At 69.6% G+C, this 218,813-nt stretch carries 221 protein-coding genes, 1 tRNA gene and 3 pseudogenes; 105 read left to right on the forward strand and 120 right to left on the reverse strand.

Features of this window, described 5'->3' with window-relative positions; translation table 11 throughout:
• From J3S20_RS16655 to J3S20_RS16675, 5 genes and pseudogenes are all read right to left on the reverse strand, one after another.
• A pseudogene (locus J3S20_RS16655) lies at positions 1–287 on the reverse strand (hypothetical protein); the annotation flags it as partial.
• Complete coding sequence (locus J3S20_RS16660) at positions 287–628, reverse strand: hypothetical protein (protein WP_216837646.1); 342 nt, start codon at positions 626–628, stop codon at positions 287–289. The gene J3S20_RS16660 and the pseudogene J3S20_RS16655, both read right to left, overlap by 1 nt.
• Positions 629–661: 33 nt before the next feature.
• Entirely contained in the window at positions 662–1,222 is a 561-nt protein-coding gene (locus tag J3S20_RS16665; protein WP_216837647.1) for a sigma factor, read from the reverse strand.
• A gap of 107 nt (positions 1,223–1,329) precedes the next feature.
• Positions 1,330–2,295, reverse strand: coding sequence for a winged helix-turn-helix domain-containing protein (locus J3S20_RS16670; RefSeq protein ID WP_216837648.1), 966 nt, complete (start codon positions 2,293–2,295; stop codon positions 1,330–1,332).
• On the reverse strand, positions 2,255–3,487 hold the full coding sequence (locus J3S20_RS16675; protein WP_216837649.1) for a hypothetical protein: 1,233 nt from the start codon (positions 3,485–3,487) through the stop codon (positions 2,255–2,257). Before J3S20_RS16675 ends, J3S20_RS16670 begins: the two co-directional genes overlap by 41 nt.
• Before the next feature lie 329 nt (positions 3,488–3,816).
• Between J3S20_RS16675 and J3S20_RS16680 the strand changes: the two genes are divergently transcribed.
• The 5 genes from J3S20_RS16680 (at position 3,817) to J3S20_RS16700 (ending at position 8,024) form a co-directional block, all read left to right on the forward strand.
• Positions 3,817–4,314 (forward strand): DUF2924 domain-containing protein, encoded by a 498-nt coding sequence (locus J3S20_RS16680; RefSeq protein ID WP_216837650.1) that lies wholly within the window; start codon positions 3,817–3,819, stop codon positions 4,312–4,314.
• Positions 4,311–5,663, forward strand: a complete 1,353-nt coding sequence (locus J3S20_RS16685) for a recombinase family protein (RefSeq protein ID WP_216837651.1) — start codon at positions 4,311–4,313, stop codon at positions 5,661–5,663. Before J3S20_RS16680 ends, J3S20_RS16685 begins: the two co-directional genes overlap by 4 nt.
• Positions 5,660–6,052: a hypothetical protein gene (locus J3S20_RS16690; protein WP_246602953.1), complete on the forward strand. Its 393-nt coding sequence runs from the start codon at positions 5,660–5,662 to the stop codon at positions 6,050–6,052. The genes J3S20_RS16685 and J3S20_RS16690 overlap by 4 nt, the downstream gene beginning before the upstream one ends.
• Before the next feature lie 131 nt (positions 6,053–6,183).
• Positions 6,184–6,384 (forward strand): hypothetical protein, encoded by a 201-nt coding sequence (locus tag J3S20_RS16695; protein ID WP_216837652.1) that lies wholly within the window; start codon positions 6,184–6,186, stop codon positions 6,382–6,384.
• On the forward strand, positions 6,381–8,024 hold the full coding sequence (locus tag J3S20_RS16700; RefSeq protein WP_216837653.1) for an Eco57I restriction-modification methylase domain-containing protein: 1,644 nt from the start codon (positions 6,381–6,383) through the stop codon (positions 8,022–8,024). Before J3S20_RS16695 ends, J3S20_RS16700 begins: the two co-directional genes overlap by 4 nt.
• Here J3S20_RS16700 and J3S20_RS16705 read toward each other — a convergent pair.
• Both J3S20_RS16705 and J3S20_RS16710 read right to left on the reverse strand, forming a co-directional pair.
• Positions 8,021–9,259 carry a phospholipase D family protein gene (locus J3S20_RS16705; RefSeq protein ID WP_216837654.1) on the reverse strand — a complete coding sequence of 413 codons (1,239 nt, stop codon included), beginning with the start codon at positions 9,257–9,259 and terminating at the stop codon, positions 8,021–8,023. The two genes, J3S20_RS16700 and J3S20_RS16705, sit on opposite strands and share 4 nt — an antisense overlap.
• 159 nt (positions 9,260–9,418) lie before the next feature.
• On the reverse strand, positions 9,419–10,468 hold the full coding sequence (locus J3S20_RS16710; RefSeq protein ID WP_216837655.1) for a hypothetical protein: 1,050 nt from the start codon (positions 10,466–10,468) through the stop codon (positions 9,419–9,421).
• Between the two features lie 826 nt (positions 10,469–11,294).
• On the opposite strand from J3S20_RS16710, the gene J3S20_RS16715 reads away from it, so the two are divergent.
• From J3S20_RS16715 to J3S20_RS16730, 5 genes are all read left to right on the forward strand, one after another.
• On the forward strand, positions 11,295–11,528 hold the full coding sequence (locus J3S20_RS16715; protein WP_216837656.1) for a hypothetical protein: 234 nt from the start codon (positions 11,295–11,297) through the stop codon (positions 11,526–11,528).
• Complete coding sequence (locus J3S20_RS30290; protein WP_246602954.1) at positions 11,521–13,827, forward strand: phage/plasmid primase, P4 family; 2,307 nt, start codon at positions 11,521–11,523, stop codon at positions 13,825–13,827. The genes J3S20_RS16715 and J3S20_RS30290 overlap by 8 nt, the downstream gene beginning before the upstream one ends.
• Positions 13,824–13,949 (forward strand): hypothetical protein, encoded by a 126-nt coding sequence (locus tag J3S20_RS30880; protein ID WP_281419564.1) that lies wholly within the window; start codon positions 13,824–13,826, stop codon positions 13,947–13,949. Before J3S20_RS30290 ends, J3S20_RS30880 begins: the two co-directional genes overlap by 4 nt.
• Positions 13,946–14,233 (forward strand): hypothetical protein, encoded by a 288-nt coding sequence (locus J3S20_RS16725; protein WP_216837657.1) that lies wholly within the window; start codon positions 13,946–13,948, stop codon positions 14,231–14,233. The genes J3S20_RS30880 and J3S20_RS16725 overlap by 4 nt, the downstream gene beginning before the upstream one ends.
• Before the next feature lie 150 nt (positions 14,234–14,383).
• The gene (locus J3S20_RS16730; protein ID WP_216837658.1) at positions 14,384–14,806 is read left to right on the forward strand and encodes a hypothetical protein; all 423 of its coding nucleotides are present in this window, start codon (positions 14,384–14,386) and stop codon (positions 14,804–14,806) included.
• A gap of 82 nt (positions 14,807–14,888) precedes the next feature.
• Here J3S20_RS16730 and J3S20_RS16735 read toward each other — a convergent pair whose 3' ends face one another.
• Together J3S20_RS16735 and J3S20_RS16740 are read right to left on the reverse strand one after the other, a co-directional pair.
• Complete coding sequence (locus tag J3S20_RS16735) at positions 14,889–15,287, reverse strand: hypothetical protein (protein ID WP_216837659.1); 399 nt, start codon at positions 15,285–15,287, stop codon at positions 14,889–14,891.
• A gap of 68 nt (positions 15,288–15,355) precedes the next feature.
• A complete protein-coding gene (locus tag J3S20_RS16740; protein ID WP_216837660.1) occupies positions 15,356–15,616 on the reverse strand; it encodes a helix-turn-helix domain-containing protein in 261 nt (86 codons plus the stop codon).
• 108 nt (positions 15,617–15,724) lie between these two features.
• On the opposite strand from J3S20_RS16740, the gene J3S20_RS16745 reads away from it, so the two are divergent.
• The 6 genes from J3S20_RS16745 to J3S20_RS16770 all read left to right on the forward strand — a co-directional run bounded on the left by J3S20_RS16745 (position 15,725) and on the right by J3S20_RS16770 (position 21,188).
• Positions 15,725–16,219 carry a hypothetical protein gene (locus J3S20_RS16745; protein WP_216837661.1) on the forward strand — a complete coding sequence of 165 codons (495 nt, stop codon included), beginning with the start codon at positions 15,725–15,727 and terminating at the stop codon, positions 16,217–16,219.
• A complete protein-coding gene (locus J3S20_RS16750; RefSeq protein WP_216837662.1) occupies positions 16,216–16,461 on the forward strand; it encodes a hypothetical protein in 246 nt (81 codons plus the stop codon). Before J3S20_RS16745 ends, J3S20_RS16750 begins: the two co-directional genes overlap by 4 nt.
• A gap of 188 nt (positions 16,462–16,649) precedes the next feature.
• Positions 16,650–17,291: a MerR family transcriptional regulator gene (locus J3S20_RS16755; protein WP_216837663.1), complete on the forward strand. Its 642-nt coding sequence runs from the start codon at positions 16,650–16,652 to the stop codon at positions 17,289–17,291.
• Positions 17,288–19,129, forward strand: coding sequence for a head maturation protease, ClpP-related (locus tag J3S20_RS16760; protein ID WP_216837664.1), 1,842 nt, complete (start codon positions 17,288–17,290; stop codon positions 19,127–19,129). The genes J3S20_RS16755 and J3S20_RS16760 overlap by 4 nt, the downstream gene beginning before the upstream one ends.
• 197 nt (positions 19,130–19,326) lie before the next feature.
• Complete coding sequence (locus tag J3S20_RS16765; RefSeq protein ID WP_216837665.1) at positions 19,327–20,934, forward strand: hypothetical protein; 1,608 nt, start codon at positions 19,327–19,329, stop codon at positions 20,932–20,934.
• Positions 20,931–21,188, forward strand: a complete 258-nt coding sequence (locus J3S20_RS16770; protein ID WP_216837666.1) for a hypothetical protein — start codon at positions 20,931–20,933, stop codon at positions 21,186–21,188. The genes J3S20_RS16765 and J3S20_RS16770 overlap by 4 nt, the downstream gene beginning before the upstream one ends.
• A 145-nt stretch (positions 21,189–21,333) precedes the next feature.
• On the opposite strand, the gene J3S20_RS30295 is transcribed toward J3S20_RS16770, so the two are convergent.
• Entirely contained in the window at positions 21,334–21,690 is a 357-nt protein-coding gene (locus tag J3S20_RS30295) for a hypothetical protein (RefSeq protein WP_246602955.1), read from the reverse strand.
• A gap of 249 nt (positions 21,691–21,939) precedes the next feature.
• Between J3S20_RS30295 and J3S20_RS31255 the strand changes: the two are divergent.
• Positions 21,940–22,362: pseudogene (locus J3S20_RS31255) on the forward strand (tyrosine-type recombinase/integrase); the annotation flags it as partial.
• A 173-nt stretch (positions 22,363–22,535) separates the two neighbouring features.
• Here the strand turns inward: J3S20_RS31255 and J3S20_RS16785 are convergent.
• Positions 22,536–22,610 (reverse strand) — tRNA-Gly (locus J3S20_RS16785).
• Positions 22,611–22,910: 300 nt separating this feature from the next.
• On the opposite strand from J3S20_RS16785, the gene J3S20_RS16790 reads away from it, so the two are divergent.
• Positions 22,911–23,714, forward strand: coding sequence for a tellurite resistance TerB family protein (locus tag J3S20_RS16790; protein WP_216837668.1), 804 nt, complete (start codon positions 22,911–22,913; stop codon positions 23,712–23,714).
• Entirely contained in the window at positions 23,711–24,778 is a 1,068-nt protein-coding gene (locus tag J3S20_RS16795) for a mandelate racemase/muconate lactonizing enzyme family protein (RefSeq protein ID WP_216837669.1), read from the forward strand. Before J3S20_RS16790 ends, J3S20_RS16795 begins: the two co-directional genes overlap by 4 nt.
• On the opposite strand, the gene phnE (J3S20_RS16800) is transcribed toward J3S20_RS16795, so the two are convergent.
• From phnE (J3S20_RS16800) to phnD, 4 genes are read right to left on the reverse strand one after another with little or no spacing between them, the layout of a single operon-like run.
• On the reverse strand, positions 24,775–25,593 hold the full coding sequence (phnE, locus tag J3S20_RS16800; RefSeq protein ID WP_216837670.1) for a phosphonate ABC transporter, permease protein PhnE: 819 nt from the start codon (positions 25,591–25,593) through the stop codon (positions 24,775–24,777). The genes J3S20_RS16795 and phnE (J3S20_RS16800) overlap by 4 nt on opposite strands.
• A complete protein-coding gene (gene phnE / locus J3S20_RS16805; RefSeq protein ID WP_216837671.1) occupies positions 25,594–26,412 on the reverse strand; it encodes a phosphonate ABC transporter, permease protein PhnE in 819 nt (272 codons plus the stop codon). It abuts the gene before it with no gap.
• Entirely contained in the window at positions 26,409–27,209 is an 801-nt protein-coding gene (gene phnC / locus J3S20_RS16810) for a phosphonate ABC transporter ATP-binding protein (protein ID WP_456305699.1), read from the reverse strand. The genes phnE (J3S20_RS16805) and phnC overlap by 4 nt, the downstream gene beginning before the upstream one ends.
• A 12-nt stretch (positions 27,210–27,221) precedes the next feature.
• Positions 27,222–28,220: a phosphate/phosphite/phosphonate ABC transporter substrate-binding protein gene (phnD, locus tag J3S20_RS16815; RefSeq protein WP_216837672.1), complete on the reverse strand. Its 999-nt coding sequence runs from the start codon at positions 28,218–28,220 to the stop codon at positions 27,222–27,224.
• 206 nt (positions 28,221–28,426) lie between these two features.
• Here phnD and J3S20_RS16820 point away from each other — a divergent pair, with 206 nt between their 5' ends.
• From J3S20_RS16820 to J3S20_RS16830, 3 genes are all read left to right on the forward strand, one after another.
• Positions 28,427–29,521 (forward strand): AI-2E family transporter, encoded by a 1,095-nt coding sequence (locus J3S20_RS16820; protein WP_216837673.1) that lies wholly within the window; start codon positions 28,427–28,429, stop codon positions 29,519–29,521.
• A 113-nt stretch (positions 29,522–29,634) separates the two neighbouring features.
• Positions 29,635–29,811: a CsbD family protein gene (locus J3S20_RS16825; protein ID WP_216837674.1), complete on the forward strand. Its 177-nt coding sequence runs from the start codon at positions 29,635–29,637 to the stop codon at positions 29,809–29,811.
• Between the two features lie 90 nt (positions 29,812–29,901).
• Entirely contained in the window at positions 29,902–30,798 is an 897-nt protein-coding gene (locus J3S20_RS16830) for a PRC-barrel domain-containing protein (RefSeq protein WP_216837675.1), read from the forward strand.
• 108 nt (positions 30,799–30,906) lie between these two features.
• On the opposite strand, the gene J3S20_RS16835 is transcribed toward J3S20_RS16830, so the two are convergent.
• The gene (locus J3S20_RS16835) at positions 30,907–32,760 is read right to left on the reverse strand and encodes a monovalent cation:proton antiporter-2 (CPA2) family protein (protein ID WP_216837676.1); all 1,854 of its coding nucleotides are present in this window, start codon (positions 32,758–32,760) and stop codon (positions 30,907–30,909) included.
• Positions 32,761–32,908: 148 nt separating this feature from the next.
• Positions 32,909–33,724, reverse strand: a complete 816-nt coding sequence (gene xth, locus J3S20_RS16840; protein WP_216837677.1) for an exodeoxyribonuclease III — start codon at positions 33,722–33,724, stop codon at positions 32,909–32,911.
• Between the two features lie 105 nt (positions 33,725–33,829).
• Here xth and J3S20_RS16845 point away from each other — a divergent pair, with 105 nt between their 5' ends.
• Positions 33,830–34,924, forward strand: a complete 1,095-nt coding sequence (locus J3S20_RS16845; protein WP_216837678.1) for a DNA topoisomerase IB — start codon at positions 33,830–33,832, stop codon at positions 34,922–34,924.
• Here J3S20_RS16845 and J3S20_RS16850 read toward each other — a convergent pair.
• Both J3S20_RS16850 and J3S20_RS16855 read right to left on the reverse strand, forming a co-directional pair.
• A complete protein-coding gene (locus J3S20_RS16850) occupies positions 34,921–36,138 on the reverse strand; it encodes a DUF1501 domain-containing protein (protein ID WP_216837679.1) in 1,218 nt (405 codons plus the stop codon). The genes J3S20_RS16845 and J3S20_RS16850 overlap by 4 nt on opposite strands.
• Positions 36,135–37,442 carry a DUF1800 domain-containing protein gene (locus J3S20_RS16855; protein ID WP_216837680.1) on the reverse strand — a complete coding sequence of 436 codons (1,308 nt, stop codon included), beginning with the start codon at positions 37,440–37,442 and terminating at the stop codon, positions 36,135–36,137. The genes J3S20_RS16850 and J3S20_RS16855 overlap by 4 nt, the downstream gene beginning before the upstream one ends.
• Positions 37,443–37,563: 121 nt before the next feature.
• On the opposite strand from J3S20_RS16855, the gene J3S20_RS16860 reads away from it, so the two are divergent.
• Together J3S20_RS16860 and J3S20_RS16865 are read left to right on the forward strand one after the other, a co-directional pair.
• Entirely contained in the window at positions 37,564–38,166 is a 603-nt protein-coding gene (locus J3S20_RS16860) for a HupE/UreJ family protein (RefSeq protein WP_216837681.1), read from the forward strand.
• Positions 38,167–38,376: 210 nt separating this feature from the next.
• A complete protein-coding gene (locus J3S20_RS16865) occupies positions 38,377–38,973 on the forward strand; it encodes a DUF4412 domain-containing protein (RefSeq protein WP_216837682.1) in 597 nt (198 codons plus the stop codon).
• Positions 38,974–39,030: 57 nt separating this feature from the next.
• Here the strand turns inward: J3S20_RS16865 and J3S20_RS16870 are convergent, their stop codons facing one another.
• Genes J3S20_RS16870 through J3S20_RS16890 form a run of 5 tightly spaced genes read right to left on the reverse strand, consistent with a single transcriptional unit; the run spans position 39,031 to position 41,647 of the window.
• Entirely contained in the window at positions 39,031–39,294 is a 264-nt protein-coding gene (locus tag J3S20_RS16870) for a MoaD/ThiS family protein (protein WP_216837683.1), read from the reverse strand.
• A 3-nt stretch (positions 39,295–39,297) separates the two neighbouring features.
• Complete coding sequence (locus J3S20_RS16875) at positions 39,298–40,380, reverse strand: WD40/YVTN/BNR-like repeat-containing protein (RefSeq protein ID WP_216837684.1); 1,083 nt, start codon at positions 40,378–40,380, stop codon at positions 39,298–39,300.
• Positions 40,381–40,383: 3 nt separating this feature from the next.
• Positions 40,384–40,869, reverse strand: a complete 486-nt coding sequence (locus J3S20_RS16880; RefSeq protein ID WP_246602957.1) for a DUF1579 domain-containing protein — start codon at positions 40,867–40,869, stop codon at positions 40,384–40,386.
• Positions 40,866–41,312: an SRPBCC family protein gene (locus J3S20_RS16885; protein WP_216837685.1), complete on the reverse strand. Its 447-nt coding sequence runs from the start codon at positions 41,310–41,312 to the stop codon at positions 40,866–40,868. The genes J3S20_RS16880 and J3S20_RS16885 overlap by 4 nt, the downstream gene beginning before the upstream one ends.
• Positions 41,309–41,647, reverse strand: coding sequence for an ArsR/SmtB family transcription factor (locus J3S20_RS16890; protein WP_216837686.1), 339 nt, complete (start codon positions 41,645–41,647; stop codon positions 41,309–41,311). The genes J3S20_RS16885 and J3S20_RS16890 overlap by 4 nt, the downstream gene beginning before the upstream one ends.
• Before the next feature lie 90 nt (positions 41,648–41,737).
• Here J3S20_RS16890 and J3S20_RS16895 point away from each other — a divergent pair, with 90 nt between their 5' ends.
• The gene (locus J3S20_RS16895) at positions 41,738–42,562 is read left to right on the forward strand and encodes an aldolase/citrate lyase family protein (protein ID WP_216837687.1); all 825 of its coding nucleotides are present in this window, start codon (positions 41,738–41,740) and stop codon (positions 42,560–42,562) included.
• Between the two features lies 1 nt (position 42,563).
• On the opposite strand, the gene J3S20_RS16900 is transcribed toward J3S20_RS16895, so the two are convergent.
• Genes J3S20_RS16900 through J3S20_RS16915 form a run of 4 tightly spaced genes read right to left on the reverse strand, consistent with a single transcriptional unit; the run spans position 42,564 to position 45,322 of the window.
• The gene (locus J3S20_RS16900) at positions 42,564–43,766 is read right to left on the reverse strand and encodes an energy transducer TonB (protein ID WP_216837688.1); all 1,203 of its coding nucleotides are present in this window, start codon (positions 43,764–43,766) and stop codon (positions 42,564–42,566) included.
• A 6-nt stretch (positions 43,767–43,772) separates the two neighbouring features.
• Positions 43,773–44,198 (reverse strand): ExbD/TolR family protein, encoded by a 426-nt coding sequence (locus J3S20_RS16905; RefSeq protein WP_216837689.1) that lies wholly within the window; start codon positions 44,196–44,198, stop codon positions 43,773–43,775.
• The gene (locus J3S20_RS16910; RefSeq protein ID WP_216837690.1) at positions 44,198–44,857 is read right to left on the reverse strand and encodes a MotA/TolQ/ExbB proton channel family protein; all 660 of its coding nucleotides are present in this window, start codon (positions 44,855–44,857) and stop codon (positions 44,198–44,200) included. The genes J3S20_RS16905 and J3S20_RS16910 overlap by 1 nt, the downstream gene beginning before the upstream one ends.
• A 12-nt stretch (positions 44,858–44,869) precedes the next feature.
• Positions 44,870–45,322 carry a Tat pathway signal protein gene (locus J3S20_RS16915; protein ID WP_216837691.1) on the reverse strand — a complete coding sequence of 151 codons (453 nt, stop codon included), beginning with the start codon at positions 45,320–45,322 and terminating at the stop codon, positions 44,870–44,872.
• 117 nt (positions 45,323–45,439) lie between these two features.
• Between J3S20_RS16915 and J3S20_RS16920 the strand changes: the two genes are divergently transcribed.
• Positions 45,440–45,886: a hypothetical protein gene (locus J3S20_RS16920; protein ID WP_216837692.1), complete on the forward strand. Its 447-nt coding sequence runs from the start codon at positions 45,440–45,442 to the stop codon at positions 45,884–45,886.
• A 78-nt stretch (positions 45,887–45,964) separates the two neighbouring features.
• Positions 45,965–47,821, forward strand: a complete 1,857-nt coding sequence (gene ilvD, locus J3S20_RS16925; RefSeq protein WP_216837693.1) for a dihydroxy-acid dehydratase — start codon at positions 45,965–45,967, stop codon at positions 47,819–47,821.
• A gap of 123 nt (positions 47,822–47,944) precedes the next feature.
• Here the strand turns inward: ilvD and J3S20_RS16930 are convergent, their stop codons facing one another.
• The 3 genes from J3S20_RS16930 to J3S20_RS16940 form a co-directional block, all read right to left on the reverse strand.
• A complete protein-coding gene (locus J3S20_RS16930; RefSeq protein ID WP_216837694.1) occupies positions 47,945–48,151 on the reverse strand; it encodes a hypothetical protein in 207 nt (68 codons plus the stop codon).
• Positions 48,152–48,239: 88 nt separating this feature from the next.
• Positions 48,240–48,395: a hypothetical protein gene (locus J3S20_RS16935; RefSeq protein WP_216837695.1), complete on the reverse strand. Its 156-nt coding sequence runs from the start codon at positions 48,393–48,395 to the stop codon at positions 48,240–48,242.
• Positions 48,396–48,606: 211 nt separating this feature from the next.
• Entirely contained in the window at positions 48,607–48,813 is a 207-nt protein-coding gene (locus J3S20_RS16940; protein ID WP_216837696.1) for a cold-shock protein, read from the reverse strand.
• Between the two features lie 330 nt (positions 48,814–49,143).
• Here J3S20_RS16940 and J3S20_RS16945 point away from each other — a divergent pair, with 330 nt between their 5' ends.
• From J3S20_RS16945 to J3S20_RS16955, 3 genes are all read left to right on the forward strand, one after another.
• Positions 49,144–50,406: a hypothetical protein gene (locus J3S20_RS16945; RefSeq protein WP_216837697.1), complete on the forward strand. Its 1,263-nt coding sequence runs from the start codon at positions 49,144–49,146 to the stop codon at positions 50,404–50,406.
• Positions 50,403–51,515 carry a pyridoxal phosphate-dependent aminotransferase gene (locus J3S20_RS16950; RefSeq protein WP_216837698.1) on the forward strand — a complete coding sequence of 371 codons (1,113 nt, stop codon included), beginning with the start codon at positions 50,403–50,405 and terminating at the stop codon, positions 51,513–51,515. The genes J3S20_RS16945 and J3S20_RS16950 overlap by 4 nt, the downstream gene beginning before the upstream one ends.
• 72 nt (positions 51,516–51,587) lie before the next feature.
• Positions 51,588–51,872, forward strand: a complete 285-nt coding sequence (locus J3S20_RS16955; RefSeq protein ID WP_216837699.1) for a hypothetical protein — start codon at positions 51,588–51,590, stop codon at positions 51,870–51,872.
• Between the two features lie 6 nt (positions 51,873–51,878).
• Here J3S20_RS16955 and J3S20_RS16960 read toward each other — a convergent pair whose 3' ends face one another.
• From J3S20_RS16960 to J3S20_RS16980, 5 genes are all read right to left on the reverse strand, one after another.
• Entirely contained in the window at positions 51,879–53,084 is a 1,206-nt protein-coding gene (locus J3S20_RS16960; RefSeq protein ID WP_216837700.1) for a pyridoxal phosphate-dependent aminotransferase, read from the reverse strand.
• A 9-nt stretch (positions 53,085–53,093) separates the two neighbouring features.
• Positions 53,094–54,080 (reverse strand): Bug family tripartite tricarboxylate transporter substrate binding protein, encoded by a 987-nt coding sequence (locus J3S20_RS16965; RefSeq protein ID WP_216837701.1) that lies wholly within the window; start codon positions 54,078–54,080, stop codon positions 53,094–53,096.
• A gap of 14 nt (positions 54,081–54,094) precedes the next feature.
• Positions 54,095–55,063: a Bug family tripartite tricarboxylate transporter substrate binding protein gene (locus J3S20_RS16970; RefSeq protein ID WP_216837702.1), complete on the reverse strand. Its 969-nt coding sequence runs from the start codon at positions 55,061–55,063 to the stop codon at positions 54,095–54,097.
• 115 nt (positions 55,064–55,178) lie between these two features.
• Positions 55,179–57,281, reverse strand: a complete 2,103-nt coding sequence (locus J3S20_RS16975) for a hydantoinase/oxoprolinase family protein (protein ID WP_216837703.1) — start codon at positions 57,279–57,281, stop codon at positions 55,179–55,181.
• Positions 57,278–58,921 (reverse strand): hydantoinase B/oxoprolinase family protein, encoded by a 1,644-nt coding sequence (locus J3S20_RS16980; protein ID WP_216837704.1) that lies wholly within the window; start codon positions 58,919–58,921, stop codon positions 57,278–57,280. The genes J3S20_RS16975 and J3S20_RS16980 overlap by 4 nt, the downstream gene beginning before the upstream one ends.
• Positions 58,922–59,015: 94 nt before the next feature.
• On the opposite strand from J3S20_RS16980, the gene J3S20_RS16985 reads away from it, so the two are divergent.
• A complete protein-coding gene (locus J3S20_RS16985) occupies positions 59,016–59,903 on the forward strand; it encodes a LysR substrate-binding domain-containing protein (RefSeq protein ID WP_216837705.1) in 888 nt (295 codons plus the stop codon).
• A 6-nt stretch (positions 59,904–59,909) separates the two neighbouring features.
• Here J3S20_RS16985 and J3S20_RS16990 read toward each other — a convergent pair whose 3' ends face one another.
• From J3S20_RS16990 to recF, 4 genes are all read right to left on the reverse strand, one after another.
• Complete coding sequence (locus J3S20_RS16990) at positions 59,910–61,190, reverse strand: DEAD/DEAH box helicase (protein WP_216838142.1); 1,281 nt, start codon at positions 61,188–61,190, stop codon at positions 59,910–59,912.
• Between the two features lie 116 nt (positions 61,191–61,306).
• Positions 61,307–61,519, reverse strand: a complete 213-nt coding sequence (locus J3S20_RS30300) for a DUF4287 domain-containing protein (protein WP_216837706.1) — start codon at positions 61,517–61,519, stop codon at positions 61,307–61,309.
• A 10-nt stretch (positions 61,520–61,529) separates the two neighbouring features.
• Positions 61,530–64,004: a DNA topoisomerase (ATP-hydrolyzing) subunit B gene (gene gyrB, locus J3S20_RS17000; protein WP_216837707.1), complete on the reverse strand. Its 2,475-nt coding sequence runs from the start codon at positions 64,002–64,004 to the stop codon at positions 61,530–61,532.
• A gap of 136 nt (positions 64,005–64,140) precedes the next feature.
• Positions 64,141–65,409: a DNA replication/repair protein RecF gene (gene recF, locus J3S20_RS17005; protein WP_216837708.1), complete on the reverse strand. Its 1,269-nt coding sequence runs from the start codon at positions 65,407–65,409 to the stop codon at positions 64,141–64,143.
• On the opposite strand from recF, the gene J3S20_RS17010 reads away from it, so the two are divergent.
• From J3S20_RS17010 to J3S20_RS17035, 6 genes are all read left to right on the forward strand, one after another.
• Positions 65,408–65,806 carry an OmpA family protein gene (locus J3S20_RS17010; protein WP_216837709.1) on the forward strand — a complete coding sequence of 133 codons (399 nt, stop codon included), beginning with the start codon at positions 65,408–65,410 and terminating at the stop codon, positions 65,804–65,806. The two genes, recF and J3S20_RS17010, sit on opposite strands and share 2 nt — an antisense overlap.
• Before the next feature lie 126 nt (positions 65,807–65,932).
• Positions 65,933–66,169, forward strand: coding sequence for a hypothetical protein (locus tag J3S20_RS17015; protein ID WP_216837710.1), 237 nt, complete (start codon positions 65,933–65,935; stop codon positions 66,167–66,169).
• Positions 66,170–66,234: 65 nt separating this feature from the next.
• On the forward strand, positions 66,235–67,713 hold the full coding sequence (gene gabD, locus J3S20_RS17020) for an NADP-dependent succinate-semialdehyde dehydrogenase (protein WP_246602959.1): 1,479 nt from the start codon (positions 66,235–66,237) through the stop codon (positions 67,711–67,713).
• Positions 67,714–67,718: 5 nt separating this feature from the next.
• Complete coding sequence (gene gorA / locus J3S20_RS17025) at positions 67,719–69,107, forward strand: glutathione-disulfide reductase (protein ID WP_216837711.1); 1,389 nt, start codon at positions 67,719–67,721, stop codon at positions 69,105–69,107.
• Positions 69,108–69,171: 64 nt separating this feature from the next.
• The gene (locus tag J3S20_RS17030) at positions 69,172–70,554 is read left to right on the forward strand and encodes a class II 3-deoxy-7-phosphoheptulonate synthase (protein ID WP_216837712.1); all 1,383 of its coding nucleotides are present in this window, start codon (positions 69,172–69,174) and stop codon (positions 70,552–70,554) included.
• A gap of 5 nt (positions 70,555–70,559) precedes the next feature.
• A complete protein-coding gene (locus tag J3S20_RS17035; protein ID WP_216838144.1) occupies positions 70,560–71,720 on the forward strand; it encodes a beta/alpha barrel domain-containing protein in 1,161 nt (386 codons plus the stop codon).
• Between the two features lie 2 nt (positions 71,721–71,722).
• Here the strand turns inward: J3S20_RS17035 and J3S20_RS17040 are convergent, their stop codons facing one another.
• Positions 71,723–72,757, reverse strand: a complete 1,035-nt coding sequence (locus J3S20_RS17040) for a 2OG-Fe(II) oxygenase family protein (RefSeq protein ID WP_216837713.1) — start codon at positions 72,755–72,757, stop codon at positions 71,723–71,725.
• 54 nt (positions 72,758–72,811) lie between these two features.
• Here J3S20_RS17040 and J3S20_RS17045 point away from each other — a divergent pair, with 54 nt between their 5' ends.
• The 3 genes from J3S20_RS17045 to J3S20_RS17055 are packed head-to-tail and all read left to right on the forward strand — an operon-like array spanning position 72,812 to position 75,856.
• Positions 72,812–73,741 (forward strand): DMT family transporter, encoded by a 930-nt coding sequence (locus J3S20_RS17045; protein WP_216837714.1) that lies wholly within the window; start codon positions 72,812–72,814, stop codon positions 73,739–73,741.
• A 34-nt stretch (positions 73,742–73,775) separates the two neighbouring features.
• Positions 73,776–75,440, forward strand: a complete 1,665-nt coding sequence (locus tag J3S20_RS17050) for an NAD+ synthase (protein ID WP_216837715.1) — start codon at positions 73,776–73,778, stop codon at positions 75,438–75,440.
• The gene (locus J3S20_RS17055) at positions 75,437–75,856 is read left to right on the forward strand and encodes a hypothetical protein (protein ID WP_246602960.1); all 420 of its coding nucleotides are present in this window, start codon (positions 75,437–75,439) and stop codon (positions 75,854–75,856) included. Before J3S20_RS17050 ends, J3S20_RS17055 begins: the two co-directional genes overlap by 4 nt.
• Before the next feature lie 7 nt (positions 75,857–75,863).
• On the opposite strand, the gene J3S20_RS17060 is transcribed toward J3S20_RS17055, so the two are convergent.
• Positions 75,864–76,220, reverse strand: coding sequence for a hypothetical protein (locus tag J3S20_RS17060; RefSeq protein WP_216837716.1), 357 nt, complete (start codon positions 76,218–76,220; stop codon positions 75,864–75,866).
• Positions 76,221–76,330: 110 nt separating this feature from the next.
• On the opposite strand from J3S20_RS17060, the gene gltX reads away from it, so the two are divergent.
• The 6 genes from gltX (at position 76,331) to J3S20_RS17090 (ending at position 82,186) form a co-directional block, all read left to right on the forward strand.
• Complete coding sequence (gene gltX, locus J3S20_RS17065) at positions 76,331–77,665, forward strand: glutamate--tRNA ligase (protein WP_216837717.1); 1,335 nt, start codon at positions 76,331–76,333, stop codon at positions 77,663–77,665.
• Positions 77,666–77,667: 2 nt separating this feature from the next.
• Positions 77,668–79,062 carry a cysteine--tRNA ligase gene (cysS, locus tag J3S20_RS17070; protein WP_216837718.1) on the forward strand — a complete coding sequence of 465 codons (1,395 nt, stop codon included), beginning with the start codon at positions 77,668–77,670 and terminating at the stop codon, positions 79,060–79,062.
• Between the two features lie 67 nt (positions 79,063–79,129).
• A complete protein-coding gene (copM, locus tag J3S20_RS17075; protein ID WP_216837719.1) occupies positions 79,130–79,510 on the forward strand; it encodes a CopM family metallochaperone in 381 nt (126 codons plus the stop codon).
• Entirely contained in the window at positions 79,507–80,349 is an 843-nt protein-coding gene (locus J3S20_RS17080) for an RNA methyltransferase (protein WP_216837720.1), read from the forward strand. Before copM ends, J3S20_RS17080 begins: the two co-directional genes overlap by 4 nt.
• Positions 80,346–81,209 (forward strand): alpha/beta fold hydrolase, encoded by an 864-nt coding sequence (locus J3S20_RS17085; protein ID WP_216837722.1) that lies wholly within the window; start codon positions 80,346–80,348, stop codon positions 81,207–81,209. Before J3S20_RS17080 ends, J3S20_RS17085 begins: the two co-directional genes overlap by 4 nt.
• A 2-nt stretch (positions 81,210–81,211) precedes the next feature.
• Positions 81,212–82,186, forward strand: a complete 975-nt coding sequence (locus tag J3S20_RS17090; RefSeq protein WP_216837723.1) for a Bug family tripartite tricarboxylate transporter substrate binding protein — start codon at positions 81,212–81,214, stop codon at positions 82,184–82,186.
• Here J3S20_RS17090 and J3S20_RS17095 read toward each other — a convergent pair.
• On the reverse strand, positions 82,183–82,386 hold the full coding sequence (locus tag J3S20_RS17095; RefSeq protein WP_216837724.1) for a hypothetical protein: 204 nt from the start codon (positions 82,384–82,386) through the stop codon (positions 82,183–82,185). The two genes, J3S20_RS17090 and J3S20_RS17095, sit on opposite strands and share 4 nt — an antisense overlap.
• 216 nt (positions 82,387–82,602) lie before the next feature.
• Between J3S20_RS17095 and rpsD the strand changes: the two genes are divergently transcribed.
• Entirely contained in the window at positions 82,603–83,220 is a 618-nt protein-coding gene (rpsD, locus tag J3S20_RS17100; protein WP_216837725.1) for a 30S ribosomal protein S4, read from the forward strand.
• Between the two features lie 1,018 nt (positions 83,221–84,238).
• Here the strand turns inward: rpsD and J3S20_RS17105 are convergent.
• The 13 genes from J3S20_RS17105 to purB all read right to left on the reverse strand — a co-directional run bounded on the left by J3S20_RS17105 (position 84,239) and on the right by purB (position 93,668).
• A complete protein-coding gene (locus J3S20_RS17105) occupies positions 84,239–84,937 on the reverse strand; it encodes a hypothetical protein (protein WP_216837727.1) in 699 nt (232 codons plus the stop codon).
• A 198-nt stretch (positions 84,938–85,135) separates the two neighbouring features.
• Positions 85,136–85,981 (reverse strand): alpha/beta family hydrolase, encoded by an 846-nt coding sequence (locus J3S20_RS17110; protein WP_216837728.1) that lies wholly within the window; start codon positions 85,979–85,981, stop codon positions 85,136–85,138.
• A 16-nt stretch (positions 85,982–85,997) separates the two neighbouring features.
• Entirely contained in the window at positions 85,998–86,336 is a 339-nt protein-coding gene (gene grxD, locus J3S20_RS17115; RefSeq protein WP_216837729.1) for a Grx4 family monothiol glutaredoxin, read from the reverse strand.
• Between the two features lie 28 nt (positions 86,337–86,364).
• Positions 86,365–86,598 (reverse strand): BolA family protein, encoded by a 234-nt coding sequence (locus J3S20_RS17120; RefSeq protein ID WP_216837730.1) that lies wholly within the window; start codon positions 86,596–86,598, stop codon positions 86,365–86,367.
• Positions 86,598–88,805 (reverse strand): phosphoribosylformylglycinamidine synthase subunit PurL, encoded by a 2,208-nt coding sequence (purL, locus tag J3S20_RS17125; protein ID WP_216837731.1) that lies wholly within the window; start codon positions 88,803–88,805, stop codon positions 86,598–86,600. Before purL ends, J3S20_RS17120 begins: the two co-directional genes overlap by 1 nt.
• A 34-nt stretch (positions 88,806–88,839) precedes the next feature.
• Positions 88,840–89,538, reverse strand: coding sequence for a phosphoribosylformylglycinamidine synthase subunit PurQ (purQ, locus tag J3S20_RS17130; protein ID WP_216837732.1), 699 nt, complete (start codon positions 89,536–89,538; stop codon positions 88,840–88,842).
• Positions 89,539–89,542: 4 nt separating this feature from the next.
• Positions 89,543–89,719, reverse strand: a complete 177-nt coding sequence (locus tag J3S20_RS17135; protein WP_216837734.1) for a hypothetical protein — start codon at positions 89,717–89,719, stop codon at positions 89,543–89,545.
• A 15-nt stretch (positions 89,720–89,734) separates the two neighbouring features.
• The gene (locus J3S20_RS17140; protein ID WP_216837735.1) at positions 89,735–89,962 is read right to left on the reverse strand and encodes a hypothetical protein; all 228 of its coding nucleotides are present in this window, start codon (positions 89,960–89,962) and stop codon (positions 89,735–89,737) included.
• 7 nt (positions 89,963–89,969) lie between these two features.
• Positions 89,970–90,209, reverse strand: a complete 240-nt coding sequence (purS, locus tag J3S20_RS17145; RefSeq protein ID WP_216837736.1) for a phosphoribosylformylglycinamidine synthase subunit PurS — start codon at positions 90,207–90,209, stop codon at positions 89,970–89,972.
• Positions 90,206–90,970, reverse strand: coding sequence for a phosphoribosylaminoimidazolesuccinocarboxamide synthase (gene purC, locus J3S20_RS17150; RefSeq protein ID WP_216837737.1), 765 nt, complete (start codon positions 90,968–90,970; stop codon positions 90,206–90,208). Before purC ends, purS begins: the two co-directional genes overlap by 4 nt.
• Before the next feature lie 143 nt (positions 90,971–91,113).
• Complete coding sequence (locus J3S20_RS17155) at positions 91,114–91,857, reverse strand: NRDE family protein (protein ID WP_216837738.1); 744 nt, start codon at positions 91,855–91,857, stop codon at positions 91,114–91,116.
• A gap of 16 nt (positions 91,858–91,873) precedes the next feature.
• On the reverse strand, positions 91,874–92,209 hold the full coding sequence (locus J3S20_RS17160; protein WP_216837739.1) for a hypothetical protein: 336 nt from the start codon (positions 92,207–92,209) through the stop codon (positions 91,874–91,876).
• A 127-nt stretch (positions 92,210–92,336) separates the two neighbouring features.
• A complete protein-coding gene (gene purB, locus J3S20_RS17165) occupies positions 92,337–93,668 on the reverse strand; it encodes an adenylosuccinate lyase (RefSeq protein ID WP_216837740.1) in 1,332 nt (443 codons plus the stop codon).
• Between the two features lie 117 nt (positions 93,669–93,785).
• Here purB and J3S20_RS17170 point away from each other — a divergent pair.
• Together J3S20_RS17170 and J3S20_RS17175 are read left to right on the forward strand one after the other, a co-directional pair.
• Positions 93,786–94,412: pseudogene (locus J3S20_RS17170) on the forward strand (TerC family protein); the annotation flags it as partial.
• A 164-nt stretch (positions 94,413–94,576) separates the two neighbouring features.
• Complete coding sequence (locus tag J3S20_RS17175; protein WP_216837742.1) at positions 94,577–95,176, forward strand: hypothetical protein; 600 nt, start codon at positions 94,577–94,579, stop codon at positions 95,174–95,176.
• 123 nt (positions 95,177–95,299) lie between these two features.
• Here J3S20_RS17175 and parE read toward each other — a convergent pair whose 3' ends face one another.
• The 3 genes from parE to J3S20_RS17190 all read right to left on the reverse strand — a co-directional run bounded on the left by parE (position 95,300) and on the right by J3S20_RS17190 (position 99,581).
• Positions 95,300–97,306, reverse strand: coding sequence for a DNA topoisomerase IV subunit B (gene parE / locus J3S20_RS17180; protein ID WP_216837743.1), 2,007 nt, complete (start codon positions 97,304–97,306; stop codon positions 95,300–95,302).
• Between the two features lie 98 nt (positions 97,307–97,404).
• The gene (gene dps / locus J3S20_RS17185; RefSeq protein ID WP_216837744.1) at positions 97,405–97,893 is read right to left on the reverse strand and encodes a DNA starvation/stationary phase protection protein Dps; all 489 of its coding nucleotides are present in this window, start codon (positions 97,891–97,893) and stop codon (positions 97,405–97,407) included.
• A gap of 68 nt (positions 97,894–97,961) precedes the next feature.
• Entirely contained in the window at positions 97,962–99,581 is a 1,620-nt protein-coding gene (locus tag J3S20_RS17190) for an MFS transporter (RefSeq protein ID WP_216837745.1), read from the reverse strand.
• A gap of 94 nt (positions 99,582–99,675) precedes the next feature.
• Here J3S20_RS17190 and J3S20_RS17195 point away from each other — a divergent pair, with 94 nt between their 5' ends.
• Positions 99,676–100,038 (forward strand): DUF962 domain-containing protein, encoded by a 363-nt coding sequence (locus J3S20_RS17195; protein ID WP_216837746.1) that lies wholly within the window; start codon positions 99,676–99,678, stop codon positions 100,036–100,038.
• Positions 100,039–100,041: 3 nt separating this feature from the next.
• Here the strand turns inward: J3S20_RS17195 and J3S20_RS17200 are convergent, their stop codons facing one another.
• From J3S20_RS17200 to J3S20_RS17220, 5 genes are all read right to left on the reverse strand, one after another.
• Positions 100,042–101,328 carry an NCS2 family permease gene (locus J3S20_RS17200; protein ID WP_216837747.1) on the reverse strand — a complete coding sequence of 429 codons (1,287 nt, stop codon included), beginning with the start codon at positions 101,326–101,328 and terminating at the stop codon, positions 100,042–100,044.
• A 254-nt stretch (positions 101,329–101,582) separates the two neighbouring features.
• A complete protein-coding gene (locus J3S20_RS17205) occupies positions 101,583–102,101 on the reverse strand; it encodes a MaoC family dehydratase (protein WP_216837748.1) in 519 nt (172 codons plus the stop codon).
• A gap of 32 nt (positions 102,102–102,133) precedes the next feature.
• Complete coding sequence (locus J3S20_RS17210) at positions 102,134–103,075, reverse strand: hypothetical protein (RefSeq protein WP_216837749.1); 942 nt, start codon at positions 103,073–103,075, stop codon at positions 102,134–102,136.
• Entirely contained in the window at positions 103,072–104,367 is a 1,296-nt protein-coding gene (locus J3S20_RS17215) for a TRAP transporter large permease (protein WP_216837750.1), read from the reverse strand. The genes J3S20_RS17210 and J3S20_RS17215 overlap by 4 nt, the downstream gene beginning before the upstream one ends.
• Positions 104,364–104,888 (reverse strand): TRAP transporter small permease subunit, encoded by a 525-nt coding sequence (locus J3S20_RS17220; protein ID WP_246602961.1) that lies wholly within the window; start codon positions 104,886–104,888, stop codon positions 104,364–104,366. The genes J3S20_RS17215 and J3S20_RS17220 overlap by 4 nt, the downstream gene beginning before the upstream one ends.
• A 71-nt stretch (positions 104,889–104,959) precedes the next feature.
• Between J3S20_RS17220 and J3S20_RS17225 the strand changes: the two genes are divergently transcribed.
• The gene (locus J3S20_RS17225; protein WP_216837752.1) at positions 104,960–105,331 is read left to right on the forward strand and encodes a carboxymuconolactone decarboxylase family protein; all 372 of its coding nucleotides are present in this window, start codon (positions 104,960–104,962) and stop codon (positions 105,329–105,331) included.
• A 5-nt stretch (positions 105,332–105,336) separates the two neighbouring features.
• Here the strand turns inward: J3S20_RS17225 and J3S20_RS17230 are convergent, their stop codons facing one another.
• Positions 105,337–106,338: a TRAP transporter substrate-binding protein gene (locus tag J3S20_RS17230; RefSeq protein WP_216837753.1), complete on the reverse strand. Its 1,002-nt coding sequence runs from the start codon at positions 106,336–106,338 to the stop codon at positions 105,337–105,339.
• 109 nt (positions 106,339–106,447) lie between these two features.
• Between J3S20_RS17230 and J3S20_RS17235 the strand changes: the two genes are divergently transcribed.
• A complete protein-coding gene (locus tag J3S20_RS17235) occupies positions 106,448–107,221 on the forward strand; it encodes an enoyl-CoA hydratase/isomerase family protein (protein WP_216837754.1) in 774 nt (257 codons plus the stop codon).
• Here the strand turns inward: J3S20_RS17235 and J3S20_RS17240 are convergent.
• The 3 genes from J3S20_RS17240 to J3S20_RS17250 are packed head-to-tail and all read right to left on the reverse strand — an operon-like array spanning position 107,208 to position 111,207.
• Positions 107,208–108,470 carry an amidase gene (locus tag J3S20_RS17240; protein ID WP_216837755.1) on the reverse strand — a complete coding sequence of 421 codons (1,263 nt, stop codon included), beginning with the start codon at positions 108,468–108,470 and terminating at the stop codon, positions 107,208–107,210. The two genes, J3S20_RS17235 and J3S20_RS17240, sit on opposite strands and share 14 nt — an antisense overlap.
• Positions 108,467–109,858, reverse strand: coding sequence for a phenylacetate--CoA ligase family protein (locus J3S20_RS17245; RefSeq protein ID WP_216837756.1), 1,392 nt, complete (start codon positions 109,856–109,858; stop codon positions 108,467–108,469). The genes J3S20_RS17240 and J3S20_RS17245 overlap by 4 nt, the downstream gene beginning before the upstream one ends.
• A gap of 20 nt (positions 109,859–109,878) precedes the next feature.
• Positions 109,879–111,207 carry an MmgE/PrpD family protein gene (locus J3S20_RS17250; RefSeq protein WP_246602962.1) on the reverse strand — a complete coding sequence of 443 codons (1,329 nt, stop codon included), beginning with the start codon at positions 111,205–111,207 and terminating at the stop codon, positions 109,879–109,881.
• 49 nt (positions 111,208–111,256) lie between these two features.
• Between J3S20_RS17250 and J3S20_RS17255 the strand changes: the two genes are divergently transcribed.
• Complete coding sequence (locus tag J3S20_RS17255) at positions 111,257–112,486, forward strand: acetyl-CoA hydrolase/transferase family protein (RefSeq protein WP_216837757.1); 1,230 nt, start codon at positions 111,257–111,259, stop codon at positions 112,484–112,486.
• A gap of 2 nt (positions 112,487–112,488) precedes the next feature.
• Here J3S20_RS17255 and J3S20_RS17260 read toward each other — a convergent pair whose 3' ends face one another.
• The 10 genes from J3S20_RS17260 to dctP all read right to left on the reverse strand — a co-directional run bounded on the left by J3S20_RS17260 (position 112,489) and on the right by dctP (position 123,000).
• Positions 112,489–113,616, reverse strand: a complete 1,128-nt coding sequence (locus J3S20_RS17260; RefSeq protein WP_216837758.1) for a CaiB/BaiF CoA transferase family protein — start codon at positions 113,614–113,616, stop codon at positions 112,489–112,491.
• Positions 113,617–113,618: 2 nt separating this feature from the next.
• On the reverse strand, positions 113,619–114,809 hold the full coding sequence (locus J3S20_RS17265; protein WP_216837759.1) for a CaiB/BaiF CoA transferase family protein: 1,191 nt from the start codon (positions 114,807–114,809) through the stop codon (positions 113,619–113,621).
• Positions 114,810–114,877: 68 nt separating this feature from the next.
• Positions 114,878–116,047 (reverse strand): acyl-CoA dehydrogenase family protein, encoded by a 1,170-nt coding sequence (locus J3S20_RS17270; protein ID WP_216837760.1) that lies wholly within the window; start codon positions 116,045–116,047, stop codon positions 114,878–114,880.
• A gap of 56 nt (positions 116,048–116,103) precedes the next feature.
• The gene (locus J3S20_RS17275; protein WP_216837761.1) at positions 116,104–117,486 is read right to left on the reverse strand and encodes an MmgE/PrpD family protein; all 1,383 of its coding nucleotides are present in this window, start codon (positions 117,484–117,486) and stop codon (positions 116,104–116,106) included.
• Positions 117,483–118,367 (reverse strand): polysaccharide deacetylase family protein, encoded by an 885-nt coding sequence (locus J3S20_RS17280; protein WP_216837762.1) that lies wholly within the window; start codon positions 118,365–118,367, stop codon positions 117,483–117,485. Before J3S20_RS17280 ends, J3S20_RS17275 begins: the two co-directional genes overlap by 4 nt.
• 60 nt (positions 118,368–118,427) lie before the next feature.
• Positions 118,428–119,210, reverse strand: a complete 783-nt coding sequence (locus tag J3S20_RS17285; protein ID WP_216837763.1) for a GntR family transcriptional regulator — start codon at positions 119,208–119,210, stop codon at positions 118,428–118,430.
• 60 nt (positions 119,211–119,270) lie between these two features.
• Positions 119,271–119,951, reverse strand: a complete 681-nt coding sequence (locus J3S20_RS17290; RefSeq protein WP_216837764.1) for a DUF2848 domain-containing protein — start codon at positions 119,949–119,951, stop codon at positions 119,271–119,273.
• On the reverse strand, positions 119,951–121,324 hold the full coding sequence (locus tag J3S20_RS17295) for a TRAP transporter large permease (protein WP_246602963.1): 1,374 nt from the start codon (positions 121,322–121,324) through the stop codon (positions 119,951–119,953). Before J3S20_RS17295 ends, J3S20_RS17290 begins: the two co-directional genes overlap by 1 nt.
• Complete coding sequence (locus J3S20_RS17300; RefSeq protein WP_216837765.1) at positions 121,321–121,920, reverse strand: TRAP transporter small permease subunit; 600 nt, start codon at positions 121,918–121,920, stop codon at positions 121,321–121,323. Before J3S20_RS17300 ends, J3S20_RS17295 begins: the two co-directional genes overlap by 4 nt.
• A gap of 3 nt (positions 121,921–121,923) precedes the next feature.
• Entirely contained in the window at positions 121,924–123,000 is a 1,077-nt protein-coding gene (gene dctP, locus J3S20_RS17305) for a TRAP transporter substrate-binding protein DctP (protein WP_216837766.1), read from the reverse strand.
• A gap of 520 nt (positions 123,001–123,520) precedes the next feature.
• On the opposite strand from dctP, the gene J3S20_RS17310 reads away from it, so the two are divergent.
• The 4 genes from J3S20_RS17310 to J3S20_RS17325 are packed head-to-tail and all read left to right on the forward strand — an operon-like array spanning position 123,521 to position 126,522.
• Positions 123,521–124,033, forward strand: a complete 513-nt coding sequence (locus tag J3S20_RS17310) for a VOC family protein (protein ID WP_216837767.1) — start codon at positions 123,521–123,523, stop codon at positions 124,031–124,033.
• A gap of 10 nt (positions 124,034–124,043) precedes the next feature.
• Positions 124,044–125,009 (forward strand): ABC transporter substrate-binding protein, encoded by a 966-nt coding sequence (locus J3S20_RS17315; RefSeq protein ID WP_216837768.1) that lies wholly within the window; start codon positions 124,044–124,046, stop codon positions 125,007–125,009.
• On the forward strand, positions 125,006–125,776 hold the full coding sequence (locus J3S20_RS17320; protein WP_216837769.1) for an ABC transporter ATP-binding protein: 771 nt from the start codon (positions 125,006–125,008) through the stop codon (positions 125,774–125,776). The genes J3S20_RS17315 and J3S20_RS17320 overlap by 4 nt, the downstream gene beginning before the upstream one ends.
• Complete coding sequence (locus J3S20_RS17325; RefSeq protein WP_216837770.1) at positions 125,773–126,522, forward strand: ABC transporter permease; 750 nt, start codon at positions 125,773–125,775, stop codon at positions 126,520–126,522. The genes J3S20_RS17320 and J3S20_RS17325 overlap by 4 nt, the downstream gene beginning before the upstream one ends.
• A 3-nt stretch (positions 126,523–126,525) precedes the next feature.
• Here J3S20_RS17325 and J3S20_RS17330 read toward each other — a convergent pair whose 3' ends face one another.
• A complete protein-coding gene (locus tag J3S20_RS17330; RefSeq protein WP_216837771.1) occupies positions 126,526–127,668 on the reverse strand; it encodes an FAD-dependent oxidoreductase in 1,143 nt (380 codons plus the stop codon).
• 66 nt (positions 127,669–127,734) lie between these two features.
• On the opposite strand from J3S20_RS17330, the gene atzD reads away from it, so the two are divergent.
• Positions 127,735–128,802 (forward strand): cyanuric acid amidohydrolase, encoded by a 1,068-nt coding sequence (atzD, locus tag J3S20_RS17335; protein ID WP_216837772.1) that lies wholly within the window; start codon positions 127,735–127,737, stop codon positions 128,800–128,802.
• A gap of 6 nt (positions 128,803–128,808) precedes the next feature.
• On the opposite strand, the gene J3S20_RS17340 is transcribed toward atzD, so the two are convergent.
• From J3S20_RS17340 to J3S20_RS17370, 7 genes are read right to left on the reverse strand one after another with little or no spacing between them, the layout of a single operon-like run.
• Entirely contained in the window at positions 128,809–129,804 is a 996-nt protein-coding gene (locus J3S20_RS17340) for an ABC transporter substrate-binding protein (RefSeq protein ID WP_216837773.1), read from the reverse strand.
• A gap of 17 nt (positions 129,805–129,821) precedes the next feature.
• Positions 129,822–130,739, reverse strand: a complete 918-nt coding sequence (locus J3S20_RS17345; RefSeq protein WP_216837774.1) for an ABC transporter permease — start codon at positions 130,737–130,739, stop codon at positions 129,822–129,824.
• On the reverse strand, positions 130,736–131,602 hold the full coding sequence (locus tag J3S20_RS17350) for an ABC transporter permease (RefSeq protein WP_216837775.1): 867 nt from the start codon (positions 131,600–131,602) through the stop codon (positions 130,736–130,738). Before J3S20_RS17350 ends, J3S20_RS17345 begins: the two co-directional genes overlap by 4 nt.
• Positions 131,595–132,377, reverse strand: coding sequence for an ABC transporter ATP-binding protein (locus tag J3S20_RS17355; protein ID WP_343215243.1), 783 nt, complete (start codon positions 132,375–132,377; stop codon positions 131,595–131,597). Before J3S20_RS17355 ends, J3S20_RS17350 begins: the two co-directional genes overlap by 8 nt.
• Positions 132,370–134,703, reverse strand: coding sequence for a xanthine dehydrogenase family protein molybdopterin-binding subunit (locus tag J3S20_RS17360; RefSeq protein WP_216837777.1), 2,334 nt, complete (start codon positions 134,701–134,703; stop codon positions 132,370–132,372). Before J3S20_RS17360 ends, J3S20_RS17355 begins: the two co-directional genes overlap by 8 nt.
• Positions 134,700–135,158: a (2Fe-2S)-binding protein gene (locus tag J3S20_RS17365; protein WP_216837778.1), complete on the reverse strand. Its 459-nt coding sequence runs from the start codon at positions 135,156–135,158 to the stop codon at positions 134,700–134,702. Before J3S20_RS17365 ends, J3S20_RS17360 begins: the two co-directional genes overlap by 4 nt.
• Complete coding sequence (locus J3S20_RS17370) at positions 135,155–136,024, reverse strand: FAD binding domain-containing protein (protein WP_216837779.1); 870 nt, start codon at positions 136,022–136,024, stop codon at positions 135,155–135,157. The genes J3S20_RS17365 and J3S20_RS17370 overlap by 4 nt, the downstream gene beginning before the upstream one ends.
• 137 nt (positions 136,025–136,161) lie before the next feature.
• On the opposite strand from J3S20_RS17370, the gene J3S20_RS17375 reads away from it, so the two are divergent.
• Positions 136,162–136,722: a nucleoside 2-deoxyribosyltransferase gene (locus J3S20_RS17375; RefSeq protein ID WP_216837780.1), complete on the forward strand. Its 561-nt coding sequence runs from the start codon at positions 136,162–136,164 to the stop codon at positions 136,720–136,722.
• Here the strand turns inward: J3S20_RS17375 and J3S20_RS17380 are convergent.
• From J3S20_RS17380 to J3S20_RS17395, 4 genes are read right to left on the reverse strand one after another with little or no spacing between them, the layout of a single operon-like run.
• On the reverse strand, positions 136,673–137,167 hold the full coding sequence (locus J3S20_RS17380; RefSeq protein WP_216837781.1) for a MarR family winged helix-turn-helix transcriptional regulator: 495 nt from the start codon (positions 137,165–137,167) through the stop codon (positions 136,673–136,675). The two genes, J3S20_RS17375 and J3S20_RS17380, sit on opposite strands and share 50 nt — an antisense overlap.
• On the reverse strand, positions 137,164–137,349 hold the full coding sequence (locus J3S20_RS17385; protein WP_216837782.1) for a hypothetical protein: 186 nt from the start codon (positions 137,347–137,349) through the stop codon (positions 137,164–137,166). Before J3S20_RS17385 ends, J3S20_RS17380 begins: the two co-directional genes overlap by 4 nt.
• Positions 137,350–137,353: 4 nt before the next feature.
• Entirely contained in the window at positions 137,354–138,595 is a 1,242-nt protein-coding gene (locus J3S20_RS17390) for a Gfo/Idh/MocA family oxidoreductase (protein WP_343215244.1), read from the reverse strand.
• Entirely contained in the window at positions 138,592–139,548 is a 957-nt protein-coding gene (locus J3S20_RS17395) for a PDR/VanB family oxidoreductase (protein ID WP_216837783.1), read from the reverse strand. Before J3S20_RS17395 ends, J3S20_RS17390 begins: the two co-directional genes overlap by 4 nt.
• A gap of 134 nt (positions 139,549–139,682) precedes the next feature.
• On the opposite strand from J3S20_RS17395, the gene J3S20_RS17400 reads away from it, so the two are divergent.
• Positions 139,683–140,996: a Rieske 2Fe-2S domain-containing protein gene (locus J3S20_RS17400; protein ID WP_216837784.1), complete on the forward strand. Its 1,314-nt coding sequence runs from the start codon at positions 139,683–139,685 to the stop codon at positions 140,994–140,996.
• A 3-nt stretch (positions 140,997–140,999) separates the two neighbouring features.
• Positions 141,000–141,992, forward strand: a complete 993-nt coding sequence (locus J3S20_RS17405; RefSeq protein ID WP_216837785.1) for a PhnD/SsuA/transferrin family substrate-binding protein — start codon at positions 141,000–141,002, stop codon at positions 141,990–141,992.
• A 7-nt stretch (positions 141,993–141,999) separates the two neighbouring features.
• On the opposite strand, the gene J3S20_RS17410 is transcribed toward J3S20_RS17405, so the two are convergent.
• The 7 genes from J3S20_RS17410 to J3S20_RS17440 form a co-directional block, all read right to left on the reverse strand.
• Positions 142,000–143,769, reverse strand: a complete 1,770-nt coding sequence (locus J3S20_RS17410; protein ID WP_216837786.1) for an SLC13 family permease — start codon at positions 143,767–143,769, stop codon at positions 142,000–142,002.
• A gap of 83 nt (positions 143,770–143,852) precedes the next feature.
• Positions 143,853–144,878 carry a C-terminal binding protein gene (locus tag J3S20_RS17415; RefSeq protein WP_216837787.1) on the reverse strand — a complete coding sequence of 342 codons (1,026 nt, stop codon included), beginning with the start codon at positions 144,876–144,878 and terminating at the stop codon, positions 143,853–143,855.
• Positions 144,875–146,446, reverse strand: a complete 1,572-nt coding sequence (locus tag J3S20_RS17420) for an ABC transporter substrate-binding protein (protein WP_216837788.1) — start codon at positions 146,444–146,446, stop codon at positions 144,875–144,877. The genes J3S20_RS17415 and J3S20_RS17420 overlap by 4 nt, the downstream gene beginning before the upstream one ends.
• A gap of 17 nt (positions 146,447–146,463) precedes the next feature.
• Positions 146,464–147,813, reverse strand: coding sequence for an LLM class flavin-dependent oxidoreductase (locus J3S20_RS17425; RefSeq protein ID WP_216837789.1), 1,350 nt, complete (start codon positions 147,811–147,813; stop codon positions 146,464–146,466).
• 92 nt (positions 147,814–147,905) lie between these two features.
• The gene (locus tag J3S20_RS17430; RefSeq protein ID WP_216837790.1) at positions 147,906–149,330 is read right to left on the reverse strand and encodes a M20 family metallopeptidase; all 1,425 of its coding nucleotides are present in this window, start codon (positions 149,328–149,330) and stop codon (positions 147,906–147,908) included.
• 11 nt (positions 149,331–149,341) lie between these two features.
• The gene (locus J3S20_RS30885; protein ID WP_216837791.1) at positions 149,342–151,015 is read right to left on the reverse strand and encodes a M28 family peptidase; all 1,674 of its coding nucleotides are present in this window, start codon (positions 151,013–151,015) and stop codon (positions 149,342–149,344) included.
• A gap of 16 nt (positions 151,016–151,031) precedes the next feature.
• Positions 151,032–152,438 (reverse strand): M20/M25/M40 family metallo-hydrolase, encoded by a 1,407-nt coding sequence (locus J3S20_RS17440; protein ID WP_216837792.1) that lies wholly within the window; start codon positions 152,436–152,438, stop codon positions 151,032–151,034.
• A gap of 126 nt (positions 152,439–152,564) precedes the next feature.
• On the opposite strand from J3S20_RS17440, the gene J3S20_RS17445 reads away from it, so the two are divergent.
• The gene (locus tag J3S20_RS17445; protein WP_216837793.1) at positions 152,565–153,911 is read left to right on the forward strand and encodes an MmgE/PrpD family protein; all 1,347 of its coding nucleotides are present in this window, start codon (positions 152,565–152,567) and stop codon (positions 153,909–153,911) included.
• Positions 153,908–155,023 carry a M20 family metallopeptidase gene (locus J3S20_RS17450; protein ID WP_216837794.1) on the forward strand — a complete coding sequence of 372 codons (1,116 nt, stop codon included), beginning with the start codon at positions 153,908–153,910 and terminating at the stop codon, positions 155,021–155,023. Before J3S20_RS17445 ends, J3S20_RS17450 begins: the two co-directional genes overlap by 4 nt.
• On the opposite strand, the gene J3S20_RS17455 is transcribed toward J3S20_RS17450, so the two are convergent.
• A complete protein-coding gene (locus J3S20_RS17455; protein WP_216837795.1) occupies positions 155,020–156,450 on the reverse strand; it encodes an NAD(P)-binding domain-containing protein in 1,431 nt (476 codons plus the stop codon). The two genes, J3S20_RS17450 and J3S20_RS17455, sit on opposite strands and share 4 nt — an antisense overlap.
• Positions 156,451–156,665: 215 nt before the next feature.
• On the opposite strand from J3S20_RS17455, the gene J3S20_RS17460 reads away from it, so the two are divergent.
• From J3S20_RS17460 to J3S20_RS17475, 4 genes are read left to right on the forward strand one after another with little or no spacing between them, the layout of a single operon-like run.
• Positions 156,666–157,601 carry a fatty acid desaturase gene (locus J3S20_RS17460; protein WP_216837796.1) on the forward strand — a complete coding sequence of 312 codons (936 nt, stop codon included), beginning with the start codon at positions 156,666–156,668 and terminating at the stop codon, positions 157,599–157,601.
• 31 nt (positions 157,602–157,632) lie between these two features.
• The gene (locus J3S20_RS17465) at positions 157,633–158,676 is read left to right on the forward strand and encodes a TRAP transporter substrate-binding protein (protein WP_216837797.1); all 1,044 of its coding nucleotides are present in this window, start codon (positions 157,633–157,635) and stop codon (positions 158,674–158,676) included.
• Complete coding sequence (locus J3S20_RS17470) at positions 158,673–159,167, forward strand: TRAP transporter small permease (protein WP_216837798.1); 495 nt, start codon at positions 158,673–158,675, stop codon at positions 159,165–159,167. The genes J3S20_RS17465 and J3S20_RS17470 overlap by 4 nt, the downstream gene beginning before the upstream one ends.
• On the forward strand, positions 159,164–160,480 hold the full coding sequence (locus tag J3S20_RS17475) for a TRAP transporter large permease (protein ID WP_216837799.1): 1,317 nt from the start codon (positions 159,164–159,166) through the stop codon (positions 160,478–160,480). The genes J3S20_RS17470 and J3S20_RS17475 overlap by 4 nt, the downstream gene beginning before the upstream one ends.
• Here the strand turns inward: J3S20_RS17475 and urtE are convergent, their stop codons facing one another.
• From urtE to urtA, 5 genes are all read right to left on the reverse strand, one after another.
• Positions 160,481–161,173 (reverse strand): urea ABC transporter ATP-binding subunit UrtE, encoded by a 693-nt coding sequence (gene urtE / locus J3S20_RS17480; RefSeq protein ID WP_216837800.1) that lies wholly within the window; start codon positions 161,171–161,173, stop codon positions 160,481–160,483.
• Position 161,174: 1 nt separating this feature from the next.
• A complete protein-coding gene (gene urtD / locus J3S20_RS17485) occupies positions 161,175–161,915 on the reverse strand; it encodes an urea ABC transporter ATP-binding protein UrtD (protein WP_216837801.1) in 741 nt (246 codons plus the stop codon).
• On the reverse strand, positions 161,912–162,913 hold the full coding sequence (gene urtC, locus J3S20_RS17490; protein ID WP_456305700.1) for an urea ABC transporter permease subunit UrtC: 1,002 nt from the start codon (positions 162,911–162,913) through the stop codon (positions 161,912–161,914). The genes urtD and urtC overlap by 4 nt, the downstream gene beginning before the upstream one ends.
• Before the next feature lie 89 nt (positions 162,914–163,002).
• A complete protein-coding gene (urtB, locus tag J3S20_RS17495) occupies positions 163,003–164,571 on the reverse strand; it encodes an urea ABC transporter permease subunit UrtB (protein ID WP_216837803.1) in 1,569 nt (522 codons plus the stop codon).
• A gap of 43 nt (positions 164,572–164,614) precedes the next feature.
• The gene (gene urtA / locus J3S20_RS17500) at positions 164,615–165,859 is read right to left on the reverse strand and encodes an urea ABC transporter substrate-binding protein (RefSeq protein ID WP_216837804.1); all 1,245 of its coding nucleotides are present in this window, start codon (positions 165,857–165,859) and stop codon (positions 164,615–164,617) included.
• A 267-nt stretch (positions 165,860–166,126) separates the two neighbouring features.
• On the opposite strand from urtA, the gene J3S20_RS17505 reads away from it, so the two are divergent.
• From J3S20_RS17505 to J3S20_RS17540, 8 genes are read left to right on the forward strand one after another with little or no spacing between them, the layout of a single operon-like run.
• The gene (locus tag J3S20_RS17505) at positions 166,127–166,951 is read left to right on the forward strand and encodes an urease accessory protein UreD (RefSeq protein ID WP_216837805.1); all 825 of its coding nucleotides are present in this window, start codon (positions 166,127–166,129) and stop codon (positions 166,949–166,951) included.
• Positions 166,952–166,991: 40 nt separating this feature from the next.
• A complete protein-coding gene (locus J3S20_RS17510; protein WP_216837806.1) occupies positions 166,992–167,294 on the forward strand; it encodes an urease subunit gamma in 303 nt (100 codons plus the stop codon).
• Positions 167,291–167,596, forward strand: coding sequence for an urease subunit beta (locus tag J3S20_RS17515; protein WP_216837807.1), 306 nt, complete (start codon positions 167,291–167,293; stop codon positions 167,594–167,596). The genes J3S20_RS17510 and J3S20_RS17515 overlap by 4 nt, the downstream gene beginning before the upstream one ends.
• On the forward strand, positions 167,596–169,305 hold the full coding sequence (gene ureC, locus J3S20_RS17520; protein ID WP_216837808.1) for an urease subunit alpha: 1,710 nt from the start codon (positions 167,596–167,598) through the stop codon (positions 169,303–169,305). Before J3S20_RS17515 ends, ureC begins: the two co-directional genes overlap by 1 nt.
• Positions 169,306–169,313: 8 nt before the next feature.
• Positions 169,314–169,829: an urease accessory protein UreE gene (locus tag J3S20_RS17525; RefSeq protein WP_216837809.1), complete on the forward strand. Its 516-nt coding sequence runs from the start codon at positions 169,314–169,316 to the stop codon at positions 169,827–169,829.
• Positions 169,744–170,508 (forward strand): urease accessory protein UreF, encoded by a 765-nt coding sequence (locus J3S20_RS17530; RefSeq protein WP_246602966.1) that lies wholly within the window; start codon positions 169,744–169,746, stop codon positions 170,506–170,508. Before J3S20_RS17525 ends, J3S20_RS17530 begins: the two co-directional genes overlap by 86 nt.
• Positions 170,505–171,113, forward strand: a complete 609-nt coding sequence (gene ureG / locus J3S20_RS17535; RefSeq protein WP_216837810.1) for an urease accessory protein UreG — start codon at positions 170,505–170,507, stop codon at positions 171,111–171,113. The genes J3S20_RS17530 and ureG overlap by 4 nt, the downstream gene beginning before the upstream one ends.
• Positions 171,113–171,700, forward strand: coding sequence for a HupE/UreJ family protein (locus J3S20_RS17540; protein ID WP_216837811.1), 588 nt, complete (start codon positions 171,113–171,115; stop codon positions 171,698–171,700). Before ureG ends, J3S20_RS17540 begins: the two co-directional genes overlap by 1 nt.
• A 4-nt stretch (positions 171,701–171,704) precedes the next feature.
• Here the strand turns inward: J3S20_RS17540 and J3S20_RS17545 are convergent, their stop codons facing one another.
• Genes J3S20_RS17545 through J3S20_RS17560 form a run of 4 tightly spaced genes read right to left on the reverse strand, consistent with a single transcriptional unit; the run spans position 171,705 to position 176,911 of the window.
• Positions 171,705–172,913 carry an LLM class flavin-dependent oxidoreductase gene (locus J3S20_RS17545; RefSeq protein WP_216837812.1) on the reverse strand — a complete coding sequence of 403 codons (1,209 nt, stop codon included), beginning with the start codon at positions 172,911–172,913 and terminating at the stop codon, positions 171,705–171,707.
• Between the two features lie 59 nt (positions 172,914–172,972).
• On the reverse strand, positions 172,973–174,148 hold the full coding sequence (locus tag J3S20_RS17550; RefSeq protein WP_216837813.1) for a BaiN/RdsA family NAD(P)/FAD-dependent oxidoreductase: 1,176 nt from the start codon (positions 174,146–174,148) through the stop codon (positions 172,973–172,975).
• The gene (locus tag J3S20_RS17555; RefSeq protein WP_216837814.1) at positions 174,148–175,791 is read right to left on the reverse strand and encodes an NAD(P)/FAD-dependent oxidoreductase; all 1,644 of its coding nucleotides are present in this window, start codon (positions 175,789–175,791) and stop codon (positions 174,148–174,150) included. The genes J3S20_RS17550 and J3S20_RS17555 overlap by 1 nt, the downstream gene beginning before the upstream one ends.
• A 7-nt stretch (positions 175,792–175,798) precedes the next feature.
• Positions 175,799–176,911, reverse strand: a complete 1,113-nt coding sequence (locus J3S20_RS17560) for an S-(hydroxymethyl)glutathione dehydrogenase/class III alcohol dehydrogenase (protein ID WP_216837815.1) — start codon at positions 176,909–176,911, stop codon at positions 175,799–175,801.
• A gap of 273 nt (positions 176,912–177,184) precedes the next feature.
• Here J3S20_RS17560 and J3S20_RS17565 point away from each other — a divergent pair, with 273 nt between their 5' ends.
• From J3S20_RS17565 to J3S20_RS17575, 3 genes are all read left to right on the forward strand, one after another.
• Complete coding sequence (locus J3S20_RS17565) at positions 177,185–178,057, forward strand: DUF4189 domain-containing protein (RefSeq protein WP_246602989.1); 873 nt, start codon at positions 177,185–177,187, stop codon at positions 178,055–178,057.
• A gap of 38 nt (positions 178,058–178,095) precedes the next feature.
• Positions 178,096–179,133 carry a transporter substrate-binding domain-containing protein gene (locus J3S20_RS17570; RefSeq protein WP_216837817.1) on the forward strand — a complete coding sequence of 346 codons (1,038 nt, stop codon included), beginning with the start codon at positions 178,096–178,098 and terminating at the stop codon, positions 179,131–179,133.
• Between the two features lie 138 nt (positions 179,134–179,271).
• The gene (locus J3S20_RS17575) at positions 179,272–179,811 is read left to right on the forward strand and encodes a calcium-binding protein (RefSeq protein WP_216837818.1); all 540 of its coding nucleotides are present in this window, start codon (positions 179,272–179,274) and stop codon (positions 179,809–179,811) included.
• A gap of 121 nt (positions 179,812–179,932) precedes the next feature.
• Here J3S20_RS17575 and J3S20_RS17580 read toward each other — a convergent pair whose 3' ends face one another.
• Complete coding sequence (locus tag J3S20_RS17580) at positions 179,933–182,350, reverse strand: S8 family serine peptidase (protein WP_216837819.1); 2,418 nt, start codon at positions 182,348–182,350, stop codon at positions 179,933–179,935.
• A 110-nt stretch (positions 182,351–182,460) separates the two neighbouring features.
• On the opposite strand from J3S20_RS17580, the gene J3S20_RS17585 reads away from it, so the two are divergent.
• From J3S20_RS17585 to J3S20_RS17615, 8 genes are all read left to right on the forward strand, one after another.
• Positions 182,461–183,156 (forward strand): GntR family transcriptional regulator, encoded by a 696-nt coding sequence (locus J3S20_RS17585; protein ID WP_216837820.1) that lies wholly within the window; start codon positions 182,461–182,463, stop codon positions 183,154–183,156.
• 142 nt (positions 183,157–183,298) lie between these two features.
• Positions 183,299–184,630, forward strand: a complete 1,332-nt coding sequence (atzF, locus tag J3S20_RS17590; protein ID WP_246602967.1) for an allophanate hydrolase — start codon at positions 183,299–183,301, stop codon at positions 184,628–184,630.
• Positions 184,627–185,016, forward strand: coding sequence for an allophanate hydrolase-related protein (locus J3S20_RS30310; protein ID WP_246602968.1), 390 nt, complete (start codon positions 184,627–184,629; stop codon positions 185,014–185,016). Before atzF ends, J3S20_RS30310 begins: the two co-directional genes overlap by 4 nt.
• 16 nt (positions 185,017–185,032) lie before the next feature.
• Entirely contained in the window at positions 185,033–185,986 is a 954-nt protein-coding gene (locus J3S20_RS17595; protein WP_216837821.1) for an ABC transporter substrate-binding protein, read from the forward strand.
• Positions 185,987–185,998: 12 nt separating this feature from the next.
• Positions 185,999–186,841, forward strand: coding sequence for an ABC transporter permease (locus tag J3S20_RS17600; RefSeq protein WP_216837822.1), 843 nt, complete (start codon positions 185,999–186,001; stop codon positions 186,839–186,841).
• Entirely contained in the window at positions 186,834–187,607 is a 774-nt protein-coding gene (locus tag J3S20_RS17605) for an ABC transporter ATP-binding protein (RefSeq protein ID WP_343215245.1), read from the forward strand. The genes J3S20_RS17600 and J3S20_RS17605 overlap by 8 nt, the downstream gene beginning before the upstream one ends.
• The gene (locus J3S20_RS17610; RefSeq protein WP_216837823.1) at positions 187,607–188,482 is read left to right on the forward strand and encodes a polysaccharide deacetylase family protein; all 876 of its coding nucleotides are present in this window, start codon (positions 187,607–187,609) and stop codon (positions 188,480–188,482) included. Before J3S20_RS17605 ends, J3S20_RS17610 begins: the two co-directional genes overlap by 1 nt.
• Positions 188,483–188,490: 8 nt before the next feature.
• Positions 188,491–189,216, forward strand: a complete 726-nt coding sequence (locus J3S20_RS17615; RefSeq protein ID WP_216837824.1) for an aspartate/glutamate racemase family protein — start codon at positions 188,491–188,493, stop codon at positions 189,214–189,216.
• Here the strand turns inward: J3S20_RS17615 and J3S20_RS17620 are convergent.
• Positions 189,194–190,264, reverse strand: coding sequence for an FAD-dependent oxidoreductase (locus J3S20_RS17620; protein WP_216837825.1), 1,071 nt, complete (start codon positions 190,262–190,264; stop codon positions 189,194–189,196). The two genes, J3S20_RS17615 and J3S20_RS17620, sit on opposite strands and share 23 nt — an antisense overlap.
• Positions 190,265–190,344: 80 nt before the next feature.
• On the opposite strand from J3S20_RS17620, the gene J3S20_RS17625 reads away from it, so the two are divergent.
• Positions 190,345–191,796: an N-acyl-D-amino-acid deacylase family protein gene (locus tag J3S20_RS17625; RefSeq protein ID WP_216837826.1), complete on the forward strand. Its 1,452-nt coding sequence runs from the start codon at positions 190,345–190,347 to the stop codon at positions 191,794–191,796.
• A gap of 4 nt (positions 191,797–191,800) precedes the next feature.
• On the opposite strand, the gene J3S20_RS17630 is transcribed toward J3S20_RS17625, so the two are convergent.
• The 3 genes from J3S20_RS17630 to J3S20_RS17640 all read right to left on the reverse strand — a co-directional run bounded on the left by J3S20_RS17630 (position 191,801) and on the right by J3S20_RS17640 (position 196,739).
• Positions 191,801–194,878: an efflux RND transporter permease subunit gene (locus J3S20_RS17630; RefSeq protein ID WP_216837827.1), complete on the reverse strand. Its 3,078-nt coding sequence runs from the start codon at positions 194,876–194,878 to the stop codon at positions 191,801–191,803.
• Between the two features lie 13 nt (positions 194,879–194,891).
• Positions 194,892–196,028 (reverse strand): efflux RND transporter periplasmic adaptor subunit, encoded by a 1,137-nt coding sequence (locus tag J3S20_RS17635; protein ID WP_216837828.1) that lies wholly within the window; start codon positions 196,026–196,028, stop codon positions 194,892–194,894.
• Positions 196,029–196,106: 78 nt separating this feature from the next.
• Positions 196,107–196,739: a TetR/AcrR family transcriptional regulator gene (locus J3S20_RS17640; RefSeq protein WP_216837829.1), complete on the reverse strand. Its 633-nt coding sequence runs from the start codon at positions 196,737–196,739 to the stop codon at positions 196,107–196,109.
• Positions 196,740–196,830: 91 nt separating this feature from the next.
• On the opposite strand from J3S20_RS17640, the gene J3S20_RS17645 reads away from it, so the two are divergent.
• The 5 genes from J3S20_RS17645 to J3S20_RS17665 all read left to right on the forward strand — a co-directional run bounded on the left by J3S20_RS17645 (position 196,831) and on the right by J3S20_RS17665 (position 200,690).
• The gene (locus J3S20_RS17645; RefSeq protein ID WP_216837830.1) at positions 196,831–197,214 is read left to right on the forward strand and encodes a VOC family protein; all 384 of its coding nucleotides are present in this window, start codon (positions 196,831–196,833) and stop codon (positions 197,212–197,214) included.
• A gap of 13 nt (positions 197,215–197,227) precedes the next feature.
• Positions 197,228–198,373: an MFS transporter gene (locus J3S20_RS17650; protein WP_216837831.1), complete on the forward strand. Its 1,146-nt coding sequence runs from the start codon at positions 197,228–197,230 to the stop codon at positions 198,371–198,373.
• A gap of 120 nt (positions 198,374–198,493) precedes the next feature.
• Positions 198,494–199,312, forward strand: a complete 819-nt coding sequence (locus tag J3S20_RS17655; protein WP_216837832.1) for a transporter substrate-binding domain-containing protein — start codon at positions 198,494–198,496, stop codon at positions 199,310–199,312.
• Between the two features lie 3 nt (positions 199,313–199,315).
• Positions 199,316–199,984: an amino acid ABC transporter permease gene (locus tag J3S20_RS17660; protein WP_216837833.1), complete on the forward strand. Its 669-nt coding sequence runs from the start codon at positions 199,316–199,318 to the stop codon at positions 199,982–199,984.
• A gap of 1 nt (position 199,985) precedes the next feature.
• A complete protein-coding gene (locus tag J3S20_RS17665) occupies positions 199,986–200,690 on the forward strand; it encodes an amino acid ABC transporter permease (protein ID WP_216837834.1) in 705 nt (234 codons plus the stop codon).
• On the opposite strand, the gene J3S20_RS17670 is transcribed toward J3S20_RS17665, so the two are convergent.
• The 4 genes from J3S20_RS17670 to J3S20_RS17685 are packed head-to-tail and all read right to left on the reverse strand — an operon-like array spanning position 200,671 to position 204,411.
• Positions 200,671–201,594, reverse strand: a complete 924-nt coding sequence (locus tag J3S20_RS17670) for a dihydrodipicolinate synthase family protein (protein WP_216837835.1) — start codon at positions 201,592–201,594, stop codon at positions 200,671–200,673. The genes J3S20_RS17665 and J3S20_RS17670 overlap by 20 nt on opposite strands.
• Positions 201,591–202,691 (reverse strand): NAD(P)/FAD-dependent oxidoreductase, encoded by a 1,101-nt coding sequence (locus J3S20_RS17675; protein WP_216837836.1) that lies wholly within the window; start codon positions 202,689–202,691, stop codon positions 201,591–201,593. Before J3S20_RS17675 ends, J3S20_RS17670 begins: the two co-directional genes overlap by 4 nt.
• On the reverse strand, positions 202,691–204,100 hold the full coding sequence (locus J3S20_RS17680) for an FAD/NAD(P)-dependent oxidoreductase (protein WP_216837837.1): 1,410 nt from the start codon (positions 204,098–204,100) through the stop codon (positions 202,691–202,693). Before J3S20_RS17680 ends, J3S20_RS17675 begins: the two co-directional genes overlap by 1 nt.
• On the reverse strand, positions 204,097–204,411 hold the full coding sequence (locus J3S20_RS17685) for a (2Fe-2S)-binding protein (RefSeq protein ID WP_216837838.1): 315 nt from the start codon (positions 204,409–204,411) through the stop codon (positions 204,097–204,099). Before J3S20_RS17685 ends, J3S20_RS17680 begins: the two co-directional genes overlap by 4 nt.
• 75 nt (positions 204,412–204,486) lie before the next feature.
• Between J3S20_RS17685 and J3S20_RS17690 the strand changes: the two genes are divergently transcribed.
• The 12 genes from J3S20_RS17690 to J3S20_RS17745 all read left to right on the forward strand — a co-directional run bounded on the left by J3S20_RS17690 (position 204,487) and on the right by J3S20_RS17745 (position 214,095).
• Positions 204,487–205,227, forward strand: coding sequence for an amino acid ABC transporter ATP-binding protein (locus J3S20_RS17690; protein ID WP_216837839.1), 741 nt, complete (start codon positions 204,487–204,489; stop codon positions 205,225–205,227).
• A 14-nt stretch (positions 205,228–205,241) separates the two neighbouring features.
• On the forward strand, positions 205,242–206,066 hold the full coding sequence (locus J3S20_RS17695) for a transporter substrate-binding domain-containing protein (RefSeq protein ID WP_216837840.1): 825 nt from the start codon (positions 205,242–205,244) through the stop codon (positions 206,064–206,066).
• A gap of 3 nt (positions 206,067–206,069) precedes the next feature.
• The gene (locus J3S20_RS17700) at positions 206,070–206,744 is read left to right on the forward strand and encodes an amino acid ABC transporter permease (protein ID WP_216837841.1); all 675 of its coding nucleotides are present in this window, start codon (positions 206,070–206,072) and stop codon (positions 206,742–206,744) included.
• Between the two features lie 3 nt (positions 206,745–206,747).
• Entirely contained in the window at positions 206,748–207,428 is a 681-nt protein-coding gene (locus tag J3S20_RS17705) for an amino acid ABC transporter permease (RefSeq protein ID WP_216837842.1), read from the forward strand.
• An 11-nt stretch (positions 207,429–207,439) separates the two neighbouring features.
• The gene (locus tag J3S20_RS17710) at positions 207,440–208,348 is read left to right on the forward strand and encodes a DUF6282 family protein (protein WP_216837843.1); all 909 of its coding nucleotides are present in this window, start codon (positions 207,440–207,442) and stop codon (positions 208,346–208,348) included.
• Between the two features lie 35 nt (positions 208,349–208,383).
• Complete coding sequence (hpxZ, locus tag J3S20_RS17715; protein WP_216837844.1) at positions 208,384–208,761, forward strand: oxalurate catabolism protein HpxZ; 378 nt, start codon at positions 208,384–208,386, stop codon at positions 208,759–208,761.
• Between the two features lie 123 nt (positions 208,762–208,884).
• Positions 208,885–210,450 (forward strand): sensor histidine kinase, encoded by a 1,566-nt coding sequence (locus J3S20_RS17720; RefSeq protein WP_216837845.1) that lies wholly within the window; start codon positions 208,885–208,887, stop codon positions 210,448–210,450.
• Entirely contained in the window at positions 210,447–210,818 is a 372-nt protein-coding gene (locus J3S20_RS17725; RefSeq protein ID WP_216837846.1) for a response regulator, read from the forward strand. Before J3S20_RS17720 ends, J3S20_RS17725 begins: the two co-directional genes overlap by 4 nt.
• Positions 210,819–210,849: 31 nt before the next feature.
• On the forward strand, positions 210,850–211,602 hold the full coding sequence (locus J3S20_RS17730; protein ID WP_216837847.1) for an SDR family NAD(P)-dependent oxidoreductase: 753 nt from the start codon (positions 210,850–210,852) through the stop codon (positions 211,600–211,602).
• Positions 211,603–211,614: 12 nt separating this feature from the next.
• Positions 211,615–212,817 carry an acyl-CoA dehydrogenase family protein gene (locus J3S20_RS17735; protein ID WP_216837848.1) on the forward strand — a complete coding sequence of 401 codons (1,203 nt, stop codon included), beginning with the start codon at positions 211,615–211,617 and terminating at the stop codon, positions 212,815–212,817.
• Positions 212,810–213,790, forward strand: a complete 981-nt coding sequence (locus tag J3S20_RS17740; protein ID WP_216837849.1) for a phosphotransferase family protein — start codon at positions 212,810–212,812, stop codon at positions 213,788–213,790. Before J3S20_RS17735 ends, J3S20_RS17740 begins: the two co-directional genes overlap by 8 nt.
• The gene (locus J3S20_RS17745) at positions 213,790–214,095 is read left to right on the forward strand and encodes a hypothetical protein (RefSeq protein WP_216837850.1); all 306 of its coding nucleotides are present in this window, start codon (positions 213,790–213,792) and stop codon (positions 214,093–214,095) included. The genes J3S20_RS17740 and J3S20_RS17745 overlap by 1 nt, the downstream gene beginning before the upstream one ends.
• On the opposite strand, the gene J3S20_RS17750 is transcribed toward J3S20_RS17745, so the two are convergent.
• From J3S20_RS17750 to hmgA, 4 genes are read right to left on the reverse strand one after another with little or no spacing between them, the layout of a single operon-like run.
• Complete coding sequence (locus tag J3S20_RS17750) at positions 214,070–215,209, reverse strand: CaiB/BaiF CoA transferase family protein (protein WP_216837851.1); 1,140 nt, start codon at positions 215,207–215,209, stop codon at positions 214,070–214,072. The two genes, J3S20_RS17745 and J3S20_RS17750, sit on opposite strands and share 26 nt — an antisense overlap.
• Positions 215,206–216,177, reverse strand: a complete 972-nt coding sequence (locus tag J3S20_RS17755) for a hydroxymethylglutaryl-CoA lyase (protein ID WP_216837852.1) — start codon at positions 216,175–216,177, stop codon at positions 215,206–215,208. Before J3S20_RS17755 ends, J3S20_RS17750 begins: the two co-directional genes overlap by 4 nt.
• Before the next feature lie 11 nt (positions 216,178–216,188).
• Positions 216,189–217,445, reverse strand: coding sequence for a fumarylacetoacetase (fahA, locus tag J3S20_RS17760; RefSeq protein WP_216837853.1), 1,257 nt, complete (start codon positions 217,443–217,445; stop codon positions 216,189–216,191).
• 5 nt (positions 217,446–217,450) lie between these two features.
• Positions 217,451–218,791: a homogentisate 1,2-dioxygenase gene (hmgA, locus tag J3S20_RS17765; RefSeq protein ID WP_216837854.1), complete on the reverse strand. Its 1,341-nt coding sequence runs from the start codon at positions 218,789–218,791 to the stop codon at positions 217,451–217,453.
• Positions 218,792–218,813 lie beyond the last annotated feature (22 nt).

The following is a 218,813-nucleotide window of genomic DNA, read 5'->3' on the forward strand; positions in this document are numbered from 1 at the left end:
CAATCCACCTTCTTCGGCAGATCGACCGCGATCTCCACGGCGCCGTCCTGGAAGCGGACCGTGCCGGTGTCCTTGCCAGCAGCGGCACGGGCGCCGATGGCGCGCTGCTCGTAACGGAGCGCGATCGCGGCCTCGATCCAGTCCTGCATGCGCTTGGCGGCGTCCAGCGCCTCTCGCGCATCGGTCTGCAGCAGCGCGAGATGCTCAGCGGGAAGCGCGATCACGTCGCTCACCGGCATGTGGCGCAGCGCGTCGAGGGTCGGGCGATTGGAGCGGAGCGCGTCCATCACGCGGCCTCCGCGAGCAGCATCGGCAGGATGGTGGAGGCGGCGCGGCGCGGGCGGCGGCGTGCGACGAGGATGTAGGCGTAGTCCTCGTAGCCGTGGCGGCGCTGCACGATATCGGCGAGGCCGAGCGCGGCCAGCTTCCACGCACGGGCCGCCAGGCGCTGCAGCGCGGTGCGCTCCTGCTCGGGCAGGCACTGCAACTGCGGGCAGACCTGACGTGCGAGCGCGCCACGGTGGTAGGTGATGCTGTCGCCGGGGGCCGCGGCGCCCAGCCAGGTGCAGAGGGAAGCCTCGGTGAGAGGCGGCACCACTGCGCGGATGTCGGTGATGTTGGTGTCCATGACCATGATTACCGAGGCTGCGGTCATTCTGTTTCAGGCCGCCGGAGCGATGCCGGCGGCGCACAGCCGCAACCGCATCTCGCGCACGCGCCGGAACGCCGTGGTGCGGGACAGGCCGGCGTGACGCGCCGGATCGACATCGCCACGCGCCAGGGCGGCGCAGAGAGGCGCATCCTCCTCCGTCAGCACGTCGGCGACCCGCTCGAGGTCCAGGCGGCGATTCACGTCAGCGAAGGCGTCGGTCTGCTGGCCCATCCACGCGCCGTAGCCGTCCGCCTCCGACAGCACGGCGCCAACCGTGGCGCCGTCCGGCAGCGGATCATCGAGGGAGGTGGAGTGGTGGAGAGTCCGGTGCCGGTGAGTGCGGTGCGCCAGAAGGGCGGCATGATGCCGGAAGCAGGTGAGCGCGAAGGCGCCGAGGTCGCCCTGGTCCGGGTTGAAGCCGGGCAGGCGGGCGAGGAGATCGGTCAGAAGGTCCTGGGCGAAATCCTCGGCGTCATGCGCGGGCAACCCGAGGCGGCGGCACAAGCCGTGCGACATGCGCTCGGCCATGCGGTGCAGGGGTTCGAATTCAGCAAAGGTGAGCGAGGGCATGAGCGGCTCCGGCTGGCTGGTGATGACCAGCCGAAACTGCCGGGGCAGCTTTCCCACAGGGGTGGGACAGGTGTGGGAAGAGTGTGGGAATGCCGCCCCGCAGGCGGCTACTCGTTGATCCAGACGGTGAGCGGCAGAAGGGTCAGCAGGTAGCCGTGCCCTGTGCGATTCTCGATCAGGCCTTCGACGGCGTCGGCGCCGAACGCTTTCTTCAGCAGACCCTGGAGTTCACTGACGAGCCCGCGCACGGCGGTGTCGGCTGTCCCAGGACTGAACAGCTCCTGGTGAAGATCATGCCTGGAAACGAGCGGTACCCCGCGGCGGTGCTGCCGAGCGAGGATCCGAAGTAGCTGGAAGGGCCGCGGCCGGAGGACTGCCTCGCGGCCATCGAAGCGGACGGTGCTGGTTGCCGGCGTCAGCACGAGCCGGTGCCTGCCGGCATTCCCATCGGGAAGCCTGGCGAGGTCGAACCCCAATGGAGGGTGATGCCCAACGGGCACGACAACCTCTTCCGCCGGCACGGCATGGATGCCCTGGCGAGCCAACTCGGCACGACGCACCTCGGGAAGCCGCGGGCCGATCAGAACGATAGGACCTTCGGCATCGACGGCGCGGAGCGCAGCCACGAGGCCTGGTAGCAGAATGCCAGCCCGGATCGGCGCCGCTGTCAGCACACGGCCATCTGTGAGGCGCCCCAGGCGCCAGAGACCTGGTGCCAGTTCCTCCGGCGGCCCTAGCCCAAGAGCGGCCGCCGTTTCGCTGACCATGGTTGCGATGGACAGCGTGAAGGTTGCGAGGTCATCCCTCGTCAGGACCTCGTCCCGGCGGTTGTCAGCCGGGCAGGCCGCGAACGGCACGTCTCGGCGCCAGCGCACGTCACGCTCATCGGCGCCGCAATCGCAGTCGTGACACGCCTTCCACCCGGTCAGCCGGTCGCCATGCACCAGCACGCCCAGGGCGAGCATGCGCTGAAATGCGGCATCGTCTTCAGCGGCGTGTTGCCGGCCGAACAGCACGGCCGGCTCACCCGCCTCACTCAGCTGCCAGAGCAGCTTCGTCAGACTGTCGTGCATGGACCAGGTTGTTGAGTGCGAGGAGTGCCATCACCCGCTTCTTGTGGCGGCTGCGCTGGAAGCTGAGCGAATCGTCCGGCTTGATCTTGAAGGTGATGGTTGGCGCTCGACCGCCCTGCGTCTTGAGGACGGCCCGTGCGGTGATGTGACCCAGTCGCCAAGCATTGTCCCCGTAGATGATGTCCGTCCGGCTCTGATGCAGCACCTTCAGGGCGCTGCCAGATGGGTCGCGGACGGTCAGCGAGAAGAGGGTCTTCTCTCGCCCGGTCTTGATGTTGGTGGTCACCCGGTTGGCCTGCGCTTCGACAATCAGGATGCGATCGATCTCGTCGTCGTCGCCCTTCCGGAAGGCGAAGGCGCCGCCCGATCGCTCCAGCGGCTCGAGCGTGTAGAGGCGCTGTGCATCCGCCGCCTTGAACAAGCCGGGTTGGCCCAGGATGTGGGTGGCGAAGGCTTCGGCCAGGTCACCACGGCGTTTCTTGGCGCAGCCCCAGACCGTGAGCCGGCCCGTGAGTTCGGCATAGGAGATCACCGCTGTGTCGATCTCCTGGAAACCGATCACGCTGTCCTTCTCGCCCTTGACCACCTCGGTCGATACCGGCGGCGCGCCGTGCCTGACCGCGATGCAGAGCTCGCCATCGTCCTCGTAGGGACGCACGCGGCAGTACTTGCCTCGCAGGTCGGCGGCGAAGAGCTCTCCCGCAGCGAGACGCAGAGCTTCCAGGGTGTCAGGGGTGACCTCCGGCGTCACGCCTTCCTCGCGGGCATTGAATTCCGACACGCTCGGCGGCGGCACGAAGACCGAGGTGTGCTCGGCTTCCGTGAAGACCTCCGGGTGATCGACGAAAGCAAGGAGGGCGATGTCCCGCGCCGTGGCCGTCGCGCGATCCGCCGGCTCCATGATGACGATCTTCTGGCGCTCCGCCTCGTCCAGGATGAGCTGCATGCCCTGCGCGCTGTCGAGGCGGACGATCCGGTGCAAATCGTGGATCAGCGTCTCGGGGTAATCGTCGCGCGGCCCGAGAAGGAAATCTGAGATCTGTTTGCGGCCCTCCGTGGGGTTGGCCGCCAGGACGGAGAGATCCAGCTTCGGTAGCCCCTCCGCGTGCTTGGCCAGGAGACGGCCCAGGACTTCCCAGTTCACGGTCTTGAGGAACCGCTGGTTGGCGAACTTGGTGAAGTCCTTCTGCACGTGACCGCCCTGTAATGTGGAACGTATCAGGTACATGATTCGGCATACCGCTGTCGAATCTAATCTGCAGCGTGGCGGTGAAACACTCCGGCCGCGGCCCCGGTAATCATGGGGATGGCGCCCCCATCGCACCTCTCCGGCAACGCCCACCTGCCTCCGCACCTTCGGGAGGTCTGCTCGATCCTGGCCGCCGGTCTGGTGCGGCTGCGCAGCCGCGCTGCCGAGGATGATGGGCGGGATGAGGAGATAGCTCGGGGGGCGGGAGACGTTCGCCTACACTCCACCGCCAGGCAGCGCCTGCATGCGAACCCCAACAGGAAGGGACTCGCATGACCAGACGATTCACCGCCGCGCCCGCGCCGGCGCCCACCATCCCGAAGATCCCACCGACGCAGGTGCTGGGCCGGCTCGCCGCGCTGCAGGCGGCGCCGACTGCCACCCTGAAGCAGCAATGGCGGGAGTTGTTCGGCAAGGAGCCGCCGCCCTGGAATCGGGCCTATATCCAGAGCCGGCTAGCATATCGGATCCAGGAGCTCGCGTATGGCGGGCTGAAGCCCGAGACCGTCGACCGGCTCGTCGCACTGGGTGAGCAACTGGATGGCGGCAACGTCGTCCTGCGCCGAATCCGCGCCGACAGCCGCCCGCTGGCCGGCACGCGCCTCATCCGGGAATGGCAGGGCGTGCAGCACGTGGTCACCGTGCGCATCAACGACTTCGAATTCGAGGGACGGCCGTATCAGTCGCTCTCGGCTATCGCGCGCCACATCACCGGCACGCGCTGGAATGGCTGGACGTTCTTCGGGCTGCGGGCGCGGGGTGAGACATGACCCGCCGCGCCCGCATCGAGCCGGCCATGCCGTCGACGACGAAGAAGTTGCGCTGCGCAGTCTACACCCGGAAGTCCACGGACGAGGGACTGGAGAAGGAGTTCAACACCCTCGACGCGCAGCGCGACGCCTGCGAGGCCTACATCGCCTCGCAGCGTGCCGAGGGTTGGGTGCTGGTCCGCGACCGCTACGACGATGGCGGCTTCTCGGGCGGCACGCTGGAGCGGCCGGCGCTGCAGCGCCTCCTGCGAGACATCCAGGCCGACCTGGTTGATGTCATCGTGGTCTACAAGATCGATCGGCTCAGCCGCTCGCTGATGGATTTCGCCAAGCTGGTAGAGGTGATGGACGCGCATGGCGTGACGTTCGTCTCGGTCACTCAGAGCTTCAACACGACGACCAGCATGGGTCGGTTGACGCTGAATATCCTGCTCAGCTTTGCGCAGTTCGAGCGCGAGGTCATTGGCGAGCGGATCCGCGACAAGTTCGCGGCGTCCCGCGCCCGCGGCATGTGGATGGGGGGCAAGGTGCCGCTCGGCTATGACGTCGTGGCCCGCAAGCTGGTGGTGAATGAAGACGAGGCGCCGCGGGTGCGCCGCGTGTTCGAACTCTTCGTCGAGACGGGATCGGGCATCGAGACGGTTTCCCGCCTGCGGGCGGAGGGTGCCACCAGCAAGGCGGGCCGGCCGCTGGACAAAGGCGATGTCTACAAGCTGCTGAACAACCGCACCTATGTCGGCGAGGCGGCGCACAAGGGGCAGGTCTATCCCGGCGAGCATCAGGGGATCGTGCCGCGGGAGCTATGGGATCGGGCGCACGCTGTCCTCCAGGTCAGCCCGCGGGCGCGCGCCAACATGAACCGGGCGCAGACGCCGGCGCTGCTGAAGGGGCTGATCTTTGGGGTGGATGGCCGGGCGCTGTCGCCCACCCACGCGCGCAAGAACGGTCGGCTCTACCGATACTACGTGGCGCAGCGCGTGCTGAAGGGCGACGCCGCCGGTGACGACAGCATCGTGCGCCGGGTGTCCGCGGCGGAGATCGAGGCGGCGGTGGTGGACCAGGTGCGAGCGCTGCTGAGGCAGCCGGAAATCGTGGTCGGCACGTGGCGGGCGGCCCGCAGGGAGGCGCCGGACCTGACCGAGGCCGAGACGCAGGATGCGCTGCATCGGCTCGACCCGCTGTGGGAACACCTGTTCCCTGCAGAGCAGGCACGGATCGTGCGGTCGCTGGTGGAGCGCGTGGTGGTGGGCCCGGCAGGCGCCGACATTCGGCTGCGGCTGGACGGGCTTGGCGGGCTTGTCCGTGACCTCGGCGGCATCGCGCCATCCGCCTTGAAGGCAGCGGCATGACCGCCGCCACCAGCATTACCGTCCGGGTGCCTTTGGCGATCCGCCACCGGCCAGGGCGGAAGACCGTTGTGACGCCGATGACCGATGGCGTGGCGCCTGTTACGACGCGCGCCGACCCCACGCTAGTGAAGGCACTGGCCAGGGGGTTCCGGTACCAGCGGATGCTGGACGAGGGGCGCTACGCGTCCATCACCGAGATGGCGGAGGCCGAGAAGGTTGACCGCGGCTATATCGGACGGCTTCTGCAACTGACGCTTCTCGCGCCGGAGCTCATCGAGCTGGCCCTGAACGGCGGACCAGACCCCATCGATCCTTCGATGATCGGGACGAAAATTCCGCTCGACTGGAATTCCCAACGCGCTGGACGAAAGGCGCCTCGCGCCAAATAGCGGAACGCCACGGCTTCCGGGGTTAACGCTGCTTTCCACCCCTGAACTCGATCCCGCCAGCAACACTTGCCAGCCGGGAGAACTGCCGGCTATGTTATGTGACATACGGCATGTGACATAGGACCAGTGTGATGCCCAAGGGCGCCTCAGGAAGAGTAGTGATCGAGGCGGGGGCTGACCTCAAGCGCCGCCTGTACGGCGTTCTTGAACGGGAAGGCCTCACGCTCAAAGACTGGTTTGTGCGAGCCGCCGAAGATCACATTGACGAACATCAGCAGCCGAGGCTCCTGCCCACAGAAAAGACCGCATCCAAGGACAGCCGCAAGCCATGAACTTTATGCGGAACGAGACAGCGGAGAAGCTCCGCGGGGGATATTACACCCCCACTGACCTTGCATTATTCCTCACTCGCTGGGTGATGAAGCGAGAGCCAAAGACAATTTTGGAACCAAGCTGTGGCGATGGGGTTTTCCTTGAGGCCTTAAGCTTAGCCGGCGCGGGAGCCGCGCAAATAACCGCACTCGAACTTGATGCAGTCGAAGCTGCGAAGGCTACCAATCGCGCGCGCGACTTAGCCGTAGAGGCAGAAGTTCTAAGCACGGATTTCCTCGGCTGGGCGCTTACCGAGCTCCGGGACGGGGGAAAGCGGTTTGACGCTGTAGTCGGCAATCCGCCATTCGTGCGATATCAGTATCTGCCCCCGGCGTTCCAGAGCTTGTCGGAGGAGATTTTCGCGAAATTTCGCTGCCGTTTCACCAAGCATACGAACGCGTGGGTGCCTTTCATCCTTGCGTCGATGGCCCTCCTAAAGCCAGGCGGACGACTGGCAATGGTCGTCCCTGCTGAAATCATACACGTACTGCATGCGCAGTCGCTGCGCACGTTTCTTGGTGAGGTCTGCAGCCGGATAGTAATAGTCGATCCGGAGGAGATCTGGTTCGAAGATACTCTGCAGGGCGCTGTTCTTCTCATGGCCGAGAAGAAGTTGAATTCGAGTGACTTGTCGCAAGGGCTCGGCTTGGTTCCAGTGCGAGGGCGAAGCTTTCTGAACGAAGATCCCGAAGCTCTTTTTGATCGCCCGATTCCCATTAATGGTCGGACTGTCGAAGCTAAGTGGACAAGGGCCTTTCTAGACATCGAAGTGCGACGCCTTCTCGACAAGGTGGAGGCGCTTCCGTCCGTGCGGCGCTTTGCTGATATCGCAGACGTCGACGTCGGGATTGTCACCGGCGCAAACAAATTCTTTCTGGTGAACGATGATGATGTGAAGCGCTTCGGTCTAGAACCGTGGGCTCACCCAATGTTTGGGCGAAGCGAGCATTGTCCTGGTGTAATCTATGACAAAAAGCAGCATAAAGCGAACGGTAAGGCCGGCCTCCCTTCCAACTTCCTCTGGTTTCCAAATGATGAGGCTGGGCGAGATCCTAAGGTTGCTGCCTACGTAAAGCTTGGTGAGTCCCAACAGCTAAACACGCGATACAAGTGCAGAATTCGTAAGCCGTGGTACACAGTACCATCAGTATATTCGAGCGAAATAGGAATGCTCAAGAGATCTCATGACGCTCCACGGCTTATACTTAATAAGGCGGGGGCGTACACAACCGACACTGCGTACAGGATCAAATCCCTTTTGTTGCCTGCTGAGGAGTTGGTTGGTTCATTTATGAACCCGCTTACTGCCCTCAGTGCTGAACTTGAGGGCAGGACATACGGAGGTGGTGTACTCGAATTGGTCCCTTCGGAAATAGAGCGGCTGCTTATTCCTGTTCCGGCTTTAGGGCAGGTAGACGTAAATGAGCTCGACCGTGCGGTTCGCAACTCGTCCATGGACGCGGTCTTGTTGGGGTACGGGACAAGGGTACTCAAGCACGTCGGCTTGTCAGATTCTGAATGCGGCATGCTGGGTGATGCGTGGAGTAAGCTCAGGAACCGGCGACAGCGCATTCAGAGCGAAGTGGCAGATGAAACTTAGTCAATCGAAATGACATATGGAGCACCTGGTGCGGCGGGAGCGTAAAGACGCAACTCGCGCCCCACGAGGCTTGCATCGTTGATCAATGGAAGCGCTGCTCCCCAATGGAGGCCTGTGGTATAGTTCCCTTGTCCAGCTTCCCATGCGGCTTTATGGCTAAGCATCAGATCGAAGGTGCCAACAATAACGCCCGCGATTGTTAAGGTGAATTGGGCTTGGGCCGTTTCTTTACCGCTTGAGGTTGCCCACTTCAAACTTCCGAACACAATTTTGCGGAAATAGGTCGTCTGATCGATAACAGCACCGGCAACCTCGAATTTAGCTTGGGTTAACCTGAGGACGCCGGTAGCGTTCCCACTCGCGCCGGGAAACTGAAGGTCGCTCTTCGGCAGGTTTGGCTTTGACCAGACTTCCGCGCCAAACATCACCGGGAACGCAACGGGGGTACCAAGCGGGGACGCCTTCACTTTAGCCGTCCCAGACTTGGCGGCCGCTCCCGTCTTGCTCGGCGCGGGTTTCGGTGGCTTCGGCATTGCCGGGAGGCCGATAGCTGGGACCGTGTTACCTGGCACTGCGCCGGAAGCGGCCATGCCCACGGGACTGTTAAACTTCGGAGAGGTTTCGTCTTCGAGCAGGCCAGCGTTGAATATAGCATCAGCCTGAGATGCAGATGCGATTTTGTAGCAATTCTTGGGATGCGCAGTCAGCATGCCATCCAGTGAGTTCGTGAGATCATCGATAAATGACAGATCACCAGGATCTTTCAGGTCCAAGGAGATATGAGCACTGGTTTCGATGTTATAACCAAGACCGCCATAGGTAAGATTGGCACTGCCCAAAATGACGGTAGCAGTCTTCAGGTGCCGCACTGCATAGAACTTGGGGTGGAATATACGGCGCTGAGATCCAGTATCAACGGCGTATACCGACGCGCCCAGATCGATGAGTGCCTTTACTCCCTGAAGCGTGCTGGCGCCGTTTCTGATACCAATAAAGCATCGACAAATCCCTGCATGCGGGGCCAACGCAGCCGAGATCGTGCGCACGCCTTGGCTGTGAACGTACGCCGAAGAGATGGTCACCGCTGTCGGCGTCTTCGCCGCCAAGAGCTTACCTACCTCAGTCGCGTGGAAAACACCGCCGAGAACCGGCTGAAAGATCACCCGAGCTTTGGCCACGGTGTACTCCAAAAGCCTGAGGGTAGAGGTTAGAGCTTCGATTCGTATATGGTCCAACGCAGCAAGATAGATCGTCCGAGATGAGGGGCGGCGGCAGGACCCCACCGAAGGCGCGCTATCAACTGCCGCTTGCCCAACCCCAACCGCGGCCTTGCGGAAGCTTCCGCCGATTGCGGTGTGCCTTCGAGTCAAGGCGCATGGAGGCGGAGAGGCAGCTCAACGCCGCAGCGCCTCGACCCCAAGCTCCCGCCACAGCCAGCCGAAATCATAGCTGGCCGTCGGGTCGCCAGAATTCTGCCGCCCTGAATGGTTCTCCAGCGTCTTGAGCCAGGCCACCACCGCCGCGCGCCCCTTTGCGGTCTTGGCCGCCGCCCGCGGAGTCTTGCCGCCGAGTGCTGGGATCGGTTCGTCCAGCACACGGTGGTAATGGGCGTCGAGCCCCTGATGGACCACTTCGCGCTCCTGTTCTGGCGACAGGCCCGTGGGCGCGGGCGGAGGGCGCTCGGTCGCCAGCATCTGGTCCAGATCGGTGCGCTCGGTGAGCGGCGCCCGCACCAGGTCCGCCAGCACCGGCTCCAGCATGGCCCGGCCACGCTCGGCGCGCGCCGGCGAATTGACGGCGAGTGACAGGCGGCGGCCTTTGAGCTCCACGGTGCCGAGCACGAGCGATCCATCATCCATGGTCGTGATGAGTGTTTGCCCGGTCGCCCGACGCGGAACTGTCTGCGCCTTCGCCCCCGGCTCGGCCAGCCAGTTCCAGAAGCCGGCGTTTTCCTGCCGCAGGGCTGGGATGGTGGCCAGCGCCGCGCGCAGCCTCGGCGCGGTGACACCGGCGAGAAGAGGGAAGTGCAACGTCGTGAATTCCAGCGGATCGCCATCGGTGTTCAGCAATTCCGGCCGGTCCGTGCGCTCGGCCGACTTCAGTGCGGCGTCCAGCCAGAGGTTGGTCACCAGAAAGGCGCCCAGGCCCAACAACATGTCAGGCGTGAGAATGCCGGCTAGCCGCTCCGCATCCGCCTCAATGCCGAGCTCGCGCGCGACCACGGCCACGTCACGGGGCGCCTGGTTGCGGACGCGGCCCAGCGAGGCCAGCAGCGCCTCACTGGTGTCGCGGTCGAGGGCCAGGAGCGTGCCGCTGATCACGGCACGGTCGCGTAGGGGGATGATGCGTGTGGCGATGCGGTCCCAGGGCCGCAGTCCCTGAGAGCCGCTCTTCTCCCAGACGCGGACCGGCTCGCCGCCGCGGACCAGGTCGCGCAGCAGCATGGATTCGCCTGGCACGAGCCCGCTCACCTCGTAAAGGCTGATGACCGAACGGCGCAGCCCAGCGATGTACTCGCGGGTTGAGACGCTGTCCTTCTACCCACGGCGACGGAGGTAGTCATCGGCGATGTTCCGGCCATCGGGCAGGTCGGTCGCGAGCAGATCCTCGAAGGCCGCGCCGAAGAGGTTGGAGGCGGCATACTCGCCGAGCGTGTCGCCAATGTCCTCCGACGCAATGCCGGCGCCAGCGCAGGCCTTCGCGCTATGGCGCTCGATCAGCGTCGCCAGTGCACCGCGCCATTCCTCGCGCCGCGCCCAGGCGATCAGTCCAGAGATGTCATGCGGCAGGGGCAGGGTGCGGCCTTGTGCTTGGGATGACCGCTATGCTTCCCCGGCCCGCGTCTTGTCGCAATACCGTGGGTGGAGAGCGCTGTTTTGCGGTCCCAGACTCGACCGGTAGCCGGTCGCGATGCGTAACCGGCCGGTGTGTCTCGGCGAAGATTTGCCCCGATTTCAGTGACTTGAAGCTTGTAGACTAAATCGCCCAAGTCCCGAGCTTCGGAGAGAGAATTGCCTCAGGAGCGACGCAAACGCCGGTCGTTGCGTTCTCCAACCCTCAAGCCACCGCGGCAAAACCCCAGGAAACCTGCGGTTCACGGCGCTAATCGGGAAGTGCAAATGTGAGGTTGGAAAACCGACTGGAGCGGGCGAAGGGATTCGAACCCTCGACCCCAACCTTGGCAAGGGTGTAATACCCAAGCGTTTTCAGCGGCTTAAGTAGTCACAGGCTAGCAAAACTTGGCACGCGAACCATAGGGGTTCGCAGACCATGCGTGTTAGTTGCGTTCTACACCATCCCGATGGCGACCGCCAGAATCTGGCGTGCCATCCCGAACAGTTCACGCAGATCGGCGAGGCCGCACCGGTCGCGTCCCTCCGCGAGCTGCTGACCCTGGCCGGCGAGGCCCGGCGCCGCGGCGATGTGGCTGCGGCTGACCTGCTGGAATGGGATGCCCTGCGGCTGCTGCGGGCGACCATGACGGAGGCCGGCGCCCATGGCTGACGGCACCATCGGCCCCATCGACTTCGGCAGCCGCGGCGACGACATCGACTTCAAGGCGCTGATGGAGCCGGTGGCGCTGCGGCTACTCGGCCCGATCAACAAGGCACTGACCCGCCCGGGCAACCTGCGGTTCGGCACCCACGGCAGCGTGTCAGTCTGCACGGCCGGGGAGAGCGCCGGCACCTGGTTCGACCACGAAGCCGGCCAAGGTGGTGGCGTGCTGGATCTGGTGCGGCGCGAGACCGGGCTGGCCGATGGTGCGGCGGCGGATTGGCTGCGGCAGGAGATCGACGGCGCTGCGACCCCTCCGCGCCCCGTGCGGCACCCCTTCGGCATCGGCGCTACTGCCGCTCCAGCAGCTGCGCCTGCGCCCGCCAGCGAGGCCCCCAAGGCGTACGGCCGCATAGTCGCAACCTATCCCTACCGCGCCGCGAACGGCGCCCTGCTGTTCCAGGTTGTGCGGTTCGACCCGAAGGACTTCCGGCAGCGCCGGCCGGATGGCGCGGGCGGCTGGATATGGAAGGTCAAGGGCATGGAGCTGGTGCCCTACCGGCTCCCGGAGCTGATGGCGGCACCAGCCGATGCGCCCGTGTTCATCGTGGAGGGCGAGAAGGACGTGGACACCCTCCGCGGCATCGGCCTGGTGGCGACCTGCAACCCGGTCGGCGCCGGGAAATGGAAAGCCTCCTACTCGACCTGGTTGAGCGGTCGCGCCGTGGTGATCCTGCCGGACAATGACGAAGCCGGCGCGGCGCACGCCGCCAGCGTCGCCGGCATGGTGGCGAAGGCTGCGGCATCGGTCCGCATCGTCCACCTGCCGGACCTGCCGCCGAAGGGCGACGTTTCGGATTGGCTGGCGGCAGGCGGGACGGCCCAGGCGCTGTTGCAGATGGTGGCCGAGGCGGAACCCTATGTGCCGCCAGCGCGCCCGGCGCGAGCCGAGCCGACGACGGCGGACCTGCAGGATTGCGAGCTGACCGAAGATGGCGTGGGCTTGGCCTTCACCAAGCGGCACGGCGACGCGCTCAGGTTCTGCCACGACACCGGCGGGTGGTATGTATGGACCGGCACCCACTGGAAGCAGAACCGCGACAAGATCGCGTTCTCATGGGCGCGGACCCTCACGCGAGAGCTGAACCGTAACGCCGACTTTAAGGGCAAGGCGATCACCGGCAAGGCCGCGTTCGCCGCAGCGGTGGAGCGGTACGCGCAGGCTGACAGGGCCTTCGCGGTGACGGCGGAAATCTGGGACCGCGACCTCCATTACCTCGGCACGCCGGGCGGCACGGTGGACCTGCGGACGGGCCAGATGCGCCCGGCCGATCGACAGGACCATATCACCAAGGTGACGGCGGCGGCGCCGACCGAGACGGCAGACTGTCCGACCTGGTTGGCGTTCCTGGACCAGGCGACGGCCGGTGACGCGGAGCTGGTCCGGTTCCTCCAGCAATGGGCAGGCTACAGCCTGAGCGGCAGCACGCGAGAACACGCCCTGCTGTTCATCTACGGGCCCGGCGGCAACGGCAAATCCGTGTTCCTGAACACGGTGGCCGGCATCATGGGTGATTACTGCCGCAGCGCGCCGATGGACACCTTCACGGCCTCGCCGGGCGACAAACATCCTACGGACCTCGCCATGCTGCGCGGCGCCCGTCTGGTGACGGCGACCGAGACGGAAGAAGGCCGCGCATGGGCAGAGGCCCGCATCAAGCAGATGACCGGCGGCGATCCAGTTACGGCCCGCTTCATGCGGCAGGACTTCTTTACCTATACGCCGCAATTCAAACTGACCATCGCCGGCAACCATAAGCCCGCGCTGAAGAACGTGGATGATGCGGCGCGGCGCCGGTTCAACATCGTGCCCTTCCTGCACAAGCCGGAGCGACCGGACCACCAGCTTGAGCGGAAGTTGCGGGGCGAGTGGCCTGGCATCCTGCGATGGATGATTGAGGGTTGTCTCGACTGGCAGCGTCACGGGCTGGTGCGTCCGAAGATCGTCACCGATGCGACGGCGGAATACTTCGAGGCGCAGGACACCATCGGGCGCTGGCTGGCCGAGCGGTGCATCCTGGCTCCGCATCTGGAGGTGAAGCCCGGCCTGCTGCTGAAAGACATGCAGGAATGGGCGCAGGCGAACGGCGAGCCGTCCAGCGATAACCGCAAGCTGCGCGGCGTTCTGGAGAAGACACCCGGCTGCCAATACGTCACCCGCAAGGGCAGCCAATACGTGCGCGGTATCGGCCTGCATCCGCCGCAGCGGGGTGGAGGGGTGGAGGGTGGTGGAGGGTGGAACCCATGATCGGCCACGTGCGCGCGCGTGTGGAGATGGAACGGGAAAACCCTCCACCACCCTCCACCCCCTCCACCCCGCAGACGATGGCGGAGCGGCTGGCTCAGGATGTGCGGAGGGCGGCGGCATGATCCCTAAGCAATTCCGGTCACTGGTCCGCACCGAGCAGGACCTGCAGGCCAAGGAGGCGGCGGCACTGCGCGAGGTTGAGAGGGCGTGTGACGGCCTGCGCCGTCTCCCGCACCTGGCTCTGCACGCTGCCGAATATCACGGGAGGCAAGAGGCGCTGCAGCGCAGGCTCAACACTGCACTGCGCGACTTGGCCGAGACGATCACGCACCGGCTTGAGGTCAGGGCGGAGATAGAGACCGAGCCGCTGCACTCCGTCGCCACCCAGCCCGGGACACGGCACTGACCGACATAGGCAAAGACTGTGGGAAGGGCCGAAAAGGTAGGTTCTTCCTGGGTTTGGCGGCCCGCAGAGGTTCGGGCGGCATCGCAAATCCAGGCGCAGAGGGTTTTCAAGGTAGCATCATCGTTTCCACCGATCGAAAGGGCTTAGACAATGGCTTCACTCAATGATGAGATCCCCGCCGGGGCGACTGCCGGCCAGATGGCGCGAATCCTCGGCATCACTGAGCGCGTCGTCGCGGGCAGAAAGGCGGATGGCCGCCTGCCGGTGCTGCCGGGCGGCCGGGTGGATCTTCACCGCCTGGTCCGGCTTGGCGCGGCGGCTGCGGCAGAACAGCGCGCAGGCTCGGCACCGGCTGGTGCGAAGCCGCCGCCCGCCGAGGCTTTCGACGCCGGTATGCGTGCCGCCGCTGCAACCACCGCGCATCTGGTGCTGGCGGCGATCACCAGCCCGGAGCATGGCGAGGATGCCGGCACGGCGGCGGCGCGGGCGCTGGCGACGGCGCTGGACATGCTGGGTGTGCCGCCTGGCGAGGGCCCTCCGCCGGCCCGGCTGGCGGTGCCGGACATTAATTAACCCCGCGAAAATCCCTGTCGCTAGGTCAATTACGCGGGCTGAATCGCTGCGGCAGTGCCAACGCCGGAGGAACCTAGTTCTGTCATTTGCCTCGGCGGCTGGCCCGCCGTGGAGCTGCCTCATAGACGGGCGGTGTCCAAGCGGGCCTTGTGCGGGCCGCTGCGATGTCGGCATTAACCTCGCGTTCAAACAACCGAACCGCTGCCCATTGGCCAGCTGCCTTCACGGCATCGAGCAACACCTCGCCGGTCACCGGAGTGGAAGAAAACTCTCGCACCGCGCGGTCCCCGGCAGCGCCGTCACCTGCATGCTTGCCAATGAGTGCCAAGCCGGCTTCACGGTAGGCGGCCGCCATCAATACCGCCAGTTCTGGTGATCCGTCTCCCGGCTGGCTCTGCTGCATCTGGGTGGCTTCGCCAGATAGCCGCGCCTTGATCCGCTCCCGGTGCCGCCGCTGCCTATCCGCGTTGCTGAGTGCCATCTTCCTGTCTCCCGCCGTTACGTAACGAATATGGGGCGGCCCGTTACGTAACGCAAGCGGCAGGTGGTCTAGCCCTTCCTCAACCGCACGCCGGGCCCGCCGCCGTTTTCCGCGATGAAATCGACGCCGGCCGCTTCAAGCGCGGTCCGGATCGCGGCCAGGGTGCGGCGCTGCGGCTGGCCCTGGTCAGCCTCAAGCCTGGCGATTGTGCGGCGCGGGACGCTGCTGCGGCCGGCTAGATCATCCTGCGACCATCCGAGCAATGCCCGGCCCGCGCGGACCTGTGAGGCAGTAATGGCGCAATCTGTGCCATTTGGGCTTGCGTTCATTTGGGGATGGTGGCACAGATTGTGCCGTTCCGCAAGGAACCGGCCGGACGCGGAAGGTGGATCTTCCCCGCCCGGCCTAACCGCAACCCGATGCAGGAGCACCGGTTCATGGCTGACCAATCCAATACCACCCCCGGCACCCCGAGAAGAAGACTCGCCCGCGCCGCTGCCGTCTCTCTGGCCGTGGCGGCGCTTCCGACCGGCGCCACCCCGGCGCAGCCGCCCGCGACCCTGCTGCGCGTGCTGGCAAACCCGGCCCGGCCGGTGGAGCCTTTGAGCTTCGACGGCGGCGCCGATGCCGAGCTGGTGCGGCGCCTCGGCGCCTATGTGGAGGCGGCCCGCACCTACAACACCGCGCCTCCCGACGCCTTCGATGGTGACGATGATCCGCTCTGGCAGGCCCTGGTGGCGGCCCGCACCGATGCCGAGGCCATTGCGCCGCAGACGCTGGCCGGCATCGTGGCGAAGGCCGTCACGTCGGTGGCACTGGCGATGCAGGAGCCGGATGGTGACAGCGGATGGGGTGACGGCCCGGCCGGCGAGATTGCCCATGCGCTCGTCCTGGACGTGCTGCGTCTCTATGGCCCGGCGAGCGAGGCATGAGCGCCGTGGTGATCCCATTCCCCAAGGTGCTGCGCCGGTTGGAGGTCACATGGCCCGCCCAGCCAGCGCACCCCGCGCTTGAGGCGCTGGCGGGCCTCCCTCCCGACATGCGCCTGGTTGCCGCCTTCGCCTACCTGGCAGGCGTCAGCCGCCGCCCCTTCGCCTGTCCGCCGCTGCCGTGGGGCGGCGGGCCCAAGCCGCCCAAGCCGCCGCGCAAGCCGAAGCCGAGGCCGGCGACATGATCGAGGATGAAGCCATTATCGCGGCCCCCGCCGCGCCAGCTGCAACCTGCAGGTAGAGGTTCGATCCGTCGCGCATAACCAACCCGGCCGGGGAAACCCGCGCCGGGCTTTGCGCTGGTTGCAAATGAAGGTGTTGACTACGCGGTAAAAAGGAGATATATCCCTTCTCCAGATGAGGAGTGCCCTCTATGTCGCCCAGCTTCGACCTGACCAGCTATCTCTCGCGCCAGAAGTTCGACACCGCCGAGACGGCGGACGCCGCTGGCGTGTCCGTCGCGCGGCTGGCGGACTGGATCAAGCGCGGTGTCTTCGCGCCTCTGACCGAAGCCAAGCCTGGCACCGGCCGCGGCCGGCAGTTCCTGCTCGCGGACATCTATCGTCTTTCCGTGATCGGTGCCTTGACCGACCCGGACGGTGTTTTCTCCATGCCGGCCTCCCGCGCAGTGGCCCTGACCGACGATGCGTTCGGCCTCGACCCCGAAAGCTGGTGCGGCAACCTCGACATGTTCGCCGAGTGCCGCGCTGCGCTGTTGTCCGGGTTCCTTCCGACCGAGCTGATCAGCCGCGACCGCAAGACCCCTATCTGGTTAATCGGCAGCGTGATCGACGTGATCGTGCCCAAGCCGCGCCGCCGGCTGCGGGGCGAGTTGGGAGTCTTCACGGAAAACGGGCTGCCGAATCCTCTTGGCCGAGCAAGGTCCTTTGTGACGGTTGAAGTCACGCCCCTGTTCGCGGCAGCAGATCGTCGCCTGTTCCACGCGAAGGGCCTGGCCGAGTTCTTCCCGGATCTGGCGAAGGCAATGAGCGTCGATGAGGACGCCGAGGCATGATGCCGGCGGCACACCGAATTGACGGCCCGATCACGGCTGCCACGCCGGCCGAATTGGCTGCCTTCCTGAAAAGGGCAGGCCGCGCCGCTGTGCAGATCACCGTCAACAGCCCGGGCGGCAATGCGATGGCCGGAACCGCCTGTTACCAGCAGCTGCGAAGCTACCGCGGCGCGGTCACCGTCGTGGTTGAAGGCGTCGCCGCCTCTGCCGCATCACTGATCGCCATGGCGGGCCGGCCGATCCAGATGCACGCCGGTTCCTTCCTGATGATCCACGAGGCGCACAGCGTCTCCGAAGGGCCAGCACGAGAGATGCGAGAGCATGCTGCCATACTTGAGAGGGTCAGCGCCGTCTATCTCAAGGCCTACGCGGAGCGTTCTGGAAAGCCTGAGCGCGAAATCGCCGACATGATGGCGAACGAAACCTGGATGACGGCGGAGGAAGCGGTGCAGGCGGGCTTCGCCGACGCGATCCTCGAACCGCTGCGCGCAGCGGCCTCCATCAACCTCAACGCCTTCGAATATCGCAACACCCCGGCGGCGCTCTGCGCGGCGGGCGGACAGGAGATCGTCATGGATACGCAGATGCAGAACGAACAGCTTATCGAGGCCGCGACGCGGCAGGAGATCACCGCCGTCGCGCGGCAGGCCGGGTTGGGCCTCGCCTGGATTGACGAGCAGGCCGGGCAGGCGGTCAGCATCGGCGATGCCCGCGCCGCGGCGCTGGACGCCATCGCGGCGCGCTCCGCTGCCGCAGTCCGCCCCTCCAGCGTTGTCATCGTCCGCGACGAAGGCGACACGCTCCAGGCGGCGACCACGGATTACGTCGCCTCCCGCATCCTGGGCCGAGCCCCAAACGGCCCGGCCGCCTCCCTGCGCGGGCATACCCTCGCGGACGTGGCGGCGATGGTGCTGGAAGGCCGCGGGCAGCGTATCGGCCGGGGAGTTTCGGCGGAACAGATCTTCGCCAAGCTCACCACGTCCGACCTGCCGAACCTCCTGACAAGCGGCGCGTCGCGGGCCATGGCCGAGCTTTACCCCACCGTCCGGACGCAGCTGGTCGAGTTGGCGCAGGTCCGCAACATGCCGGACTTCCGGCCGACGACGCTGATCCGGCTGGCACAACACACGCCGCTGGACGAGGTTGCGGAACACGGGGAAGTCCCGTTCGCCTATCCAATGGAGAACGGGGAGCAGATCAAGCTTGCCACCTACGCCAACCGCTTCGCGGTCACCCGCCAGGCCCTGGTAAATGACGATTTGAATGGCCTTCAGGAGTGGATGGCAGCGAATGCGCAGGGCGCAGCAGCCCGTGAGCGGTTGCTGGTGTCGGGCCTGCTGACCGCCGGCAGCGGCGTTGGTCCGACACTGAGCGACGGTAACCCCTGGTTCCACAGCAGCCGCGGCAACATCGCGACGGCCGCGGCGCCGAGCGTTACCAGCTTGGCGCAGGCCGTGTCTCTGATGCGGTCCCTGAAGGACGGAAAGGGCAACACGGTGTTCGCCCTGGAACCCTACGCCATCGTGGTTTCCCCGGCGCTGGAGTTCGTGGCGCGGCAGTTGGTCGCGTCGATCTCGACCACGACCACCCGGGACGAAATCCAGCCCTACAGCCTCTCAGTGATCGTGGAGCCGGCGCTCACCGGGAACAGGTGGTGGCTGGCACCGCGCCCCGCGACGCGGCGCTGCATCACCATGGGCTACCTCGGCGGGATGCAGTCGCCGACGGTCGAAACCTTCGAGGCGCAGGAAATCCTGGGCGTCACGCTCCGCGTCCACTTCGATGTGGCGGCGGCGGTGCAGGACCCGATCGGCTGGGTCACCAACGCCGGCGCCTGATGCAGTCCGCTGTGAGGGCAGCGATAGCCGGGCGTTCCATACCGGCACCCTCGGGACAAGACGGCGAGTGTCCCCAAAAACCCCGTCAGTCTGCGGCCCAACCTTCGGCGGGCGCGGCAGGCAACAGAAGGCGGCCCGACTCACGGATGCACTGAGCGGGCCGCCTTCCCTAACCAAACAGGAAAGACACGCGCGCGATGAGCGGTTCCGCCAACAACCTTCCGGTCCGGATCACGGTCGACGGCGTGCCGCAGGCCGAGGCGGCGTTTAACAGCGTGGCGGCGACCGGCGAGCGCGCGATGCAGCGTATTTCGCAGGGCGCGAACCAGTCTCAGGCGTCCACGCGCGGCTTCAACGATGTCGTGCAACAGGGCGGCTTTCAGCTTCAGGACTTCGCCGTCCAGGTCCAGGGCGGCACCTCAGCACTGACGGCGCTTTCGCAACAAGGGTCGCAGTTCCTCGGCATCTTCGGCCCGGCCGGTGCCGTGGCTGGTGCGGTTCTTACCGTTGGCCTCCTGGCGGCGAAGTTCTTGGAGCTGGGAACCGCGACCGAGACGGCGACCGAGGCGGAAAAGAAGCTGCAGGACGCGATCACGGCAAGCAGCGAAATCTATGAGGATGCGACGGCCAAGGCGGATCGCCTGGCGCGGGCGCGTCTCTCTGCGGCGCAAGCCGGCATCGAGGAACGCATAACCGCCGAGCGTGATAGCCTGCGCGCTCTAAACTCTGCTGCGGCAGACATGGAAGATCGGCGGGCGTTTGCCACCGGCCGCGTAGGCGGTGGCGGCACGAACGACAATCCCGTAGTCCGAGCTGAGCGGGAGAGGATCGCTCAACAGGCGGAGCAGATAAGCGCACGCATTGCTGCGCTGGAATTGGAGCGCACGCGGCTTGCTGCAATCGGCAGCGGCAACGGCGAGCAATTCGGACCGCCAGCACCGTCTGGCCGCGACTCTGGCGCCTCTCGCGCCACCGCCCGCGTGCCGGCTGCCGGGCTTGATGTCCGGGCCGCGGTGGCTCGCACCGTGGACGAAGCCACCGCGGCTTACGACCGATACAACCAAGTCCTGAACCTCAACCAAGCCGGACTTTCCGGCGCCGCCTCCGCTCTATCGGCATACGAGGCGAGCATGACGACGCTGAACAACGCCCTGGCGGCTGGCGTCATCACTGAGCAGCAATTCGCGGCCGATGTGGAGTCGAGCACCACGGCGCTCGCGGTGCAGATGGAGGCGATCGAACAGCGGACGCAACAAGCGGACCGAAGCGCGGTGCAGTTCGGTCTTGTCTTTAGCAGCGCGCTTGAAGGCGCGATCACCCGCGGCGAAGACGCCAGCCAAGTGTTGCAGGCACTCGGCGAAGACCTGGCGAAGCTGATCCTGCGCTTCACGATCATGGAGCCGTTGGCCCGATCTGTGGCAGGGCTTTTCAGCGGTGGCGGAGGCGGCGGCGGCGGCGGAGGTATCCTCTCGACCATTGCGAGCGTGGCCACGACTTGGATTACCGGCGGGGTTGCGGGCACGAGAGCGAACGGCGGCCCGGTCATGGGCGGATCCAGCTACCTAGTGGGTGAGCGCGGTCCCGAAATCGTCAATTTCGCGGCGAGCGGGGTGGTGACGCCGAACCACGCGATTGGTGGACCCACGTTCGCGCCAACGTATCAGATTGACGCACGGGGCGCAGATGCATCCGTGGCGCCGATGCTTGAAGCGAAGATGCGGGCCATCGCGGCGCAGTCTCTCGCACAGTTCACGGACAGCATCCGCCGCGGCGGACCTGGCGCAAAGCTGGTGGGGGCACGATGACCAAGAGGCCGGACCAGCATCTGCACGACGCGGAGGCGGCGCTGGAGGCGCTGCAGCATCGCGTGCTTGAGGCCCTGACCATCGGCATAACCGAACGCATGGACGCCCGCGCGGCCGGCGATGCTGCGCAGGATGCGAAATTGACGAAAGGCATAGACGCGGTGCTGGCGACGCTGGTCGCCAGTATTGAGCAGCGGGTGGTGCTGCGCCGCAGGATGCCGGCCCGTCACGCTGCATCAAAGGCCCGCAATTGAAGATCGCCGTTCCCTTGCCTGAATTGCTGACCGAGGCTGAAGCCGCAAAACGGCTTGGCGTCTCGGCGGCAACCATGCAGCGGGAGCGGAAGCGCCGTCGTATCCGCCATGTCATCATCGGCGGCAGGCCGCGCTACACGGCCGATCACCTGGCCGAATATCTGACCGCACAGGAGGTTGCGCCGTGCCGCGAAGCCGACACCAGCACCCCGGCCAGATCGCCGGCTATTGGCTTAGCCAGCGGCCGAACAGCGGGCAGTGGTGCCGGACCTGGTACGATACTGACACTCGACAGACTCGCAGAGCATCGCTCGGCGTTGACGATTTTGCAGCCGCAGAAATCGCGCTTGCCGAGTGGATCACCAAGAACGTCGCCACCATCCGCGCCGAGCCCCGCGACATCACGCTCGCCCGCGTGTTCGTCCGATATCAGGAGCGGCACGGCCAGCACCTGGTCGGCGCCGGATCGCAGCGGATCAGCCTTGCCATGATGCTGCGCCATCTGCCGGAAGGGATCACCGTCGGCGAATTGACCCTCGACGCGCAGAACGTCGCGGTGCGGGCCATGCAGGCGGCCGGCTACGGCAACGGAACGATCAAGCGGGCGCTAGGCGCGGCGAAGGCGGCCGTGAATTGGGCCTGGAACAACGGCGAGCTGGAGCGGCCGGTGCCGTTCCTGAAGGTGCCGGAAGGGCAGGGCCGCGAGCGGGTGCTTTCGGTGGAGGAGCTGGCCCGGCTCTGGTCCGAGGACATGCCGGACCACGTGCGCGTGTTCCTCGCGCTGCTGATCGGGACGGCGGCGCGGCCGGAGGCGGCGCTACAGCTTACCCGGTTCCAGTGCGACCTGGAGCGCGGGACAATCAACCTGAACCCGCCCGGCCGGGTGCAGACGAAGAAGCGCCGGCCGGTTCTGCCGATGGCCCACTGGCTCCGATCCTGGATCGAGGCGGCGGAGGGGCACCTGGTCGCCTACAGGGGCAAGCCGGTGCAGAAGATCGCCGGCGCCTTCCAGACCCTCCGGGATGCGGCCGGCTTCGGGCCGGACGTGACGGCCTACACAGTGCGGCATACCGTCGCCACCGAGATGATGGCGCGGGGCGTGCCGGAGCTGGAGATTGCCTTCATCATGGGGCACCGGATGCCCAACAGCCGGACGACAGGGAGATACCTGCATGTAGCGCCCGAACGCCTAGCCAGCGCCCGCAAGGCCCTGGATGACCTCGCAAACGACATCGGCCGCCTTGCCGGGCGGCCGATGGTACCAGTCCATTCCGATATCCAGCGTGCTAGTTGCGTGCCAGTGACGAAGCTACAGGGTTGCCGCCCGATAGCTAAGCCTTTGAAAACTGGAGCGGGCGAAGGGATTCGAACCCTCGACCCCAACCTTGGCAAGGTTGTGCTCTACCCCTGAGCTACGCCCGCGCTCCAACGACGGGAGCGCTTCCTACCATGCCGAACCGGGATTGCAACCCACCCCCCGCAGCTAATTTGCGGCAGGGTCCCCGGACCCCACCGGTGGCTGCAACAGCCGGCCCTGTGTCACCGCCAGGAGGCTCTCTCGCCATCTGCGGGTGCTGCATGGCGGCGCGCTGAAACCGCGCGGCCATTGCTGGTGGCACAGCCAGGACGGCGCGACACTCTCGCGCCCCGGGCCGCATGGCTGACGGGATGATGACCGGCCGGCGGCTTGTCCGGCGGGGCCACCATCGCAACATCCGGCGCATGATCGACGCCAAATCGCTCCTCGACCGCTTCCTCGGCACCCCAACCGCGCAGCCGCCCGCCCCGGGCCGGCCCACCGCACAGCCGCCCTCGGCCTGGACCAATCCGGGCGGGACCTCCGGCGGCGGGCTGGCCGATATGGCGCGCCAGGCGCTCCAGCGCGCCGGCGGAAGCGGGGGCGGCGGCCTCGGCAATCTCGGCGGCTTCGCGGGCGGGGCCGCGGCGGGCGGGCTGCTCGGCATGCTGCTCGGCGGCAAGGGCAAGCGGCGCGGCGGCGGCGGGCTGCTGAGCCATGGCGGCGCCGCGGTGCTCGGCGCGTTGGCGCATCGTGCCTGGCAGAACTGGCAGGCCGGCCAGGCCCCGGCCACAGCGCCCGTCGCCACCCCCCAGGACGCCGCTTCGGTGGAGCCCCGCTTCCTGCCCGGCGCTACCCCGGCTGCGGGCGGCGAGGCCTTCGAACTCGCCCTGATCCGCGCCATGATCGGCGCCGCCCGCGCCGATGGGCATATCGACGCCGAGGAGCGTGCCCGCATCTTTGCGCATGTCGAGAAAGCCGGGCTGGATGCGGAGGCCAAGGCCTTCGTCTTCGACGCGCTGGACTCGCCCATCGGCGTCAGCGAGGTCGCGGCCGCGGCGCAGACCCAGGAACAGGCGAGCGAGATCTACCTTGTCTCCCGCCTCGCCATGGACCCCGACCACCCGGCGGAACGCGCCTATCTGGAAGCCCTGGCGCACCGCCTGAAGCTGCCCGCCGGGCTGGTGCAGCACCTGGACCGCCAGGCCGATGCCGCCCCCGCGGCATGAGGATCACCTTCGTCGAGACCCGCCTGCACCGCGGCGACTTCATCTATGGCGCCGGCCCGACCTCGGCCGGCGGAAATCTCCGCCTGACGCGGATGGACACGCTGCTGGTGCGGGTCGAGACCGACATCGGCCTGCATGGCTGGGGCGAGGGCTTCGGCTTCGCCCTGGCGCAGACCACGCAGGATGCGGTGGACCGGCTGATCGGGCCCGCCTGCCTCGGCCAGGACGCGCGGGACATCGCCGGAATCGGCCGCATGCTGGCGCGGCGCTTCCACAACTATGGCCGCAACGGGCCGGTGGGCTTCGGGCTGTCCGCGATCGACATCGCGCTGTGGGACATCGCCGGCAAGGCGGCCGGGGTTCCGCTGCATGTGCTGCTTGGCAATGGGCGGCGGGACGCCGTGCCCGCCTATGCCAGCCTGCTGCGCTACGGCGTGGCGGCGGATGTGGCGCGCAATACGGCGGAGGCGGTGCGCCGCGGCTACCGCGAGATCAAGCTGCATGAGGTGGACCTCGCCTGCATCCAGGCCGCGCGGGCCGAGGCCGGCGCGCTGCCGCTGATGCTCGACATCAACTGCGCCTGGGACGGGCTGCCCGCCGCGCGCGATTTCTGCGCCGCGGTGCGCGGGATGAACATCGGCTGGGTCGAGGAACCCCTATGGCCGCCCGAGGATTTCGCCGGCTTGGCCGCGCTGCGCCAGGACGCCGTGGTGCCGATTTCGGCCGGCGAGAACCTCGGCGGCGTCGAGGATTTTGGCCGGCTTTTCGCCGCCGGCGCGGTGGATGTGGCGCAGCCGAGTGCCACCAAGCATGGCGGCGTCTCCGGCCTGCTGGCCGTTGCGGCGCTGGCGCAGCGCGCCGGAGTGCGTGTGGTGCCGCATTCCCCCTATTTCGGCCCGGGCCTGCTGGCGACGCTGCAGGTGCTGGCGGCAATGGAGCAGGCGGCCCCGCTCGAAATCTATTTTGCGGATCTCGCCACGCCGCTCTACCCCGCGCTGCGGCCCGTGAACGGCATGGTCGCGGTGCCGCACGGGCCAGGCCTGGGACTGGAGCCCAGCCTCTAGATCACCGCGTGCCGCACCCGTGCCGACAGCCATTCGCTGACCAGGACGGTCGCCAGGATCAGCACGAAGATCGTCGTCACCTGCGGCCAGGCGAGCACATTGATGCTGGCCTGCATCTGCATCCCGATGCCGCCGGCCCCCACCAGGCCCAGCACCGTCGCCTCCCGGATATTGATGTCCCAGCGGAACACGCTGATGCCGGCGAAGGCGGGCATCACCTGCGGCACGATGGCCCAGCCCAACACCTGGGGGCGGCTGGCGCCGGTGGCGGTCACTGCCTCCACCTGCGTCGAATCGATCTCCTCGATCGCCTCATACAGCAGCTTGGCGATGAAGCCGATGCTGCGCAGCGCGATGGCCAGGATGCCGGCCAGCATGCCGGGGCCGAGGATGATCACCAGGATCAGCGCCCAGATCAGCGAATTGATCGACCGGCTGGCGACGATGACAAACAGCACAACGGGCCGCACCAGCAGCCGGCTCGGCGTGGTGTTGTGCGCGGCCAGGAAGGCCAGCGGCACGCCGATCAGGATGGCCAGCGCCGTGCCGATGGTCGCGATATTGATGGTATCCAGCAGCGGCTTCCACAGCTGGCTGGCATAGGACCAGCGCGGCGGGAACATGCGCGCCACCAGGTCCGCGCCCTGGGTCGGCGCGTCCCAGACAAAGGCCCAGATGGTGCGGTCCGAGATGAACTGGAAGCAGGCGACGGTCAGCGCCACGGCACCGAGCCAGCCGGCCCAGACCAGAAGGTCGGCCTTAGGCGTGCGGCGGCGCCAGTCCGGCGTGCCATCCGCGCGGGTCAGCAGCGCCATCTACTGCACCTTCCGCCGGATGAAGCCGCTGGCATATTCGCAGGCCAGCACGATGACGATGATGACGATCAGCACCGCCGCCGCCGTGTCGAATTCATAGCGGTCGAAGCTGGTGTTCAGCGTGTCGCCGATGCCGCCGGCGCCGACTAGGCCCAGCACCGCGCTCTCCCGGAAATTGATGTCGAGGCGGTAGGCGGACAGCCCGATCAGCCGCGGCCGCACCTGCGGCAGCACGCCCCAGGCCAGCAGTTGGAACCAGGAGGATCCGGTGGCGCGCACCGCCTCCGCCTGGCTGGCCTGGATATCCTCAATATCCTCCGCGATCAGCTTGGCCATGAAGCCGATGGTGGCGAAGGCCAGCGTCAGCGTGCCGGCCAGCGGGCCGAAGCCCAGCATGGCGACGAAGACGATAGCGATGATGATCTCCTGGAAGGTGCGGCTGATGGCGATGATGCCGCGGCAGAAAAGGTACACCGGCAGCGGTGCCAGGTTGCGCGCCGCCCCCAGCGCCACCGGGATGGACAGCAGGATGCCGAGGCCGGTGGCGACCACCGTCATCGTCAGGCTCTCCAGCAGCCCTTCCAGGATGTCGCTGCGCTTGGTGATGAAATCGGGCGGGAAGAAGCCGCCGAGGAAGCGCCCGGCACGCTCCACGCCTTCCGCCGCGCGCGTCCAGTTCACCTCGATGGTGGAGACGGCGAGCAGCGCATAGGCGAGCGCGCCGAGATAGACGGCGTAGCGCAGCCAGGGCGTCGCGATCAGCGGCGGCGGGCGCCAGGCGCGCGCGGCGGCGGCGGCGTCGAAGGTGGTGGCGCTCATAGCGCCGCCTCGGCGGCCTCGTCCTCTTCCTCGGCAGGCCGGATGGTCTGGGACCAGTCCTCCTCGCCATAGATATCGGTCAGCGCCTCGGCGCGCAGCTCCTCGGCCGGGCCGTCGAAGACGATGCGGCCGGCGCGAAGGCCGACGATACGGCGGGCGAATTGCTGGGCCAGCGCCACGTCATGGATGTTGATGATGGCGGCCAGCCCGCGCTCGGCACAGAGCTCCACGATCAGCCGCATGATCTGCCGGCTGGTCTTGGGATCGAGGCTGGCCGTGGGCTCATCCACCAGCAGCAGCTTGGGGTCCTGCATCAGCGCCCGCACGATGCCGACGCGCTGCCGCTGCCCGCCGGACAGCGCATCCGCGCGCTTGTCCGCCATATGCGCCAGGCCGACGCGGTCCAGCAGCCGAAAGGCCTCTTCGACATCCTTCCGCGGAAAGCGGCGGAACCAGCTGGCCCAGAAGCCGACATAGCCGAGCCGGCCGGAGAGCACATTCTCCATCACCGTCAGCCGCTCGACCAGCGCATATTCCTGGAAGATCATCCCCATCCGCCGCCGGGCCCGGCGCAGTGCGGCGGAGCCCAGCGCGGTCAGCTCCACGCCATCCAGCTGCACCCGTCCCGCACTGGGTTCCACCAGCCGGTTCACGCAGCGGATCAGCGTGGACTTGCCGGCGCCCGAGGGGCCGATCAGCGCCATCACCTGTCCGGCGGGAACCTGCAGGTCGACCTTGTCGAGCGCGAGGTCACCGGTCGGATAGCGCTTGGTCAGCCCCTCGATCGTCAGCAGCACGTCGTGAAATCCTCAGCGGCAGGCGTAGGAGACCTCCATCGCGGCGTCGATCTGGCGGATCACTTCCCAATGCTCGCGATAGGTGATCGGCATGAACTTCTCCTGCGGCGGCTCGCTCTTCTGGAATTCCGCCAGCAGCGCGGTGCCTTCCCAGTTGAAGTCGAAGAAGGCGTTGCGGATGCGCTCGGCCAGGGCCGGGTTCAGGTTGTGCGCATGGCCGTAGCCGGTGGTGGGGAAGGTCTGGCTGCGGAAGATGCTGCGGATCTGCTCCGGCCGCACCACGTTGCGCGCCACCATGCGGGTCAGCACGGAATTGGCGATGGCGCCGGCATCGTAGTCGCGATTGGCGACACCAAGGATGGAATTGTCGTGCCGGCCGGAGAAGGCGGCGGTGAAGTCGCGGCCCGCGCGCATGTTGAACTGGCTGGCCAGCAGGGCGGAGGGCGCCTTGAAGCCGGAATTGGAGGTCTCGGAGGTGAAGGCGATGGTGCGGCCGCGCAGGTCCTCGATCCGCTGCGCGGTGGAGGATGCCGGGACGATGATCTCCATCTCATAGCCGAAGGCGTTGTTGCGACTGGCCATCATGGCGAAGGGCACGAAGCCGGCGCAGTTCACCGCCAGCGGGTTCGACCCCGTGTTGAAGCCCGCGATATGCAGGCGGCCGGCGCGCATCGCCTCGATCTGCGCCGCATTGGACTGCACGGCGAAGAACTGCACGCGCTTGCCGGTGGCCCGCGCCAGGTGATCCATGAAGGGCTGCCAGACGGCGCGATAGACCGCCGGATCCTCGACCGGCGTATAGGCGAAGATCAGGGTCGAGGGATCGGCCAGGTCGCGCGGATTGGTCGGCGCATCGGCCACCAGGTCCCCGTCGCGGTCGCAATAGCGGGCATCGAGCGTGCCGCGCGGGCAATCCTGCGCCGCGGCAGGCCGGGGCAGCGCGGCGGCCCCCAGCAGGCCAAGGGCGAGGGTGGTGGCCGGCAAACCCAAGGCAAAGAGGCGGCGCAACATTCGGGTCTCTCCCTGCGGTCCTAGAGCGGCTGCCTTCTATGGGACGGTCCGCGGCACTTCCATTTCAGAATTGTGAAGTTTGCCGGCCTCGTCCCGCCATCGCAAGGCCATTCGAAGCCACCCGCCCGGTCCGCTGCCACCGATCGTGATGCAACCAGGCCGCCCTCCGCCCGCTTCCCCGGCATCTTCTGGAGACATGAGTCGTGATGGATCGGGGCGAAGCCGACGGAGCGGGACAAGGCCGGGCGGAGGTCGCCTTTCTGCGTCGCGTGCTGATCGTGGCGGCGGTGGTGGTGCTGGCGCTGCTGCTCTGGCAGGTGCGCGACGCGCTGCTGCTGACCTTCGGCGGCGTGGTGGTGGCCGCGCTGCTTCTGGCGGCGGCGGAGCCGGTGGAGCGGCATCTCGGCCTGTCGCGCAGCTGGTCGCTGCTGCTGGTTGGCCTGCTGATCGGCGGTGGGCTGGCGCTGGCCGGCATGCTGGTGGGCAGCGAGGTGACGGCGCAAATCGGCCAGCTCTGGGGCCGCCTGCCGGATGCGGTGCGCGCATTGGAGGAACGCTTCGGCGTGGCGATCCCGGCGCTGCAGGGCGGCGGGCAGGAGGGGGCGGAGGGCGGCGGCCTGGATACCTCGCTGCTGGGCACGCTGGCGGGCCATGCGGCGACGGCGGGCAGCATGGTGGTGAATGCGGCCTCGGCCCTGGTGCTCGCCGTGGTCGGCGGCTTCTTCCTCGCCTCCAGCCCCGACCTCTACCGCCGCGGCGTGGTGAAGCTGCTGCCGCGCGAGCAGCATGCGCGGGCGGATGAGGCGCTGGTGGCCTCCGGCAAGGCGCTGCGGCTGTGGCTCGCCGCGCAGCTGGTTTCCATGGCGATCGTGGGCACCCTGGCCGGGCTCGGCAGCTGGCTGGTGGGCCTGCCTTCGCCGCTGGCCCTCGGCCTCTTCGCGGGGCTGGCCGGCTTCGTGCCGCTGATCGGTGCGGTGGTCGGCGCCCTGCCGGCGCTGCTGCTGGCGCTGTCCGAGGGCGGCAATGCCTTCCTCTGGACCGGGCTGCTGTTCCTCGCCATCCAGCAGCTGGAATCCAACATGATCATGCCGCTGGTGGAGAAGCACATGGTCAGCATGCCGCCGGCGCTGATGCTCTTCGCGGTGGTGGCGGTCGGCCTGCTGTTCGGACTGCCGGGCGTGCTGCTGGCGGCGCCGATCACCGTGGTGGTCTTCGTGCTGGTGAAGAAGCTCTATGTGCGGGAGACGCTGGGCCAGCCGACGGAGGTGCCGGGCGAGAAGGAGGCAGGCGGAGCCTCCTGACCCATCGGGGCCTGCTTGCCAGCAACCCTGGCGCCGACCGGTCGTTAGCTCATGGTCGGGGGCGGGCAACGCCTCCTCCGGCGGTAGCAACACCAGACCGGAAGGAACGCACAATGGACAAGGACCGCATCGAGGGTGCCGGCAAGCAGGCCAAGGGCGCCATCAAGGAAGGCATCGGCAAGGCCACGGGCGATACGTCCATGCAGGTCGAGGGCAAGGCCGATAAGGCCGAGGGCAAGGTGCAGAACGCCGTCGGCGGCGCCAAGGACAAGGTCCGCGAGGGCAGCTGAGCCCCGCCACACCCCACCCGCGACGATCCGCGCGCCGGCAGCCCATCCGGGCTGCCGGCGCTAGGCCTGCTTGAAACACAGGAGTTTCAGATGCCCCAGCACGATACCCCTTCGCGCGCCCGTTCCGGGCTGCTGGCGACGACCGCGGTCGCGCTGGCGCTGGCTTTTGTCGGCGGCGCCCATGTCGGTGGCGCCCAGGCGCAGGTGACGCCTGCCGATCCGCGCCCGGCCGCGCAATCCAATCCAGACCTGCCGCGCGCCCTGCCGAATGATCTGCAGCAGGCGGAGGAGGAGCTGCGCGTCGCGCATCAGCAGATGGGCACGGCGCAGGATGCCATTTCCCCGCAGGCCCTGCAGCGCGCGCGCTTGGCGCTTGAAGGCGTCGCCCGCATCATCGACCAGCAGCAGCCGGGCCGCCTGACGGAAGGTGCGACCCAGGCACTGCAGCAGCGCGTGGACCAGGCGCGCCGCCGCCTGGCCGCGGAGAACCCGGATGCGCTGCAGGCGCGGCTTGCGATCGACGAGGTGCTGGCCGCGCTGCCGCCGGTGCGCGCGGCCATGCGCCAGGGCATGCCTGGCACGCCGGAGACCGGTGCCAATGCCCGCACAGCCCCGGCGAGCTCGGGCGGCGGCGCCAGTGCGGCGGCGGCCAGATCCTCGAACGGCGTGGATCTCGCGCGCGTATCTGAACTCGTCGGCACCGATGTGGTTGGCACCGATGGGCGTGATGCGGGCGAGGTGGAGAACCTGCTGATCGACAGCGGCGGCCAGGTGCGCGCCGCAGTGGTGGAATGGGGCGGCGTCTTCGGCCTGGGTGCGCGCCGCGCGGTGGTGCCGATCGACCGGCTGATGCTCGGTGCGCCCGGCGAGCGTGTGCGCATGGAGCTGACGCGGCAGGAGCTGGAAGGCCTGCCGCGCTACGAGGCCAATCGCCTGGCGGATTACGGCAGCCGGGAAGGCTGGGGCGTGCTGCGCACCTATCGCTGATCGGCGCAACCAGGGGCGGCCCGGCGCGCTGATCCTGCCTGACGCATCCGCGTCGGGGCCTGCCGCAACCGGCGGGAAGCGGCGGCCTGCGCGCGATACCGCAGCGCGTCAGGTCCGCTCCAGCTCGTCAGGCGCGCCCTGGCCGAGCGCGGCCGCCGCCTCTTCGTTCAGCGCGCGGCCGCCTCGAATCGGTGTCGTGAGGGGCGCCGGCTCAGGCGTGGTCGTGTTGCCGCGGAAGAGCGTCTTGCCCGCCTCGATGCCGCCCGTGATCTGCATGTCGAGCCGCAAGCCGTCGCGGCGGCGGACGTCGCCCATCGTCTCGGCGGCCTCCTCCTCCGGCACGCCGAGGCCGGTCAGCACCGCCTTTCCGAAAGCGATGGCGGATTCGAAGGTCTCGCGGATCTGGTAGTCCACCCCGGCCTCGACCAGGCGGAGGACGTGGCCGCGGTCGAAGGCACGCACGTAGAGCTTGGCCAGCGGGAACTCCGCCTTGCAGAGTTCGACGATGCGGTCTGCCACCTCCGGCTTGTCGACGCAGACCAGGATCGCCTCGGCCTCGCCGGCCCCCGAGGCGCGGAGCACGTCGAGCCGGGTGCCGTCGCCGTAATAGACCTTGAAGCCGAAGGTGGCGGCGGCCTTAATCATCTCGACGTCGGTCTCGATCAGGGAGACGTCGATGCGGTGCGCCAGCAGCGGTTGGCTGACCACCTGCGCGAAGCGGCCGAAGCCGATGACGAGGACCCGCCCCCTCAGCCCCTGCGCCTGCTCGATCCCGTCGAGCGAAACCTCCTCGCGCGGCATCAGCCGATCGGCGGCGATCACGACGAGCGGCGTCAGCGCCATGGAGAGGATCACGATCGCGGTCATCGCGGCCGAGATCGTGGCGTCGAACACGCCGGCGGCGAGTGCGGCGCCGTAGAGGACGAAGGCGAACTCGCCGCCCTGGGCGAAGGTCGTCGCGCGATGGATGGCCTCGCGATTCTCCGCGCCGAAAAGGCGCGCCACGCCGTAGATCCCGGCGGCCTTCACCACCATGAAGGCGAGCACGCCCCCCAGTACCAGCGGCCAAGCGCCCCAGACGACGTTGAGGTTGAGCGACATGCCGACGCTCAGGAAGAACAGCCCCAGCAGGATGCCGCGGAAGGGCTCGATATCGGCCTCGAGCTGGTGCCGGAAAGTCGATTCCGAGAGCAGGACGCCGGCGAGGAAGGCGCCCATCGCCATGGACAGGCCGCCCCATTGCATGAAGAGCGCGGCGCCGAGCACCACGAGCAGCGCGGCCGCCGTCATCACCTCCCGCGCGCCCGATTTGGCGAGCAGGCGGAACATGGGGTCGAGCAGCCAGCGCCCGGCCGCGACCACGGCGCCGATCGCGGCGAGGCCGAGCAGGACCGGGAGCCAGGCCGGCCGCCCGTCATCCGCGACCGTGCCGGTGAAGGAGGCCAGAAGTGCCACCAGCGCCAGCAGCGGCACGATGGCGAGGTCCTCAAGCAGCAGGATGGAGACGCTGCGCTGCCCGGCGGGCGTCGCCGTCTCCCCACGCTCGTCCATCATCTGCATGATGACCGCGGTGGAGGAGAGCACGAAGCCGAAGGCCGCGATGACGGCTACCGGCAGGGGCAGGCCGAGCATCATGCCGACCCCTGTTAGCAGGGCCGCGCAGGTCAGCACCTGCGCCGCACCAAGGCCGAAGATGGCGCCGCGCAACGCCCAGAGCTTGGCGGGCCGCATCTCCAGGCCGATCAGGAAGAGGAAGAGCACCACGCCGAGTTCGGCGATGTGCAGCGCCGCCTCCGGGTCCGAGAGCACGCCGAGGCCGAAGGGGCCGACCGCGACGCCGGCCGTCAGATAGCCGAGCACCGAGCCCAGCCCTGCCTTGCGAAACAGCGGCACCGCCGCGACGCCCGCCGCCAGGAGTGCTACCGCCGGTCCCAACGCTACACCGCCCGCCTCTGCCGCCATGGAATGCCTCGCTGTTTGTGCCTGTTGGGCAGCGAACGAACCGAGGCCTGCTTAACCCAGAACCACCTGCGATGCAGCAATATGCGTCCCGTTGTCTCCGGAGGTTCATCCTGGAACTGTCGGCCACGCCGGACGGGTGCGCGGTCGGTCAGCGGTGCCGAGGATCGCCTGATTCGCCCCGAGGCCGCGCCGCGCGGCGCAGGATGACCCAGGCGGGCGCATGGTCGCTCGCCCCCTCGGCGCCGCGCACGTCTCGGTCCACGCCCGCCTGCTTCAGCCGCGGGGCGAGGTGTGGGCTCAGCAGGATATGGTCCAGCCGCAGCCCCCCATCGCGCGCCCAGCGGTCCCGCTTGTAGTCCCAGAAGGTGTAGAGACGGGCGTCGGGATGCAGGCTGCGCAGCGCATCGGTCCAGCCCTGCGCCAGCAGCGCCGCATAGGCCGCGCGCACCTCCGGCTGCAGCAGCGCGTCCTTCGTCCAGGATTTCGTGGGATAGATGTCGTCATCGGTCGGCACCACGTTGAAGTCGCCCGCCAGCACGGCCGGCACGCCAGCCTGCAGCAGGCCCGCCGCATGCGCGTTCAGCCGCTGGAACCAGGCGAGCTTGGCGTCGAATTTCGGCCCCGGCTGTGGATTGCCGTTGGGCAGGTAGAGGCAGCCGATCAGCACGCCCTTCACCGCGGCCTCGATATAGCGCGCGGCCTTGTCGCCATCGTCGCCGGGCAGGCTGCGGCGGGTGCAGATGGGCGCCGCGCCGCGCGCCAGGATCGCCACGCCGTTCCAGCTCCGCTCGCCCTGCCAGACGGAATGGTAGCCGGCCTCGCGCAGCGCCTTGGCCGGAAACTGCGCCTGCGCCGCCTTCAGTTCCTGCAGGCAGACCACATCCGGCGCAGCCTCGGCCAGCCAGGCCAGAAGATTGGGCAGGCGGCGGTTGACGTTGTTGATGTTGAAGGTCGCGATCTTCATGCCGAGGCAACGCGGCGCGCCGCTTTTCGTGCCCGCCGGCCCTGCAACCGCCCGCAGCGCCGCGGGTTAGGCGCTGCATCGCTCGGGGGAGGAGGCCCAGCGCCCATGCCCCTGGATGGCGAAGACGAGGCTGTCGCCCCGATCATCGACCCGCGCGAGGCCGCGGAAGAGGCCGGCCTGCGCTATGTCTCCGACGAGACCCCCGGAATCACCCGCCGCCGCGCCGGCAAGGGCTTTTCCTATCGCCTGCCGAAGGGCGGCGCGCTGAAGGACACCGCGACGCTCGGCCGCATCCGGTCGCTGGCGGTGCCGCCGGCCTGGACCCAGGTATGGATCTGCCCCAGCGCCAATGGCCATATCCAGGCCACGGGGCGCGACCAGAAGGGCCGCAAGCAGTACCGCTACCATGCGCGATGGCGGGAGGTGCGGGACGCCGCGAAGTACGACCGCATGGTGGACTTCGCCCGGGCGCTGCCGGCACTGCGCGCACGCGTCGATGCCGATATGCGACGCCCCGGCCTGGCGCGGGAGAAGGTGCTGGCCACGGTGGTGCATCTGCTGGAGACCACGCTGATCCGCGTCGGCAATGACGACTACGCGAAGCAGAACCAGAGCTACGGCCTGACCACGCTGGAGAGCCGCCATGTCGCCGTCACCGGCAGCGAACTACGCTTCGCCTTCACGGGGAAAAGCGGCAAGAGCTGGAACCTGCGGATCAGCGACCGCCGCGTGGCGCGCATCGTCCGCGCCTGCCAGGACCTGCCGGGGCAGGAGCTGTTCCAGTATCGCGATGCGGATGGCGCGCTGCACGATGTCAGCTCCTCCGACGTCAACGACTATCTGCGGGAGATTTCGGGGCGCGAGGTGACGGCGAAGGATTTTCGGACATGGGCCGGCACGGTGCTGGCCGCGCTGGCCCTGAAGGAGTACGAGCGCGTCGACAGCCAGGCCGCCGCCAAGCGCAATGTGCGCCAGGCGATCGAGCGGGTGGCGGCGCGGCTCGGCAATACGCCGACCATCTGCCGCAAATGCTACGTCCACCCCACCATCCTTGACAGCTACCTGGGCGGCACCCTGGCGCTGGAGGTGGAGGCAGAGGCCAAGGCCGAGCTGCGGGAGGGCATCGACAGCCTGCGACCGGAGGAAGCCGCCGTGCTGGCCCTGCTGCTCGGCCCGCTGCGCGAGATGGCGGAGGCCTAGGCGCGCAGCAGCCCGCCTTCCGCCGCCACATCCTCGCTGCCCGGGAAGGCGGCGGCGACCGCGCCCTCCGACAGGCGCAGATGGTCGCGCAACAGGGCCTTGGCCAGCGCGCGCAGGTCGCGTGTCGGCTGCAGGTCGCGGTTCTCGAACAGGTTGTCCCGCTTCAGCCCGGGCCAGTTGGCCAGCACGCGGCCGCCGCGCACGGCGCCACCGGCGAGGAAGGCGGCGCCGCCGGTGCCGTGGTCCGTGCCAAGATTGCCATTGGCGCGCGCCGTGCGCCCGAATTCGGTGATGGCGAGCACGGCGGTGCGGGACCAGGCCTCGCCCAGCTGGTCGCGCAGCGCCGCGATGCCGCGATCGAGCTGCACCAGAACGGGATCGATGCGCTGCGCCTGCCCCGCATGGGTGTCCCAGCCGCCGAGCTCCAGCGCCGCCACGCGCGGCCCATCCGGCCGCGCCAGCATCCGCCCGGCCGCCGCCGCCAGCCGCGTGAAGCCGCCCTGGTTGGCGGGGATGGCCGCGCCCATGGCCAGCGCGCCCATGGCATAGCCACGGCCGCGCATCCCCTCCAACACCGTGGGGCCGAGCACCGCATCCTCATGCAGCAGTTCCGCCATCCTCGCATAGAGGTCGGGCTCTGGTCGCGTCGGGCGCGGCGGCGCCCACATGCCGACCGGCGCCTCGCCGCGCATCAGCAGTGGCAGGTCGAGGCCGAGGGCGAGCCCCGTGCGCGCGGGCTGGCCGGCCGATTCCGGAATATGCGTGAGCGCGCGGTTCAGCCAGCCGGATTCCAGCCGCTGCAGCCCGCCGCCCTCCATCAGGTCCTGGCCATCGAAATGGCTGCGCGTGCGATAGGGGCCGGCCACCGCATGCACCGGCAGCAGCTCGCCCTGCGCATACATCCCGTGCAGCGCCACCAGCTTCGGATGCAGCCCGAACTGCCCGCCGAGGTCGAGCACGCCGCCCTCCTGCCCCGGATCCTTCAGCGCCAGCTCGCCGCGCAGCGCGGCATAGTCGGCATCGCCATAGGGCACCACGGCATGCAGCCCATCCATGGCGCCGCGCAGCAGGATGACGACCAGGCGCCGGTCCATGATCTGCGCGGCGGGCGCGACGTCGGCGACGGCCAACCGCGCGGGGCCGGCGGCGGCGAGCGCGGTCAGGCCCAGCAGGAAGCTGCGGCGGCCGAGGCGGGGCAGATGGTTCGCGTTCATCGGCGTTGCATCTCCGGGCTGGCGAAGACGAGGGTGATGGCGTCCCGCGCACTGCCGGCACGGCGCAGCGCCGTGCGGGTTTCCTCCCGCGCCAGCGGGCCGATCGCGGTTTCCAGCACCTGGCGCGGGTCCAGCCGTGCGAAGCGGCCGGCGGTCTCATGGGCGATGTCGAGGCGCTGCATCATCGGCTCCGGCGCCGCCCAGCCGCTGGCGGTGTCGGGCCAGCCATTCGGCTGCGGCGCGTTCCACAGCGGCTGGCCCAGCGCGTTCAGCGCCCCGAGCACGGGCGCGGGATCGGTGCCGCCGGCGGCGCGGTGCAGCGCCACCACGTAGTCCAGCGGCGCGCGCAGCTTGGTCAGCGGCGGGCCCCAGGCCTCCGGCAGCCGCACCAGCGCGCGGGCGGCCTCGCCCAGGTCGCCCTGCGTGTCGCGCAGCACGGATTCGATGCGCGCCACCGTCTCCGGCTTCGGCGCATCAGCCACGAAATGCCGCACCAGCCGCGTCGCCAGGAAGCGATGCGTGGCGGGATGCGCGGCCAGGTCGCGCAGCGCGGCCTCATAGGCCTCCGGCCCCTCGGCATAGCGCTTGCCGAGCAGCGTCTTCTCGCCCGGCTCGTGATTGCCGGGGCGGAAGACCGTGGCGAAGGGCGGGCGCATCCGCTCCACCCCCCAACCTGTCATGATCCGCGCGAATTCCGTGACATCGGCCTGCGTGTAGCCGCCGGCCGGGGAGACGGTGTGCAGTTCCAGAATCTCGCGCGCCAGATTCTCGTTCAGCCCGCGGCCGCTGCGTCTGCCAAAATTGCTGTTCGGGCCGACCGAGGCGACCTGGTCCAGGTAGTAGAGCATGGCCGGCGACTTCGACGCCGCAAGCAGCATGTCCACGAAGCGGCCCATCACATGGGGCCGGATCACCTCGCGCAGAAATCCCGGGAAGCCGGTGGTCACGCCGAAGCCGCCGCGCTCTGCGACCGTGAAATGGTTCAGCCAGAAATTGGTCAGCCGGTCGTGGAAGGGCGCCGTGCTGGTCAGCAGGTGCCGCATCCAGGCCTGCTGCTCGGCGCGGAACAGCTGCGTCGGCACGCTGGCCTGGCCCGGTGGCGGCGGGCTCGCGTCATGCGCGATCCAGGCGGTGTAGCCTTCCTCCAGCGAGGCGGGCGCGTCGCGCCCCTCGGGCGGCGCCAGGGCCGGGCCGGGGCCGCGGGTCTGCTGGTCGAGCCAGGCCACCGGATCATCCGGCAGCGGGGCGTCGGGGCGCGGACCGGTTCCGAAGCGGACCGCCGCGATCTGGGGGCGTGTGTCCATGTGGTCAGTGAAGGGTCGAATTGTGGCTGAATCGGCGCAGCGCGGTTTACGCTTACGTGAGGGTTTCCGAACCGCCCGCCGCGCTTCATCCTGGCCCCGCTGCATCAGGGGAGCCCCGCGCATGACCACCGCCCATCGCCTCGCCATCTGGCTGCCCGCGCTGCTGCTGGCGGGTCCCGCGGCGGCGCATCACCCGATGGGCGGGGAGGTGCCGAGCACCGCCTGGCATGGCTTGGCCTCCGGCCTCGCGCATCCCGTCATCGGCCCGGACCACCTGGCCTTCCTGCTGGCGGCGGGGCTGGTGGCGGGGCTGGCGCGCTGGGGCGCGCTGCGGCCGCTGTCCTTCGTGCTGGGCTCGCTGGTGGGGGTCGTCGCAGCCTGGCTCGGCGCCTGGCTGCCGGCGGTGGAATGGCTGGTGGCGGCGACGCTGCTGATGGCCGGCGTGCTGCTGATCGCAGGACCCGTCCGGTCGGCGGGCTGGGCGGCGCTGCTGCCGGTCGCGGGCCTGCTGCATGGCCAGGCCTATGCGAAGGCGATGATCGGCGCGGAGGCGACGCCGGTGCTCGCCTATCTGCTGGGCCTCGCCCTGGTGCAGGCGCTCATCGTGCTGGCGGTGGCCGCGCTGGTGCGGCGGACGGCGGAACTGCCCCGGGCGATGGTCGCGCGCTTCGCGGGCTGCGCCCTGCTGGCGGTCGGCCTGCTGGGCCTTTTCGCCCAGGCCTGAGCGGTGGCCCTCCGCGCCCGCCGGCCGAGGCGGTGCGGAACCGGCGGCCCGTCCTTGCGCTGAGTGCATGGCATCCAGGCCCCGTTCGATGCGGATGGGAACGCCCGCCTCCCGCGCGGAGAGCGCGGCGTGCGGCCGCCGCGCCCTGGCCCTGCCACTGGCACCCCGCCCGCCGGACCCCGGTCCGGCCGTGGCAAGCTGAGGACTTCCATGATCCGCATCCTGGCTTCGACAACCGCGCTCGCGCTCCTCGCCCTGCCTGCCATGGCGCAGCCGACGAATATGCAGCCGACGCGCGATGTCAGCGTCACCTATCGGATGAATTCACCGCCCGGTGCGGGCGGCGGCGCGGCCGCGCCGCAGGAATTGCGGATGGCCTTCTCCGCCAGCACGGGGCGCCAGCGCGTCGATCCGCCGGGCGGCATGGGCTGGATGCTGATCGACCGGCGCGCCAATACGGCGGTGATGGTGATGGATGCGCAGCGCGCCATCATGGCCATGCCGCCCGCGACGGTGGCCGCGATGACCCAGGGCGTGCCGGCCGGCGCCAGCTTCACGCGCCAGGGCACGGCGACCGTCGCAGGCACGACCTGCACCGAATGGAACATGACCGCCCCGCAGGGCAGCGGCACCTCCTGCATCACCGAGGATGGTGTGCTGCTGCGCGCCAGCGCGACGCCCCCGGGCGGCACAGCCACCATGGTGATGGAGGCCACGCAGGTCACCTATGGTCCGGTGGATGCGGCGCGGCTGACCGTGCCGGAGGGCTATAGCACCATGCAGATGCCCACCGCCCCGTCCCGCTGAGCGCCGGGGCAGGGGTGCCCGGGCATCCCTGCCTCGCCCTTTCCTGGGCGGCCAGCCTCAGCCGCCGCTCATCGCCGTCATCACCAGCAGCTCCGCCCCCGGGCGCAGCGGCGTGGTGAGGTTGGCCAGCTCGCCATCGACGAAGACCTTCAGGTGGCGGCGGATGGCTGGCGTGGAATCGCAGATCCGGTCGCGCATGCCGGGCCAGCGCTGGTCCAGCGCCGCGATCGCCTGCGCCACGCTGGCCGCATCCATCTCCACCTGCCGCGGCGCGCCAGGAAACAGGCGCACCAGGGAGGCCGGCAGAAGCACCTGCACCATCTCTCAGCCGTCCAGCACCAGGGTCTCGACCGAGGAGATGGTCGGCAGGTGCCGCGCGATGCAGCGCCAGCTCTCGCCCTCATCCGCGCTGGCATAGAGCTCCCCGCCGCTGGTGCCGAAATAGACGCCGGCGCGGTCCAGGCTGTCGGTCGCCATGGCCTGGCGCAGCACGCCGAAATAGGCGTCCTGCTGCGGCAGCCCTTCGCGCAGCGCCTGCCAGGTCGCGCCGCCATCGCGCGTGCGCCAGACGGCGGCGCGCGCCTCCGGCACGAAGCGCCCGGCCTGGTCGCCGTTCAGCGGAAGCAGGAACAGCGTGGCGGGGTCGCGCGGATGGGTCGCGGCGGGAAAGCCGAAGGAGGAGGGCAGGCCCTGCTCAATGCTGGTCCAGCTGCGGCCGCCATCCTCGCTGCGATACATGCCGCAATGGTTCTGCTGATACAGCAGGTCCGGCTGTCCCGGCGCCATCACCAGGCAATGCACGCATTGGCCGTGTTCCGGATAGCGCTGGTCCTCCGGCGCGTAATCCTGCCGCGTGCCGCGATTGCGCGGCGCCCAGCTTTCGCCGCCATCCGCCGTATGGAACACGCCGCCGGTGGAGATCGCCACCCAGAATTGCTGCGGGTCCTGCGGATGCGGCAGCAGCCCGTGCAGGATCAGCCCGCCGCCACCAGGCTGCCATTCGGGGCGAGAGGGATGGTCGCGCAGCCCCTTCAGATGCGCAAAGCTCTGGCCGCCATCCTCGCTGCGGAACAGCCCGGCGGGCTCGACGCCCGCATGCAGCACGCCATGCGCGGCGGCCAGGCTCCACACCGCCTTGATCGGCGTCTCGCCAGGTTCGTAGGCCAGGCCCTGGCTGGAATGGGTCCAGCTTTCGCCCAGGTCGTCGGAGCGCCAGACGGCCGGCCCGAACCATTCATTGCCGCCGCCGGCGAAGATGCGCCGCGTGGCCGGGTCCGCGATGACGTGATGGATCGGCCAGGTGTCGCAGAAGGGCCCGCGCAGCGTCCACTCGGCGCGGGTGGAATCCGATTCCAGGATGAAGGCGCCCTTCTTGGTGCCGACCAGCAGCAGGATGCGTCGCGCCATGACTCACCCCACCCGCCGGTAGCGCGCCGACATCACCTGCTGCCACTGGCCATCGGCATCCTGCATGCGCGAGGTCAGGCTGCGCGTGTCGTCGTCCAGCATCTCGATGATGTCGTGGTACAGCGCGACGCGGCCAGGCGAGGACATGTCCGGCCCCTCCGCCTCCAGCGTCAGCACGCGGCCGGCGGCATCAAGCTTGCCGGTGTAGAGCCACATCATGGTCATCATGGAGCCGATGAAGCTGCCGACGAAGTGGCCCTTCTCGGGATCGTAGCCCAGCGTCATCACGGTGCGGCCAGTGCCGCCATCCGGCATCTCGCCGGTGCCCTCGCCGATCATCCAGACATCGCCGAGCAGGCGCACCGTCTCCCGCCCCCGCATGGTGACGGGGGGCTGTTCCGAGCCCATCACGCATTGCGCCTCGCTGGTCCAATCGCCTGCCAGGCGCTGCAGCCAGCGGTGTTCCGGGGTCGGGGTCACGTCCATCATCGGGCTTCCTCCATTTCGTTCAAGGCGATCAGGCGTTCGAAGGATTCCGTCCAGCCGCGGCGGTGGCGCGTGGCGGTGTCGGAATCCGCGAAGCGGTCATGGGTGAGGGTGACCTCGGTATCCGCCTCCAGCGGACGGAAGCGCACGGTGACGCGGCTTTCGCGTTCCGGCGTGCTGGCCCAGGCCCAGGTGAAGACGATGCGCTGCTCCGGCTCCAACTCAAGGTAGCGGCCGCCCACCTCGTGGCGCGCGCCATTGTCCTCCACCAGCTCGATCCGGAAGTGGCCGCCGAGGCGGGCATCGACCTCGGCATGCGCCACGCGCGTGTGGTGCGGGCCGAACCACTGGGCCAGCATCTCGGCCCGGGTCCAGGCGGCGAAGACGCGCGCGGGTGGCGCCTTGATGCGGCGCACCAGGGTCAGGCTCGGGATGGTCGTGGTCATGGCATCCGCTCCACGGCGGCGGCCAGTCGGTCGAGGCTTTCGGTCCAGAAGCGCTGGTAGCGGGCGAGCCATCCCATCGCATCCTCCATCGGTGCCGCCGTCAGCCGGCAGGCCACGGTGCGTCCGGTTTTCTGGCGCGCGATCAGGCCGGCGCCTTCCAGCACGTCCAGGTGCTTCATCACCGCAGGCAGCGACATGGCCATGGGCCGGGCCAATTCGCTGACGGAGAGGCCGTCCTCCGCATCCAGCCGCTGCAGCAGGGCGCGGCGGGTGGGGTCCGAGAGGGCGGCGAAGATGCGGTCGAGATCGGGCTGGGCGCTGATTTGCTTAACCATGGAGTTAAGCATAGGGGTGCCGCGCCGCGCTGGCAAGCTGGACGCCATCACGGCCGCGGGATGAACATCCGCGCAAAGGGAGAAACGCCGATGGTCGAGAATCCGGTGCGCGCCAGGCTGCTGCGGGGGGAGGCCGCCTTCGGCGTGATGGCCTTCGAATTCTTCACCCCCGGCCTGGCGCCGACGCTGGCCGCGGCGGGGGCCGAATTCGTGCTGCTGGACATGGAGCATTCGGGCCTGGGGATCGAGGGCGTGAAGGCGCAATGCGCCTTCGCCCGTGCCGCCGGCATCGTGCCCATGGTGCGCATCCCGGCGCCCCAGGCCGCGCTGGTGCCGCCCATCCTGGATGCCGGGGCGCTCGGCATCATGATGCCGCTGGTCGAAAGTGCCGACCAGGCCCGCGCCCTGGTCGCCGCCTGCCGCTACCGGCCGGAGGGGCATCGCGGCCTGGCCTTCTCCCTCGCGCATGACCACTATGCCGGCGGCGACCCGGCGGCGAAGATGGCGACGGCCAATGCGGCGGTGCTGACCATCGCGCTGGTCGAAAGCGCGGTCGGCGTGGCGGCGGCGGCGGAGATCGCGGCCGTGCCGGGGCTCGACATGCTCTGGCTCGGCCATTTCGACTTGTCGGACAGCCTCGGCATCCCCGGCGGCTTCGCCGATCCGCGCTACCTCGCGGCGGCGGCGGCGCTGCGCCAGGCGGCCCTGGCGGCGGGCAAGCCGCTCGGCTGGGTGGCGGGCGACGGCGCGGAGGCCGCCGCCGCGCTGCGCGCCGGCTTCCGCTGCCTCTGCATCGGGCATGAGGTGGTGGTGCTGCGCCAGGCCCTGGCCGGCGCCTTCGCCACCGCCCGCGCCGCGAGGCCGGGCAAGGAAAGCCCGGGCACGGAAAGCCCGAGCATGGGCGGACTGCCCTGACCTACCGGATGGTGAAGCCGATCGGCGCCAGCACGATGGCCTGCGCATCCGGGAAATCGGCCGGCAGGCGGGGCAGGGGGGAGACGCGGCGCAGGAGCGCCAGGGCCTCATGGTCCAGCAGGGCGGAGCCGGTGCCGCGCACCAGCTGGGTGGACTGCACCGTGCCGTCGCGGGCGATGACGAAGCGCAGCGTCGCCGTGCCCTCGATGCCCTGTTCGCGGGCGGAGGGCGGGTAGCGCAGATTGCGCTGCAGGATGCGCACCAGCGCCGCGGCATAGGCGGCCGGCAGTTGCCGGGCGCCGGATCCCTCGCCGGGGCTGGGGCCGGCGCTGCCCTGGCCGCCGGCGGCGGGGCCGGGGGAGGCAGGGCCCGGGGCGGCGGGGCCGGGCGCCGCCTCCGCCGCCTGGCCGGCGCCCTGGCTGCCACCCTGGGCCACCGCGGCTTGGCGGGGGGCGGGCGCGGCGCGGCGCGGCGCGGGGGCGGGGCGCGGGGCGGGCCGCGCCTGCTGCACGGGCTCGGGCGGGGCCGGGGGCGGCGGCAGGGGCAGCGGCTCCGCCGTGGCGGTCAGGGTCTCGGGCGGCGCGGCCTGCACCATGGGCTCCGGCGCGGGCGGTGGCGGGGGTGGCAGGCTGGCGGCCAGGCTGGCCAGCGCCTCGGCCGGCGGGGGCGTCGCCGCCACCGGCTCCGGGACGGGGACGGGCAGGCTGGGCGCCGCGCTGGCCTGCAGCGGCGGGGGCGGCGGCGGCTGCACGGGCTCGGGCGGCGGCGTCGGCGCGGCGGGCACCTGGTTCGGCGGCGGCGGGGCGCGCTGCAGCTCTGGTGGGGGCTGACTGGCGGCCACAGGGGGCGGCGTCTCGGACGCGGCCAGCATCTCCGCCGGCTGGAGGGCCTCGGCCAGGGCCTCGGCGGGGGCGCTGCTGGCGGCCAGATCCTCCGGCTGCACCTCGGTGATGGCGCCGCCACCGCCGGCCATGCCGCCGGTCAGCCCCACCTGCATGCCGCCGCCGCCGCCCGCCAACATCGGCGGCGCGGCCGGGCGCATCAGCACCGCCGCCAGGCCGAGATGCAGCGCCAGCGCCACGCCCCAGGCGGCGGGATGCGCGCCGCGCGGCTCGCGCAGCGGTTCAGCGGCCGCGAAGGACATCTGGCCAGCCGCCATTGTGGCGCGTGCCGGCGCCGCGAGGAGATGCGGGGACTGGTCCATGGCGGGTCAGGGCGCCGCCTCGCCGATCAGCGAGGCGCGGCCGAAGCCGGCCGCCGCCATCGCCGCCAGCACGCGCATCACCTCGCCATAGGACTGGCTGCGATCGGCGCGCAGGAAGACCGGGCGGTCCGGCGCGGCGGCGGCCATCGGCTGCAGCGTCGCCACCAGCGCGGCGGGATTGGCCTCGGCCTCCTCGATGAAGATGCGGCCCTGGCGGTCCAGCGTCACCACCAGCGGCTGCGTCACCTGCGGGACCGGCGCCTGGGCCGCGCGCGGCAGGTCCACCGGCACGCCGGCCATCATCATCGGCGCCGCCACCATGAAGACGATCAGCAGCACCAGCATGACATCGACGAAGGGCGTGACATTGATCTCGGAGAGCACGCCCTCCTCGCCGTCATCGCCGCCATCCTCGAGATTGGCGAAGGCCATTATTCGGCGGCCACGCGGGCGCGGCCGGTGCCGGCCAGGCCGAGCCGTCGGGCCAGGCGTTCCGCCGCGCCATTCGCCGCGCCACGCGCCTCGCCCAGCATGGCGGACAGCCGGTTGAAGGCGAGCGCCGCCGGGATCGCCGCGACCAGGCCGAGGGCGGTGGCGAACAGCGCCTCCGCGATGCCCGGCGCCACGGCCGAAAGGCTGGTATTGCCGCTGCGGGCGATGGCGGTGAAGGCGTTCATGATGCCCCAGACCGTGCCGAACAGCCCGATGAAGGGGGCGGTGGAGGCGATGCTGGCCAGCACCGGCAGGCCGTGCCGGGCGCGCGCCGTGCGCTCCACCACCGCCAGCCGGGCGGCGCTGGCGATATGGCGGCGGCGCTCGCCGGCGGGCTCCCCCGCCACCTCCCGCGCCGCATGTTCGGCGGCGACCAGCACCTCGGCCCAGGCATTGTCATGGCTGGGCGGCGAGCCATCCTCGGCGAAGCGGCGCAGGGCGCGGGCATCGCGGGCCAGGCGCCGGAAGCGCAGCGCGCGGTCCAGCGCCAGCGCCCAGACGCCGATGGAGGCGAGCACCAGCATCAGCATCACGGACCGCACCACCCAGTCGGCGGCGAGGAAGAGGCCGAGCGGCGAGAGATCGTGCGCGGTTTCCATGGCGTGTATTCCCTAGAGGCCGAAGCGCACGCCGGCGCGGCTGGATGGCCGCAGGCGGTCGGCGCAATCCGCCACATCGGCGCCGCCGATGCGGCAGGCCAGCACCTCGTTCACCAGCAGGCGGCTGATGCGGTCGCAGGGCAGGCCGGCGAGGTCGAAAAGCCGGACGGCGGTGCGGCCGGCGCCGATCGGCGCCAGCTCCACCGCGGCGCGGCGGGCGATCTGGCCATCGCCGCCGAAGACCACGAGATCCAGCCGCAGCGCCGCGATGGCGGCGGCGCCGGGCGCATCATTCTCCACCATCATCCAGATGCGGCAGCCCTCATTGGGGGCGGCGACCGGCTCCAGCCGGTTCAGCTCCAGCGGCAGGGCAGGCGGGGGGGCCGGCTGCGCCGCGGCCGGCAGGGCCGGCAGCAGCGCCGCGAGGACCAGGGCGCGCCGCGCGAGGGCTGATGCGAGAGACATGAATCCAGTTCCTCAATCCGCCCCCTGCATCGCACATATGAGAATGACTCGCAATCACACTTCCCCGATCGCCGCCGACGGACCATGCTGGCGCGCCCACCCGAGGAGACGCGCCGCATGTCCGAGGCCTTCCGCGAAACCCACCTGCCGGGGCTGGCGCCGCCGGAATCCCTGGTGGTCGCGGCGCTCCGCGCCTGGATGGCGCCACGGCCCCGCGCCGCCGGCCCGCAGCCGGACTGGCAGCGGATGCTGGCCCTGGCCGGGGTGCAGCCGGCCGGGGCGCTGGGCTTCGGGCTGCTGATGTCCGTCCTGCGGCGCGGCGCGGTGCGCCCGCTGGATGTGCGGCCCTGCGGCGGGCCGGGGCTGGGCCGGGACGAGTCGGTGCTGCTCGACCTGGTGGCGGCGCTGCAGCGCGGCGATTGCCTCTCGGCCATCGGCGGCCTGTCCGAATGGCTGGCGCCGGGCGACCTGCGCCCCGCGCTGCGCGGCGCCGAGATTTTCGCCCGCCACACCGCGGCGGCCGGCCTGCATCTTGTGGAGGAAGGCGCCTGCGTCCTGCATTGACGCCTGCCGTCTGGCCGGGCTTGCGCGCAGCCGCTAAAAGCGCCGGCCGAGCATCGCAAGCCAGGACGCGCCAAGACCATGCCGCAATACCGCAGCCGCACCACCACCCATGGCCGCAACATGGCCGGCGCGCGGGGCCTCTGGCGCGCCACCGGCATGAAGGATGGCGACTTCGGCAAGCCGATCATCGCGGTGGTCAACAGCTTCACCCAGTTCGTCCCCGGCCATGTCCACCTGAAGGACCTCGGCCAGATGGTGGCGCGGGAGATTGAGGCGGCGGGCGGCGTCGCCAAGGAATTCAACACCATCGCGGTGGATGACGGCATCGCCATGGGGCATGACGGCATGCTCTACAGCCTGCCGTCGCGCGACCTGATCGCCGATAGCGTGGAATACATGGTCAATGCGCATTGCGCGGATGCCATGGTCTGCATCTCCAACTGCGACAAGATCACGCCGGGCATGCTGATGGCGACGATGCGCCTCAATATCCCGACCATCTTCGTCTCCGGCGGCCCGATGGAGGCCGGCAAGGTGGTGCATCGCGGCCAGAAGCGCAGCGTCGACCTGATCGACGCCATGATCGCGGCCGCCGATTCCAGCGTGACGGATGAGGAAGTGGCGGTCATCGAGCGGTCCGCCTGCCCGACCTGCGGGTCCTGCTCCGGCATGTTCACCGCCAATTCGATGAACTGCCTGACCGAGGCGCTGGGCCTGGCACTGCCCGGCAATGGCACGGTGGTGGCGACCCATGCCGACCGCAAGCGCCTGTTCCTGGAGGCCGGGCGGCGCATCGTCGAGATCACCCGCCGGCACTATGAGACCGAGGATTTCGCCGTTCTGCCGCGCAACATCGCCACCCGCACCGCCTTCGAGAATGCGATGACGCTGGACATCGCCATGGGCGGGTCGACGAACACGGTGCTGCACCTGCTGGCCGCGGCGCATGAGGGCGGCGTGGACTTCACCATGACCGATATCGACCGCCTGTCCCGCCGCGTGCCGGTGCTGTGCAAGGTGGCCCCCTCCGTCGCCAATGTGCATGTCGAGGACGTCCACCGCGCCGGCGGCATCTTTGGGATCCTCGGCGAGCTCGACCGCGCCGGGTTGATCGATACCTCGGTCAGCCGGGTGGATGCGCCGACGCTCGCCGAGGGCCTGCAGCAATGGGATGTGACGCGGACCGCCGATGACGGCGTGCTCGAGTTCTTTAAGGCCGCGCCGGGCGGCGTGCCGACCCAGGTGGCCTTTAGCCAGGCCGAACGCTGGGAGAGCCTCGACCTGGACCGCGCCAAGGGCGTGATCCGCGCGCGCGAAAATGCCTTCTCCGCCGATGGCGGCCTGGCCGTGCTGGCCGGCAATATCGCGGTGGATGGCTGCATCGTGAAGACGGCCGGCGTCGATGCCTCCATCCTCACCTTCACCGGCCCGGCCAAGGTCTTTGAAAGCCAGGACGCCGCGGTGGAGGGCATCCTGGGCGGCAAGGTGGTGGCAGGGGACGTGGTGGTGGTGCGGTATGAGGGGCCGCGCGGCGGGCCGGGCATGCAGGAGATGCTGTATCCGACCAGCTACCTGAAGTCGAAGGGCCTCGGGAAGGTATGCGCCCTGGTCACCGATGGGCGCTTCTCCGGCGGCTCCTCCGGCCTGTCCATCGGCCATCTCTCGCCGGAAGCCGCCGAGGGCGGCCCGATCGGGCTGGTGGAGGATGGCGATATCATCGAGATCGACATCCCCAACCGCAGCATCCAGCTGAAGGTGTCCGAGGATGTGCTGGCGCAGCGTCGCGCCGCGATGGAGGCCAAGGGCGAGGCCGCCTGGCAGCCCGCCAGCCCGCGCAAGCGCCAGGTTTCCACTGCGCTGCGTGCCTATGCCGCCATGGCGACCAGCGCCGCCCGCGGCGCGGTGCGCGACCTGGGCGCGCTGAAGCGGCGCTGAGTCGGGAGAGGAAAGGGGAGACTGCGCCGGCGATCCGTCCCTGCGGACGGATCTGCTGCGCAAGGGGCTATCGGCCGCGCAGGCCGGGATCCGTTCCGACAGGGCGTCGGAACGGCGCGGAAGTCAGGCGAGGATGCCCTGCCGCATCTGGCTTTCGCGGATGATCCGCTCATGCCCGTCGCGGGCATTCTTCACCCGGTATTCGCGGTCCAGCGCATCATTGGGAAGCTGCCGCACGACGGTGTAGGTGCCGGAGGGGGCAGAGCCGTCGAAGCGGCCCGGCACGAATTCAATGCGCTGGCCGACGATGTAGCGGTGCTGCGGAGGCATGCGGCGATCCTCACGGGACGGGGGCATGCCCTGGCGGAAGGCGCCAGGGCAGGACGATCAGGCAGCCCGCGCGCCCTGCGTCCTTGGTTCAGCCGATCCGGTCCAGCACGATGCGGCGGATTTCCTCGCGCGTGAGGCTGGAAATCACAGGGCCGGCACTGGCTTGGTTGGCCGGCTGGTTTTGGGTGATGGACCCGTTGGAATGGAGGAGACGGGTCGAGGCTCGGTCGTAGGAAGTCTGCACTTGGTCCTTTGGGCAGTCCCCGATGGCGATGCCACCGTGCTGCGGATGATGAGGCTATCGCGTGACGCGCCAGGGTTGCGTCAGGCGGTCGGTGCCACCCCGCGGGGCGGCGGTGGAATGGCGGAAGCGGCGGGCGCCGAAGCTCCCGCCCTTTCACCGCGTGTCGTCCGGGGCAGCCCTGGGCCACCCCGTCCGCTTCAGTCCTGCTTGATCAGGCCTGCTTCAGGTTGCCGGCAGAGACCTTGCCCTGCTGGCCATGCTGCAGCTCGTACTGCAGCTTGTCGCCCTCGCGCGGCTCCTGCAGGCCCGAACGCTGCACGTCGGAGATGTGCAGGAACACGTCCTTGGAGCCGTCCTCAGGCTGGATGAAGCCATAGCCCTTGGTCGCGTTGAACCACTTGACGGTGCCGATCGGCATGGATGAGATCCGCTTCGTAAACAGAAAGACCGCCTTGCAACATCGCAGGGCGGATCAGACTTAACGGGAAACGGACAGCAGGCTCGGCGCTCGATCGGAGCAAAGAGAGCAGGCCGAACCGAACAAGGCTGACGCGAGCTTATATGCGCCCGGGATGGCCAAACTGCAACCTGAATCGCGGTCGCCCTCGATTAACCTCGCATTCGTCGCGATTGGCGCGGCTTTCCACGACGATAAGGTTTATTTTGCGGCCGAACCGGCGACATCAAGGCGCCACCCCGCGGCACAAGCGAAGCAGCTGACTGGACACACCCTTCATGACGGATGGCCATGACCGCCGATGACGCCGCGCCGCGGCTTAGCCTGCCGCCCGGGCCGCGCTTCGCGGCCGTCGGCGCCGAATTCGTGCGGGGCGCCGGGGCCGCAGGGGGGATCGAGGCCCGGCTGGCGGATCGCCTGGCGCTGATCGCGGAGGAAGTGCTGGCCGCCAGCCCCCCGGGCGCCGGCCCGGTCAGCCTGGCGCTGCACGACCGGCGGCATGCGGTGCGGCTGGAACTCGGCTTCCCGACCGCGGATCTCGACCTCGCGGGGCTCGACCAGGCGCGGATGCGGGATCCGGAGGATGATGCCGTCGGCCTCTACCTGGCCGCCCGCCTGGCGGACCAGCTGACCACCGAACCGGTGGGGCGCAGCGGCCTGCTGCTCGGCTTCAACCTGGCGCGCGGCTATGCCCCGCGCAGCCTGGATCCGCCGCCGCCCGGCCTCGGCCCGCTGGCCGGCGCGCCGGTGGACCCGGACGATGCGACTCTGGCCCTGCTGGTGGATTGGGCGGAGGCCGAGGGCCTGGGCGGCGCCGGCTTCCGCATCGCGCCGCGCGTGCTGGACCAGCGCGCGGCGGGCGAGCTTTTCGCCCGCGTGGCGCTGGATGCGCGGCGCCGGCCGATCGGCGGCCTGCTCTGGCAACCCTTCGGCCGCCGCATGATGGCGCTTTCCGGCCCCGCTCTGCTGCTGCCGCCGGGCCCGGCGTGCGAGGCCTTGGCGATCGCGCTGCTGGATGCCGCGCTCGGCGCGCTGGCGCGCGGCAGCATCCAGGGCCTGGTGGTGCTGGACGCGGCGCCGGACATGCCGCGTGATGCCTTCGAGGTGGTGGGCCACCTGCCTGATGCCGCGGGCACCCCGCAGCCGGTGCTGTTCCGCGCGCTGGAGGAAGACCCGGGCGGCATCGCCTGGGTGCCGCCGCTGCTGCGCGACTGGGTGACGCGCAGCGTGCGCCGGCTGGGCCTAGGCCGGGACCTCGGCGAACCGCCGCCCCCGGGGCGCGCCACCGGCGCTGTCATGGCGGCAGAGACGGATCGTGCCGCCGGGCGCGTCACGCTGCGGCCGCTGCTGGCAGCGGGCGATGCGGCCGCGGTCGCCGCGGGCAATGTGGCGCTGTTCCGCGGCCAGGGTTTCGGGCAGTTCCGCGCGGTGCTCGACCTCGGCCAGCCGGGGCATGCGGCCTTCGCGGAGGGGCTGGTGCAGGCGGGCCTCGCCCCCGCGGCGCTGATCCCCGATGCGGCGGGCGACCTGCTGCTGCTGGCCGCCCTGGAATGAGCGGCTTCGATCTGGAGCGGCTGGTGCCGGCGCATGTCGCCAGCTTCCAGGCCTATGTGCCCGCGCCGCCGGACGACGTGCTGCTGCGCCGCTTCGGCGTGACGCATCTGCACCGACTGCACAACAACGAGAACCCGCTGGGCCCGCCGCCCGCGGCGCGGGAGGTGCTGGCCCGCTGGGACCCGGCGCAGGCCGCGATCTACCCGCAGGGTGATGGTTGGCACCTGCGGCGCGCCATCGCCGCGCAATTCGGCCTGGAGGCGGAGCAGGTGATCCTCGGCAATGGCGCCAATGAGGTGATCGGCTTCGTCATAAAGGCCTTCTGCGAGGCCGGCTGCAACATCGTCACCGCCGACCGCACCTTCGCCGTCTATGAATGGCTGGCGAGTTTCTCGGGCATCGAGCCGCGGTTGGCGCCGCTGCGCGCGGATGGCTTCGACGAGGCGGCGCTGCTGCGCGCGATCGATGCGCAAACGCGCGTGATCTTCCTCTGCAATCCGAACAACCCCACCGGCAGCTGGTGGGACCATGCGCGGCTGGAACGCTTCCTGGAAGCCGTGGATGGCCGCGCCATCGTGGTGGCGGACGAGGCCTATGCCGAATATGCCGAGGCGCCGGGCTTCCCCGACAGCTTCGCCCTGATGGCGCGCCACCCGAACCTGGTGGTCTTCCGCACCTTCTCCAAGCTCTGGGGCCTGGCGGGGCTGCGCATTGGCTGGATGGCGGCCGCCCCGGCCGTGGCGGCGACGGTCCGCAAGATCAGCATCAGCTACAGCGTCAATCTGCTGGCGCTGGAAGCGGCGCGGGCATCGGTCTGGGACACGGCGCATCTGGCCGCGACGCGCGACCATGTGCGCCAGGGCCGCGCCGGACTGGCCGCGCTGGCGGCGCGGCTGGGCCTTCCGCTGCTCGACGGCATCGGCAATTTCGCGATGCTGCGCCTGCCCATGCCCGATACGGTGGCGCATCGCCGCCTGATGGCGCGCGGCGTCATGGCGCGCGCCATGACCAGCTTCCGCTATCCCGGCTGGCTGCGCGTCTCCTTCGGCAGCGCCCCCGCCATGGCCGCCTTCGCCGAGGCGCTGGAGGCGGTGCTGGCCGAGGTCTGATCCGCCTGCGGCATTTGATTTGCCGCCCCGCCGCCCATGGGGGATGACGGCCGCAGCACCGAGGAGACGCCCATGCCCGCACGCGAAGACCTGCCCGAATCCGGCTGGCTGCCAGTGGCCGCGCTGGATGACCTGGAGCAGAAGCGGGAGAAGGCGAGCCGGGAGGCGGCGGAGCGCCTGGTTGCGATGCCGCCGCGCGCCCGGGTGCTGGAACTGATGCGCCGGACCGCCGGCAAGGCGGGGGAGGAGAAGCTGCGCCCCGCCGACCTGCGTGAGATCCTCGCCAGCTTCGCCGGCGAGGAACTGCCGGAGGAGGCGGCGCTGGCCGAGATGTTCCCCGATCTGCTCGGGGAATAGCGCGCCTCAGCGCAGCCCTTCGCAGAAGCGGCGGATGCGAGCGCAGGCATCCTCCAGCTGCGCATCGGCGGCGGCGAAGCTGATGCGGAAATGGCCGGGGAACATGAAGGCGGTGCCGTTCACCGTGGCCACGCCCTGTTCCGTCAGCAGCGCGAAGACGAAGTCCCAGTCATTGGTGATCTTCGTCCCTGCCTCCGTGGTCATCCCGATGCAGGCGGTCATGTCCGGAAAGGCATAGAAGGCGCCTTCCGGCAGGTGGCAGCGCAGATGCGGCGTGGCGTTGAGGGAGGCGACCACGCGGTTGCGCCGCGCCTCATAGACCTGGCGCATCGCCTCCGTCGCATCCTGCGGGCCTTCCAGCGCGGCAACGGCCGCGGCCTGGGCGATGGAGCAGGTATTGGAGGTGGATTGCCCCTGCAGCTTGTCCATCGCCTTGATCAGATGCCGCGGCGCGCCGCCGAAGCCGATGCGCCAGCCGGTCATGGCGTAGGATTTGGAGCAGCCGTTCATGGTCAGCGTGCGCTCGCGCAGACGCGGCTCCACCTGCGCGAAGGTGGTGAAGCGGCGGCCGTCGAAGACCAGCTTTTCGTAGATATCGTCGGTGAGGATGTGGACCTGCGGATGCCGCAGCAACACGTCGCATAACCCGCGCAGTTCCTCCGCGCTGTAGGTCGCGCCGGTCGGGTTCGACGGCGTGTTCACGATCAGCCACTTCGTCTTCGGCGTGATCGCTGCCTCGAGCTGCTCCGGCGTCAGCTTGAAGCCCTGGTTGGGACCACAGGGCAGCAGCACGGGCGTACCATCCGCCAGGCCCACGATATCCGGATAGGACACCCAGCAGGGGGTGGGGATGATCACCTCGTCCCCGGCATTGATGGTGGCGATCAGCGCGTCGTAGATCACCTGCTTGCCGCCAGTACCCACCAGGATCTCGTCCGGCGCATAGTCCAGCCCGTTGTCGCGCTGGAATTTCGCGGCCACCGCGCGGCGCAAGGCGAGGGTGCCAGAGATATCGGTGTAGCGGGTCTGGTTGTTGCGGATGGCGGCGATCGCCGCCTCCTTGATGTGCTCGGGCGTGTCGAAATCCGGCTCGCCGGAGGAGATGGCGAGCACATCCTTGCCCTCCGCCTTCAGCGCCTGGGCGCGCTGGCGCATGGCCGTGGTCTGGGAAGGGGAGATGCGGTTCAGCCGGTCCGCGATGACGTCACTCATGTCGATTCCTCAGCGCGCCAGGTTCAGCCGGGCGCGAACAACGATGTCCTTGAATTTGCCGAACTCGCCCGCGATGAAGGCGCCGGTGGTCTCGGGCGTGCTGTCGCTGACCGCGTCGATGCCGGCAGTGGCAAGGCGTGCCTTCACCTCGTCCATCGCCAGCACGCGGTTGGCCGCCGCGTTCAGCCGCGCGACGATGGCGGGCGGCATGCCCTTCGGGCCGAGCATGACGTTCCAGGTGGAGGCCTCGAATCCCGCGAGCCCCGCTTCCTGCATGGTCGGCACATCGGGCAAGAGGGGGTGCCGCGCGACGCTGCCCATGCCGATGATGCGGAACAGCCCGTCCCGCGCCGCCGCGGCCAGCGAGCCCAGCGGTTCCCAGCCGTATTGCACCTCGCCTTTGGTCAGCGCCTCCACCAGCGGTGCGCCGCCGCGATAGGGCACATGCTCGGCCTGCAGCCCGCCGGCCGAGAGGTTCATCAGCTCGCCCGCCAAGTGCCCCACGCTGCCCGATCCGGAACTGCCCCAGCTCGCGCGGCCCGGATTGGCGCGCAGCCAGGCGATCAGCGCCTGCGGGTCGCGATGCGGCGAATCCTTCGGCACCGCCAGCGCGATCGGCGCGCGGCCCAGGATGGCGATGGCGGAGAAATCCGCGATGGGATCATAGGGCGTGGTGTCCGGCTGCAGCGCCGGCACCGTGCCGTGGGTGGAGGGCGTGCCGAGCAGGATGGCATGGCCATCCGCCGACGCGCGCTTCACGAAATCGCTGCCAATGACGCCGCCGGCGCCGGCGCGGTTTTCCACCACGATGCGCGCGCCGGCGCCGATCACCGGCGCCATCCGATCCGCCACGAGCCGCGCCAGCAGGTCTGCCGACCCGCCGGCGGGGAAGGGGATGGTGAAGCTGATCACGCGATCCGGCCAGGCGGGCTGTGCGCGCGCGGTCGCGAAGGGCGCCGCGCTCAGCGCGGCCAGGGCAAGGCGGCGTGTCAGCATTTCACGAAAATCCTTCAGATGGTGATGTTCTGGCTGCGGATGATCTCGCCCCATTTGGCGAGCTCCTCCGTCCAATAGGTGTCGAGCTCCGCCGGGCTGCTGCCGATGATCTCCACCGCCATCGTCGTCAGCCTTTCCTTCGTCGCAGGATCCTGCAGCGCCTTCTGCAAGGCGGCCGAAAGCCGCGTCACGATCGGCGCCGGCGTGCCTGCGGGCAGCAGCATGATGACATCGGTGGAGGAGGCAAAGCCGGGCACGCCGGATTCCGCCAGCGTCGGGATGTCATTGGCGAATGCCGAACGCCGCGCCGTGGAAACGCCGAGCAGCTTGAGCTGGCCACTGGCGCGGAAGGGCAGGCAGGTGACCATATCGACGAAGGACATGGCGACTTCGCCTGCCAGCAGGCCCTGCACGGAAGGGCCGCCGCCGCGATAGGGCACATGCAGCAGCCGCGTGCCGGACTTCGCCTGGAACAGCTCCGCCGCCAGGTGGCTGCTGGCGCCGATGCCGGCGGAGGAATAGGTCACCTCGCCCGGCTTGCCCTTCGCATAGGCGACGAATTCCGCAAGGCTGTTCACCGGCACGGAAGGATGCACGCACAGCACCTGCGCACTACGCGCCACCAGGCTGACGCCGGTGAAGGCGGCGCGGTTGTCGTAGGGCAGGTTGCGGATCAGATGCGGCGCAATGGCATAGGTGCTGTTGGTGCCCAGCAGGAAGGTGTAGCCATCCGGCCGCGACCGCGCGACATGGCCATGGCCCAGCGTGCCGGATGCGCCGCCGCGATTGTCCACCACCACGGGCTGGCCGAGATCCGCCGCCATGGCCTGCGCGATGACGCGCCCCATGACATCGGTGGAGCCGCCCGCGGCCCAGGGGATCACCAGCGTGATCGGGCGGTTGGGGAAGACCTCCTGCGCCGAGGCTGATCGCAGCGCAGGCAATGCCAGGCCGGCGGCCAGCAGGGTACGACGTGTCGCCATGGTCCATCTCCTATTCGCCGTCGTCATGCGACGGGGGTGGTGCCGCGATGCTTGCGCATCTCCCTGTTTTGGCGCCGCGCTTCTTGTGGCGCGGCGTTGTGGAGTATGAGCCCGGTCAGGGCAGTTCGACGACCAGATTCCGGAAGCGATCCACCGAGACTTTCGCATCCGGTCCGATGACGCAGGTGGATTCGCGTTCCTCCACCAGCGCGGGGCCGGTGAAGCTTGCGCCGGGGGCCAGGGCATAGCGGTCATAGACGTGGCAGGGGCGCCAGCCGAGGCCCTCGAACAGCACCTCCCGCACCCCGCGCGCGGCCTTCGCGGCATCGGTGAAGCTCTCGGTCGCGGTATTGGCCACCTCGGCGAGCTGAATGTCGCGCCCCGGCGCAAGGCAGGCGACGCGCCAGGACAGCGCCTCGATCGGCAGGTCGGTCAGCGCGCGGCCGAAGCGTTCGCGATAGCTTTCGAAGAAGTTTTCCCGGATGGCGGGCAGGTCCGCCGCGCTCAGCTTCATCGAAGGCAGCCTCACGGGAATCTCGAATCCCTGGCCGACATGGCGCATATCGGCGGCGGCCACGGCCGTGATCTGGTTCGGATCGGCGCCGGTCTCTAGCAGCAGCGCGCGTCCTTCCGCCTCCATCTGCGCCAGCAGCCCGTTCACATGCGCCCAGTCCAGCCGTTCCAGCCGGCCGACATGGCTGCGCACCAGATCGGTGGCGGGCGGCGCGACGAGGAATCCGAGCGCCGAGGCGACGCCGGCCCCCAGCGGCACCAGCATGCGCTTCATCTTCAGCAGGCGTGCGAGATCGTAGGAATGCACCGGCCCGGCGCCACCGAAGGCGATCAGCGTGTAGCGACGCGGATCGCGCCCCTTCTCCGCCAGATGCATGCGCGTGGCGGCCGCCATCGTCTCATCCACGATACGGCGGATGCCGAGGGCGGCCATGTCGCGCTCCACGCCCAGCTTCTTCGCGATGCCGGTCTCGATCGCGCGCTGCACCGCATTCGGGTCCAGCGCCATCTCCCCGCCCAGGAAGTACTTTGGGTCCAGCCGTCCAAGCACCAGGTCCCCGTCGGTGACGGTTGGCTCCGTGCCGCCGCGGCCGTAGCAGATCGGCCCCGGCTTGGCGCCCGCGCTGCGCGGCCCGACCTTCATCAGGCCGGATGCCTCGTCGACGCGGGAGATGGAGCCGCCGCCGGCGCCGATCTCGATCATGTCGACGACCGTCACCTTCAGCGGCAGGCCCGAACCCTTCTGGAAGCGCCGCACGCGCCCCGCCTCGAAATCGAACTTCCGGTCCGGCGCCGCATTCTCCACCAGGCACATTTTTGCGGTGGTGCCGCCCATGTCGAAGGACACGACATGCATCTCGCCGGTGAGGCGCGCGAGGAAGGAGGCGGCCATGGCCCCCGCCGCCGGGCCGGACTCGATCAGCCGGATCGGGAATTCCTTCGCATCCCGCACCGCCGCGATGCCGCCGCCCGAAAGCATGACATGCAGCCGCCCGACGAAGCCGAGCGCGGCCAAATCCGCCTCCAGCTTGTCCAGATAGCGGCGCATCAGCGGCTGCACATAGGCATTGGCGCAGGCGGTGCTGGTGCGCTCGAATTCACGGATCTCCGGCGCGACGCGGGAGGACAGCGACAGCGGCAGGTCCGGATACATCTCCGCCACGATGGCGCCGGCGCGCACCTCGTGCTGGTCGGCGTGATAGGCATGCATGAAGGCGATGGCCAGCGCCTCGATCTTCTCGACCTCGACCAGCTGCTTCACTGCATCGCGCACCGCCTGCTCGTCCAGCGGCAGCAGCGTCGCGCCATGCACGTCGATGCGTTCCGGAATCTCCAGGCGCCGATGCCGCGGCACCAGGGTGGGCGGCGCTTCCAGATACAGGTCATACAGGTCGTAGCGCGTCTCGCGGCCGATCTCGATGACGTCGCGGAAGCCGGCGGTGGTCAGCAGGCCGACGGTGGCGCCGGTGCGCTCGATGATGGTGTTGGTCACCAGCGTGGTGCCGTGGACGATGCTGTGCAGGTCGGCGGGCTTCAGCCCCGTCTCCTCCAGCAGCCGCATGGTGCCGGCGATAATCGCCTCGCTGGGATCGTCCGGCGTGGTCAGCCGCTTGCCGGTCGCGACCAGCTTGCGGACCGGATCATGCAGCACGAAATCCGTGAAGGTGCCGCCGACGTCGACGCCAATGCGCGCAGTCCCGCTCATGCCTTCACCCCGTAGTCACGCATGGCCGCCTCTTCGGTGATGTAGCCGTCGCGGATATCCGCGCGCACGGCGTCAGGGTCCCGCTGCTTCGGATCGCCGAAGCCGCCGCCACCCGGATAGAGCAAGGTCACGCGCCGCCCGGTCTCCACACTGGTGCGCGATTTCGGATGCGGCCTGGTGCCGTCATCGATGGCGATCACCGCAGGCGCGCCCGGCCCGCCGCCGAGCAGGCCCTCGGCCGGATGGTCGCGGCGGTCGGACAGCAGCGAGAGCCGCACCGCGGCCGGCGTGCGTACCTCGATCTCCGCCTCCTGCCCCAGCCCGCCGCGGAAGCGTCCGGCCCCGCCGGAATCCGCGCGCAGTTGCTTCCGCCAGACCAGCAAAGGCGCAACGCTTTCATAGGCCTCGATGGAGCCGGCGCCGACATTGGTCGGGAAGGCCGTGGTCGGCAGGCCGTCGCGATGCGGGCTCGCGCCCATGCCGCCGCTCGCGAAAAGAACCTGCGAGAAGCGGTCGCCATTCTGGTCCATGCCGCTGAACAGCGCGCGCATCGTCGGCGCGCCACCGCATTCCGCCAGCACCTTGTCCGGCAGAACATCCGCCAGCGCCTTGTAGATCGCGCCCGCCAGCAGATGCCCCGTCAGCTGCCGCGCGCTGCAGGGCGCGGGGAAGCGCGGATTGAGGATCGAACCCTCCGGCGCCGCGACGGTGATCGCCTGGTAGCTGCCCTCGTTGCGCGGCGTGAAGGGATCCAGCGCGCATTTCACAGGATAGACCGAATAGGCATGGGTGTAGTTCAGCACGCAGTTGATGCCGCGATCGATCTGCGGCGAGGTGCCGGCGAAATCGATATGCATCGTCTCGCCCGTCACCGTCACGGCGCAGACGATGCGCGTGACCATGTCGTCAAAACCGTCGGCCTCGATGGTGGCGTTGTAGGTGCCGTCCGGCACCTGCGCGATGGCGCGGCGCATCGCCTGGTCGGCACGAATCTGCAAAGCCTCAGACAGGCCCTGCAGGTCCTCGAGGCCGGTATCCTCCAGGAATTCGGCCAGGCGGCGCACCGCCACCTCATTCGCCACCACCTGCGCTTCCAGGTCGCCCATCACGGGGCCGGGGATGCGCACATTGGCGGAGAGCAGCTCCACCAGATCCTCGTTGCGCTGCCCCGCACGGAACAGGCGCGAGGGCGGGATGCGGATGCCTTCCTCGAAGAGCTCGCGGCAATCCGCGGACCACAGCGCGCCGCCGACATCCGGCGAATGCGCGATGGACCCCGCGAAGCCCACGATCTTGCCCTTGTGGAAGATCGGCGAGACCGCGGTGAAGTCCGGCAGGTGGCCCGTGGCGAGGAACGGATCGTTGGTGATCACGCAATCGCCCGGCTGCCAGGTCTCGATCGGAAAGCGCGCCAGAAAGTGCTTCGTCGTCTTCGGCAGGATGCAGGAGAAGGAGGCGATGCCGCCGGTATTTTCCGAGATGGAGTCGCCCTTCGCGTCCATCAGCACCGTCGCGAAATCGTTGGACTCGCGGACGATGGTGGAGAAGGCGGTGCGCAGCAGGCCCGTCGCCGCCTCATCGGCGATGGAGATCAGCCGGCTCCAGTAGACCTCCAGGGTGATCGGATCGAAGGACTCCAAGGGACACGCCTTTCCCGCTCTTGCGACGGAAACGCTAGGCGCGGCGTAACAACTCGTCCAATATCAAACGCATCTGTATTGAGAGGGGCAAGATATGGAAATGCGGCATCTGCGCTACTTTGTCGCGGTGGCCGAGGAGCTGCATTTCACCCGAGCCGCGCGCCGCCTCGGCATGGCGCAGCCGCCACTGAGCCAGCAGATCCAGCAGCTGGAGGCGGAACTCGCCACGCCGCTGTTCGAACGCGGCACCCGCCGCGTGGCGCTGACGGAGGCCGGCCGCATGCTGCTGCCGGAGGCCCGTGCCACGCTGGAACAGGCCGCCCGCGCGGTCCTGGTGGCGCGGCGCGCCGGGCGGGGGGAGATCGGCGAGCTGCGCATCGGCCTCTTCGCCTCTGCCCCGCTGCTGCCGGTCTTCACCGAGGCCGTGCTGGGCTTCCGGCGCCGCCTGCCGGATGTGCATCTGGCGCTGCAGGAAAGCCCGACGCTGGAACAGGTGGATGCGCTGCGCCGCGGCGCGCTGGATGCCGGCTTCCTGCGCTGCCCCTCCGCCGCCGACATCCCCGGTGACGTCGCGGCGGTGGAGCTGCTGCGGGAGCGGCTGGTCGCGATGATGCGGGAGGATCACCCGCTGGCGCGCGACCAGGGGCCCCTACCGATCGCGGCCCTGGCCGAGCAAAAACTGATCTTCTTCGCGCGCTCCGTAGGCACCACGCTGCATGCGCAATTCGAGGCGCTGTGCCGCGCCGCCGGCTTCACGCCCGACATCACCCAGACAGCCCGGGAAAATTCGACGCTGATCGGCCTGGTCGCCGCCGGCTTCGGCATCGCGGTGATGCCGGCCTCGCTGGCGCAGATCCGCGTGGCGGAGGTGACGCATCGGGAGCTGGCGGAGCCGGGTGCCACCACCAGCATCTGGCTCGCCACGCCGCGCGGCCGGACCTCCGCCCTGGCGCGCGTCCTGCTGGACTGCGCCGGGGCGTGAGGGGTCTCAGGCCGCCTGCGCGGCCTGGCGTGCCGCCAGCTTCTCTTCCTCGGTCCAGACCTTCCGCTCGCGCTTCTGCTGCGGCTTGATCTCCTTCACCGGTCCGCCGCCCAGCACGGGCGGGGGCTGCGTCGAAAGGCGCGCGGCTTCCGAATGCCAGGGGTGATCGCCCTGCACCTCCAGCGCGCGGCCGATCTCGCGCTCCACCTCGCGCAGCCAGGCGCGCTGTTCGGCATCGCAGAGCGTGATGGCGATGCCGCTGCGCCCGGCGCGGCCGGTGCGGCCGATGCGGTGGACGTAGCTTTCCGGCAGGCTCGGCACGTCGTGGTTGAAGACATGCGTGACGGTGTCGACGTCGATGCCGCGCGCCGCGATGTCGGTGGCCACCAGCACCTGCGCGGACCCGGCCCGAAAGGCCTCCAGCGCACGTTCCCGCTGGCCCTGGGACCGGTTGCCGTGCAGCGCCTCGGCCGTGATGCCGGCCTCGGTGATGAAGGCACACACCTCGTTGGCGATGGTCTTCTGCAGGGTGAAGACCACGGCCTGGCCGATGCCCGGCGCCTGCAGCAGCGCCAGCAGGGCCGCGCGCTTGTCGGCGGCCTCGACAAACATCACGGATTGCGCGATCCGGTCGACGGTGGTGGAGGGCGGCGCGATCTGCACCGTCTCGGGCTTGCGCAGCAGGCTCTCGGCCAGTGCCGCGATGGCCTTGGGCATGGTGGCGGAGAAGAGCAGCGTGTGCCGGTCCTGCGGCAGCGTCGCCACGATGCGCTCGATCGGCTTCGCGAAGCCCATGTCGAGCATCTGGTCGGCCTCGTCCAGCACCAGTGCCTCCAGCTGCGAGAGGTCGCAATGGCCCTGCTCGATCAGGTCCAGCAGGCGGCCCGGCGCGGCCACGATGATGTCGACGCCGGCCTTCAGCGCATTCACCTGGTGGAAGGGGCTGACGCCGCCGAAGATCGTCGTCACCCGCAGCGGCAGGTGGCGGCCGAAACTGGCAAAGCCGTCGGCGATCTGGGAGACCAGCTCGCGCGTCGGCGCCAGCACCAGCACGCGGGCGCCGCCGGTGGGCGCCGGGCGCGGCGTGGCGGCCAGGCGATGCAGCAGCGGCAGGGCGAAGGCGGCCGTCTTGCCGGTGCCGGTCTGCGCCATGCCCAGCAGGTCGCGCCCTTCCAGAAGCAGCGGGATGGAGCGCGCCTGGATAGGGGTGGGGGTGGCGTAGCCCTCCTCGGCCAGCGCGCACAGCAGGGCGGGCGCGAGGGACAGGTCGGCGAAGGTCATGGACATGGTCACGCGGCGCCTCCGGCGCTCGATAAGGCTGCGCCGATTGAGGCTTTGCGGGTTTGGGAAGCCGGGGCTTTACGGGCGATGCTGCACTGCGTCAATCTGCAGGCCGGCGCGCCTCAGCCCTTCGGGGCCGCCAGGACATGCGCCACGATGGCATTGGCATGGCCGTGGCCCATGCCGTGCTCGGTCTTCAGCATGGCCACCAGCTCCATGTGCCTGGCCGGCAGGCGCTGGCGCACCAGCTCCTGCCAATGCGCGATGGGCTTGCCATAGGTCTTCTCGATCGAGGGGAAGTAGGAGGCTGGCCCCTTGGTCGGTTCAGTGGCCACGGCGCATGCCTCACACGTCGAGATTGGCGACCTTCAGCGCGTTCCCCACGATGAATTCGCGGCGCGGCTCCACCACGTCGCCCATCAGCGTCGAGAAGACCTGCTCCGCATCCTCCACATCCTCCACCCGCACGCGCAGCAGCGTGCGCACGGCGGGGTCGAGCGTGGTCTTCCAGAGCTGGTCGGGGTTCATCTCGCCCAGCCCCTTGAAGCGCTGGATGGTCAGGCCCCGGCGGCCCTGGGTCAGCACGCGGTCGAAGGCGAGCAGCGGGCCGTGCTGCGTCGTCTCCGTGCTGTCAAAGGCGAGCATCGCCGGCCCCTGCGCATAGTCGCGGGCAAAAACCTCGCGGCGCTCGTCGAGCCAGCGCGCCTCGGCGCTGCGCAGCGCCGCGGGGTCCAGCGCGTGGCGCTCCGTCACGCCGCGCACCACGCGGAACAGGTTGAGGCCGGAGGCATCGGCGGTGGCCTTCCAGCCGCGCTCGGAAGGCGGTGCCAGCGCATCCAGCCGCTGCGCGAGCAGCGCCGCGCCGGCCAGCGCCCGGTCCACATCCGGCGTCAGCGCGCCGGCGACGGCCGCCTGCTCGATGATGCCGGCGGGCACCTGCGTGGCCAGCCTGCGGATGCGGGACGCCACCTGGCGCAGCCGCTCCACCTCCTCATGCAACTCGTCGCCGGCAAGCGTCCGCCCATCGGCAAAACGGATGCGCGCGCCCGAAAGCGCCTTCTCCAAAAGAAAGTCCTCGAGCGCCCGGTCGTCCTTCAGGTAGCGCTCGTCATTGCCGCGCTTGGCGCGATACAGCGGCGGCTGCGCGATATAGAGGTGCCCGCGCTCGATCAGCGACGGCATCTGCCGGAAGAAGAAGGTCAGCAGCAGGGTGCGGATGTGGCTGCCGTCCACGTCGGCGTCCGTCATGATGACGATGCGGTGGTAGCGCAGCTTGTCGGCGGAGAAGCCGCCGCGATCCTCGGGCCCCGTGCCGATGCCGGTGCCGAGCGCCGTGATCAGCGTGCCGATCTCGGCGGAGGACAGCATCTTGTCCATCCGCGCGCGCTCGACATTCAGGATCTTGCCCTTCAGCGGCAGGATCGCCTGGAATCGCCGGTCGCGGCCCTGCTTGGCGGAGCCACCTGCGCTGTCACCCTCGACCAGGAAGATTTCCGACTTGGCCGGGTCCTTCTCCTGGCAATCGGCCAGCTTGCCCGGCAGCGTGGAGATATCCAGCGCGTTCTTGCGGCCGACCTTGTCGCGCGCCAGCTGCGCCGCCTTGCGGGCGGCGGCCGAGAGCACGACCTGCTCCAGCACCAGCTTGGCTTCCTTCGGATGCGTCTCGAACCAGTGGGACAGCGCATCGGCCACCGCCACCTGCACCACCGGCTGCACCTCGGAAGAGACCAGCTTGTCCTTGGTTTGCGAGCTGAACTTCGGATCCGGCACCTTCACCGAGAGCACGGCCGTCAGGCCCTCCCGCATGTCGTCGCCGATCAGCTCGACCTTTTCCTTCTTCGCCAGGTCCTCGGCGTATTTCATCACGATGCGCGTCAGCGCCTGTCGGAAGCCGGCCTGGTGGCTGCCGCCGTCGCGCTGCGGGATGTTGTTGGTGTAGCAGAGCGCGACTTCATGCGGGCTGGAGTTCCACCACATCGCCAGCTCGACGCGGATGCCGTCCGTTTCCTTGCTCACAAGGCTGATCGGCGGCTTGAAGATCGGCTCCTTGCTGCGGTCCAGCCATTCGACGAAGGCGATGAGGCCGCCCTTGAACTCGAAGTTGGCTTCCACCGCCGGCACGTGCCGGTCGTCGCGCAGCGAGATCTTCAGCCCGGAATTCAGGAAAGCCAGCTCCCGCAGGCGGCGTTCCAGGATCGGGTATTCGTATTCGGTCTTGGTGAAGGTCGTGGCCGCCGGTTTGAAGGTCACCTGCGTGCCGTGCATGTGCGCGGACTCGCCGGTGATGGTCAGCGGCTGCACGGTATCGCCGTGCTCGAAGCGGATGAAGTGCTCGCGGCCGTCGCGCCAGATCCGCACCTCCATCCATTCGGACAGCGCATTCACCACCGCGGCGCCGACGCCGTGCAGGCCGCCCGAGACCTTGTAGCTGTTCTGGTTGAACTTGCCGCCCGCATGCAGGCGGGTCAGCACCACCTCGGCGGCCGAAACGCCTTCCTCGGCATGCATGTCCACCGGAATGCCGCGCCCGTCATCGGTGACGGTGACGCTGCCATCGCCGTTCAGCACCACGTCGCAGCGGGTCGCGAAGCCGGCCTGGGCCTCGTCCACCGCATTGTCGATGATCTCGAAGGCCATGTGATGCAGGCCGGAACCGTCATCGGTATCGCCGATATACATGCCCGGCCGCTTGCGCACGGCCTCCAGCCCCCGCAGCACGGTGATCGAGGCGCTGTCATAGGTATCGGCACCCGGATTCGGGTCGCCGCCCCCGGAGGCCGGGGTATTGGGCGGATTGGCGCGCGCGGCGGCGTCGGACATGCCGGCGGAGGCTCCTGACTGTGGCTTGAAACCCCTCTGATACAGGGATTCGCGCGGGTTAAGGCACTAGACTCTATAGCCGGAAATCGCTGGATTTGCCATGCGGCATCCTTGGATGGGCCTGGGGAGGGGTGGGTCAGGCCGGCAGCAAGCCCTCCGGCGTCGCGGCAAAGCTTTCCGCCACGCCCTGCAGGGGGGCGAAGACCTCGGCATCGGTGCCGGTCAGGAAGACCTGGGCCGGCAGCTGGGCCAGGGCGGCATACAGCGCCTCCCGCCGCGTCGCATCCAGATGCGCCGCCACCTCGTCCAGCAGCAGCAGCGGCGCGAAGCCCCGGGCGGCGCCGATCAGTGCGGCATGGGCCAGCACGACGGAGACCAGCAGCGCCTTCTGCTCCCCGGTGGAACACAGTGCCGCCTCGAGCCCCTTGGGCAGGTGCACCAGGTCCATGTCGGTTCGGTGCGCCCCCTGGGCGGCGCCGCCCGCCGCGGCATCCCGCGCCCGGCTGGCGGCCAGGCCCGCCCGCAGCTGGTCCTCCACCGCCAGGGCCGGCGCCTGGTCCAGCGCGGCCGCGATCGGGCAGACCAGGTCGAGCCGCGCGGCCGGGAAGGCGCCGGTGGCGGTGCCGGCCGCCAGCAGCAGGTTCAGCCGCTGGCCGAGCGACCGCCGCGCCGCCACGGCCGCCACCGCATGCCGCGCCATGGCATCCTCCAGCGCCGCCAGCCAGCCGGCATCCCGGCGGCCCTCGGCCAGCAGCCGGTTGCGCCCGGCCATGGCCGTGTCATGCGCCGCCACTTCCCGCGCATGGCCGGGGTCCAGCGCCCAGACCAGCCGGTCCAGGAAGCGCCGGCGGCCGGAGGCGCCTTCCTGGAACAGCCGGTCCATCTGCGGCGTCAGCCAGACCGCGGCGGCTCGCCCGGCCAGCTCCGCCTGGTTCTTCGCCGGCTCGCCATCCACCAGGTATTTGCGGCGGCTGGAATCAGCGGCCTCGCCCATCGTGCCGGTGCCGATTTCGGTGGGGCCGTCCGGCCCCTCGAAGGCGCCGAAGGCGGCCCAGGGGCGGGCAGGCTCCCCGGCGCTGCGCCGCCCGATCTCCCCGGCCCGCGCGCCGCGCAGGCCGCGGCCGGGGCCGAGCAGGCTGATCGCCTCCAGCAGATTGGTCTTGCCCACGCCATTCGCGCCCGCGATGGCGACGATGCGGCCCGCGAAACGCTGCTCGAAACTGGCATAGGACCGGAAATCGGTGAGCCGGAGGCGCGTGAGGCGCAGCGTGGGGGCGGGGGTCAGAGGCGGAATTCCCGGCAGAAGGTCCCGGCTGGCGGCCTGGGCTGGGATTAGGGCGAACGAAGGCGGAACGTCAAGCCGGCGGCTGGCCAGGGGCGACGGGGCGTGGGATGGCCTGGGCATGCGCCTGCTTCTGCTGCCCATCCTGCTGCTCCTCGCCCCCATGGCTTCGGCGCAGACCCTACCGCCCGCCTGCCTCTTCCCGCGCGGCGGCATCATGCTGGATGAGCCCTGCCACGACCTGCTGGCCGGCATCGCGCGGGACTGGCAGGCGGCGCGCGGCGGCGGCGCGGCGCCCGTCCTCATCGTGCAGGGCTTCGCCCAGGACCAGCAGGGACCGCGCCTCGACGGGCTGCTGAGCCGGCGGCGGGCGGAGGCGGTGGCAGAGGAATTGCAGCGCCTGGGCATCCCGCGCGACAGCATCGAGATCACCACCCCGCCCGCCGAGCCGCGGGACCTTCACAGCCGGCTCGACCCGCATAGCCGCCGCGCGGAGATTTTGGTACGCGCCAAGCCGTGATCGATCCAAGCCCCTGCGACCCGGCAGCGGCTGCGCCGTGCCCGCGCCCATCAATTTCCCGTCGCATGCCATCCCGCCCCGGCCAGCCACGTTGAAGGGGACCAACGACGTCCAGAAGGGCATGCCATGGCCACGCTGCAGCAGTTGAACCCGCCGCTTCCGATGACCACGCCGCATGGCCCGGGCCTTGCGCATTTCCTGCTCGACTATGGGCCGGAGAGCCACCTCATGTGGGTGGTCTTCCTGGATGCCGATGGCGCCTGCTGGACGGTGCCGAACCCGGAAATCCGCATGGCCAACAACTGGTCGCTCGGCCGCCGCCCGAAGCCCCGGCCCACCGCCGTCGTGCCGCTGACCGGCTGAGCCGCCCCTGACATCGGTGGCGCGAAGCTCTATCTTCGGCACCTACCGAGGGAAGGAGCGCCGATATGCTGGACGTCACGGCCAAGCTGCCGCTGAAGGACTCGGACCTGTTCCGCCAGGCCAATTGCATCGGCGGCCAATGGATCCAGGCGGATAGCGGCAAGACCATCGCCGTGCGCAACCCCGCGACCGGGGAGGTGATCGGCGAGGTTCCGGCGCTGGGCGCCGCCGAGACGCGCCGCGCCATCGAGGCGGCCCATGCCGCGCTCGCCGGCTGGCGCGCCATGCTGGCCAAGGACCGCGCCGCCATCCTGCGCAAGTTGTTCGAATTGATGCTGGCGAATACCGACGACCTCGCTGCCATCATGACCGCCGAGCAGGGCAAGCCGCTGGCCGAGAGCAAGGGCGAGATCGCCTATGCAGCCAGCTTCATCGAATGGTTCGCCGAGGAAGGGAAGCGCATCTACGGCGATACCATCCCGCAGAATGCCAAGGGCCGCCGCATCCTGGTGCTGAAGGAGCCGATCGGCGTCTTCGCCGCCATCACCCCCTGGAACTTCCCGGCGGCGATGATCACGCGGAAAGCGGGTCCCGGCTGGGCCGCGGGCTGCACGGGGGTGATCCGCCCCGCCTCCCAGACCCCCTTCAGCGCCCTGGCGCTGGCGGTGCTGGCGGAGCGCGCCGGCATGCCGCCCGGCGTCTGCAACATCATCACCGGCCCGGCCGGCGAGACGGGGGGCGAGCTCACCTCCAACCCGCTGGTGCGAAAGCTGTCCTTCACCGGCTCCACCGAGGTCGGCCGCAAGCTGCTGGCGCAATGCGCGCCCACCATCAAGAAGACCTCGATGGAACTCGGCGGCAATGCGCCCTTCATCGTCTTCGACGATGCGGATCTGGATGCCGCGGTGCAGGGCACCATCGCCTCCAAGTACCGCAACACCGGCCAGACCTGCGTCTGCGCCAACCGCATCCTGGTGCAGGACGGCATCTTCGACGCCTTCACCCAGAAGCTGAAGGCGGCGGTGGAGGCGCTGAAGGTGGGCAATGGCATGGAGCCGGGGGTCACCCAGGGCCCGCTGATCAATGCCGATGCCGTGGCGAAGGTGGAGGAGCATATCGCCGACGCCACCGCCAAGGGCGCCAGCATCGTCACCGGCGGCAAGCGGCATGAGCGCGGCGGCAATTTCTTCCAGCCGACCATCCTGGCCGATGTGCCCCCCGGCGCCATGGTCTTCCGCGAGGAGACCTTCGGCCCCGTCGCCCCCCTGTTCCGCTTCAAGACGGAGGAGGAGGCGGTGGCGCTCGCCAATGACAGCGAATTCGGCCTGGCCGCCTATTTCTACTCCCGCGACATTGGCCGCATCTTCCGCGTGGCGGAGGCGATCGAGGCCGGCATCATCGGCATCAATGAGGGCATCATCTCGACCGAGGTCGCGCCCTTCGGCGGCGTGAAGCAGAGCGGTCTGGGTCGCGAAGGCTCGAAATACGGGATCGAGGATTACCTCGAGATCAAGTATCTGGCCCTTGGCGGCATCGGGACCTGACCACCATGGCCTACGACTTCGACCTCTTCGTCATCGGCGGCGGCTCCGCCGGCGTGCGCTGCGCCCGCATCTCGGCCGGCCACGGCGCCCGGGTGGGCGTGGCGGAGGAGCGGTTCTGGGGCGGCACCTGCGTCAATGTCGGCTGCGTGCCGAAGAAGATCATGGTGAACGCCACCGAATACGGCCAATGGGCGGAAGACGCCGCCGCCTTCGGCTGGGACCTCGAGGTCAAGGGCCATGACTGGGCCAGGCTGGCAGAGGCGCGGAACCGGGAGGTGGCGCGCCTGTCCGGCATCTATGGCAAGTTGCTCGCCGGCAATGGCGTCACCACCTTCGATGCCCGCGCGAAGTTCCTGGATGCCCATACCCTGCAGGTGGGCGAGCAGCGGGTGACGGCGGAGCGGATCCTGATCGCCACCGGCGGCACGCCGCAGCGGCTGGAGATTCCGGGCGCGGAGCTTGGCCTGATCTCGGACGACCTCTTCACCCTGAAGGCGCTGCCGAAGCGCGTCGTGGTGATCGGCGCCGGCTATATCGCGCTGGAATTCGCCTGCATCCTGCGCGGCCTGGGGGCGGAGGTCGATGTGATGTACCGCGCTGCCCTGCCGCTGCGTGGCTTCGACGACGATATCCGCACCGCGGTGGTGGAGGCGCTGCAGGGCCAGGGCATGCGCCTGAACCCCGATGTCTCGCCCACCCGCATCACCCAGGTGAACGGCCACCTGATGGTCGCCATGTCGAACAACTTCATGCGGGAGGCCGATGCCGTCTTCTTCTGCACCGGGCGCAGCCCGAACACCGCCGGCCTGGGGCTGGAGGAAGCTGGGGTCGAGACCAATGCATCCGGCGCGGTGGTGGTGGATGAGGATCACCGGACCAGCCAGGCGCATATCTACGCCCTGGGCGATGTGATCGACCGGGTCAACCTGACCCCCATGGCCACCGCCACCGGCCATGCCCTGGCCGATACGCTGTTCGGCAACAAGCCGCGCAAGGCCTCCTACGACGATGTGCCGACCGCGGTCTTCACCAACCCGCCGATCGGAACCGTCGGCCTGTCCGAGGCCGAGGCCGCGGCGCGCGGGCCGGTCGATGTCTATGTCACCCGCTTCACCCCGATGCGCCACACCATCAGCGGCCGGCAGGGGCGCCGCACCCTGATGAAGCTCGTCGTCTGCCAGAAGACGGACAAGGTGCTGGGCGCCCATATGCTGGGGGAGGATGCGGCCGAGATCATGCAGGGCATCGGCATCGCCGTCCGCATGGGGGCGACCAAGGCCGATTTCGACCGCACCATCGGCATCCATCCGACGGCCGCCGAGGAATTCGTCACCCTCCGCACCCGGGCGCGGGAGGCGGGGGTGCAGCCGCCCAGCCAGCAGGCGGCCGAATAGGCCGGAGTTTCACAAGCCGGCTCCTGGCGCTAAGCTTGCGGCCAGGAGTGGAGCACGGACCATAATGAACGCGCGCGTGTGGACCCCGGACAGCTGGCGGGCAATGCCCATCCGGCAGGTTCCGGACTATCCCAACCCGGCCCAGCTGCGGGCCATCGAGGACAAGGTCCGCCGATTTCCGCCCCTCGTTTTTGCAGGTGAGGCTGATCGGCTGAAGGCCCAGCTGGCGCGTGCGGGTGATGGCCATGCCTTCGTCCTTCAGGGGGGCGATTGCGCGGAGAGCTTCGCCGAATTCCATGCCAATACCATCCGCGACACCTTTCGGGTGTTGCTGCAGATGGCCGTTGTGCTGACCTTCGGGGCGGCGCTGCCGGTGGTGAAGCTGGGCCGCATGGCCGGGCAATTCGCCAAGCCGCGCAGCAGCGACAGCGAAACGATAGGGGGCGTGACGCTGCCCTCCTATCGGGGCGACATCGTCAACGGCCCGGATTTCACGCCCGAGGCCCGGGTGCCGGACCCCTCGCGGATGGAATTCGCCTATCTGCAATCGGCCGCGACCCTGAACCTGCTGCGCGCCTTCGCCACGGGCGGCTATGCCGACCTGCATGAGGTGCATCGCTGGAACCTGGACTTCGCCGCCCGCAGCCCGCTGGCGGACCGCTATGCGGGCCTGGCGCACCGGATCGACGAGACGCTGCGCTTCATGGGCGCCTGCGGCATGTCCGACCTGCCGCAGGTGCGGGAGACGGAGTTCTATACCTCCCACGAATCCCTGCTGCTGCCCTTCGAGGAGGCGCTGACCCGCCAGCCCTCCACCCATCCCGGGCGGCATTTCGCCTGCTCCGCCCACTTCCTGTGGATCGGCGACCGCACCCGGCAGCCGGATGGCGCGCATGTGGAATTCCTGCGCGGCGTGGCCAACCCCATCGGCATGAAGGTCGGCCCCTCCATGGAGGCGGATGAACTCGTGCGGCTGACCGAGATCCTGAACCCGTCCAACGAGAAGGGCCGCCTGACCCTGATCGCCCGGATGGGGGCGGAGAAGGTGGAGGCGAAGCTGCCCGGCCTGCTGGCCGCGGTGAAGCGCGCCGGGCGGAACGTGGTCTGGCTCTGCGATCCCATGCACGGCAACACCGTGAAGGCGGGCGAGTACAAGACGCGGTCCTTCGACGCGATCCTGTCCGAGATCCGCCGCTTCTTCGACTGCCATGCGGCGGAGGGCACCATCCCGGCCGGCGTGCATGTCGAGATGACCGGCCAGAACGTGACCGAATGCCTGGGCGGCGCGCATCGGATGACGGAGGCTGACCTGGCCGCCAACTACGCCACCTTCTGCGACCCGCGGCTGAATGCCGAGCAGTCGCTGGAACTGGCCTTCCTGATCTCGGAGGAGCTGAAGGCGCGGCGTCCCGGCGGGGCGGTGCTGCCCGCCAAGGCGGCGCAGTGACAGCCATGCCGAGCCCGGGCCGGCCGCTGCCCCCGGCCGTGGACGATATTCCGGGCTGGACGGACAGCTACTTCAACCGGACGCGGACGGTGGTCGAGAAATTCGGCGACTGCCGCGTCACCTATGCCGTCTTCCTGCGCCGGCCGGTGATCTCGGCCCCGCGGCTCGCCACCGACTGGCTCGCCGCCGTGGCCGAGCGGCGCCGCACGCGCTTCGAGGTGGAGCTGATGCACCGGGAGGGCGATTGGGTCGGCGCCGGCGACCCGATCTTCTACCTCTCGGGCTCCTTCGCCCAGCTTGCGGACCTGGAGACCATCCTGCTGCAGAAGCTGGGCCCCGCCTGCGTCGCCGCGCACAACGCCTACCAGATGTGCGTCGAACTGCCGCAGGTGCCCTTCCTGGCGATGGAGGCACGGCACTGCGCCGGGGCCGAGATGCAGGAAATGATGGCCTATGCCGCCGCCATCGGCAGCGCGGCGGCGCAGCGGGAAGGCGCCAAGGGCTTCATCGGCAATGCCAATGACGCGACGGCCCATTGGTTCGGTGCCGCGCGCGGCCGGGGCACCATGCCGCACGCCCTGATCGGCTATGCCGGCTCGACCGTCCGCGCCGCCGAGATGTTCCACGAGACCTTCCCGGCCGAGGATCTCACGGTCCTGGTCGACTACTTTGGCCGGGAAGTGACGGACAGCCTGGCGGTCTGCCAGCGTTTTCCGGAGCTCGCGGCGGCGGGGCGGATGGCGGTGCGGCTGGACACCCATGGCGGGCGCTTCCTGGAAGGGCTCGACCCCGGCGAATCCTATGCCGTGCTGGAACGCCACGCGCCGCAGGCGGTGCGCCGCTATCGCAGCGAGACGGAGCTGCGCCACCTGGTCGGCACCGGGGTCTCCGCCGCCGCCATCTGGCGGATCCGGGAGGCGCTGGACGAGGCCGGCTTCCCCAAGGTCCGCATCGTCGCCTCCTCCGGCTTCGGCGTCGGCAAGTGCCGCGTGGTGGCGGAAGCCAAGGCGCCGATCGACGTGGTCGGCACCGGGTCCTTCATCCCCGAGGCCTGGAGCGAGACCTATGCCACGGCCGATATCGTCGCCTATGACGGCGTGCCGCGGGTGAAGGTCGGCCGCGAATTCCTGCTGCGCAACGGGGCCCGCCGGCGCGGCGCGGGCTGAATTCAGCGCAGCTCCACACCCTTCTGGCCGCGCGCGGCGGCTTCCGCCATCAGCCTGCGCTCCTGCTGCGCGCCCTCCGCATCGGTGAAGAAGGTGAAGATGGCGAAGCGCTGCCCCTCGGTCACGGGCAGCGCCTCATGCAGCAGATCGCAGCAGAAGATGGCGCAGCCGCCGGCAGCGGGTTCATAGGCTTCGTCCCCGAATTCCGGGAATCGCAGCGTGCCGCCGGAATAGGCGCCGCTGTTCAGGTTCAGGCTCATGGCGAAGCGGCGATGCGCGGTGAAGGGCGTGCGGTTGTCGCGGTGGGCGCCGAAGCCGCCGGCGGTCTCTGCCGAATAGCAGCCGATGCGCGGCGCCTCGAAGCTCGCCGCGCGGAAGCGGAAGGCGCGCCACATTTCCGGCAGCACCCGTCGTTCCAGGCGCCGCTGAAACGCGGCGTAGAGCATGCGGTCGGTCAGGAATACATCGGTGCGGCGCTTGATGTCCGTCACCAGGCCTGCATCGGCGCCTGCGGCTGCGACGCGACCCTGCAGCTTTTCCCCCTCCTCCCAATGCGCCAGGAGGGCGGCGATCATCTCCGGCTCCAGCACATCCGGAATCAGCAGCACCGGTGCGCCGCCACGCCGGATGGCCGGCGCCTCCGGCTCCGGCAGGATGGCGAGCGCGGCCTGCAGCGCGGCGGCTCCGGCCTGGGCGAAGCGGAGCCGCCCGCGGGGGGAAATCACAGCGACACCGCCCTGCGGCAGCCCCAGGCCGAGGAATAGCTTCCGGTCCGCATCGATGAGCCGGGTCGGTTCCTCCGTCAGCCCGGCCTTCGCGGGCCTGTCCTGGCTCACCAGAATGATGCGGGCCTGGCGCTCGCTTGCCGCCGCCTCCGCCCTGCGAAGCGCATCGGGCGCCGGCGCCTGGCCCAGTATCAGCAGGCGATGGAGACCTGCGATCGATTGGTGATGGAGGTCGAAGGGCGCTCCGCTCGCATCGGGAAGCGACAGGGCTGGGAGAAGGTCGCCGGGCAGGAAGGGTTCGGGCGCTGCCATGCGGGCTTCCTCGGTGAATGGGCAAGTGGCCTATCCTAGATTAGCTTGAATGGCATGTCCGGCGAAGCACCCCCCCTGACCGCCGTGGCAGCCGGCGCCAATCCTGCGGCGCGGGAGCGACGGATCGGCTTCGCCTGCGCCTTCGCGGTGCTCTTCGTCTGGACAGGCTTCCTGCTCTCCTCCCGCCTCTCGGCCAGCCAGGCGCTGACGCCCTGGGATGTGGCGGCGCTGCGCTATGCGGGGGCCTTCCTGGCGGGGCTGCCGCTCGTGGCGCTGCTCGGCCTGCCGCGGCTGCCGCCGCTGCGGCTGCTGGCCATCCTGGCCGCGGCCTCCTTCGGATTTCCCATCTTCGCCTATCACGGCTTCACCCTGGCGCCGGCCGCGCATGGCGGGGTGATGCTGCCGGGCACGCTGCCCTTCCTGACGGCGGCGCTGGGCGTGGCCTTCCTGGGCGAGGCCTGGACCCGCCGCCGCATCGCCTCCCTCCTCGTGGTCGCCGCCGGCATCGGCCTGCTGGCCAGCGATACGCTGGGCGCGCATCCGGGCGCCTGGCGCGGGGACCTGCTGTTCTTCGCCGGCTCCTGCTGCTGGGCCGTCTATACGCTGCTGATCCGCCTCTGGGGCATCGGGGCCATGCAGGCCACGCTGTCCATCGCGCTGTGGTCGGCGCCGATCTACCTGCCGGTCTGGTGGTTCCTGCTGCCCTCCAGCATCGGCCAGGCCAGCGGCGGCGCGGTGCTGTACCAGCTGGGCTATCAGGGCTTGGGCGCCACGATCCTGGCGGGGCTGCTCTTCACCCGAGCGGTGACCGCGCTCGGCGCGCCGACCACCACCACCATCACCGCTTTGGTGCCCGGCATGGCAGCGCTCGCCGCCTGGCCGCTGCTGGGCGAGCCGCTGGGGTGGGCAGGCTTCCTGGGCGTGGCGCTGGTTTCGGCCGGCATGATCCTGCTGGTGGGCCGCCTCCCGGAACGGGTGCGTTGACCCTCCCGGGGGCGGTCCCTAGGTTCCCGGGACCATGACAAACCAGCTCCGTATCGCGCTCGCCCAGATCAACCCGCATGAGGGTGCGCTGGACGCCAATGCAGATCGCATCCGTCGCGCGCGGGCGGAGGCGGCGGAAGCGGGCGCCGACCTGCTGGTGACGCCGGAATTCTCCATCGCCGGCTATCCGCCGGAGGACCTGGTGCTGAAGCCGGCCTTCGTGGAGGCCTGTCTGCAGCGCATCGAGGCCCTGGCGGCGGAGACGGCGGATGGCGGGCCCGGCATCGTGGTCGGCGGCCCCTGGCGGGATGGCGACCGGCTGCACAATGCGCTCTTCGTGCTGGAAGGCGGCCGCATCCTGGCGCGGCGGGCCAAGCACGAGCTGCCAAATTACGGCGTCTTCGACGACAAGCGCGTCTTCATCTCCGGCCCCGCCCCCGGCCCGGTGGCCTTCCGCGGCGTCCGCCTCGGCCTGATGATCTGCGAGGATTGGTGGTTCCCCTCGGTCAGCGAGACGCTGCTGGAAAGCGGCGCGGAGATCCTGATCAGCATCAACGGCTCGCCCTTCGAGGCCGACAAGCAGGATACACGGGTGCAGCTTGCGGTCGCGCGGGTGGTGGAGACGGGGCTGCCCTTCGTCTTCCTGAACCAGATCTGCGGCCAGGACGAACTGGTCTTCGATGGCGCCTCCTTCGTGCTGAATGCGGACCGCAGCCTGGCCGTGCAGATGCCGATGTTCGAGGAGAAGCTGGCCATCACCGACTGGTCCCGGGGCCCTGGCGGCTGGATCTGCGCGCCGCAGCCGGTGCCGCCGGCACTCTCCCAGCTCGAGCAGATCTACCGGGCGATGATGCTCGGCCTGCGCGACTATGTGGACAAGAACGGCTTCCCCGGCGTGGTGCTGGGCCTTTCGGGCGGCATCGACAGCGCGCTGTCCGCCGCGGTGGCCGCGGATGCGCTGGGGCCGGACCGGGTGCGGGCGGTGATGATGCCCTCGCCCTATACCTCCCGCGACAGCCTGGACGATGCGGAGGGCTGCGCAAAACTGCTCGGCATCCGCTACGAGAGCATCCCGATCGGGCCGGCGATGGAGGCCATGCGCGGGATGCTGGCGCCGGCCTTCGGCAATCGCCCGGCCGATACGACCGAGGAGAACCTGCAGTCCCGCCTGCGCGGCGTGACGCTGATGGCGCTGTCCAACAAGTTCGGCGACATGCTGCTGACCACCGGCAACAAGTCCGAGATGAGCACGGGCTATGCCACGCTCTATGGCGATATGTGCGGCGGCTATTCGGTGCTGAAGGACGTCTGGAAGATGACGGTCTTCGCCCTGTCCCGCTGGCGCAATGCGCATCGCCCGCCCGGCGCGCTGGGGCCGGAAGGCGCGGTGATGCCGGAACGCGTGATCACCAAGCCGCCTTCCGCGGAACTCAAGCCCGACCAGACCGATCAGGACACGCTGCCACCCTATGAGGTGCTGGACGCGATCCTGGAGGGGCTGGTGGAACGCGAGATGGATGTGGATGGGCTGGTGGCCCAGGGGCATGACCGGGCGACGGTGCTGCGCATCTGGCGCATGCTGGACCGCGCCGAATACAAGCGTCGCCAGGCGCCGCCCGGCGTGAAGATCACGCCGCGCGCCTTCGGCCGCGACCGTCGCTACCCCCTGACCAACGGCTTTTCGGGGCTGATCGCATGAGCGGCCAGGACGAGGGGGAGGAAGACCCCATCTTCGCCAAGGATGTGCTGGGCCAGGTCGAGGGGCTGGAGGTCCGGATCATGGACCTGTCCGGCGCCAATGGGGCGGAGCCGGTGGAGGTGGTACGCGGCTTCGGCACCATCGCCCATGCCAATGCCTTCGCCCGCCGCTATGTCCGGGATTCGGTGGATATCTGCCGCGCCCCCGGCATGGATGCCCGGTCCGTCATGCAGGCCTGGGGCACCTACGGCGAGGATGCCGAGGTGCAGGGCGCCGGCGACGATGCCTGGCGCAGTGCCACCGAACTCGCCGACTTCGCCGCGCGTCCCGCCACGGATGCGGAGGAGCGCAACTGGCGCGTCCTCGACCCCCGCCGTGACGAGGAGGACGAGGAGGAGGAAGACGGGGAGGGGTAGCGGCCGGCTACTTCACCCAGCCATAGTAGCCGGGCGGCGGCGCATAGACCTGCGGCGGCGCCACATAGCGCGGCGCGTAGTAGACGGGCGGGGGCGCATAGGCGGGCTCCCAATAGACGCGCGGCGGCGGCGGCGGATAATAGACGACCGGCGGCGGCGCATAGACCACGGCGGGCGGGGCCAGGGCGGCCCCCAGGGCGGCCCCCACGCCGAGACCCAGCAGCGCGCCGCCCAGAACGGCCGCGCCACCGCCACCGTGGTAGTGTCCGTGCCCCCGGTAGCGCCAATCGGCATGGGCCGCCGGCGCCGTCACGGCCCCCAGCGCCAGCATGCCGGCGACAATCGCGGTTCGAAGCCTGAGCATGGAAAGCCTCCTTACCACGCCACATTAGCACTTCGGGCATGGCGGCAATGCGGCGAATTGTATCGGGCGCCTTGCCTTGTGCCGCCATTTGACGTTCCTGTGCCCGCCTGATGAAAGTCCGCTTCGCCCCGTCCCCCACCGGCCTGCTGCATGTCGGCAATGCCCGTATCGCGATCGCCAATTGGTGCCTGGCCCGGCGCCGTGGCGGCCGGTTCCTCTTGCGCCTCGACGACACCGACCTGGAGCGCTCCCGCCCCGAATACGCCCAGGCGATCGAGGAGGATCTGCGCTGGCTCGGCCTCGACTGGGACGAATTCGCCCGGCAGTCGGACCGGCTGGCGCTCTATGCCGCGGCCGCCGAAAGGCTGAAGGCCTCCGGCCACCTCTATCCCTGCCTGGAGACGGAGGAGGAGCTGGCCTTCAAGCGGGAGCAGCGCATCCGCCAGGGCAAGCCGCCGCTCTATGACCGCGCCGCGCTGAAGATGACCGCGGAGCAGCTCGCCCGGGCCATCGCCAATGGCAAGACGCCGCATTGGCGCTTCAAGCTCTCCGGCGGCCATGTCGAATGGCAGGATGGCGTGCTGGGCCGGCGCAGCGTGAAGCTGCCGAGCCTGTCCGACCCGGTGCTGATCCGCGCCGATGGAAGCTTCCTCTATACCTTCACCTCGGTGGTGGATGACCTCGACACCGGCATCACCGACATCGTCCGCGGCGAGGACCATGTCACCAATACCGGCATCCAGCTGGACATCTTTGCAGCCCTCGGCGGCAACCCACGGAAAATCCGCTTCGCCCATCTGCCGCTGCTGACCGATGCGGATGGCGGGCCGCTGTCCAAGCGCACCGGCAGCGTCGGCCTGCGGCAGTTGCGGCGGGACGGGGTGGAGCCGGCCGCGCTGGTCGGCTACCTGGCGGCGCTCGGCACCTCGGCCGATCCGGTGCCTTCCATGCCGGCGGATCTGGTGGCCGGCTTCGACCTCGGGCGGGTGTCCAAATCCTCGGCCCGGTTCGACACCAAGCAGTTGCTGGCCCTGAACCGCCGCTGGCTGCATGCGCTGCCCTATGCGGCGGTGAAGGATCGGCTGCCGGAGGAGGCCAGCGAGGATTTCTGGCTCGCCGTCCGCGGCAATCTCGACCTGCTGCGCGAAGCGCGCGACTGGTGGGAGGTGGTGGCCGGTGGTATCGTGCCGCTGGGCGATCCTGCCGATGCCGATCTCCTGCGCATGGCGGCGGAGACCCTGCCCGAGGAGCCCTGGGATGAGGCCACCTGGCCGGCCTGGACGTCCGCACTCTCGACCCGCACCGGCCGCAAGGGCCGCGCGCTGTACCTGCCGCTGCGCCGCGCCCTGACGGGCGAGGAGCACGGACCGGACCTCAAGGTCTTCCTTCCATTGATCGGCCGCGAGCGGGCGCTGAAGCGCCTGCTGCAGGCCGCCGCAGGCTGAACATGGACATCCAGCTCCACAATTCCGCGACGCGCCGCAAGGAACGCTTCGTGCCGATCGATGACCAGCATGTCCGCATGTATGTCTGCGGGCCCACGGTCTATGACCTGGCGCATCTCGGCAATGCGCGCCCGAACGTGGTCTTCGACGTGCTCGCCCGGCTGCTGCGGCAGGCCTATCCGCGCGTGACCTATGCGCGGAACATCACCGATGTCGAAGACAAGATCATCGACCGCGCGCGGGAAAGCGGAGAGGGGATCGCGGCGCTGACCGCGCGAACCACCGCCGACTTCCATCGCGACATGGCGGCGCTGGGCGTGCTGCCGCCGGATGTGGAGCCGACCGCCACCGGCTCGATCCCCGAGATGGTGGCGCTGATCGAACGCCTGGTGGCGAATGGCCATGCCTATGCGGCGGAGGGTCATGTGCTCTTCGCGGTCGCCAGCTTTCCCCAGTACGGCGCGCTTTCCAATCGCTCGACCGAGGAAATGCTGGCGGGCGCGCGGGTGGAAGTCGCGCCTTACAAGCGCGATGCCGGCGATTTCGTGCTGTGGAAGCCCTCCACCCCCGACCAGCCGGGCTGGGACAGCCCCTGGGGCCGCGGCCGGCCGGGCTGGCACATCGAATGCTCCGCCATGTCCTGGAAGCAGTTCGGGCCGGATTTCGACATCCATGGCGGCGGGGCGGACCTGATGTTCCCGCACCATGAGAATGAGGTGGCGCAATCCCTCTGCGCCTTTCCCGGCAGCCACTACGCCCGCTACTGGCTGCACAACGGCATGCTGCTGGTGGATGGGGAGAAGATGTCGAAATCGGTCGGGAATTTCCTGACCGTGCAGGACATTCTGGGCCACGGCCCCTGGGCCGGTGAGGCGTTTCGCCTGCTGCTGCTGCGCACGCATTACCGCGCCGCCCTGGACTATACCCAAGGCGCGCTGGAGGAGGCGCGGCGGGAGCTGGACCGCTTCTACCGCGCCCTGTCGAAAATGGCGGAGATCGAGGCGGAAGATGGCGACCGGCCGCATCCGGCCGAATCGCCGCCCTTCGAGCAGGCGCTGGCCGATGACCTGAATACCCCTCTGGCGCTGGCCACGCTGCACCACCTGGTCTCCACCGCCAATGACTCGCTGGCGCGTGGGTCCGATGCAGGGCTCCCGCATCTCAAGGGCCGCATCCTGGCCTGCGGCGCGCTGCTCGGCCTGCTCGGCACCGACCCCGCCGCCTGGTTCCGCGGCGAGGCCGGCGATGCCGCGGCGATCGAGGCGGCCATCGCGGCGCGGCTGGCTGCCCGCAAGGCGAAGGACTGGGCGGAGGCCGACCGGATCCGGCAGGATCTACTGGCCCAGGGCATCCTGCTGGAGGACGGGCCACAGGGGACGAGTTGGCGCCGTGCATGACCCTCTTGCCTTCCCCCGGGGGGAAGGCCCCACTTCCGGATCCGGCCCATCAACCGGAGGATCCGACATGCCCCGCCTTGCCATCGCCACCGCCCTGTCCCTGGCCCTGACCGCGCCCGCCTTCGCGCAGCAGGGTCACCAGGGCCATCACCCGGGGCCGACCACGCAGCGCAGTGCCTCCGAACAGCCGAGCACGCGGGAATTCCGCGCGGCCAGCGACCGCATGCACCGCGACATGGCCATCGCCTATAGCGGCAATACGGATCGCGACTTCGCCGCCGGCATGATCCCGCACCACCAGGGCGCCATCGAGATGGCGCGCATCCAGCTGCGCCACGGCACGGATCCCGAGATGCGCCGCCTGGCCGAGGAGATCATCCGCGCGCAGGAGGCGGAGATCGCGACCCTGCGGGCCTTCCTCGCCCGCACCGCGCCGCCGCCGCGATGACGGGCGGGCGCGGCGAGGGGGGCGCGGTACTGACGCCGGCGCCGGGCGAGAGCCCGATCGTGGTGCTGGTGCGGCCGCAGATGGCCATGAACATCGGCACCACGGCGCGCGCCATGGCCAATGGCGGGCTGTTCCATCTGCGCGTGGTGGCGCCGCGCGATGGCTGGCCGCAGCCCAATGCCTATGCCGCGGCCTCCGGCGCCGATGCCATCCTGGATGCGGCGCAGGTCTTTCCGGACGTGCCCTCGGCGGTCGCCGATTGCCACCGGGTCATGGGCACCTGCCCGCGGCCGCGCTTTGCCATCGTGCAGCAGCGCGATGCCCGCGCCGCGGCGGCCGATCTGCGGGAGATCAATGGCCGGGGGCTGCGCGCCGCGGTGCTCTTCGGCCCGGAACGCGCGGGGCTGGAGGCGGAGGACCTCTCGCATTGCGACACGCTGGTGCGCTACCCGCTGAACCCGCAGCACTGCTCGCTGAACCTGGCCCAGGCGGTGATGATCCTCGCCTATGAATGGTGGATGGCCGCCGAGACCACGCCGCCGCGCCAGTTTCTGACCAATGGCACGACGGTGGCCACCAAGGGCGCGCTGGAGAATTTCCTGAGCCGGCTGGTGGCGGAGCTGGATGCCGCGGGCTTCCTGCACAATCCGCCCAAGCGCCCCGGCATGGTCCGCAACCTGCGCCACTGGTTCCAGCGCGGCGAGGTGACGGAGCAGGAGCTGCGCACGCTGCACGGCGTGGTGACGGAGCTGTCCACCGGCCGCATGCAGCGCGGCCGCTTCCCGGCCCAGGACCCGCTGCCGCCCTGGCATGAGGCGGCCGAGAAGGATTCGGCATGATCCACCCCGACGGCACCCCCATCCCCCCGCTGCCCGATCCCCGCTTCTGCGAGGTGGATGCGGAAGCCCTGGGGCTGGAGGGCCGGCGGCTGTCCTATATGGAGGCGGGGCAGGGGCCGGTGACCATCCTCTGCCTGCATGGCATCGGCGCGAACAGCATGGGCTGGCGCTTCTCCCTCGCCGGGCTGTTGGACCGGGCGCGGGTGATTGCCTGGAACGCGCCGGGCTATTTCCTCTCCGACCCCTTCGTGGCCGAGGCGCCGGCGCCGGAGGCCTATGCGGCGGTGGCGCTGGCGCTGCTGGAGGCGCTGGGCGTGCAGGGGCCGGTCTGCGTCGCCGGATCCTCCTTCGGCTCCATGCTCGGCGCCTGCCTGGCGGCGCGGCATCCCGAAAGGGTGGCGAAGCTGGTGATGATGGGCACCTCCCGCGGCCAGCGCTGGAAGGGCGAGGCGGGGCGCGCCGCCATGCTGGCGATGCGGGAGGCGAGCGTGGCGGAGGGCGGCGTGGCCCTGGCGCGGACGCGGTCGGAAAAGCTGGTGGCGCCCGGCGCGGGGCCGCTGGTGCGCGGGCTGGTGGAGGGCATGGTGGCCGCCACGCATCCGCGCGGCCTGCTGCAGGCGGCGCGCTGCACGGACCAGGTGGATGTCATCACCGATTTCGCGCCGCTGATCCGGGCGCCGACGCTCTGCCTCACCGGGGCCGAGGATGCGGTGAACCCGCCCGAGACGGTGGGCCGGCTGATCGCGCAGGCCATCCCGGGCGCGGCCTTCCTCTCGCCCCCCGGCATCGGCCACCTGCCGGAACTTGAAGCCCCGGCCGTGACATTGGACCATCTGCGCCAGCACTTCCTCGGAGCCTGAGCATGCGCATCCCCCGCCGCACCCTGCTGGCCGCCGGCCTGGCTGCCCCCCTGGTGGCCCGCGCCCAGCCGGCGGAGTTCCCGAACCGCCAGGTGCGAATCGTGGTGCCCTTCCCGCCGGGCGGCGGGCTGGATGCCCTGGCGCGCGCCCTGGCGGACCGGCTGCAACTGGCCTGGCGCCAGCCGGTGGTGGTGGACAACCGCCCCGGCGGGTCCACCGTGCCGGGCACGGACCTGGTCGCCAAGGCGGCGCCCGATGGCCATACGCTGCTGATCACCGCGGACAATTCCATCACCGCGAACCCGCATCTGATCCGCAACCTGCCCTATGACCCGATGAAGGACCTGGCGCCGGTCAGCCTGCTGGTGGATGTGCACCAGATGGTGCTGGTGCATCCCTCGGTGGGCGCGCAGGACATGGCAGGGCTGGTGGCCGCCGCCCGCGCCGCGCCGGGGCGGCTGAACTTCGGGTCCTACGGCAATGCCAGCCAGCCGCATCTCTGCTTCGGCGCGCTAATGGCGCGGGAGCGGATCGAGATGGTGCATGTGCCCTATCGCGGCCTGACGCCGGCGGTGCTGGCCACCCTGGCCGGGGAGGTGCAGATGACGCTGGCGGGCATCGCTTCCGGCGCCACGCATATCCGGGCCGGCACGCTGCGGGCCCTGGCGGTGGGCAAGCCCACGCGCTTCGCGGCGCTGCCGGATGTGCCGACCCTGGCCGAGGCCGGCTTCGACGATATCGACCCGCGCACCTGGTTCGGCGCCTTCGCCCCCGCCGGCACGCCGCCCGCTTTGCTGGCCCGCATCCAGCGGGACATCGCCACCGCCATGGCCGACCCGGCGGTGGAACAGCGCCACCTGGCGCCTTCCGGCTATACCGTGCATGCGGCGACGCCGGAGGCCACGGCCGAATTCCTGCGCCAGGACCTCGCCTACAAGGCGCGGCTGATCCAGGCGGCCGGCATCACGCCCGATTAGCCCAGCCGCTTGGCCAGCTTGCGCGCCTGGAGATAGCCGATCATCCCGGCCACCGGCGCGGCCGGCAGCAGCAGCAGCCAACCCAGGTGCTGGCCGCCGATGACCAGCCCCATGCCGATGCCGAGCATCATGCCGCCGACCAGGCTGCCGACGACGCCGGCGCTGAGGCCGAGGATCAGGATGTCTTCGCGCGTGACCATGGCGGCGAAGTAGGGGTTTCCGCCCCGGTTTGACAAGCCAGGCCCGCCAACCCTATAGCCGCGCCACTTCCGGGAACGTGGACAGGCCTTCGGGGCCTGCGCCCGCCCTTGGCCATGCTGGCCTTGGGCCTACCGGGACAACCCGCCGCGATGCCCCCAAGGGTGCCGGCACAAGGAAGAACCGGCAGCCCCCAGGGCGCCGGGCAGGAGAAGCGCATGACCAAGCGCGCAGAAAGCAAGTACAAGATCAACCGCCGCCTCGGCGTGAACCTCTGGGGTCGTGCCAAGTCCCCGATCGCCAAGCGCGAATACGGCCCCGGCCAGCACGGGCAGCGCCGCAAGCAGAAGCCGACCGACTTCGGCGTGCAGCTGATGGCGAAGCAGAAGCTGAAGGGCTACTACGGCAACATCGGCGAGAAGCAGTTCCGCAAGTACTACGAGGAAGCCGTGCGCCGTAAGGGCGACACCTCGGAGAACCTGATCGAGATCCTGGAGCGCCGGCTGGACACCATCATCTACCGCATGAAGCTGGCGGTGACGCCCTTCGCCGCGCGGCAGTTCGTGAACCACGGCCATGTGCTGGTGAACGGCAAGCGCCTGAACATCCCGTCCTACCTGGTGAAGGACACGGATGTGATCGAGGTGAAGGAGAAGTCGAAGCAGCTGACCTGCGTGCTGGATGCCGCGCAGTCCGGCGAGCGCGACGTGCCGGAATACATCGAGGTCGATCACCGCGCGATGCGCGGCCGCATCCTGCGCGCGCCGAAGCTGAGCGACGTGCCGTACCCGGTGCAGATGGAACCGAACCTGGTGGTCGAGTTCTACTCGCGCTGAGGGTAACGAGGCGGGGCCTAAAAACTCCGCCTTTTCAATGTCTTGCAAGGGGTGAGCCATTGGCGCTCCCCCTCACGTGTCCCCCTCTCGGCCTCTAGCGGGGTATCACGAGTCCGGTTCCTCTCAAGGCCCAATCCTGCGCAGCCTGTCGGCTCCCTTGCGGAGCTCCCTCAGTGAACGTGAGCACGGCATTGACGTATTGCCGCCTCGACTCAGCGGGGAGCGCAGCCATGAAGTGGGGTGAGCAGTCCGCCACCCGCACTCCGATGACGAATTCCATGGCGAGAAGACGCTCCATTTGGCGAGCCGCGAACTCGCCGGTTGATAGGCCGATGGTAACGCGCGTGAGGCCTTGGAGCACCTCCGTGGCTGTCAGTGCTTCAGTTAGCGATGCACATCTATGAGCGAAAGCTGGGCTTTCCGGCGATGGAAATCGCTGTTGGCCCACGGCGGGCATTACGCAGAAAGAGGCAAGGCAAGCCAGGGCGGCCAGCAGGGCAGGCTTCATCAAGCGTTCTCCAATCGAGGACGGTACAGCTTGGCGGATCATTGTTGCGCCTAAGGCAAGCAGCCCTTCCCGATTTTCGATGCGCATGTCCGAGACGGCCATCCATAGGGGCGCCGCACAACATCTCCCCCCTCCCCGGGTGGCACCCCCCACGCCCTCTGTGGATGCCCCCGGGGCGTGGCCGTGGCGGCCCCGGCGGTGCGGCCAGGGCGGGGCGCTGTAGTCCCGGCATCCACCAGCGCAGGGCAGGGCAGCGGCCCCTATGGCTGTCCCAAGGCGGCCCGGCAGGCATGATCCTGCAACCCCATCCGGCAGCTACGGTCCCCTACCCCGGGACGCGGACGAAGGCCTGGCGTCCATGTCATTGGCCTTCTACCTCCGATAGAAGCTGGTGACATGCATCGGCCGGGACTCAGGGTGGCGCAGTACCCGCCAAGACCAGCGCTGTAGCGCTAACCCCCAGCGTCGCCTGGGCTACGCTCGGCCAGCCGTCGATGCAGGCGGCCAGGACTAACCCACCACCACGCTGTCGATCTGGCCGGAGGCGCTATAGGCGATCTGGTAGCTGTCCCAGGTGTGCTGGTTCAGCAAGTCATAATCGGTGACGATCATCCGACCATCCGCCAACCTGTCCACCACATAGTCAAGCCGGCCCTGGGCATCGTAGTCCTGCGCCAGGCTGCGGCCGTTGGCGAAAACGGAATAGGCATAGTCGATCAGGCCCGCGGCGGCGTTGAAGTCCTTGGCCTCGATCAGACCGTCGATGTGGCGCACATAGGAGTAGTCCAGGTTGCCGGTAGCTGGATCGTACTCGGTCTGGCTGTAGCTGAGACCTGAAAGCTGCGGCCCGACTGCATAGGCGCGCTCGACGAAGACCACCACTGACTCGGTACGCCCTTGCGCGTCGAAGGTCGTGTAGGTGTCTGACGCAATGCCAGCCGCACTGCCACCGATGGCGAAGACGTAGCTGATAGCCCTGAGAGTAGCCGACCCGTCATCCCAGGTGACCCGCACGGTGTCTAGGGCGGGGAAGAAGCCATAGAGGCCATACGAAGTCTCGATGCTCGCCCAAGGGTTTTCTTCGCGCTGGTCGTAGTCGAGCAGGTACGAAGTGTACGGGATGTCGTAAAAGATGCCCGACATGGCTGTCCGGTAGGCGTAATCCGGCCGTCCGGCGTCGTCGTCATGGACGGTGATAGTACCGCTCACCCTTTGTCCTCCGAAGGTGGGACAAAAGGATGCCGTAATGACGTGGGAGCGTCGATGCGGGCGTGCAGGTCCCCCACCGCCTTCCGAGGGCGTGCCCGTACGCCATGGCGGGCGTGTCAAGTTCCACTCGCGCTGATCGAGCCCAAGGGTTCGATGCCTAGCGAGGCGGGGTCTCAGGACTCCGCCTTTTTGCTTGCCTCAGACCGCCGCCCGGGCGCGGTGCCCCAGGAACAGCAGGATCTCGCGGGCGACCCGGTACCAGATGCCGGGGTCGCCTCGGAAGCCATGATCGGTGTCGAACAAGACCAGCTGCGTATTGGCGGAGAGCGGGTAGCGGCCAGGGATGTCGGCGCCGCCATAGGGATCGCGAAGCCCCTGCAGGATCAGGGTCGGCGTCTGCAGCCCGGGCAGATGGGCATAGCGCTCCGGCTCCTCCGGCCCGCTGGGCTTGCGGAAGGGGTAGCCGAGGCAGACCAGGGCGCGGATCGGGCGGGAATCGGCCAGCAGGCTCGCGATCCGGGCGCCGGAGGAGCGCCCCATCAGGATAAGGCGTCGCGGTGCCTCCGCCGAGTCGATCACCCCCTGCAGCCAGTCCTGCCGCTCCGCAAAACTGCGCGGCAGGGCTTCCTCGGGCGGGATGCCGAAGGCGGAGCCTTCATTTTCGAACGCGCCCGTCAGGTAGGGATCCAGCGCGGCCCGCAGCGCCTCCCCCACATGCGCATCCTTCGGGCGTGAGTCGCCGCTCAGGAAGACGACCCTGTCCGGCGCCGGTGGCCCAGGCCGATGCAGCGCCAGGGCCAGCACCGCGGGCCCCGGCGCCGCCTCGCAGGCGCCGTCGGCCAGGCAGGTTTCGCCGGAGGCCAGCGGCAGCGGGAAGCTGCCGTCCGAGGTGATCAGCCGGGCCGAGGCGACCTCGGATGGCGTGCCGAGCCGCCGGATCGGCCACTGCACGGCAAACAGCAGATGGGGCCCGTTGGACAGGAAGGGCGCAACCGGCGCCCCGTCCACCCAGGCAACAGACGGCGCCAACCCCAGCTGCATCATCAGCCGGCAGGAAGGATCAGGCGGTGGCCTTCGGCATCACGCCATTGTCCTCGAGCAGCGTCTGCAGCTCGCCCGACTGGAACATCTCCGTCACGATGTCGCAGCCGCCGACGAACTCGCCCTTCACATAGAGCTGCGGGATGGTCGGCCAATTGGCGAAGGCCTTGATGCCCTCGCGGATTTCCATGTCCTCCAGCACGTTCACGCCCTTGAAGGGCACGCCGACGTGGGAAAGGATCTGCACCACACGTGCCGAGAAGCCGCATTGCGGGAAGACCGGCGTGCCCTTCATGAAGAGCACCACCGGGTTGGCGGAGATGTCGGCCTGGATGCGGTCGAAGACGGGGTTGCTCATGTCGGTCGGTCCCTGCTCGGAAGAATCTTCAATCGGGGGCGGAGGTCTGCAGCGCCAGGGCGTGCAGCACACCCCCCATCCGGCCCTGCAGCGCGGCATAGACGATCTGGTGCTGCTTCACGCGGCTGATGCCCTTGAAGGCGGAGGAAACGACGGTGGCGGCGTAGTGGTCGCCATCCCCCGCCAGATCCTCGATCGTCACCACGGCATCCGGAAGGGCGGCCTTGATCAGGGCCGCGATTTCCGCCGAATCCATCGCCATCAGCCAGCTTCCCCGTTCATCAGCGCCGGCAGCGTCGCCTCATGGGTCTCCGCCAGCCTTGCCACCGATATGGAGGAGCCATCGGCGAGAACCAAGTCCCTTCCGCCGCTGCGCCCCACCACGGCCGCAGGCACGCCGGCCTGTCGGGCCGCTTCCAGCAGCGCCGCGCCGTCCTGCACCGCCAGCAGGTAGCGCGCCTGGTCCTCGCCGAACCACCAGCCCTGCGTGGCCTGGCCTGCGGGCGGGGCGGCCAGCGTCGCGCCGGTGCCGCCGCCCATCGCCATTTCGGCCACCGCCACCAGCAGCCCGCCATCGGCCAGGTCGTGGCAGGCCGCCACCTCGCCGGCCAGGATGCGGGCGCGGACGAAATCGCCGTTGCGGCGCTCTGCCCCCAGGTCCACCGGCGGGGGGGCGCCTCGCTCCCGGCCCAAGATCTCGCGCAGCCAGAGCGACTGGCCGAGCCAGCCCTGGGTGTCGCCGACCAGCACCAGGTCGAGCCCCGGCTGCAGGGCGAGGCCGACGGCCTGGGCCGCATCCTCCAGCACGCCGACACCGCCGATCGCCGGGGTGGGCAGGATGCCGCGGCCCTGGGTCTCGTTATAGAGCGAGACATTGCCGCTCACGACCGGGAAATCCAGCGCGAGGCAGGCCGCGCCCATGCCGCGCACGGCGGCGGCGAACTGGCCCATGATCTCGGGTTTTTCCGGATTGCCGAAGTTCATGTTGTCGGTGATGGCCAGCGGCCGGGCGCCGACGGCGGTCAGGTTGCGCCAGGCCTCCGCCACCGCCTGGGCGCCGCCGGCCTCGGGGTCCGCCTGGCAGTAGCGCGGCGTGCAATCCGTGGTCATGGCCAGCGCCCGCTTCAGCCCCTCCAGCTTCACCACGGCCGCATCGGCGCCGCCCGGGCGCTTCACCGTCTGGCCGCCGACGGTGCTGTCATACTGGTCCCAGATCCAGCGGCGGGAACACAGGTCCAGGCTGCCGACCAGCTTTTCGAGCGCCGGCAGCGGGCCGATGGGATCGGCCAGGTCGGCGGCGGCCAGCACCGGCTGCTTCGGCGTCTCCGCGGTCGGGCGGCGATACAGCGGCGCCTCGGATTCAAGCGGCGCGAGGGGGATATCGGCCTCGATCTCCCCCTTGTGCCGGATGACGATGCGGCCCGTGTCGGTCAGGTGCCCGATGACCGCGAAGTCCAGCTCCCATTTGTGGAAGATGGCCTCGGCCTCGGCTTCCCGGCCGGGCTTCAGGATCATCAGCATGCGCTCCTGGGATTCGGAGAGCATCATCTCATAGGCCGTCATGCCGACTTCGCGCTGGGGGACATTGTCCATCACCAGCTCGATGCCCACGCCGCCCTTGCCGGCCATTTCCACGCTGCTGCTGGTCAGGCCCGCCGCGCCCATGTCCTGGATGGCGACGATCATGTCGGTCGCCATCAGCTCCAGGCAGGCCTCGATCAGCAGCTTTTCGGTGAAGGGGTCGCCGATCTGTACGGTCGGCCGCTTCTCCTCCGAGTCCGCGGAAAATTCGGTGGAGGCCATGGTGGCGCCGTGGATGCCGTCGCGCCCGGTCTTGGAGCCGACATAGACCACCGGATTGCCCAGCCCCGCCGCGGCGCTGAGGAAGATGCGGTCGCGGGGCGCGATGCCCACCGTCATCGCATTGACCAGCGGATTGCCGTTATAGGCCGGGTGGAAATTCACCTCGCCGCCCACGGTCGGCACGCCGACGCAATTGCCGTAGCCGCCGATGCCGCGCACCACGCCGTCGATCACCCGCTTCATCTTCGGCGCATCGGGACTGCCGAAGCGCAGCGCGTTCAGGTTCGCGATGGGCCGTGCCCCCATGGTGAAGACATCCCGCAGGATGCCACCGACGCCGGTGGCGGCACCCTGGTAGGGCTCGATGAAGCTCGGGTGGTTGTGGCTTTCCATCTTGAAGATGGCGGCCAGCCCGTCGCCGATGTCGATCACCCCGGCATTCTCGCCCGGCCCATGGATCACCCAGGGCGCCTTGGTCGGCAGCGTCTTCAGCCAGACGCGGGAGGATTTGTAGGAGCAGTGCTCGCTCCACATCACCGAGAAGATGCCGAGCTCGGTGAGCGAGGGGGAGCGGCCGAGGATCGACAGCACGCGCTCATATTCATCGGGCTTCAGGCCGAATTCGGCGGAAAGCTGGGCGGCGCGTTCGGCGGGCAGAAGCTGCATCGTGACGGAGGCTCCGGGTTGGGCGAGGCCCAGGTCAGGCGGTGGCGAGCGAATCGAGCAGGCTGGTGAACAGCGGCAGCCCGTCCGTGCCGCCCATCAGCGGATCCACCAGATCCTCCGGATGCGGCATCAGGCCGCAGATGCGCAGGTTGGGGGAGAGGATGCCGGCGATATGGTCGCGCGCCCCATTGCGGTTGGCGGCGGCGGTGATGGCGCCCTCGGGCGTCGCATAGCGGAAGGCGACCAGGCCCTCGCCGTTCAGCCGGGCCAGGGTCTCGTCATCGCAGAAGTAGTTGCCGTCGCCATGCGCCATGGGAGAGCGGAAGACGGCGCCCTTCTGCCAGTGGCTGGTGAAGGGCGTGTCCGCACGCTCCACCCGCATGTGGCAGTCCATGGACAGGAAGCGCAGCGTCGCATTGCGCAGCAGGGCGCCGGGCAGCAGCCCCGCCTCGGTCAGGATCTGGAAGCCGTTGCAGACGCCCAGCACCAGCCCGCCGGCGGCCGCGAAATCCCGCACCGCGCGCATGATGGGCGACTGCGCCGCCATGGCGCCGCAGCGCAGATAGTCGCCATGGCTGAAGCCGCCCGGCAGCACCACCAGGTCGACCCCCGCCGGCAGGGCGGTTTCGCGGTGGAAGACCATGGCCGGCTTGCGGCCGCTGACCCGTTCCAGCGCGATCGCCATGTCGCGTTCGCGGTTGGTGCCCGGAAAGACGATGATCGCGGATTTCATGGAGTCACCAGAATATCCAGAGGACCAGCCCGGCCAGGATGGCCAGGACGATGAGAAGGCCGAGAAGCCAGCAGGCGAAGCCGAAGAGCAGCCCCTGCGGCCGATTGCCCCAGAGCGGGCGAAGGATGGGTCTGCCGAGCCGCGCAAAGAGTTCGATCAGCAGCTCCAGCAGCTCCTGCATCGATCGCTCCGGCCGCTATTCCAGCCAGACCCGCAGCCAGTGCAGGCCGCCAGCGACCCCCAGCGTGACCACGGCGGCCAGCGCCGCGGCCGTCACCCAGCGGTCCAGCCCCTTCTTGCCCCGCGCCACCAGGCCCAGCCGCTTCTGGCTCGCCACCGCCGGTAGGCGCTGCTCGCGCCAGCGCAGGCCCATGGCGATCAGCACCGTCAGCACCAGCATGACGAGGAGCGAGACCTTCACCATGGCTGGCTCAGGCGAGCTCGACCCGGAAGGACTCAATCACGGTATTGGCCAGCAGGCGCCGCGCCATGTCCTCCGCCGCGGCCTGGGCCTTGGCGGGGTCGGTTTCGGCCAGCTCCAGCTCGATCACCTTGCCGGCCCGCACCTCGGCCACGCCGGAGAAGCCGAGGCCTTCCAGCGCATGGCCAATCGCCTTGCCCTGCGGGTCCAGAACGCCGTTCTTCGGCATGATGGTCACACGGGCCTTCACTGGACCGTCTCCGGACCCTTCATGTCCCGCACCCCCGCCTCCGGCAGGATGCCCAGGCGCTTGGCCACCTCCTGGTAGCCCTCCTCGACCTTGCCGAGATCGCGGCGGAAGCGGTCCTTGTCCATCTTCTCGCCGGTCTTGACGTCCCAGAGGCGGCAATTGTCCGGGCTGATCTCGTCGGCCAGGACGATGCGCATCTCGTCATTCTCGTACAGCCGGCCGAATTCCAGCTTGAAGTCCACCAGGGTGATGCCGACGCCGAGGAAGAGCCCGGTCAGGAAGTCGTTCACCCGCAACGCCAGGGCGACCATGTCGTCCAGGTCCTGGGTCGAGGCCCAGCCGAAGCAGGTGATATGCTCCTCGGACACCATCGGATCGCCGAGCGCATCGTTCTTGTAGTAGTATTCCAGGATCGAGCGAGGCAGGCGGGTGCCTTCCTGGATGCCGAGGCGCGTGGCCAGGCTGCCGGCCGCGACATTGCGGATCACGACTTCCAGCGGGATGATCTCGACTTCGCGGATCAGCTGCTCGCGCATGTTCAGCCGGCGGATGAAATGGGTGGGGATGCCCATCTCGGCCAGCTTCATCATCAGGTATTCGCTGATGCGGTTGTTGAGCACGCCCTTGCCGGTGATCGTGCCCTTCTTCTGCGCGTTGAAGGCGGTGGCGTCGTCCTTGAAGTACTGCACCAGGGTGCCCGGCTCCGGGCCCTCGAACAGGATCTTGGCTTTGCCCTCGTAGAGCTGACGGCGGCGCGCCATGGTGCTGGAACTCCTCGACTGCCGCGCGGCCAAGGAATGGTCGAGCGGGACGGCAGGCCGCGGCGGCCTGGTATCTGGGCGTGCTATAGCAGGGCCCGCACGGCACCGCCACGCCAGGGCCGCAAGTCCGCGATGCGTGCCGGTCAGCCGGCCGCCGGAAGGGGCAGGTCGTGGAAGGGGGCGCGGCCGGGCGGGGCGGGGCAGAAGCGCCAGTGCCGCGCGCCGGGCGAAAGCGCCATTAGGCTGGCGCAGACGGTGCCGAAGCCGCGCACGCGCGGCACGCACAGCGCCTCGGCGATGCCGGCCTCGCCGAAGCCGTCATCCGCCAGCAGGTCTTCCCAGGCGTGCCAGTCGCCGCGGTCGGGATCGGGTACGGGGGCCTGGCGAAAACGCGGCAGGTGGCGGCGGATGCGCGGGCTGTCCAGGTCGTTCGGATCGTGGGCCGTGACCATGGTCAGCCCCTCGGCCAGTGGCACTGGCTCCGGCCGGCCATGGCCCAGGCCGCGCAGGAAGAAGGCGGATGCCGCATCGGCGATCACCAGGTTGAAGGGGCGCCAAGCCCCGGCATCGCGCGCGGCCAGCCGCGCCACGGCGGCCTCGGCCGAGGAGGCCTCAGCCGCTTCAAGCGGCAACAGCCCGCGGGAGGCCTTGCCTTCCGCCGGCCCCAGGCTGCCCGGCCGGTTGAGCGCCGCGGCCACCACCCCGCCTGGGCCCAGCGCCATCCAGGTGCCGCCCGCGCTGCGATCCAGGCCGCCCACCACCCCGGGCCGATCCGGCCAATGCCCGGCCGGCGCAAGCCAGGCCCGGTCGAGCCTTTCGTCGCGGTTAGCCGCCAGGATCAGCGGCCAGGCGGCGCCCGGCCGCCTGAGGAGCGCGACGGTACACACGCGGCAGGCAGCACCCTCAGAAGCGGAAGTAGAGCCCGACGCCCGGCGGCGGGGGCGGCCGGTAATAGCGCGGCGGCGGCGCATAATAGACCGGCGGCGGTGCGTAGTAGACCGGCGGCGGGCCATAGTAGCGCGGCGGCGGGCCGCGGTAATATCGGGGCGGCGGGCCGCGCCAGTGGCGGGGCGGCGGGCCGTGGTGGCGGCGGCCGCGATGCCAGCCATCCACCAGTACCACGCCCGGCTGCTCCATGACCGGCCCAACGAGGCCCGGCTGTTCGCTGAGCGGGCCGACCACCTTGGCCGAGGCCGGGGCAGCCCCGGCAAAAGCCAGAAGCGCGGCGCCAGCGGCCATTGGCAGAATTCTTGCCAGGAGACTCATGTGACCGACCTCCTTGTCGTTCAATGCTACCTAGGCATTGCTTGTGGCGAGACCTGGGCAAAACGTCATTCTGGCGATGACGCCCTCGCGAGCCGGCGCTTTATCCGAGGACTCGCCGGAATGTATTGTCGACATGGACGAAGTCCCGCGCCGGATCCATGGCGGCTTCCAGCGAGGCAGCATCCATATGGCCCGCCACCTCCGGATCGGCGAGGAGATTGGCGCGGAAGTCCCGGGCACCCGGCTGTCCCAGCGCCTGCCAGGTGGCCATGGCGGCGCGCTGCACGGCGGCATAGGCGGCCTCGCGGCTCAGCCCGGCCTGGGTCAGCGCCAGCAGGACCTTCTGCGAATGCACCACGCCGCCCAGGCTGGCCAGGTTCTCCTCCATCCGGCGCGGATAGATGGTGAGCTTGGCCATCATGCCGGTCAGGCGCATCAGAGCGAAATCCAGGGTAATGGTGGCATCCGGCCCGATCACCCGCTCCACGCTGCTATGGCTGATATCCCGCTCATGCCACAGCGCCACATTCTCCAGCGCCGGCATGGCATAGCCGCGTACCAGGCGGGCTAGGCCGGTCAGATTCTCGGACAGCACCGGGTTGCGCTTATGGGGCATGGCGCTGCTGCCCTTCTGCCCGGCATGGAAGAATTCCTCCGCCTCCCGCACCTCGCTGCGCTGCAGGTGGCGCACCTCGACAGCCAGGCGCTCCACGCTGCTGGCGACCACGGCCAGGGCGCAGAAGAAGGCGGCGTGGCGATCGCGCGGGATCACCTGGGTGGAGACCGGCTCCACCGCCAGGCCGAGCTTCGCCGCGACATGGGCTTCGACGCGAGGATCGACACTGGCGAAGGTGCCCACCGGGCCGCTGATGGCGCAGGTGGCGACCTCCGCCCGCGCCGCCACCAGCCGGGCGCGGTTGCGCTGGAATTCAGCATAGTGGCCGAGCAGCTTCAGGCCGAAGGTGGTGGGCTCCGCATGGATGCCGTGGCTGCGGCCGATGGTCGGCGTATGCCGATGCTCCTCCGCCCTGTCGCGCAGCGCCTGGAGCAGCGCGTCGACATCGGCGATCAGCAGGTCCGCGGCGCGCGTCATCTGCACGGCCAGGCAGGTGTCCAGCACGTCGCTGCTGGTCATGCCCTGGTGCAGGAAGCGGGCTTCCGGACCGATTCCCTCGCCCAGCCAGGTCAGGAAGGCGATGACGTCGTGCCGCGTCTCGCGCTCGATCGCATCGATGCGCTCCAGGTCGGCCGCACTGATCGCGGCGACCTTGGCGTCGCCGCCACGGCGGATCGCCTGCGCGGCCTCGGCCGGGATGGTGCCAAGCTCCGCCATGGCCTCCGCCGCCAGCGCCTCGATCTCGAACCAGATCCGGAACCGCGTCTCGGGTGACCAGATTGCCACCATTTCAGGACGGCTGTAGCGGGGGACCATCGACCGAATTCCATGCGCGATTGAGCGAGCGTCTCATCGCGCGCCAAGCAGGCGGTTGACAAGTCTCCCGCAGAACGTGGCATTAGCGGCGCCGAAGCGGGATGGATACTGCGAAACATGGATTTTTCTTCATTTGGACCAGAGCTCGTTGCGCTCGGGCAGGTCCTCTTCATCGACATTGTGCTGGCCGGCGACAATGCGATCGTGGTCGGCATGGCGGCGGCCGGCCTGCCCGCCGAGCAGCGCCGCAAGGCGATCTTCTGGGGCATCATCGCCGCGACGGTGATGCGCATTGCCTTCGCCTCGATCACCGTGCAGCTGCTGTCCATCGTCGGCATCGTGCTGGCCGGCGGCGTGCTGCTGCTCTGGGTCTGCTGGAAGATGTACCGCGAGCTGCGCAGCGGCGGCAGCCATGCGGAACAGGAAGGCGTGGATGCGCTTGAGGGCGAGCCCGGCGGTCCGCCGCGCAAGACGCTGAAGCAGGCGATCATCCAGATCCTGGTCGCCGACGTCTCGATGAGCCTCGACAACGTGCTGGCCGTGGCCGGCGCGGCCAAGGACCATCCCTATATCCTCATCATCGGCCTCGCCTTCTCGGTGGTGCTGATGGGTGTGGCCGCGACGCTGATCGCGCGCCTGCTGGACAAGCATCGCTGGATCGCCTGGGTCGGCCTGCTGGTCATCCTCTATGTCGCCATCACGATGATCTATGAGGGCACGAACCAGATCGCCGATACGGTGCCGCAGGCATACGGCTACCTGTTCCTGCCGCTGGGCTGGATGGCGCTGCCGGGGGTCTTCCCGATCAGCCTCTGGGTCCTCGCAACGGTGCTGCATGTGGCGGTGCTGGCGGTGGTCGCCACCCTGATGGTGGACCTGACGCGCCACATCACCAAGCGGAACGAGGGATGAGGCGCGCCGCGCTTCCGGTCCTCGCGGCGCTGGTCGCACTCGCGGCCTGCGCCGAGGGGCCAGGCCGTGATGGCGCGGCGACCGGGCGTGCCGGAAGCCGGCCGAGCCTGGAGCAGATGGCGGCCCGGCTGCCCGCCGAGGTCGCCAGCTTCAGCCGCGGCGAAACCACCTGGCATGAGCGCGACCGGCCGGGCTTCGGCCTTGCCGTGGATTATGCCGGGCCGGCACGCAGCGCCGTCTCCACGGTCAGCATCTACGACCGCGGCGAGGCGATGGTTCCGCAGGAGGTGGCCTCGGCCGCGATCCAGCGGGAGTTCAATGCCGCGGTCCAGGACGCGCTCGCTTTGGCCGACCAGCGCACCAGCCAGCGCATTACCGAGGGCGTGCGATCCGAGATCGCCGTGCCCGGCCAGGCGGCGCTGCAATGCGTGGACCTGCGCAGCACCTATGGCCGCGCCCAGGTGCAGACGCTGCTCTGCGTCGGCGGCGCCGCCGGGCGCTATCTTAAGGTGCAGGTCACCTCGCCGGTACGGCAGGTCCGCCCGGTGGACCCGCTGCCCTTCGTCGTCGGAATCGCCCAGGCCGCGCGCGGCTGAGAGAGCGGGGTGGGTGCCTTAGAGTACGAGATGCGTCCTCTCGGACGGATTTCGTGCTCTACAAGCTATTGTTTCTAAGGCACGAAATCCGACAACACTGATCCAGTTTCATCGGATGGTGCTTTAGGCGTCCACCGCCTCCTCGTCCAGCTTCGCGGCATTGTCCTGGATGAAGCGGAAGCGCAGCTCCGGCCGCCGTCCCATCAGCGCTTCCATCAGTTCCGAAGTCCGCGCCCGCTCCTCCGGCGGCAGGACCACGCGCAGCAGGGTGCGGCGCTTCGGATCCATGGTGGTCTCCTTCAGAGAGGCCGGCGGCATTTCGCCGAGGCCCTTGAAGCGGCTGACATCCACCTTCTGGTTCGCCTTGAATTCCTTCTTCAGCAGCCGCTCGCGGTCCGCATCGTCGCGGGCATAGACGGTCTTGCCTTGGGCCTGCAGCCGGAACAGCGGCGGCTGGGCCAGGAAAAGCCGGCCCTGGCGCACCAGCTCCGGCAATTCCTTGTAGAAGAAGGTCATCAGCAGGGCGGCGATATGCGCGCCGTCCACATCCGCATCCGTCATGATGACGATGCGGCCGTAGCGCAGCTTCCCCAGGTCGAAGCGGTCCCCGGCGCCGCAGCCCAGCGCCTCGATCAGGTCGCGCAGCTCCTGGTTCTGGCGCAGCTTGTCGGCGCTGGCGCTGGCGACGTTCAGGATCTTGCCGCGCAGCGGCAGCACCGCCTGGGTTTCCCGGTCGCGCGCCTGCTTGGCGGAGCCGCCGGCCGAATCGCCCTCCACCAGGAAGAGCTCCGTGCCATCGACACCTTCGCGGGAGCAGTCGGCCAGCTTGCCGGGCAGGCGCAGCTTGCGGGTGGCGGATTTGCGCGGCGTTTCCTTCTGTTCACGGCGCCGGATGCGGTCCTCGGCCCGCTCGATGCACCAGGCCAGAAGGTTGTCGGCGCGGCCGGGGTCGCCGGCCAGCCAATGGTCGAAATGGTCGCGCAGCGCGGCTTCCACCAGGCGCGCCGCTTCCGGGCTGGTCAGGCGGTCCTTGGTCTGACCCTGGAATTGCGGATCCCGGATGAAGACGGAGAGCATGCCGGCCAGGCCGCCCAGCATATCCTCGGCCGTGACATTGGCCGCCCGGCGTTCCTTCTTCAGCTCGCCATAGGCGCGCAGGCCCTTCACCAGCGCGGCGCGCAGCCCGGCCTCATGCGTGCCGCCCTGCGGCGTCGGGATGGTATTGGCGTAGGTGGAGAGGAAGCCGTCGCCGTGGTCCAGCCAGGTCACCGCCCATTCGGCGCGGCCGGCGCCTTCCGGGAAGCTGGCCTCGCCGGCCCAGGGGGTCGGCACCACGGGGGCACGCCCCTCGACGGAGGCGGCCAGGAAGTCTGACAGCCCGCCCGGGAAATGCAGCACCGCCTGGGCCGGCGTGTCCGTGCCCTCGACCAGCTTCGGGTCGCAGGACCAGCGGATCTCCACCCCGCGGAAGAGATAGGCCTTGGACCGGCAGAGCCGGTGCAGCCGGGCCGGGTTCAGCAGCTGCTTGCCGAAGATCTCCGGGTCCGGCTTGAAGCGCACCTGCGTGCCGCGGCGATTGTGCACGGGCCCCACGGTCTTCAGCTTCTGAACCGGCCGGCCGCGTTCGAAGGCGTGGGCATAGAGGGTGCGGTCACGCGCGACCTCCACCTCCATGCGCTCCGACAGCGCATTGACGACGGAGGAGCCGACGCCATGCAGACCGCCCGAGGTCTCATAGGCCTTGCCGGAGAACTTGCCGCCCGAATGCAGCGTGGTGAGGATCACCTCCAGCGCCGAAAGCTTGGGAAAGCGCGGATGCGGGTCCACCGGGATGCCCCGACCATTGTCGCGCACGGTCAGCCAGCTGTCGGCCTCCAGCGAGACCTCGATTCGGTCGGCATGGCCGGCCACGGCCTCGTCCATGGAATTGTCCAGGATCTCGGCCGCCAAATGGTGCAGGGCGTTCTCATCGGTGCCGCCGATATACATGCCGGGGCGGCGCCGAACCGGCTCCAAGCCCTCGAGGACCTCGATATCCTTGGCGGAATAGTCGGACGGCGCGGGGGCTGCAGGCGCGGCGGGCTTGGGTACGGGCTTGGCGGCGCGGCTGGCCTTGAACAAGTCGTTCATGCTGTGTTCTCAAGTTCCGGCCCAAGATAGCGGCCGGCCGCGCCCCGCACAACCAAAGCGCAAGGCCTTGGTCGCGCGGGGCGCGATCAGGCGGCGGCTCAGTTGGTGGCCGTCGCCTCCAGCATCCACAGCGCCTTGTCGAGGTTCTTCGAGACATTGGTCAGGATATCGGCGGTATCGGCATCGCCGGCCTCATCCGTCTCGTCGATGCCCTCGCGCACCGACTTGGCGAGCGCCGCGTAGCGATCCATCAGCGCCGTCACATGGTCCGCGCCGGCCTTCAGATCGGCCGGATAGGCGGCCAGGCGAGTCTTGGACGCGACATTCTGGCTGGCGCCGATCGCCGTGCCGCCGAGCTGCACCAGGCGCTCCGCCAGCAGGTCGATGTCGCCCTCCAGCGTGCCGTAGAAGGTCTCGAACATCAGGTGCAGGCCGTGGAAGTTCGGGCCCTTCACGTTCCAATGCGCCTGGCGCGTGGTGTTATACAGGTCGATGCTGTCCGTCAGGCAGGCCTGCAGCACCTCGATCGAGGCGGCCTTGGTATTGTCCTGCAGGTCGTTGCGGCTTTTGGGGGCGGACTTGGCCATGGGGGAGGGTGTCTCCATTGCTGTTGCGTCGGCCCTAACGTAGCGACCGGCCCTGGCGTTGCATCCCCTCAGCCCGGCAATCCGGGCATGACATTCAGGTAGCGCGCAGCCTCCGGCGCCGCCGACCCGCGATGCAGCGCGGCGGCGCGGGCGAGGATGCTGCGGTCCCATTCTGTCATCCGCTCCTCCTCCCGCAGATGCTCGGTCCAGCTTTCCATCAGCCAGAGCTCCACCCACAGCTCGGGATGCGCGACATCCTCATAGAGCCGCCAGCCCTGGGCGCCGCTGCGCAGCCGCACCTGGCGGCAGGCGGCCATGGCGGCCAGGAAGGCAGCGCGGTCGGCGGGGTCGATCCGGTAGCGCACGGCCTCCAGCACCCTGCCGCTGTCATCGTTCAGCAGCGCGGCCAGGGACTGGGCGGCGGGCTCGGGCCGCGGCACGGCCGGCGGGCTGGCATCCCCGGCCTGGCCGGCCAGTTCAGCGGAGGGCGCCTCGATCGGGTAGCGCCGCACCAGCAGGCCGGTGACCGCGCAGAGCACCCCGGACAGGCCCATGGCATAGCCGATGCCGAAGCTCTCCCCGCCCCAGCCGCCGAAGCCCGCCCCCAGGGTCAGGCCGCCGAAGGTCACCAGCTGGTAGATGCCGATGGCGCGCGCCCGCACCCAGCTCGGCACCGAAAGCTGCGCCGAGGCCTGCAGGGTGGAAGCCCCGGCCAGCCAGCCGACGCCGTAGAGCAGCATGGCGAGCATGGCGACCGCCCAATGCGTCGCCTGGCCCAGCAGCACCAGGGCGGCCCCGGTCAGCACCGCCGCCGCCGTCACCGTGCCGCTGCGATCCAGCCGGGCGCGGAGCGAGGGCAGCAGGAAGCCGGCGCCCACCGCGCCGATGCCCATGGCGGCCAGCATGATGCCGAACCATTCGGGCCCGAGCCCCAGCTGCTGGCGCACCAGCAGCGGCAGCAGCCCCCAGAGCACGGCGGCGAACAGGAAAAAGACGAAGCCGCGCAGCATGATGCCGCGCAGCACCGGGCTGGCCCGGGTATAGCCAAGGCCTGCGCGGATGGCGGACAGGAAGTGCTCCTTCGGCAGGCTCGCCCGCGGTGCCTCCCGCTTCCACAGCACCAGGGCCAGGATGACGACGAGGAAAGAGACGGCGTTCAGCGCGAAGGTCGCCTCCGCCCCCGCCGCCGCCACGGTGAAGCCGCCCAGAGCCGGGCCGATGGTGCGCGACAGGTTGAAGCCGATGCCGTTCAGGACGATGGCCCCGGTCAGGTCCTGGCGCGGCACCGTCTCCGGCGTCGTCGCCGCCCAGGCCGGGGAATTCATCGCCGTGCCGACGCCGATGGCGAAGGTCAGCGCCACAAGCCCCCAGGGGCCGAGCTGCCCGGTCCAGGCGAGGATCGCCAGCAGCGTGCCGGCGCCGGCGATCCAGGCCTGGGCAAAGATCAGGAAGCGCCGGCGATCGACGATATCCGCCAGGGCGCCGGCGGGCAGGGCCAGCAGGAAGACCGGCAGCAGGCTGGCCACCTGCACCATGCTCACCATCAGCGGCGAGGGGGCGAGGGAGGTCATCAACCAGCCGGCGCCGGTGTTCTGCATCCACATGCCCGTGTTGCTGCACAGATTGGCCAGCCAGAGCATGCGGAAGGCGGGGTGGCGGAGCGGGGTGAGGGCGCTGGGAAGTTGCATCGCCGGCAGGGTGGCTGGGGCAGGGCGCCAGGGAAAGCGTTTCGTGCAGAATTTTGCCACGAGGCCCACGGCCTTCGCCTATCCTGGACCCGCCATGACGCCGCCAAATCCCGCGACCCCGCATCCGGAAAGCTATGCCGAATTCTGGCCGCACTACCTGCGCGCCCATGCCCATCCGCGCACCCGCGCCATCCACGCGGCGGGAACGGTCGCCGGGCTGGTGGTCTTCCTTTGGGGCCTGGTGGCGGGGCCGGCCTGGCTGATGCTGCTGGCGCTGGTCATCGGCTATGGCGCGGCCTGGGCCTCGCACCTGCTGATCGAGCACAGCCGGCCGGCCACCTTCGGCCATCCGCTCTGGTCGCTCGGCAGCGACCTGCGGATGGCCTGGCTGCTGCTGACCGGGCGGCTGGAGGGGGAGCTGCGACGGGCCGGGCTGGATCCCCTCGGCCCGCGCTGAGCATCAGGCCAGGGCGAACTTCACCACCGACATGGCGGCCAGCAGCCAGACGGCGCCATGCACCTCCGCCGCGCGGCCAGCCATCACCTTGATCAGCGCATAGGTGATGAAGCCGAGGCCGAGGCCGGTGGCGATGGAGAAGGTGAAGGGCATGGCCAGCGCCGTCAGGATCGCCGGCAGGTATTCCGTGGCATCGTCCCAGGCCAGGTCCTGCAGCCCCTTGGCCATCAGGCAGGCGACGAAGAGCAGGGCCGGGGCCGTGGCGATGGCCGGAATGGCGGTGGCCAGCGGCGCGAGGAACAGGGTCAGCAGGAAGAGCACGGCGACCGTCACCGCCGTCAGCCCGGTGCGGCCGCCCGCCTGGATGCCGGCCGCGCTCTCGATATAGCTGACGGTGGTGGAGGTGCCGAGCGCCGCGCCGATCATCGCGCCGCCGCTATCGGCCATCAGCACCCGCCCCAGCCGCGGCACCGTGCCATCCGGGTTCATCAGGCCGGAGCGGTGGGCGGTGGCGATCAGCGTGCCGGTATTGTCCAGCAGGTCCAGCAGGAAGAAGGTGAAGACGATCGCGACCAGGCCCAGCTGCAGGGCGCCGGCGATATCCATCTGCAGGAAGGTGGGCGCGAGCGACGGCGGCAGGGAGATGAGGCCCTTGAACTCGGTCAGGCCGAAGGGCAGGCCGATGGCCGCGGTGGCCAGGATGCCCAGCACGATGGCCCCCGGCACGGCGCGGGCCGCGAGCCCCGCGATCAGCAGGAAGCCGGCGCAGGCGATCAGCGTGCCCGGCGCCGTCACGCGACCCAGGCCGATCATGGTGGCCGGATTGGCCACCACCAGGCCCATGCCCTGCAGGCCGATCAGCGCCAGCAGGAAGCCGATGCCCGCGGCGATGCCGAGCTTGAGCGACATGGGGATGCCGTTGATCAGCCATTCCCGGATGCGCAGCACCGAGACCAGGAAGAACAGCAGGCCGGAGACGAAGACGGCACCCAGTGCCACCTGCCAGGGAATGCCCATGGCGCCCACCACGACGAAGGCGAAATAGGCGTTCAGCCCCATGCCCGGCGCCAGCGCGATGGGATAATTGGCCAGCAGCCCCATCAGCAGGCTGCCGATGGCGGCCGCCAGGCAGGTGGCGACGAAGGCCGCCCCCTGGTCGATGCCGGCCGCCGCCATGATCGAGGGATTGACCACGGCGATATAGACCATGGTCAGGTAGGTGGAGAGGCCGGCCAGGACTTCGGTGCGCGGCGTGGTGCCGCGCGCGCTGAGTTCGAAGAACCGATCCATGGAAGGCCGCTCCGGCAGGTCTGGAATGCCGGAGCCTAAGCGGTGGTGCCGGGCTGTCCAGACCGGTCAGAGGCCGTTTGAGAATGGCGGCCGCTGAGGGCCCGCAGGCGATTTTTCGTCCCTGCCAGGCGCCGGATGCAGCCGATGCTGGTTGCATCGGCAAATCCGGCGTCGCGCGAGCAGCGCGCCCGAGGCGCGACGCAGGGGCGGAAAAGCGCCGCGGGACCGACCGGCTGCTGTTCTCAAATGGCCTCTCAGTAATTCGCCTTCTTCTCCACGTCGAAGCCGCGCTTGGCGATCAGCATGGTGCGGTCGAATTCGCAGACCAGCTTGCCATCCTGGTTGAAGCCGCGGGTGCGGACATTGACGATGCCGGCATTCGGGCGGGATTTCGATTCGCGCTTGTCCAGCACCTCGCTCTCACCCGAGAGGGTGTCGCCGGCAAACAGCGGGAAGGTCAGCTTGATCTCCTTCCAGCCGAGATTGGCGATCGCCTTCTGGGAGACATCGCTGACGCTCATCCCCACCAGCAGCGCGACGGTGAAGGGGGAGCAGATGATGCAGCGGCCGAATTCGGAATGCTTGGCGTATTCCGCGTCAAAATGCATCGGGTGCTGGTTCATCGTCAGCAGCGTGAACCAGGTGTTCTCGGTTTCGGTGATCGTGCGGTTCGGCCGGTGCTCATAGATGTGGCCGGGCGCGAAATCCTCGAAATAGCGGCCGAAGCTCTCGCGGAAGCGGTTCGGCGCCACTTCGGCATGCGTCTGCACCATGCTGCGTTCTCCCAATTTGTCCGGACAAATTTCTAGCGCATCGCGCGATGGCGCGCGAGGGCCCGATAGGCCGGTGCGACCAGCATCGGCATGATGAAGAGCGTGAGTTGCGCCGCGGCCACGATCAGGCCGAGGTCGCTGTCCCCCGGCGCGCCGAGTGCGGCCAGCAGCAGCACCATGTTGCGCGATCCGCTGACCAGGGCTGCGGACAAAGCTCCCGCTACCGGCGCCGGCCGAAAGACCAGGTAGCCCAGCGCCTGCAGCAGCAGGTTCAGCCCCAGCGCGAAGCCGATCATGCCGAGGAACTGCAGCGGCCTTGCGGACAGCGCCTCTCCCACCCCGGCCATGCAGGGCAGGGCGGACAGCGTGACCAGGACGACGAGCCAGGCATCGATGGTCGGCGCCGCCTGGCGCAGCCGGGGCCTGCCGAGCGTCCAGACCACCACGGCCGCGCCCGCAAAACTGCTGCCCACCATCACGGCCAGGCGGATCGCCATGTCGAGCGGATCGACCTGCGCGCCCACACCCATCAGCCCCGCGACCAGCGGCAGCCAGAGCGGCGCCAGCGCATTGGAGGGAATCGCCACCACCGTCAGCAGCGCGGCATCGGCGCCGAGTAGCAGGGCGAAGGCGGCGGCCGACATGATGGAGGGCGTGGCCGACATCAGCACCGCCGCGGCGAGGAAGGTCGACCCCGCAGGCAGGATCGCGCCGAGCACCAGCCAGACCAGCAGCGGCACGCCGAGCGTGACCCAGAGCAGGATCAGCAGCGCCAGGCCTGGCCGCCGCAGCACCTGGCCGAAGGCGGCGGGCTCGATCCGCAGCAGGCCGAACAGCATGACGACGATGGAGATGGCCACGAGCCCTGGCCGCGTCGCCTCCGCCAGCCCTGGCAGGGCGATGCCGGCCAGGGCACCCGCCGCGATCAGCGGCAGGCCGTTGCGGCGGATCAGCCCGCCCAGGCCCCCGCTCATCCGCGCAGCGAGGTCGGCAGCGCCGTGACGATCTGCGGGAACAGGGTGATCAGAGCGGTGAAGACCATCATGATGACGCAGAAGGGCCAAGCATAGCCGGCGATGCGGAAGATGTTCTCCCTGGTCAGCCCCTGGATGACGAAGAGGTTGAAGCCGACCGGCGGGGTGATCTGCGCCATCTCGATGGTGATGATCAGGAAGACGCCGAACCAGATCGGATCGAAGCCCGCCGCCACGGCCAGCGGCAGCGTCACCGGCAGGGTCATGACGATGGCCGAGAGGCCATCCAGGATGCAGCCCAGCGCGAGGTAGAACAGCAGCAGCACGAAGATCAGCATGTAGGGGTGCAGGCCCCAGCCCTGGATGGCATTCGCCACATCCGCCGGCAGGCCCAGCCGCGCCATGGCCTTGGACAGGAACAGCGCGCCGACGATGATCAGCCCGATCATCGAGCAGGTCTTCACCGTGCCGAGCAGCGCGCCCCACATCCCGCGCAGCGTCAGCGTGCGCTGAGCCACGGCCACCAGCAGCGCGCCCAGCACGCCGATGGCCGCGGCCTCCGTGATGCTGGCGAAGCCAAAATACAGGCTGCCCATGATGAAGAGGATCAGGAAGGCGATGGGCACCAGCTGCAGCAGCGCGCGCAGCGCCTCCGCCAGCGGGATCGCCGGCTCCTTCGGTGGCACCAGCGTCGGGTCCATCCAGGCGCGGAAGGCGATGTAGCCCATGAACATCAGCGCCAGGCCCAGCCCCGGCACCAGGCCCGCCATGAACAGTTCGAGGATCGAGGCATCAGCGACGACGCCATAGACGATCATCGGGATGGAGGGCGGGATCAGGAAGCCCAGCGTGCCCGCACCGGCGAGAGAACCCACGGCAAGCCGGCGGTCATAGCCGCGGCCCAGCAACTCCTGCAGCGTGATCCGCCCGACCGTCGCCGTGGTGGCCGCGCTGCTGCCCGAGACCGCGGCGAACAGCGTGCAGCCCAGCACGTTCACATGCACCAGGCGCCCCGGCAGCCAGCGTGTCCAGGGCGAAAGGCCCTTGAACAGATTCTCCGACAGCCGCGTGTGGAACAGGATCTCGCCCATCAGGATGAACAGCGGCAGGGTCACCAGCTCCACCGCCGTGGCGCTGGACCAGATATCGCCGGCCAGGAAGCGGTCCACCCGCATGTCGCGGAAGGCCTCCAGCGCGACGATGCCGATCGACATCAGCGCGACGCCGACCCAGACGCCGCCCGCCAGCGTCACCACCAGCATGCCGAGGACGAGCAGGAGGGGGGCGGTCATTCCACGCCTCCGCTTGCCATTCCGTCGCCGAGGTCCGGCACCTCCCGCCGCAGCAGCCGGAGCAGCCGCGCGACGAAGCCGAGCAGCAGCAGCGTGACGCCCAGCGTCAGCAGCAACTGCGGGATCCAGGTGGGCGTGGCCATGGGATAGTAGGAGGTGCTGGCGAAATCGAAGCTGCGCAGCGTCTGCTGCCACAGCGTCGTGGTGGCGAAGCCGATGACGCCGATGGCGAAGACGCAGCCGGCCATGTCCAGCAGCCGCGCCGCCGCCGGCGGCAGGGCCTGCAGCAGCACCGCGACGCGAATATGCCCGCCCTGCCGCAGCGCCCAGCCGGCGCCGCAGAACAGCACAAAGCACTGCAGGTAGATGGCGTATTCCACCGCCCAGGGCTGCGACCAGTTGAAAAAGCTGGTGGCCAGCACTTCGACGATCAGGATCAGCGCGAGCAGCGCGGCGGAGACGGCGGCGACCCAGGCGCCGAGGGTGCAGAGCGCATCGACGCCACGAAGCAGCGCGGTCATCGCGGCTGCCCTCGCATCCCGCATCGGCGTCGCGTTACGCTGGGTGGCAGAGGCATTGGAAGGATCCCGTCATGGCCGACAAGGCCGAACATTTCGAAGCGACGCTGGGCGCCGTGCCCGAGAGCGTCGCGCTGCTGCGCCGCCATGCGCCGGAGGCCTTCGCCGCCTATGTCATGGCGCGCGAGGCCGCCTACCGCCTGCCGCCCGAGGGCCATCTGCCGCTGGCGAGCAAGGAACTGGTCTTCATCGTGCTGGACGTCGCGGCCGGCCATGTGGAGGGCGCCGTCGCGCATGCCGAGGCCGGGCTGCGCGCCGGCCTGACGCCCGGCCAGATCATGGAGGCGCTGGGCATCGCCATCCTGATTCATGGCCATCAATGCTGGGCCAGGGCCGGGGCCGCGGTGATGCGCCGTGTGGAGACGCTGGCCGCGAGCCCCGGCTGAAGGCCTCACGCCCGCCCGACGCGCCGGCGGAATTCCTGGATGATCGGACCCGCCGCCGGATTGGCGCGGGCGAAGTCATCCGCCATGGTCGCGGTCGCCGCGCGCATCGCCTGCACCAGCGCCGGAGCCGGTTCCTCCACCGTCATGCCATTGCGCTGCAGCTCCGCCATGCGCGTCGCATGCTCGGCCTTGGAGACGTTCCAGAACTCCGGCTCCATCCGCTTCGCCACCTCCTGGATGGTGGTGCGGGTGGCGGCCGGCAGGCGGCGCCAGCTTTCCAGGTTCACCAGCATCAGGTTGGTGGCCCAGAGGTGGTTGGTCGTATAAGCGTGCTTGAGGAATTCCCAGTAGCGCTGCGCGACCGCCGTGGTGCCGGAGGTCATCACCGCATCGACGCGGCCGGAGGCGAGCGCCGGGACCACATCCGGATTGTTCAGCTGCTGCGGCACCATGCCGAGCCGCGTGCACATCTCCGCCGTCACCCGGTCATAGGTGCGCATGCGCACGCCGCGCAGGTCGGCAGCGGTGACGATGGGCTTCTTGAAATAGAAGTTCTGCGTCGGCCAGGGCACCATATAGACCAGCGCCACGCCGCGCCGCTCCAGCTCCCGCTCCCAGGTCGCGCGGACCAGGCTGTGCATCACCTGCAGCTCGTCGTAATTGGCGATGAGGAAGGGCAGGCTCTCGATGCCCAGCAGCGGCAGGTCGCCGACATTCTGGAAGCCGGCCGATTCCGCCATCGGCACCACGCCATCGCCGACCGAGCGCACCGTCTCATTCGCGCGCACGCCGAGCGCACCGCCCGGATGCACCGTCATCTGCACGGCGTCGTTGGTGGCCTTCTTCACCTCGGCGGCGAAGTTTTGGGCATTGATCGTATGGAATTCCGTCGGGCCCCAGGGCAGCGAGATGTCCCAGCGCACCGGCGCCTGTGCGCTGGCACCGCGCGCCATCGCGCCAGCCAACACGGCACCCCCTGCCACCCGCATCACATCGCGTCGCTGCATGGTCCCACTCCTCGTCCCGATGGCCCCTTGCCCGAAGCCAAGCATGGGGCGTGCCGTTCGACAAGGAATTTGTACGGACAACTCGCCCGGCCCGGGTTAGGCTCTCGCCATGACCCTGCACCTGTTGCGCCACGGCGCCGTGGCGACCCTGCTGATCGACAATCCCGCGCGCCGCAATGCCATGGGACGCGCCATGTGGGCCGCCCTGCCGGGCCTTGTGGCGCAGGCGGTGGCAGATCCCGACATCGCGGTGATCGCGCTGACGGGGCAGGGTGCCCATTTCTGCGGCGGTGCCGATATCGCGGAGTTCGAGGAGAGCTACGCGACGGCGGAGGCCGCGAGCGCCAGCAATACCCTGATCCATGAGGCCGTGCAGGCCTTGGCCGATTGCCCAAAGCCTGTGCTGGCCTGCATCCGCGGTGCCTGCGTCGGCGGCGGCGTCGCCATGGCGCTGGCCTGCGACCTGCGGCTGGCGGCGGAGGATGCGCGTTTCGCCGTCACGCCCGTGCGACTCGGCCTGATCTACAGCCAGGCCGATACGCAGCGGCTGATGCGCGCCGTGGGTGCGGGGCGCGCGAAGGAGATGCTCTTCGCCGCCCGCATGGTGGAGGCCGCGGAAGCCGCGCGCATCGGCCTGGTGGAGCGGCTTTTCCCCGTCGAGGATTTCGCCGCCGCGAGCGAGGCCTACTTGGCCAGTCTTGCCGCCTCCTCCCGCCCCGCGCTGCGCGCCGTGAAGCGGATGGTGGCGGCGATCGAGGCGGGGGCGCCGCCGGCGGCGTCCGAGCTGCACGCGCTGTTCGAGGCGCAGTTCCACGGCGCGGATTTCGCGGAAGGCACCGCCGCCTTCCTCGCCAAGCGTCCGGCGCGCTTCACGGCGCGATGAGCAGCTCCGCCATGCCGAGGATCAGCGCCTCGGCATAGGGGCGGCCGACCAGCTGCACGGAGGCCGGCAGGCCGCCATCCTGCGCCGGCCAGGGCAGGGCGATGGCAGGCAGGCCGGCGAAATTGGCCAGCGCCGTGAAATCCGCCTGATCCACCGGCGCCGGCGTGCCATGGGCGAAGGCGCGTTGCGGCGCGGTGGGCATCAGCAGCGCGTCGCAGGACTGCAGCGCCCGCAGCGCGGCGGCTTTCACCTCTTCCAGCCGATGCAGCGCGCGCACCAGTCGCACCGTGCCGGCATCGCGGCCATAGGCCAGGGCGGCCCGGAAGCCGGGCGAGGCGGCCTGAGGGTCATCGACCAGCTCGGCATGCAGGGCGGCCGCCTCGGCTTCCACCAGCAGCAGGCCGGCGCGTCGTGCGACGGAGGGATTCCAGGCGGGCATCGGCACCGGCTCCACCACCGCGCCGGCCTCCCGCAGCCGGACGGCGGCAGCCGCCCAGGCGGCGCGCAGTTCGGGCTCCATGGTCGCGGCCAGCACCGGTTCCGGCAGGCCGATGCGCAAGCCGTCCAGGCGCGGCGGGGCCTCCGCCACGGCGCGCCACCCGGTGGGCGTGGGGCGCCAGCCGGGATCCTCCGGATCGTCGCACAGCATCGCCTCCAGCCCCAGCGCCGCCAGGCGCGGCGTGCGCGTCAGCATGCCGACCGTGTCGAGCGCCGGGGAGAGCGGCACGACGCCGCTGCGCCCGATCAGCCCCTGCGTCGGCTTCAGCCCCACCACGCCGCAATAGGCGGCCGGAATGCGGACGGACCCCATCGTGTCGCTGCCCACCGCCAGCGGCACGAAGCCCGCCGCCACCGCGGCGCCGGACCCGCCGGAGGAGCCGCCGGGGGTGAAGCCCTCGCGCAGCGGGTTGATGCAGCGGCCGAAGCCGGGAGTATCCGTCGTCGCGCCCAGCGCTCCCTCATGCATCGCCAGCTTGCCGAGGATCACCAGCCCGGCCGCGCGCAGCCCGCGCACGCAGGGCGCATCCGTCGTGGCAACGCGATTGCGGAAGGCGGCGATGCCGGCGGTGGTGCGCAGCCCCGCAACATCGACATTGTCCTTGATGCCGATCGCAACCCCATCGAGTTCGCCGTCGCCGCGCCGCGGTGTGGCCAGCGCGCCCGGCGCATCCACCTGCCAGAAGGCGCCGATCGCTGGATCTTCCCGCGCGATGCGATCGAGCAGGGCGGGGATGTCGCTGCCGCTCATTGGCGGTCGTCGACCAGGCGGATCGGTTTCTGGCGGCTTTCCACCTGGGTCAGCGCGGCGAGCGAACCCGGCGCGCAGAGCGCCACGCCGATCTCGACGCCGAGGCGCATGCGCAGCATGGCCTCCAGCTTTTCCTGCATCGCGGGCTCCGCCGCGCCACGGATTTCCAGATGCGCGGTCATCGTATCGCGCCCATCCGCACGGCTGACACGGCAGATGAATTCACCTGTCGCACCTTCCGCCTGCTCCACCAGCAGCGCGCCGATGCCGGTGGGGAACAGGTTGATGCCGCGCAGCTTCACCATGTTGTCGCTGCGCCCCAGAAATCCCTTCATGCGGCGGAAGGGAATGCCGAGCGGATTCGGCCCCAGCACTTCCTCCGTCACGTCATGCGTGTTGAAGCGGATGATCGGGAAGATATCGTCCTTGAACAGACAGGTGCAGATCATGTCGCCGAGCGTTCCTTCCGGCACCGGCAGGCCGGTATCGGGATCGGCGATCTCCAGCACATGAGCATCCTCCTGGATGTGCATGCCGCTGCGGTCCGGCCCCTCGCCGGCGATGATCCCGGTATCGCCCACGCCGTACCAGTCAAAGACCGCGGCACCGCCCCAGGCGGCGGAAAGGCTCGCCTGGGTCTCGCTGCCGAGATGCGCGCAGATCAGGCGGATGGGGATGTCGAGGCCGGGCTCAAACCCTTCCTCCCGCGCCACATCGGACAGGCGCTTGATGTAGTCGGCGAAGCCGACGATCGCGGTGGCGCCAAACTGCTTCATGATGAAGATCTGCTGCGCGGAGCGTGTCTCCACGCCCGTGCCGGCGGAGAGGAACCGCGCGCCGACCCAGTGGTGCACGGCCTCGCGGATATAGTGGCCACCATTGATCATGCCGTGGCCATAGACCGAATGCACCACATCGTCCCGCGTCATGCCGGCCATCAGGTACATGCGCGCCAGCAGGCGGTTCTGAACCTCGCGCGACTTGGCGCCGAAGAGCAGCGGCTGCGGCGTGCCGGTGGTGCCGCTGGTGGTGTGGAAGATGATCTGGGGCCGGCGCTCCGGCGGATGCGCATCCTGGCCGTGGAAATCGCCGAGCGGCGGATAGGCAGCGACCGAGGCCATCAGGTCCGACTTGTCATAGGCGGGCAGCTTCGGCAGATCGTCCAGGCCCTTGATATCGCCCGGCTCGATGCCCTTGGCGCCCCAGAGCCGCTGGTAGAAGGGCACCTTCCAGCCAAAGGCCATGATCTTCGCGAAATCGGCTTCCTGCCGCGCCCGCAGCGCATCGCGCGAAACGCCCTGCAGCGCCTGGGGAAAATCCGGGCCGATCGGGTAGTCGCGCAGCAGCGCCGGATGGTCCATGGCCGTGACATAGTCGAAGACCGGCATGCCGGGCGGTTCCTTTGCGGTCAGGGAAGCAGGGTATCGAGTGCCGCGGCCGGGGCGCCATCGGGCAAGGCGAGCGTCGCGGCGATGATGGCCTCGATCCGCGCAGCATCCACGCCGACGCTGGCCATCAGCATGCGGGCCTTGTCGAGAATGCGCTCGGGCGGCAGCGGGTTCTCGGGATCGCCCAGCGCATCCGGCACGACCGCCTGCCGGCGGCTGCCATTGGCCAGCGTGACGGTGACGGCGGCGCCGTAGCGCAGCGGATAGGCGGCGTGCAGTGCCTCGTCCTGGCGCAGCGTCACGCTCGCGCGCAGCGCGGCGAGTTCGGCATCCTGGTAGCCGGCCGGGGTGAAGGCGGCGAGCGGCGGCGGGCCATCGCGCAGCGCCACGGCGACCGCATGCTGCAGGGAGAATTTGGACTGCACCACGCTCTCGGGCGTCACCCGGTCGCAGAAGGCGATGGCATCGCCATAGCTGGCGACCTCCACCGTCGCGATCTCCGCCAGCGGAATGCCGTGCAGTTCCAGAGCCGCATCGATGCTGGCATGGCAGTGGCGGCAAGCGGGCCAGGGCTTGAAGCTGGTGGCATGCACCATCCAGGGCGCGTCGGGTTCCGCCAGCACGCGCTGCGGCCGCGCATCGGGCGCCAGGCCGGCGAAGACGCCGAACTGGCCCTCCAGGATTCCGCGCGGGCCGGTCAGGCCATCGGCAGCGAGCAGCGCGGCCTCCAGCCCCATCACGGCGGCGCGCGCTGTGTGCAGCTGCTTCGTCATCACCGGCTCCGACCGGCATTGCCAGACGCCGCCGGCCTGGGTGCCGGCATTGCCGAGCGCCCAGACCGTGGCGCGGTCATCCAGCCCGAGCAGCGAGGCCGCCGCCGCCACCGCGCCGAAGGGGCCGCAACTCGCAGTGGGATGGAACTGCCGGTAATGCGCGGGGCCCATGGCGCGGCCGATGCGGATCTCGGCCTCATAGCCGCGCAGGATGGCATCGAGCAGCGCCAGGCCGTCCGCACCGCGCTCGGTGGCGAGTGCCAGGGCTGTGGGGGCGATGACCGGGCCGGGATGCAGGATCGCCTCCCGATGCACGTCATCCATCTCCAGCACATTGCCGAAGGCGCCATTCGCGAAGGTCGCGTCGCGCGCGCTTGCAGTGCCGCCACCGATGATGCGGGCCGCCCCCTTGGGTTGCCGCGCGGCATGCGCCCGGAACACCGCACCCGTCTCGCTCGCCGCGCCGGCGACGGCGCAGCCGATCCAGTCCAGCAGATGCAGCGCCGCGCGCTGCCGGTCCGCCCGCGTGATCGGGCGATGCAACAGGGCGACGAGATCCTCGGTCAATGACGGCAAGGTACGATCCCGTTGGACAGAAAACTTGTCCGGACATATCAACGGAAGCATGCCCGCCATGCAAGCCATCTCGCCAGCCTCTTTCGTCGCCGCGCTACCGCGAGGGCTGCGCATCTTCATCGCCGGTTGCGGTGGCGAGCCCGGCGCCGTGCTGGATGCGATGGGGGCGCTGCCGGGCAGCACCTTGATCGCGCTGCCGGTGCCGGGCGTGAACCGTCGCGACCTCTCCGCCATCGCGCCGGTGGAGGTGGCCTTCATGACGCCGGAGTTGCGACCGGGCCTGGCCGCGGGCCGCGTGCGCTTTCGGCCGCTGCACTATTCGGCGGCCGAGGCCTGGCTGCGCGGACCGGCGCAGGCGGACATGGCCATCTTCCGATGCGCCGGGCCGCGCGATGGCAGCGTGTCCCTCGCGCTGGCGCATGACTTCGTCCCGGCGCTGGTCGCGGCCGGTGCCACGCTGGTGGCGGTAGTCGATCCCGCGCTGCCCGATGTGCCGGATGGCGTGAGGCTGCCGCTCGATCGGCTGCACGCGCTGGTCGACGGGCCCTCAGCCAATCCGCTGCTGCCGCTGGAGGAACCCGGCGAGGCCTTGCAGGCTCTGGCTGTGCATGCGGCGGCGCTCGTGCGGGATGGCGATACGGTGCAGGCGGGCATCGGCCCGGCGGCGGCCGCGGTGCTCGGCGCGCTGCGCGGGCATCGGCGCCTGCGCTTTCATGCTGGCATGATTTCGGACGCCGTGCCCGCGCTGCTGGATGCCGGCGCGCTGGAGCATGCGACGACCGGCACGGCGCTCGGCACCCAGGCGCTGTATGACCGCGTGGCGCGGGAGAGCCGCATCGCCTTCCGCGCGGTGTCGGAGACGCATGATGCCGGGCGGCTCGCCGCGATTCCGAACCTCGTCGCGATCAATGCGGCGGTGGAGGTGGACCTGCTCGGCCAGGCGAATTCGGAGGTGATCGAGGGCCGGCAGATCTCCGGCCATGGCGGCGTCGCGGATTTTGTGCGTGGCGCGCGGCGCAGCCCGGGCGGGCGGGCGGTGACGGCGCTGCTCTCGACCGGTCGCGGCGGCCGGATCAGCCGCATCGTGCCGGCTCTCGCCGCCGGCACGCCCGTGGCGATCACGCGCGCCGATATCGATGTGGTGGTGACGGAACATGGCGTGGCGGAGCTGCGCCATGCCGATCTGGACCAGCGGGCAGAGCGGCTGATCCGTATCGCCGCGCCGCCATTCCGCGATGTGCTGGCAAATCAGTGGGATGCGATGCGCCGCGCGATGTAGCGCTATTGCGAAAGGCGCCGCCGCGCCTCAGCCACCACCTCGGCCGTGTGTTCCCCGAGCGCGGGCAGGCGGGGGTTCAGCTGGCCGGGCTCGTCGCGGAACTTGATGGGCAGGCCGATATGAAGGTTGCCCTCCTCATCCCGCACCAGCATTTGCCGCGCCGCGACTTGCGGGCCCGCGAAGGCTTCCTTCAGGTCCAGCACCGGCGCGAAGCACACGTCGCGGCCGGCGAACCAGGCCTCCCATTCATCGCGCGTGCGCGTGCCAAAAATCTCGCGCAGGAAGGTTTGAGCAGGTTCGTGGCCGGGGCCGGGTGGGCCGGAGGCGCCGGGGATCAGGTCGGGGCGGTCCAGGGCGTGCAGCAGCGTCTCGACGAACTTGTGCTCGCTGCCGCCGAGCACCACCCATTTGCCGTCGCGCGTCGGATAGATGCCGTAGAAGGCGCCGCCGCCCCATTGGCGCTCGTGCTTGACCACGGGCGCGCGGTCCTCGCCGAAGACCGCGCCGGTGGCGTTGGGCAGCCAGGACAGGGTGGCGTCGAACATCGCCATGTCGATCACGTCGCCACGGCCCGTTGTCTCGCGCCGCAGCAGCGCCATCAGGATGCCCGATAGCGCGAGGAGGGAGGCGGTGACATCCGCCACGGGAATACCGGGATTGGTCGGCTTGCCATCCTGGCCCAAATTGACGGAGAGCGTGCCGGCCAGCGCCTCCACCGCCAGGTCATGCGCCGGGCGGCGGCTTTCGGGCCCGTCCTGGCCGAAGGCGGAGATGGAGCAATAGACCAGCCGCGGGTTCAGCGCCGTCATCGCGGTGGCCCCGATGCCGAGGCGATCCGCGACGCCGGGCCGGAAGGCCTCCACCATCACGTCGCAGGTCCGCGCGATATCGCGGAAGGCGGCCAGCTCCTCGGGCTTCTTCAGGTCCAGCACGATGGATTTCTTGCCGCGACCGATGTTGCGGAACCACACGCTGTGCCCGCCGGCGCGCTGGCCGATGCTGCGCACGGGCTCGCCGCTCGGCGGTTCCAGCTTGATCACCTCCGCGCCGTGATCCGCCAGCACCGTGGTGAGATACGGCCCCGGCAGGAACAGCGACAGGTCCAGCACGCGGATGCCCTGCACCTTCATGGTCAGACCGCCCCCAGCGCCCGCAACTGGGCGATTTCCGTTTCCGTGTAGCCGGCCTCCGCCAGCACCGCCGCGCTATCCGCGCCATGGGCGGGGGCGGCGCAGCCGGGCAGGCGCTGCCCGTCCAGCTTGATGGCGCTGGCCACCACCTTGAGGTCCCCGCGTGCCGGATGCGGCAGCTCCAGCACGCCGCCCTGGCTGCGGAAATAGGGGTTGTCCAGCGCCTCGGCCAGGCTGAGCACGGGCGCCACCGGCACCTTGCCCGCCAGCGCCTCCACCCATTGCGCGGAGTTGCGCGCGCGCATCACCGGATCGAGTGCGCGCATGAGATCCTCGCGATTCGCCAGCCGATCGTCGAAGCCCTTGAAGCGCGGGTCGGCGACGAGCTCCGGCACGCCGGCAATTTCGCAAAAGCTGCGCCAGAAGCCGGGCTTGATGCACATGACGAAGACATGGCCATCGGCTGTCGGGAACATCTCGCAGGGCACGACGGAGGGATGCCCCCCGCGCGGCCGCCGCGGCACCACGGTGCTGTCGTTCAGGTACCAGGTGGCGACATAGGTCAGGTTCTGCATCGCCACGTCATAGAGCGACACATCCATGTCGCAGCCGCGCCCGCTGGCGCGCGCGCCCATCACGCCGGCGAGCAGCGCGGTGGCTGCGGTGAGGCCGGAGAGGAAATCGACCAGCGACAGGCCGGCGCGCGCCGGCAGCGCATCCGGCTCGCCGGTCATGGCGCAGAAGCCGGCCTCGGCCTGGGCCAGATAGTCATAGGCCGGCCAGGCGGCGCGCGGGCCGGTGCGGCCATAGCCGGAGAGATGCACGCAGACGATGCCGGGCTTCACCTGCCCCAGCGCGGCATAGTCCAGGCCGAGCTTCGCCGGCAGGTCGCCGCGCAGATTGTTCAGCACCGCATCCGCATCCCGCACCAGGCGGTGCAGCGCATCCCGCGCGCCGGGCTTGCGCAGGTCGAGCGTCAGGCTGCGCTTGTTGCGGTTGAAGGTCTGGAAGTACTGGCTGTCATTCTCGCCGAGCGGATGCCCGCCGGTGTGGCGCGCGATGTCGCCCGGCAACTCGCCCTCGGCCGCCGGCTGTTCCACCTTCACCACCTCGGCGCCGAGATCGGCGAGGTTCATGGTGGCGAAGGGGCCGGCGCCGAATTGTTCGAAGCTGATGATCCGGAGGCCGGCCAACGGAAGCTTTGGTTGGCGGGGCCGATTCAGACCTTCGCGGCCTTCGCCGCTGCGGTCATCGGACCCGCTCACGCCGGAAACCGCTCGACCAGCTGTTTGGCGATAATGATGCGCTGGATCTCGTTCGTGCCCTCGCCGATGCACATCAGGGGTGCGTCGCGATAGTAGCGCTCCACATGGTATTCCTTGGAATAGCCGTAGCCGCCGTGGATGCGCAGCGCCTCCAGGCTGTTCTCCACCGCAGCCTCGCTGGCGAAGTATTTCGCCATGCCGGCCTCCATGTCGCAGCGCAGGCCGGCATCGTAGATGCGCGCCGCGTCATAGGTCAGCAGCCGCGCCGCCTGCACCCGCGTGGCCATCTCGCCGAGCTTGAGCTGGATCGCCTGGTGCTCGCAGATCGGCTTGCCCATGGTCTTCCGAATCTGGCTGTAGCGGACGGAATCCATCAGGGCGGCGGAGGCGAGGCCGCAGCCGCGGGCCGCCACGTTGATTCGGCCCAGCTCCAGACCGCCCAGCGCGGTCTGCAGTCCCTGGCCCTCGATCCCGCCGATGAGATTGGCGGCCGGCACGCGGTAGTCGTCGAAGACAAGCTCGGCGCTGTCGATGCCCTTGTAGCCCAGCTTCTCCAGCTTCTTCGAAACCGAGAAGCCGGGGCCCTTCGGCGCCAGCAGCATGGACATGCCCTTGTGGCGCGGCTTCGCCTCGCTGTCCGTCTTCACAAGCAGCGCGAAGCAGGAGCCGTGGATGCCGTTGCTGATCCAGGTCTTGGTGCCGTTGACGATGTAGTGGTCGCCATCCCGCACCGCGCGGGTGCGGATCGCCTGCAGGTCCGTGCCGCAATCCGGCTCGGTCAGCGCCAGCCCGCCGCGGATCTCGCCGCTGGCGAATTTCGGCAGCCATTCCGCCTTCTGTGCATCGGTGCCGAGGCGGGAGACGCAGGCGGCCATGATCAGGTGGCTGTTGAAGATGCCGGAGAGCGACATCCACACTTCCGCGATCTTCTCGACGATCTTCGCATAGACCGTGGCCGAGAGGCCGAGCCCGCCATACTCCACCGGGATGGTGGCGCCGAACAGACCGAGTTCCTTCATCTGCTCGACCATCTCGGCCGGCCATTCATCCGCATGTTCCAGCCGCAGCACATGCGGGCGCACGTCGCGGTCCAGCCACTTGGCGATGGTGTCGAGGAGGGCGGCCTCCTCCTCGGCTTCGGCCGAGCGGGCGACATGCGTGTCCATGGCGGCGATCCCCGTTGAAACTTGTCCGGACAAATATCGGCCGGAACCGCTCCGCGTCAAGCTTTCCCGGCGACCGCCGCAACCAGATCGGCGACATTTCCCAGCTGCTCGATCCCCGTAACCAGGTCGCGCAGCACCACGGCGCGGGCCTCCGGAACCGGCGGCACGGCGTGGCGGCAGCAGCGGAAGAATTTTTCCTCGTTGTCCGCGGCGGAAAGCGGCACGGCGGGGTGGCCGTAGATGCGCGGCAGGGTGATGGACAGCGTCTGGCCAGAGGTGAGACGCACCTCCACCACCTGCGGGTCCAGTGTGTTCTCGTCCGTATTGCCATCGGGCTCCAGCCGCACCAGGGCGGCGTAGCGATGCACCTCCGGGTCGCGCAGCGCCTCGCCCCGAAAGTCCGGCACGTCGCAGCGCCCCTTGGCGAGGAAGACGGCGGCGACGAAGGGCAGGCAGAGCTTGGCATAGTTCGAGGCAGGGTCTGGCACGTTCGGCCGCCCGACCAGGCGCAGCACCAGCGGAGGCGCCCGGCACACCACCTCCGCCACCTGATCCGCCGCAAAGCCGTGCTGCATCATCAGGTCGCGCAACCCATGCACCACGCCATGCGTCAGCCGGCCGGAGGGGAAGGGCTTGTGGGACAGCTTTTCGATCTGCCATTCCCGCCCGAGCACCGACGTGACCCGTTCGGGATGCACGTCCTGTTCTATGAGGGAAAAATAGCCGTAGCGGCCGGTGAAGACGTCGAGGGGCCCCTGCATGCCGGCGGCCGCAAGATCCGTCGCCGCGATGGCGCCCCGCGCATTGAAGCCGATCTGCAGGCCCAGCAGCGGCGAGCCCTCGAGATGCGCCTGCAGATTGCCGCTGGTCTGGCCATACATATGGCCGAAGGCGCTGCGCGTGGTTGCGATGTCGAAGCCGGCAAGATTGGCGATCGCCGCCGTGGCGCCGAAGCCGCCCGCCGTCGCCGGGCGGAAGAAGCGCAGCGCGGAATCGGTGGCGACGCCGAGCAGCCCGGCCGTATCCACCCCCACCGCCATGGCGGCCAGGAAGCGGTCGCCGGAGACAGGCCGGCCGCGCGCCGCCTCCCGTTCGCACCAGGCGAAAAGCGCGGAGAGCAGCGTCGCCATCGGGTGGACCACCGCGCGCTCATGCACGCAGTCGAATTCCAGGCAGTGGATCAGATAGGCGTTGACGATGGCCGCCGAGCCCGCGGACATGCGCCGTCCGCCGAGCCAGGCCGTCGCCTCCTCCCCCGGTCCCCATTGCGCGGCGAGGTCCAGCACCGTCTGCACATTGGCGCCGCTGCTGCCGGCAATCGCCACGCCCAGCGTATCCAGCAGGAAGGTCTTTGCCGCAGCGATCGCCGCGGGCGGCAAGTCCGCGCGGCGCGTGCTGACGGCGTGGCGGGCGAAGGCTTCGGCCAGGTCCTGGGTCATCGCGCTGCGGGCTCCGCCGGGGCTGGGGTGTGTGCGGCAAAGGCACGGGCGATCTCGGCGCGCGTCGCGAACCAGACGCCCGGCTTGCTGCGGGCATGCTGCAGGAAGCGGCCAAAAGCGCCGATGCGGCCGGGCCGGCCGATGATGCGCAAATGCACGCCGAGCGACATCATGCGCGGCGCGCTCGCGCCTTCCTCCAGCAGCACCTCGAAAGTCTCGATGGCGTAGTCCAGCCATTGCTGCGGCGTATAGCCGGGCGCCAGCCAGAACTTCATGTCGTTGCTGTCCAGCGCATACGGGACGATGACGATGGCGCGCGGCCCATCCTGCGTCTCCACCACATCCCAGCGCGGCACATCGTCGGAGAAGTCGTCCATGTGATAGAGGAAGCCTTCCTCCGCCAGCGTCGTGCGCAGCCGCGGCGAATGCAGATACCGGGAAAGCCATCCGAGCGGCCGATGTCCCGCGGTCTGGCGGATGCTCTCCACCGCCTTGCGCACGAAATCGCGTTCCCGCGCCTCGTCAAAGGAGAACTGGTGCACCCAGCGCCAGCCATGGCTGCAGGCCTCGTGCCCGCCGGCGGCGATCGCCTGGCCGATCTCCGGCGCGCGTTCCAGCGCCTGCGCCGCCGCGGTGAAGGTGGCCTTCACCTCATGCTTGGCGAGCTGCGCCGCCACCCGCGGCCAGCCTGCCCGGATGCCGTAGAGGTAGTTGGATTCATTGGCATAGTTGCGGATGGGGATCTTCAGCGCGACGCCGAGCTCATCCACCGGCTCCGGCCCCTTGTCGCCGTCCCGCACCGACATCTCGGCGCCTTCCTCGACATTGACGACGACGGACAGAGCGAGGCGGGCATCCTGGGGCCAGAGGGCTTGCGGCATGGGGCTACCTGATGTTGTCCGGACAAATCCTACCGAAGCCGCGCCGCGCGTAAAGGGTGCTCAGCCCTCGCCACGCCGCAGGCGCATCGCATAGGTGAAGCGTTCCGCCGGATGCCAGCTGCGGGACAGCAGCAGGGTCGCGCCATCCGTGCCCAGGTAGCGGCGCACGAAGCGCATGCCGACCTCGCGCCGCTTGCGGCCCAGCGCCTCCGCCACGCGGGCGGGCAGGGCGGCGGCGGTGATCTCCTGCACCACCTCCGCCACCTCCACCCCGAAGCGGCTTTCGATCAGCGCATAGATCGCGCCACGCTCCGACAGGGCACTGCTGATGGAGGCGAAGCGCGGATGGATCAGGATCTCGGCGGTCGCGATCGGGTTGCCATCCTGGCCGATCCGCAGGCCTTCCAGCTGCAGCCAGGTTTCGCCCGGCTGCGCGGGGATGGCGGCCGCATCCTCCGAGGTCAGCGGCGCCATGCGGCGGTCGCGGATCTCCAGCCGCGTATCGGCGGCGTATTGGAACAGGGATTCGATGCTGCGCAGCGACTGCACCGTGCCGCTCGGCGCCTCCCGCGCCACCACCATGGTGCCGGCGCCTTGCCGCCGCTCGACCAGCCCGGCCTCGACCAGCCGGCGCAGCGCCTCCCGGATCGTGTGGCGGGAGACCTGCAGGCTTTCGCAGAGCTCGGCCTCCGTCGGCAGCAGCGTGCCGATGGCGTAGCGGCCTTCCGCGATCGCCTCCCGCAGCTGGCCCTCGATTTGGGCATAAAGGGGCGGCCGCGGCGTATCCGGCCGGGATGCGGCGCGGGTCAGTGCCACGGCCTCCGTGCTGATTGCATGGTCCATCCCCTCCGTCCTTGGGGGAAGGCTAGCCGCTTGGCCTTGTCCGGACAACCGGCGGCTGCATCAGCTGATGACGGGCAGCTCCACCACCTCATAGGCATGCCGCAGGCTGCGTCCGCGGACGGGGTCGTGCAGTTCCATGGTGAAGCGGCTGGCAGGACGGATACCGCCGATGGCGCCCAGCGTGCCGCAGAACATCAGGCTGCCGGGCGGCAGGGCAGGGCCGCCGGGGCGGCGCGCCAGCAGGTCGCGCGGGTGGCGCAGCGCGGCCAGGGTGCCGTCCTGGTACAGCACCTCCTGCCCGCCGATTGTGGCCCAGGCGCGCAGCACCAGCGCATCCCAATGGCCCTCCACCTCCGCGAACCGCCAGAGGCCCTGGCCGATGGGCTTGCCGCAGAGCTGCTTGGACAGTGCGATGCCCGCGGCCTCCGCCTTGCGGTCGGTATGGTCCGAGCCCAGGCCGAGCCAGAGGCCATCGGCCAGCGAGACCAGCACCGGCTCGACCTCGCCCGAACTATCCGGCCCCAGCACCTCCAGCCGCTTCGCCTGGGTCAGGTTGGCCGCCGCCGCGCGGTAGTAGACGGGCACGGAGGAGGGGGGCGGCACGCCGATGGCCGCCAGTTCCTCGATATGATGCTGCACCGCCGCCTCGTCGCGCCCGGTCCAGCCGGCGATGATGAGTTGGTCCGGGGTGACGCCGATCCGGTCCATACCGGACTCGGAGATCCGGTCGAAGGTCAGCATCACGGTCCCGCCACGCGCGGCAGCCACAGGGCGATGTCGGGCAGCACCATCAGCAGGGCGATGGCGGCGATGTAGACGCCGACGAAGGGCAGCACGCCGACGAAGACATCGCCGATGCCGCGCCCATCCTTGCGCAGTCCCTGCAGCACATAGAGCACAGTGCCATCGGGCGGGCTGATGAGGGCGATCTCCACCAGCATGGTGACGACGACGCCAAACCAGATCGGGTCGTAGCCCAGCGCCACCACCACCGGGAAGATCACGGGGATGGTGGTGATGATCATGGAGAAGCCCTCCATGAAGGTGCCGAGCGCCAGGTAGAAGCCGATGATCAGCGCCATGATCATCCAGGCCGGCAGCGGCAGCCCGCCCACCAGCTGCGCCGCCATCTGCGGGATGCCGAGCAGCGTGATGATGTAGTTCAGCACATAGGCGCCCAGCAGGATCAGGCCGATCATCGCCGTATTGCGCGCCGTCGCCTCGGCGCAGGCATGCAGCATGCGGAAGGAGAAGCGGCGCTCCACGATCGCGATGCCGATGGCGGCGACGACGCCCAGCGCCGCCGATTCGGTCGGCGTCGCCAGGCCGGCATAGATGGTGCCGAGCACGATGAGGATCAGCAGGATGGTCGGAACCAGGCCCACCAGCCCGCGCAGCTTCACGCCCAGCGGAATCCGCGCACTCGGCGGCGGCGCGCCCTTCCGGTTGACCAGGATGACGGCGATGAAGGCCAGCATCACCAGGATGCTGGGCCCCACGGCGGCCAGGTACAGCGCGCCGACCGAGGTTTCGGTGATCAGCGCATAGATGATGAAGGTGATGCCGGGCGGGATCAGGTTGCCCAGCGCGCCACCCGCAGCCAGCGAGCCCATCACCATCTTCGGATCGTAGCCCTTGCCCTGGAAGAAGGGCATGGCAACCGAGCCCATGGTCGCCGCCGTGGCGACGGAGGAGCCGGAGATGGCGGAGAAGACGCCCGACGCCACGATATTCGTGTGCAGCAGCCCGCCCGGCAGACGGTCCATCCAGAGGTTCAGCGACCTGTACAGCCGCTCCGACAGGCCGGCCCTCAGCAGGATCTCGCCCATCAGCAGGAACAGCGGCACCGCCACCAGCACGAAGGAGGAGGAGGGGCCCCAGGCGGTCTGGCCGAGGAAGGTCCAGAAGGGCCGGTCGGAAAAGGCGAAGCCCGCCAACAGCCCGAGCACGCCGAGCGCCGCGCCCACATAGATGCCGGCCGCGAAGAAGGTGACGAAGACGCCCAGCAGCAGCAGCACGCCGGTCCAGGGAATCTCCGGCCCGCTGCCGATGCCGAACATGGAAAGGGTGAAGAAGATCGCCAGCAGGAGGAAGAGGAAGACGACCGCGATCATCGCCGCGCCTCCGCCTCGGCCAGCGCGTCCAGCGCCTCCTGCGCCTCTTCCACATAGCCGCGGGAGGAGAGGTTGCGCTCCAGCTGCCCGGCCTCCCCGGCGATGGCCAGCAGCAGGTTCTCCACCAGCATGGCCGCGATCAGCAGCAGGAAGACGATCATGCCGAAGGCCCAGAGCCCCTGCGGGATCGCCAGCGGCGTGCGCAGCAGGCTGATATCGGTGGCGCCGAACAGCAGCGATTCATCCACCAGGTCCCAGGCGCCCTTGGCCACGAAGGCCATCAGGATACCGAGCAGCAGCAGCGAGAGCAGATGCAGCCAGATGCGCAGCTTCTGCGGCAGGCGGTTCACCAGCATGTCGATGCGCACATGGCTGCGCGTGTTCAGCGCATGGCCGAGCCCCCAGGAGAGGCCGAAGGCCAGCATATAGCCGGTGATCTCCGTGGTGGACTGGGTGCTGAAGCGGAAGAGCGACCGCGCCAGCACCTCGAAGGCGATGAAGAAGGCGCAGAGCACGAAACCCCAGCCGGCAACGAGACCCATCAGCGAGGACAGCGCGCCGATGGCGCGACGCAAGCGGGTGGCTGCGTGCAGCATGGCCTATTGCGCCGTGTAGCGGACGCCGGAGATCGGCGCGACGATGCGGTTGTAGGTCTCGCCGCAGGCCGCACCGCAGCGCCGCACGAAGGCGGGCAGCACGGTATTGGTCAGCACGCCGCGCAGCGTCACCAGATCCTCCGGCGTCGGGCGCGTCACGGTCATCGGGCGGTTTTCCACCAGCCGGCCGATGCTGCAGCCGGCGCGCTGGCCGATATTGCAGGCGATGCCGTCCTCGGAGGCCTCGTCGCCCAGCTTCCACTGCGCATCGGCCACTTCCGCCATCACCTGGGTGATCAGCTCCCGCGCCGGGGCGTCGATGCGGTTCCACCAGGCAAGGTTCACGAAATAGCCGTAGGTCGACCAGGCGACTGGCAGCGCATACATATGCGTCGTCACCTCATACCACCGCGCCGCATTGCCCGATCCGGTGCCGGTGATGGCGCAATCCACCACGCCGCGTTCCAGCGAGGCATAGACCTCGGGGAAGCCGATGCCGACGGCCTGGCCGCCGATGGCGCTGACGAAGTCGTTGATGCTGCCGCCGCCGGTGCGGATCCGCCGCCCGCGCAGCGCGGCCAGGCTCTCCGCCTTCTCGCGGCAGAACAGCACCTGCGCGGGGTAAGGGGCAACGGCCAGCAGCCGCACGCCGAAACGCTCCAGCCCGCGGTTCATCTCGGGCAGCAGCGCTTCGCCGATTTGGCGTGCCTGCTGGATGGTGGGGTTCAGGCCGGCCAGGTCCGCCATGTCCAGCAGCGGCACGTCGCCCGCCACCGTGTTCAGCGGCGCCGCGCCGATCTCGACCTGGCCGGAGCGCGTCAGGCGGATGATCTCCGGCCCGTTCACATTGCGCTCAGGCCAGGAGGCGAGGGTGACGCGGATGCGGCCATTGCTGCGGGCCTGCAGCGCGTCGCGCAGCAGCGGCTGGTCCACGCGCGTATACTGCGGCTGCTGCGGATTGGGCTGCGTCACGGCCTGCAGGTTGATCTGCGGCCCCTGCGCCGCGGCCGTGCCTGCCAGCAGCGTGGCGCCCAGGACGGCGCCGAGCGTGGCGCGACCGAACTTGCCGAATGTGGTCATGATGTCCCGAACCCCCGTTGGTTGTGGATGATGCCCCGCGCGCTACAGCACCATGCGCCGGCTGCTGCGCCTCGTCTCGCCGCAAGCTGCAGCCCGCCGCATGCCCGCAGCATGCCCGCAGCATCCAGCGGCGGGTGATTCGGCTGGGGCAGCATGTCCTGGGGCATAGGCGATGGACCCTGTCACGGAACTGCGATGATGGCGAAGCCGGCTGGCCGCGCCAATCGTGAATCTTTCCCTCGGGCGAGAAGGGCCCTTCGCGCTGCACCATCCTCGCCCATCCCGGGCCTGGCGCCGTGGCGCGGCTTTGCATCTTCCGGGCCAAGGCGGCGGCAGGCGGTGCAGGGGTACAATCCGGGCGCCTGGCTGGGGCGCAATGCCCCGCCTCTGGTCAGGCGCGGCCTTGTCCTTGGGCAGATCTCCGCCGCTTCGGCCGCGCAAGCGGGGCGGGGGGCGCTGGCACGCGGGTTGCTGGCCAAGCCCGCGCTGCGCTTTGGCGGCCCTGCAGATGGAAGGCGCGATGACGGACCCAGCGGATGGCGCGGCGATCACCGCCGGTCTGTTCCATGTGGCGGTGAAGACGAATGACCTGGCCGCCACGAACGCATTCTACACGCGCATCATCGGCCTGCGACCGGTGGCACGGCCCGATTTCGGCTATCCCGGCGCCTGGCTCGCCGAGCCCCTGCCCGGGGGTGCTGCCATCCTGCATGTCTATGCCGGCGGTCCCGCGCTGGGGCCGGAAGGGCGGACGCCGGTCGGCACCGGGGCGATCGACCATATCTCGCTGTCCTGCCACGGCTACCACGCCTTCATCGCGCGCTTCCGCGCGGCCGGGCTGGACTGGCGCGAATTCCTCGTGCCGGGGACCAGCCTCTGGCAGCTCTTCGTGCACGATCCCTCCGGCGTGCAGCTGGAACTGACCTTCGACGGTACTGCGGAACAGGGTCCGCCGCCGGATCCGTCCGCGCATCGCCGCTACGTCGCCGGCGCCAGCTTCCACGATCCCGCCACCTATCCAAACCTTGCCTGAGGAGATCGCCATGATGCGCCGCCGCCCGCTGCTGCTCGCCGCCCTCGCCACGCCATTCGTCGCCCGCGCCCAGGCCGCGGATCGCGTGCGGGTCGCTGTCTTCAACGTTTCCTCCGCGCTGCCCTATTACGTGGCGGCGGAGCGCGGCTTCTTCGCGGCGGAGGGAATCGAGGCCAGCGCCACGCCGCTGCAGGCGGCGCCGCTGATCGTGCAGGCCATGGTCGCCGGCGATGTCGAGGCGGCCTCGAACCTGGTGACGCTGGAAGGCGCCAATATCAACAGCCGGCGCGCCAATACGGCAGTCTATATCTCCCTGAACGGCCAGAATGCCCAGTATCAGATGGAGCAGTTCGTGGTGCGCCCGGGCTATCCGGCGCAGTCGCTGCGCGACCTGAAGGGCGCGCGCATCCTCTCCGCGCCCGGCCCCGCCAACCTCTCCGCGGCAAAGGCGGTGCTGGCGGCGGTGGGGCTGCAGGAAGGGCGCGACTATTCGATCCAGGAACAGCAGATGGGCGTGCATGTCGGCGCCTTGGCAGCTGGCACCTTCGATGCGGCCTATACGCTGGAGCCTGTCGCGACGATCGCGGAGCGCGCCGGCGCGGCGCGGCGGCTGGAGGCCGGCGTGATCGCCACCCACCTGCTCGGCCGGCCGGAGGCGCAGGCCTTCGCCGCCGGTGCCGCTTTGACGGGCAAATTCCTGCAGGAAAAGCCGGATGTGGCGCGCCGCTTCGCCAATGCCTGGTCCAAGGCCTGCGCGCTGATCACCAGCGACGCCGCCAGCGTGCGGCCGCTGCTGGTGCAGCACATGCAGACCTCCGCCGAGCTGGCGCCCACCGTCCCGCTGGTCGCCTTCCGCATGGTGCGCGACCTTTCGCCGCAGGACATCGCGGACTTCCAGAAATTCGTCGACCTGGCCGTGGCGCAGGGCGTGGTGCGCAGCGCGATCCCCGTCGGCAGCTTCCTGCGCGCCCTTTGAGCCTGACCCCGCGCGAGACCGCCATTACCATCCGCGGCCTGCGCAAGGCCTTTGGCGGGCAGCCCGTCTATTCGGGCTTCGACCTGGATGTGAGGCGGGGTGATATCCTCGCCATCTTCGGGCCGAATGGCTGCGGCAAGTCGACGCTGATCAACATGGCTGCCGGGCTGCTGCCGCGCGATGGCGGTGAGATCCTGTATGACGGGCGCGAAGTGTCAGAAATCCGCGTCGGCTATGTCTTCCAGAACTACCGGGAGGCGCTGTTTCCCTGGCGTCGCGCGGCCGAGAATATCCGCTACCCCATGCGCCGCATGGGGCTGCCGGCGGCGCAGGTGGAACAGCGCCTGCAAGGCCTGGCCGAGCGTTTTCGGGTGCGCTTCGACCTGAACCGCTACCCCTACGAATTGTCCGGTGGCCAGCAGCAGCTGGTCTCCATCATGCGGGCGCTGGCGGTGGAGCCGGAAGTGCTGTTCCTGGACGAGCCCTTCTCCGCGCTGGATTTCGAAACCACGCTCTCGCTGCGCGACCTGCTGCAGCGCGTGCTGAAGGAGCTTGGCATCACCACCATCCTGGTCTCGCACGACCTGGAGGAATCCATCATCCTGGCGGACCGCCTGCTGATGCTGACGCGGCGGCCGACCACGGTGGCGGATGACGTGCCGATCGACCTGCCCTGGCCGCGGCAGGCCGAGGCGCTGGCCTCGCCGGGCTTCGTCGCGCTGAAGGCGCGCTGCCTCGACGTGTTCCAGAAGGCGGTGGCGGCATGAGGGCCCTGACCGGGCCGGCGCTGGGCGCGCTGGGCTTCGTGCTGCTGTGGCAGCTGGCCGTGCTGCTGCGGGTGGCCGACCCCATCCTGCTGCCGCCACCGGCGGAGGCCTTCGCGGAAACCTGGCGTGGCTTTGCGGACGGCACGCTGGCGCATGACACCTGGCGCACCGTGCAGCGCACGGGCCTCGCCTTCCTCATCGCCAGTGCCATCGGCGTGCCGCTGGGCGTGGCGCTGGGGGCGCAGGAGAAGCTGTATCGCGGCGTCGAATTCGTGGTGGACTTCTTCCGCTCCACCCCGGCCTCCGCCTTGTTCCCGCTGTTCCTGATCCTGTTCGGGCCGGGGGAGGGCACGAAGGTCGCGGTCGCGGCCTTTGGCGCCGCGCTGGTGATCCTGTTCAACGCGGCCTATGGCGTGATCAATGCGCGCCGCACGCGCGTTCTCGCCGCGCGCATCATGGGCGCCTCCGGACCACGCATCCTGGTGGATGTGCTGATCTGGGAGGCGCTGCCGCAGATCCTGGTCGGCATGCGCAGCGGCATCTCGCTCGCGCTGGTCATCGTGGTGGTGGCGGAGATGTTCATCGGCTCAACCGACGGCCTCGGCCATCGCGTCATCAATGCGCAGATGCTGTTCGAGAGCGGGCTGATGTATGGCGTGATCTTCGTGGCCGGCGCGCTGGGCTATGCGCTGAACCTGCTGTTCATCCTGCTGGAGAAGCGCTTCGTGCACTGGTCCGGGCGGTAGGGGTCAGTCCACCTCGATGTAGAGTTGGCGCAGGCGGTCGAGGAAGGGCGCCTCGGCCTTCTTGCGCGTGCCCGCCACCACGTCATTGGGCGGGATCAGCGTGTCCGAGGCCTCCATCGAGAACTGCCGCACGAATTCCACCCGCGCATCCCGCGCCGCGGCGACCGCCGCCGCATCGCCGCCGGCGCGCAGGACCTTCGCTGCGACCACGCCGCATTCCACCGCCTGGGTCGCGCCCTGGCCCAGCGTCGGCACCATGGCCTGCGCCGCATCGCCGAGAAACAGCGCCCGGCCATCCAGCGCATGGCGCCGCACCGGCACGATGGCGGAGCGTGCCCAATGGATCTGTGCCACATGCCGGTCGATCTGGCCGAGCATCCAGGCCACCGCCGCGCAGGGCGCGCCGTTAGGCGGCGTGAACAGCGCGCGCTGCGCCGCGGCGGTCTTCATCGCCTCCGGCACCTGGCCATCGGCCGGCAGGGGAAAAGTGCCGGCGATATAGACGGCACCGCCCGGCACGCGGAAGGACAGCAGGCGGGCATTGCCGTTGAACCACTGGCCGTAATCGTCATAGGGGCAGTCCGCCGCATCCGTCACCAGCAGCCGCCAGATGCAGACGCCGAGCAGGGTGGTCGGCGGCTCGCCCGCCGCCAGCGCGCGCAGCCGGCTGTAGCGGCCATCGGCGCCGACCAGCAGGTCGAAGCCGCCATGGCGCACAAGGCCCTGATCCGTGCTGAAAACCGGCACCAGGCGGCCGGCCGCGTCTTCCTCCAACGCCTCCAGCGCATGCCCGTTGCGCGTGCAGTCTGCCACGGGGGCGCGCAGCAGGCGGTAGAGCTCGGACCAGCGGATTCGTACGCCGGGCTCCTCCGCCACATCGCGCATGTCGAGGTCCAAGAGCCGCGTGCCGTTCGTGAGATCCACGAACCAGCGCTCCCAGGGCAATGAGGCGGCGCGCAGGGCGGCATGGCGCAGCGGCATGTGCAGCCGCAGTGCCTTCAACGCGTTCGGGCCGATGTTCAGCCCCGTCCCGGCCTCCGCCTGGTCGCCCGGCCCCACACGCTCGAAGGCCGTGATGTCGAAGCCTTCCAGCCCCTCCGCCAGCAGGCTGCCCGCGACGCCGGTGCCGATGATGCCGATCCGCATGAAGTCCTGCCCCATAAGCCGCGCAACCCCGTGCAATCGCTGCGCCAGATCCATTATGCTCCGGCCATGCCCAGCCTCGCCATCCACCGCCTGCCCATGGCCCATCCGGGCGACCTTTCCGCCCTCGCTACGCTGATCGATCGCGGCGAGGTTCGCGCCGGCGACATCCGCGCGGTGATCGGCAAGACCGAGGGCAATGGCGGGCTGAACGATTTCACGCGCGGCTACTTCACCCAGTCGCTGATGCTGCTGCTGTCACGCACGACCGGCGAGGACCCGGCCGCGCTGGCCGCACGCATCCCCTGCGTGCTGTCGGGCGGGACGGAGGGCGCGCTTTCGCCGCACTACCTCGTCTTCGCGGTGGATCGCACGGCCAGCGGCCCGCGCGGCCTGGCGCTCGGCACCGCCTTCAGCGCGCCCACGCCCGCCGCCGAGATCGGGCGGGAGGCGCAGATCGCCAGCGTGGCGCAGGCCGTGCGCGAGGCCTTGGCGGAGGCCGGGATCACCCGCGCCGAGGATGTGGTGCTGGTGCAGGTCAAGGCGCCCTGCGCCCAGGCGCCGGGGCCGGAAGCGCGCAGCACCGACCCGCGCCTGCTGATGGCCCTGTCCCGCGCCGCCGCAGCCTTCGGCGTCGGCCGCGCGCTGGGCGATATCGTCGGAGGCACGGAGGACGATCTGCTGCGCGACCTGGCGAAATTCTCCAGCCGCGCCAGCATCTCCTCCGGCATCGAGGTGACGGCGAATGAGGTGGTGGTCTTCGGCCATGCCGAGGGCTGGAATCCGGGGCTGACGGCGGGCGTGGCGCCGATGGCGGATCTGCTGGACCTGGAGGGCGTGGTCGCCGCCTTCCGTGCCGCGGGCCTGGCCGCCACACCTTCCGTCCCCGCTGCAGACCGGGCGCGCGTGCTCGGCGTGCTGGCGAAGGGGGAGCCGGAGAAATCCGGCGCGATCCGCGGCGCCCGGCACACCATGCTCGGCGATACGGACCTCGATGCGCAGCGCCATCTGCGTGGCGCGCTGGGCGCCATCGTGTCCAGCGTCGCCGGCCACGGGCAGGTCTTCGTCAGCGGCGGGGCGGAGCATCAGGGGCCGCCGGGTGGCGGCCTCGTTTGCGTCTTCGCCCGCGCCGTCTGATCCGGTTCAGCGCGCCGCGTCGACCACCGCATGGGTCCAGGCGCCGGTCGGCGCGCGGGTGATCACCGGCGATTCGCCGCCGGAGGACAGCAGCGTCTGCACCGTGCGCTCATAATCCGCCGGGTCCAGGCGGCCGCCGCCGCTGGTGTCCAGCAGCTTGGCGATCTCCGCCATCATGCGGCGCTGATGCGCTTCCGTCTGCGCGCCGGAGGTGTCGTTATCCAGCACGATGGCCGCCGCCGCATCCGGGTTCTGCCGCGCCCAGTCCCAGCCCTGCATGGAGGCACGGACAAAGCGGCCCATGCGGGCGACGAAGGCGGGATCGGCCAGGCGGTTTTCCAGCACATAGAGCCCATCCTCCAGCGTCGCGACGCCCTGGTCGGCATAGCGGAAGACCGTCAGTTGGTCGGGACGGAAGCCGCCATCGATCACCTGCCAGTATTCGTTGTAGGTCATGGTGGAAACGCAATCCGCCTGGCGTTGCAGCAGCGGGTCCACGTTGAAGCCCTGGCGCAGCACGCGCACGCCCTGCGGGGTGCCATTGGTCGGCAGGTTCAACCGCGCCATCCAGGCGAGGAAGGGGTATTCATTGCCGGAGAACCAGACGCCCAGCGTCCGGCCGCGCAGATCCGCCGGCGTGCGGATGCCGGTCTCGGCGCGGCAGGTCAGCATCAGGCCGGACTGCTTGAAGGGCTGCGCGATATTGACCAGCGGCACGCCACGCTCGCGGCTGGCGAGTGCCGCCGGCATCCACTCCACCACCACATCGGCGCGGCCGCCCGCCATCACCTGCGGCGGCGCGATGTCCGGCCCGCCGGCATTGATCCGCACATCCAGATTGGCGGCGCGGTACATGCCGCGCGCCTGGGCCACGTAGTAGCCGGCGAACTGCGCCTGGGTGACCCACTTCAATTGTAGCGTCACACGTTCCTGCGCCTGCGCCGCCGCGGCACCGGCCAGCAGGCCGATTCCCACCAGACCGCTCAGAATGCTCCGTCGCATATCGTCTCTCCTGCTTTTCATGGGCGGACCGAGGGGTGCCAGAAGGTGGCGGCGCGCTCGGCCAGCGCGACCAGCCCGTAGAATGCCGAACCCGCGACCGCCGCGACAACGATTTCCGCCCAGACGAGGTCGAGGGCGAGCTTCGCGGCTTCGGTGGTGATCCGAAAGCCCATGCCCTGGGTCGGGCTGCCGAAGAATTCGGCGACGATGGCGCCGATCAGCGCCAGCGGCGCATTGACCTTCAGCGCGGTGAAGATGAAGGGCAGCGCGGACGGCAGCTTCAGCAGCCACAGCGTCTGGCCGGGGCTGGCGGCGTAGCTGCGCATCAGGTCGCGCTCCAGCGCGCCGGCCGCGGCGAGGCCCGCCACGGTGTTCACCAGCATCGGGAAGAAGGTCATGGCGACCACGACCGCGGCCTTCGACTGCCAGTCGAAGCCGAACCACATCACCAGGATCGGCGCGATGCCGACGACGGGCAGCGCCGCCACCAGGTTGCCCAGCGGCAGCAGGCCCCGCCGCAGGAAGGGCAGACGGTCCGCCACCAGGGCCAGCGCGAAACCCGCGCCGCAGCCGATGACGTAGCCGGAGAGCACGGCCTTCAGGAAGGTTTGCGCGAAATCGCCCCAGAGCATCGGCGCAGCCAGCCAGGCCCGCGCGGCGATGGCCGAGGGCGCCGGCAGCAGCACCATGGGCACGGAAAGGCCGAGCACCAGCACTTCCCACAGCGCGAGCACCGTGGCGCCGAAGGCAACGGGCGCGGCAAGGGCGGGCAGGCCCCGATCCGGCGCATCGCCCAGGCGCTGCACAAGCCAGGCGGCCAGCAGGGTCGTCGCGACCACGCCCATCCAGAAGCCCGTGCCGCCGGCGCCGGCATGGACGGTCGCGATCAGCGCCGCGAAACCACCGGTGACGATCAAGGCGAGCAGGCCGGTCATGCCCTGGCCCCCATGCGCCGCGCCACCAGCCGCTCCGCCGCGCCCAGCAGGCCGACCAGCGTGGCGGAGAGGATCGCGGCGGCGACCAGCGCCGCCCAGATCTGGATGGTCTGGCCGAAATAGGATCCCGCCAGCAGCCGCGCGCCGAGCCCCGCCTGCGCTCCCGCTGGCAGTTCCGCCACGATGGCGCCCACCACCGCCGCGGCCATGGCGACCTTCAACCCGGCAAACAGGAAGGGCAGGGAGGCGGGCAGGCGCAGCTTCCAGAAGACCTGCGCCTGGGTCGCGGACCAGGTGCGCATCAGGTCCCGCGCCGTGGCATCCGGCGCGCGCAGCCCCTTCACCATGCCGATGGCGATCGGGAAGAAACACAGATAGGCGGCGATGATCGCCTTGGGCAGCAGCCCCTCCAGCCCCATCGCGCCGAGTGCCACGATGACGATCGGCGCCAGCGCCAGCACCGGCACAGCCTGGGAGGCGACGATCCAGGGCATCAGGCTGCGTTCCAGCGCGCGGATATGCACCACCGCGACGGCCAGCAGCACGCCGAAGGCCGTGCCCATGCCGAAGCCCAGCAGCGCGGCGGAAAGCGTGACCCAGGCGTGATGCACCAGGCTGCGGCGGGAAGTGACGGGCAGCGTCGCCGTGCTGCGCCAGAGCTCGTCGAGGATCTGGTGGGGCGCCGGCAGCAGGGGGCGGGCGTGGTTCAGCGTCAGCCGCACCATCTCCATCAGCCCCGGCGTGGCACCGGCGCGCGCCTGCGTATCCGCCACCACCTGCCAGTTCATCCAGATGGCGCCGCCGTACCACAGCAGCACAAGGCCGGCGCAGATGGTCAGCACGGGCAGGATGCTTCTAGACATCGTAGGAATGGCCGGCGCGAAGGCCTTCGCGCACCCGTTGCGCGATGCGCAGGAATTCCGGCGTCTCCCGAATTTCCAGCGGCCGGTCGGGGCCGAGGTCGCAGTCCACGATATCCGTGATGCGCCCCGGCCGCGGCGACATCACCACGATGCGGGTGGAGAGAAAGACCGCTTCCGGAATCGAATGCGTCACGAAGACCACCGTTTTCCGTGTCGCCGACCAGAGTTTCAGAAGCTGCTCGTTCAGATGGTCGCGCACGATCTCGTCCAGCGCACCGAAGGGCTCGTCCATCAGCAGCAGCTTGGGCTCGAAGGCCAACGCGCGGGCGATGGAGGCGCGCTGCTGCATGCCGCCCGAGAGCTGCCAGGGAAACTTGCGCTCGAAGCCTGCCAGATTGACCAAGGCGAGCTGCGCCTTGGCTCGCGCGGCGCGTTCCTCGCGCGAAATGCCCATGATCTCCAGCGGCAGCTGGACATTGCCCAGGATGGTCCGCCAGGGCAGCAGCGCCGGCGCCTGGAAGACATAGCCATAGTCCCGCGCCAGCCGAGCCTGCTCCGGCGTCCGGCCATTCACGGCGATGCTGCCGCCGGTGGCGCGCTCCAGATCGGCGATGACCCGCAGAAGCGTGGTCTTGCCACAGCCGGAGGGGCCGATCAGCGAGATGAACTCGCCCGGCGCGATGTCCAGATTGACGTTCGACAGCGCCTGCACCGGCCCGTCGCGCGTGGTGAAGACCAGCGACAGGTCGCGGGTGGCGATGACGGGTTCAGCCACGCTGCGTGATCTCCCAGAGCCGCGACGGGCCCAGTGGCATTTCGAGGATCTCGATGCCGCGTGCCGGCAGGTCCAGCGCATCCTCGATCGCCTGCGCGAAGAGCGCGCCGACGGGGATGGCGCCGGCCTCGCCCGCGCCCTTCACGCCGAGTGGGTTGAGCGGGGAGGGTGTCACGGTGTGGTCCAGTCGCATGCGCGGCACGTCCAGCGCGGTGGGGATCAGGTAGTCGGCGAGGCTGGCATTCAGCAGCTGCCCGTTCTCGTCCCAGGCGAGCTGTTCGAAGAAGGCATTGCCGATGCCCTGCGCCACGCCGCCATGGATCTGGCCGGCGAGGATCAGCGGATTGATCACCGTGCCGCAGTCATGCACCACGACATAGTCGAGGATGGTGGGGCGCAGCGTGCCGGCATCGAATTCCACGATCATCGCATGCACGCCACTCGCCGTTGCGCCGCTGGCGGGGCCGAAATAGCTGGTGGCTTCGAGCCCCGGCTCTGTGCCGGGCGTTACGGCGCCGCGCATGGGATTGGCCAGGCCCGCCAGCCTGCCGAGCGTGATGGCATGGTCCGGCACGCCGGCGACATGCACCTTGCCGTCGGCGAGGACCAAGTCCTCCTCCGCACATTCGAAATGCGCCGCCGCCGTGCGCAGCACTTTCTGGCGCACCACCTTCGCCGCCTCATGCGCGGCGCTGCCGGCCACGACGGCGCCGCGGCTCGCAAAGGTGCCGACGCCCCAATAGAACTGGTCGGTATCGCCGGTGGTCACCTCCACGTCGCGCAGATCGACGCCGAGCTGCTCGGCCACCACCTGCGCGAAGGCCGTGGCGTGGCCCTGGCCCTGGCTGCCGATGCCGGTGGCCAGGCTGATCTTGCCACTGCTCTGCACCTGCACCTTTGCACCCTCATAGGGGCCGATGCCCGTTCCCTCGACATAGCAGACCAGGCCGAGACCGAGGCTGCGCCCGGCCGCGCGTGCCTCTGGTTGCACGCGCTGCACGAAATCCGCGTAGCCGATGGCGGCCAGCGCCTTGTCGAGGATCGGCTCGTAGTTGCCGCTGTCGTAGCTGAGGCGCGAAAAATCCTGGTAGATCACGCCCTGGTCGAAGGGAAAGGCATCGGTCGGGATGAAATTGCGGCGGCGGATCTCCGCGCGGTCCAGCCCCAGCTCCCGCGCCGCAAGGTCCAGCAGCCTTTCCATCACGAAGACGCCGTGCTGCCGTCCGGCGCCGCGATAGGGCGTGACCAAGGTGCGGTTGGTGAAGACGGCGGTGAAGCGGCTGTCATAGGCCGGCACCACATAGCAGCCGAGCAGCGTGCATTGGCTGTTCAGCGGCACCGTCAGCCCATATGGGTCATAGGCGCCGGTATCGTGCAGGAACACGTCCCTCACGCCGAGGATCTTTCCCTGCGCATCCAGCGCGATCTCGGCGTCGTGGATCTGGCTGCGTTCGTGGGTGGTGGCGAAGAAATGCTCCAGCCGGTCCTCGATCCATTTCACGGGGCGGCAAAGCCGCATGGCGGCCCAGGGGATCAGAACCTCCTCCGGGTAGAACATCATCATCTTCGGCCCGAAGCCGCCGCCGATATTGGGCGCGACGACGCGCACCTGCCGCTCGCTCAGGCCGAGCATGCCGGCCAGCCCGTTGCGGATGACGACGGGCGCCTGCGTCGTGTCCCAGACCGTCAGCCGATCCGCGCGCGGGTCCCATTGCGCGACCACGCCGCGAGTCTCCATGGGGATGGAGGCGCCGCGGTCATAGGTGAAGCGGCGCTTCAGGACGAGATGCGCAGCCCGCGCCGCCGCCGCGTAGTCACCGCGCGCCTGATGCACCTCCGCCGCCACATTGGTCCCGAGATCGGCGTGGACCAGCGCGGCACCGGGCGCGAGCGCAGCCTCAAGGTCGCCCACCGCCGGCAGCGTTTCCCATTCGGCCAGGATTTCGGCGACGGCGTCCTCGGCGATATAGCGGCTTTCGGCCACCACCATGGCGACGGGCTCGCCCACATGTCGCGCCGTGTCGCGCACCAGCGGCACCTGGCAGCGCTGGTTGAAGATCATCCCCGGCACGGGCGGCGGCGGCACCAGCAGCGGGCCGGGCTGCCAGTAATCGCCGAGATCGGCCGCCGTGATCACCGCCACAACGCCCGCGCGGGCGCGCGCGGCCGAGACATCCAGCGACAGCAGATGCGCATGCGCATGCGGGCTGCGGAAGAAGGCGACGTGCAGCAGCCCGGGCAGCTCCACATCGTCGACGAACAGCGCCTCCCCACGCAGCAGGCGCGGATCCTCGTTGCGGGTCAGCGGGCGACCGAAACTGTTCATGCCTGGCTTGCCAACAAGACGGCGTCGACGATGTGCTGGTAGCCCGTGCAGCGGCACAGGTTGCCGGACAGCGCCTCCCGCACCTGCGCCTCATCCGGCTTCGGGTTTTCTTCCAGGAAGGCTGTCATGGTCATCAGGATGCCGGGCGTGCAGTAGCCGCATTGCAGGCCATGCGCGTCCCGAAAGGCCTGTTGCAGCGGGTTGAGCTGGCCGGGGCCGGGGGCCAGGCCTTCCACCGTGCGGATCTCATGCCCCTCGGCCTGCACCGCGAAGGCGAGGCAGGACCGCACCGGCGCACCGTCCCACAGAATGGTGCAGGCGCCGCAGACGCCGTGCTCGCAGCCGACATGCGTGCCGGTCAGGCCGATCTCGTGCCGCAGGAAGTCGCTGAGCAGCAGGCGCGGCTCCACCTCGCGCGTGTGCTCCACGCCATTCACCCGGATGGTGAACTTCATGCCGCGCGCTCCGCTGCCAGGGCCAGGGCGCGCGGTACCAGCACGCCGGCCAGGTGCCGCTGATAGGCGGGCGAGGCCTGCACGCTGCCCATCGGGTCGATCTCCGCCACCGCCAGCGCCGCGGCGGCCGCGAAATCCTCCGCGGTGAGCCGCGTGCCGACCAGGCTGGCCGCCGCGCGCTCCGCCAGCATCGGCGTCGGCCCCGCGCTGCACAGCGCCAGCCGCGCCGCCACGCAGCGCCCCTCCGGCCCGCGCCGCAGCACGGCCGCCACGCCCATCATCGCATAGTCGCCCCGCCGGCGCGCCACTTCCAGAAAGCCCGTGCCGGTGCCGGGGGGCAAAGCGGGGATCTGGATTTCCGCAAGCATCTCCTCCTCGGCCAAGGCTGTGGCGAGGGGGCCGAGGAAGAAGTCCCGCGCGGGCAGCACCCGTTCCCCATCGTGCCGGCACAGGCGAAAACGCGCCTCCAGCGCCAGCATCACCGCGGGCATCTCGCTCGCCGGGTCGGCGTGGCACAGATTGCCGGCCAGGGTGCCGCGGTTGCGGATCTGCGGATGCGCCACCTCGGCCAGCGCCTCCACCAGCAGCGGCAGGCGGCGCGCCACCTCGGCATCGCGCTCGATCCGCCGATAGCGGCACATGGCGCCGACCCGCAGCGTGCCCTCCGCGTCGAAGGCCAGCGAATCCAGCGCCGCGACACGGTTCAGGTCCACCAGAACCGCCGGCTGCGCCACGCGAAAATTCATCGCCGGCACCAGGGACTGCCCGCCGGCCAGGAATTGCGCCTCCCCGCCATGCTGGGCCTTCAGCGCCAATGCGGCGGCCAGGTCCTCCGGCGCATGCCAGGCGAAGGGGGCCGGCTTCAAATCGATATCCTCATGCGCCGAACCTGCCAGAAGCGGCCGGTGGCGGGCCAGAGCCCATTTCGCGCGCCGCGGCGCCGGGCGCGCGCCGATTGCCCGCGGCTTGCACAGGCTGCGCGCCGCGTGGTCAGCTTGCCGCCATGCCCCTTGCATACCTTGCCGGCCCGGATGTCTTCCTGCCCGACGCCCCGGCGCAGGCGGCCCGCAAGACCGCCATCTGCGCCCGCCACGGCATCACCGCCCTGCCGCCGCTGAACGAGGATGTGGCCTCCCTGGCCAGCATGCCGGAGGCCGAGGCCTGGCGGGTGATCTTCGCCAAGGACCTGGCGATGATGGCGCGGGCGGAGCTGGTCATCGCCAATCTCACTCCTTTCCGCGGCGCCTCCGCCGATGCCGGCACGCTGGTGGAGCTTGGCTGGTTCCTCGGCCGCGGCCTGCCGATCTTCGCCTATTCCAACAGCGCCACGCCCTTCGTGGCCCGCAGCACGGCGCAGACGGCGGCGGTTCCGGACCCGATGCCGGGGCTGACGGTGGGTGGCTTCGGCCTGCCGGACAATCTGATGATCCCGGGCGCGGTGGAGCAGGGCGGCGGCCTGCCCATCTTCCTGCCCCCAGGCGGCGCCGACCTGCCCTTCGATTCGCTGGAGGTCTTCAGCCTTTGCGTGGCCGCCGCCGCTTCGCGCCTGCGGCCTGCGGGCTAGGCGGGTCCGCCAGGTTCGCGCGGGCGCGGCGCAGCAGGTCGAGCAGGGTCGTCACCTCCGCCTCGCTCATGCCCTCCAGCCCCTGGGCGATCACCGCCTTGGCTTCCGGCAGCAGGGTTTCGCGCAGGGCGCGGCCGGCATCGGTCAGGCGGATATGCACCTTGCGGCGGTCTTCCTCGCTGCGGTCGCGGATGATCCAGCCCGCCTCCTCCATACCGCGGAGCGCGATGACGGCGGTGGGTTCCTGCATGCCGATGCGCTGCGCCAGCTCCCGCTGGGTCAGGCTCTCCTCCTCCCACAGGACGCGCAGGAAATACCAGGCGCCGAGGGTCGCGCCGCTGGGCTGGATGCGGGCCTGCAGGCTGCGCTGGATGCGCCGGTTCAGGTCCCGCACCAGGTAGCCGAGGCTGTCCTCGAAGGGCAGGGCCGATTCGCGATCGCTCATGCGCGGGGCCGGTTCGCCGCGGCCGTCAGGGTGGCGATCAGGTCCTGCTCCGCCGCCGCGGCGCTGGCATAGCGCGGGGCGGTGCTGACGAAGGGGGATGGGGCTTCGGCGGGCAGGAAGACTTCCAGGTAGAACAGGCCGGTGGCGCTGTCCTGGCGTGGCTCGATTCGCAGGGTGGGCATCGTCTCAATCGTCCTTCGGCGCCACCTGGTGATGCAGCGCGACCTCTCGGCCCTCGCGGGCGGATTGCAGGATGGCGAGGCAGACCTCCAGCGTGGCCATGCCCCAGGCGCCGTCATGCAGCGGCGGGGCGCCATCCAGCACGGCGGCACAAAGCTCGTCCAGCACTTCGCCGCGCGGCACCGCAGGCAGGGGGGTCTTGCGCAGCAGGCGGGAGGTGTCGCCATGGATCTCCACCCCCTGCGCGGTCAGCCGCAGATCGGCGCGCTCGCAGCTGGCGATCACCAGGCCGAACTGGTTGTGGAAGCGGGGTGGGGCGGCCGGCGGCAGGCCGGGGGGCTGGCCCGGGGCGCCGTAGGCGCGGGTGGTCTTCAGCGCCGCCTCGGCGGCCGCATCGGGCAGGCCGGCCAGCGCGGCGCGGGCCGCGCCGTGGCGGGTGGGGTCCTTGGGCTGGCCCATCTCCCCCACCCAGTCGAGAAAGACGTCGCTGTCGAAGCGGCCATAGCCGGAATAGGTCAGGCTGGCGGCGCAGCCATTCTCGAAGCTAAGCAGGGCGGCATAGGCACCCTCGGTCGGCCGCGTCGGGTCCCAGGCGCCGGTTGCGGCGCGGACGGAGCGGACCAGCCCACCGCCGAGCAGCCGCACGACATCCACCTGATGCGCCCCCTGGCTGAAGACCACGCCGCCGCCCTGGGCGGTATCCAGCTCCTCCGGCCTGCGGGGGCGATACAGGAAGTCGGTGTAGTTCAGCGTGGAGATCATCCGCACCGCGCCGAATTCGCCGCCCGTGATCATGCGCCGCGCGGCCAGCACCGGCCCATCCTGGCCATGGCTATGGCCCAGCAGCAGGCGGATACCGGCGGAGCGGGCGCGTTCCACCATGGAAGCGGCCTCGGCCAGCGTCACGGCCAGCGGCTTTTCCACCAGCACATGCTTGCCCGCATCCGCCGCCCGCGCCACCTGGGCCGCGTGGAACTGGTGCGGCGTGGCGAGGTAGATGGCCTCCACCTGCTTGTCCTCGCACATCTCGCCGAAATCGGCATAGGCGGGCGCGTCGAAATCCGCGGTGAAGCGGATGCGTGCCTCCGGCCGCGGATCGGCGCAGGCCACCAGCTGGATGCGGGGATGATGCGCCAGGCTCGGCAGCATCAGCATGAAGGCGCGGCCGAGGCCGGCGACGCCGAGCCGCAGCCGCCGCGGCGCCGCGGGCGGCCGCAGGTCCAGCTCCGGCGCGGCCTCTCGCGTCACAGGTCGAGCACCAGGGTCGGACAGCCCGGCGCGGCGCGGGATACGCAGGGCATGATCGCCATGGCCTTCTCATGCTCCATCAGCACCAGGTCGCGATGATCCACCTCGCCCGAGACGAGCCCGGTGCGGCAGGACCCGCAGGTGCCGCTTTCGCAGGAGAATGGCACGGCATGGCCCGCCGCGTGCAGCGCTGACAGCAGAGTGGTGCCCGCCGGCACGGTGAGTTCAACGCCGGACCGCACCAGCCGCGCCGTGAAGGGCTGGTCGTCCGGCCGATTCTGGCCGGCACCCGCGCCGAAATCCTCGAAATGCACGGCCGCCGAGGACCAGTGGCCGGTCATGTCGCGCACCGCCTGCATCAGCCCGCGCGGCCCGCAGCAATGGATGTGCCGCCCCTTCGGCTGTTCCAGCAGCGGCCAGAGGTCGAAGGCGCGGTCGGGGTCGCCGCCATCATGGTGGATCGTCACCTTGCCGCGGAAGGCCTGCAGCTCCTCGCGGAAGGCGGTCTGGGCGGCGGAGCGGGTGAGATAGACCAGCTTCCAGGGCGGCCCGCCCTCCGCCTCCAGCTGCCGGATCATCGCCATGATCGGCGTGATGCCGATGCCGCCGGCGATGAACAGCCGCGCCACGGGCCGGCCCACCAGCGGGAAGTCGTTGCGCGGCGCGGAGCAGGGCAGCAGGTCGCCCGCCCTCACCTGGTCACACAGCGCGACGGATCCCCCCCGCCCCGCCGCATCCCGCTTCACTGCGATGGAATAGAAGGCGGTCTCGGCCGGGTCGGAACAGAGCGAATAGCGCCGATCCTCGCCGCCCGGTCCACGCACCCAGATATGGGCGCCGGCGGTGAAGGCGGGCAGCGGCTGCCCCGCCGGATGCGCCAGCTCGAAGCCGAAGATCTCCTCCGCGATCGGGCGGGCGGCGAGGACGCGCAGATCGGTGAAGCTCTCTTCCATCCAGGCAGTCCCTTTGCATTGCGGGAGATACTTAGATAGCTAACCAAAATCCTTCAACCACCGCTGGACAGCGCTGCGCCGCGCCCGCATATCTTAGCCTTCTAAGCATATCGGCCGCATCGGGAGGGATCGCCATGCTCACCCAGGACGAAAACGACCTGCTCTGCCGCGTCACCGGCGACGCCCCCATGGGCAAGCTGATGCGCAGCCACTGGCTGCCGGTCTGCCTGTCCGAGGAGGTGGAGGAGCCGGACGGCAAGCCGGTGCGGGTGCAAATCCTGGGCGAGAAGCTGGTCGCCTTCCGCGACAGCGACGGCCGCCTGGGCCTGGTGGCGGAGGCCTGCCCGCATCGCAAGGCCTCGCTCTACTACGGCCGCAACGAGGAGGGCGGGCTGCGCTGCCTCTATCACGGCTGGAAGATCGACGTAGAGGGCAATGTCCTCGAGATGCCGAGCGAGCCGCCCGAGGCCTGCGCCGCCGCCCGCTTCAAGCACCCCAGCTACCCGGTGGAGGAGGCCGGCGGCTTCGTCTGGGCCTTCCTGGGCAACCGCGCCGAAATGCCGGATTTCGAGCCGCCGCCCTTCGCGCCGACCCCCGAAACCCGCGTCGCCATCGGCAAGACCATGGTGCCCTGCAACTGGGCGCAGATTGTCGAGGGGCAGATCGACAGCGCCCATTCCTCCTCGCTGCATTCCTCGGACATGGTGCCGGCGCGCGTCGGCCGGGCTGGGGCGAATGCGAAGAACTGGACCCGGCCCTCGACCGACAAGGCGCCGCGGCTGCAGGTGCAGCTCACCTCCTACGGCTTCCGCTACGCGGCCATCCGCCGGCCGATCGCCAATGCGGCGACGCATGACTATGTGCGCATCACCACCTTCGTGGCACCCGTCACTTCCCTGATCCCGCCGAACGCCAGCTACAATGTGGCGCAGGTGACGGTGCCGATCGATGACCACCATTCCTGGTTCTATTTCATGGCCTGGGGTGAGGGGCCGGACGTGCCCTCGACCGAGGACTGGCGCAAGTTCCTCGCGCTGCAGCCGGGCATCGACGTGGACGAGAACTGGCAGAAGAAGCGGGTGCGGGAGAATGACTACGGCCAGGATCGCCGCCTGATGGCGCTGGGCAACTTTACCGGCATCAAGGGCATCCCGGCGCAGGACATGGCGATGTGGGAGAGCATGGGCCCGATCGCCGACCGCACCACGGAACGCCTGGGCGCCAGCGACGTCGCCATCGTGCAATGGCGCCGCCTGATGATCGAGGCGGCACGGGCCCTGGCGGAAGGCGCGCCGGCGCTCGGCCGAACGGAGCCGCGCGTGCCGCTGAAGGATATTTCCTCCTTCGAGGGCGTGGTGCCGAAGACCACGGATTGGCGCAGCTTCGGCACGACGGAGATGGAACGCAGCCTCTTCGTCGACGCCCCTTCCTCCATCGCGGCAGAATAGCGCGTGGCGAAACTGCAGCTTTCGGTCGCCATCGGCCCCTATGACCGCATGCGCCCGCTGGTGGATGGCGAGGTGCAGATCGATGCCGTCGATCCGCAGTTCATGCTGCTGGAGCCGGAGGAAATCTTCTTCCGGGCCTTCCGGCACGAAGCCTTCGACATCTGCGAATTGTCGCTCTCTTCCTATTCCGTGCGGGTCGCCAAGGGCGATTCGCCCTATGTCGCCGTGCCGGTCTTTCCCTCCCGCGCTTTTCGGCACACCTGCATCGTGGTGCGGACGGATCGCGGCATCGCAAAGCCCGAGGATCTGCGCGGCAAGCGCATCGGCATCCCGGAATACCAGCTCACCGCCAATGTCTGGGCGCGGGCGATCCTGGAGGAGGAGTACGGGGTGCGCCCCGCCGAGATCACCTGGGTGCGCGGCGGCTATGACACCCCCGGCCGCGTGGAGAAGATTCTTCTCAATTTGCCACCCGGTGTCGTCATCGAGAATGCGCCGGAGGGGGCGACCATTTCCGGCATGCTGGCGGCGGGCGAGCTGGACGGCGTGATGGGCCCGCGCGCGCCCTCCTGCTTCGAGCGCGGCGATCCCAATATCGAATGGCTGTTCCGCGACCCCACCGCCGCCGCCCAGGCCTGGTTCCGCAAGACCCGCATCTTCCCGGTCATGCATGTGCTGGGCATCCGGAAAACGCTGGTGGAGCGCCACCCCTGGCTGCCCGCCGCGGTCCAGAAGGCTTTCGAGAAATCCAAGGCGGTGGCATTGGCAAAACTCGCCGATACCTCCGCCACCAAGGTCACGCTGCCCTTTGTCGAGGAAAGCCTGCGCGCGGCGAAGCGGCTGATGGGGGAGGACTTCTTCTCCTACGGCCTGGCCGCCAATCGCCACGTCTTCGACTGGTTCCTGCGCCACCACCACGCCCAGGGCCTGTCCAGCCGATTGCTGGCGCCGGAGGAGCTGTTCCACCCCAGCACGCTGGAAGCCCACAAGATCTGAGCCGCGGTCACTCCAGCGGCCAGAAGAAGGCGATGGCCGGCACGCCCACCAGCACCACGGTGACGGACAGCGGCAGGCCCAGCCGCCAGTAATCGCCGAAGCGATAGCCGCCTGGACCCATCACCAGCGTATTGCACTGGTGCCCGATGGGGGTGAGGAAGTCGCAGGCCGCGCCGATCGCCACCGCCATCAGGAAGGGGTCGGGGCTGAGGCCGATCTGCTGCGCAAGGCTGGCGCCCACCGGCGCCATCACCAGCACCGTCGCGGCATTGTTCAGGAAGGGGGTGACCGCCATGGCGATCACCATGATCAGCGCCAGGGCGGCCAGCGGCGGCAGCGCCTGCGCCGTGCCGGAGAGCCAGCCGGCCACCAGGTCCGTGCCGCCGGTGGTGCGGATCGCCTCGCTCACCGGGATCAGGGCGGCCAGCAGCACCACGACGGGCCATTCCACCGTCTCATAGGCCTCCCGCATCGTCAGGGTGCGCAGCGCCAGCAGCAGCACGGCGGCGCCGAAGAAGGCGATGGCCACCGGCACCCAGTTCAGCGCTACCAGCGCCATGGCCACGGCCAGCACTAGCGGCGGCAGCCAGCCGCGGCGGCTGCGGCCGAGCTGCACATTGCGCTCCGACAGCGGCAGCACGCGCAGCCCGCCCATGGCCTCCGTCATCAGCGTCGCATCGCCGCGCAGGATCACCACATCGCCGGCGCGCAGGCGCAGGTCGCTCAGCTTCTCCGCGATCCGCTGGCCGCGGCGGCTGACGGCGATCAGGCTCAGGCCGCTGCGCCGATGCAGGTCGAAGCCCGCCGGCGTCATGCCGACCAGCGGGCTCTCGCTGGTCACCACGCCCTCCACCACCTGGGCGGCATCCTCGGGCAGCTTCTGGCGCTCACCTTCCAGCGTCAGCCCGCCGCGCGCCACGAAGGAATCGAGATCCTCGGCCTCGCCCTCGAGCAGCAGCCGGTCCTCGGCCTGCAGGACGCGGCCCGGCACCGGTGCCAGGCGGTGCGCCTCCGCCCGGATGATGACGGCGATGCGCACCGCTCCTTCGCCCAGCGCCTCCAGCGCCGCCACCGTCTTGCCGGCATGCGGGCTGTCCTTCGGCAGACGGGCCTCGGTGGTGTATTGGTCGATGGTGAAGGCCGCGTCCTTGGACCCGCCGCCCTTCTGGCCCCGCGGCAGCAGCCGCCAGCCCAGCGCCAGCACCACCAGCCCCGCGAGCGCGATGCACAGCCCGACCGGCGCGAAATCGAACATGCCGAAGGGCGTGCCCGTGATCTCCTGCCGCAGGCGGGAGACGATGATATTGGGCGAGGTGCCGACCAGCGTGACCAGCCCGCCGAGCAGGGCGGCGAAGGCCATCGGCATCAGCAGCGCGCTGGCCGGCGTGCCGGTGCGCTTGGCCAGCTGGAAGGCCACCGGCATCATGATGGCCAGGGCGCCGACATTCTTGGTGACCGCGGACAGCACCATGACCACCGCCGCCAGGATGGGCACCTGCACCGCCGGCCCGCCCTGCATCCAGGGCAGCAGCGGCCGCATCGCCGCCTCCACCGCGCCGGAGCGCGCGACTGCGGCGCTGACCAGCAGGGCGCCGGCCACGATGATCACGACATCGTCGCTGAAGCCGGAAAAGGCCTTTTCCGCCGGCACCACGCCCGTCATCACCGCAGCGAAAAGGGACAGCAGCGCCACCAGGTCATAGGGCAGCCGCCCATGGATGAACAGGGCGATGGTGCCGCCCAGGATGACGAAGGCGATGGCCTGGTCCGGCGTCATGAAGGCTCCCCCCCGCGCCGATCATGGCGCGCCGGGGCGCAACGAGGCCCGGTGGCCGCGGGTTCCGCGCCCCCTCGCGCGGATCAGCTCTGCCCTGCGAGCAATCCTTCGTTGACGCAGGTGGGGCGCGCGCCGCTGCACAGGAAGTCCATCATGTACTGCATGGACAGGCGCCGGATGTCACGGATGCTGGCGCTGCTGAAGAAGGCGGCATGCGGCGTCAGCACCAGCCGGTCGTCCAGCCAGGCCTCCCCCGCTGCCCAGGCCGCGATCAGGGGGTGGCCGCGGTCCAGCGGCTCCGCCTCGAAGACATCGAGGCCGGCGCCGGAGAGGTGGCCGCTGCGCAGCGCATCCCCCAGCGCATCCAGGTCCAGGATGCCGCCGCGCGCCGTATTCACCACCACGGCGCCGGGCGGCAGCAGCGCCAGGCGCCGCGCATCCAGCAGGCCTCTCGTGCCGTCGTTCAGCGGCGCATGGATGCTCAGCACATCGCTGCGCGCCAGCAGTGCTTCCGGCGTGGCAAAACGTTCCCAGCCGAAGGCCAGCTGGTGGCCCACCGGCAGGAAGGGGTCATGGAAGCCGACCTTCATGCCAAAGGCCTGGAAACGCAGCGCCGCCGCGGTGCCGATGCGCCCGAGCCCCAGGATGCCGAGGCGCAGCGACCCCAGCCGCCGCACCTGCTTCATCTGCCGCGCATCCCAGGCCGCATTGCCGCGCCGCAGCCGGCGGTCATAGGCCTGCAACCCGCGCAGCAGGCCGAGCGCCAGGGCCACGGCATGGTCCGCCACCTCCGTGGTGCCGTAGTCCGGCGTGTTCAGCACCGGGATGCCGCGCGCGGCGGCGGCGGCGAGGTCGATATGGCCAAAGCCCACCCCGCCCTGCACGATCACCCGGCACCGGGTGAAGCGCGCGATGGCCTCGGCCGGCAGCAGGTGCATGGAGCGGCAGTTCAGCACCGCATCGGCCGCGGCATAATCCTCCGGATTCTCCAGCCGACCGTTCACGGAGCGTCGGAAGACGAGCTCCGCATCCTCCCCGGCCAGGGCCAGCTCCAGGTCGGGCGCATCCTCCCACTGCGGATCGATCACCAGGACGCGCGGGCGAGTCATGGCGCGGGGCGGATGCCCGTGGCCATGGTGTACTGGTCGCCCCGCGGCGTCAGCGTCAGCCCCCGCCTGACGCCGTAGGAGGCGCGCAGCGAGAAGATCGGCAGGATGGCATTGTCCTCGATGGCGATGCGTGCGGCGGCGCCCATCAGCCGCTCCCGCTCCGCATCGTCCAGCGTGCGGTCGACGCGGTCCAGCGCCGCATCCAGCGCCGGGTTGGAATAGCGCCCGCGATTCAGCGGACCCTGGCCGAGCGCCGCGTTGCGGGTCCGCAGGATGCTGCTCATCGTCTCGCTCGCCACGCCGGTGGAGGAGGCGAAGATTGCCATGAAGGCGGTGAATTCGGGATCCAGCTGCGCATTGCCATTGGCGCGGCGGAAGAAGACTGCGGCCGGCAGCGCATCCACCGTCACGCGGATGCCGACGGCGGTCAGCATCTGGCCGACCACCTGGCAGGTGCGCGAATCGCCGGCGAAGCGGTCGTTGGTGCAGTGGACGGTCAGGCCGAAGCCGTTCGGATAGCCGGCCTCCGCCAGCAGCCGCCGCGCCTGCGCCTGGTCCTGCGCCGGCACGGTGAGGGTGGCATCATGGCCGATGAAGCCGGGTGCGGCGAACTGACCGATCGGGTCGGCCGAGCCTTCCATCGCCCGCTCGGCCAGGGTGGTGCGGTTCAAGGCGAGGTTCATCGCCTGGCGCACCCGCGGATCGCGGATCGGGTTGCGCGGCAGCGGCTGGCCGTCCGGGCCGGTGGCGAAGGCGACCTGCTCGCGGAAATGGTCGAGATACATGTACAGCGTGAACAGGCCGGTGCCGGTGATCAGCTGCGATCGGTCGCTGTCGCGCACACGGCCGTAGAGGGCGGCCGGCACATTGTCGATCACGTCCACATCGCCGGCCAGCAGCGCGGCGACGCGGGCGCTGTCATTGCTGATGAAGCGGAAGGTCACGCGCTGCCAGGGCTCCGGTTCGCGCCAGTGACGCTCCGCCCGCTCCAGCACCACGTCCTGGCCCTGGGACAGCCGCACCCAGCGATAGGGGCCGGTGCCGATCGCGGCGCGGCCGCCGTTGAAGTCGGCTTCCGTCGCCCCTTCCGCCAGGCGGCGGGAGAGGATGGCGATGACCGCCATCTGGTTCGGCAGCAGGGTGGAGATGCCGCGCGTGCGGATCACCACCGTGCGCGCATCCTTCGCCTCGGCCGAGGCGATGCTGCGCGTCTGGCCGACGAAGGTGCGAAGGCCGGTGATCTCCCGCGCCCGCTGGATGGAGAAGACCACGTCATCCGCCGTCACCGGCGTGCCGTCATGGAAGGTCAGGCCCTCGCGCAGCGTGAATTCCCAGGCCTCGTCGCTCACCTGCCGCCAGGCGGAGGCGGCGCCGGGCAGGGGTCGCATGAAGGCGTCCTGGAAGACCAGCGGTTCGTAGACATGCAGCTGCACATTGCGATTGGGCGTGTAGTTCTGGTGCGGGTCGCTGCCATCGACGGTGGCCTTGAAGCCGATGCGCAATTCCTGTGCCCCGGCGGGGGCGGCGAGCAGGGCGGCGGTGATCAGCAGGGGGCGAAGCAGGCGCATGGGGGCGTCTCCCGTCATCATTCGGCGGCCAGGCCGCGGGCGAGGGCGGCACGACGGTGGGTGGGGTAGGGCACGCCAAGATTTTCGCGCAGCGTCGTGCCCTCATATTCCGTGCGGAACAGGCCACGCCTCTGCAATTCCGGCACCACCATGTCGACCACATCGGCGAGGCCGCCCGGCAGCCAGGGCGGCAGGATGTTGTAGCCATCCGCCGCGCCCCGCTCGAACCACTCCTGCATCGCATCGGCGATATCGGCGGGCGTGCCGACCACGGTGCGATGGCCATTGCCGGCGGCGACCAGCGTGTAGAGCTGGCGGATGGTCAGGTTGTCCCGCTTCGCCAGGTCGAGAAAAATCTGCGCCCGGCTGCGCATGCGCGGGTCGATGCTGTCGGGCACCGGCCCATCCACGTCATAGGCCGAGAGATCGCCCATGACGCGGGAGAGCTGGTTGAGGCCGAGCAGAGGGTCTAGCAGCGACTGCACCTGCTCGTGCTTGTCCTGCGCCTCCTGCCGCGTGCGGCCGGGGACGGCGAGGACGCCGGGCATGATCTTCAGATGCTCCGGCTCCCGCCCATAGCGCGCCATGCGGCCCTTGACGTCGCTGTAATAGGCCTGGGCGGCGGACAATTCCTGCGAGGCCGCATAGAGCCCATCCGCCGTCGCCGCCGCCAATTCGCGTCCGGCATCGGAGGCGCCGGCCTGGAAGATGACGGGATGGCCCTGCGGCGTGCGTGCCACGTTCAGCGGGCCGGCGACGCGGAAATGCTCGCCCTTGTGGTTCAGCACATGGAGCTTGGATTCGTCGTAGTTGATGCCGGAAGCCTTGTCCCGGATGAAGGCGTCATCCTCCCAGCTCTCCCAGAGGCCGCGCACCACCTCGACGAACTCGCCCGCGCGGTCGTAGCGGCGGTCGTAGTCCGGCGCCTTCTCGAAGCCGAAGTTGCGCGCCTCCGTATCGGTGAAGGAGGACACCACGTTCCAGCCCGCGCGGCCGCCGCTGATATGGTCCAGCGAGGCGAATTTGCGGGCGACGTGATAGGGCTCGTTGTAGGTGGTGGAGGCGGTGGCGACGAGGCCGACATGCTCGCTGACCATGGCCAGCGCCGAGAGCAGCGTCAGCGGCTCGAAGACCACATTCTTGGAGGAACGGGCCAGCGCCCCCTTCGGCTCGTCCTGCGCACGGATGCCGACGCCATCGGCCAGGAAGACCAGGTCCAGCTTGCCGCGCTGCGCGATGCGCGTGACATCCACGTAGTGGGACAGCTTCATATTGCCGGCCGGATCGACATCCGGATGGCGCCAGGCCGCCATATGGTAGCCGAGCCCGATCATTGAGACACCGAGCTTCATCTGACGACGGGCCATGGCGACACCCTCCACCGAAAGGCGAAGGCTGCCGCCAAAGCATGCCCGGCCGCAAGCACCCTTGCGGCGATCACGGGTTTCGCGCGGCTAGATCACTCGGCCAGCGACATGCCCAGCGCCGGCTTGGCATCGGCGGGCAGGGGGCTGACATAGGGCTTGCCGCCGGTGCGCGCCGCGTGGTCGGCCTTGGCCTTGGCGATGAGGTCGGGGTTCTGCAGCGCATCCACCGCGGTGCCCGCCATCACCTTCGCCACATGCACCATGCCGGTGTGCGCCGCCGGCGCCTTGCCCTGCGCCACCACCTGCCAGCTATGCCCCGGCGTGCCGATGGCATAGGTCGCGCCGCGCGCCTGCACCGTCGGCACCTTCCAGGAGACATCGCCGACATCGGTGGAGCCATTCATGCCGGCGCCCTTGGCGCCCAGCGGCACGATCAGCTCGCACAGCGCCTTGCCGGTATCCGGCGTGACGCCCTGGCGGCGATAGCCGGAGAGGATGTCCTCCTCGCTCAGCGTCTTCTGAATTTCCGCCGCGAAGGCCTTGTCTTCATCGGTGAATTGCGGCGGGCCGAGGCGCTGGAAGTTGTCGTACATCAGCTGCTCCAGCGGCGTATTGCCGAGCAGGTTGGAGACGGCGGAGATCACCTGCGTGGAGACGGTGGTTTCCGTCATCAGCGCCGCACCATCCGCGATCTTGCGCACGCGGGTCACCAGGGCGTTCAGCTCCGTGAGATTCCGCGCGCGGATCAGGTAGCGCACCTTGGCCTGCGACTGCACGACATTCGGCGCGATGCCGCCGGCGTTCAGATAGGCGTAGTGGATGCGCGCATCGCTCGGCATGTGCTCGCGCATGTAGTTCACGCCGACATTCATCAGCTCGATCGCATCCAGCGCCGAGCGCCCGAGATGCGGGGAGGAGGCCGCATGGGCGGCGCGGCCGGTGAAGGAGAAATCGATGCGGGTATTGGCGAGCGAGATGGCGTCGTTCACGCCGGAGAAGCTGGCCGGGTGCCAGGAAATGGCGATGTCCACGTCGTCGAAGGCGCCTTCGCGCACCATGAAGCCCTTCGCCGCGCCACCTTCCTCGGCCGGGCAGCCATAGTAGCGCACCCGCCCGGGCAGGTTGTTCGCCTTCAGGAAATCCTTCACGGCCGCCGCCGCCAGCAGGCTGGCCGAGCCCAGCACATTATGGCCGCAGCCATGGCCGGTGCCATCGCCGGGCAGCGGCCTGTGTTCCGCCACGCCGGCTTCCTGGGACAGGCCAGGCAGGGCATCGTATTCGCCCAGGATGGCGATCACGGGCCCGCCCTCGCCGGCCTCGCCCATCACCGCCGTCGGGATGCCGGCGACATCGCGGGTGATGGCGAAGCCCTCGGCCTCCAGCATCGCAATGTGTTCCGCGACGCTGCGATGCTCGTTGTAGCAGAGCTCCGGCATCCCCCAGATCCGGTCGCTGAGCGCGGCGTAGGTCTCCTTGCGCTCATCGACGCTGCGCCAGACCTGTTCGTCGTTCCGCATGGTCTTGTCCTTCAATTCAGCGCCGCCTCTGCGGCATCGATGGCGGCCTGGGCCTCACGCAGCGCATGGGCCAGGCGGTTGCGGGCACGCTGGGCATCCACCGTGGCGAATTTTTCCGCATCGCTGCCGGCTTCCGTCGCCGCCAGGTCCCGCATGGGCTGCAGCACGGGCCAGGCGGGCAGGGGCAGGGCGGCGGCGTGGCTGAAGCGATCGCCGGGCGTATAGTCCACCGGCACCAGGGCGCGGGAGGCGCGCATCAGCGCCGCATTGGCGGCCGCCGCATCCTTCGCGCTGCGGCCCGCGAGGCCCGCCGCGCTGTCGCGCAACCGGGTTGCTGCCGCCACGAGCGGCCCGAGGTCGAAGCGCCCGCCTAGCTTCTCCGCCAGCGGTGCTAGTTCCTGCAGCAGCGCCTCCGCCGTCGCCGCATGGTCCAGCGGCACCACCGGTTCCGCCAGCAGCTTCCACACCACCTGCGTCAGCACGCGCGTATCGCGCACCAGATTGGCCTCGTCGACCTTGTCGATCAGATCATGCGGCGTATGCCACCACCAGCCCAGCGCATTGCGCGCCTGCGCATGCTTCGCCGGCTGTTCGCTGATCGAGCCGAACATGGAGGGGATGCCGATGCCGACGAAGCTTTCGTCGCTGTTGCGCGCCTTGCGCTTGCCCTTGTAGCCCTGGTTCGAATGTGCCTGCACCGCTTCCGCCGCCAGCGCCCGCAGCTCCGTCATCGCCGCCGCATTCTCCAGCACCGTGGCACCGGCGCCGCCGAGGCTGTCCACATTCACATGCGCGACGCAGCGGCGGTCCAGCTCCTCCCAATGCGTATCGGCGTACCAGGCGGAGCCGGAATAGCGGCCGTGCGAATGGCCGGACCAGAAGCAGACTCGCAGCCCGCGCTGCCACTTCGCCTGCTGCTGCGCGCAGAGCCGCGCCGCCTCCAGCATCCCGGCATTGGCGGAGCCATTGTCCATCACGCCATAGTACCAGGTGTCATGATGGCCCGACATCAGGACGAAGGGCGCATCCGCCGCGCCGATCTCCGCCACCAGGATCGGCGTCTTGCGCCAGCCCGTATCGACCTCCGCGCTCAGCGCCACCACAGGCTGGCCGCCGGCGGCCAGCGCATCGCGAATCGCGCCGCCATCGGCATTGTTGACGCTGCAGACGATGGTGCTGGGAAGTTCGGCCAGCGTGCTGGCGCCGGGGCTGCCCCAGACCGGGGAAATGCACATTTCGTGGATATGCTCGTGATGGCTGATATGCAGCTGTCCCGCCGCGCCGGCCCGGCTCGCCCGCAGCGCCACGGGCGGCGTCGCCATGCCCTCGAACAGCAGGATCAGGCCCGCCAGGTCGCGCCCCGCGAAATCCGCCTCCGTCCCATGCCCCAGATAGACCGGCACGCCGGAGACGCTGCCGGGGCGGGAGAAGGACTGCGTGATGCAGCCAAGCGCCTTGCCATCGAAGGTGACGGAGGCCTTGCCCGGCAGGCTGATATAGGCGTCGTGCAGCACGATGTTCGTGCGGAAGCCGTAATCCTGCATCCGCCGCTCGAGGAACTTCAGCGCCTCCAGCTCCTCGGCATCGCCGCTGGACTTCACCCAGCGGGCGATCTCGCGCAGATTCGCCATCATCTCCGCGCCGCTCACGGCATCCGTCAGCGTGCTGGGCAGGGCGTCGGTCATCCGCTTCCTCCTTCCGTCAACGACGCGCCGGAACGCGTCCCTCGCCGATATCCCACCAGATGCCGGCCATCAGCCCGAGGCCCTCGCGCAGCAGCGGCGCCAGCGCATGCTCATCCGGCCCGTGCTGATTGCAGCCGGCGTAGCTGTTCGGAATCCAGATCACCGGCGTGCCCAGCTCCTCCAGGAACATGTCGGAGGGGTTGGAGCCGGAGGAATTCGGGATGATGTTCGGCGCCCGGTTGGTGGTGCGGCGCATGGAGCCCGCGACCATCTCCACCCAGGGATCATCCGGATCGGTGCGGGAGGCGCCGAACATGTCGCGCTCCATCATCGGCACGATCTCGACCTCGGGGAATCCCTTGGCATCAAGGTGCCGGCGCAGCGCGGGGACGAAGGCGGCGCCCGGGATGTCCGCCGTATGCCGCACCTGCAGCCGCGCCCGCGCCTCGCCCTGCACGGCGTTGGTCGGCGCATCCGGATGGCCGGTGATCTGCGCCAGCACGATCACGCTGGTCCAGCCGAAGATCTTTTCCGCTTTCGTCAGCCCAGGCTCGCCCCAGCCGGGATCGCCTTCGGGCAGTCCCGGAATATCCTCGAAGACCAGCTCGCCGATGGCGCGCTTGACGGAGGCCGGCATGGCGGCCGGCGTCCAGCCCTCCACCAGGATGCGGCCGTGGCGACCCACGATGCTCGCCAGCGCATGCGCGAGAACAAAACCGGGATCGGTCAGCACGCCGCCCCAATGGCCGGAATGATGCGCATGGTCGCGCAGCCGCACCACCAGGTCGAAGGCCACGCCGCCGCGCGCGCCGAGCTTCATCTCCGGCATGAAGGTGGTCTGCCGAGGACCGTCCAGCCCGATGAAGACATCCGCCGCCAGCAGATCCTTCTCCGCCCGCAGCAGGTCGCGCAGGCCGGGCGAGCCCTGTTCCTCCCCCGTCTCCACCAGCACCTTGGCATTGAAGCCGAGCCTGCCGCCGCGTTCCGCCAGCACGGCGCGCAGCGCCTCGATGGCGATCAGGTGCTGGCCCTTGTTGTCCACTGTCCCGCGCCCGTACCACTTGTCGCCACGCGGCGTGACCTGCCAGGGGTCCAACCCCTCGCTCCATTTCGGCGCCAGGCCGCGCACCACGTCGCCATGGCCGTAGATCAGCACGGTCGGCAGCGCCGGATCCTCGATGCGGGTGGCGACGAAGACCGGGCCGCGGCCGCTGCGCGGATTGTCCAGCACCACCTGCTCGAAGGGCATGTCGCGCATCAGCGCGGGCAGCGTCTCGGTGCAGTAGCGCGTCAGGGCCGGCAGGCTGTCCGGCAGCTGGCTTTCCGTCGGCACCGCGACGAGCTTGCGCAGCCCGTCGAGGTATGCGCCCTCATCAAAGCAGCGTTCCGCACGCGCGATCGCTCCGGCCCGGGTGCCCGCCATGCCGCATTCCTTCCCGCCATCCGGTGCGGAGCTTCGCACGGCTTCGCGCCCGGCGTGAAGATGCGCGGGGCTTGTCGCCGCCTGTCCGCCGCGCGAGGCTGCGCGCCGCAGCAGGGGGTTCCGCGCATGGCAGGGCTGGCGCCGACGCAGCGCATCGCGGAATGGATTGCGGAACTGCCGCGCAGCCGCACAGCGGCGGTGGCGCCGCTCGCCATCGCCGGCCTGCGCGATGCCGTGGGCGTGATGCTGGCCGGCGCGGCGGAGGAAACGCCACGCCGTGTCGCCGCGGCGGTTGCGCGCTGGGGTTCCGGTTCCTCGCGCGTGATCGGCACGGGGCAGGCGCTGGCGGCACCCTGGGCGGCGCTGGTGAATGGCGCGGCGGCGCATGTGCTGGATTATGACGACACCTTCAACCCGCTCGCCGGCCATGCCACGGCGGTGCTGGTGCCGGCCATCCTCGCACAGGGCGAGGAGCGCGGCGCGGAGGGCGCGGCGCTGCTGGATGCGCTGGTGGTGGGGCTGGAGGTGATGGCCTGCATCGGGCGCGGCGTGAATCCGCGCCACTACGCCCTTGGCTGGCATGCGACCTCCACCATCGGCGCGCTTGGTGCCGCCGCTGCCTGCGCGCGGCTGCTGCGACTGGGGGCGGACCAAGTGCGGGATGCGCTGAGCCTTGCCACCAGCATGGCCAGCGGCAGCCGCATGCAGCTGGGTGCCATGGCCAAGTCCGTGCATGCCGGCCTCGCCGCAAAGTCCGGCGTGCTCGCGGCGAGCCTGGCCGAGAGCGGCGTCGAAGGCACGGCGGAGGCGCTGGCGGGTCGCTGGCGCTTCGCCGAGATGTTCGCTGGCGGTGCCGCATCCGAAGCCGCCATGACACCGCCCGCCGAGGGGGCGGCGCTGGCGATCGAGGCCGTCGGCATCAGCTACAAGGCCTATCCCACCTGCGCCGCCACGCATCTCTCGCTCGACGCGCTGCTGGCCCTGCGCGTGCCGCCTGAGCGCATCGCGCGCATCGAGACCGCACTGCCCGCCGTGCTGGCCGGCAACCTGGTGCACGAAAGCCCGACCAGCGGCATGGAGGCGCGGTTCAGCATGCAATATTGCCTCGCCACGGCCGCGTTCCAGGGCCAGGTGGCGCTGGCGGATTTCGAGGGCGAGGCGATCCATCGCCCCGCCATCCGCGCGCTGATGCCGCGCATCACCATGCAGGCCCTGCCGGATGCGGAGCCGCGACCGGCAACCAGCGTGACCGTCCACCTGACTGATGGCACGCACCGCAGCGAGACCCGCAGCATCCGCCGCGGTGCTGCCGAGAATCCGATGACGCAAGCGGAGCATCTGGCCAAGTTCCGCGACTGCGCGGCCCGTGTCCTGGGGCCGGCGCAGATCGAAGCCGCCCTGGCCGCCCTTTCGGTGCTCGCCGAGACCGGCGATGCCACAACCCTCGTGACGAAACTGGTGCCCGCCGCATGACCTTCACCACCGACGCCCTGCTCGCCGCCATCCGCCCCTGGGTGGAGCATGAGACGCCGACCGATGCGCCGGATGCGGTCTCCGCGCTGATGGCGAAGGTCGCTGCGGAAGCCAGCGCCGCCGGCGCGCGCAGCGAGATCATCCCGGGCCGCGACGGCCTGGGCGACCACCTGCTGCTGCGCTCGCCCTGGGGCGGCGATGCGCCGGGTATCCTGGTGCTGTCGCATCTGGATACCGTGCATCCGATGGGCATGCTGGCGCGCATGCCCTTCCGCGTGGCGGAGGGCATCGCCTATGGCCCCGGCATCTACGACATGAAGGCCGGCGCGCGGCTGGCCTTCGAGGCCTTCCTGTCTTTCCTGCGCGCCGGCACGCACACACCGCTGCCCATCACCTATCTGTTCAACTCGGATGAAGAAGTCGGCAGCCCCACCAGCCGCGACCTGATCCGCAGCCTCGGCGCCCGCGCGAGATACGTGCTGGTGACGGAGCCGGCGCGGGAGGGCGGCAAGATCGTCACGGCCCGCAAGGGTGCGGCGCGCTTCGACCTGGTGGTGAAGGGCCGCGCCGCGCATTCCGGCAGCCGCCACCAGGATGGCCGCAGCGCGATCGGCGAGCTCGCGCACCAGATCATCGCGCTGCATGGCATGACCGATTACGCCCGCGGCGTGACGGTGAATGTCGGCACCATCGCCGGCGGCACGCGGCCGAATGTGGTGGCGGAGGAAGCCCGCGCCGCCATCGACATGCGCCTGCCAACGCCGGCGATTGCGGAGGAGATGCTCGCCAAGGTCCATGCCCTGCAGCCGCAGGGGCCTGACGTGACGCTGACCATCACCGGCGGCCTGAACCGTCCGCCCTATGAGAAGACGCCCGGGATCGCCGCGCTCTTTGAACATGCGCGCGGACTGGCGGCCGAAATCGGCTTCGATCTGCAGGACCTCAAGACCGGCGGCGGCAGCGACGGCAATTTCTGCGCCGACCTTGCCCCGGTGCTGGACGGGCTCGGCGCCGATGGCAAGGGCGGGCACACGGATTTCGAGCAGATCCAGCTCGACAGCCTGGTTCCGCGCGCGGAGCTGCTGCGCCGGCTGATGGAGACGCTGCGCTAATCTGCCGCGATGCGCGTCGGGTCGATCTCCACCTGCGCCACGTCATAGGCGCGGAGCGACTCATAGAAGCGCGGCAGGTCACTGGCGAACAAGCCGCGCGTGATCCCGGCGGCCAGGCGCGGCACGGCGATGCCCATGGCGTTGATCGAGGCGCCGGCCGGCCCGAAGGACATGGTGGTGCCGATGCCGAACAGATGGATGTCTCGGAGCCAGGGCGTCTCTCCCGGCACGCGTTCCTCAAAACTGTAGTCGTCGGCGAGATAGGGGAACTCGCCGAGGCGCGGATTGGCTTCCTCGGGCGGCGGCGTGTAGCGGTCCGACCAGCGCGCGATATTATGGGCGCAGCCGGCCAGTTCCGGGACCAGCGTCGGATCCATCCGCACGCCCGTGCCGCAGATCAGGAAATCGGCGCGGAAGTCGCCGCGCGCCGTGGCGAGCAGCGCCTGGCCATCCTGCACCGAGGCACCCGTCCAGGGCCTGCCGACATGCATGGCGAAATTCGGGAAGGCGAGCACGCGCGCATAGGTGTCGGGCGGAAAACCTTCCCGCAACCCCAGCACATGCGCCATGAAGCGCCAGCGCCATTCATCGGGCATCTCATGGATATGGCGCATGAAGCCCGCGAAGGTCAGCCAGCGATAGGGCTGCACCACCATCGGCTCCGCGCGCCGGCAGAACAGATGCACCTCCGCGGCGCCCGCCTCCAGCGCCATGGCGGCATTGTCGAAGGCGGAGGCGCCGGCGCCGAGCACCGCGACCACTTTGCCGCGTAGCGAAGCGAAGTCGATGGGATCCGCGCTGTGGGCGCGCAGCGGCCGCGGCAATGCGGCGACGAATTCGGGCATCCACCAGATGCCGGCGCCTTCCTGCCCCGTGGCCAGCACCACCTTGCGCGCCAGCATCGGGCCCGCCGTGGTCTCCACCCGCAGGCAGGGCAGCCCGTCATCGGTGCGGGCGGGTGAGATGCGTCCGGCCGTCACGCCATTGCGCACCGGCACGCCGACCACGCGCCGCAGCCAGAGCAGGTAGTCGTTCCACAACTCCTTCGGGATATAGCGCAGCTTCTCCCAGGACGCCGTGCCGAACTGCGCCTCGTGCCAGGCCTGGTAGGTGAGGGAGGGCACGCCGAGATCCGGGCCGCTCTGGTCCTTCCAGGACCGCAGGTTGTGCATGCGGGCATAGGTCAGCCAGGGCCCTTCCCGCCCATACTCCGCGCGGTCCAGCACCAGCAGGTTGCGCACCTTGTCGCGCATCAGCGCAAAGGCGGTGACCACGCCGCATTGCCCGCCGCCGACCACCAGCACGTCCAGCACGGGCGCACCGCTGCAGGTCTTTGGTTGCAGCCACTCCATCCGCGGATGGGCGATGAGGTCGAGGTCGCGCCGCGCATCGGCTTCGAGCGCCGCGAGGCTGCGAGGTGCGGGCAAGGCGGGTCACTCCGGCTGGGGGTTGGCGCGCAGAAGATGGTCGAAAACGGCCGGAATGCCAGCCAGCAAAACCGGGGTCGCGGGCCTGGCGGCGCGAGGATGGCGCGTATACCGGCAGGCTCTGCTTGCGTGCCGCGCAGCCTCGGTCTGCGCCTGGTCCGGCAGTCCGCGGATGCCGCTTGCAAGCCGCAGCCTTTTGTTGCCACGCTGACGCCATGCAGGAGAAGAGCCTTCCCCGCGCCGCGGCTCTCGCGCCGTCACCCATCTGGTGGCGGCGATGGGAGCTGCCGACCTGGGGCGTGATGCTGGCGATCTATGCCTGCTGGTTCGCGCTGGTCTGGTTCCATGCCAGCATCCCCTGGCCGCTGCTGATGCTGGGCGGGGCCTATGTGCTGGCCTGGCATTTCTCGCTGCAGCATGAGGCGATCCATGGCTGGCGCAGCATTCCGCGCTGGCTGCGCACGGCCTTGGTCTGGCCGCCGATCGGCGGTTGGCTGCCCTTCGAGCTCTACAAGCGCAGCCACACGGCGCATCACCGCAACACGGTGCTGACCTATCCGGGCGAGGATACCGAAAGCGTCTATCACCGGCAGGCGGACTGGTCCGGCTATTCGCGGCCCTGGCGCGCCGTGCTCCTGTTCAACCAGACCCTGCTCGGGCGGCTTACCGTCGGGCCCATCCTGCGGCTGCGCAAGCTGGTGCTCATCGAGTTCGGCAAGCTGCGCGCCGGCGATTTCCGCGATGTGCCAATCTGGCTCGGCTTCTTCGCGGGGCTCGCCGTGGTGCTGGGCGTCGTCTCCGGCATCGCGGGCATGCCGGTCTGGCAGTACTACCTGATCTTCGTGCTGCCCGGCCTCAGCCTCGGCCTGCTGCGCGCCTTTATCGAGCATCGCTGGGGACCCACGCCGGGGGAGCGTACGGCGAGCGTCGAATCGAACTGGGTCTTCGGCCTGCTGTTCCTCTGGAACAACCTGCACATCGTGCATCACCTCTATCCGCAGATGGCTTGGTTCGAGATCCCGGGCTTCTGGCGCCGGCATCGCGAACGTCTGCTGGCCCATAACGGCCATTACGTCTTTCCCGGCTATTTCGACATCGCACGCCGCTGGCTGCTGAAGCCGGTCTTCGTGCCGGCGCATCCGGCACGCTGAGCCTCGGCGCGCGCAACCAAGGACAGGGACCATGATGATGAAGCGACGTCACCTGCTCGGGGCGGGCCTGACCCTCGCCGCACCCGCCACGCTCCGCGCCCAGGGCGCGCCGCAATTCACCTTCCGGCTGCACAGCTTCTCCTCCCCCACCGCGCTGGACCACACGCTGCACCTGGACCCCTGGGCGGCGAAGGTGGCGCAGGAATCGGGCGGGCGCATCAAGATCGAGGTCTTCCCGGCCATGCAGCTCGGCGGCCAGCCGCGCGACCTGGTGCAGCAGCTGGAAGACGGCGTCGTCGATATCATCTGGACCGTGCCCGGCTTCACCCCGGGCCGCTTCATGGGGACGGAGGGGCTGGAACTGCCCTTCATGAATACCGGCCTCTCCGCCACCGAAAGCCCGGCGGCCATGGAGTTCATCGGCAAGCACCTGGCCGATACCGAGTACCGCGGAATCAAGATCATCGCCGTGCATGCGACGGACCGCGCGCTGGTGCATACCTCGCGCAAGCCGATCCGCACCATGGAGGATTTCCGCGGCCTGAAGCTGCGCGTCGCCGGCCGCTTCATCGGCGAGGCGGTGACCGCGCTGGGCGGCACACCCGTCGGCATCCCGCTGGGCGGCGTCTATGAGGCGACGGCGCGCAACCAGGTGGATGGTTTCCTGATCAATTGGGCGATCACGCAGCCCTTCCGCCTGTATGAAGTGGCAAAATTCCACAGCGAGCCGCCGGGCGTCGGCCTGTTCCAGGGCATGATCCTGACGCTGATGAACGGCCGCAGCTACAACCGCCTGCCGCCCGACCTGAAGGCGGTGATCGACGCGAATTCCGGCCCCGCCCTCGCCGCCGATCGTGGCCGGATCTGGGATACGCAGACCAAGCCCGCCGTGGATGCGACCATCGCCGCGGGCAACGAGATCATCTCGATCGGGCCGGAGGAAAAGGCGCGCTGGCGCACCGCCGTGCAGCCGGCCTACGACGCCTGGATCGCCGAGATGACGCGCCGCGGCCGCAATGGGCGCGCGATGTTCGAGGATCTGCAGGCCATCACGGCCAAGCACGGCCGCGCGTGAGCCTTGCCGCCCTGCGCGGGGCGCTGACGCGCCTCGCCGTGATCTGCGCGCTGCTGGGTGGGGCGCTGCTGTTGTTGGCGGTGGGGGTCACCACCGCCTCCGTCCTGCGTGGCGCCTTCGGCACGCCGATCCTGGGCGATAGCGAAATCGTCGAACTTGCGCTTGGCGTGGCCGTGGTGCTGTGCATGCCGCTCTGTGAGATGAAGGGCGCGCATGTGCTGGTGGACTTCTTCACCCAGGCGCTGCCAGCACGTGGCGCCGCCGGGCTGGATGCCGTGATGCGGGCCGTGGCGGCGCTGGTGGTTGCCATCCTCGCCTGGCGGCTGGCCATCGGCGGCTACAATATGTGGGACCGGGAACGGGATTCGATGTTTCTGCAGCTGCCCTTCTGGTGGGGCTATGCGGCAGCGGCGGTGGGCATGGCAGCCTGGAGCCTCTGCGCCGCCTTCGTCGCGGTGGAGAGCTTCGTCCGTCTGCGTCGGCCGGCATGAGCAACTTCGCCATCGGCCTCACCATGTTCGGCGGCGCGCTGGCGCTGATCGCGCTGCGCATGCCGGTCGGCATCGCCATGCTGCTGGTGGGCGGGCTGGGCTATGCCGAGATTTCGGGCTGGGACCGGCTATTCGCCACGCTGAACACGCTGACCTTCAGCCGCTTCTCCTCCTACACGCTCTCCGTCATTCCGCTGTTCCTGCTGATGGGCGACTTTGCCACCAAGGGCGGCATGAACCGCGCGCTGTTCCGCTGCGCGCGCGCCTGGATGGGGCATTGGCGAGGCGGCCTGGCGGTGGCCAGTATCGGCGGCTGCGCGGCCTTCGGCGCCATCTGCGGCTCCTCGCTCGCCACCGCCGCCACCATGTCGCAGGTCGCGCTGCCGGAGATGCGGCGGCACGGCTATTCCCCCGCTCTGTCCACCGGCACGCTGGCCGCCGGCGGCACGCTGGGCATCCTCATCCCGCCCAGCGTCATCCTGGTGATCTATGCGATTTATACGGAGATGAGCATCGGCGCGCTTTTCGTCGCCGCCGTCATCCCGGGGCTGATCGCGACCGCTGGCTATATGCTGGTGGTGAACATCTATACGCGCCTGTCCCCCGGCGCCGCACCGCCCGCCGAGCGCGTGCCCTACCGCGAACGCCTGCGCGCGACGGCGGAGGTCTGGCCGGTGATGATGGTCTTCGTCATCGTCGTCACCGGCATCTATGGCGGCTGGTTCAGCGCGACCGAGGGCGCGGCCATCGGGGCCGCCGCCACAGGCATCCTCGCCGTCGTGCTGGGCGGCATGCGCTGGCAGGGGCTGAAGGAGAGCCTGCTCTCCACCGCGGAGACCACGGGCCTGATCTTCCTGGTGCTGCTGGGGGCGGAACTGTTCAGCGCGGCGCTGGCGCTGTCGCACCTGCCGTCCGAGCTCTCCGCCATGGTCGCGGCGCTGCCGATTCCGCCGCTGGCGATCCTGGCGGCGATCATCTTGGTCTACCTTATCCTCGGTTGCTTCATGGAAAGCATGGCGATGGTGCTGCTGACGCTGCCCATCTTCGTGCCGCTGATGCTCGGCCTGGATTTCGGCCTGGACCGCACGCAGGTGCTGGTGTGGTTCGGCATCCTGGTACTGATGAGCGTGGAGGTGGGCATGATCTCGCCGCCCTTCGGCCTGAACCTCTTCGTCATCAACGCCATGGCGAAGGACATCCCGATGGGCGAGACCTATCGCGGCGTGCTGCCCTTTTGCCTCGCGGATATCCTGCGCATCGTCATCCTGCTGCTGTTTCCGGCGCTGTCGCTCTGGCTGCCGGGTCTTTGGTAGTCAGACGGTCAGCAGCTTGCGCACCGCCGTCTCGTCCAGCGTGCCGGCGGGGCCGCCGAGCGCCACCTCGCCGCGCACCATGACGGCGATGGAATCGGCCAGCTCCCGGGCAAAATCGTAGTACTGCTCCACCAGGATCACGGCCATGCCGCGGTCCTTCGCCAGGTGGCGGATGACGCGAGCGATGTCCTTGATGACGGAGGGCTGGATGCCCTCCGTCGGCTCATCCAGGATCAGCAGCCGCGGCCGGGCGCAGAGCGCGCGGCCGATGGCAAGCTGCTGCTGCTGGCCGCCGGAAAGATCGCCGCCGCGCCGCCGCAGGAATTGCCGCAGGATCGGGAAGAGGTCGAAGATTTCCGAATCCACGCCGGACCCCCGCGGCGCCGCGGCCAGCGCCGTCTCCAGGTTCTCCCGCACCGTGAGGAAGGGAAAAATCTCGCGCCCCTGCGGCACATAGCCGATGCCGGCCCGCGCGCGTTCCGCCGGGCCCAGCCGCGTCACGTCGCGGCCTTCCCAGGTGATGCTGCCGGCACGCACCTTCTCCAGCCCCATGATGGCGCGCAACAGGGAGGATTTGCCGACACCATTGCGGCCGAGCACGGCGGTCACCTTGCCGGGCTCGGCCTGCAGTGAGACGCCGCGCAGGCACAGGCTGGCGCCGTAGGAGAGGTCGATCGCGGAGACCGTCAGCATCTCATCGCCCCAGATAGACTTCGATCACGCGCTGGTCGTTCTGAACATGATCGATCGATCCCTCCGACAGCACGCTGCCGTCACACAGCACCGTCACGCGGCGGCCGAGGGCGCGGACGAATTCCAGGTCGTGCTCCACCACCACCACGCTGCGGCGGCCGGCGATGCGGACCAGAAGGGCGGCGGTGTGCTCGGTCTCGGAATCCGTCATGCCGGCGACGGGCTCGTCCACCAGCAGCAGCTCCGGGTCCTGCATCAGCAGCATGCCGATCTCCAGCCACTGCCTTTGGCCGTGGCTGAGGATACCGGCCAGGTCCTGGGCACGTTCGGTCAGGCCGATCTCGGCCATGGTCTGCTCGATGCGGGTGCGGGCCTCGCCGTTCAGCTTCCAGCGCAGGCATGCAATGGGGCCGCGCGGGGCCTTCAGCGCAAGCTCCAGGTTCTCGAAGACGGTCAGCGCGTCGAACATGGTGGGCTTCTGGAACTTGCGGCCGATGCCGAGATTGGCGATGCCGGCCTCGTCCATCCGCGTCAGGTCGGTCTCGCCGAACAGCACCTTGCCGGCGGTGGGGCGGGTCTTGCCGGTGATGACATCCATCATCGTCGTCTTGCCGGCGCCATTCGGCCCGATGACGGAGCGCAGCTCCCCCGGCTCCACGATCAGCGAGAGGTTGTTCAGCGCGCGGAAGCCGTCGAAGACGACGGAGACGCCATCCAGATACAGGCGACGGCCCTCGCTCATTGGACGCGCCCCTTGATCAGTCCGATCAGCCCCTTCGGCAGGAACAGCGTCACCGCCACGAACAATGCGCCGAGGACGAACAGCCAGAGGTCCGGCGCCGCGCTGGTCAGCCAGGTCTTCAGCCCGTTCACGGTGAAGGCGCCGAGCACCGCGCCCACCAGCGTGCCGCGCCCGCCGACCGCCACCCAGATCACCGCCTCGATGGAATTGGCGGGGCTGAACTCGCCGGGATTGATGATGCCGACCTGCGGCACGTAGAGGGCGCCGGCCAGGCCCGCCAGCATCGCCGAAAGCACGAAGGCAAACAGCTTGTGGCTGGTCGTGTTGTAGCCGAGGAAGCGCACGCGGCTCTCGGCATCGCGGATCGCCGTCAGTACGCGGCCATACTTGCTGCGCGTCAGCCGCAGGCAGATCAGGAAGGACAGCACCAGCGCCACCAGCGAGGCATAGAACAGCCCCGCCCGCGCGGCGGAAGTATTGAGGGCAAAACCCAGCAGCTCCTTGAAATCCGTGAAGCCGTTATTGCCGCCAAAGCCCATGTCGTTGCGGAAGAAGGCGAGCATCAGCGCGAAGGTCATGGCCTGCGTCAGGATGGAGAGATAGACGCCAGTGATGCGGCTGCGGAAGGACAGGAAGCCGACGATCAGCGCCAACATGCCCGGCACCAGCAGCACCATCAGCATGGCGAAGGGAAAGCTGTCGAAGCCGAGCCAGTACCAGGGCAGTTCCTGATAACCGAGGAAGACCATGAAGTCCGGCAGCACCGGGTGGCCATAGACGCCACGCGGCCCGATCAACCGCATCAGATGCATGCCCATGGCATAGCCGCCCAGCGCGAAGAAGGCGCCATGGCCCAGCGAGAGTATGCCCGCATAGCCCCAGGCCAGGTCCAGCGACAGCGCCAGAATGGCGTAGCAGATCCATTTGCCGGTGACGGAGACGAGGAAGTCCGAGACATGCAGCGGATGCGTGACGGGCAGCAGGTTCAGCAGCGGCATGATGCCGAGCAGCAGCACAAAGATGCCGAGACCCGCGCGCAGGCCGAGCCGGAGCCGCGCATCGGCGACGGGGGGTGCGACAGCCAGGCTCATGCCTCCGCCGCCCTCCCTTTCTGGGCGAACAGCCCGCGCGGCTTGCGCTGGATGAACAGCATCGCCGCAACCAGCACGAAGACTTTCGCCAATACCGCGCCAGCCCAGGGCTCCAGGATCTTGTTGATGATGCCCAGCCCGAAGGCGCCCACCAGCGTCCCCGCCAGCGATCCCACGCCGCCGAAGACGACGACCAGAAAGCTGTCGATGATGTAGCCGGTGCCAAGGTTGGGGGAGACATTGTCGATCTGGCTCAGCGCCACGCCGGCGATGCCGGCAATGCCGGATCCGAAGGCGAAGGTCAGCGCATCCATGTGCCCGGTGCGGATGCCCATGGAGGCGGCGATGGCCCGCTTCTGGGTCACCGCGCGCATCTCGAGCCCGAAGCGGGTGAAGCGGATGGCGGCGACCGTCAGCCCCAGGATCACCAGGGAGAAGACCAGGATCCACAGCCGGTTCTGCGTCACGGCGATCTCGCCCGGCAGCATCAGCGTGCCCTGCATCCAGGGCGGGCTGATGATCTCCCGGTTCTGTGCACCGAAGGCCAGGCGCACGGATTGCTGGATCATCATGCCGACGCCGAAGGTCATCAGCAGCGTCTCCAGCGGTCGGCCATAGAGATGCCGGATCAGCCCACGTTCCATCGCGGCACCACAGGCCGCCGTCACCAGGAAGGCGGCGGGCACGGCCAGGGGCAGCGACCAGGGGGCGAGCATGGGAATGCCGCGCAGCGCCTCCTGCACGATGAAGGTGGTATAGGCGCCGAGCATGACGAATTCGCCGTGCGCCATGTTGATCACGCCCATGACGCCAAAGGTGACCGCCAGGCCCAGCGCCGCCAGCAGCAGCACGGAGCCGAGCGACAGGCCCTGGAACAGCGTCTCGGCCGCGCGGCGCACGGCCAGGCGCTGGTCGATCGCGGCTACCGCTTCCTCGATCTGCGCCGCTATAGCGGGGTTCGTGGCGCGGGCTTCCAGCAGCACGGCGCGCGCCTCGGGCGAGGAGGTCGCGCCCAGCGCCGTCACCCCCAAAAGCTTGTTCTGTGGGTCATCCGCCATCAGCCGGGACGCCGCCAGCGCCAAGGCGAGGCGGGCGCGGATCGCGGGCACCGTCTCCCGCGCCAGGGCCGCGTCCAGCAGCGGCACATTCTCGGCGGAGCGGCTGCGGAACACCGCTTCCGCCGCGGCCTGGCGGTCGGCGGGATCGGGCGAGACCAGCTGCAGCCGGCCGAGCGCGCCGCGCAGCGCCACGCGCACGCGATTGTTCAGGCGCACGGGCTCCGCGCCCGCCGCTTCGGCGGCGGCATTGGTCAGCGCATCCTGCACGCCCGCATCGCCGCGGATCAGCAGCGTGCCATCCGCCTGGCGCAGCAGCCGGCCATCGGCCAGCGCGCGCAGCAGGGGCAGGGCGCGCGGATCGCCGCTGGCGCCGAGGCGGTCCACGGCTTCCGCCGTCTGGTTGAAGCCGGTGCCGAGCCCTGTAAGCCCCGCGGTGAAGGCATCCTGCGCACGCGCCGGCAGTGCCAGGGCGCAAAGCAGCAGGAGAATGAGGACGGGATGCTTCATGCGAAGATCGGGGAGGCGACGGACCACCGCCTCCCCCAATCCTTCAGCCGCGGCGCCGGTTCGCGTTCTCCGGGATGAAGGGCGACCAGTTCTCGGCCGGGATGGCGGTCGGCGTCTTCCAGACGATGTTGAACTGGCCGTCGGCCTGGACCTCGCCGATCATCACGGGCTTGGACAGGTGGTGGTTGCGGTGCATTTCCTCGGTATAGCCGGAGGGGGCTTCCACCTTCTGGCCGTACATCGCCGTGCGCACCGCATCGACGCTGGTCGTGCCGGCCTGCGCCACCGCCTGCGCCCACATCTTGAATCCGGTGAAGGTGGCTTCCATCGGGTCGTTGGTCACGCGGCGCGGGTTCTTGATATAGGCCTGCCACATCGCCTTAAACTGGGTATTGGCCGGCGACTGCACGGACATGAAGTAGTTCCAGGCGGCGAGGTGGCCGACCAGCGGCCGCGTATCGATGCCGGCCAGCTCCTCCTCGCCCACCGAGAAGGCGACGCAGGGAATGTCCTCCGCCTTGATGCCCTGGTTGCCCAGCTCGCGGTAGAAAGGAACGTTGGCGTCACCGTTGATCGTCGAAACGATCGCCGTCTTCTTGCCCTCGCCCGCGAAACGCTTCACGCGGCTGACGATGCCCTGCCAGTCGCTGTGCCCGAAGGGGGTGTATTCCTCCATGATGTCGCTCTCGGGGATGCCCTTCGAGATCAGGAAGGCGCGCAGGATGCGGTTCGTGGTGCGCGGATAGACATAGTCCGTGCCTAGCAGGGCGATGCGCTTGGCCTCGCCGCCATCCGCGCCCATCAGGTATTCCACGGCCGGGATCGCCTGCTGGTTCGGCGCGGCGCCGGTGTAGAAGATGTTCTTGCTCTCCTCCTCGCCCTCATACTGGACCGGGTAGAAGAGCAGGCCGTTCAGCTCCTCGAAGACTGGCAGCACGGATTTGCGGGACACGCTGGTCCAGCAGCCGAAGGTGACATCCACCTTGGAGACGGCGAGCAGCTCGCGCGCCTTCTCGGCGAACAGCGGCCAGTTGGAGGCCGGGTCCACCACCACGGCTTCCAGGCGGCGGCCGAGGATGCCGCCGGCGGCGTTTTGCGCCTCGACCATCATCAGCACGGTATCGCGCAGCGCCGTCTCGCTGATCGCCATGGTGCCGGAGAGGGAGTGCAGCACGCCGACCTTGATCGGCGCAGCCTGGGCGAAGGAAGGGCGGATGGCGGGCGCGGCCAGGGCGGTGCCGAGGCCGGCCAGCGCGGCGCGTCGCGTGATGGGCATGCGATGGATCATCTTTCCGAAGACTCCTCGGGAATGCACGAAGCGGTGGCGCGAGGCCGCCTGCCGGCCAGGTCCCCCTCCGCCTGCTGCATTGCGAGATGCGTGCCAAAGCTATGGCATACGATCCATGCGCGGCTGCGCCTCCATTCCGGAAGCACAACTCTTTCGGCCTGCCGCTGAATTGGGCTTTCCCTGCCCATTCCTCGCGGAAGCCGCATCCGGATTGGGCAGCAGCGTAACGACTGGCCGAGCCGCACGGCGCGTGCCATGTCTTGCGCGATGCTTCCCCAATCGGCCGCCGCGCCGCACCACCAACGCGCCCGCGGGCGCGTCGAACTCGACCTTGTCGCTGCAGCCGGCGGCGCCCGGATCGCGCATCTGTACCAGTCCGCGCCGCTGCGCCTGCTGTTTCCGGATTCCGATCCGGAGGAGCCGAAGCAGGCGGCGCTGGTCAACGTCGCGGGCGGGCTGGCAGGGGGCGACAGCCTCGATTCGGTGCTGAGGCTTGGCCCCAATGCGCGCTTCACGGCCACCACGCCGGCGGCCGAGAAAATCTATCGCAGCCTCGGTCCGCGCACGGATATCGCGACAGGCCTGGAGGTGGCCGAGGGCGCCACCTTCGAATGGCTGCCGCAGGAGACGATTCTCTTCGACGGCGCCCGCCTGCACCGGCGGCTGGACATCACCCTGGCCGCCGGCGCCCGGCTGCTGGCGGCGGAGATGTTGGTGCTCGGCCGCGCCGCGCGGGGCGAGGTGTTTCGCCAGGGGGTGCTGCGTGACCGCTGGCAGATCCGGCGCGAGGGGCGGCTGCTCTGGGTGGATGCGCTGCGGCTGGAGCCGGAGGCGCTGGGCCACCGCTTCACGCTCGATGGCGCCGGCGCGATGGCCACGCTGGTGCTGGCCATGCCGGAAGCCGCGGCGCATCGCGACCTGGCGCGTGATCTGGCGGAAGGCGGCGCGGGGCTGGTCGCGCCGGGGCTGCTGGTGGCACGCTGGCTGGGCGAGGCGGGGCCGGTGCGCCGGGGCCTCGGCGCCGCCATCCGCGCGCTGCGGGCAGCGGCGCTGGGCCTGCCGGCGCAGCTGCCGCGGCTCTGGCGCACGTGAGGTGGCATGGGCCATGCTTGGCAGGGATGAGAGGTGACGCATGAACCTGACGCCGCGTGAAAAGGACAAGCTGCTGGTCGCCATGGCGGCCACCGTCGCACGCCGGCGGCTGGAACGTGGCGTGAAGCTGAACCATCCGGAGGCGGTGGCCCTGATCACCGACTATGTGGTGGAAGGCGCCCGCGACGGCCGCAGCGTGGCCGAGCTGATGCGCGACGGCGCCACGGTGGTGACGCGGGACCAGGTGATGGAGGGCATCGCCGAAATGATTCACGAAATCCAGGTGGAAGCGACCTTCCCCGACGGCACCAAGCTGGTGACCGTGCACGAGCCCATCCGATGATCCCGGGCGAGCTGTTCCCCGCCAGCGGCGAGATCGAACTGAACGCCGGCCGCCCCTCGACCGAGATCGAGGTGGCGAATACAGGCGACCGCCCCATCCAGGTCGGCAGCCACTACCACTTCGCCGAAACCAACCCGGCGCTGCGCTTCGATCGCGCGGCCGCGCATGGCCAGCGCCTCGACATCCCCGCAGGCACGGCCGTCCGTTTCGAGCCGGGGCAGGCGCGCAGCGTGCGTCTGGTGCCCTATGCCGGCGATCGCATCGTGCACGGCTTCCGTGGCGAGACGGAGGGGAAGCTCTGATGCCCGCGAAGCTGTCCCGCCGCGCCTATGCCGGCATGTATGGCCCGACCACCGGCGACCGCCTGCGCCTGGCGGACACCGACCTGGTGATCGAGGTCGAGTGCGACCTGACCACCTATGGCGAGGAGGTGAAGTTCGGCGGCGGCAAGGTCATTCGGGATGGCATGGGCCAGTCGCAGGTGACTCGGGAAAATGGCGCTGTCGATACCGTCATCACCAATGCGCTGATCGTCGATCACGGCGGCATCTACAAGGCGGATGTCGGCCTGAAGGACGGGCTGATCCACAGCATCGGCAAGGCGGGCAATCCGGATACGCAGCCTGGCGTCACCATCATCATCGGCCCGGGCACGGAAGTGCTGGCCGGGGAGGGTCGCATCCTGACGGCGGGCGGCATCGACCCGCATATCCACTTCATCTGCCCGCAGCAGATCGAGGAGGCGCTGGTCTCCGGCGTCACCACCATGTTCGGCGGCGGCACCGGCCCGGCCCATGGCACCCTCGCCACCACCTCGACGCCAGGGCCGTGGCATCTGGCCCGCATGCTGCAGGCTGCCGAATCCTTTCCGATGAATCTGGGCTTCCTCGGCAAGGGCAATGCGGCGCTGCCGGCGGCACTGGAGGAGCAGATCCGCGGCGGCGCCTGTGGCCTGAAACTGCATGAGGATTGGGGCACCACGCCCAAGGCAATCGACACCTGCCTGAAGGTGGCCGATGCCTTCGACATCCAGGTCGCCATCCATTCGGACACGCTGAACGAAAGCGGCTTCGTCGAGGACACCATCCGCGCCATCGGCGGCCGCGCCATTCAGGCGTTCCACACGGAAGGCGCCGGCGGCGGGCACGCGCCCGACATCCTGCGGGTCATCGGCGAGCCGAATTTCCTGCCGTCCTCGACCAATCCGACGATGCCCTATACGCGCAACACGGTGGATGAGCATCTCGACATGCTCATGGTGTGCCATCACCTGGACCCGCGCATTCCGGAAGACGTCGCCTTCGCCGAAAGCCGCATCCGCAAGGAGACGATCGCGGCCGAGGACATTCTGCACGACCTGGGCGCCATCAGCATGATGTCCTCCGACAGCCAGGCGATGGGCCGCGTGGGGGAGGTCATCATCCGCACCTGGCAGACCGCGCATAAGATGAAGCAGCAGCGCGGCCGGCTGCCCGGCGAGACCGGCGACAACGACAATCTGCGCGTGCGCCGCTACATCGCGAAGTACACGATCAACCCGGCCATCGCGCAGGGCATCGCGACGCATGTCGGCAGCATCACCGTGGGCAAGCTGGCGGACCTGGTGCTGTGGTCGCCGGCCTTCTTCGGCGTGAAGCCGGACTACGTGCTGAAGTGCGGCACCATCGCCATGGCGCCGATGGGCGATCCCAATGCCTCCATTCCCACGCCGCAGCCGATCCATTACCGCCCCATGTTCGGCGCCTATGGCCGCGCCAGGACGCTGTCCTCCGTCACCTTCACCAGCCAGGCAGCGCTCGATTCCGGTATCGCCGAAAGGCTCGGCCTGCAGCGCCCCATGCTGGCCGTGACGAATACCCGCAACATCAGCAAGCGCGACATGGTGCTGAATGACGCGCTGCCGCGGATCGAGGTGGATGCCGAGACCTATGAGGTTCGCGCCGATGGCGAGTTGCTGGTCTGCGAGCCCGCCACCGTGCTGCCGATGGCGCAGCGCTACTTCCTGTTCTGAGAGAGCCCATGCCGCAAGCCCGCGCCATCGCCGTCCACCCCGCCGGAACCTGGCCGGAAGGTGCGGCCAAGGACAGCGTCACCGTCGACTTCGATGACCGCTTCCGCCGCCGCAAGGTCTATCTGACCGATGGCGGCGGCAGCTTCCTGCTCGACCTGCCCGAGGCCACCGTGATGCGGGAGGGTGACGGCCTGCAGCTGGAGGACGGCGGCTTCATCCGCTTGCGCGCGGCACCGGAGGACCTGGTTTCCGTCACCGCCGCCACGCCCGCGCTGCTGCTGCGCCTCGCCTGGCATCTCGGCAACCGACACCTGCCCACGGAGCTGGATGGCGACCGCATCCTGATTCGCCACGACCACGTCATCATCCGCATGCTCGAAGGTCTCGGTGCCACGCTGCAGAAGGTGCGCGCGCCCTTCAATCCGGAGGGCGGCGCCTATGGCGAGCACAATCGCCTGCCGGCGCATCCGCACGGCCATCACCACCATCACGGCGACGATGACCATCACCACCACGGCCACTGACCTGCCCGCGCTGGCGCGGCTGCTGGCCTGGCTGTCGCCGGCCTATCCGACCGGCGCCTTCAGCTACAGCCACGGGCTGGAGATGGCGGTGGAGGAAGGCGCCGTGACGGATCGCGCCGGGCTGGTCGCCTATGCGGAGGCCGCGCTCGCCCATGGCGCCGGCGCCGTGGATGGCGGCTTGTTCGCACTGTCCTGGCGCGCCGCCGCGGCGGGCGATGCCGCGGCGCTGGATGCACTGACAGAACTCGCCGCGGCCATGCGTGGCACGGCGGAGTTGGCGCTGGAGGCTACGCAGCCCGGAGGCGCTTTTGCGCTGGCCACCAATGCCGCCTGGCCGAACGGGGAGTTTGCTGCCTTTACCGCGCGGCATCCGGGCCGCCTGACGCATGCGGTGGCTTTCGGCGCCGCCGCCGGCTTCCACGCCATGCCGCTGCGCGAGTCCTGCTTCGCCTGGCTAACCGCCTTTGCCGCCAACCTGGTCTCGGCCGGCGTGCGGCTTGTGCCGCTGGGTCAGACGGATGGCCAGATCGCCACCGCCGCCCTGCTGCCCGCCATCCAGGCCGCGACGGATGCCGCGCTGGCCGTGACTGATGCGGAGGAGATCGGCGGAGCGGCGCCCATCATCGACCTGTTTTCCCTGCGCCACGAGACGCAATACACGAGGCTCTTCCGCTCATGAGTAACGGCCCTTTCCGCATCGGCATCGGCGGCCCCGTGGGCTCCGGCAAGACCGCGCTGGTCGATCGCCTCTGCAAGGCGATGCGGGAGACGCATGACGTCGCCGCCATCACCAACGACATCTACACCAAGGAAGATGCCGAGTTCCTGACGCGCAGCGGCGCCCTGGCGCCGGAGCGCATCATGGGCGTGGAGACCGGTGGCTGCCCGCATACCGCGATCCGCGAGGATGCCTCCATCAACCTCGCCGCCGTCGCCGAGATGTCCGCGCGATTCCCGTCGCTGCAGCTGCTGTTCATCGAATCCGGCGGCGACAACCTGGCCGCGACCTTCAGCCCGGAGCTGGCGGATCTGACGATCTACGTCATCGATGTCTCGGCGGGCGACAAGATCCCGCGCAAGGGCGGTCCGGGCATCACGCGCTCCGACCTGCTCGTCATCAACAAGACCGATCTCGCGCCGCTGGTGGGCGCCGACCTCTCCGTCATGGACCGCGACGCGCAGAAGATGCGCGGCGCGCGGCCTTTCATGTTCACCAACCTGAAGGAGAACAGGGGCGTGTCCGAGATCGCCTCCTTCATCCTGAAATCCGGAGGAATTGCCTGATGCGCCGTCTTCTCACCCTCGCTGCCCTGCTCGCGCCGATGCCGGCGCTGGCGCATGAAGGCGGCGCGCATGTGCACGGCTTCATGGCCGGCTTCGTCCATCCTATCGGCGGGCTGGATCATGTGCTGGCGATGGTCGCGGTCGGCCTCTGGGCCGGGCTGCTCGGCGGCCGCGCCCTTTGGGCGCTGCCGGCCGGCTTCCTCGCCCTTTGGGCGCTGCCGGCCGGCTTCCTCGCCGCCATGACACTGGGTTTCGGGCTCGGCGCAGCGGGCCTCGGCCTGCCGATGGTGGAGGCGGGCATCCTCGCCTCCGTCATCATTCTGGGCGCGCTGGTGGCCGCTTCCGCCCGCGTCTCTCTGGCGCTGGCTGTGCCGCTGGTCGCGCTCTTCGGGCTGCTGCACGGGCATGCCCATGGCACGGAACTCGCCGGCGCCGGGGCCTTCCCCTATGCCGCGGGCTTCCTGATCGCCACGGCGCTGCTGCACGGCCTCGGCGTGTTCGGCGCGCTGGCCATCACCAACCGCGTGGTGGTGCGGCTGGCCGGTGGCGCCATGGCGGCGCTGATGCTGGCCGTCGCGGCCATCTGATCCTTCAGCTTCCGGCGCGTGTCGTATCGCGCGCGCCGGAGGCCCGGGCATCGAAGGCTTCCGGCACGTCCTTGCCGGCATCGACAAAAGCCTTGCGCAGCGCTTCCACATTCGGGCTGAAGATCGTCTTGCGGTTGGCCACCGCCCATTCATGCGAGCCGCGCACCGTCTCCAGCGATTGCTGGAAGCGCGGCATCACCCAGCGGGCAAAGAGCTCGTAGCTGCGCCAGGTCTGTTCGCGGTTCGCCCAGTCATGCGCGCGGAACAGGAAGCCGCCGAAGCCGCCCTCGCTGGCTTCCACGAGCCGCTCGATGCCGCGCGCCACCGTCTCCGGCGAGCCCACCAGCGTGGTGCCGGCCTTCACGCCATCCGTCAGCGGGTCCTGCGAACGGCCAGGCGGGCGGCCCAGCGCATCCTCGAAATAGGTCACGGTCTCCAGCCGCTCGCCGACGCGCACTTCCTCCAGCGCGCGTTCGTCGGTCTCCGCCACATGCACGTTCATCACCAGGCGCCAATCGGCGCGCCGCACGGTCTTGCCATGCGCGGCGGCAGCCTCCTCGGCGATCTTCCACTGGCCCGGCAGCGCGGAGGGTCCGCCCGGCATGCCCGCGCCGAGCGAGAGGATTCCGACGCCGTGCTTGCCGGCCACGGCCGGGCCTGCGGGGGTGAGGGTGCTCGCCACTGCAATCGGGAAATGCGGGTCGCTGTACGGCTTCAGATGCAGCCGCGCCTCATGCATCTCGAACCAGTCGGTCTTGCGCGTCACCGGCCCGTCGCAGGCCAGCAGCGCCATGATCGCCTCCAGCGCCTCATCCATGCGCCGGCGCTGCGTCTCCGGCGCGATGCCGAGCATATAGGCGTCGGAGACCAGCGCGCCCGGCCCGCAGCCCAGCATCGCCCGGCCGCGCGTCATGTGATCCAGCTGCACGAAGCGCTGCGCCACCAGGAAGGGATGGTGATAGGGCAGGGAGGTGACGCCGGAGCCGAGCCGGATGGTTTTCGTGCGCTCCGCCGCCGCGGCGATGATCAGCTCCGGCGAGGCGATGGTCTCCCACCCCGCGGAGTGGTGCTCGCCGATCCAGGCCTCGTCATAGCCGAGGCGGTCCAGCAGCTCGAGCATCTCGATGTCGCGAGAGATGGCGAGGGTGGGGTTGTCCCCCAGCCGGTGGAACGGCGCCAGGAAGATGCCGAACTGCATGCCACGCTTCGCCATGGTCGCCTGCCCCGATCGCTTTGAATGCAGCTTCGGACAGAAGCGGCGCGCTGCCAAGCTCAGGCGGCTTCGCCGGCCACCCAGCCGCTGGACCAGGCCCATTGGAAATTGTAGCCGCCGAGCCAGCCCGTCACATCCACCGCCTCTCCCACCACGAAGAGGCCGGGCACGTCCTTGGCCTCCATGGTTTGGGACGACAGCCCGGCTGTGTCGATGCCGCCCAGCGTAACCTCCGCCTTGGCATAGCCCTCGTCGCCAAGGGGCTCCAGCCGCCAGGCTTTCAGCAAGGCGCCGAGCGCCTTCAGCGGGGCGTCGCCCACCTCGCCGATGACGCGCGGCGGCAGGTGCAGCGCGGCCATGGCCTGCGCCAGTCGCGAAGGGAGAAACTCGCCCAGGATGGTCCTGGGCTCCGCCTTCGGCCGCGTTCGCTTGCCGGCCAGCAGCAGCGCGGTGGCGTCGCGGTCCGGCAGAAGGTCGAGGGTGATGGCCTGGCCCGGCTGCCAATAGGAGGAGGCCTGCAGGATCGCGGGGCCGGACAGGCCGCGATGGGTAAACAGCAGCGCCTCCCGGAAAGCCGCCCTGCCCGCCTTGGCGATGGAGTCCAGCGCGACGCCGGATAGCGGCTGCATCAGGGCCAGCGCCTCACCGCCGAAGGTCAGCGGCACCAGGCCGGGGCGCGGCGCCACCAGCTTCAGGCCAAAGCGGCGTGCGACGTCATGGGCGAAGCCCGTCGCACCCATTTTGGGAATGGAGAGACCGCCGGTGGCCAGCACCAGGCTGTCCGCGGTGAAGCCGCCGCGGTCGGTCGTGATGCGGAAGCGGTCGTCGCGCGACACCTCGGTGATGCGGTGCGACAGGCGGAGGTCGACGCCCGCGGCCGTGCATTCCGCCAGCAGCATGGCGACGATGGCGCGCGCGGAGCCGTCGCAGAACAATTGCCCCAGCGTCTTCTCGTGAAAGGGGATGCCGTGCTTGCGCACCAGCGCCACAAAATCGTGCTGCGTATAGCGAGCCAGGGCAGACCGCGCGAAATGCCGATTGGCGGACAGGAACCGCTCCGGCACGCAGCCGGTATTGGTGAAATTGCAGCGCCCGCCGCCGCTGATAAGAATCTTCTTCCCCGCCGCCTCCGCATGATCCAGCAGCAGCACGCGCCGCCCGCGCTGGCCCGCGCGCATGGCGGCGAACAGGCCGGCGGCGCCGGCGCCCAGCACCACCACATCGAAATGCGTCATCAGGCGGCCGCCGCCATCCCGGCCATGTCCCGCCCCACCGCCTCCGCCACGCGGATGCCGTCGACGCCGGCGGAGAAGATGCCGCCCGCATAGCCCGCGCCTTCGCCCGCCGGATACAGGCCGAGCGTATTGACGCTGCGGAAGCTGGCATCGCGGCGGATGCGGATGGGAGAGGAGGTGCGCGTCTCGACGCCCGTCATCACCGCCTCCGCCATGTCGAAGCCGCGGATCTGCTTGCCGAATTCCGGCAGCGCCTCCCGCATCGCCGCCACGGCGAAGTCCGGCAGGCAGGTGGTGAGGTCGGTCGGCGTCACGCCCGGCTTGTAGCTGGGCATAACGGCGCCGAGATTTGTTGAAGCGCGGCCCGCCAGAAAATCGCCGACGAGTTGCGCCGGGGCGCAGTAGTTGCTGCCGCCGGCGACGAAGGCCTTCTCTTCCCAATGCCGCTGCAGCGCGATGCCGGCCAGCGGGTCGCCCGGGTAATCGACCTCCGGCGTGATGCCGACGACGATGCCGGCATTGGCGTTGCGCTCGGCCCGCGAGTACTGGCTCATCCCATTGGTCACCAGCCGCCCCGGCTCGCTCGCCGCGGCCACCACGGTGCCGCCTGGGCACATGCAGAAGGAATAGACCGAGCGGCCGTTAAGGCAGTGATGCACCAGCTTGTAATCCGCCGCGCCGAGGATCGGGTTGCCCGCGAAATTGCCGAAGCGCGCCCGGTCGATGATCGATTGCGGATGCTCGATCCGCACCCCGATGGAAAACGGTTTTGCCTCGATGAAGACGCCGGCGGCCTGCAACTGGAAAAAGGTGTCGCGCGCGGAGTGGCCGATGGCGAGCACGACGTGCTGCGTCTCGATCGTCTCGCCCGCCTCCGTCACCACGCCCGCCATGCGGCGCTGTCCGTCGCGCCCGGTCTCCACCAGGAAGTCGGTGACCTTGGTGCCGAAGCGGTATTCGCCACCCAACGCCTCGATCTTCGCGCGCAGGCTTTCGACCATCGTCACCAGCCGGAAGGTGCCGATATGCGGCTTGGCAACGTAGAGGATCTCCTCCGGCGCTCCCGCCTGCACGAATTCGGTCAAGACCTTCCGGCCCAGATGCTGCGGATCTTTGATGCCGGACCACAACTTGCCATCCGAAAAAGTGCCGGCGCCGCCTTCGCCGAACTGCACATTGCTTTCGGGCGTCAGCTGGTTGCGCCGCCACAGCGCCCAGGTATCCTTGGTGCGTTCCCGCACAACCTTGCCGCGGTCCAGGATGATGGGCCGAAAACCCATCTCCGCCAGGATCAGCGCGGCGAAGATGCCGCAGGGCCCGGTGCCGATCACCACGGGGCGCTGCGGCAGTCGGGCAGGGGCCTGCGCCACGGGGCGGTAGCTGGTATCCGGCGTGCGGATCAGCGTGCGGGCCAGCAGCTTGTCGCCCGCCGCGCGCCGCAGCAGTGCCGCCTCGTCATCCACCGTGAAATCGACCGAGTAGACCAGAAGAATGGCCGACCGCTTGCGCGCATCCCAGGCGCGGCGGGCGATGGTGATGTCGCGCACCGCCTCCGCCCGCAGCCCGAGCGCCGCGCAAAGCGCCTGCTTCACCGCCCCTTCCGGGTGGTCCAGCGGCAGTTTGAGTTCGGTCAGCCTCAGCATGGGTCCCTCAGTACACCACCACGGAACGGATGGACTCGCCGCGTTCCATCAGCTCGAAGCCATGGTTGATCTGATCCAGTGGCATCACATGGGTGATCAGGCTGTCGATGTCGATCTTCCCCTGCATGTACCAGTCGACGATCTTCGGCACATCGGTCCGCCCGCGTGCGCCGCCGAAGGCCGTGCCGCGCCAGGACCGGCCGGTGACCAGCTGGAAGGGGCGCGTCGAAATCTCCTGCCCCGCGCCGGCCACGCCGATGATGATGCTCTCGCCCCAGCCGCGATGCGTGCATTCCAGCGCCTGACGCATCACCTTCACATTGCCGATGCATTCGAAGCTGAAATCGGCGCCGCCGCCCGTCAGGTCGACGATGGCCTGCACCACCTTGTCGTGCCCCACCTCGTTCGGGTTGATGAAGTCGGTCATGCCGAACTTGCGGGCCATTTCCTGGCGCCCGTTGTTCAAGTCGATGCCGATGATCTTGTCGGCGCCCACCATGCGCGCGCCCTGGATCACGTTCAGCCCGATGCCGCCGAGTCCGAACACCGCCACATTGGCCCCGGGCCAGACCTTGGCGGTGTTGATGACGGCACCAATGCCCGTCGTCACCCCGCAACCAATGTAGCAGATTTTCTCAAACGGCGCGTCTTCGCGAACCTTGGCGACGGCGATCTCGGGCAGGATCGTGAAATTCGCAAAGGTGCTGCAGCCCATGTAGTGCATCACGGGCGCGCCCTCGCAGCTGAAGCGGGACGTGCCGTCGGGCATCACGCCCTTGCCCTGGGTGCCACGGATGGCGGTGCACAGGTTGGACCGCTGGCTTAGGCAGGTTTTGCACTGCCGGCATTCCGGCGTGTACAGCGGAATCACATGGTCGCCCGGCTTCACGCTGGTGACGCCGGCACCCACCTCGCGCACGATGCCCGCGCCCTCATGGCCCAGGATGGCCGGGAACAGCCCCTCCGGGTCGGCGCCGGACAGGGTGTAGAGGTCAGTGTGGCACAGGCCGGTGGCCTTCACCTCCATCAGCACCTCACCGGCCTTGGGGCCGCCGATTTCCACCTCCGTCACCGAAAGGGGCTTGCCGGCCGCCCAGGCCACTGCCGCGCGCGTCTTCATGCCATCCGCTCCGTCTGCCTTGCCCGCTGCCTATAGCATCCCGGCACGGCATCGGGAGGGGCGGCGCGGCGCCCGGGCGGGTCGAGGCTGCGCCGGCGCCACAACCGGAAGCGGCGGGGCGAGGCATCTCGCATGGCGCAAAAGCCTGGATGCGTCGCAACATATGCGGCGTGCGAGACATTCGCCGCATGCCATGCGCCTGCCTGCATTTTCGGGACTTGCGCGACGCGAAACGAAAGGCGACACCTTGCGCAGGAGCGGGAGTTCGTGGCGATGCGATTGGCGGTGCTGGCCCTGACCGGATGGTTCGCCCTCCTCGCCCCGGCCCTTGTCGCGCCTGCCCAGGCGCAGACCGGCAACCCGACCCATGACTCCCTCCTGTCCCGTAGCGAGCAGGGGCAGCGCGATGCGCTACGCAGTCTGCTGCGCACCAATGGCCTGGCCTGCGCCGAGGTGACCAACCTCTATGCCGCCGGCCTCGGGCGCGACCGCACGGCCTATTGGGACCTGCAATGCCGGGATGGCGGGCCCTGGCGGCTGGCCCTGCCGGCGGCACGCTGGGGCGCGCCGCGGCTGTTTCCCTGCGGGACGGCCAGTGGGCCCGCGGCCGGCGCCTGCTTCCAGCCCCTCAATACCGGCGTCGCCGCCGCCCCGCCGAGGGCGACGCGCCCGGCGGAAATCCCGCAATCCTGCCGCCAGGCCTGTTCCAGCCAGGCGCGCGCCCTGGTGAATTCCTGCCAGCAGCGCTGCGCCGATGGCAGCACCATCCAGGCCGCGATCCCGGCGCCAGGCGCCACCGCCACGGCCATCCGTGGCCGTTTCGGCTTCATCTATACGGCGGAGCCGCCCTCCACCGCCTATGGCTTCACCAGCGGCCAGACGGATCGCCTGGCAGCCAGCATGCAGGCGATTCGTGCCTGCGAGGCGATTGTTGGCCGCAACCAGTGCCGCATCACCCTCGATTTCCCGAATGCCTGCGGGGCGCTGGCCCAGGCCGTGACCGGCGCGCCCGAGCAGCTGCGCCGCACCGCGACCGGCCGCGGGCAGACCCGCGAACAGGCCGAGGCGCAGGCGCTGCAGGAATGCCGCGTGGCCGAACGCCCGGGCTCGGGCATCGTCTGCCGCATCGCCGTCTCCGGATGCTGAACCTCATGCCGCGCCCATTCCACGATCGGAGCCCCGCCATGCGCCGCTGTCTTCTTGGCCTTCTGATGCTGTTCGGCCTGGCCGGGATGGCGGTGGCGCAAACCCCGGCAGGCGGGACGCTGGAGGCGGTGCAGCGGCGCGGGGAGCTGCGCTGCGGCGTCTTCGGCCAGCTGCCCGGCTTCTCCTCGCCCGACCTGGAAGGCGTGATGCGCGGCCTGGATGCGGATTTCTGCCGCGCCGTGGCCGCCGCCGTGCTGGGCGACCGGGACATGGTGGCCTTCGTCACCGCCAATTCGGTGGAGGCGGGCTTCGCCAATCTCGAAGCCGGCCGGGTGGACCTGCTGTCCAGCAACCTGACGGCCACGGCCATGCGCGATGCCGGGCGCAACATCGCGCCGGCCGGCGTGCTGCTCTATGACGGCCAGGCGGTGATGGTGCGGGTCGATTCCAACATCACCAGCTTCGCGCAGCTGAACGGCAAGCGCATCTGCGTCGCCGCGCCGCAGGTTGACCAGAGCTTCAACATCCTGCGCAATGCCGCGATGCGGGCGCGGATCACCGTGGTGCCGGTGGTGACGACGCAGAGCGGCACGGCGCTGCTCGACGGCTTCAAGAATGGCAGCTGCGATGCCGTCACCGCCGATGCCGCGGCGCTGGCCACCCTGCGCGCCACCGACATGCCCGACCCCGCCGGCGCCATGCTGCTGCCGGAGCGGCTGAGCCGCGAGCCCATCGCCCCCTTCGTGCGCGGCGGCGATGAGCGCTGGCGCCAGATCGTCACCTGGACGCTGCATGCGCTGGTGGCGGCGGAGGAGCTGGAGATCAGCAGCAGCACGCTGGATGCCGCGCTACGCTCCGACAATACCGAGGTCCGCTTCCTGATCGGCCTCGACCGCGGCCTGGGCGCGGCGCTCGGGCTGAAGGACAGCTGGGCGGCGGAGGCGATCCGCCAGGTCGGCAATTACGGCGAGATCTTCGACCGCAACCTGGGCGATGGCTCCGCCATCGGCCTCGACCGCGGCCTGTCCGATCTGTGGCGCCGCGGCGGGCTGATGTATCCCTTCCCCTTCCGGTAGGTCGGTCATCCGGCCTTCGATCCTGCGCCGCGAGGCTGGCCATAGCCAGCCTCTCTGACCGCCAGAGGAAGCTTCGTCTTCCCTGGCCCGGCCGGTAGCGCCAGGATCCGATGGTAGGCCGGGAGCGGGATTGGAAGGATGCAGCCGAAGCCAAAGCTTGAACTGGATGTGGCTGCGCTGGCGCAGGTGACCGGCGGCGCGCAGGTGACCGGCGGCGCGGGCAATGACAGCCTCCTCGGCAGCCATTGGCAAGACACGGTCTTCGGCGGGGCAGGCGACGATTCCATCTCCACTGGCGCCGGCGAGGACTACATCGCCGGCGGCAGCGGCGACGACACCATCAATTCGGGTCTTTTCGACAGGAACGACGACACCGTCGTGGGCGGCCTTGGCGACGACACGCTCGTCTGGGCCCCGCATGGCGGGGGGGACAGCTTTGAAGGCGGTTCGGGCCACGACACCGTCCGGGTGCTGACGCCGAGCCAATTCGGCATGGAACACTTCCTCCGCGGCTTCAGCGTGGACGGCATGATGCTCCTGGTCATGAAGGTCGAGGGCAACCAGGTGACCTTCACGGACCGCCAGGGCAATCCGGCCAGCGTCAGCGGCAGCCTGACCACGGAATACGGCGTGCTGAACTTCACCGGCGTCGAACGCTTCGAATTCGTCCCCCTCTGACGGCCCTGAAGCACTATCCAACGACGCTGAATCAGCGTTGCCGGCTAGTGTTTAGAAACAATGGTTTCTGGAGCACGAGATCCGTCCAACTGGACGGATTGTGCTTTTAGGCCCCGGGGGTTCAGCCGATCAGCAGATCGGCCAGCACCAGTGTCGGCGCGCCCACCAGCAGCGCCAGCGCCACCGGCGCGGCGGAACCGCCGCCATCGATGTCATGCGAGAGCAGGCCGGTGGCGCGGTCATAGACGATGCGCTCCGTGCCCAGCTCCTCGCCTTCATAGGCGAAGCGCACCTTGCCCATCCGGCCCTCCGGCAGGCCGGTGCCGGTCAGCAGGATGCGGTCCTCGCCGGTGGTGAAGTCCAGGATCCGGTCTATCCGGGCGCCACGCGGCTCCAGCACGAAAAGATCCCGCCCGGTCCCGCCGGTCAGCGCATCGCTGCCGGCGCCGCCTTCCAGCCGGTCATTGCCATCGCCGCCGAGCAGCCGGTCCACGCCATCCCGGCCGAACAGCCAGTCGTCGCCCGCCTGGCCGAGCAGCACATCGCCCAGGTCGCTGCCGGCCAGGGTATCGGCCATGGCGGAGCCCCAGATATGCTCGATGCCCTGCAGCACGTCGCCCTGGGCCTCCCCGGTGTTGAGCGAGGGGGTCAGAAGGTCCAGCCGCACCTGCGTGGTATAGACCACCCGATCCAGCCCGGCGCCGCCCACCAGCAGGTCTCCGCCGGCGCCGCCGGTCAGCACGTCGTCGCCATCGCCGCCCAGCAGCGTATCGGCGCCGGCATAGCCGAACAGCCGGTCCTTGCCGCGCATCCCCTCCAGCCGGTTGTCGGCGGCATTGCCGCGCAGGATGTCGTTGCCGTCGCCGCCGATCGCATCCTCGATCAGCGTGCCTGCGCCGATGGTCAAGCTCTCGCCGGCGATCGTGCTGATGAAGCCGGGGCGAAGGTCGATGAGCAGCGGCCCGGTGGTGGCGGCGGCATTCAGCAGGTCGTGCCCCGCCGCATCGGTCAGCAGATTGCGCCCATCCTGCCCCGCCAGGCCGGCGAAGGCATCGGTATAGATATAATGGTCGTCCGCGCTGTCCGCCGCGCCGAAGAGGCCGAGGTCCAGGCTGCGCACTGTCAGCGGCGCGCCGGCCCGCTCGTCCCGGATCTCCACCCGCCAGGTCCCGGTGGCGGATTCGCCCCGGAAGCCGGCGGCGCCGAAGGTCCAGGGCTTGTAAATGACGCTGCCGCCGCTGTTCGGCGCCAGGTCCATGCGCGTGCCATCCGGCGAGACCAGCCGGATATCGACCTGGGAGGCGATGCCGGAGACGATGTCGGCACGCAGCGAGACCTGCTCCACCCGCATCGCGCCGGTGATCTCGAAGCTGAAGCTGAAGCCCATTGGATCATTGTCCGGCACCACTTGGCTGCCGCGCCAGTTCGCGGCCAGGGTCATCTCGTTGGCGGAGGTCCGGGCCGGCGCCCGCCACGTCTCGGCCAGGCGCACCGCGGCATGGGCATCGACTAGGCCGAAGCCATAGTCGTTGGAGAAGTGCATCCCGCCGCCGTTCCAGTCCCCGGCGCCGTTGATGCGCCAGGGGTTCTGCTCGGGCGAAGTCGGGCTGCCGCCGATCGCATGGCCGGCATGGCGGGCGCTGAGCGCCAGTATGTCCTGCACGTCGCGCCAGCCGAGGTCGGGATTGGCCTCCAGCATCAGCGCCACGACGCCCGCCACCAGCGGCCCGCTGGTGGAGGTGCCGCCGAAGCCGCCGAACCAGTCGCCGCCGCCATAGCCGGCCGGGCCGGTGCGGTCGGTGGTCGTGATATCGCCGGCGAAACTGGCCGAGGAGGGCGCGACGACCAGAAGCGCGGCGGAGGGATTGGAATAGCGCGCCACCTCGCCGTCCTTCCCCACCGCACCGACCGCGATGACGAAGCGGCTGGCGGCGATGCCGGACATGTTCGCATCCGCCTCCGGCCCGCCGCGCCGGTCATTGCCGGAACTGACGACGGAGACGGTGCCGAGCCCATCCCGGCCTTCGACGACCGAATGCGCCAGCCCCTCATGCATGCGCGTCCAGCCAGAGCTTTCCGACCCGGCGGTGAAGGGAAAGGACAGCGCCCAGACATGGGCTGCGACATCGAAGCGGGACAGTGCGTCGAAGACATCGTCCACCCGAGTCTGGCCATGCAGGCCGGTGTCATTGGCCAGGATGGGCAGCTGGGTGATCCGCGCATCATAGGCGACGCCGACCGAGCCGATGCCGTTGCGCGCCGCGGCGATCAGCCCCGCCGTCGCCGTGCCGTGGTTGGAGGAGGCATCGGGCAGCCGCACCGGGTCGTCCGGCAGTTCCAGGCTGGCATCGTAGTTGGGGGCGAGGTCGGGATGCGTGGCCTCGATCGAGGTATCGATGACGGCGATGCGCACGCCGCGCCCGGTATAATCCGCCCAGGCGGGCAGCACATTCAGATCGACCGTGCCCAGCGCGCTGCCGTCGAGGTGCCATTGATCCGCGAAAAGCGGATCGCTGGGCCGCGTGCTGCTGCCGCTCATCCTGTCGTTTCTCCCTTTTCCGGAATGAAAACGCGATCCTGGGGCGCTGGCAATCGAGGGGGTGAAGGCCGTGCTTTACGCCGGGCAGGTCGGCGCGGCACAAGCGCGTGATGCCCCGCCGGAGCCAGAACCTCGCCCCCCCGCCGCCGCGCCCGACCCGGGCCGAGGCCATCGCCGCCAGCCTGGCCGAGGATATCGTCACCGGCCGGCTGAAGCCCGGCACGCCGCTGGACGAGGTCGGCCTGGCGCGGATGCATGGCAGCAGCCGCACCCCGGTGCGGGAGGCGCTGCGCCAGCTGGCCCCCACCGGCCTGGTGCAGGTCGCACCCCGCCGCGGCGCCGTGGTGGCGATTCCGGATGCCACGCAGCTGGCCGAGATGTTTCTGGTGATGGCGGAGCTGGAGGCGATGGCGGCCGCGCTCGCGGCCCTGGCGATGACGCCGGAGCAGCGGCGGGGGCTGGAGGGCCAGCATGCGGCCATGGCATCCATGGTGCGGGCGGGCGATGTCGCCGCCTATCGCGCCGCCAATGTAGCCTTCCACCACCTGCTCTATCTCGGCGCGCAGAATGGCTATCTCGGCGAGTTGGCCACCGCGACGCGACGGCGCCTGGCGCCCTTCCGGGCCGCGCAGCTGGAGGCGCCGGACCGGCTTCGGCGGTCGCATGAGGAGCATGGGGAGATCGTCACCGCGATCCAGCGCGGCGATGCTGCGGGGGCGGCGGCGCGGATCCGCGCGCATATCGGGCTGACCGAGCGGACCTGGGCGGCGATGGCGGAGGCGCTGCGGCGTCCGGCTGCTGCCTGATTTGCAGGCAGATTAATCGCAAAGCGGCGCTCGTGCATACAAGAGGGACGCCGCCACTTCTTTAAGCGGCTGATCCGACGGGACCAAGGTTGCGGCATGCGGATTGCTTGCCCGCAAGCCCGATGTCGCACCCGACCCCGCCATGACCGCGCCGAAGCTGCCCGAGGGCATCGCCGCGCTGCACGCCGCCTATGCCGCCGGCCTGACGCCTGCCGCCCTGCTCGCCGGGCTGGAGGCGCGGCATGCGGCGTTGGCCGATCCGGGGATCTTCCTGCACCGCCCGTCCGAGCAGGCTTTGGCTGAGGCCGCTGCGGCGCTGCCGGACTTCGATCCGCTGCTCTACCCGCTCTGGGGCGTGCCGGTGGCGGTGAAGGACAATATCGACGTGGCGGGCATGCCGACCACGGCCGCCTGCCCGGACTACGCCTATCTGCCCAGCGAAAGCGCGCCGGCGGTGGCGCGGCTGGTGGCGGCGGGGGCGCTGGTGGTCGGCAAGACCAATCTCGACCAGTTCGCCACCGGGCTGGTCGGCGTCCGCACGCCGCATCCGATCCCCCGCAATGCCTGCGCGGCGGATCGCGTGCCGGGCGGCTCCTCCTCCGGCTCCGCCGTCGCCGTGGCGCAGGGGCTGGCCCTGCTGGCGCTGGGCACCGATACGGCGGGTTCCGGCCGCGTGCCGGCGGCGCTGAACGGGCTTGTGGGGCTGAAGCCCTCCGTCGGCGCCATCCCGTCCCGCGGCGTGGTGCCGGCCTGCCCGAGCCTGGATTGCATCTCCGTCTTCGCCCATGGCGTCGAGGATGCCTGGGCGGCCTATGCCGTGATGGCCGGTGCCGATAACCGCGATCCCTGGTCCCGCCCCATCACCCTCGGCACGCCGGACGCGCCGCTGACCCGCCTCGGCATCCCGCGCGAAGCCGACCTGCACCTGGATGGCGCAGAGCAGCGTGCGGCCTGGGAGGCCAGCCTGGCCCGCATCGCGCTGCAGGCGACGATCGAAGAGATCGACCTCTCGCCCTTCCTGGAAACGGCGCGGCTGCTCTACGACGGCGCCTTCGTGGCGGAGCGCGACGCCGCCTTCGGCCATCTGGTGCCGCGCGCGGCGATGCACCCGGTCACCCAGCGCATCCTGGCCGGCGCCGCACGCTTCACCGCCACCGATGCCTTCGCCGGCCTTCATCGCCTGGCCGCCCTGCGCCTGGCCACCCAGCCCGCCTGGTCGCGCATGGACGCGCTGCTGGTGCCGACCGCGCCCAATTTCCCGACCCTGGCGGAGCTGGAGGCGGACCCGATCGGCCCGAATGCCCGCCTCGGCACCTACACGAATTTCGTGAATCTGCTGGACCTCGCCGCGCTGGCGGTGCCGGCGTGCAGCCGCCCGGACGGGCTGCCCTTCGGCGTCACGCTGATCGGCCCACGCGCCAGCGACGCGGCACTCGCCGCCACCGGCGCCAGGCTGATGCAGGTGATGGCATGATCGAGATCTGCGTCGTCGGCGCGCATCTCTCCGGCATGGCGCTGAACGGGGAATTGCTGCGCGAGGGCGGCGTGCTGCAGCGCGCCGTGCAGACCGAGCCCTGCTACCGCCTCTTCGCCCTCGCCGGCGGCCCGCCGCGCCGCCCCGGCCTGTTGCGCGTGGCCCAGGGCGTGGCCATCGCCACGGAGGTCTGGGCCCTGCCGGAAGCCGGCTTCGGCCGCTTCGTCGCCGGCATCCCCGCCCCCCTCTGCATCGGCACGCTGCGCCTGGCCGATGGCTCCACGCCCAAGGGATTCCTTGTGGAGCCGGAGGGGCTGCACGGGGCCGAGGATATTTCTCGATTTGGCGGCTGGCGCGCCTTCATCGCCAACCTCGCCACAACCTGAACAGGGAGACCAGACCATGATCCGTCGCCGCCACCTGCTCGCCGCCTCCGCCGCCGCCGCCTTGGCCGCGCCCCACATCGCCAATGCGCAGGCCGCGCGCACGGTGAAGATGGGCTCGCTGCGGCTGATCCATTCGATGACGCCGCATTTCTACCAGCGTTTCGCCCCCGCCGGCCTGACCATCGAGATCATCACCTTCGACAGCCCGACCGATGGCAAGAACGCCGTCGTCACCGGCTCCGTCGCCTGCGGCGGCTTCGGCATCGCCGCCGCCACGCTGGGCGCCGCGGCGGGCGAGCCCGTCGTCGTGGTCGGCGCCTTCTGCAACAAAGGGATGGGCGTGATCAGCAAGGCGGGCAGCGATGTCCGCGCCATCGCGGACCTGCGCGGCAAGCGCGTGGGCATCTGGCCCGGCTCGACGCAGGAGGTCTTCATCCTGGAACGCCTGCGCGAATCCGGCATGTCCGTGCGCGACATCACCGCGGTGCGCGTGCCCTTCGGCGAGATGCACGCCATGCTCTCCCGCGGCGACATCGATGCCTATGTGGGGGCCGAGCCGGGGCCGGGCCTGTCCATCTCCTCCGGCGTCGGGCAGCTGGTGGAATATCCCTATGGCACCGCCATGGGCGGGCTGAACATGATCTTCGGCACCAGCGAGGACCTCATCAAGAACGACCCGGCGCTGGTCCGCACCATGCTGAACATCCACCGCCAGGCCAGCGAATACATGAAGGCGAACCCGGCGGAGGTGGCGGAGGCCACGGTGCGCATCCTCGGCGCCCCGCGCGCCGCGGTGGAACAGGCCCTCGGCGCCGGCAATGTCGAATACATCTGGAAGCTGGACGATACCGTGCTGCGCCAGTCCCGCACCTATGCCGAGCAGATGCTGCAGCTGCGCCAGATCCGCCGCCTGCCGAACTTCGACACCTTCCTGAACCCCTCCTTCTCCAACGCCATCGCCACGGCCTGAGGAGCGCGCGCCATGTCGGACGTGACCCTCACCCAATCCACCGCGGTGCCGCCCTTGCCGGCGCTGCGGTTGTGGCGGCACGTCCGGCCCGTGCTGCTTTCGCTGATCGTGCCGCTGCTGCTGCTGGCCTTCTGGCATTGGGCGGTGGCGGCGGGGATGACGCGGCTGATCCCCTCGCCGGCGGAGGTCGCCGAATACATGGTGGACTTCGCGGTGGGCGGCATCTGGGACGATGCTTTCTCCGCCACGCTGCATATCCACCTGCTGGCCTCCGCCAGCCGGGTCTATGGCGGCTTCCTGCTGGCGGCGCTGGTCGCCGTGCCGATCGGCATCCTGATCGGCCGCGTCGCGCTGGTGCGGCAGCTGCTCGATCCCTTCCTGCAATTGATGCGGCCGATCCCGGTCACCGCCTGGCTGCCGCTGTCGATGATCCTCTTCGGCCTGGGCACGCAATCGGCCTTCTTCCTGGTCTTCCTCGGCGCCTTCTACCCGATCCTGCTGAACACCATTCTCGGCGTGAAGAATGTCGAGCCGCGGCTGTTCGAGGCGGCCGCGATGCTCGGCTGCCGCGGCAATGCCCAGTTTTTTCGAGTCGTGCTGCCGGCGTCCTTGCCTTCCATTTTCACCGGGCTCCGCCTTGGCCTCGGCCTCGCCTGGTTCGTCATCGTGGTGGGGGAGATGACGGGCGTGCCGCAGGGGCTGGGCGCCGTCATCATGGACGGGCGCACGCTGAGCCGCACCGAGCTGGTGATCTGCGGCATGATCGTGATCGGCATCGCCGGCTTCCTCTCCGACCGCCTGGTCGTGCTGCTGATGAACCGCCTACTGCGCTGGAGCCCGATGCACCGTGGCTGAGATCCCGATCCTCGACATCCAGGGCGTGGGCAAGACCTACATCCTGAACGACAGCCGCATCGAGGCGCTGCGCGATGCGAACCTGACCGTGCGCAAGGGCGAATTCATCTGCCTGATCGGCGCCTCCGGCTGTGGCAAGTCCACGCTTCTCCGAATTGTCGCGGGCTTCGAGGCGCCGACGGCAGGCCAGGCCCTGATGTGGGGCAAGCCCATCACCGGGCCGGCGCCGGATCGCGGCATGGTCTTCCAGGATTACGGCCTGTTCCCCTGGCTGACGGTGCGCGAAAACATCGGCTTCGGCCCGGCCAGCCGCGGCCGCCCCAAGGCGGAGGTGCGCGACACCGTCGAACGCTTCATCGCGCTGATCGGCCTGACGCGCTTCGCCGATGCCTATCCGCACCAGCTCTCCGGCGGCATGAAGCAGCGCGTCGCCATCGCCCGCGTGCTGGCCAATGACGCCGAGGTGGTGCTGATGGACGAACCTTTCGGCGCGCTGGATGCGATGACGCGCGAACGCCTGCAGGATGAACTGCTGGAGCTGTGGCAGCGCACCGGCCTCACGGTGCTTTTCGTCACCCATTCCATCGAGGAGGCGATCTTCCTCTCCGACCGCGTCGTGGTGATGGAGCCCGGCCCCGGCCGCATCGCCAGCGCGCATCCGGTGGAGCTGCCGCGGCCGCGCGACGTCTCCTCCCCCGAATTCAACGCGGTGCGGCGCGATCTCGGTGCGCGGCTGCATTCGCACCATGCGAAGAAGGCGGCCTGATGCGCCCCGAACAACGCCTGCGCTACACCACGCCCGCCGACCGCCCACCCAGCGCCCTGCCGAATGGCGCCAAGGTTGCCGTCTGGCCAGTGGTGAATGTCGAGAACTGGCTGATCGACAATCCCATGCCGCGCCAGGTGCTGGTTGCGCCCACCGGCGTGCCGCTGCTGCCGGACATCGCCAATTGGGGCTGGCACGAATACGGGATGCGCGTGGGCTTCTGGCGCTTCCTGGACGCCTTCCAGAAGCGCGGCATCCGGCCGACGCTCTCCGTCAATGGCTCGGTCTGCACTGCCTATCCGCGTGTGGCCCAGGCGGCGCATGAGGCAGGCTGGGATTTCATGGGCCATGGCCATGTGCAGGTGCCGACGCACAAGGTGCCGGACCAGCGCGCCATGATCCGCCAGACCATCCAGGCGATCCAGGACTGCACCGGCGCCCCGCCGCTCGGCTGGCTGGCCCCCGGCCTGACGGAAACGCTGGAGACCGCGGACCTGCTGGCCGAGGCCGGGTTGCGCTACTGCGCCGATTGGGTGGTGGATGACCTGCCCTGCCGGCTGGAGACGGCGGACGGGCCGATCTTCACCATGCCGTATAGCGTGGAGCTGAACGACATCCCCGTGGTGATGATCCAGCACCATGACGAGCAGGAACTGCCTCGCCGCGCCCGCCTGCACGCCGCGCGCCTGCTGGCGGAGGCGGGCAGCACGCCGCGCATCATGTGCATCGCCATCCACCCCTATATCTCCGGCGTCCCGCACCGCATCGCGGCGCTGGAGCAGATGCTGGACGACCTTGCCGCCATGCCCGGCATCGCCTTCCTGCAGGCGCGCGAAATCCTGGCGTGGTACGAGGGCTGCGGCGACCCAACCTGAGTGACCGCATGAAGCTGCTGCTGATCAACGCCAATACCACCGAGGCCATCACCGACCGCCTGGTGGAGATCGCACGCGGCCTGGCGCCGCCGGGCATCGCCATCCAGGGCGCCACCGGCCGCTTCGGCGCCCGCTACATCGCCAGCCGCGCCAGCAGCGCCATCGCCGCCCATGCCGCGCTGGATGCCTACGCGGAACACGGCGCGGGGGCGGATGCGGTACTGATCGGCTGCTTCGGCGATCCCGGCCTGGATGCGCTGCGCGAGCTGGCGCCGGTGCCGGTCTTGGGGCTGGCCGATGCCTCCGCCGCCGCAGCCCAGGGCCGGCGCTTCGGCGTGGTCACCGGCGGCGCCGCCTGGCAGCCGATGCTGCAAGAATTCTTCGCCGGCCGTGGCTACGCGGCGCAGCTCGCCGGCATCCGCACCGTGGCCCCCACCGGCGGCGAAATCGCGCGGGACCCGGAGGGCGCGCTGGCGCTGCTCACCGAAAGCTGCCGCGCCTGCGTGGAGCAGGACGGGGCGGAGGTGGTGATCCTGGGCGGCGCGGGCCTTGCTGGCCTGGCCGCGCGCATCGCGATCGGCGTGCCGGTGCTGTGCTCGGTGGAAATCGGCATCTTCGCGGCGCTCGCAGCCATGGGACAGGGCGGCGCCGGGCTGATGCCGCATGGCGCGGTGGAGACCATCGGCCTGTCGCCGGCGCTGGCGACGCGGCTCAGCGCTGATAGCGGGCCATGAAGCGCCGGTCGATCCGGTCCTTCAGCCACCAGACCCAGCGGCCGGCGAAGACCAGGCCGTTGCGGGTGCCGAGGGCGCTTCCATCGGCCAGGGACAGCAGCCGCAGATAGTCCCGCTGCGGCGCAAAGGGTCTCGGGGCCTCACCCGCCGCCACGGCCCGCAGATTGGCCGCCAGCACCGGCCCCTGCCGCACCGCAAAGACGCCGGCCTTGGGCAGACCACCCGGAAAGCTCGCCACATCGCCGGCGGCGAAGATCTGCGCCTGGCCCTCAGTCCGCAGGCAGGCATCGACGCGCAGGAAGCCGCGCGCATCGCGTGCCAGCCCGGTTTCCGCCAGCCAGGGCGCCGCAGCGGCGCCGGTGGCCCAGACCAGCGCCTCCGCCTGCAGCGGCGGGGCGGCGGCGAAGTGCAGGGTGCCGGGCGTCACCTCCACGACGTCCTCGCCCTGCCGCAGCGTCACCTCTCGCCGCGCCAGGGCATCCGCCGCGCGCTGCCGCAGCCGCGGCGGGAAGCCGGGCAGCAGGCCGGCCGCGCCCGTCACCAGCGTCACCGCCGCCTGCCAGCGCAGCGCCAGCGCCACCTCGAACCCCGCCGCGCCCCCGCCCACCACCGCCAGGCTGCGGGAGTCCGCCAGGCGGCCAAGCCGTGGCAGCAGCGCGTCGATCGGCTTCAGCGGCAGGGCATGGGCGGCGGCGCCGGGCGTGCGCATATCGGGCGTGGCACCGGTATCTATGGAGAGCAGGTCCCAGGCGATGTCCTCGCCCGAGGCCCGCCGCACCAGGCGCCGCGCGGGGTCGATCCCCGTGGCGCGGTCCAGCACCAGCGCCACCCCGCAGCGCGCCGTCAGCGCCGCCATGTCGACCAGCGCCTGCACCGGCCGGTAGAGCCCCGCCATCACGCCCGGCAGCATGCCGGAATAGGGCGACTGCGCCTCCCGCGTCAGCAGCGTCACGCGCCAGCCGGGCAGGGGGTTTGCGCCAAACTGCCGCAGCACCTCCAGATGCGCATGGCCGCCGCCGAGCAGCAGAAGGTGGCGGCGGTCGGGCATGGGAGGATCCTGGTCGCAATGGGCTTCCATCTCAGATGGGCCGGCGCCATGCTCCGCGCAACGCATCAGGACCCCGCCCGATGACGCTCCGCTGCGACCTGATCCTCCGCGACGCCACGATCATCGACGGCACCGGCCGCCCGCGCCGGCGCGGCGACGTGGCGGTGCAGGACGATCGCATCGCGGGGCTCGGCGACCTCGGCGCCTGGTCGGCGGAGCGGGAGGTGATGGCGGAGGGCCGCGTGGTGGCGCCCGGCTTCATCGATGCGCATACGCATGACGACCAGGCCGTGCTCTGCGGCCCCGCCTGCATGCTCTGCAAGACCAGCCAGGGCGTCACGACGGTGGTCGTCGGCAATTGCGGCATCAGCCTGTCGCCCGTGCCGATGCGCGAGCGCCCGCCCGCGCCACTCGACGGCGTCTGCGCCCCTGAATGGTGGATCTTTGACAGTTTCGGTGCCTATGCGGAGCGGCTGCGCACGACGCCATCTTCGGTGAATACGCTCGCGCTGATCGGCCATATGTCGCTGCGCGTTGGCGCCATGGGCCGCGACACCGGCCGCCCGGCGACGGACAAGGAGGCGGAGCGGATGCGCAAGCAGCTCGCCCAGGCCCTGTCCGAAGGCGCCGCCGGCTTCTCCACCGGTCTCTTCTACCCGCCGAGCAAGGCGGCGCCGACCGAGGAGGTGATCGCGGTGGCGGAGACGCTGCGCGACCACAAGGGCCTCTATGTCACGCATATGCGCGACGAGGCGGACCATGTGCTGGACAGCATCGAGGAGACGTTGCGCATCGGCAAGGCGGTCGGCGCGCCCGTCATCATCAGCCACCACAAATGCGCCCAGCCCGAAAATCACGGCCGATCGGTGGAGACGCTGCCGCTGATCGCGCGGCATGCGGCGGACTATCCCGTGGCCTTCGACGTCTATCCCTATACCGCCTCCTCCACTTCGCTGGCCGCGCGCAAGCCGCGTCCCGATGTGCCGGTGACGGTCACCAGCTCCGTCCCGCATCCGGAAATGGCGGGCCGCGCGCTGTCCGACATCGCGCAGGAATGGGGCGTGTCGCTGGAGGAGGCGGCGCAGCGCCTGACGCCGGGCGGCGGCGTCTTCCACAACATGGCGGAGGACGATATGCGCCGCATCCTGGCGCATCCGCTGTCGATGGTGGGCAGCGATGGCGGGCCATTGGCAAAACATCCGCATCCGCGCCTCTGGGGCACCTTCCCGCGGGTGCTCGGCCAGTATTGCCGTGAGCTCGGCCTGTTCGATCTGGAGACGGCCGTGCACAAGATGACGGGCCGCACGGCGGCGATCTTCGGCATCCCGGACCGTGGCGTGCTGCGGGAAGGCGCCTTCGCCGACCTCGTGCTGTTCGATGCCGCCACGGTGCGCGATCGCGCCACCTTCACCGAGCCGAAGCAGGCGGCCGATGGCATCGTCGAGACCTGGGTGAACGGCCAGTCCGTCTACACCCATTCCGCCGGCGCCAGCGAGACCCCCGCCGGGCGCCTGCTGCACCGCGCGGCCTGATCGCCTATTCGGCCGGCGCCAGCGCCCCCGCCGGTGCCGAAGCGGCCCGCTTCGCCCGCGGCAGGGCCAGCGCATGCAGCGCCGGCACCACCAGCAGCGTGGCGACGGTGCCGAGTGCCAGCCCGCCGATCATCGCCGCCGCCATCGGCCCCCAGAAGACCGAGAGCGTCAGCGGCACGAAGGCCAGCACGGCGGCCAGCCCGGTCAGCACCACCGGCCGCGCGCGGCGCACGCTGCTTTCGATGATCGCCTGGCGCAGCGCCATGCCGTGCTCCACATCCTGCCGCACCTGGTCCACCAGGATCAGCGTATTGCGCATCACCATTCCGGCCAGGGCGATCACGCCCAGAAGCGCCACGAAGCCGAAGGGCATGTCCAGCAGCAGCAGCGCCGCTGCCGCGCCCGGTATGCCCAGCGGCGCCGTGGCGAAGACCAGCGCGACGCGGCCGAAATGGCGCAGCTGCACCATCAGGATCAGCAGCATCACCGCGATCATCGCCGGGAACAACGCGAAGAGGCTGGCATTGGCCTTGCCGGATTCCTCCGCCGCGCCGCCCACCTCGATCCGCATGCCCACGGGCAGCCGCGCCTCGATCTCGCGCATTCGCGGCAGTGCGGCGGCCGTCACATCCGGCGGCTGCAGCCCGGGCGCGACATCGGCACGCACGGTGAGGAATGCCTCCCGGTTGCGGCGCCAGAGGATGGGCTCCTCCATCACCGGCTCCAGCCGCGCCACCTGGCCGAGCGGCACGGGACCGGCTTCCGTCACCAGCGTGAGATCCGCCAGGTTGGACAGGCCCAGCCTTTCGGCGGCCGGTGCGCGCAGCACCACATCCACCAGCCGCGCGCCTTCCCGCAGCCGCGTCGCCGTCACGCCGGAGACCAGCGCCTGCATGGATTGCGCGACGGCCTGGGGCGAGAGGCCGAGCTGGACCACGCGTTCCTCATCCAGCACCAGGCGCATGGCGGGCGCGCGCTCGCCCCAGGCCAGCTGCACGTCGCGCGTGCCCGGCGTGGCGCGCATCCCGGCCATCACCTGCTCCGCCGCCACCCGCAGCTGTTCCGGCGAGCCGCCGACGACGCGGAACTGCACCGGGTAGCCAACGGGCGGGCCGAAATCGAGGCGGGAAACGCGCACCCGCGCCCCCGCCACCGCGCCGGTCTCGACGAAGGCCAGCAGCTTCTCCCGCAGCCTTTCGCGGGCCGGCACGTCGCGCGCCTGGATCACCAGCTTGCCGAAGGCCTCGTTCGGCAGATCGGGGTTCAGCGCCAGGAAGAAGCGCGGCGCGCCGGCGCCGATATAGGCGGTGGACATCACCGCATCCGTATCCTGCGCGATCTCCGCCTGCACCTGCTCCACCGCCGCGCGGGTGGCGGCGAAGGTGGAGCCCTGGCGCAGGTTTACATCCACCAGCAGTTCGAGGCGGGAGGAGGTGGGGAAGAACTGCTTCTTCGTCATGCCGAGGCCCACAAAGCCCGCGGCCAGCACCGCCAGCGTCGCCGCCAGCACGACCCAGCGATAGTCCACGCACCAGGCCACCATCCGCCGCAGCAGGCGATAGAAGCGCCCGTCATACAGCGAGTCATGCGTCACCACATGCTTCGGCACCGGCAGCAGCTTCACGCCCAGCCAGGGCGTGAACCAGACGGCGACGAGCCAGGAGGCCAGCAGCGCACCCCCCACCACCCAGAAGATGCCGCCCGCATATTCGCCGCTGGTGGAGGCGGCGAAACCCACCGGGATGAAGCCCGCCATGGTCACCAGCGTGCCGGACAGCATCGGCGCCGCGGTGCTGCCCCAGGCGAAGGCGGCTGCGCGGGCCTTGTCCCAGCCTTCCTCCAGCTTCACCACCATCGCCTCGATCGCGATGATCGCGTCATCCACCAGCAGGCCCAGCGCCAGGATCAGCGCGCCGAGCGAAATCCGCTCCAGCTCCGTGCCCCAGTAGAGCATCATCAAAAAGACGGCGGCGAGCGTCAGCGGCACCGACAGCGCCACGATGATGCCGGCGCGGACGCCGAGCGAGAGGAAGGAGATCAGCAGCACCACGCCCAGCGCGGCGACGAATTTGGTCAGGAACTCCGCGACGCTCTCCGCCACGATATGCGGCTGATCGGAGACGAGCTGCAACTCCAGCCCGAGCGGCAGGTCGCGCCGCACCTCCGCCAGCGCCTGCCGCAGGCTTTCGCCCAGCGCCAGCACATTGAAGCCGGGCTGCTTGACGACGGAGATCATCACCGCGCCGGCGCCATCGTGGAACACGGCCGCGCTCGGCGGATCGGCCAGGCCGCGCGAGACCTCCGCGATATCGCCCAGGCGCAGCGTGCGGTCGCCGAGGCTGACCGGCACATTGCGGATCGCCTCCACCCCGTCCAACCCGCCGCCGACGCGCAGATGCACGCGCAGCGCACCGGTTTCCACCACGCCGGCCGGCGCCACGGGGTTCTGCCGCGCCAGCGCATCCAGGATGGCGGAAGGCGCGATGCCCAGCGTGGCCAGCCTGGCATGGCTGACCTCCACATGGATGCGCTGCGCGATCTCCCCCTGGATCGCCACCTTCTCCACCCCCGGCACGCGCAGCAGGCGCAGGCGGATCTGCTCCGCCTGGCGCACCAGCTCGGGGTTCTCCGCGCCGGTCAGGGCCATCACGGCGGAGTAGACGTCGGAATATTCGTCGTTAAAGAAGGGGCCCTGCACGCCGGCCGGCAGGCTCGACACGATATCGCCCACCTTCTTGCGGACCTGGTACCACAGCTCCGGCACCAGCCGCGGCGGCGTGGTGTCGCGCAGCACGATGGTGGTCACCGCCTGGCCGGGCCGCACATAGGTCTCCAGCCGGTCGAGATGCGCGAGGTCCTGCAGCCGGCTCTCGATGCGGTCCGCCACCTGCGCCTGCATCTCCGCAGCCGTCGCACCAGGCCATTGCGCCGTCACCACCATGACCTTCAGCGTGAAGGAGGGATCCTCCGCCCGGCCGAGCCGCAGATAGGCGCCGGTGCCGAGCACCGCGAGCAGCAGGATGGCGAACAGCGTCAGCGCGCCGTTCCGCACGCCCCAGGCGGAAAGGTTGAAACGATCCATGATCGGCGCTCCCTCAGCGCAGGGTGGCGGAAAGGCGGGTCTGCACCACGCGCACGCGCTGGCCGGGGTCGAGCAGCTGTGGCCCGAGCGCCACCACCTGGTCGCCCTGCGCCAGCGGCCCGGTGACCTCCGCCGTCTGCTCCGCCAGAGCCAGCACCTGGACCGGCACGGCCTCGATCCGCGATGCGCCGCCGCTGGGGGGCAGCAGGCGCCAGACCATCGGGCCATGCCCGCGGTCATGCAGGGCGGAGAGCGGCAGCCGCGCGGCGGCCTCCCCCGGCTGGGCCAGGCGGATGGTGCCGGTCATGCCCAGCGCCACCCAATCCGGCGCGGCATCGAGCGTGAAGCGCACGGCATAGGTGCGCAGCGCGGCATCGGCCTGCGGCGCCACTTCCCGCAGCCTGGCCGCGACCGGAACATCCGGCCGCGCCCAGAAGCGGGCCTCGGCCTGGGCGGTGGCGAGGCCCGGCAGCGCCGATTCCGGCACGCGGACCAGCAATTCGCGCTCCGCCGGATCGGCCAGGCGCAGCACGGCCTGGCCTTCCGGCACCACCTGCCCGGCCTCCGCCAGCAGCGCCGTCACCACGCCGGGGGAGGGCGCGCGCAGCGTGGCGTAGGACAGGCGGTTGCGGGCGAGTTCCAGCGCCGCCTGGGCGGAGGCGACGCGTTCCGCCGCGGCGCGGGCACTGGCCACGCGCTGGTCGTCATAGCTGGCCGAGACATGGCCTGCGGCGCGCAATTCGCGGGACCGTGCGGCCTCGTTGCGCGCCTGGCGGGATTGCGCCTCGGCCGAGGCCAGGTCGGCTTCCGCCGCGCGCAGCGACAGGCCGAGATCGGCGGGGTCGAGCTGCGCCAGCACCTCGCCCGCTGCCACAGGCTGCCCGACCTCCACCGCGCGGCTGACGATGCGCCCGCCGGTGCGGAAGCCCACCTCCACCTCCCGCCGCGCCTGCACCACGCCGGTATGGGCCGAGAGGTTGCGGGCGGAGGACAGCACCACCTCTGCCACCTGCACGGGGCGCGGGCTCTCGGCCGCCGGGGCGGGTGGCGGGGCGGAGGCTTCGCCGTTGCAGGCGGTCAGCAGCCCCATGCCGATGCCGGTGAGGATCGGCAGGGACAGCAGCAGGGCGGGGGCGCGGGGGATCGTCATGGGGGGTCGCTCGCAGCTATCTGCGGCAGGCTTACCCCTTATGAATGATGAAAGTCAATAATCGTCAGCCGGCAGAAATCAGGGCCGCAACCCCCGCAGCAGCAGCTCGATCACCAGGCCGAGCTTGCCGGCCATCTCCTCCTCCGGCTCATCGCGCAGGCCGCATTCGGCGATCAGCACCGGATGCATGAAGCCGATGGTGGCCATCTTGATGGCGGTGGCCGTCGCATCCGCATCCAGACGGGCGAATTCGCCGCTGGCCGCGCCATCCATCAGCACGTGGCGGATGGCGGTGCGGATGCCCTCGATGAAGCGTTCCACCACGCCCCAATGCTCGGCCATGGCGGCGGTGACCATGTCGTGCAGCCGGCGCTGGGTGAAGAACAGGGCCATGTGGCGGTGATGCAGCGTCTCCAGCAGCGTGCGCAGGCGCTCCGTCGCCGTGCCGCGGCCGCGGGCGATGGCCCAGAGCTCGGCCTCCACCCCGTCCAGCATGCGCGCCGCGATCACCTCGTTGATCGCCGACTTGGAGGGGTAGAAGCGGTAGATATTGGCCGGCGACATGCCGAGTTCGCGGGCGATATCGGCCACCGTGGTCTTCTGGTAGCCGATCGTGCGGAACAGCGTCTCCGCCATGTCCTCGATGCGGCGGCGCGTCTCCTCGGCGGTGGCGCCGCGGCGCTGGGCGGCCTCCCGGGTGCTTGTGCTCATGACGATTTACCTAAACCATCATTCGTCAAATTTCCAGCCTCCCACCGCCGGCCACTTGGAAAACCATCCCGGAATGCGCGACAAAGGGATCATGAGCCCTTATCGATTCGATCACATCCATCTTCGCAGCCCGGACCCCGAGGCCACCGCCGCCTTCTATGTCTCGGCCTTCGGCGCCGAGATCAAGCAGCGCGTGACCCCCGGCGGCAAGCTGCGAGTCGTGCTGGACCTGGCCTCCGTGCCGCTGTTCGTGGAGGAGGTGCCGGCCGGCACCGCCGCCCCGCCGGCGCCGCCCTTCCTGGGGCTGGAGCATGTGGGGCTCGGCGTGGACGACCTGGACGCGGCGCTGGCCGACCTGAAGGCCAAGGGCGTGCCCTTGATTTCCGGCCCCACCGAGGCACGCCCCGGCGTCCGCATCGCCTTCCTGCAGGCGCCGGATGGCGTCCGCGTGGAGCTGATCGAGCGCCGCGGCTGAGATCGCGCTGCCGATGACGCGCTGGCCCCCTGTCGCCGCCATGCTGGCCGGCGGCATCCTGGGGGCGGCGCAGATCGGCAAGGTGCCGGCGGCGATGACCACCATCGGCGCCGAATTCAGCCTGGGCCTGACCGGGGCCGCGCTGCTGGTCTCGCTGTTTGCGCTGATGGCGGCCCTCGGCGGGCTCGGCATCGGCCTGGCGGTGGCGCGCATCGGGCCGCGCCGGGCGCTGCTGAGCGGCCTGGGGCTCGGCACCCTCGCGGCCGCGGCCGCCGCGCTGGCGCCCAATACACCGCTTCTCCTGCTGGCCCGGGTTGCGGAAGGCGCCGGCTTCCTGCTGCTGGTGGTGGCCGGCCCGGGGCTGATCGCCGCCTGCGTCGCGCCGCGCGACCGCGGCTTCGCCATGGGCCTTTGGGGCACCTATATGCCCGCCGGCATCGCGCTCGGCCTGCTGAGCGCACCGCTGGTGGAGGCGCAGGGCTGGCGCCTGGCTTGGCTGGGGCTGGCCCTGGCGCTGGGCGGTGCCGCGCTGCTCTGCATCTGGCTGGTGCCGCGCGCCGCCGCGACCGAGGCACCGGCCGCGGCGCCGATCCTGGCGCAGCTGCGCGCCCTGGCCGCGGCACGTCGGCCGCTGCGCATCGCCACCGCCTTTGCCACCTACAACGTCATGTATTTCGGCATCGCGGCCTTCCTGCCGGCCCGGCTGGAATCGCTCGGCGCCGGCACCGGCGGGGCAGGGGCCGCGGCGGCGCTCGCCGCGCTGGCCAATGCGGGCGGCAACCTGGCCAGCGGCCTGCTGATGCGGCGTGGCGTGGCGGCGGACCGGCTGGTGGTGGTGGGCGCGCTCGGCATGGCGGTGACTGCGGCGGGCGTCTATCTGGTGCCGCAGCCGGCGGCGGTGGTGGCGCTGGCGGTGCTGGCGTGTGGCATTGGCGGCGTGCTGCCGGCGGCCTGCTTCGCGCTGCTGCCACGCGCCGTGCCCGACCCGGCGCTTGTGGCGCCGGCGGTCGGGCTGGTGATCCAGGGCAACAACCTGGCACAGCTTCTGGCGCCGCCGCTGATCGGCGCGCTCGCCTCCTCCTCCTGGGCGCTGGCCTCACTGCCGCTGCTGGTGGCGGGGCTGCTCGCGACTTTGGCAGGACGCGCGCTGGCGCGCTGATTTCGCGCGCGCCGCGGCCTTGCCGGCCCGCGTCGCCCCCGCCAAGCTGCATCCCACGCGGCCGATCAAGCGCCGCATGCAGGGATCGCGCACGCCAACCGAGTCGAAGGAAGCGTATACATGCCAAGCCATCTCGATCGCCGCCACCTGCTCGGCCTCGCCGCCGCGCTGCCGCTGCTGGGCACCACCGCCCAGGCGCGTCCGCTGGAGCAGGTGCTCTCCACCAAGCGCCTGCGCGCCGGCATCAACCCCACCCTGCCGCCGATGGGCCTGTTCAACGAGCGCAACCAGATCGACGGCTTCGATGCCGACATCGCGCGCGAGATCGCCCGGCGCATGAATGTCGAGCTGGAGATCGTGCAGGTCGGCAGCCCCGATCGCATCCCCTTCCTGCAATCCGACCGCATCGACATCGTGCTGGGATCCATCACCCGCACGGTGGAGCGCGCGCTGGTCATCGACTACACGGTGCCGCTGCACACGCAGTCCATGGTGGTGCTGACCAAGGCGAGCGGCACCGCCGTGCCGATCGAGAAGCCAGCGGACCTGAACAATCGCGCCGTGCGGCTGGTGCAGGTACGCGGCACGGTGGGCGTGCCCTGGATCCAGGCCAATGCGGCGCAGGCGCAGGTGACGCTGCTGGACAACTACCCCGACTGCTTCCGCGCCCTGGCGCAGGGCCGCGCGGATGCCATGGTGGATGTGGCGGAATCCATCGTCATCCCGATGCGCAACTTTCCCGTGCAGTGGAAGATCCTGGACGAGGTGCTGGCCAGCTTCTGGGTCGGCATCGGGGTGCAGAAGGGCAATACCGCGCTGAAGGACGTGCTGAACGTCATCCTCTTCGAAATGCACCGCAGCGGCTTCGTCAACACCACCTGGCAGAAGTATTTTGGCGTGCCGATGACCACGCCGATCCCCTTCAACCCGATGTTCTGAAGCGTGCAGCTGCAATACGGGCAGGTCTGGCAATACCTGCCCGACTTCCTGCTGGGCGCGCTAACGGCGCTGTGGATCGCCGGCGTCGCCTTCGCCGGCGGCCTGCTGATCGGCCTGGCCGGCGCGGCGGCGCTGACCTTCGCCGCGCGCCCCTGGCGTTGGCTGGTCACGGCCTATGTCCGCTTCTTCACCTATACGCCGCAGCTGGTGCAGATCTTCTTCCTGTTCTTCGCACTGCCCGAGCTCGGCATCATCCTCTCGCCCGTCACCGCCGTGCTGATCGGCATGACGCTGAACGCCGGCGCCTATCTGACCGAGATCGAGCGCGCCGGCTTCGCCAGCGTGCCGCGGGCGGAGCTGGAGGCGGCGGAGACGCTGGGCTTCGGCCGCCTGCAGACCGTGTGGTACGTGATCGCGCCGCATGTCATCCGCGCGCTGTATCCGGCGCTGTCCAGCCACTACATCATCATGACGCTCGGCACCTCCATGGCCGCGATCTTCGGGCTGGAGGAGCTGACGGGGCGCGCGCTGAATGCGAACGCTATCTCCTTCCGCTCGGTCGAGATTTTTTCGATTGTCGCGGTCATCTACATCGTGCTGACGGTCGTGGCTTCCGCGCTGCTGTGGCTCGTCGGGCGCTGGCTGTTCCGGGTGAAGGCCAAGGTGTTCTGAGATGAATGCCTGGGACATGCTGCTGGCCGAGGCGCCGCGCTTCTACACCTGGTGGAACCTGCGCTTCCTGGCGATCGCGGTGGGCAATACGCTGGTGGCGGCGGTCGCCGGCTGCGGCATCGGCTATGCGATCGGCTTCCTGCTGGCGGTGTTGCGCCTGCCGCAGATCAATCCAATCGCGCCGCTGCGCGCGGCCTGCATCCTCTGGGTCGAGATCTTCCGGCGCATTCCCTTCCTGGTGCTGCTGCTGCTGGTCTTCTTCCTATCGCAATTCGCGAAACTGGAGGCGCCGCTCTGGTCCATCGCCGTCACGGCCGTGGCGCTGCGCATGTCGGCCCTTGCCGCCGAGAATGTACGGGCCGGCTTCGAGACGGTGCGCCGCACGCAATGGGAAGCGGCGCAGACCATGAACCTGCCGGGGCTGACCACGCTGCGCCGCGTGGTGCTGCCGCAGAGCTGGCGGGTGATCCTGCCGCCGTCGATCGTGCATGTGCTGTCGATGGTGAAGGAGACCTCGCTGGTCAGCCAGATCGGCTTCATCGAGATCACCTTCGCGGCCAAGATGCTGACGCAGCGCGGCTTCTCGGCGCTGATCACCTACGGCACCGCGCTGGTGCTCTACTTCGTCATCAGCTGGGCGCTGGCGAACCTCGGCCGCTGGGCCGAACGCCGGCTGACGCTGCGGCCTACAGCCCCGAGGTCCTGAGCGCCGCGCGGAGCATCGCGGCCTCCGCCGCATCGACCGGCGGCTGCGGCAGGCGCACCGTCGCATCCGCAATCACGCCCATCTCCGCCAGGCAAAATTTCAGCCGCGCCGTGGCGCGCCCACCTGGCGGTGCGCCGTAGATCGCCTCGGCCAGCGGTTCCAGCCTCTCATGCAGCGCCCGCGCGGTGGGCAGGTCGTTCGCGCGCACCGCGGCATCGAGTGCCACGATCTCATCCGGCAGGATATCCGCCAGCGAGACCAGGCTGCCATTCGATCCATGCACGTAGCAGGCGAAAAGATGCTCGTCGCCTGAGGCGCAGACCGCGACATCCGGCCGCTTGGCGCGCACGCGGCGACGCACATCGTCGTAGCTGTCCACCTCCCAGCCGCCTTCCTTGATGCCGACCACCTCCGGAATTTCGAGCAGCGCATCCAGCGTCTCCGCCGTGAAGGCCATGCGCCCCGCGGCGTGATGCGCCTGGAACAGGAACAGCGGCATGCGTGGCACGGCCTCGGCCACCGCGCGATGATGCAGCACGGACATGGTGGTGGTGTGGGCCAGGGCAAAGCTGTTCGGAAGGAAGACCATCACCGCATCGGCGCCCGCCGCCTTCGCATCCCGCGCCTCCTCCGCGGCTTCCAGGCTGCTCTCGGCATTCACGCCGGCGACGACGAGCCGCGTCGCACCAACGGTCGCCACCGTCACCTCAACGGCGCGCCGCTTCTCGGACCGGCTCATCACATAGTTTTCGCCGGCATGGCCATTAATCAGCACGCCCGCCATGCCGTCCCGCAGCACGCAATGCGCGGTGTGGCGCGCGTAGCTCTCCCAGTCCACGCTGTAGTCGCTGCGCATCGGCAGCACGGTGGAGGGGTAGATGCCGTGGAATGTCTGGGGCTTCACGCCGCCTTCTCCTGCGCCAGCAAACGATCGATGGGAAACAGCGGCAGCTCCGGCGCCTGGCCACAGATGGCCTGGGCCAGCAGCTTCCCGAGATAGGGCCCGCTGGTATAGCCGGAATGCACGCTGCCGATGATCCAGGCGTCGTCGATGCCGGGAATTGGCCCGATGGCCGGCAGCGCATCCGCCGTCTCCGCCTCCAGCCCCAGCCAGGCGCGCAGCACCCGCGCATCCCGCAGCGCCGGCACGGCATGGGCCGCCAGCCGCACATTGCCGAGGAAGCTTTCGGGCTTCACCGCCAGCCCGCCGCGCGCGCGGTCGCCAATGCCCTGCCAGCCACCGCCGATCAGCACGGAGCCGTTGGCATATTGCTTCAGCGACAGCAGGCCGGAGGCAACGCCGAGCACCGTGCGCATCACCGGCGCCATGCGTTCCGTCACCACCAGCTGGTTGATCAGCACCTTGATCGGCAGCGTTACGCGGAGCCAGGCCGCCATGTCCTGCAGCCAGACGCCGCCCGCCAGCACGATGCGCTTCGCCTGCACCGTGCCCGCCGCAGTCTCCAGCACGAAGCCCGGCGCGATGCCCTGCACCGCGCAATCCTCCCGCAGCTCCACGCCGGCATTGAGCAGCGCCGGCCGGAAGGCGCGGCCGGTGAGGTAGGCACTGGTAAAACCGTCGATTGGGCAGTGCCCGGCGGCGATCACGCGCTCCGACAGCCCCGGCTCGATTTCCCGCGCCCGCGCCGGCGTCACCAGCTCGATCGGCGCGCCGGCCTGCCGCCGGAAATGCGCGCGCTCCTCCAGCATCGCCGCCTCATGCTCGGTGAAGGCGACCGAAAGGCCCGGGCAGGCGGTGGCGAGCACATGGCCGCCATCGCACCATTCGGGCATGCGCAGCCACATCTCATGCGCCCGCAGCGCATAGGGGATCAGTGCCGCGCGGGTCATCTGCATGGTCAGCGTGCCAGCGTTCACGCCCGAAGCTTCGCGGCAGATCGCGCCGCGATCCAGCAGCACCACCTTCATCCCGGCGCGCGCCAGGAACAGCGCCGTGGAGCAGCCCATCACCCCCGCGCCGATCACCGCGACATCGAACATCAGATCGGCGCCGGCTTGGGCACGGGGATATCCGCATAGTCGAATTCGCCGAGCAGCGCGTCCATCGGCACCGGCCGCAGCGGCAGGCGCCCGGTGGCGAAGCCGGCCTTCTCGCGGCCGCCGCAATGCATCCCCACCAGCTCCGCCGCCGTCTCGCCGCAGATGCGCCCCTGGCACGGGCCCATGCCACAGCGGGTGAATTGCTTCATCTGGTTCATGTCGGCGGCGCCGTCCGCGCAGGCGGCCTCGATCTCCGCACGCGTCACGCCTTCGCAGCGGCAGACGATGGTCTCGGGCGGAATCGCGCGCACCAGCGCGGGCCGCAGCGCCATCATCCGCGCCATGGCGCCGCCCGCCTTCGCCGCGCGCGCCAGATCCCGCGCCGGCGCGACGCGCGCGGCGGCATGATCCGGCAGCAGCCCCAGGTCGTGCAGCGCTGCCAGCGCCGCAACCCGGCCCGAGGCCGGCGCGGCCGCGGCACCGCGCACACCCGCGCCATCGCCGGCGGTATAGAGCAGCGGCACCGAACACCGCTGGTCCGCATCCAGCACCGGCACCCAGCCGCCTTCCGCCGGCGCGTAGCGATGCGCGGCGCGGAAGGTGCGCGTCGCTTCCGTCGCCGGCACCAGCCCATGGCCGATGCAGAGCGCGTCGCAGGCGATCCATGCACCTTCGACCTGCACGGCTTGCAGAACCTCGTCGCCTCTCGCCGCCGTCACGCCTGCGCCCGCTATCACGCGGACGCCGCGCGCCACCAGCGTCGCACGCCAGGCGAGGCCCTGCGCCAGCAGATCGGGCCGCGCCGCCAGCCGCGGCAGGGCGCGCAGCCATTCGGTGCGGTGCGCGAGATCCACCACCGCCGCCACCTCCGCCCCCGCCTTCAGCAGCTTCGCCGCCACCGCATAGAGCAGCGGTCCGGCGCCCGCCACCACCACGCGACGCCCGGGCAGCACGCCATGCGCCTTCAGCAGGATGGTCGCGGCCGCCAGGCCGAGCACGCCAGGCAGCGTCCAGCCGGGGAAGGCGATAATGCGTTCATGCGTGCCGCAGCAGAGCACCAGTGCGCGCGCCTCCATCGCGAAGCTGCGGCCATCAGAATCCAGCGCATCCAGGCGGAAGGGCGCGGCGGGCTCCCTCTGCGGCACCAGCGGCCCGCCGCCCACGCCCCAGACGCGGCAGCCTGTGCGCAGTTCGGCGCCCGAGGCCAGCAGCGCGGCGCGCAGCGCGTCGCCCGCGCGCCTGTCGGCATCGACAGGCCCGATGAATCCGGAAGGCGGTGCGCGGTAGACCTGGCCACCCGGCGCCGCGCTTTCCTCCAGCAGCACCACGCGCGCGCCGCGCTGCGCCGCCTCCGTCGCCGCGGCCATGCCCGCGGGCCCGCCGCCGAGAACCGCGATATCGTAGCTCATGTCGCTGTCACCACCATGCCGGCGCGCACCGGCACCAAGCAGGCCTGCACCAGGCGTCCATCGACGCGCAGCAGGCATTGCTGGCAGACGCCCATCATGCACAGCGCGGCGCGCGGCCGCGCGGCATCCTGTCCTTCGCCAAGGCGACGTATACCGCATGCGATCAATGCGGCGGCGAGGTTCTCGCCCTCGGGCGCGGAAAGCGAGGTGCCTGCAAAACTGAAGGTCACGTCGGCGGGACGCGAAATGCCTGCGATGCGGAGGGGATGTGCCACATCTTTCATCCTATCGTGCTCTGCGATCACGTCCATGCCCGCAATCATGCTTGACGGCATGCCCATCGCACAAAGACACTTTGCGACAACGGAAGGGATGGGGGATCTGGCTTGGCCTTCCTCGCGCTTGATGGGCTGTCCGCCAGCTATGGCGGCGGCAAGGATGTGCTCAGCGACGTCACGCTGAACTTCGCAAAGGGCGAGGTGGTGGGGCTGATCGGCCCCTCCGGCTCGGGCAAATCCTCGCTGCTGCGCGCCCTCGTCGGGCTGCTGAAGCCGCATGCGGGGCGGGTGACGCTGGGTGGCGCGCCGGTGGATTACGGCAATCGCGAATCGCTGCGTTCGGCGCGGGACCGCTTCGCCATCGTCTTCCAGCAGTACAACCTGTTCCAGAACATGACGGCGCTGCGCAACGTCGCCATCGCGCCGACCCTGGTGAAGAAGCGTAAATCGGCGGAGGTCGAGGCGGAGGCACGCAGCCTACTCGCCAAGGTGGGCCTCGGCGAGAAGTTCAACGCCTATCCGGATGAGCTTTCCGGCGGCCAGCAGCAGCGCGTCGCCATCGCCCGCGCGCTGGCACTGCATCCCGACATCCTGCTGCTGGACGAGGTGACCAGCGCGCTGGACCCGGAACTGGTAGGAGAGGTGCTGGACACCATCCGGGCGCTCCATGCGGATGGCATGACCATGCTGATCGTCAGCCACGAGATGGCCTTCATCCGCGAAGTCGCGACCACCGTCGTCTTTATGGACCAGGGCCGCGTGGTGGAGGTCGGGCCGCCAACTCAGATCTTCGACGCGCCGCAAAGCCCCCGCCTGCGTGACTTCACCGCCCGCATCCTGCGGCATTAGGGAGAGCCATCGCCATGACCGACCGCCGCTCGCTTTTCGTCGGAGGCGCCGCCGCGGCGGCCGCCGGTGCCGCCCTGTTCACGCCCGGCCAGGCTGCGGCCCGGCCGCTGGAGGATGTGCTGCGCGCCAATGAGCTGCGCGTCGGCGTGAACCCCACTTTGCCACCGCGCGCGCTGTTCAACGACCGCAACCAGATCGATGGCTTCGAGCCCGAGGTCGCCGCCGCCATCGCCCGCAAGCTGGGCGTGCCGCTGGTGCTGCAGGCCGTGGGCTCGCCGGACCGCATCCCGATGGTCGCCTCCGGCCGCATCGACTTCGTCATGGGCGCCATGTCCCGCACCAGCGAGCGCGCCAAGGTCATCGACTACACCGTGCCCGTGCATTCCGAGAATTACGGTATCCTGGCCGTCGCCGGCCGTGGCCACACCACCATCGAGTCGCTGAACAAGCCGGAGATCACGCTGGCCCAGGTGCGCGGCACCACCGCCATCCCCTATATCGCCCATGCCATCCCGAATGCGCAGGTGCTGCTGCTGGACAACTATCCGGACCGCAACCGCGCCATCGCCCAGGGTCGCGCGCAGGCCAGCTTCGACGGTGTCGATTCCGTCCGCTTTTCCCTGCGCCCCTTCCGCCAGGTGCAGTGGGAGGTGACGGGCATCGCCGAATACGGCGTCACCTATTCCGGCCTCGGCGTCGCGAAGAACAACCATTCGCTGCGCAACTGGCTGAACATCGCGCTGTATGAACTGCATGTGGATGGCACCATCGAGCGCGCCTGGGAAAAGTGGTTCGACGGGCCGATGATCACCAAGGTGCCGCATAACGCCTTCTTCTGAAGGATGAGCTACACCCTCATCTATTCTCAGGTTACCGGCCATATTCCCTATCTGCTGGCCGGGGCCTGGCTGACGCTGCAACTGGCCTGCATCTCCTTCTTCATCGGCTGGGCGATCGGGCTGGTGAATGCCTCCCTGCTCGTCTACGGGCCGCGCCCGGCGCGGCTGGCGGTGCGGGCCTATGTCACCTTCTTCATCAACACGCCCTTGCTGGTGCAGATCTTCTTCATATTCTTCGTGCTGCCGGATATGGGCATCCTGCTCTCGCCCTATGCCGCGGTCGCCATCGGCATGTCGCTGAACGCCGGCGCCTATCTCACGGAAATCCAGCGCGCGGGTTTCGGCAGCCTGCGGCGGGCGGAGATGGATGCGGCGGCGGCCATGGGCTTCAGCTTGGTGCAGACCATCTGGTATGTGGTGCTGCCGCATATCGCCAAGGCGCTGTACCCGCCGCTGGCGAACCAGTTCATCATCCAGGTGATGACCACCTCCATCGCCGCCATCTTCGCGGTCGAGGAGCTGACGGGCCGCGCCTACAACGTGAATTCGCTGACCTTCCGTGCGCTCGAGGTCTTCTCCATCACCGCCGTCATCTATGTCCTGCTGACCATCGCCTGCAGCCTGGCGCTGGCACTGCTCGGCCGCTGGCTGTTCCGCGTCAACGCGAAGGTGTTCTGAGCGATGTGGGACCAGGTGATGGAGGAAGCGCCGCGCTTCTTCGGCCATTACAACCTGCTCTTCATCGGGGAGGCGCTGGTCAATACGCTGCTGCTGTCCTGGCTCGGCGCGACGCTCGGCTTCGGCTTCGGCTTCCTGTTTGCGATCTGCCGGCATCCGCGCCTGTTCGGCCTGCTGCCGCTGCGCATCGCAGCCACGCTCTATGTCGAGCTGTTCCGCCGCATCCCCTTCCTGGTGAAGCTGATGTGCGTCTTCTTCGCCTTCCAGCTCTCCGGCGCGCAGGCCTCGCTTTTTACCGTGGCATTGGTCACCGTGGTGCTCTCGGCCGCGGCCTTCGCGGCGGAGATCGCCCGCGCCGGTCTCGAATCCATCCCCGCCCCGCAATGGGACGCGGCGGAGGCGATGAATTTCGGCCGCTGGCGCACGTTGTGGCGGGTGGTGGCGCCGCAGAGCTTTCGGATCGTTCTGCCGCCGCTGTTCGGCTACACGGTCGGCTTCATCAAGAGCACCTCCATCGCCAGCCAGATCGGCGTGATGGAGCTGACCTATGCAGCCAAGATCCTGAACACGCGCGGCTTCTCCGCCCTGCTCTGCTTCGGGACCATCCTGTTGCTCTATTTCCTGATCTGCTGGCCCACGAAACACTTCGGCGAACGGCTGGAACGCCGCCTCGCCCGACGCTGAGGATCCACGCCATGCCCTATACTATGCCCGGCGCGCACCTGCTGCAGGGCGCCATCGACGTGCATGTGCATTGCGCGCCGCATCTGAACGGCCGCTCCGTGAATGTTTTCGAGGCGGTGCGCCAGGCCGCCGCCGCCGGCATGCGCGCCATCGGCATCATGTGCAATTTCCAGAACACCTCGGGTTTCGCCGCCCTGGCGAATGACGAGCTCGGCCATCTCGGCTGCCGCGCCTTCGGCGGTGTCATCATGCAGCCCACCGCCGGCGGTGTGACGCTGGAAGTGGCCAAGGCCGCGATCGGCTATGGCTATGGCCCCGGCACCGGTGCGCGCTTCGTCTCCCTGCCCACGCACCACACCCGCTACATCGCCGAACGCGAGGGCCGCAGCCCCGCCTTCCTGGAGACCACCTTCCAGGTCCCCGAATCGGGTAAGGTGCCCGATGTGGTCTGCGCCATCATGGACCTGTGTGCCGAGAAGGATTTGGTCTTCGACTGCGGCCATGTCTCGGGCCGCGAAGCCGTGGCGTTGGCCGAGGAATGCAAGCGCCGCGGAGTCACCCGCATCCGCACCCATGGCTCCCGCTATGCCATCGACCAGATCCAGGCCATCACCGCGCTCGGCGGCTATGTGGAACTTTCCTTCTTCATCCTGACGCATGCGACCCAGGTCGGGCTGACCCATGTGGATGAGGAGAAGCACAAGATCAGCTCCGCCAGCACCATCCAGGACTTCACGCCGCGCATCCGCGCCGCCGGCGACCGCTGCATACTTTCCTCCGATGGCGGGGTCTTCCTGCTGCCGCCGCCGGTGGAATGCATGCGCGAATATATCCTTCTGGTGCAGAGCGAGGGCTTTTCGGATGAGGAGATCCGTCGCATGACCTCCACCAATCCGGCCGCGCTCTTCGGCCTCGACTGAGACCTTACTTCCGCGACCGCCAAGGACGAACCCTGATGCAGACCGACATCCCCGAGATCGTGGCCGAGGTGACCGCCGCCTTCGAGCGCTATGAGCGCGCCCTGGTCAGCAACGATGTCGCGGTGCTGGACGAGCTTTTCTGGAACGATCCGCGTACCATCCGCTACGGCGCCACGGAAATCCTGCACGGCTATGCCGAGATCATGGAATTCCGCGCCTCACGCCCCTCCACCGGGCTGGAGCGGCAGCTGCTGCGCACCGTCATCACCACGCATGGCCGTGACTTCGCCACGGCCAATACCACCTTCAGCCGCAACGGGCGGACCGGGCGGCAGAGCCAGACCTGGGTCCGTCGGCCGGAAGGATGGCGGGTGGTGGCCGCCCATGTCAGCCTGATGCCACCGGAAGCTTAACAAATCGCCGGCTAATCCCGTTCAACGAAGCGTGAGTGCGCGTTCTGGACAGGCGGTATTGCGGACGATACGCGGACTGCCTGATAGGGTGCAGGAATACTGCAATGAAGCTGCACGAACAGAATGGGCGTTGAAATTTTAACGCTACCGGTCAGAACGTCCCTTGCGCCGGGGCTCTGCACGCTCGTCGATCCGGATCTAATATACCTTCATCTGATCTCGGATGTTGCGATTGGTCTCGCCTATTTCTCCATCCCCGCTGCGCTGCTGATTTTCGCGCGGCGCCGGCGCGACCTGGCCTATCCCTGGGTGGTCCTGCTTTTCGCCGCCTTCATCATCGCCTGCGGCACCACCCATCTCATGCATGCCTGGACCATGTTCCGGCCCGACTACGAGACGGAGGGCCTGGTGAAGGTGGTCACCGCCGCCATCTCGGTCACCACCGCCATCCTTCTCTGGCCGCTGCTGCCCCGCCTTCTCGCTTTGCCCAGCCCCCAGGCCCTGGCGCGGGAGGTGGAGGAGCGTCGCATTGCCGAAGCCCGCGCCCTGGCCAGCGAGGCGCGCACCGCCGCCTTCATCGAGCATCTGCCGGAGGCGCTTTTCGTGCTGCGCCCCGGGCCGCGCGGCGACTTCACCGCCGAGGCGGTGAACCCGGCCTTCGAAAGGCTCTACGGCATCGAGGACGCCAGCATCCGCGGCCACGACATGGCGGAGGTCCTGCCGCCCGCGCTGCTGGCGCGACTTCTGCCGCATTGGCGCCAGGCGATGGAGACGCGGCGGCCGGTGGACTATACGACGGAGGCCGAGACGGGGATCGGCTGGCGCGTCTGGCAGACCATCCTGGTGCCCATGGTCGGACCGGATGGTCAGGTTGAGCGGCTTCTCGGCTCGGCGCGCGACATCACCATGACCCGCCGTCTGCAGGCCGACCTGCTGCAGAGCGCCCGTCTGGCCACCATCGGCACCATGTGCGCGGGCCTCGCGCATGAAACCAGCCAGCCGCTGAACGCTGCCATGCTCTGGACTCGCAATGCCCGGGCGGTGGCGGACGGGATGGAGCCGGCGGAAAGCGCCGACCGGCTGCGCCAGTCGCTCGGCATCATCGAGGGCCAGCTGCGCCGCGCGGGGGACTTGGTCGGCCGGATCCGGGCCCTGCCGGGCGAGGATGAGGGCACCCCCCAGCCCTTTGACGCCGCCGCCACCGCCGCCTCGGCGCTGCGTCTGGCCATGGGGCAATATGCTGGGGAGGGCATCGACTTCGCCCTGCATAGCCAGGCCTCCACCCTGCCGGTGCAGGGCGTGCCGGCGCGGCTGGAACAGGCGCTGCTGCAATTGCTCGCCAATGCGCGGGATGCGGTGCTGGACCGGCGGGAGAGGGAGCCGGATGCGCCGATGCAGATCGTCCTGACGCTGCGCGAGGAGCCCGGAGAGGCCGTGCTGGAGGTAGAGGATAGCGGCCCGGGCGTGCCCGAGGGCTTGCGTGACGCGATCTTCGACCCCTTTTTTACCACACGCGAACCAGGGCGCGGCAGCGGGCTCGGCCTGCCGCTGGCAGCGGCGGTGGCGCGCGGGATGGGGGGAGGCATAGAGGCGCGAAACCGACCGGAAGGCGGTGCGCTGTTCAGCATGCGGCTTGCACTCGCGCCAATGGCGAGTCTGCCGGCCGGAGGGGCTGTGACGAACCAATGACCTGGCGAATCCTGGTTGCCGAAGATGAGGGCCTGGCCGCCATGGCCCTCGAGGACGAACTGCTTCGGGCGGGCTATGAGGTGGTGCTGGCGCCGGACGGCCAAGCGGCGCTGGAAGCCGCCGACCGCACCCCGCCCGACCTGCTGCTGACCGATCTGCGCATGCCGCGGCTGGACGGGTCCGGCCTGATCCGTGCCCTGCGCGCCGCACGCCCCGGCCTGCCCGTGGTGGTGATGACCGGCTATGCGCCGGCCGGCGGCGCCAGCGCCTTCGGACGGGACGGCGAGGGCCCGGTCGCGCTGTTTCCCAAGCCACTCGACATGGATGCGGTGCTGGCGGAGCTTCGCAAGCTGCTGCCCGGGCCGTAGAAGATCCCCCGGGCGGCGGATGGGGCAGTCGATGGGGTTTTCGCTCGCGGGTCGGGTGGCGCTGGTGACGGGCGCATCGGGCGCTTTCGGGCGCCACTTCGCCCGCATCCTGCACGGCGCCGGCGCCCGCGTGGTGCTGGGCGCGCGGCGTCCGGATACGGTGGCGGCGCTGGTCGCGGAACTCGGCGAGGCCGCCATGGCGGTGGCGCTGGAGGTGACGGAGGAAGCCAGCATCGCCGCGGCGCTGGACCAGGCCGCCGCGCGCTTCGGCCCGCCCGGCATCCTGGTGAACAATGCGGGCATCGCGGCAACGCGCCCCTTCCTCGACCATGATGTGGCGGATTGGGACCGGGTGATGCAGGTGGATCTGCGCGGCGCCTTCCTGGTGGCGCAGGCCGTGGCGCGCAGCATGGTGGCGGCGGGGCAGGGCGGGTCTATCGTCAATGTCGCTTCCATCCTGGGCAGCCGCGTGATTCCGGGCGTCGCCGGCTATTCCGCCGCCAAGGCGGGGCTGATCCAGCTGACCCGGCAGATGGCGGTGGAACTGGCCCGCCACCGCATCCGCGTGAATGCGCTGGCGCCCGGCTATATCGCCACCGAGATCAATGCGGGCTTCTTCGAGACCGAGGCCGGCCAGGCGCTGGTGAAGCGGATTCCGCAGCGTCGCCTCGGCACGGTGGAGGACCTGACCGGGCCGCTGCTGCTGCTGGCCTCGGAAGCCGGGGCGCATATGACGGGCAGCGTGCTGACCGTCGATGGCGGCCATTCCATCAACAGCCTCTAGGACAGACCCCGTATGGATTTCGCCCTGCCGCCCGAGATCGACGCCATCCGGATGCGGGTGCGGGATTTCGTCGACACCAAGCTGATCCCGCTGGAGGCCGACCGCGCCAATTACGACGAGCACGAGAACATCCATCCCGATGTCCTGAAGCGGATGCGGGCGGAGGCGAAGGCGGCGGGACTCTGGGCGCTGCAGATGCCGAAAGCGCGCGGTGGCGGCGGACTGTCCGTGGTGGGCATGGCGGCCTGCTACGAGGAAATGAACCGCTCCATCTTCGGCCCCGTGGTCTTCAACAGCGCCGCACCCGACGACGGCAATATGATCGTGCTGGAGAAGGTGGCGACGGAGGCCCAGAAGGCGCGCTGGCTGCAACCCATCATCGACGGCGATGTGCAGTCCAGCTTCGCGATGACGGAGCCCGATGGCTGCGGCAGCGATCCCTCCCTGACCTATACGCGGGCGGAGAAGATGCAGGGCGGCTGGCGCGTGACGGGGCGGAAGCACTACATCACCGGCGCCGGTGAATCGAAACATTTTCTCCTCATTGCCCGCACCAGCGATGATGACCGGCGCGGCCTCACCTGCTTTCTGTTCCATGCCGATCAGCCAGGCTGGCGCATCATCCGCCGCATCCCGATCATGGGGCCGGAGGAACATGGCGGGCATTGCGAGATCGAATTCGACGGCCTGGAGATCCCTGACGAGAACGTGCTGATGGGCATCGGCGACGGGCTGAAGCTGACGCAGATCCGCCTCGGCACCGCCCGCCTCACCCATTGCATGCGCTGGCTCGGCATGGGGCGGCGCGCCCTTGAGATCGCGATGGAGCGCATCGCCGTTCGCGAAAGTTTTGGCCAGAAGCTGATCGACCGCGAATCCGTGCAGGGGCTGGTCGGCCAGGCAGCGATGGAGCTGGAGATCGGCCGGCTGCTGACCATGAAGGCGGCCTGGGTGCTGGACCAGGGCGGCTTCGCGCGGAAGGAGGTCTCGATGGCCAAGATCGTCGTCGCCGATGCGCTGCACAAATCGGTGGATACGGCGCTGCAACTGCTCGGCGCGCGCGGCTATTCCAAGGACACGCCGGTGGAATGGATGTACCGCTACGCCCGCCAGGCGCGCCTGGTGGATGGCGCCAGCGAGGTGCACCGCATGGTGCTGGCGAATTTCCTGCGCCGCGAGGGTCGCGACTTTTTCGCCTGGGGCGCGCATGGATGAGGCGGCGCTGCGCGGCTGGCTCGCGCAAGCGGCTGGCGATGACGCGTTGCGCATCACCGCGCTGACAAGGCTCTCGGGTGGCGCCATCCAGCAGAACTGGGCGCTGGATGTGGAAGTTGCGGGAACGAAGCGGCGCTGGGTGCTGCGCACGGATGCGCCTGCGGTGCTCGCCGTCAGCCACACGCGGCCGCAGGAATTCGCGCTGTTGCGTGCGGCGCGTGAAGCCAGCGTGACGGTGCCGCAACCGCTCTTCCTCTGCGAGGATCTGTCGGTGATCGGCCGGCCCTTCTTCGTCATGGCGCGGGTGGAGGGCGTGGCCGCGCCACATCGCGCGGTGAAGGACCCGACGCTGGGTGGCGGGCGGCAGGCCTGCGTGGCGGCGCTGGGGCGCGAACTGGCCCGCATCCATTCCATCCGCCCGCCGCGCGCGGATCTCGCCTTCCTCGGCGAACCGCCGCCCGATGCGGCGCGGGCCGCCATTGCGGGCCTGCGCGCGCGGCTGGACGCCGCCGGAACGCCGCGGCCCGTGCTGGAATGGGGGCTGCGCGCGCTGGAGCGGAAGGCTCCCGCGCCGGTGCCGCCGGTGCTCTGCCACAATGATTTCCGCACCGGCAATGTCATGCTGGACGCGCAGGGCGTCGCCGCGGTGCTGGACTGGGAGTTCGCCGGCTGGGGCGACCCGCATGCGGATCTCGGCTGGTTCTGCGCCAAATGCTGGCGCTTCGGCCAGGTGGCGCAGGAGGCCGGTGGCATCGGCCCGCGCGAGGCCTTCCTGGCCGGCTATGGCCAGCCCGTGGATGCGGCGCGGCTGCCCTGGTGGGAATTGCTGGCGACCATCCGCTGGGCCGTCATCGCGGCCGATCAGGCGGCGCGGCACCTCTCCGGCCAGGAACGCAGCCTGGAACTGGCGCTGACCGGCCATATGGTGCCGGAGCTGGAATGGGACGTGCTGGCGATGGCGGAGGCGCTGTGATGCAGGAGAAGCCCGACGCCGCCGACCTGCTCGCCACCGCGCGGGATGTGGTTTTGCAGGACCTGCTGCCCGCCCTGCCACCGGACAAGGCGATCGCGGCGCGCATGGTGGCCGCCGCCATCGCGCTCGCGCTGCGCCAGGCCACGGCGCCGCCGATGGCGGAGGCGGACCTGGCCGCACTGGCCGCGGCGATCCGCGCCGGGCGGCATGATCCTGGCACCGAAAGCCACGCGCAGGTCGCGGCCTTCCTGCGCGACTACGCCCGCGCCCGCGCCGCGGTCAGCGCGCCGAAGGCGCTGGGCTGAACGACGCGCCTCGGTGCTCGCCGAGGCGCGGCGCGCCGCGCGGCGGCAGCGGGCGAGCGCCGTCGAAGCTGATCGGCGTGGCGACCACGGCAAAATCCTCGCCTGGCGGCGTCGCCAGCATCTGCATCGCCGCCGCCTGCGGCTCCGCCAGCATTTCCTCGATCGTGTTGATCGGCGCGCAGGGCACGCCGGCTTCCACCAGCAGGCCGAGCCATTCCGCGCGCCGGCGCTCGCGCATGATCTCGCGGATCATCGGCAGCAGCGCGTCCTTATGGGCCAGGCGATCGCGGTTGGTGACGAAGCGCGCATCCGCGATCCACTCGGCATGGCCCAGCACGCGCGCAAACTTGGCGAACAGCCGGTCATTGCCGCAGCAGACCAGCAGCGGCGCATCTGCGGCATCGAAGGCCTCGTAGGGCACGAAGCCCGGATGGCCGGAGGCATGCCGCACCGGTTGCTCGCCCAGGTTCACGAAGGCGGACACCTTCTGGTTGGCCCAGGCAAAGGCGGTTTCGAAGAGCGAGGTATTGATGACGCAGCCCCGCCCCGTCGCCTCCCGCTGCCGCAGCGCCGCCAGCGCGCCGATCACCGTCCACATGCCGGTGCCCTGGTCCACCACGCTGGCACCCATCCGCACCGGCTTGCCGCCCGGCTCGCCGGTGATGGAGGACAGCCCGGAAAAAGCCTGCAGCAGCGGCTCATAGCCGCCATGGTCCTTCATCGGCCCGCGATGGCCGAAGGCGCCCATCTCGCAATAGATCAGCCGCGGATGCCGCGCCGTGGTTTCGGCGCCGCCAAGGCCCAGCGATTCCGGCACGCCTGGCCGCATATTGTGCAGCAGGATATCCGCCTGTTCGAGCAAGGCGTGCAGCGCCGCCAGGCCCTCCGCGGATTTCAGATCCAGCGCCACGCTGCGCTTGCCGCGGTTGAACTCGTGAAACACCAGCGCATCGCCGCGCCGAAAATCGCGGCCCATCTGCCGTGCATCGTCGCCGCCCTGCGGCTTCTCCACCTTGATCACATCGGCGCCGAGATCCGCCAGGATCGCGCCCGCATAGGGGCCGGCAAAAACCTGGCCGATCTCCACCACCTTCACGCCATCCAATGGCTTCACGCTGCCAGGCCCTGCTTCGCTCGGTATTTTGCCAGCGACCCCGCATGCATGACGCGCCCATTAAGCCGGCGGCCGATCAGGCGTTCGGCCATGCGGGCGCATTCCACCAGCGCCTCCAGGTCGATGCCCGTCTCGATGCCCATCTCGTGGCACAGGAAGACCAAATCCTCCGTGCACACATTCCCCGCCGCGCCGGCATCGCCATGCGCCGCGAAGGGGCAGCCGCCGAGGCCGGCCACGCTGCTGTCGAAGAGATCCACGCCCATCTCCAGCGCCGCCAGCACATTGGCGGTGCCGAGGCCGCGCGTGTCGTGCAGGTGCAGGCCGATGCGCGTGTCGGGCAGCGCCTCCCGCACCATGCCGATCAGGCGGCGCGTCTGCTCCGGATTGCCCCAGCCCATGGTATCCGCGAGGAACACCTGCGGCAGTTTCTCGCCCCGTTCCGCGCAGATGTCGTGCGCATAGCGCGCGAGGTCCACGACGCGTTGCGGCGGAATATCGCCCTCATAGTTGCAGCCGAAGGCGGCCATGATGATGGCGTAGTCCGGCTTCACGCCCGCTGCGGCATAAAGGTCGAGCCAGCCCTTCTGCCGCTCCGCCATCTCCGCCGCCGAGCAGCGGTTGTTGCGCTGCGCGAAGGAATCCGAGGCATAGAGGGAAATCTTGCCCTGCAGGTCCACATGCCCCGTGGCGCGGGCCCGTTCAAAACCCTGCTCATTCAGCCAGAGGCCGGCGTATTGCACGCCAGGCTTCTTGCGGATGGCGGCGAAGAATTCGGCGCTGTCGGCCATCTGCGGCACGTGCTTCGGGCTGACGAAGCTCGCCACCTGGATGTGGTGCAGCCCCGTCTCCGCCAGCGCCTCCACCAGCTTCACGCGCTCCGCCAGGGGAAAAATGGTCTTCTCGATCTGAAAGCCCTCGCGCGGACCTTCCTCGCGGAACTCGACCTTCCTGGGCCGGTCGGACATGGTTCTCTCCCTCAGGGCGCGGCGAGGATGGTGCCGCTGCAATCGCCGAAGCCGATGCTGGCAAAACCATCGCGGCGGGCGCGGGCGCGCAGCGTGATGCTGTCGCCGTCCTCCAGGAAACGGCGCGTGGTGCCGGATGGCAAGACCAGTGGCTTGCGCCCGCCCTGGGTGATTTCCAGCAGCGATCCGTAGCCCGCCTCGGTCGAGATGGTCCCGCTGCCGAAGAGGTCGCCAGGTTGCAGGTTGCAGCCGCCGCAGGTGTGATGCGCCACCATCTGCGCCGGGGTCCAGTACAGCCCGCGCGCATCGCTGGTGGAAAGGCGATGCGGCGCCTCGCCCGGCACGGTCAGCCAGACTTCCAGCTCCAGCGCCAGCGCGCCCTCGGCCTGGTCCGCCTCGTCCCAGAGATAGTCCATCGGCTTCGGATCGCCCTCCGGCCGCGCCGGCTGCGCCACCCGAAACGGCGCCAAGGCATCCGGCGTGATGACCCAAGGGCTGATGGATGAACAAAAGTTCTTGGCCAGGAAGGGGCCGAGCGGCTGGTATTCCCAGCCCTGGATATCGCGCGCGGACCAGTCGTTCAGCAGGCAGTACCCCGCGATATGCCCCGCCGCCTGGGCGATCGGTATCGGCTCCCCCAGCGCATTGCCGGTGCCGATCCAGATGCCGAGCTCCAGCTCGTAATCCAGGCTGCGGCTCGGCCCGAAGCTTGGCTGGGTCTCCGCCGCCGGCTTGCGCTGCCCGTTGGGCCGCCGCAGCGCGGTGCCGGAGGGGCGGATGGAGCTGGCGCGGCCATGATAGGCGATCGGCACATGCTTGTAGTTCGGCATCAGCGGCTGGTCCGGGCGGAACAGTGCGCCGACATTGGTGGCGTGCTGGATGCCGGCGTAGAAATCGGTGTAGTCGCCGATGCGCACCGGGAGATGCAGCGTGCATTTTTCCGCGTCGTGCAGCTCCAGCGGCGCATCGCTGCCCTCCGCCAGCAGCTCGGAGAGCTGCGCGCGCAAGGCCTGGCGCGGCGCCGCGCCCATGGCGAAGAAGCCGTTCAGCGTGCCATCCGCCATCGTGGCCACGGCCTCGGCCGCCACGCCCGTCAGCGGCGCGCTGGCAATGTCCAGAATGCTGTCGCCGATCGCGACGCCGGCCCGCTTTGCTCCGCCCGGCGGTGCGAAGATGCCGAGCGGCAGGTTCTGGATCGGGAAATCCGCATGGCCATTGGCGGAGGCGACGCGGCTGCGCCGCGCCGCATCATGGGTCGCATCGAGCATCCAGGTCACCGCCGCGTCGGATCGAATTTCTTCACTAGGCCGGACCAGCAGGCCTCGTAATCCGGCTGGCGCTGCGCGACGCCGGCGGCATAGGCCGTCACACGCTGCGGCAGCCGCGTTTCGAACATGAAGGCCATGGTATTGGCCAGCTTGTGCGGCACGAGTTCTACCGTGCTGGCTTTCTCGAACGCCTCCGCATCCGGCCCATGCGGCAGCATGCAGTTGTGCAGCGAGAAGCCGCCAGGAACGAAACCCTGCGGCTTGGCGTCGTATTGGCCGAGGATCAGGCCCATGAACTCGCTCATCAGGTTCATGTGGTACCAGGGCGGCCGGAAGGTGTTTTCCGCCACCATCCAGCGCTCCGGAAACAGCACGAAGTCGATATTGGCCGTGCCCGGAGTCTCGGAGGGCGCCGTCATCACCGTGAAGATTGAGGGATCCGCATGGTCGAACAGCAGCGGCCCCACCGGCGAGAACCGGGAAAGGTCGTATTTGTACGGCGCGTAGTTGCCGTGCCAGGCCACCACGTCCAGCGGCGAATGCCCGATCTCCGCCTGCCAGAGCTGCCCGCCCCATTTCACGACGACCAGCTGCGGTCGCTCCACATCCTCATAGGCCGCGACGGGTGACAGAAAGTCGCGCTGGTTCGCCAGGCAATTGGCGCCGATCGGGCCGCGCTCCGGCAGGGTGAAGGCGCCGCCGTAATTCTCGCAGACATAGGCCCGCGCCGGTTCTTCATTGAACAGCTCGACGCGGAATTTCACGCCCCGCGGCATCACCGCGATCTCGCCCGGCGCCACATCGATCACGCCAAACTCTGTGCGGAAGCGCAGCGCGCCCTGCTGCGGCACCACCAGCATCTCGGCGTCGGAATTCCAGAAGGTCTCATCCACCATGCTGCGGGTTACCAGCGCGATGCTGGCCGCCATGCCGGTTTGTCCCGAGATATCGCCGCAGGTGGTGATGGTGCGCATGCCGGTGAGGAAGGTCTCGCCGGTGGCCGGGATCGGCAGCGGGTCCCAGCGCAGCGGCTGGATCGGCAGGCCGGTCTCCTCCGCGCAGGGCGCGCTGCGCCACAGTCCGGCCTCGCGCGGCGCGAAGCGGCCGATATGCGCGACGGTCGGGCGGATGCGATACAGCCAGGACCGTGCATTGCTGGCCCGCGGCGCGGTGAAGGGGCTGCCCGAAAGCTGCTCGGCATAGAGCCCATAGGCGCAGCGCTGCGGCGAATTGCGGCCGACCGGCAGGGCGCCGGGCAGCGCCTCGGTCTCGAAGCCATTGCCGAAGCCGGACATATAGCCGGCATTGGCGGCCGAGATGATGGTCTGTTGCGGCGTAATATCCATGCTCGCCTCCCTCCGATCCGGC

The sequence above is a fragment of the Falsiroseomonas tokyonensis genome, from assembly GCF_019024325.1.
Lineage (GTDB): Bacteria > Pseudomonadota > Alphaproteobacteria > Acetobacterales > Acetobacteraceae > Falsiroseomonas > Falsiroseomonas tokyonensis.

What these genes read in the sequence shown, in the direction of transcription:
- J3S20_RS16660 (WP_216837646.1), bottom strand. Translation starts at nt 628, where the DNA reads ATGGACACCAACATCACCGACATCCGCGCAGTGGTGCCGCCTCTCACC.
- J3S20_RS16665 (WP_216837647.1), bottom strand. Translation starts at nt 1,222, where the DNA reads ATGCCCTCGCTCACCTTTGCTGAATTCGAACCCCTGCACCGCATGGCC.
- J3S20_RS16670 (WP_216837648.1), bottom strand. Translation starts at nt 2,295, where the DNA reads ATGCACGACAGTCTGACGAAGCTGCTCTGGCAGCTGAGTGAGGCGGGT.
- J3S20_RS16680 (WP_216837650.1), top strand. Translation starts at nt 3,817, where the DNA reads ATGACCAGACGATTCACCGCCGCGCCCGCGCCGGCGCCCACCATCCCG.
- J3S20_RS16685 (WP_216837651.1), top strand. Translation starts at nt 4,311, where the DNA reads ATGACCCGCCGCGCCCGCATCGAGCCGGCCATGCCGTCGACGACGAAG.
- J3S20_RS16690 (WP_246602953.1), top strand. Translation starts at nt 5,660, where the DNA reads ATGACCGCCGCCACCAGCATTACCGTCCGGGTGCCTTTGGCGATCCGC.
- J3S20_RS16695 (WP_216837652.1), top strand. Translation starts at nt 6,184, where the DNA reads ATGCCCAAGGGCGCCTCAGGAAGAGTAGTGATCGAGGCGGGGGCTGAC.
- J3S20_RS16700 (WP_216837653.1), top strand. Translation starts at nt 6,381, where the DNA reads ATGAACTTTATGCGGAACGAGACAGCGGAGAAGCTCCGCGGGGGATAT.
- J3S20_RS16710 (WP_216837655.1), bottom strand. Translation starts at nt 10,468, where the DNA reads ATGCTGCTGCGCGACCTGGTCCGCGGCGGCGAGCCGGTCCGCGTCTGG.
- J3S20_RS16715 (WP_216837656.1), top strand. Translation starts at nt 11,295, where the DNA reads ATGCGTGTTAGTTGCGTTCTACACCATCCCGATGGCGACCGCCAGAAT.
- J3S20_RS30290 (WP_246602954.1), top strand. Translation starts at nt 11,521, where the DNA reads ATGGCTGACGGCACCATCGGCCCCATCGACTTCGGCAGCCGCGGCGAC.
- J3S20_RS30880 (WP_281419564.1), top strand. Translation starts at nt 13,824, where the DNA reads ATGATCGGCCACGTGCGCGCGCGTGTGGAGATGGAACGGGAAAACCCT.
- J3S20_RS16725 (WP_216837657.1), top strand. Translation starts at nt 13,946, where the DNA reads ATGATCCCTAAGCAATTCCGGTCACTGGTCCGCACCGAGCAGGACCTG.
- J3S20_RS16730 (WP_216837658.1), top strand. Translation starts at nt 14,384, where the DNA reads ATGGCTTCACTCAATGATGAGATCCCCGCCGGGGCGACTGCCGGCCAG.
- J3S20_RS16735 (WP_216837659.1), bottom strand. Translation starts at nt 15,287, where the DNA reads ATGGCACTCAGCAACGCGGATAGGCAGCGGCGGCACCGGGAGCGGATC.
- J3S20_RS16740 (WP_216837660.1), bottom strand. Translation starts at nt 15,616, where the DNA reads ATGAACGCAAGCCCAAATGGCACAGATTGCGCCATTACTGCCTCACAG.
- J3S20_RS16745 (WP_216837661.1), top strand. Translation starts at nt 15,725, where the DNA reads ATGGCTGACCAATCCAATACCACCCCCGGCACCCCGAGAAGAAGACTC.
- J3S20_RS16750 (WP_216837662.1), top strand. Translation starts at nt 16,216, where the DNA reads ATGAGCGCCGTGGTGATCCCATTCCCCAAGGTGCTGCGCCGGTTGGAG.
- J3S20_RS16755 (WP_216837663.1), top strand. Translation starts at nt 16,650, where the DNA reads ATGTCGCCCAGCTTCGACCTGACCAGCTATCTCTCGCGCCAGAAGTTC.
- J3S20_RS16760 (WP_216837664.1), top strand. Translation starts at nt 17,288, where the DNA reads ATGATGCCGGCGGCACACCGAATTGACGGCCCGATCACGGCTGCCACG.
- J3S20_RS16765 (WP_216837665.1), top strand. Translation starts at nt 19,327, where the DNA reads ATGAGCGGTTCCGCCAACAACCTTCCGGTCCGGATCACGGTCGACGGC.
- J3S20_RS16770 (WP_216837666.1), top strand. Translation starts at nt 20,931, where the DNA reads ATGACCAAGAGGCCGGACCAGCATCTGCACGACGCGGAGGCGGCGCTG.
- J3S20_RS30295 (WP_246602955.1), bottom strand. Translation starts at nt 21,690, where the DNA reads ATGGCGCAGCATCATGGCAAGGCTGATCCGCTGCGATCCGGCGCCGAC.
- J3S20_RS16790 (WP_216837668.1), top strand. Translation starts at nt 22,911, where the DNA reads ATGATCGACGCCAAATCGCTCCTCGACCGCTTCCTCGGCACCCCAACC.
- J3S20_RS16795 (WP_216837669.1), top strand. Translation starts at nt 23,711, where the DNA reads ATGAGGATCACCTTCGTCGAGACCCGCCTGCACCGCGGCGACTTCATC.
- phnE (WP_216837670.1), bottom strand. Translation starts at nt 25,593, where the DNA reads ATGGCGCTGCTGACCCGCGCGGATGGCACGCCGGACTGGCGCCGCCGC.
- phnE (WP_216837671.1), bottom strand. Translation starts at nt 26,412, where the DNA reads ATGAGCGCCACCACCTTCGACGCCGCCGCCGCCGCGCGCGCCTGGCGC.
- phnD (WP_216837672.1), bottom strand. Translation starts at nt 28,220, where the DNA reads ATGTTGCGCCGCCTCTTTGCCTTGGGTTTGCCGGCCACCACCCTCGCC.
- J3S20_RS16820 (WP_216837673.1), top strand. Translation starts at nt 28,427, where the DNA reads ATGGATCGGGGCGAAGCCGACGGAGCGGGACAAGGCCGGGCGGAGGTC.
- J3S20_RS16825 (WP_216837674.1), top strand. Translation starts at nt 29,635, where the DNA reads ATGGACAAGGACCGCATCGAGGGTGCCGGCAAGCAGGCCAAGGGCGCC.
- J3S20_RS16830 (WP_216837675.1), top strand. Translation starts at nt 29,902, where the DNA reads ATGCCCCAGCACGATACCCCTTCGCGCGCCCGTTCCGGGCTGCTGGCG.
- J3S20_RS16835 (WP_216837676.1), bottom strand. Translation starts at nt 32,760, where the DNA reads ATGGCGGCAGAGGCGGGCGGTGTAGCGTTGGGACCGGCGGTAGCACTC.
- xth (WP_216837677.1), bottom strand. Translation starts at nt 33,724, where the DNA reads ATGAAGATCGCGACCTTCAACATCAACAACGTCAACCGCCGCCTGCCC.
- J3S20_RS16845 (WP_216837678.1), top strand. Translation starts at nt 33,830, where the DNA reads ATGCCCCTGGATGGCGAAGACGAGGCTGTCGCCCCGATCATCGACCCG.
- J3S20_RS16850 (WP_216837679.1), bottom strand. Translation starts at nt 36,138, where the DNA reads ATGAACGCGAACCATCTGCCCCGCCTCGGCCGCCGCAGCTTCCTGCTG.
- J3S20_RS16855 (WP_216837680.1), bottom strand. Translation starts at nt 37,442, where the DNA reads ATGGACACACGCCCCCAGATCGCGGCGGTCCGCTTCGGAACCGGTCCG.
- J3S20_RS16860 (WP_216837681.1), top strand. Translation starts at nt 37,564, where the DNA reads ATGACCACCGCCCATCGCCTCGCCATCTGGCTGCCCGCGCTGCTGCTG.
- J3S20_RS16865 (WP_216837682.1), top strand. Translation starts at nt 38,377, where the DNA reads ATGATCCGCATCCTGGCTTCGACAACCGCGCTCGCGCTCCTCGCCCTG.
- J3S20_RS16870 (WP_216837683.1), bottom strand. Translation starts at nt 39,294, where the DNA reads ATGGTGCAGGTGCTTCTGCCGGCCTCCCTGGTGCGCCTGTTTCCTGGC.
- J3S20_RS16875 (WP_216837684.1), bottom strand. Translation starts at nt 40,380, where the DNA reads ATGGCGCGACGCATCCTGCTGCTGGTCGGCACCAAGAAGGGCGCCTTC.
- J3S20_RS16880 (WP_246602957.1), bottom strand. Translation starts at nt 40,869, where the DNA reads ATGATGGACGTGACCCCGACCCCGGAACACCGCTGGCTGCAGCGCCTG.
- J3S20_RS16885 (WP_216837685.1), bottom strand. Translation starts at nt 41,312, where the DNA reads ATGACCACGACCATCCCGAGCCTGACCCTGGTGCGCCGCATCAAGGCG.
- J3S20_RS16890 (WP_216837686.1), bottom strand. Translation starts at nt 41,647, where the DNA reads ATGGTTAAGCAAATCAGCGCCCAGCCCGATCTCGACCGCATCTTCGCC.
- J3S20_RS16895 (WP_216837687.1), top strand. Translation starts at nt 41,738, where the DNA reads ATGGTCGAGAATCCGGTGCGCGCCAGGCTGCTGCGGGGGGAGGCCGCC.
- J3S20_RS16900 (WP_216837688.1), bottom strand. Translation starts at nt 43,766, where the DNA reads ATGGACCAGTCCCCGCATCTCCTCGCGGCGCCGGCACGCGCCACAATG.
- J3S20_RS16905 (WP_216837689.1), bottom strand. Translation starts at nt 44,198, where the DNA reads ATGGCCTTCGCCAATCTCGAGGATGGCGGCGATGACGGCGAGGAGGGC.
- J3S20_RS16910 (WP_216837690.1), bottom strand. Translation starts at nt 44,857, where the DNA reads ATGGAAACCGCGCACGATCTCTCGCCGCTCGGCCTCTTCCTCGCCGCC.
- J3S20_RS16915 (WP_216837691.1), bottom strand. Translation starts at nt 45,322, where the DNA reads ATGTCTCTCGCATCAGCCCTCGCGCGGCGCGCCCTGGTCCTCGCGGCG.
- J3S20_RS16920 (WP_216837692.1), top strand. Translation starts at nt 45,440, where the DNA reads ATGTCCGAGGCCTTCCGCGAAACCCACCTGCCGGGGCTGGCGCCGCCG.
- ilvD (WP_216837693.1), top strand. Translation starts at nt 45,965, where the DNA reads ATGCCGCAATACCGCAGCCGCACCACCACCCATGGCCGCAACATGGCC.
- J3S20_RS16930 (WP_216837694.1), bottom strand. Translation starts at nt 48,151, where the DNA reads ATGCCTCCGCAGCACCGCTACATCGTCGGCCAGCGCATTGAATTCGTG.
- J3S20_RS16940 (WP_216837696.1), bottom strand. Translation starts at nt 48,813, where the DNA reads ATGCCGATCGGCACCGTCAAGTGGTTCAACGCGACCAAGGGCTATGGC.
- J3S20_RS16945 (WP_216837697.1), top strand. Translation starts at nt 49,144, where the DNA reads ATGACCGCCGATGACGCCGCGCCGCGGCTTAGCCTGCCGCCCGGGCCG.
- J3S20_RS16950 (WP_216837698.1), top strand. Translation starts at nt 50,403, where the DNA reads ATGAGCGGCTTCGATCTGGAGCGGCTGGTGCCGGCGCATGTCGCCAGC.
- J3S20_RS16955 (WP_216837699.1), top strand. Translation starts at nt 51,588, where the DNA reads ATGCCCGCACGCGAAGACCTGCCCGAATCCGGCTGGCTGCCAGTGGCC.
- J3S20_RS16960 (WP_216837700.1), bottom strand. Translation starts at nt 53,084, where the DNA reads ATGAGTGACGTCATCGCGGACCGGCTGAACCGCATCTCCCCTTCCCAG.
- J3S20_RS16965 (WP_216837701.1), bottom strand. Translation starts at nt 54,080, where the DNA reads ATGCTGACACGCCGCCTTGCCCTGGCCGCGCTGAGCGCGGCGCCCTTC.
- J3S20_RS16970 (WP_216837702.1), bottom strand. Translation starts at nt 55,063, where the DNA reads ATGGCGACACGTCGTACCCTGCTGGCCGCCGGCCTGGCATTGCCTGCG.
- J3S20_RS16975 (WP_216837703.1), bottom strand. Translation starts at nt 57,281, where the DNA reads ATGAGCGGGACTGCGCGCATTGGCGTCGACGTCGGCGGCACCTTCACG.
- J3S20_RS16985 (WP_216837705.1), top strand. Translation starts at nt 59,016, where the DNA reads ATGGAAATGCGGCATCTGCGCTACTTTGTCGCGGTGGCCGAGGAGCTG.
- J3S20_RS16990 (WP_216838142.1), bottom strand. Translation starts at nt 61,190, where the DNA reads ATGTCCATGACCTTCGCCGACCTGTCCCTCGCGCCCGCCCTGCTGTGC.
- gyrB (WP_216837707.1), bottom strand. Translation starts at nt 64,004, where the DNA reads ATGTCCGACGCCGCCGCGCGCGCCAATCCGCCCAATACCCCGGCCTCC.
- J3S20_RS17010 (WP_216837709.1), top strand. Translation starts at nt 65,408, where the DNA reads ATGCGCCTGCTTCTGCTGCCCATCCTGCTGCTCCTCGCCCCCATGGCT.
- recF (WP_216837708.1), bottom strand. Translation starts at nt 65,409, where the DNA reads ATGCCCAGGCCATCCCACGCCCCGTCGCCCCTGGCCAGCCGCCGGCTT.
- J3S20_RS17015 (WP_216837710.1), top strand. Translation starts at nt 65,933, where the DNA reads ATGGCCACGCTGCAGCAGTTGAACCCGCCGCTTCCGATGACCACGCCG.
- gabD (WP_246602959.1), top strand. Translation starts at nt 66,235, where the DNA reads ATGCTGGACGTCACGGCCAAGCTGCCGCTGAAGGACTCGGACCTGTTC.
- gorA (WP_216837711.1), top strand. Translation starts at nt 67,719, where the DNA reads ATGGCCTACGACTTCGACCTCTTCGTCATCGGCGGCGGCTCCGCCGGC.
- J3S20_RS17030 (WP_216837712.1), top strand. Translation starts at nt 69,172, where the DNA reads ATGAACGCGCGCGTGTGGACCCCGGACAGCTGGCGGGCAATGCCCATC.
- J3S20_RS17035 (WP_216838144.1), top strand. Translation starts at nt 70,560, where the DNA reads ATGCCGAGCCCGGGCCGGCCGCTGCCCCCGGCCGTGGACGATATTCCG.
- J3S20_RS17040 (WP_216837713.1), bottom strand. Translation starts at nt 72,757, where the DNA reads ATGGCAGCGCCCGAACCCTTCCTGCCCGGCGACCTTCTCCCAGCCCTG.
- J3S20_RS17045 (WP_216837714.1), top strand. Translation starts at nt 72,812, where the DNA reads ATGTCCGGCGAAGCACCCCCCCTGACCGCCGTGGCAGCCGGCGCCAAT.
- J3S20_RS17050 (WP_216837715.1), top strand. Translation starts at nt 73,776, where the DNA reads ATGACAAACCAGCTCCGTATCGCGCTCGCCCAGATCAACCCGCATGAG.
- J3S20_RS17055 (WP_246602960.1), top strand. Translation starts at nt 75,437, where the DNA reads ATGAGCGGCCAGGACGAGGGGGAGGAAGACCCCATCTTCGCCAAGGAT.
- J3S20_RS17060 (WP_216837716.1), bottom strand. Translation starts at nt 76,220, where the DNA reads ATGCTCAGGCTTCGAACCGCGATTGTCGCCGGCATGCTGGCGCTGGGG.
- gltX (WP_216837717.1), top strand. Translation starts at nt 76,331, where the DNA reads ATGAAAGTCCGCTTCGCCCCGTCCCCCACCGGCCTGCTGCATGTCGGC.
- cysS (WP_216837718.1), top strand. Translation starts at nt 77,668, where the DNA reads ATGGACATCCAGCTCCACAATTCCGCGACGCGCCGCAAGGAACGCTTC.
- copM (WP_216837719.1), top strand. Translation starts at nt 79,130, where the DNA reads ATGCCCCGCCTTGCCATCGCCACCGCCCTGTCCCTGGCCCTGACCGCG.
- J3S20_RS17080 (WP_216837720.1), top strand. Translation starts at nt 79,507, where the DNA reads ATGACGGGCGGGCGCGGCGAGGGGGGCGCGGTACTGACGCCGGCGCCG.
- J3S20_RS17085 (WP_216837722.1), top strand. Translation starts at nt 80,346, where the DNA reads ATGATCCACCCCGACGGCACCCCCATCCCCCCGCTGCCCGATCCCCGC.
- J3S20_RS17090 (WP_216837723.1), top strand. Translation starts at nt 81,212, where the DNA reads ATGCGCATCCCCCGCCGCACCCTGCTGGCCGCCGGCCTGGCTGCCCCC.
- J3S20_RS17095 (WP_216837724.1), bottom strand. Translation starts at nt 82,386, where the DNA reads ATGGTCACGCGCGAAGACATCCTGATCCTCGGCCTCAGCGCCGGCGTC.
- rpsD (WP_216837725.1), top strand. Translation starts at nt 82,603, where the DNA reads ATGACCAAGCGCGCAGAAAGCAAGTACAAGATCAACCGCCGCCTCGGC.
- J3S20_RS17110 (WP_216837728.1), bottom strand. Translation starts at nt 85,981, where the DNA reads ATGATGCAGCTGGGGTTGGCGCCGTCTGTTGCCTGGGTGGACGGGGCG.
- grxD (WP_216837729.1), bottom strand. Translation starts at nt 86,336, where the DNA reads ATGAGCAACCCCGTCTTCGACCGCATCCAGGCCGACATCTCCGCCAAC.
- J3S20_RS17120 (WP_216837730.1), bottom strand. Translation starts at nt 86,598, where the DNA reads ATGGCGATGGATTCGGCGGAAATCGCGGCCCTGATCAAGGCCGCCCTT.
- purL (WP_216837731.1), bottom strand. Translation starts at nt 88,805, where the DNA reads ATGCAGCTTCTGCCCGCCGAACGCGCCGCCCAGCTTTCCGCCGAATTC.
- purQ (WP_216837732.1), bottom strand. Translation starts at nt 89,538, where the DNA reads ATGAAATCCGCGATCATCGTCTTTCCGGGCACCAACCGCGAACGCGAC.
- J3S20_RS17135 (WP_216837734.1), bottom strand. Translation starts at nt 89,719, where the DNA reads ATGCAGGAGCTGCTGGAGCTGCTGATCGAACTCTTTGCGCGGCTCGGC.
- J3S20_RS17140 (WP_216837735.1), bottom strand. Translation starts at nt 89,962, where the DNA reads ATGGTGAAGGTCTCGCTCCTCGTCATGCTGGTGCTGACGGTGCTGATC.
- purC (WP_216837737.1), bottom strand. Translation starts at nt 90,970, where the DNA reads ATGGCGCGCCGCCGTCAGCTCTACGAGGGCAAAGCCAAGATCCTGTTC.
- J3S20_RS17160 (WP_216837739.1), bottom strand. Translation starts at nt 92,209, where the DNA reads ATGGCCGCTGGCGCCGCGCTTCTGGCTTTTGCCGGGGCTGCCCCGGCC.
- purB (WP_216837740.1), bottom strand. Translation starts at nt 93,668, where the DNA reads ATGGTCCCCCGCTACAGCCGTCCTGAAATGGTGGCAATCTGGTCACCC.
- J3S20_RS17175 (WP_216837742.1), top strand. Translation starts at nt 94,577, where the DNA reads ATGAGGCGCGCCGCGCTTCCGGTCCTCGCGGCGCTGGTCGCACTCGCG.
- parE (WP_216837743.1), bottom strand. Translation starts at nt 97,306, where the DNA reads ATGAACGACTTGTTCAAGGCCAGCCGCGCCGCCAAGCCCGTACCCAAG.
- dps (WP_216837744.1), bottom strand. Translation starts at nt 97,893, where the DNA reads ATGGCCAAGTCCGCCCCCAAAAGCCGCAACGACCTGCAGGACAATACC.
- J3S20_RS17190 (WP_216837745.1), bottom strand. Translation starts at nt 99,581, where the DNA reads ATGCAACTTCCCAGCGCCCTCACCCCGCTCCGCCACCCCGCCTTCCGC.
- J3S20_RS17195 (WP_216837746.1), top strand. Translation starts at nt 99,676, where the DNA reads ATGACGCCGCCAAATCCCGCGACCCCGCATCCGGAAAGCTATGCCGAA.
- J3S20_RS17200 (WP_216837747.1), bottom strand. Translation starts at nt 101,328, where the DNA reads ATGGATCGGTTCTTCGAACTCAGCGCGCGCGGCACCACGCCGCGCACC.
- J3S20_RS17205 (WP_216837748.1), bottom strand. Translation starts at nt 102,101, where the DNA reads ATGGTGCAGACGCATGCCGAAGTGGCGCCGAACCGCTTCCGCGAGAGC.
- J3S20_RS17210 (WP_216837749.1), bottom strand. Translation starts at nt 103,075, where the DNA reads ATGAGCGGGGGCCTGGGCGGGCTGATCCGCCGCAACGGCCTGCCGCTG.
- J3S20_RS17215 (WP_216837750.1), bottom strand. Translation starts at nt 104,367, where the DNA reads ATGACCGCCCCCCTCCTGCTCGTCCTCGGCATGCTGGTGGTGACGCTG.
- J3S20_RS17220 (WP_246602961.1), bottom strand. Translation starts at nt 104,888, where the DNA reads ATGACCGCGCTGCTTCGTGGCGTCGATGCGCTCTGCACCCTCGGCGCC.
- J3S20_RS17225 (WP_216837752.1), top strand. Translation starts at nt 104,960, where the DNA reads ATGGCCGACAAGGCCGAACATTTCGAAGCGACGCTGGGCGCCGTGCCC.
- J3S20_RS17230 (WP_216837753.1), bottom strand. Translation starts at nt 106,338, where the DNA reads ATGCAGCGACGCGATGTGATGCGGGTGGCAGGGGGTGCCGTGTTGGCT.
- J3S20_RS17235 (WP_216837754.1), top strand. Translation starts at nt 106,448, where the DNA reads ATGACCCTGCACCTGTTGCGCCACGGCGCCGTGGCGACCCTGCTGATC.
- J3S20_RS17240 (WP_216837755.1), bottom strand. Translation starts at nt 108,470, where the DNA reads ATGAGCGGCAGCGACATCCCCGCCCTGCTCGATCGCATCGCGCGGGAA.
- J3S20_RS17245 (WP_216837756.1), bottom strand. Translation starts at nt 109,858, where the DNA reads ATGCCGGTCTTCGACTATGTCACGGCCATGGACCATCCGGCGCTGCTG.
- J3S20_RS17255 (WP_216837757.1), top strand. Translation starts at nt 111,257, where the DNA reads ATGCCCGCCATGCAAGCCATCTCGCCAGCCTCTTTCGTCGCCGCGCTA.
- J3S20_RS17260 (WP_216837758.1), bottom strand. Translation starts at nt 113,616, where the DNA reads ATGAAGGTGCAGGGCATCCGCGTGCTGGACCTGTCGCTGTTCCTGCCG.
- J3S20_RS17270 (WP_216837760.1), bottom strand. Translation starts at nt 116,047, where the DNA reads ATGGACACGCATGTCGCCCGCTCGGCCGAAGCCGAGGAGGAGGCCGCC.
- J3S20_RS17275 (WP_216837761.1), bottom strand. Translation starts at nt 117,486, where the DNA reads ATGACCCAGGACCTGGCCGAAGCCTTCGCCCGCCACGCCGTCAGCACG.
- J3S20_RS17280 (WP_216837762.1), bottom strand. Translation starts at nt 118,367, where the DNA reads ATGCCGCAAGCCCTCTGGCCCCAGGATGCCCGCCTCGCTCTGTCCGTC.
- J3S20_RS17285 (WP_216837763.1), bottom strand. Translation starts at nt 119,210, where the DNA reads ATGGACCATGCAATCAGCACGGAGGCCGTGGCACTGACCCGCGCCGCA.
- J3S20_RS17290 (WP_216837764.1), bottom strand. Translation starts at nt 119,951, where the DNA reads ATGCTGACCTTCGACCGGATCTCCGAGTCCGGTATGGACCGGATCGGC.
- J3S20_RS17295 (WP_246602963.1), bottom strand. Translation starts at nt 121,324, where the DNA reads ATGATCGCGGTCGTCTTCCTCTTCCTCCTGCTGGCGATCTTCTTCACC.
- J3S20_RS17300 (WP_216837765.1), bottom strand. Translation starts at nt 121,920, where the DNA reads ATGCTGCACGCAGCCACCCGCTTGCGTCGCGCCATCGGCGCGCTGTCC.
- dctP (WP_216837766.1), bottom strand. Translation starts at nt 123,000, where the DNA reads ATGACCACATTCGGCAAGTTCGGTCGCGCCACGCTCGGCGCCGTCCTG.
- J3S20_RS17310 (WP_216837767.1), top strand. Translation starts at nt 123,521, where the DNA reads ATGACGGACCCAGCGGATGGCGCGGCGATCACCGCCGGTCTGTTCCAT.
- J3S20_RS17315 (WP_216837768.1), top strand. Translation starts at nt 124,044, where the DNA reads ATGATGCGCCGCCGCCCGCTGCTGCTCGCCGCCCTCGCCACGCCATTC.
- J3S20_RS17325 (WP_216837770.1), top strand. Translation starts at nt 125,773, where the DNA reads ATGAGGGCCCTGACCGGGCCGGCGCTGGGCGCGCTGGGCTTCGTGCTG.
- J3S20_RS17330 (WP_216837771.1), bottom strand. Translation starts at nt 127,668, where the DNA reads ATGCGGATCGGCATCATCGGCACCGGCGTCGCGGGCAGCCTGCTGGCG.
- atzD (WP_216837772.1), top strand. Translation starts at nt 127,735, where the DNA reads ATGCCCAGCCTCGCCATCCACCGCCTGCCCATGGCCCATCCGGGCGAC.
- J3S20_RS17340 (WP_216837773.1), bottom strand. Translation starts at nt 129,804, where the DNA reads ATGCGACGGAGCATTCTGAGCGGTCTGGTGGGAATCGGCCTGCTGGCC.
- J3S20_RS17345 (WP_216837774.1), bottom strand. Translation starts at nt 130,739, where the DNA reads ATGACCGGCCTGCTCGCCTTGATCGTCACCGGTGGTTTCGCGGCGCTG.
- J3S20_RS17350 (WP_216837775.1), bottom strand. Translation starts at nt 131,602, where the DNA reads ATGTCTAGAAGCATCCTGCCCGTGCTGACCATCTGCGCCGGCCTTGTG.
- J3S20_RS17360 (WP_216837777.1), bottom strand. Translation starts at nt 134,703, where the DNA reads ATGAACAGTTTCGGTCGCCCGCTGACCCGCAACGAGGATCCGCGCCTG.
- J3S20_RS17365 (WP_216837778.1), bottom strand. Translation starts at nt 135,158, where the DNA reads ATGAAGTTCACCATCCGGGTGAATGGCGTGGAGCACACGCGCGAGGTG.
- J3S20_RS17375 (WP_216837780.1), top strand. Translation starts at nt 136,162, where the DNA reads ATGCCCCTTGCATACCTTGCCGGCCCGGATGTCTTCCTGCCCGACGCC.
- J3S20_RS17380 (WP_216837781.1), bottom strand. Translation starts at nt 137,167, where the DNA reads ATGAGCGATCGCGAATCGGCCCTGCCCTTCGAGGACAGCCTCGGCTAC.
- J3S20_RS17385 (WP_216837782.1), bottom strand. Translation starts at nt 137,349, where the DNA reads ATGCCCACCCTGCGAATCGAGCCACGCCAGGACAGCGCCACCGGCCTG.
- J3S20_RS17395 (WP_216837783.1), bottom strand. Translation starts at nt 139,548, where the DNA reads ATGGAAGAGAGCTTCACCGATCTGCGCGTCCTCGCCGCCCGCCCGATC.
- J3S20_RS17400 (WP_216837784.1), top strand. Translation starts at nt 139,683, where the DNA reads ATGCTCACCCAGGACGAAAACGACCTGCTCTGCCGCGTCACCGGCGAC.
- J3S20_RS17410 (WP_216837786.1), bottom strand. Translation starts at nt 143,769, where the DNA reads ATGACGCCGGACCAGGCCATCGCCTTCGTCATCCTGGGCGGCACCATC.
- J3S20_RS17415 (WP_216837787.1), bottom strand. Translation starts at nt 144,878, where the DNA reads ATGACTCGCCCGCGCGTCCTGGTGATCGATCCGCAGTGGGAGGATGCG.
- J3S20_RS17420 (WP_216837788.1), bottom strand. Translation starts at nt 146,446, where the DNA reads ATGCGCCTGCTTCGCCCCCTGCTGATCACCGCCGCCCTGCTCGCCGCC.
- J3S20_RS17425 (WP_216837789.1), bottom strand. Translation starts at nt 147,813, where the DNA reads ATGGCCCGTCGTCAGATGAAGCTCGGTGTCTCAATGATCGGGCTCGGC.
- J3S20_RS17430 (WP_216837790.1), bottom strand. Translation starts at nt 149,330, where the DNA reads ATGCGGAACGACGAACAGGTCTGGCGCAGCGTCGATGAGCGCAAGGAG.
- J3S20_RS30885 (WP_216837791.1), bottom strand. Translation starts at nt 151,015, where the DNA reads ATGACCGACGCCCTGCCCAGCACGCTGACGGATGCCGTGAGCGGCGCG.
- J3S20_RS17440 (WP_216837792.1), bottom strand. Translation starts at nt 152,438, where the DNA reads ATGGCGGGCACCCGGGCCGGAGCGATCGCGCGTGCGGAACGCTGCTTT.
- J3S20_RS17445 (WP_216837793.1), top strand. Translation starts at nt 152,565, where the DNA reads ATGGCAGGGCTGGCGCCGACGCAGCGCATCGCGGAATGGATTGCGGAA.
- J3S20_RS17450 (WP_216837794.1), top strand. Translation starts at nt 153,908, where the DNA reads ATGACCTTCACCACCGACGCCCTGCTCGCCGCCATCCGCCCCTGGGTG.
- J3S20_RS17460 (WP_216837796.1), top strand. Translation starts at nt 156,666, where the DNA reads ATGCAGGAGAAGAGCCTTCCCCGCGCCGCGGCTCTCGCGCCGTCACCC.
- J3S20_RS17465 (WP_216837797.1), top strand. Translation starts at nt 157,633, where the DNA reads ATGATGATGAAGCGACGTCACCTGCTCGGGGCGGGCCTGACCCTCGCC.
- J3S20_RS17475 (WP_216837799.1), top strand. Translation starts at nt 159,164, where the DNA reads ATGAGCAACTTCGCCATCGGCCTCACCATGTTCGGCGGCGCGCTGGCG.
- urtE (WP_216837800.1), bottom strand. Translation starts at nt 161,173, where the DNA reads ATGCTGACGGTCTCCGCGATCGACCTCTCCTACGGCGCCAGCCTGTGC.
- urtD (WP_216837801.1), bottom strand. Translation starts at nt 161,915, where the DNA reads ATGAGCGAGGGCCGTCGCCTGTATCTGGATGGCGTCTCCGTCGTCTTC.
- urtC (WP_456305700.1), bottom strand. Translation starts at nt 162,913, where the DNA reads ATGCCGCTGCTGAACCTGCTGCCCGTCACGCATCCGCTGCATGTCTCG.
- urtB (WP_216837803.1), bottom strand. Translation starts at nt 164,571, where the DNA reads ATGAAGCATCCCGTCCTCATTCTCCTGCTGCTTTGCGCCCTGGCACTG.
- urtA (WP_216837804.1), bottom strand. Translation starts at nt 165,859, where the DNA reads ATGATCCATCGCATGCCCATCACGCGACGCGCCGCGCTGGCCGGCCTC.
- J3S20_RS17505 (WP_216837805.1), top strand. Translation starts at nt 166,127, where the DNA reads ATGCTTCCCCAATCGGCCGCCGCGCCGCACCACCAACGCGCCCGCGGG.
- J3S20_RS17510 (WP_216837806.1), top strand. Translation starts at nt 166,992, where the DNA reads ATGAACCTGACGCCGCGTGAAAAGGACAAGCTGCTGGTCGCCATGGCG.
- J3S20_RS17515 (WP_216837807.1), top strand. Translation starts at nt 167,291, where the DNA reads ATGATCCCGGGCGAGCTGTTCCCCGCCAGCGGCGAGATCGAACTGAAC.
- ureC (WP_216837808.1), top strand. Translation starts at nt 167,596, where the DNA reads ATGCCCGCGAAGCTGTCCCGCCGCGCCTATGCCGGCATGTATGGCCCG.
- J3S20_RS17525 (WP_216837809.1), top strand. Translation starts at nt 169,314, where the DNA reads ATGCCGCAAGCCCGCGCCATCGCCGTCCACCCCGCCGGAACCTGGCCG.
- J3S20_RS17530 (WP_246602966.1), top strand. Translation starts at nt 169,744, where the DNA reads ATGGCGAGCACAATCGCCTGCCGGCGCATCCGCACGGCCATCACCACC.
- ureG (WP_216837810.1), top strand. Translation starts at nt 170,505, where the DNA reads ATGAGTAACGGCCCTTTCCGCATCGGCATCGGCGGCCCCGTGGGCTCC.
- J3S20_RS17540 (WP_216837811.1), top strand. Translation starts at nt 171,113, where the DNA reads ATGCGCCGTCTTCTCACCCTCGCTGCCCTGCTCGCGCCGATGCCGGCG.
- J3S20_RS17545 (WP_216837812.1), bottom strand. Translation starts at nt 172,913, where the DNA reads ATGGCGAAGCGTGGCATGCAGTTCGGCATCTTCCTGGCGCCGTTCCAC.
- J3S20_RS17550 (WP_216837813.1), bottom strand. Translation starts at nt 174,148, where the DNA reads ATGACGCATTTCGATGTGGTGGTGCTGGGCGCCGGCGCCGCCGGCCTG.
- J3S20_RS17555 (WP_216837814.1), bottom strand. Translation starts at nt 175,791, where the DNA reads ATGCTGAGGCTGACCGAACTCAAACTGCCGCTGGACCACCCGGAAGGG.
- J3S20_RS17560 (WP_216837815.1), bottom strand. Translation starts at nt 176,911, where the DNA reads ATGAAGACGCGCGCGGCAGTGGCCTGGGCGGCCGGCAAGCCCCTTTCG.
- J3S20_RS17565 (WP_246602989.1), top strand. Translation starts at nt 177,185, where the DNA reads ATGCGATTGGCGGTGCTGGCCCTGACCGGATGGTTCGCCCTCCTCGCC.
- J3S20_RS17570 (WP_216837817.1), top strand. Translation starts at nt 178,096, where the DNA reads ATGCGCCGCTGTCTTCTTGGCCTTCTGATGCTGTTCGGCCTGGCCGGG.
- J3S20_RS17575 (WP_216837818.1), top strand. Translation starts at nt 179,272, where the DNA reads ATGCAGCCGAAGCCAAAGCTTGAACTGGATGTGGCTGCGCTGGCGCAG.
- J3S20_RS17580 (WP_216837819.1), bottom strand. Translation starts at nt 182,350, where the DNA reads ATGAGCGGCAGCAGCACGCGGCCCAGCGATCCGCTTTTCGCGGATCAA.
- J3S20_RS17585 (WP_216837820.1), top strand. Translation starts at nt 182,461, where the DNA reads ATGCCCCGCCGGAGCCAGAACCTCGCCCCCCCGCCGCCGCGCCCGACC.
- atzF (WP_246602967.1), top strand. Translation starts at nt 183,299, where the DNA reads ATGACCGCGCCGAAGCTGCCCGAGGGCATCGCCGCGCTGCACGCCGCC.
- J3S20_RS30310 (WP_246602968.1), top strand. Translation starts at nt 184,627, where the DNA reads ATGATCGAGATCTGCGTCGTCGGCGCGCATCTCTCCGGCATGGCGCTG.
- J3S20_RS17595 (WP_216837821.1), top strand. Translation starts at nt 185,033, where the DNA reads ATGATCCGTCGCCGCCACCTGCTCGCCGCCTCCGCCGCCGCCGCCTTG.
- J3S20_RS17600 (WP_216837822.1), top strand. Translation starts at nt 185,999, where the DNA reads ATGTCGGACGTGACCCTCACCCAATCCACCGCGGTGCCGCCCTTGCCG.
- J3S20_RS17610 (WP_216837823.1), top strand. Translation starts at nt 187,607, where the DNA reads ATGCGCCCCGAACAACGCCTGCGCTACACCACGCCCGCCGACCGCCCA.
- J3S20_RS17615 (WP_216837824.1), top strand. Translation starts at nt 188,491, where the DNA reads ATGAAGCTGCTGCTGATCAACGCCAATACCACCGAGGCCATCACCGAC.
- J3S20_RS17620 (WP_216837825.1), bottom strand. Translation starts at nt 190,264, where the DNA reads ATGCCCGACCGCCGCCACCTTCTGCTGCTCGGCGGCGGCCATGCGCAT.
- J3S20_RS17625 (WP_216837826.1), top strand. Translation starts at nt 190,345, where the DNA reads ATGACGCTCCGCTGCGACCTGATCCTCCGCGACGCCACGATCATCGAC.
- J3S20_RS17630 (WP_216837827.1), bottom strand. Translation starts at nt 194,878, where the DNA reads ATGGATCGTTTCAACCTTTCCGCCTGGGGCGTGCGGAACGGCGCGCTG.
- J3S20_RS17635 (WP_216837828.1), bottom strand. Translation starts at nt 196,028, where the DNA reads ATGACGATCCCCCGCGCCCCCGCCCTGCTGCTGTCCCTGCCGATCCTC.
- J3S20_RS17640 (WP_216837829.1), bottom strand. Translation starts at nt 196,739, where the DNA reads ATGAGCACAAGCACCCGGGAGGCCGCCCAGCGCCGCGGCGCCACCGCC.
- J3S20_RS17645 (WP_216837830.1), top strand. Translation starts at nt 196,831, where the DNA reads ATGAGCCCTTATCGATTCGATCACATCCATCTTCGCAGCCCGGACCCC.
- J3S20_RS17650 (WP_216837831.1), top strand. Translation starts at nt 197,228, where the DNA reads ATGACGCGCTGGCCCCCTGTCGCCGCCATGCTGGCCGGCGGCATCCTG.
- J3S20_RS17655 (WP_216837832.1), top strand. Translation starts at nt 198,494, where the DNA reads ATGCCAAGCCATCTCGATCGCCGCCACCTGCTCGGCCTCGCCGCCGCG.
- J3S20_RS17665 (WP_216837834.1), top strand. Translation starts at nt 199,986, where the DNA reads ATGAATGCCTGGGACATGCTGCTGGCCGAGGCGCCGCGCTTCTACACC.
- J3S20_RS17675 (WP_216837836.1), bottom strand. Translation starts at nt 202,691, where the DNA reads ATGTTCGATGTCGCGGTGATCGGCGCGGGGGTGATGGGCTGCTCCACG.
- J3S20_RS17680 (WP_216837837.1), bottom strand. Translation starts at nt 204,100, where the DNA reads ATGAGCTACGATATCGCGGTTCTCGGCGGCGGGCCCGCGGGCATGGCC.
- J3S20_RS17685 (WP_216837838.1), bottom strand. Translation starts at nt 204,411, where the DNA reads ATGGACGTGATCGCAGAGCACGATAGGATGAAAGATGTGGCACATCCC.
- J3S20_RS17695 (WP_216837840.1), top strand. Translation starts at nt 205,242, where the DNA reads ATGACCGACCGCCGCTCGCTTTTCGTCGGAGGCGCCGCCGCGGCGGCC.
- J3S20_RS17700 (WP_216837841.1), top strand. Translation starts at nt 206,070, where the DNA reads ATGAGCTACACCCTCATCTATTCTCAGGTTACCGGCCATATTCCCTAT.
- J3S20_RS17705 (WP_216837842.1), top strand. Translation starts at nt 206,748, where the DNA reads ATGTGGGACCAGGTGATGGAGGAAGCGCCGCGCTTCTTCGGCCATTAC.
- J3S20_RS17710 (WP_216837843.1), top strand. Translation starts at nt 207,440, where the DNA reads ATGCCCTATACTATGCCCGGCGCGCACCTGCTGCAGGGCGCCATCGAC.
- hpxZ (WP_216837844.1), top strand. Translation starts at nt 208,384, where the DNA reads ATGCAGACCGACATCCCCGAGATCGTGGCCGAGGTGACCGCCGCCTTC.
- J3S20_RS17720 (WP_216837845.1), top strand. Translation starts at nt 208,885, where the DNA reads ATGGGCGTTGAAATTTTAACGCTACCGGTCAGAACGTCCCTTGCGCCG.
- J3S20_RS17725 (WP_216837846.1), top strand. Translation starts at nt 210,447, where the DNA reads ATGACCTGGCGAATCCTGGTTGCCGAAGATGAGGGCCTGGCCGCCATG.
- J3S20_RS17730 (WP_216837847.1), top strand. Translation starts at nt 210,850, where the DNA reads ATGGGGTTTTCGCTCGCGGGTCGGGTGGCGCTGGTGACGGGCGCATCG.
- J3S20_RS17735 (WP_216837848.1), top strand. Translation starts at nt 211,615, where the DNA reads ATGGATTTCGCCCTGCCGCCCGAGATCGACGCCATCCGGATGCGGGTG.
- J3S20_RS17740 (WP_216837849.1), top strand. Translation starts at nt 212,810, where the DNA reads ATGGATGAGGCGGCGCTGCGCGGCTGGCTCGCGCAAGCGGCTGGCGAT.
- J3S20_RS17745 (WP_216837850.1), top strand. Translation starts at nt 213,790, where the DNA reads ATGCAGGAGAAGCCCGACGCCGCCGACCTGCTCGCCACCGCGCGGGAT.
- J3S20_RS17755 (WP_216837852.1), bottom strand. Translation starts at nt 216,177, where the DNA reads ATGTCCGACCGGCCCAGGAAGGTCGAGTTCCGCGAGGAAGGTCCGCGC.
- fahA (WP_216837853.1), bottom strand. Translation starts at nt 217,445, where the DNA reads ATGCTCGATGCGACCCATGATGCGGCGCGGCGCAGCCGCGTCGCCTCC.
- hmgA (WP_216837854.1), bottom strand. Translation starts at nt 218,791, where the DNA reads ATGGATATTACGCCGCAACAGACCATCATCTCGGCCGCCAATGCCGGC.